Source organism: Flavobacterium proteolyticum, from assembly GCF_015223105.1.
In the GTDB taxonomy this organism is placed as follows: domain Bacteria; phylum Bacteroidota; class Bacteroidia; order Flavobacteriales; family Flavobacteriaceae; genus Flavobacterium; species Flavobacterium proteolyticum.
In genome coordinates, this window is sequence record NZ_JADFTZ010000003.1 from 1 (window position 1) to 230,686 (window position 230,686).

At 32.2% G+C, this 230,686-nt stretch carries 206 protein-coding genes, 9 tRNA genes and 1 other RNA gene (1 of these 216 cut by a window edge); 102 read left to right on the forward strand and 114 right to left on the reverse strand.

Annotated elements, in window-relative coordinates:
* Nucleotides 1–455: 455 nt before the first annotated feature.
* From IM755_RS07575 to tsaD, 8 genes are all read right to left on the reverse strand, one after another.
* Nucleotides 456–908 (reverse strand): NTF2 fold immunity protein, encoded by a 453-nt coding sequence (locus tag IM755_RS07575; RefSeq protein WP_194095387.1) that lies wholly within the window; start codon nt 906–908, stop codon nt 456–458.
* A 23-nt stretch (nt 909–931) separates the two neighbouring features.
* On the reverse strand, nt 932–1,501 hold the full coding sequence (locus IM755_RS07580) for a hypothetical protein (protein ID WP_194095389.1): 570 nt from the start codon (nt 1,499–1,501) through the stop codon (nt 932–934).
* Nucleotides 1,502–1,506: 5 nt separating this feature from the next.
* Nucleotides 1,507–2,685, reverse strand: a complete 1,179-nt coding sequence (locus tag IM755_RS07585; protein ID WP_194095391.1) for a class I SAM-dependent methyltransferase — start codon at nt 2,683–2,685, stop codon at nt 1,507–1,509.
* 2 nt (nt 2,686–2,687) lie between these two features.
* Entirely contained in the window at nt 2,688–3,782 is a 1,095-nt protein-coding gene (locus IM755_RS07590) for an AI-2E family transporter (protein WP_194095393.1), read from the reverse strand.
* Nucleotides 3,783–3,861: 79 nt separating this feature from the next.
* The gene (locus tag IM755_RS07595; RefSeq protein ID WP_194095395.1) at nt 3,862–4,824 is read right to left on the reverse strand and encodes a zinc metalloprotease; all 963 of its coding nucleotides are present in this window, start codon (nt 4,822–4,824) and stop codon (nt 3,862–3,864) included.
* A gap of 239 nt (nt 4,825–5,063) precedes the next feature.
* On the reverse strand, nt 5,064–5,702 hold the full coding sequence (locus IM755_RS07600; RefSeq protein WP_194095397.1) for a DUF4159 domain-containing protein: 639 nt from the start codon (nt 5,700–5,702) through the stop codon (nt 5,064–5,066).
* Complete coding sequence (locus tag IM755_RS07605; protein WP_194095399.1) at nt 5,695–6,399, reverse strand: 16S rRNA (uracil(1498)-N(3))-methyltransferase; 705 nt, start codon at nt 6,397–6,399, stop codon at nt 5,695–5,697. Before IM755_RS07605 ends, IM755_RS07600 begins: the two co-directional genes overlap by 8 nt.
* Before the next feature lie 5 nt (nt 6,400–6,404).
* Nucleotides 6,405–7,427: a tRNA (adenosine(37)-N6)-threonylcarbamoyltransferase complex transferase subunit TsaD gene (gene tsaD / locus IM755_RS07610; protein ID WP_194095401.1), complete on the reverse strand. Its 1,023-nt coding sequence runs from the start codon at nt 7,425–7,427 to the stop codon at nt 6,405–6,407.
* 189 nt (nt 7,428–7,616) lie between these two features.
* On the opposite strand from tsaD, the gene IM755_RS07615 reads away from it, so the two are divergent.
* The 5 genes from IM755_RS07615 (at nt 7,617) to IM755_RS07635 (ending at nt 15,577) form a co-directional block, all read left to right on the forward strand.
* Nucleotides 7,617–12,029, forward strand: coding sequence for a translocation/assembly module TamB domain-containing protein (locus IM755_RS07615; RefSeq protein ID WP_228063918.1), 4,413 nt, complete (start codon nt 7,617–7,619; stop codon nt 12,027–12,029).
* 137 nt (nt 12,030–12,166) lie between these two features.
* Nucleotides 12,167–13,153, forward strand: a complete 987-nt coding sequence (gene pfkA, locus IM755_RS07620) for a 6-phosphofructokinase (RefSeq protein ID WP_194095403.1) — start codon at nt 12,167–12,169, stop codon at nt 13,151–13,153.
* 27 nt (nt 13,154–13,180) lie between these two features.
* Nucleotides 13,181–14,191: a type I glyceraldehyde-3-phosphate dehydrogenase gene (gene gap / locus IM755_RS07625; protein ID WP_194095412.1), complete on the forward strand. Its 1,011-nt coding sequence runs from the start codon at nt 13,181–13,183 to the stop codon at nt 14,189–14,191.
* A gap of 74 nt (nt 14,192–14,265) precedes the next feature.
* Entirely contained in the window at nt 14,266–15,117 is an 852-nt protein-coding gene (locus IM755_RS07630) for an N-acetylglucosamine kinase (protein WP_194095414.1), read from the forward strand.
* An 88-nt stretch (nt 15,118–15,205) separates the two neighbouring features.
* Entirely contained in the window at nt 15,206–15,577 is a 372-nt protein-coding gene (locus tag IM755_RS07635) for a methylglyoxal synthase (RefSeq protein WP_026725788.1), read from the forward strand.
* Between the two features lie 95 nt (nt 15,578–15,672).
* Here the strand turns inward: IM755_RS07635 and IM755_RS07640 are convergent, their stop codons facing one another.
* The 3 genes from IM755_RS07640 to IM755_RS07650 all read right to left on the reverse strand — a co-directional run bounded on the left by IM755_RS07640 (nt 15,673) and on the right by IM755_RS07650 (nt 19,891).
* Nucleotides 15,673–16,674 carry a DUF4062 domain-containing protein gene (locus IM755_RS07640; RefSeq protein WP_194095416.1) on the reverse strand — a complete coding sequence of 334 codons (1,002 nt, stop codon included), beginning with the start codon at nt 16,672–16,674 and terminating at the stop codon, nt 15,673–15,675.
* Nucleotides 16,675–16,859: 185 nt separating this feature from the next.
* Nucleotides 16,860–17,240, reverse strand: coding sequence for a RidA family protein (locus IM755_RS07645; RefSeq protein WP_194095418.1), 381 nt, complete (start codon nt 17,238–17,240; stop codon nt 16,860–16,862).
* A gap of 11 nt (nt 17,241–17,251) precedes the next feature.
* Complete coding sequence (locus IM755_RS07650) at nt 17,252–19,891, reverse strand: putative LPS assembly protein LptD (protein WP_394368305.1); 2,640 nt, start codon at nt 19,889–19,891, stop codon at nt 17,252–17,254.
* A 122-nt stretch (nt 19,892–20,013) separates the two neighbouring features.
* On the opposite strand from IM755_RS07650, the gene IM755_RS07655 reads away from it, so the two are divergent.
* The 12 genes from IM755_RS07655 to IM755_RS07710 all read left to right on the forward strand — a co-directional run bounded on the left by IM755_RS07655 (nt 20,014) and on the right by IM755_RS07710 (nt 32,929).
* Complete coding sequence (locus IM755_RS07655) at nt 20,014–21,117, forward strand: N-acetylmuramoyl-L-alanine amidase family protein (protein ID WP_194095422.1); 1,104 nt, start codon at nt 20,014–20,016, stop codon at nt 21,115–21,117.
* Nucleotides 21,118–21,130: 13 nt separating this feature from the next.
* Nucleotides 21,131–22,255 carry an N-acetylmuramoyl-L-alanine amidase gene (locus IM755_RS07660; protein ID WP_194095424.1) on the forward strand — a complete coding sequence of 375 codons (1,125 nt, stop codon included), beginning with the start codon at nt 21,131–21,133 and terminating at the stop codon, nt 22,253–22,255.
* Nucleotides 22,256–22,290: 35 nt separating this feature from the next.
* On the forward strand, nt 22,291–23,244 hold the full coding sequence (locus IM755_RS07665) for an MlaD family protein (protein WP_194095427.1): 954 nt from the start codon (nt 22,291–22,293) through the stop codon (nt 23,242–23,244).
* A gap of 10 nt (nt 23,245–23,254) precedes the next feature.
* Nucleotides 23,255–24,577 carry a (Fe-S)-binding protein gene (locus IM755_RS07670; protein ID WP_194095429.1) on the forward strand — a complete coding sequence of 441 codons (1,323 nt, stop codon included), beginning with the start codon at nt 23,255–23,257 and terminating at the stop codon, nt 24,575–24,577.
* 32 nt (nt 24,578–24,609) lie between these two features.
* Nucleotides 24,610–25,401 carry a (Fe-S)-binding protein gene (locus tag IM755_RS07675; protein WP_194095431.1) on the forward strand — a complete coding sequence of 264 codons (792 nt, stop codon included), beginning with the start codon at nt 24,610–24,612 and terminating at the stop codon, nt 25,399–25,401.
* Nucleotides 25,402–25,414: 13 nt separating this feature from the next.
* Entirely contained in the window at nt 25,415–26,017 is a 603-nt protein-coding gene (locus tag IM755_RS07680) for a hypothetical protein (RefSeq protein WP_194095433.1), read from the forward strand.
* Between the two features lie 2 nt (nt 26,018–26,019).
* Nucleotides 26,020–26,502, forward strand: coding sequence for an ABC transporter ATPase (locus IM755_RS07685; protein ID WP_194095436.1), 483 nt, complete (start codon nt 26,020–26,022; stop codon nt 26,500–26,502).
* A 21-nt stretch (nt 26,503–26,523) separates the two neighbouring features.
* Nucleotides 26,524–27,747, forward strand: a complete 1,224-nt coding sequence (gene serB, locus IM755_RS07690) for a phosphoserine phosphatase SerB (protein WP_194095438.1) — start codon at nt 26,524–26,526, stop codon at nt 27,745–27,747.
* Between the two features lie 141 nt (nt 27,748–27,888).
* A complete protein-coding gene (locus IM755_RS07695; protein WP_194095440.1) occupies nt 27,889–30,807 on the forward strand; it encodes a glycoside hydrolase family 3 N-terminal domain-containing protein in 2,919 nt (972 codons plus the stop codon).
* Between the two features lie 39 nt (nt 30,808–30,846).
* Complete coding sequence (locus IM755_RS07700; protein WP_194095442.1) at nt 30,847–31,302, forward strand: DUF1801 domain-containing protein; 456 nt, start codon at nt 30,847–30,849, stop codon at nt 31,300–31,302.
* Between the two features lie 65 nt (nt 31,303–31,367).
* Nucleotides 31,368–32,498: an N-acetyl-alpha-D-glucosaminyl L-malate synthase BshA gene (gene bshA, locus IM755_RS07705; RefSeq protein WP_194095444.1), complete on the forward strand. Its 1,131-nt coding sequence runs from the start codon at nt 31,368–31,370 to the stop codon at nt 32,496–32,498.
* Nucleotides 32,498–32,929 carry a protease complex subunit PrcB family protein gene (locus tag IM755_RS07710; protein WP_194095446.1) on the forward strand — a complete coding sequence of 144 codons (432 nt, stop codon included), beginning with the start codon at nt 32,498–32,500 and terminating at the stop codon, nt 32,927–32,929. The genes bshA and IM755_RS07710 overlap by 1 nt, the downstream gene beginning before the upstream one ends.
* 35 nt (nt 32,930–32,964) lie before the next feature.
* On the opposite strand, the gene IM755_RS07715 is transcribed toward IM755_RS07710, so the two are convergent.
* A complete protein-coding gene (locus tag IM755_RS07715; protein WP_194095448.1) occupies nt 32,965–33,462 on the reverse strand; it encodes a hypothetical protein in 498 nt (165 codons plus the stop codon).
* A 51-nt stretch (nt 33,463–33,513) separates the two neighbouring features.
* On the reverse strand, nt 33,514–34,314 hold the full coding sequence (locus tag IM755_RS07720) for a hypothetical protein (protein ID WP_194095450.1): 801 nt from the start codon (nt 34,312–34,314) through the stop codon (nt 33,514–33,516).
* Between the two features lie 157 nt (nt 34,315–34,471).
* Between IM755_RS07720 and aroC the strand changes: the two genes are divergently transcribed.
* Nucleotides 34,472–35,533: a chorismate synthase gene (aroC, locus tag IM755_RS07725; protein WP_194095461.1), complete on the forward strand. Its 1,062-nt coding sequence runs from the start codon at nt 34,472–34,474 to the stop codon at nt 35,531–35,533.
* A gap of 15 nt (nt 35,534–35,548) precedes the next feature.
* On the opposite strand, the gene IM755_RS07730 is transcribed toward aroC, so the two are convergent.
* The 3 genes from IM755_RS07730 to IM755_RS07740 form a co-directional block, all read right to left on the reverse strand.
* A complete protein-coding gene (locus IM755_RS07730; RefSeq protein WP_194095464.1) occupies nt 35,549–35,692 on the reverse strand; it encodes a hypothetical protein in 144 nt (47 codons plus the stop codon).
* 72 nt (nt 35,693–35,764) lie between these two features.
* Nucleotides 35,765–36,187 carry a thiol-disulfide oxidoreductase DCC family protein gene (locus IM755_RS07735; protein WP_194095466.1) on the reverse strand — a complete coding sequence of 141 codons (423 nt, stop codon included), beginning with the start codon at nt 36,185–36,187 and terminating at the stop codon, nt 35,765–35,767.
* A gap of 17 nt (nt 36,188–36,204) precedes the next feature.
* The gene (locus IM755_RS07740) at nt 36,205–38,373 is read right to left on the reverse strand and encodes an endonuclease MutS2 (RefSeq protein WP_194095468.1); all 2,169 of its coding nucleotides are present in this window, start codon (nt 38,371–38,373) and stop codon (nt 36,205–36,207) included.
* 83 nt (nt 38,374–38,456) lie between these two features.
* Here IM755_RS07740 and ung point away from each other — a divergent pair, with 83 nt between their 5' ends.
* The gene (gene ung, locus IM755_RS07745; protein ID WP_194095470.1) at nt 38,457–39,122 is read left to right on the forward strand and encodes a uracil-DNA glycosylase; all 666 of its coding nucleotides are present in this window, start codon (nt 38,457–38,459) and stop codon (nt 39,120–39,122) included.
* 63 nt (nt 39,123–39,185) lie between these two features.
* Here the strand turns inward: ung and IM755_RS07750 are convergent, their stop codons facing one another.
* The 10 genes from IM755_RS07750 to IM755_RS07795 all read right to left on the reverse strand — a co-directional run bounded on the left by IM755_RS07750 (nt 39,186) and on the right by IM755_RS07795 (nt 46,325).
* On the reverse strand, nt 39,186–39,776 hold the full coding sequence (locus IM755_RS07750) for a hypothetical protein (protein WP_194095472.1): 591 nt from the start codon (nt 39,774–39,776) through the stop codon (nt 39,186–39,188).
* A gap of 126 nt (nt 39,777–39,902) precedes the next feature.
* The gene (locus IM755_RS07755; RefSeq protein ID WP_194095474.1) at nt 39,903–40,436 is read right to left on the reverse strand and encodes a hypothetical protein; all 534 of its coding nucleotides are present in this window, start codon (nt 40,434–40,436) and stop codon (nt 39,903–39,905) included.
* An 11-nt stretch (nt 40,437–40,447) separates the two neighbouring features.
* Nucleotides 40,448–41,041, reverse strand: a complete 594-nt coding sequence (locus tag IM755_RS07760) for a hypothetical protein (RefSeq protein WP_194095476.1) — start codon at nt 41,039–41,041, stop codon at nt 40,448–40,450.
* Nucleotides 41,042–41,079: 38 nt separating this feature from the next.
* Nucleotides 41,080–42,009, reverse strand: coding sequence for a transglutaminase (locus IM755_RS07765; protein WP_194095478.1), 930 nt, complete (start codon nt 42,007–42,009; stop codon nt 41,080–41,082).
* Nucleotides 42,010–42,036: 27 nt separating this feature from the next.
* Nucleotides 42,037–42,882, reverse strand: coding sequence for a substrate-binding domain-containing protein (locus IM755_RS07770; RefSeq protein ID WP_194095487.1), 846 nt, complete (start codon nt 42,880–42,882; stop codon nt 42,037–42,039).
* Complete coding sequence (locus tag IM755_RS07775; protein WP_194095489.1) at nt 42,879–43,433, reverse strand: GNAT family N-acetyltransferase; 555 nt, start codon at nt 43,431–43,433, stop codon at nt 42,879–42,881. Before IM755_RS07775 ends, IM755_RS07770 begins: the two co-directional genes overlap by 4 nt.
* A gap of 65 nt (nt 43,434–43,498) precedes the next feature.
* Entirely contained in the window at nt 43,499–44,365 is an 867-nt protein-coding gene (locus IM755_RS07780) for a nucleoside phosphorylase (RefSeq protein WP_194095491.1), read from the reverse strand.
* Nucleotides 44,366–44,424: 59 nt separating this feature from the next.
* Entirely contained in the window at nt 44,425–44,757 is a 333-nt protein-coding gene (locus IM755_RS07785; RefSeq protein ID WP_194095493.1) for a translation initiation factor, read from the reverse strand.
* A 45-nt stretch (nt 44,758–44,802) separates the two neighbouring features.
* Nucleotides 44,803–45,201 (reverse strand): GxxExxY protein, encoded by a 399-nt coding sequence (locus IM755_RS07790; protein WP_194095495.1) that lies wholly within the window; start codon nt 45,199–45,201, stop codon nt 44,803–44,805.
* A gap of 170 nt (nt 45,202–45,371) precedes the next feature.
* Nucleotides 45,372–46,325 (reverse strand): isopenicillin N synthase family dioxygenase, encoded by a 954-nt coding sequence (locus IM755_RS07795; RefSeq protein ID WP_111565848.1) that lies wholly within the window; start codon nt 46,323–46,325, stop codon nt 45,372–45,374.
* A gap of 400 nt (nt 46,326–46,725) precedes the next feature.
* On the opposite strand from IM755_RS07795, the gene IM755_RS07800 reads away from it, so the two are divergent.
* From IM755_RS07800 to IM755_RS07855, 12 genes are all read left to right on the forward strand, one after another.
* Nucleotides 46,726–48,702, forward strand: a complete 1,977-nt coding sequence (locus IM755_RS07800) for an alpha-ketoacid dehydrogenase subunit alpha/beta (RefSeq protein WP_194095497.1) — start codon at nt 46,726–46,728, stop codon at nt 48,700–48,702.
* A gap of 427 nt (nt 48,703–49,129) precedes the next feature.
* Nucleotides 49,130–49,708 (forward strand): peptidylprolyl isomerase, encoded by a 579-nt coding sequence (locus tag IM755_RS07805; RefSeq protein ID WP_194095500.1) that lies wholly within the window; start codon nt 49,130–49,132, stop codon nt 49,706–49,708.
* Nucleotides 49,709–50,160: 452 nt separating this feature from the next.
* Nucleotides 50,161–50,595, forward strand: a complete 435-nt coding sequence (locus IM755_RS07810; RefSeq protein ID WP_194095502.1) for a hypothetical protein — start codon at nt 50,161–50,163, stop codon at nt 50,593–50,595.
* Between the two features lie 33 nt (nt 50,596–50,628).
* Entirely contained in the window at nt 50,629–55,686 is a 5,058-nt protein-coding gene (locus IM755_RS07815; protein ID WP_194095504.1) for a DUF4132 domain-containing protein, read from the forward strand.
* A 763-nt stretch (nt 55,687–56,449) separates the two neighbouring features.
* Nucleotides 56,450–56,521, forward strand: a tRNA-Asn gene (locus tag IM755_RS07820).
* A gap of 5 nt (nt 56,522–56,526) precedes the next feature.
* A tRNA-Arg gene (locus IM755_RS07825) sits at nt 56,527–56,600 on the forward strand.
* 126 nt (nt 56,601–56,726) lie between these two features.
* Nucleotides 56,727–56,799: transfer RNA gene (locus tag IM755_RS07830), tRNA-Pro, on the forward strand.
* Between the two features lie 6 nt (nt 56,800–56,805).
* A tRNA-Tyr gene (locus tag IM755_RS07835) sits at nt 56,806–56,888 on the forward strand.
* Between the two features lie 83 nt (nt 56,889–56,971).
* Nucleotides 56,972–57,045: transfer RNA gene (locus IM755_RS07840), tRNA-Leu, on the forward strand.
* 5 nt (nt 57,046–57,050) lie between these two features.
* Nucleotides 57,051–57,124, forward strand: a tRNA-Phe gene (locus IM755_RS07845).
* A 308-nt stretch (nt 57,125–57,432) separates the two neighbouring features.
* Nucleotides 57,433–57,499 (forward strand) — tRNA-OTHER (locus IM755_RS07850).
* 343 nt (nt 57,500–57,842) lie between these two features.
* Nucleotides 57,843–58,940, forward strand: a complete 1,098-nt coding sequence (locus tag IM755_RS07855; protein ID WP_194095506.1) for a slipin family protein — start codon at nt 57,843–57,845, stop codon at nt 58,938–58,940.
* Nucleotides 58,941–59,094: 154 nt separating this feature from the next.
* On the opposite strand, the gene IM755_RS07860 is transcribed toward IM755_RS07855, so the two are convergent.
* Entirely contained in the window at nt 59,095–60,018 is a 924-nt protein-coding gene (locus tag IM755_RS07860; protein WP_194095508.1) for a LysR family transcriptional regulator, read from the reverse strand.
* Between the two features lie 84 nt (nt 60,019–60,102).
* Between IM755_RS07860 and IM755_RS07865 the strand changes: the two genes are divergently transcribed.
* From IM755_RS07865 to IM755_RS07890, 6 genes are all read left to right on the forward strand, one after another.
* Nucleotides 60,103–61,533 carry an NADP-dependent isocitrate dehydrogenase gene (locus tag IM755_RS07865; RefSeq protein ID WP_194095510.1) on the forward strand — a complete coding sequence of 477 codons (1,431 nt, stop codon included), beginning with the start codon at nt 60,103–60,105 and terminating at the stop codon, nt 61,531–61,533.
* A 185-nt stretch (nt 61,534–61,718) separates the two neighbouring features.
* Nucleotides 61,719–61,997, forward strand: a complete 279-nt coding sequence (locus IM755_RS07870) for a hypothetical protein (RefSeq protein WP_194095512.1) — start codon at nt 61,719–61,721, stop codon at nt 61,995–61,997.
* Nucleotides 61,987–62,841 carry a DUF6671 family protein gene (locus IM755_RS07875; protein ID WP_194095514.1) on the forward strand — a complete coding sequence of 285 codons (855 nt, stop codon included), beginning with the start codon at nt 61,987–61,989 and terminating at the stop codon, nt 62,839–62,841. The genes IM755_RS07870 and IM755_RS07875 overlap by 11 nt, the downstream gene beginning before the upstream one ends.
* 3 nt (nt 62,842–62,844) lie before the next feature.
* Nucleotides 62,845–63,798, forward strand: a complete 954-nt coding sequence (locus IM755_RS07880; protein ID WP_194095524.1) for an L-threonylcarbamoyladenylate synthase — start codon at nt 62,845–62,847, stop codon at nt 63,796–63,798.
* 22 nt (nt 63,799–63,820) lie between these two features.
* Entirely contained in the window at nt 63,821–64,783 is a 963-nt protein-coding gene (locus IM755_RS07885) for a sodium-dependent bicarbonate transport family permease (RefSeq protein ID WP_194095526.1), read from the forward strand.
* 115 nt (nt 64,784–64,898) lie between these two features.
* Nucleotides 64,899–65,588, forward strand: coding sequence for a Bax inhibitor-1/YccA family protein (locus tag IM755_RS07890; RefSeq protein ID WP_194095529.1), 690 nt, complete (start codon nt 64,899–64,901; stop codon nt 65,586–65,588).
* A 57-nt stretch (nt 65,589–65,645) separates the two neighbouring features.
* Here the strand turns inward: IM755_RS07890 and IM755_RS07895 are convergent, their stop codons facing one another.
* A complete protein-coding gene (locus tag IM755_RS07895; RefSeq protein ID WP_194095531.1) occupies nt 65,646–66,368 on the reverse strand; it encodes a sterol desaturase family protein in 723 nt (240 codons plus the stop codon).
* Nucleotides 66,369–66,436: 68 nt separating this feature from the next.
* Nucleotides 66,437–67,012, reverse strand: a complete 576-nt coding sequence (locus IM755_RS07900) for a Crp/Fnr family transcriptional regulator (RefSeq protein ID WP_194095533.1) — start codon at nt 67,010–67,012, stop codon at nt 66,437–66,439.
* 60 nt (nt 67,013–67,072) lie between these two features.
* Here IM755_RS07900 and IM755_RS07905 point away from each other — a divergent pair, with 60 nt between their 5' ends.
* A complete protein-coding gene (locus IM755_RS07905) occupies nt 67,073–67,690 on the forward strand; it encodes a matrixin family metalloprotease (protein WP_194095535.1) in 618 nt (205 codons plus the stop codon).
* 224 nt (nt 67,691–67,914) lie between these two features.
* Here the strand turns inward: IM755_RS07905 and IM755_RS07910 are convergent, their stop codons facing one another.
* From IM755_RS07910 to IM755_RS07950, 9 genes are all read right to left on the reverse strand, one after another.
* Nucleotides 67,915–68,661: a maleate cis-trans isomerase family protein gene (locus IM755_RS07910; protein WP_317172440.1), complete on the reverse strand. Its 747-nt coding sequence runs from the start codon at nt 68,659–68,661 to the stop codon at nt 67,915–67,917.
* A gap of 88 nt (nt 68,662–68,749) precedes the next feature.
* Complete coding sequence (locus IM755_RS07915; RefSeq protein WP_194095537.1) at nt 68,750–69,658, reverse strand: fumarylacetoacetate hydrolase family protein; 909 nt, start codon at nt 69,656–69,658, stop codon at nt 68,750–68,752.
* Nucleotides 69,659–69,756: 98 nt separating this feature from the next.
* Nucleotides 69,757–70,869, reverse strand: a complete 1,113-nt coding sequence (locus IM755_RS07920; RefSeq protein WP_194095539.1) for a cupin domain-containing protein — start codon at nt 70,867–70,869, stop codon at nt 69,757–69,759.
* Nucleotides 70,870–70,918: 49 nt separating this feature from the next.
* Complete coding sequence (locus tag IM755_RS07925; protein WP_194095541.1) at nt 70,919–71,899, reverse strand: carbon-nitrogen hydrolase family protein; 981 nt, start codon at nt 71,897–71,899, stop codon at nt 70,919–70,921.
* 79 nt (nt 71,900–71,978) lie between these two features.
* A complete protein-coding gene (locus IM755_RS07930; protein WP_194095543.1) occupies nt 71,979–72,398 on the reverse strand; it encodes an acyl-CoA thioesterase in 420 nt (139 codons plus the stop codon).
* 16 nt (nt 72,399–72,414) lie between these two features.
* On the reverse strand, nt 72,415–74,004 hold the full coding sequence (locus IM755_RS07935) for an AMP-binding protein (protein ID WP_194095545.1): 1,590 nt from the start codon (nt 74,002–74,004) through the stop codon (nt 72,415–72,417).
* Between the two features lie 9 nt (nt 74,005–74,013).
* Entirely contained in the window at nt 74,014–76,353 is a 2,340-nt protein-coding gene (locus IM755_RS07940; protein WP_194095547.1) for an oxidoreductase, read from the reverse strand.
* 60 nt (nt 76,354–76,413) lie between these two features.
* Nucleotides 76,414–76,869: an SRPBCC domain-containing protein gene (locus IM755_RS07945; protein WP_194095549.1), complete on the reverse strand. Its 456-nt coding sequence runs from the start codon at nt 76,867–76,869 to the stop codon at nt 76,414–76,416.
* Nucleotide 76,870: 1 nt separating this feature from the next.
* On the reverse strand, nt 76,871–77,476 hold the full coding sequence (locus IM755_RS07950; protein WP_194095551.1) for a flavin reductase family protein: 606 nt from the start codon (nt 77,474–77,476) through the stop codon (nt 76,871–76,873).
* Nucleotides 77,477–77,708: 232 nt separating this feature from the next.
* Here IM755_RS07950 and IM755_RS07955 point away from each other — a divergent pair, with 232 nt between their 5' ends.
* The 9 genes from IM755_RS07955 to acs all read left to right on the forward strand — a co-directional run bounded on the left by IM755_RS07955 (nt 77,709) and on the right by acs (nt 88,913).
* Nucleotides 77,709–78,128: an IS1/IS1595 family N-terminal zinc-binding domain-containing protein gene (locus IM755_RS07955; RefSeq protein ID WP_026725866.1), complete on the forward strand. Its 420-nt coding sequence runs from the start codon at nt 77,709–77,711 to the stop codon at nt 78,126–78,128.
* A gap of 98 nt (nt 78,129–78,226) precedes the next feature.
* Nucleotides 78,227–79,603, forward strand: coding sequence for a porin (locus tag IM755_RS07960; protein ID WP_194095553.1), 1,377 nt, complete (start codon nt 78,227–78,229; stop codon nt 79,601–79,603).
* 20 nt (nt 79,604–79,623) lie between these two features.
* Nucleotides 79,624–81,165 carry an MFS transporter gene (locus IM755_RS07965; protein ID WP_194095555.1) on the forward strand — a complete coding sequence of 514 codons (1,542 nt, stop codon included), beginning with the start codon at nt 79,624–79,626 and terminating at the stop codon, nt 81,163–81,165.
* Between the two features lie 12 nt (nt 81,166–81,177).
* Nucleotides 81,178–81,393, forward strand: a complete 216-nt coding sequence (locus tag IM755_RS07970) for a DUF6814 family protein (RefSeq protein ID WP_194095557.1) — start codon at nt 81,178–81,180, stop codon at nt 81,391–81,393.
* A gap of 75 nt (nt 81,394–81,468) precedes the next feature.
* Nucleotides 81,469–81,663 (forward strand): hypothetical protein, encoded by a 195-nt coding sequence (locus tag IM755_RS07975; protein WP_194095559.1) that lies wholly within the window; start codon nt 81,469–81,471, stop codon nt 81,661–81,663.
* Nucleotides 81,656–84,349 carry an ATP-binding protein gene (locus IM755_RS07980; protein ID WP_194095561.1) on the forward strand — a complete coding sequence of 898 codons (2,694 nt, stop codon included), beginning with the start codon at nt 81,656–81,658 and terminating at the stop codon, nt 84,347–84,349. The genes IM755_RS07975 and IM755_RS07980 overlap by 8 nt, the downstream gene beginning before the upstream one ends.
* Before the next feature lie 6 nt (nt 84,350–84,355).
* Nucleotides 84,356–84,718: a response regulator transcription factor gene (locus IM755_RS07985; RefSeq protein ID WP_113988728.1), complete on the forward strand. Its 363-nt coding sequence runs from the start codon at nt 84,356–84,358 to the stop codon at nt 84,716–84,718.
* A 265-nt stretch (nt 84,719–84,983) separates the two neighbouring features.
* Nucleotides 84,984–86,879 (forward strand): acetate--CoA ligase, encoded by a 1,896-nt coding sequence (locus IM755_RS07990; RefSeq protein ID WP_194095563.1) that lies wholly within the window; start codon nt 84,984–84,986, stop codon nt 86,877–86,879.
* A gap of 126 nt (nt 86,880–87,005) precedes the next feature.
* A complete protein-coding gene (gene acs / locus IM755_RS07995) occupies nt 87,006–88,913 on the forward strand; it encodes an acetate--CoA ligase (RefSeq protein ID WP_194095565.1) in 1,908 nt (635 codons plus the stop codon).
* Between the two features lie 49 nt (nt 88,914–88,962).
* Here acs and IM755_RS08000 read toward each other — a convergent pair whose 3' ends face one another.
* Nucleotides 88,963–89,571: a 3'-5' exonuclease gene (locus IM755_RS08000; protein ID WP_194095567.1), complete on the reverse strand. Its 609-nt coding sequence runs from the start codon at nt 89,569–89,571 to the stop codon at nt 88,963–88,965.
* A 3-nt stretch (nt 89,572–89,574) separates the two neighbouring features.
* The gene (locus tag IM755_RS08005; RefSeq protein WP_194095576.1) at nt 89,575–91,494 is read right to left on the reverse strand and encodes a DUF294 nucleotidyltransferase-like domain-containing protein; all 1,920 of its coding nucleotides are present in this window, start codon (nt 91,492–91,494) and stop codon (nt 89,575–89,577) included.
* Between the two features lie 192 nt (nt 91,495–91,686).
* Here IM755_RS08005 and IM755_RS08010 point away from each other — a divergent pair, with 192 nt between their 5' ends.
* The 4 genes from IM755_RS08010 (at nt 91,687) to IM755_RS08025 (ending at nt 94,215) form a co-directional block, all read left to right on the forward strand.
* The gene (locus IM755_RS08010) at nt 91,687–92,055 is read left to right on the forward strand and encodes a hypothetical protein (protein ID WP_026725855.1); all 369 of its coding nucleotides are present in this window, start codon (nt 91,687–91,689) and stop codon (nt 92,053–92,055) included.
* A 147-nt stretch (nt 92,056–92,202) separates the two neighbouring features.
* Nucleotides 92,203–92,481: a DUF3817 domain-containing protein gene (locus IM755_RS08015; protein ID WP_026725854.1), complete on the forward strand. Its 279-nt coding sequence runs from the start codon at nt 92,203–92,205 to the stop codon at nt 92,479–92,481.
* Nucleotides 92,481–93,728 (forward strand): mechanosensitive ion channel family protein, encoded by a 1,248-nt coding sequence (locus IM755_RS08020; RefSeq protein WP_194095577.1) that lies wholly within the window; start codon nt 92,481–92,483, stop codon nt 93,726–93,728. The genes IM755_RS08015 and IM755_RS08020 overlap by 1 nt, the downstream gene beginning before the upstream one ends.
* 100 nt (nt 93,729–93,828) lie before the next feature.
* Entirely contained in the window at nt 93,829–94,215 is a 387-nt protein-coding gene (locus IM755_RS08025) for a glyoxalase (protein ID WP_194095578.1), read from the forward strand.
* Nucleotides 94,216–94,288: 73 nt separating this feature from the next.
* Here the strand turns inward: IM755_RS08025 and IM755_RS08030 are convergent, their stop codons facing one another.
* Both IM755_RS08030 and IM755_RS08035 read right to left on the reverse strand, forming a co-directional pair.
* Complete coding sequence (locus IM755_RS08030; RefSeq protein WP_194095579.1) at nt 94,289–94,957, reverse strand: DUF2461 domain-containing protein; 669 nt, start codon at nt 94,955–94,957, stop codon at nt 94,289–94,291.
* Nucleotides 94,958–95,059: 102 nt separating this feature from the next.
* Nucleotides 95,060–95,449 (reverse strand): acyl-CoA thioesterase, encoded by a 390-nt coding sequence (locus IM755_RS08035; protein ID WP_194095580.1) that lies wholly within the window; start codon nt 95,447–95,449, stop codon nt 95,060–95,062.
* A gap of 129 nt (nt 95,450–95,578) precedes the next feature.
* On the opposite strand from IM755_RS08035, the gene IM755_RS08040 reads away from it, so the two are divergent.
* Nucleotides 95,579–95,983 (forward strand): hypothetical protein, encoded by a 405-nt coding sequence (locus tag IM755_RS08040; RefSeq protein ID WP_194095581.1) that lies wholly within the window; start codon nt 95,579–95,581, stop codon nt 95,981–95,983.
* 4 nt (nt 95,984–95,987) lie between these two features.
* Here the strand turns inward: IM755_RS08040 and hisIE are convergent, their stop codons facing one another.
* The 22 genes from hisIE to fabG form a co-directional block, all read right to left on the reverse strand.
* Nucleotides 95,988–96,587, reverse strand: a complete 600-nt coding sequence (gene hisIE, locus IM755_RS08045; protein WP_194095582.1) for a bifunctional phosphoribosyl-AMP cyclohydrolase/phosphoribosyl-ATP diphosphatase HisIE — start codon at nt 96,585–96,587, stop codon at nt 95,988–95,990.
* A gap of 72 nt (nt 96,588–96,659) precedes the next feature.
* The gene (hisF, locus tag IM755_RS08050; RefSeq protein ID WP_194095583.1) at nt 96,660–97,415 is read right to left on the reverse strand and encodes an imidazole glycerol phosphate synthase subunit HisF; all 756 of its coding nucleotides are present in this window, start codon (nt 97,413–97,415) and stop codon (nt 96,660–96,662) included.
* Nucleotides 97,416–97,442: 27 nt separating this feature from the next.
* Entirely contained in the window at nt 97,443–98,204 is a 762-nt protein-coding gene (gene hisA, locus IM755_RS08055) for a 1-(5-phosphoribosyl)-5-[(5-phosphoribosylamino)methylideneamino]imidazole-4-carboxamide isomerase (protein ID WP_194095584.1), read from the reverse strand.
* 36 nt (nt 98,205–98,240) lie between these two features.
* The gene (hisH, locus tag IM755_RS08060; protein ID WP_194095585.1) at nt 98,241–98,822 is read right to left on the reverse strand and encodes an imidazole glycerol phosphate synthase subunit HisH; all 582 of its coding nucleotides are present in this window, start codon (nt 98,820–98,822) and stop codon (nt 98,241–98,243) included.
* 78 nt (nt 98,823–98,900) lie between these two features.
* The gene (gene hisB / locus IM755_RS08065) at nt 98,901–100,040 is read right to left on the reverse strand and encodes a bifunctional histidinol-phosphatase/imidazoleglycerol-phosphate dehydratase HisB (protein ID WP_194095586.1); all 1,140 of its coding nucleotides are present in this window, start codon (nt 100,038–100,040) and stop codon (nt 98,901–98,903) included.
* Nucleotides 100,012–101,073, reverse strand: a complete 1,062-nt coding sequence (gene hisC, locus IM755_RS08070; protein ID WP_194095587.1) for a histidinol-phosphate transaminase — start codon at nt 101,071–101,073, stop codon at nt 100,012–100,014. Before hisC ends, hisB begins: the two co-directional genes overlap by 29 nt.
* A 114-nt stretch (nt 101,074–101,187) precedes the next feature.
* Nucleotides 101,188–102,468, reverse strand: coding sequence for a histidinol dehydrogenase (hisD, locus tag IM755_RS08075; protein ID WP_194095588.1), 1,281 nt, complete (start codon nt 102,466–102,468; stop codon nt 101,188–101,190).
* Nucleotides 102,469–102,503: 35 nt separating this feature from the next.
* Complete coding sequence (hisG, locus tag IM755_RS08080; protein ID WP_194095589.1) at nt 102,504–103,361, reverse strand: ATP phosphoribosyltransferase; 858 nt, start codon at nt 103,359–103,361, stop codon at nt 102,504–102,506.
* Nucleotides 103,362–103,622: 261 nt separating this feature from the next.
* The gene (locus tag IM755_RS08085; RefSeq protein WP_194095590.1) at nt 103,623–104,123 is read right to left on the reverse strand and encodes a hypothetical protein; all 501 of its coding nucleotides are present in this window, start codon (nt 104,121–104,123) and stop codon (nt 103,623–103,625) included.
* 11 nt (nt 104,124–104,134) lie between these two features.
* Nucleotides 104,135–105,247, reverse strand: coding sequence for an efflux RND transporter periplasmic adaptor subunit (locus IM755_RS08090; RefSeq protein WP_194095591.1), 1,113 nt, complete (start codon nt 105,245–105,247; stop codon nt 104,135–104,137).
* Between the two features lie 9 nt (nt 105,248–105,256).
* Complete coding sequence (locus IM755_RS08095; protein WP_194095592.1) at nt 105,257–109,591, reverse strand: CusA/CzcA family heavy metal efflux RND transporter; 4,335 nt, start codon at nt 109,589–109,591, stop codon at nt 105,257–105,259.
* 90 nt (nt 109,592–109,681) lie between these two features.
* A complete protein-coding gene (locus IM755_RS08100) occupies nt 109,682–110,059 on the reverse strand; it encodes a hypothetical protein (protein WP_194095593.1) in 378 nt (125 codons plus the stop codon).
* Between the two features lie 88 nt (nt 110,060–110,147).
* A complete protein-coding gene (locus IM755_RS08105; protein WP_194095595.1) occupies nt 110,148–111,536 on the reverse strand; it encodes a sensor histidine kinase in 1,389 nt (462 codons plus the stop codon).
* Between the two features lie 3 nt (nt 111,537–111,539).
* Nucleotides 111,540–112,424 carry a cation diffusion facilitator family transporter gene (locus IM755_RS08110; RefSeq protein WP_194095597.1) on the reverse strand — a complete coding sequence of 295 codons (885 nt, stop codon included), beginning with the start codon at nt 112,422–112,424 and terminating at the stop codon, nt 111,540–111,542.
* A gap of 1 nt (nt 112,425) precedes the next feature.
* Nucleotides 112,426–113,091 carry a response regulator transcription factor gene (locus tag IM755_RS08115; RefSeq protein ID WP_194095599.1) on the reverse strand — a complete coding sequence of 222 codons (666 nt, stop codon included), beginning with the start codon at nt 113,089–113,091 and terminating at the stop codon, nt 112,426–112,428.
* 11 nt (nt 113,092–113,102) lie between these two features.
* Nucleotides 113,103–114,539 carry a DUF3570 domain-containing protein gene (locus IM755_RS08120; RefSeq protein ID WP_194095602.1) on the reverse strand — a complete coding sequence of 479 codons (1,437 nt, stop codon included), beginning with the start codon at nt 114,537–114,539 and terminating at the stop codon, nt 113,103–113,105.
* 12 nt (nt 114,540–114,551) lie between these two features.
* Complete coding sequence (locus IM755_RS08125; RefSeq protein ID WP_194095603.1) at nt 114,552–114,761, reverse strand: DUF4266 domain-containing protein; 210 nt, start codon at nt 114,759–114,761, stop codon at nt 114,552–114,554.
* Between the two features lie 2 nt (nt 114,762–114,763).
* A complete protein-coding gene (locus tag IM755_RS08130) occupies nt 114,764–115,747 on the reverse strand; it encodes an FAD:protein FMN transferase (protein ID WP_194095605.1) in 984 nt (327 codons plus the stop codon).
* Nucleotides 115,744–116,181, reverse strand: a complete 438-nt coding sequence (locus tag IM755_RS08135) for a thioredoxin family protein (RefSeq protein ID WP_194095608.1) — start codon at nt 116,179–116,181, stop codon at nt 115,744–115,746. Before IM755_RS08135 ends, IM755_RS08130 begins: the two co-directional genes overlap by 4 nt.
* Nucleotides 116,182–116,304: 123 nt before the next feature.
* Nucleotides 116,305–118,263, reverse strand: a complete 1,959-nt coding sequence (locus IM755_RS08140; RefSeq protein WP_194095610.1) for an LTA synthase family protein — start codon at nt 118,261–118,263, stop codon at nt 116,305–116,307.
* 85 nt (nt 118,264–118,348) lie between these two features.
* Nucleotides 118,349–120,376 (reverse strand): hypothetical protein, encoded by a 2,028-nt coding sequence (locus IM755_RS08145; RefSeq protein ID WP_194095612.1) that lies wholly within the window; start codon nt 120,374–120,376, stop codon nt 118,349–118,351.
* A gap of 14 nt (nt 120,377–120,390) precedes the next feature.
* Entirely contained in the window at nt 120,391–121,137 is a 747-nt protein-coding gene (gene fabG, locus IM755_RS08150) for a 3-oxoacyl-[acyl-carrier-protein] reductase (RefSeq protein WP_194095614.1), read from the reverse strand.
* 138 nt (nt 121,138–121,275) lie between these two features.
* Here fabG and IM755_RS08155 point away from each other — a divergent pair, with 138 nt between their 5' ends.
* Nucleotides 121,276–122,460, forward strand: a complete 1,185-nt coding sequence (locus IM755_RS08155) for a cytochrome-c peroxidase (RefSeq protein WP_194095616.1) — start codon at nt 121,276–121,278, stop codon at nt 122,458–122,460.
* A 64-nt stretch (nt 122,461–122,524) separates the two neighbouring features.
* Here the strand turns inward: IM755_RS08155 and sucD are convergent, their stop codons facing one another.
* The 8 genes from sucD to IM755_RS08195 form a co-directional block, all read right to left on the reverse strand.
* The gene (gene sucD / locus IM755_RS08160) at nt 122,525–123,397 is read right to left on the reverse strand and encodes a succinate--CoA ligase subunit alpha (protein WP_026725823.1); all 873 of its coding nucleotides are present in this window, start codon (nt 123,395–123,397) and stop codon (nt 122,525–122,527) included.
* 84 nt (nt 123,398–123,481) lie between these two features.
* Nucleotides 123,482–123,844, reverse strand: a complete 363-nt coding sequence (locus IM755_RS08165) for a nuclear transport factor 2 family protein (protein ID WP_194095618.1) — start codon at nt 123,842–123,844, stop codon at nt 123,482–123,484.
* A complete protein-coding gene (locus IM755_RS08170) occupies nt 123,834–124,775 on the reverse strand; it encodes a UDP-3-O-(3-hydroxymyristoyl)glucosamine N-acyltransferase (RefSeq protein WP_194095621.1) in 942 nt (313 codons plus the stop codon). Before IM755_RS08170 ends, IM755_RS08165 begins: the two co-directional genes overlap by 11 nt.
* A 100-nt stretch (nt 124,776–124,875) precedes the next feature.
* Entirely contained in the window at nt 124,876–125,442 is a 567-nt protein-coding gene (gene efp, locus IM755_RS08175; RefSeq protein WP_026725820.1) for an elongation factor P, read from the reverse strand.
* A 48-nt stretch (nt 125,443–125,490) separates the two neighbouring features.
* Nucleotides 125,491–126,276, reverse strand: coding sequence for an acyl-ACP--UDP-N-acetylglucosamine O-acyltransferase (lpxA, locus tag IM755_RS08180; RefSeq protein ID WP_194095623.1), 786 nt, complete (start codon nt 126,274–126,276; stop codon nt 125,491–125,493).
* A gap of 6 nt (nt 126,277–126,282) precedes the next feature.
* On the reverse strand, nt 126,283–127,671 hold the full coding sequence (locus IM755_RS08185) for a bifunctional UDP-3-O-[3-hydroxymyristoyl] N-acetylglucosamine deacetylase/3-hydroxyacyl-ACP dehydratase (protein ID WP_194095626.1): 1,389 nt from the start codon (nt 127,669–127,671) through the stop codon (nt 126,283–126,285).
* 15 nt (nt 127,672–127,686) lie between these two features.
* Nucleotides 127,687–128,706 (reverse strand): UDP-3-O-(3-hydroxymyristoyl)glucosamine N-acyltransferase, encoded by a 1,020-nt coding sequence (gene lpxD, locus IM755_RS08190; protein ID WP_194095628.1) that lies wholly within the window; start codon nt 128,704–128,706, stop codon nt 127,687–127,689.
* Between the two features lie 121 nt (nt 128,707–128,827).
* Nucleotides 128,828–130,063, reverse strand: coding sequence for an HD domain-containing protein (locus tag IM755_RS08195; RefSeq protein WP_194095630.1), 1,236 nt, complete (start codon nt 130,061–130,063; stop codon nt 128,828–128,830).
* 131 nt (nt 130,064–130,194) lie between these two features.
* Here IM755_RS08195 and porX point away from each other — a divergent pair, with 131 nt between their 5' ends.
* The 6 genes from porX to IM755_RS08225 all read left to right on the forward strand — a co-directional run bounded on the left by porX (nt 130,195) and on the right by IM755_RS08225 (nt 135,164).
* Complete coding sequence (porX, locus tag IM755_RS08200; protein ID WP_194095632.1) at nt 130,195–131,748, forward strand: T9SS response regulator signal transducer PorX; 1,554 nt, start codon at nt 130,195–130,197, stop codon at nt 131,746–131,748.
* A gap of 23 nt (nt 131,749–131,771) precedes the next feature.
* Nucleotides 131,772–132,185 (forward strand): tRNA (adenosine(37)-N6)-threonylcarbamoyltransferase complex ATPase subunit type 1 TsaE, encoded by a 414-nt coding sequence (gene tsaE / locus IM755_RS08205; protein ID WP_026725814.1) that lies wholly within the window; start codon nt 131,772–131,774, stop codon nt 132,183–132,185.
* A 101-nt stretch (nt 132,186–132,286) separates the two neighbouring features.
* Nucleotides 132,287–133,483, forward strand: coding sequence for an alanine dehydrogenase (locus IM755_RS08210; protein WP_194095634.1), 1,197 nt, complete (start codon nt 132,287–132,289; stop codon nt 133,481–133,483).
* Between the two features lie 59 nt (nt 133,484–133,542).
* Complete coding sequence (locus IM755_RS08215; protein ID WP_194095637.1) at nt 133,543–133,929, forward strand: DUF4258 domain-containing protein; 387 nt, start codon at nt 133,543–133,545, stop codon at nt 133,927–133,929.
* Between the two features lie 85 nt (nt 133,930–134,014).
* Nucleotides 134,015–134,092, forward strand: a tRNA-Val gene (locus IM755_RS08220).
* 94 nt (nt 134,093–134,186) lie between these two features.
* Entirely contained in the window at nt 134,187–135,164 is a 978-nt protein-coding gene (locus IM755_RS08225) for a hypothetical protein (protein ID WP_194095639.1), read from the forward strand.
* Between the two features lie 29 nt (nt 135,165–135,193).
* On the opposite strand, the gene IM755_RS08230 is transcribed toward IM755_RS08225, so the two are convergent.
* Entirely contained in the window at nt 135,194–136,360 is a 1,167-nt protein-coding gene (locus IM755_RS08230; RefSeq protein ID WP_194095641.1) for a proline dehydrogenase family protein, read from the reverse strand.
* A gap of 94 nt (nt 136,361–136,454) precedes the next feature.
* On the opposite strand from IM755_RS08230, the gene aroB reads away from it, so the two are divergent.
* The 4 genes from aroB to IM755_RS08250 all read left to right on the forward strand — a co-directional run bounded on the left by aroB (nt 136,455) and on the right by IM755_RS08250 (nt 140,697).
* Nucleotides 136,455–137,522 carry a 3-dehydroquinate synthase gene (gene aroB / locus IM755_RS08235; RefSeq protein WP_194095643.1) on the forward strand — a complete coding sequence of 356 codons (1,068 nt, stop codon included), beginning with the start codon at nt 136,455–136,457 and terminating at the stop codon, nt 137,520–137,522.
* Between the two features lie 299 nt (nt 137,523–137,821).
* Nucleotides 137,822–139,231 (forward strand): arginine decarboxylase, encoded by a 1,410-nt coding sequence (locus tag IM755_RS08240; protein WP_194095645.1) that lies wholly within the window; start codon nt 137,822–137,824, stop codon nt 139,229–139,231.
* Nucleotides 139,232–139,242: 11 nt separating this feature from the next.
* Nucleotides 139,243–140,217, forward strand: a complete 975-nt coding sequence (locus tag IM755_RS08245; RefSeq protein WP_026726207.1) for a deoxyhypusine synthase family protein — start codon at nt 139,243–139,245, stop codon at nt 140,215–140,217.
* 87 nt (nt 140,218–140,304) lie between these two features.
* A complete protein-coding gene (locus IM755_RS08250) occupies nt 140,305–140,697 on the forward strand; it encodes a DNA primase (protein ID WP_194095647.1) in 393 nt (130 codons plus the stop codon).
* 40 nt (nt 140,698–140,737) lie between these two features.
* Here IM755_RS08250 and IM755_RS08255 read toward each other — a convergent pair whose 3' ends face one another.
* From IM755_RS08255 to IM755_RS08265, 3 genes are read right to left on the reverse strand one after another with little or no spacing between them, the layout of a single operon-like run.
* The gene (locus IM755_RS08255; protein WP_194095649.1) at nt 140,738–141,247 is read right to left on the reverse strand and encodes a DinB family protein; all 510 of its coding nucleotides are present in this window, start codon (nt 141,245–141,247) and stop codon (nt 140,738–140,740) included.
* Nucleotides 141,248–141,291: 44 nt separating this feature from the next.
* Complete coding sequence (locus IM755_RS08260) at nt 141,292–141,771, reverse strand: Lrp/AsnC family transcriptional regulator (RefSeq protein ID WP_026726210.1); 480 nt, start codon at nt 141,769–141,771, stop codon at nt 141,292–141,294.
* Between the two features lie 57 nt (nt 141,772–141,828).
* Complete coding sequence (locus IM755_RS08265) at nt 141,829–143,037, reverse strand: M14 family metallopeptidase (RefSeq protein WP_317172443.1); 1,209 nt, start codon at nt 143,035–143,037, stop codon at nt 141,829–141,831.
* A gap of 248 nt (nt 143,038–143,285) precedes the next feature.
* On the opposite strand from IM755_RS08265, the gene IM755_RS08270 reads away from it, so the two are divergent.
* A complete protein-coding gene (locus IM755_RS08270) occupies nt 143,286–143,747 on the forward strand; it encodes a helix-turn-helix domain-containing protein (RefSeq protein WP_194095651.1) in 462 nt (153 codons plus the stop codon).
* A gap of 31 nt (nt 143,748–143,778) precedes the next feature.
* Here the strand turns inward: IM755_RS08270 and IM755_RS08275 are convergent, their stop codons facing one another.
* Nucleotides 143,779–144,333, reverse strand: coding sequence for a 1-acyl-sn-glycerol-3-phosphate acyltransferase (locus IM755_RS08275; RefSeq protein ID WP_194095653.1), 555 nt, complete (start codon nt 144,331–144,333; stop codon nt 143,779–143,781).
* 56 nt (nt 144,334–144,389) lie between these two features.
* Between IM755_RS08275 and IM755_RS08280 the strand changes: the two genes are divergently transcribed.
* Together IM755_RS08280 and IM755_RS08285 are read left to right on the forward strand one after the other, a co-directional pair.
* Nucleotides 144,390–145,052: a spermidine synthase gene (locus IM755_RS08280; RefSeq protein WP_194095655.1), complete on the forward strand. Its 663-nt coding sequence runs from the start codon at nt 144,390–144,392 to the stop codon at nt 145,050–145,052.
* Nucleotides 145,052–145,756 (forward strand): potassium channel family protein, encoded by a 705-nt coding sequence (locus IM755_RS08285; protein WP_194095657.1) that lies wholly within the window; start codon nt 145,052–145,054, stop codon nt 145,754–145,756. Before IM755_RS08280 ends, IM755_RS08285 begins: the two co-directional genes overlap by 1 nt.
* Here IM755_RS08285 and kdsB read toward each other — a convergent pair.
* On the reverse strand, nt 145,753–146,484 hold the full coding sequence (kdsB, locus tag IM755_RS08290; protein WP_194095659.1) for a 3-deoxy-manno-octulosonate cytidylyltransferase: 732 nt from the start codon (nt 146,482–146,484) through the stop codon (nt 145,753–145,755). The genes IM755_RS08285 and kdsB overlap by 4 nt on opposite strands.
* Nucleotides 146,485–146,511: 27 nt before the next feature.
* Complete coding sequence (locus IM755_RS08295) at nt 146,512–147,936, reverse strand: ATP-dependent DNA helicase (protein ID WP_194095661.1); 1,425 nt, start codon at nt 147,934–147,936, stop codon at nt 146,512–146,514.
* 122 nt (nt 147,937–148,058) lie between these two features.
* On the opposite strand from IM755_RS08295, the gene IM755_RS08300 reads away from it, so the two are divergent.
* The 3 genes from IM755_RS08300 to rsmD are packed head-to-tail and all read left to right on the forward strand — an operon-like array spanning nt 148,059 to nt 150,191.
* Nucleotides 148,059–148,820: a hypothetical protein gene (locus IM755_RS08300; protein ID WP_194095663.1), complete on the forward strand. Its 762-nt coding sequence runs from the start codon at nt 148,059–148,061 to the stop codon at nt 148,818–148,820.
* Complete coding sequence (locus IM755_RS08305; RefSeq protein ID WP_194095665.1) at nt 148,804–149,616, forward strand: DUF3822 family protein; 813 nt, start codon at nt 148,804–148,806, stop codon at nt 149,614–149,616. The genes IM755_RS08300 and IM755_RS08305 overlap by 17 nt, the downstream gene beginning before the upstream one ends.
* Nucleotides 149,613–150,191: a 16S rRNA (guanine(966)-N(2))-methyltransferase RsmD gene (gene rsmD, locus IM755_RS08310; protein ID WP_194095667.1), complete on the forward strand. Its 579-nt coding sequence runs from the start codon at nt 149,613–149,615 to the stop codon at nt 150,189–150,191. Before IM755_RS08305 ends, rsmD begins: the two co-directional genes overlap by 4 nt.
* Before the next feature lie 13 nt (nt 150,192–150,204).
* Here the strand turns inward: rsmD and rnpB are convergent.
* An RNA gene (rnpB, locus tag IM755_RS08315) (RNase P RNA component class A) lies at nt 150,205–150,527 on the reverse strand.
* A 125-nt stretch (nt 150,528–150,652) separates the two neighbouring features.
* Between rnpB and IM755_RS08320 the strand changes: the two genes are divergently transcribed.
* The 3 genes from IM755_RS08320 to IM755_RS08330 all read left to right on the forward strand — a co-directional run bounded on the left by IM755_RS08320 (nt 150,653) and on the right by IM755_RS08330 (nt 152,833).
* Complete coding sequence (locus IM755_RS08320; protein ID WP_194095669.1) at nt 150,653–150,961, forward strand: hypothetical protein; 309 nt, start codon at nt 150,653–150,655, stop codon at nt 150,959–150,961.
* Nucleotides 150,962–151,070: 109 nt separating this feature from the next.
* Nucleotides 151,071–152,144 carry a DNA polymerase III subunit gamma/tau gene (gene dnaX / locus IM755_RS08325; RefSeq protein ID WP_194095671.1) on the forward strand — a complete coding sequence of 358 codons (1,074 nt, stop codon included), beginning with the start codon at nt 151,071–151,073 and terminating at the stop codon, nt 152,142–152,144.
* Between the two features lie 251 nt (nt 152,145–152,395).
* Nucleotides 152,396–152,833 carry a DNA polymerase III subunit gamma/tau gene (locus IM755_RS08330; protein ID WP_228063919.1) on the forward strand — a complete coding sequence of 146 codons (438 nt, stop codon included), beginning with the start codon at nt 152,396–152,398 and terminating at the stop codon, nt 152,831–152,833.
* Nucleotides 152,834–152,884: 51 nt separating this feature from the next.
* Here IM755_RS08330 and IM755_RS08335 read toward each other — a convergent pair whose 3' ends face one another.
* The 4 genes from IM755_RS08335 to IM755_RS08350 are packed head-to-tail and all read right to left on the reverse strand — an operon-like array spanning nt 152,885 to nt 157,268.
* A complete protein-coding gene (locus IM755_RS08335) occupies nt 152,885–153,754 on the reverse strand; it encodes a hypothetical protein (protein ID WP_194095673.1) in 870 nt (289 codons plus the stop codon).
* A gap of 44 nt (nt 153,755–153,798) precedes the next feature.
* Complete coding sequence (locus IM755_RS08340; RefSeq protein WP_194095675.1) at nt 153,799–154,689, reverse strand: Ppx/GppA phosphatase family protein; 891 nt, start codon at nt 154,687–154,689, stop codon at nt 153,799–153,801.
* Nucleotides 154,690–154,699: 10 nt separating this feature from the next.
* On the reverse strand, nt 154,700–156,784 hold the full coding sequence (gene ppk1 / locus IM755_RS08345; protein WP_194095677.1) for a polyphosphate kinase 1: 2,085 nt from the start codon (nt 156,782–156,784) through the stop codon (nt 154,700–154,702).
* Nucleotides 156,777–157,268: a SixA phosphatase family protein gene (locus tag IM755_RS08350; RefSeq protein WP_194095679.1), complete on the reverse strand. Its 492-nt coding sequence runs from the start codon at nt 157,266–157,268 to the stop codon at nt 156,777–156,779. The genes ppk1 and IM755_RS08350 overlap by 8 nt, the downstream gene beginning before the upstream one ends.
* A 419-nt stretch (nt 157,269–157,687) precedes the next feature.
* On the opposite strand from IM755_RS08350, the gene IM755_RS08355 reads away from it, so the two are divergent.
* The 7 genes from IM755_RS08355 (at nt 157,688) to IM755_RS08385 (ending at nt 175,555) form a co-directional block, all read left to right on the forward strand.
* Entirely contained in the window at nt 157,688–164,839 is a 7,152-nt protein-coding gene (locus IM755_RS08355) for an HYR-like domain-containing protein (protein ID WP_194095681.1), read from the forward strand.
* A gap of 29 nt (nt 164,840–164,868) precedes the next feature.
* The gene (locus IM755_RS08360) at nt 164,869–165,774 is read left to right on the forward strand and encodes a PorP/SprF family type IX secretion system membrane protein (RefSeq protein WP_194095683.1); all 906 of its coding nucleotides are present in this window, start codon (nt 164,869–164,871) and stop codon (nt 165,772–165,774) included.
* A gap of 11 nt (nt 165,775–165,785) precedes the next feature.
* Nucleotides 165,786–167,693: an OmpA family protein gene (locus IM755_RS08365; protein WP_194095685.1), complete on the forward strand. Its 1,908-nt coding sequence runs from the start codon at nt 165,786–165,788 to the stop codon at nt 167,691–167,693.
* Nucleotides 167,694–167,854: 161 nt separating this feature from the next.
* Nucleotides 167,855–171,625: an HYR-like domain-containing protein gene (locus IM755_RS08370; protein ID WP_194095687.1), complete on the forward strand. Its 3,771-nt coding sequence runs from the start codon at nt 167,855–167,857 to the stop codon at nt 171,623–171,625.
* A gap of 6 nt (nt 171,626–171,631) precedes the next feature.
* Nucleotides 171,632–172,567 (forward strand): PorP/SprF family type IX secretion system membrane protein, encoded by a 936-nt coding sequence (locus IM755_RS08375; RefSeq protein WP_194095689.1) that lies wholly within the window; start codon nt 171,632–171,634, stop codon nt 172,565–172,567.
* 10 nt (nt 172,568–172,577) lie between these two features.
* Nucleotides 172,578–174,485: an OmpA family protein gene (locus IM755_RS08380; RefSeq protein ID WP_194095691.1), complete on the forward strand. Its 1,908-nt coding sequence runs from the start codon at nt 172,578–172,580 to the stop codon at nt 174,483–174,485.
* A 134-nt stretch (nt 174,486–174,619) separates the two neighbouring features.
* Complete coding sequence (locus IM755_RS08385; RefSeq protein WP_194095693.1) at nt 174,620–175,555, forward strand: hypothetical protein; 936 nt, start codon at nt 174,620–174,622, stop codon at nt 175,553–175,555.
* Nucleotides 175,556–175,710: 155 nt separating this feature from the next.
* On the opposite strand, the gene IM755_RS08390 is transcribed toward IM755_RS08385, so the two are convergent.
* Together IM755_RS08390 and pdxH are read right to left on the reverse strand one after the other, a co-directional pair.
* Nucleotides 175,711–176,208, reverse strand: a complete 498-nt coding sequence (locus IM755_RS08390) for a CAP domain-containing protein (protein WP_194095696.1) — start codon at nt 176,206–176,208, stop codon at nt 175,711–175,713.
* A gap of 240 nt (nt 176,209–176,448) precedes the next feature.
* Entirely contained in the window at nt 176,449–177,093 is a 645-nt protein-coding gene (gene pdxH / locus IM755_RS08395; protein ID WP_194095698.1) for a pyridoxamine 5'-phosphate oxidase, read from the reverse strand.
* 115 nt (nt 177,094–177,208) lie between these two features.
* Here pdxH and IM755_RS08400 point away from each other — a divergent pair, with 115 nt between their 5' ends.
* The 3 genes from IM755_RS08400 to IM755_RS08410 are packed head-to-tail and all read left to right on the forward strand — an operon-like array spanning nt 177,209 to nt 178,664.
* On the forward strand, nt 177,209–177,751 hold the full coding sequence (locus IM755_RS08400) for an RNA polymerase sigma factor (RefSeq protein ID WP_194095700.1): 543 nt from the start codon (nt 177,209–177,211) through the stop codon (nt 177,749–177,751).
* Nucleotides 177,752–177,781: 30 nt separating this feature from the next.
* Nucleotides 177,782–178,204 carry a hypothetical protein gene (locus tag IM755_RS08405; RefSeq protein ID WP_194095703.1) on the forward strand — a complete coding sequence of 141 codons (423 nt, stop codon included), beginning with the start codon at nt 177,782–177,784 and terminating at the stop codon, nt 178,202–178,204.
* A 10-nt stretch (nt 178,205–178,214) separates the two neighbouring features.
* Complete coding sequence (locus IM755_RS08410; RefSeq protein ID WP_194095706.1) at nt 178,215–178,664, forward strand: sensor of ECF-type sigma factor; 450 nt, start codon at nt 178,215–178,217, stop codon at nt 178,662–178,664.
* A 41-nt stretch (nt 178,665–178,705) separates the two neighbouring features.
* Here IM755_RS08410 and IM755_RS08415 read toward each other — a convergent pair whose 3' ends face one another.
* Nucleotides 178,706–179,728 (reverse strand): WD40/YVTN/BNR-like repeat-containing protein, encoded by a 1,023-nt coding sequence (locus IM755_RS08415; protein ID WP_228063920.1) that lies wholly within the window; start codon nt 179,726–179,728, stop codon nt 178,706–178,708.
* Between the two features lie 156 nt (nt 179,729–179,884).
* Between IM755_RS08415 and IM755_RS08420 the strand changes: the two genes are divergently transcribed.
* From IM755_RS08420 to IM755_RS08430, 3 genes are all read left to right on the forward strand, one after another.
* On the forward strand, nt 179,885–181,048 hold the full coding sequence (locus IM755_RS08420; RefSeq protein ID WP_194095708.1) for a hypothetical protein: 1,164 nt from the start codon (nt 179,885–179,887) through the stop codon (nt 181,046–181,048).
* A gap of 72 nt (nt 181,049–181,120) precedes the next feature.
* The gene (locus IM755_RS08425; protein ID WP_194095710.1) at nt 181,121–182,338 is read left to right on the forward strand and encodes an RsmB/NOP family class I SAM-dependent RNA methyltransferase; all 1,218 of its coding nucleotides are present in this window, start codon (nt 181,121–181,123) and stop codon (nt 182,336–182,338) included.
* Between the two features lie 2 nt (nt 182,339–182,340).
* Entirely contained in the window at nt 182,341–183,489 is a 1,149-nt protein-coding gene (locus tag IM755_RS08430) for an endonuclease (RefSeq protein WP_194095712.1), read from the forward strand.
* 118 nt (nt 183,490–183,607) lie between these two features.
* Here the strand turns inward: IM755_RS08430 and IM755_RS08435 are convergent, their stop codons facing one another.
* The 8 genes from IM755_RS08435 to IM755_RS08470 all read right to left on the reverse strand — a co-directional run bounded on the left by IM755_RS08435 (nt 183,608) and on the right by IM755_RS08470 (nt 192,348).
* Complete coding sequence (locus tag IM755_RS08435; protein WP_194095715.1) at nt 183,608–184,309, reverse strand: sulfite exporter TauE/SafE family protein; 702 nt, start codon at nt 184,307–184,309, stop codon at nt 183,608–183,610.
* Between the two features lie 32 nt (nt 184,310–184,341).
* Nucleotides 184,342–184,791 carry a FixH family protein gene (locus tag IM755_RS08440; RefSeq protein ID WP_194095717.1) on the reverse strand — a complete coding sequence of 150 codons (450 nt, stop codon included), beginning with the start codon at nt 184,789–184,791 and terminating at the stop codon, nt 184,342–184,344.
* A gap of 12 nt (nt 184,792–184,803) precedes the next feature.
* The gene (ccoG, locus tag IM755_RS08445; RefSeq protein WP_194095719.1) at nt 184,804–186,222 is read right to left on the reverse strand and encodes a cytochrome c oxidase accessory protein CcoG; all 1,419 of its coding nucleotides are present in this window, start codon (nt 186,220–186,222) and stop codon (nt 184,804–184,806) included.
* Between the two features lie 61 nt (nt 186,223–186,283).
* On the reverse strand, nt 186,284–187,234 hold the full coding sequence (locus tag IM755_RS08450) for a cbb3-type cytochrome c oxidase N-terminal domain-containing protein (RefSeq protein ID WP_194095721.1): 951 nt from the start codon (nt 187,232–187,234) through the stop codon (nt 186,284–186,286).
* A gap of 101 nt (nt 187,235–187,335) precedes the next feature.
* Nucleotides 187,336–187,506: a cytochrome c oxidase subunit IV gene (locus tag IM755_RS08455; RefSeq protein WP_026726108.1), complete on the reverse strand. Its 171-nt coding sequence runs from the start codon at nt 187,504–187,506 to the stop codon at nt 187,336–187,338.
* A 5-nt stretch (nt 187,507–187,511) separates the two neighbouring features.
* Complete coding sequence (gene ccoN / locus IM755_RS08460; protein ID WP_194095723.1) at nt 187,512–189,689, reverse strand: cytochrome-c oxidase, cbb3-type subunit I; 2,178 nt, start codon at nt 189,687–189,689, stop codon at nt 187,512–187,514.
* Between the two features lie 2 nt (nt 189,690–189,691).
* Entirely contained in the window at nt 189,692–189,889 is a 198-nt protein-coding gene (ccoS, locus tag IM755_RS08465; RefSeq protein WP_026726106.1) for a cbb3-type cytochrome oxidase assembly protein CcoS, read from the reverse strand.
* Between the two features lie 83 nt (nt 189,890–189,972).
* The gene (locus IM755_RS08470; protein WP_194095725.1) at nt 189,973–192,348 is read right to left on the reverse strand and encodes a heavy metal translocating P-type ATPase; all 2,376 of its coding nucleotides are present in this window, start codon (nt 192,346–192,348) and stop codon (nt 189,973–189,975) included.
* A 110-nt stretch (nt 192,349–192,458) separates the two neighbouring features.
* Between IM755_RS08470 and IM755_RS08475 the strand changes: the two genes are divergently transcribed.
* Together IM755_RS08475 and IM755_RS08480 are read left to right on the forward strand one after the other, a co-directional pair.
* Nucleotides 192,459–193,136, forward strand: a complete 678-nt coding sequence (locus IM755_RS08475) for a Crp/Fnr family transcriptional regulator (protein ID WP_194095727.1) — start codon at nt 192,459–192,461, stop codon at nt 193,134–193,136.
* 135 nt (nt 193,137–193,271) lie between these two features.
* Nucleotides 193,272–193,688 (forward strand): hypothetical protein, encoded by a 417-nt coding sequence (locus IM755_RS08480; protein WP_194095729.1) that lies wholly within the window; start codon nt 193,272–193,274, stop codon nt 193,686–193,688.
* An 83-nt stretch (nt 193,689–193,771) separates the two neighbouring features.
* On the opposite strand, the gene IM755_RS08485 is transcribed toward IM755_RS08480, so the two are convergent.
* Nucleotides 193,772–194,080, reverse strand: coding sequence for a rhodanese-like domain-containing protein (locus IM755_RS08485; RefSeq protein WP_194095731.1), 309 nt, complete (start codon nt 194,078–194,080; stop codon nt 193,772–193,774).
* A 127-nt stretch (nt 194,081–194,207) separates the two neighbouring features.
* On the opposite strand from IM755_RS08485, the gene IM755_RS08490 reads away from it, so the two are divergent.
* Genes IM755_RS08490 through IM755_RS08500 form a run of 3 tightly spaced genes read left to right on the forward strand, consistent with a single transcriptional unit; the run spans nt 194,208 to nt 195,910 of the window.
* Nucleotides 194,208–194,660 (forward strand): MarR family winged helix-turn-helix transcriptional regulator, encoded by a 453-nt coding sequence (locus IM755_RS08490; RefSeq protein WP_194095734.1) that lies wholly within the window; start codon nt 194,208–194,210, stop codon nt 194,658–194,660.
* Nucleotides 194,661–194,676: 16 nt separating this feature from the next.
* On the forward strand, nt 194,677–195,309 hold the full coding sequence (locus IM755_RS08495) for an NAD(P)H-dependent oxidoreductase (protein WP_194095735.1): 633 nt from the start codon (nt 194,677–194,679) through the stop codon (nt 195,307–195,309).
* 34 nt (nt 195,310–195,343) lie between these two features.
* The gene (locus tag IM755_RS08500; protein ID WP_194095738.1) at nt 195,344–195,910 is read left to right on the forward strand and encodes a YceI family protein; all 567 of its coding nucleotides are present in this window, start codon (nt 195,344–195,346) and stop codon (nt 195,908–195,910) included.
* An 89-nt stretch (nt 195,911–195,999) separates the two neighbouring features.
* Here IM755_RS08500 and IM755_RS08505 read toward each other — a convergent pair whose 3' ends face one another.
* The 3 genes from IM755_RS08505 to IM755_RS08515 form a co-directional block, all read right to left on the reverse strand.
* A complete protein-coding gene (locus tag IM755_RS08505) occupies nt 196,000–196,803 on the reverse strand; it encodes a hypothetical protein (RefSeq protein WP_194095741.1) in 804 nt (267 codons plus the stop codon).
* Between the two features lie 76 nt (nt 196,804–196,879).
* Complete coding sequence (locus IM755_RS08510; protein WP_194095743.1) at nt 196,880–197,458, reverse strand: hypothetical protein; 579 nt, start codon at nt 197,456–197,458, stop codon at nt 196,880–196,882.
* Complete coding sequence (locus IM755_RS08515) at nt 197,424–198,323, reverse strand: hypothetical protein (RefSeq protein ID WP_194095745.1); 900 nt, start codon at nt 198,321–198,323, stop codon at nt 197,424–197,426. Before IM755_RS08515 ends, IM755_RS08510 begins: the two co-directional genes overlap by 35 nt.
* A 162-nt stretch (nt 198,324–198,485) precedes the next feature.
* Between IM755_RS08515 and IM755_RS08520 the strand changes: the two genes are divergently transcribed.
* Nucleotides 198,486–199,412, forward strand: a complete 927-nt coding sequence (locus tag IM755_RS08520) for an SIMPL domain-containing protein (protein WP_194095747.1) — start codon at nt 198,486–198,488, stop codon at nt 199,410–199,412.
* A gap of 56 nt (nt 199,413–199,468) precedes the next feature.
* On the opposite strand, the gene IM755_RS08525 is transcribed toward IM755_RS08520, so the two are convergent.
* From IM755_RS08525 to IM755_RS08540, 4 genes are all read right to left on the reverse strand, one after another.
* Nucleotides 199,469–199,544: transfer RNA gene (locus tag IM755_RS08525), tRNA-His, on the reverse strand.
* A 74-nt stretch (nt 199,545–199,618) separates the two neighbouring features.
* The gene (gene bshB1, locus IM755_RS08530; protein WP_194095749.1) at nt 199,619–200,335 is read right to left on the reverse strand and encodes a bacillithiol biosynthesis deacetylase BshB1; all 717 of its coding nucleotides are present in this window, start codon (nt 200,333–200,335) and stop codon (nt 199,619–199,621) included.
* Between the two features lie 155 nt (nt 200,336–200,490).
* Nucleotides 200,491–201,519 (reverse strand): isochorismate synthase, encoded by a 1,029-nt coding sequence (locus IM755_RS08535; RefSeq protein WP_194095751.1) that lies wholly within the window; start codon nt 201,517–201,519, stop codon nt 200,491–200,493.
* Complete coding sequence (locus IM755_RS08540; protein ID WP_194095753.1) at nt 201,519–201,944, reverse strand: PaaI family thioesterase; 426 nt, start codon at nt 201,942–201,944, stop codon at nt 201,519–201,521. The genes IM755_RS08535 and IM755_RS08540 overlap by 1 nt, the downstream gene beginning before the upstream one ends.
* 134 nt (nt 201,945–202,078) lie before the next feature.
* On the opposite strand from IM755_RS08540, the gene IM755_RS08545 reads away from it, so the two are divergent.
* The 4 genes from IM755_RS08545 (at nt 202,079) to IM755_RS08560 (ending at nt 209,051) form a co-directional block, all read left to right on the forward strand.
* Nucleotides 202,079–203,602: a right-handed parallel beta-helix repeat-containing protein gene (locus tag IM755_RS08545; protein WP_194095755.1), complete on the forward strand. Its 1,524-nt coding sequence runs from the start codon at nt 202,079–202,081 to the stop codon at nt 203,600–203,602.
* A gap of 19 nt (nt 203,603–203,621) precedes the next feature.
* Entirely contained in the window at nt 203,622–204,257 is a 636-nt protein-coding gene (locus tag IM755_RS08550) for a DUF1579 domain-containing protein (RefSeq protein WP_228063921.1), read from the forward strand.
* Nucleotides 204,258–204,427: 170 nt separating this feature from the next.
* On the forward strand, nt 204,428–208,114 hold the full coding sequence (gene purL / locus IM755_RS08555; protein ID WP_194095759.1) for a phosphoribosylformylglycinamidine synthase: 3,687 nt from the start codon (nt 204,428–204,430) through the stop codon (nt 208,112–208,114).
* A 76-nt stretch (nt 208,115–208,190) separates the two neighbouring features.
* Nucleotides 208,191–209,051 (forward strand): DMT family transporter, encoded by an 861-nt coding sequence (locus IM755_RS08560; RefSeq protein ID WP_194095761.1) that lies wholly within the window; start codon nt 208,191–208,193, stop codon nt 209,049–209,051.
* A gap of 1 nt (nt 209,052) precedes the next feature.
* On the opposite strand, the gene IM755_RS08565 is transcribed toward IM755_RS08560, so the two are convergent.
* Together IM755_RS08565 and IM755_RS08570 are read right to left on the reverse strand one after the other, a co-directional pair.
* Nucleotides 209,053–209,625, reverse strand: a complete 573-nt coding sequence (locus IM755_RS08565) for a dual specificity protein phosphatase family protein (RefSeq protein ID WP_194095763.1) — start codon at nt 209,623–209,625, stop codon at nt 209,053–209,055.
* A 7-nt stretch (nt 209,626–209,632) separates the two neighbouring features.
* Nucleotides 209,633–211,552 (reverse strand): LTA synthase family protein, encoded by a 1,920-nt coding sequence (locus tag IM755_RS08570; protein WP_194095766.1) that lies wholly within the window; start codon nt 211,550–211,552, stop codon nt 209,633–209,635.
* Between the two features lie 181 nt (nt 211,553–211,733).
* On the opposite strand from IM755_RS08570, the gene IM755_RS08575 reads away from it, so the two are divergent.
* The 5 genes from IM755_RS08575 to IM755_RS08595 all read left to right on the forward strand — a co-directional run bounded on the left by IM755_RS08575 (nt 211,734) and on the right by IM755_RS08595 (nt 219,482).
* Nucleotides 211,734–213,506, forward strand: a complete 1,773-nt coding sequence (locus IM755_RS08575) for an AMP-dependent synthetase/ligase (protein WP_194095769.1) — start codon at nt 211,734–211,736, stop codon at nt 213,504–213,506.
* Nucleotides 213,507–213,632: 126 nt separating this feature from the next.
* Nucleotides 213,633–214,073 (forward strand): MarR family winged helix-turn-helix transcriptional regulator, encoded by a 441-nt coding sequence (locus tag IM755_RS08580; RefSeq protein ID WP_194095780.1) that lies wholly within the window; start codon nt 213,633–213,635, stop codon nt 214,071–214,073.
* An 18-nt stretch (nt 214,074–214,091) separates the two neighbouring features.
* Nucleotides 214,092–216,482 carry a 3-hydroxyacyl-CoA dehydrogenase/enoyl-CoA hydratase family protein gene (locus tag IM755_RS08585; protein ID WP_194095782.1) on the forward strand — a complete coding sequence of 797 codons (2,391 nt, stop codon included), beginning with the start codon at nt 214,092–214,094 and terminating at the stop codon, nt 216,480–216,482.
* Nucleotides 216,483–216,485: 3 nt separating this feature from the next.
* A complete protein-coding gene (locus IM755_RS08590; protein ID WP_194095784.1) occupies nt 216,486–217,670 on the forward strand; it encodes an acetyl-CoA C-acyltransferase in 1,185 nt (394 codons plus the stop codon).
* A gap of 21 nt (nt 217,671–217,691) precedes the next feature.
* The gene (locus IM755_RS08595; RefSeq protein ID WP_194095793.1) at nt 217,692–219,482 is read left to right on the forward strand and encodes an acyl-CoA dehydrogenase family protein; all 1,791 of its coding nucleotides are present in this window, start codon (nt 217,692–217,694) and stop codon (nt 219,480–219,482) included.
* A 62-nt stretch (nt 219,483–219,544) separates the two neighbouring features.
* Here the strand turns inward: IM755_RS08595 and bcp are convergent, their stop codons facing one another.
* Nucleotides 219,545–219,997 (reverse strand): thioredoxin-dependent thiol peroxidase, encoded by a 453-nt coding sequence (gene bcp, locus IM755_RS08600; RefSeq protein WP_194095795.1) that lies wholly within the window; start codon nt 219,995–219,997, stop codon nt 219,545–219,547.
* 120 nt (nt 219,998–220,117) lie between these two features.
* Here bcp and IM755_RS08605 point away from each other — a divergent pair, with 120 nt between their 5' ends.
* A complete protein-coding gene (locus IM755_RS08605) occupies nt 220,118–220,765 on the forward strand; it encodes an endonuclease III domain-containing protein (RefSeq protein WP_194095797.1) in 648 nt (215 codons plus the stop codon).
* Nucleotides 220,766–221,116: a DUF2200 domain-containing protein gene (locus IM755_RS08610; protein WP_194095799.1), complete on the forward strand. Its 351-nt coding sequence runs from the start codon at nt 220,766–220,768 to the stop codon at nt 221,114–221,116.
* A gap of 33 nt (nt 221,117–221,149) precedes the next feature.
* Here IM755_RS08610 and IM755_RS08615 read toward each other — a convergent pair whose 3' ends face one another.
* The 8 genes from IM755_RS08615 to IM755_RS08650 form a co-directional block, all read right to left on the reverse strand.
* Nucleotides 221,150–221,293 (reverse strand): hypothetical protein, encoded by a 144-nt coding sequence (locus tag IM755_RS08615; protein WP_194095801.1) that lies wholly within the window; start codon nt 221,291–221,293, stop codon nt 221,150–221,152.
* A gap of 51 nt (nt 221,294–221,344) precedes the next feature.
* Nucleotides 221,345–221,929, reverse strand: a complete 585-nt coding sequence (locus IM755_RS08620; RefSeq protein WP_194095803.1) for an RNA polymerase sigma factor — start codon at nt 221,927–221,929, stop codon at nt 221,345–221,347.
* A 210-nt stretch (nt 221,930–222,139) separates the two neighbouring features.
* On the reverse strand, nt 222,140–222,898 hold the full coding sequence (locus tag IM755_RS08625; protein WP_194095805.1) for a glycoside hydrolase family 16 protein: 759 nt from the start codon (nt 222,896–222,898) through the stop codon (nt 222,140–222,142).
* Between the two features lie 6 nt (nt 222,899–222,904).
* The gene (bglX, locus tag IM755_RS08630) at nt 222,905–225,196 is read right to left on the reverse strand and encodes a beta-glucosidase BglX (RefSeq protein ID WP_194095807.1); all 2,292 of its coding nucleotides are present in this window, start codon (nt 225,194–225,196) and stop codon (nt 222,905–222,907) included.
* Between the two features lie 86 nt (nt 225,197–225,282).
* Nucleotides 225,283–226,932 carry a glycoside hydrolase family 16 protein gene (locus tag IM755_RS08635; protein WP_194095809.1) on the reverse strand — a complete coding sequence of 550 codons (1,650 nt, stop codon included), beginning with the start codon at nt 226,930–226,932 and terminating at the stop codon, nt 225,283–225,285.
* A 12-nt stretch (nt 226,933–226,944) separates the two neighbouring features.
* Nucleotides 226,945–228,495: a hypothetical protein gene (locus tag IM755_RS08640; protein WP_194095811.1), complete on the reverse strand. Its 1,551-nt coding sequence runs from the start codon at nt 228,493–228,495 to the stop codon at nt 226,945–226,947.
* 11 nt (nt 228,496–228,506) lie between these two features.
* Nucleotides 228,507–229,982, reverse strand: a complete 1,476-nt coding sequence (locus IM755_RS08645) for a RagB/SusD family nutrient uptake outer membrane protein (RefSeq protein ID WP_194095814.1) — start codon at nt 229,980–229,982, stop codon at nt 228,507–228,509.
* An 11-nt stretch (nt 229,983–229,993) separates the two neighbouring features.
* A protein-coding gene (locus IM755_RS08650; protein ID WP_194095816.1) for a SusC/RagA family TonB-linked outer membrane protein crosses the window boundary here: on the reverse strand, nt 229,994–230,686 show its 3' end. It continues 2,355 nt past the right edge of the window; only the last 693 of its 3,048 coding nucleotides appear in the window; its start codon lies beyond the right edge, outside the window — the gene reads right to left on this strand; the stop codon is at nt 229,994–229,996.

Genomic DNA, 230,686 nt, shown 5'->3' on the forward strand with positions numbered 1-230,686 from the left:
CTAACTTTTACTTTTTTTCCTGTAAATTCAGTTTTCTTTTGCGCAAAAGTTGACATAGAGAATAATATTAAGAATATGATAAATATATTTTTCATTTTTTTAGAGTTCAAGATAGCTTGCTCATAACTAGTAAATATCATTAAATTGTATATGCTTTTCGTTCCTTCTAGAATTAATCTTAAAATCAAATATAAAAATATTCAATTTAGTATCAATAATACTTCTGTTAAACTTCAAATATATCGAAAATTAGTGCAATAGTTAAGTGTGTGTAATTGCACATTGAAATGAATTAATTTTCTATGTAAATTTGAAAAAATATTGAATTGCGTGCCACGATTTTGACACGCTTAATATCTAACTTATTGTCAATCAGTGTGCATTAGAATCCTGGCGCGATCACAAAAAGCCTTGCATTTGCAAGGCTTTTTTGTTTTTAATAAATTCTGATTATCTTAAAGTCCCTCATATTTCCCATCTTCATCTACAAGATACACTTCTTCTAAAAACCAATTGTTTTCGATTTTAATAAAGTGATATTCGTATTCAGCATCTAGAAAACTATTTTTTGGATCTTTAAATTTTGTTTTGATAATTGCCGTATCTTTTTTGATGATTTCTTTACTTATTTTTTCTTTTTCTGGGCAATGATCCGAGTGACTTCCAAAAGAAATCCCTTGATGAGATTTAGTTGCTTGACAGAATTTAATAATTATTTTTTTGTATTCGGATTCTATTAAATCTTCACTATTATTATTGTTTAAACTTAGGTTGTAAGCAAAATCATTCCATTTTTTAAAATCTTTAATAAATTCTAAAGTTATTTCAGATGGTGTTTTTAGTCTAATTTCTTGAGAAATTATTAAGCTAGGAACTAAACTTAAAATAAATAGATAAATTGGTTTCATGATTTTTGAAATTTATAACTAATTTACTCCACACACTTCAAAAACTGCATAAAATAACTATCGGGTTTCGATTTTGTTTTTAAAGTTTCTGAGTTTAATTCGCTTTTCAATACGTAATCTTTTGTTTCTCCTGCAAATTGAATGCGCATTAAGCTAATTGGACTATTTTTTAAATCTTCATAATTGGTTTTGGTAAAGTAAAAATAGCCTGTTAGAATTCTAATGTTATTTTTTTCTTTTGCATCGTAAGTTAAAACACTACAAGATTCTTCATCGGAACTAATTAAGTTTATAATTTTTCCATTCATTAATTGTAAAACGATTTTTGAATTTTTAGCAATACAATTCGTCTTAATGAAGTCTTTGCTTTTTTGTAATTGTTGAATGCTCAACATAGGTGTTCCGTTGTCGTTTAAAAGAGCAAAGAATAAGTATTCATTGGTGTTTCCAAATATTTTTTCATGCATTAAAACGTTTGGCAAAACTCTTAATGAAGTTGAATCTGTTTTTTCTTCAATATCGTAAATGCAATCTTTTTTTTGAGCGTTAACACTTAGTGTAAGTAACAATAGCAGCGATAAAAGGTGTTTCATCTGGATTATAATTTGGTGCAAAGTAAAATTATTTTTTCATTATTCATATTTGTGGTGAAAAAAGCAAAAACTGTTCCACCATCTGTAATTTGGTATTTTTTCTTGATTTCTTCTGGTTTTATGGGAAAATTTCGTGTAGAAACATTCATTTTTTTGCCTTGAATATGTTGCGAAATTTCTTTTTTCTGGAACGGAACAATCACATCAATTTGAAATTTTCTTCCGGGAAAATCAATAAGTTCATCCGAAGTATATAAATGTGAATGTTGGTGCAATTTCCCAACAGCAAACAATTCGGAAACCGCTTCAAATCCGCCTGATTTCATTAGAGAAGCATTAGGTTCGTACAGATATTTTTTTGATAAACTATACGATGCAAAATACGATTTTGAGCTTTCAATTTTGGTAATTGTTTGTTTTTCTTTTTCCAGATTAACTGCAATAATTATTGGAGATTCATTGAATTTTTTCTCAATTTTCCAAAGCAACTCTTTTACTTCGTTCTCCACAGCTACGATGTGAATTTCAACCACATTTTTCAATTCCAATAATCCAGCATGAAGATCTAAAATAGGAGCCGTTTTGATTAAAATGGTATCGGTAAATTGGTAATAAAAATCTTGTAAGTCTACTACATTCGGTAAACAATCGGCTAACATGAAGACTTTGCCTTTTACATCATTTCTTCTGGAAGGATCAATGTAAATGCAATCGAACTTTTGATTCAATTCTTCTAAAATTTGAGTGCTATCGCCTTGATAACATTCAATATTTTTAGCTTTTAGAACTTCGAAATTATGTTTTACGATTTTGGATAAATCCGCATTTAATTCGCAATGGATAACGGATTTGAATTGTTTGGAAAAGTAGTAATCGTCAATTCCAAATCCGCCCGTACAATCGATTAACTTTTCTCCTGATGCTAGTGAAGCCTTATATTTTGCTGTAGTTTCTGAAGAGGTTTGTTCAATTGAAATTTTATCAGGATAAATTATATTTTCAGATGAAAACCAAGTTGGGAGTTTTTCCTTTGCTTTCTTTTTTGCAATTATTTGATTGATAATAGCCGAATAATTCACTGCAGGAAATGGATTTTTCTTTAAAGCTAATTTCGTGCTATCTTCATTCAGATTTTTGTTGATAAAATCTTGTATTTCAGTTTGTAAAAGAGATTCTAAATTCAAAACTATAAGTTTTTGGTAAGGGCTTTGATGATTCTATTTTCAGGTAAAAATTCTTTTCCAATTACTTTTAATGAAGTGTAAAAAGGAACTGCGATAATCATTCCAGTAATACCAAACAAAATTCCAGCAATTAAAATCACCAAGAAAATTTCCAAAGGATGTGAATTGGTACTTTTTGAAAAAATCAATGGAGAACTGATATTATTATCAATCAATTGTACTACAAACATTCCAATTAAAACATAAATGGTCGTAGGCAGCGTTTCAGAAGCAAAATCAGCACCAGTTCCAATGCTACTAGTCATAATTAAAATTCCTGCTACAAAAGTTGCGATAATTGGACCTACATAAGGAACGATATTGAAAACGGCACATAAAAGCGCAATTATCAGTGCATTATCAACTCCAAATATTAAAAAAACAATGAAATATAAAACTAAAATAATAAACAATTGAAGTAGCAATCCCAAGAAATACTTCGAAAGCATTTCGTTAATTTTTTCAATAGAGTTAAGCACTTTTTCTTTTTGTTCTTCGGGTAAAATATTTTTAAAAGCTGTTGCGAAAGCAATTCGCTCTTTTAGCAAGAAAAAAGAAATGAATAAAACGGATGCTAACCCCATTCCTATGTTACCAATAGTACTTACAATATTATTCAAGAAATTAGGAATAAATTCAAAATTTGAAAATGAAGTTATTTTCGAACTTTTAGCAATTTGTTGTAAATCGATATTGTGAGAACTTAGATATATTGTTACATCATTTAACAATCTATTGTAATTACTTTCCAGTGATTTGATATCTAAAAGAGATAAATTTTCACCTTGTGAAATAATTAACGGAACAAATAGTAAAATGATTCCAGAAATTAAAAGAATTACCATTATCAAAGTAGTAACAACAGCTAATGTATTTCTAAATTTAAGTTTTCTTCTTAAAAATAGTACGAATGGATACAACAGAAGTGTGAAAACAACCGATATGATACAATAAATAATTACTGTTGAAATTTTATAAAAGAAAAATAACAGAAGTGAAATAGCGACAATAATTGCTATTGCTCTAACAATTCCGAGGCTTAATTCTTTTGAATTCATTTGATTTGTTTTTGCTAAAATAAAAAAAACTCACCACATAATGGTGAGTTTTACAAATTAACTCAAATGTTTCATTTGATTATGGCTGAGCAAATGAAAATCTAGAACCTCCAGAAGCAAAAATGGCTAACATTCTGCTTTTTTGTCCTTCAGAAAACATATACATACCAGCATCATCTGTGTAATCCATATAGTTCATAGTCATTTCAATAGGTGTTCCTGTGCAAGTAGAGTAGTGAGGGAAAACAGGTAGCCCGTAATTTGCAGTATTGTGAGTTGGAGTATCGTTTACTAAATCGCTTCCGCAAGTAGCATCACCCCAAATATGTCTCAAGTTCATCCAGTGACCTACTTCGTGCGTAGCAGTTCTTCCTTTGTTGAAAGGAGCTGTTGCAGTACCTGTAGTTCCTAAGTATTTTGAATCAATAACAACTCCGTCAGTTGCTGATGATCCGCCAGGGAATTGTGCATAACCTAAAATTCCACCACCAATTGTACAAACCCATAAGTTTAATTTTGTAGTTGGAGAAGTAGGATTAATACCACCTTGATTCGATTTCTTCATGGCATCACGAGTTCCCCATGATGTTTTTGTTGTTGATTTTCTGTAAACAGCATCTAATACGAATGAAATTCCAACATTCGCTTTAACTCCAGAGAAAACAGTTGGTACTTGATTGAAATCACTGTTTAATGCATTAAAATCTTTATTTAATACATCAATTTGAGATTGTATTTGTGTTAAAGAAATGTTTTCAGCAGCAGTTCTATATAAAACATTTACTACAACAGGAATTTCAATTTTTCCATTAACTAATCTTCCATTGGTAATTGCGTTTTGAGTAAACCTTTCGATTTCTTGCATTTTTGATGCTAATTCAGGGTTTTCTCTCAATTGTTGTTCAAGAACTTCATGTGAAGCACAGCCTCTGTGATGTTCATGACCTGAAGTTGTTGCCAAATTAGTAGAAGAACTTGATTCGTCATTGCTACAAGAAACCAATAGCAGTAAAGAAACTGCTGATAAAAGAATTTTTTTCATAAATAATACATTTTAGTTAGTTGAAATGGTTAGTTAACACTTTTATAACGATATTTTTATTTTTTTATTATAATGTTTGTATTTTTTTACAGTAAATCAAAGTTTCTATAAAAATTGTGTAACATTATGTTTTCGTTTGAAATGTTCAACAATCCAAAATTAAAAGGTATTGAAAAATAAATTGCTGTAGTTTTTCTGCATATTTTAATAAAAACTAAATTTTTCTTCAATGGAAAAAATTAATTTTTAAATGCATAATATAAGATGTTAGCACCCATTTTTAGTGCTTTTTCTCTAACATTCTGTGGGTCGTTATGAACTTCAGGATCTTCCCAGCCATCTCCTAAGTCTGTTTGATAAGTGTATAAAAGAACAATTCGCCCTTCGATGAAAATTCCAAAAGCTTGTGGTTTTTGATTGTCATGTTCGTGAATTTTGGGTAATCCACCAGGGAAATTAAATGGTTCTTGAAATAAAATATGATTAGAAGGAATTTCTGTTAACTGATTATCAGGAAATATTTTTTTAATTTCTTTTCTAATGTATTCGTTCATTCCGTAATTATCATCAATATGTAAAAATCCTCCTGAAGTAAGATAATTTCGAAGATTTATAACATCATTCGGACTAAAAACAACATTTCCATGACCTGTCATATGCACGAAGGGATAGGTGAATATTTCCGAGCTTCCAACTTCAACCGTTGCAATTTTAGTGTTGATTTTGGTATTGATGTTTTGATTGCAAAATTTAGCCAAATTAGGTAAAGAAGTCGGATTCGCGTACCAATCACCTCCACCAGAATATTTAGCAACAGCGATTTCTTGAGTAAAACCCAAATTCCAAACCAATAATATAAGGACTAAAATTCTATTCATTTATCAACGAAATTGTATGACAAGCTACTAAAGCTGCGGTTTCTGTTCGTAACCTTGTGTTTCCCAAAGTTACAGGAATAAAATTATTTACAATAGCCAAATTGATTTCTTTTGTAGAAAAATCGCCTTCTGGACCAATTAAAATGGTGACTTTTTCGTCTTTTTTGACTTCGTTTTTAAACGATTTTTTATCCGTTTCTTCGCAATGCGCAATGAATTTTTGTCCGTCGATATTCGATTTTACGAATTGTGAGAATGAAATCGGTTCATTGATTTTTGGAATATAGTAATGTAAAGATTGTTTCATTGCGGCTTGAATGATTTTTTCAGCTCGATCAATTTTATATACTTTTCGTTCGGAATGATCACAAATAATTGGCGTGATTTCGTGAATACTAATCTCGGTTGCTTTTTCTAAAAACCATTCTAATCGGTCGTTCATTTTAGTTGGAGCAACTACGATATGCGTGTAAAATTTATCGGGTTCTTGGAAGGTTTCTTTTGTGATTTTAACTTCGCATTTTTTATCAGAAGCTAAAATAATTTCCGATTCAAATAAAAAACCTAATCCATTAGTAATAAATATTTTATCACTTTCTTTTTTACGTAAAACTTTAACTATATGTTTACTTTCTTCCTTGTCGAAAAAGAAAGTAACATCGCCTTGTTTTATATCAGAATTATAGAATAGTTGCATAAGATTTAAAATTCAATTCTTGCTTTAGAAGTTACATCAGCTTGACTGAAATTTTCTTCTAAAAAGTTATAGTAACCTACAATTCCAATCATTGCCGCATTATCGGTTGTGTATTCGAATTTTGGAATGTAAGATTTCCAACCGTATTTTTTTTCAGCTTCTTTCAATGTAGTTCTGATACCTGAATTTGCTGAAACACCTCCACCAATCGCAATTTGATTGATTCCAGTTTCTGCTACGGCTAATTTTAATTTGTCCATCAAAATATTAATGATGGTATATTGGATAGAAGCACAAATATCCGCTTTATTTTCTTCAATAAAATTTGGATTTTCTGCTACATTTTTTTGAATGAAATATAAAATTTGGGTTTTTAAACCGCTGAAGCTAAAATTTAAACCATCCACTTTTGGTTTGGTAAACGGAAACGCTTTTGGATTTCCTTCTTGTGCAAATTTATCAATCAATGGACCACCAGGATAGGGAAGTCCTAAAATCTTAGCCGATTTATCAAAGGCTTCTCCAACCGCATCATCAGTAGTTTCACCAATAATTTCCAAATCAAAAAAACTATTCACTTTCACAATTTGAGTATGTCCGCCCGAAATAGTTAACGCTAGAAACGGAAAAGTTGGTTTATCAAAACCTTCTTCATCAATAAAATGCGCTAAAATATGCGCTTTCATGTGATTTACCGCCACCAACGGAATATCTAAAGCCATACTCATAGATTTTGCAAAAGAACCTCCAACTAATAGCGAACCCATCAAACCTGGACCTTGTGTAAATGCGATACAATTCAAGTCGTTTTTGGTAATTCCAGCTTTTTTAATGGCAACATCTACAACTGGAACAATGTTTTGTTGGTGTGCTCTCGAAGCTAATTCTGGAACTACGCCACCATATTCTTCGTGAATTGCTTGTCGTGCCACAATATTTGACAAAACAACATCGTTACAAAGTACGGCTGCAGACGTATCATCACAGGAACTTTCGATGGCTAAAGTATATATTTTTCTTTCTGACATTTTAGGCATGAAATTTGGAATAGGGATATTGTAATTATCTTACAAATTTCCTTATTTTTGTTGAATTATACACCAAGTTAAATAATTGGTAGCAAATTTAAAACAAAAGAACGTATCAAAAAATTTAAAAAAATACTATTTCGTTCCCTAATTGCAATTTTATTGCTGTTTCTCTTATTGGGCATACTCTTGTCGTTGCCATTTGTGCAAACTGCTTTAGGAAAATATGCGACTGATAGCTTAAATAAGTCTTTCGGAACAAATATTACGATAGGAAAAGTTGCTATTACGCCTTTTGGAAGTGTAAAACTTGGCGATGTTTTAGTTTTAGATCATCATCAAGATACGTTGTTTTATATCAAGAAATTAAATACGTCAATTTTAAGTTTTAAGAAAATTTACGACCCAGGTCATCCGTATCTGAAAGATGTTTTTTTACATGGAATGGATGTTAGAATTGTAAATTACAAAAACGAAGATTATACGAACTTAGATAAATTCATTGAAGCTTTTGATGATGGCTCTCCTTCTTCAGGTAAATTTAGAATGAAAGCGAATAAGATGACGGTTTATAACAGTCGTTTTCAATACATCGATTACAATCTTCAAACGCCAAAAATGCTTGATTTTACGCAATTAAACGGTAAAATCGAAGATTTCTTTATCAAAGGTCCCAATGTATATACATTTATAGACAAGCTATCTTTCAAAGATCATCGCGGTTTGTTAGTCGAAAATATTACGGCTGATTTTACGTATACCAAGAAAAATATATTGTTAGATCAATTAGCAATGAAAACGCCTTCATCTGAAATGAAAGGTAGAGTTGAGTTGAAGTACAACAGAAAAGATTTTTCAGATTTTAATAACAAAGTAATTTTTGATGTTCAGTTTGATAAAGCTACGATTGCTTCAAACGATTTGAATTATTTTTATAATGAATTTGGGAAAAACAATGTCTTTTATGTTGACACACATTTGATTGGAACATTGAATAATTTTACGACTCATAATCTTAAATTAGTAGATAAGAATCAATCAGAAATTATTGGAACTGCCAATTTTAGAAATCTTTTTGGAAAAGGAAATCAAGAGTTTTACATGAAAGGAAACTTTGATCGAATTACTTCTAATTATGAAGATTTAAAATCTATTTTACCTCGAATTTTAGGCAATAATTTACCATCGGTTTTAGCTAAATTAGGAAATGTAAATATTGCTGGAGATGTTGAATTAACGCAAAAATACATCAACGCTGATGTTTCGATGTTATCGCAATTAGGTTATTTAGAAGGAAATTTAGCCATGCAGAACATCAATAATATTGATAATGCTTCCTATCAAGGAAATATCAAATTAAATGCTTTTGATTTAGGAACACTTTTAAGTGAAAAAGAAATTGGTAAAGCAACTTTAGATTTAGATGTTGATGGGAAAGGATTCACTCAAAAATTATTGAATACTGCTATAAAAGGAAAAATTGATAAGTTTTATTACAACGGTTATAATTATCAAAATATTACCGTTGACGGAAGTATGAAAATGCCTTATTACAAAGGGTATTTCAATAGTAATGATCCCAATTTAAAAATGGATTTCGATGGAACTATCGACTTAAGTTTGAAAGCTAAAAACTACGATTTTAAAGCCCAAATTGACTATGCCGATTTACATATCTTAAACTTTTACAAAAAAGATTCAATTTCTATTTTTAAAGGAACTATCGATTTCAAAGCAGACGGAAATTCTATTGATGATTTAGCAGGAGTTTTAAAAATAAATAATGTTTCGTACCAAAACAGTAAAGATTCGTACTTTTTTGATGATTTTGAAATCACTTCTTCTTTTGATGCAGAACGAGTTAGAACGATTGAAATTAACTCTCCAGATATTATTACAGGGCAAATTGTTGGGAAATATAAAGTAAATCAAGTGCAAAAAATGGTTGAAAATGCACTGGGAAGTTTGTATGCTAATTATTCTCCAAATAAATTAGAAAAAGGTCAGTTTATAAATTTTGATTTAACGATTTATGATAAAATTGTTGAAGTTTTTATTCCAGATGTCAAAATATCCGAAAACACAAAAGCTAAAGGGAAAATAAGTGGTGATGAAGGCAAATTTGTATTTGATTTTACTTCGCCAAATATTATTGCATATGAAAATACAATTGAAAATGTAAATATTGAGATTGATAATAAGAATCCTTTATATAATGCTTACATTACGGTTGATTCAATTAAAAATAGTAAGTATAAAATTGCAGACTTCAATTTAATCAATTTAACTTTAAATGACACCTTGTTTGTCCGTTCTGAGTTTAAAGGTGGTCCAAAAAGTGAAGATACTTATGATTTGAACTTGTATCATACCATAAATGAAGATAAGCAATCTATTGTTGGATTCAAAAAATCAGAGATTAAATTCAAAGAGTATCTTTGGTTCATAAATGAACAAGAAACGGAAGACAACAAGATTGTTTTCGATAAAAAATTTAAAGATTTCGATTTCCAAAAGTTAACATTATCTCATAATAATCAAAAGATAGATTTCTTTGGAACCATGCGCGATTCTACCTACAAAGATTTCAAATTATCCTTTGATGATGTAGATTTAAACAAGGTAACGCCTACATTAGATAGTCTATCATTTGGTGGAAAAATCAATGGAAATATTACTTATAAACAAGATAGAAATAAGTATGAACCGATATCAAATCTAGCAATTGATAGTCTGAAGATCAATCAGTTTTTACTAGGTGATTTAGATTTTAAAATAGAAGGAAACGAAAATTTCAATCAGTTTAAAGTGAATTCCAGTTTGAAACAAGAAGGTCAAGAGCACTTTTTCTTGGACGGAAAAATAAATTTTGTGGGACAACAATCAAGTTTAGATTTAGTAGCAGGCTTTGAAAAATTTAATTTAGCTCCTTTCGGTTCTTTACTTGGAAGTGTTTTATCTGATGTTAGAGGAAATGCTACAGGTAGAACCACAATTGGTGGTTCTTTAACAAAACCAGAAATGGATGGTCGCTTGTATCTAAATGATGCAGGAATGCGAGTTCCTTATTTGAATGTTGATTATGCTTTCGAAAAAAATGCGATTGTAGATTTAACAGAACACCAATTTAGTCTTCGAAAAATTGAAGTTACCGATACCAAATACAAAACACAAGGTGTAATTGATGGAACTATTCGTCATGAAAATCTTGGTGATTGGGAACTCGATTTGCATTTGATTTCGGATAATATTTTAGCATTAGATACTAAAGATTCAGAAGGTGCTTATTATTACGGAACAGCTTTTATGAAAGGAAAAGCTAGTATAACAGGCTCTGTAGATGCATTAAATATTAAAGTAGCGGGTGAATCTGAAAAAGGAACTTCCATAAAAATTCCAGTAAATGATGACGAAGATTTAGGAAACAATTCCTTTATTAATTTTATGACAGTGGAAGAATATCAAAAATCTCTTTTAGGTAAAATTGTTAAAGAAAATAGATATCAAGGATTAGAACTTGACTTCAATTTTGATATTGATACTGATGCTGATATTGAAATTATTTTAAACCGTGAAACAGGTCATGCAATGAAAGGAACGGGAGTAGGTTCTATGCAAATGAATATAAATACACTTGGTAAATTCGAAATGTTTGGCGATTTTATTGTTCAAGAAGGACAATATAATTTTAAATATGGAGGAATTATCGATAAAAAATTTAGTGTAGAAAAAGGAGGAACAATTCGTTGGGATGGTCAACCAATGAATGCGGTTTTAGATTTAAAAGCAACTTATAAAACTATGGCAAACCCAGCAGTTTTAGTTGAGAGCGCTTCTTTCAATAGAAAAGTTGATACGAATGTTACTATTTTACTTAACGGAAATTTAAGCAATCCACAGCCTGATTTTAACATTGATTTCCCAACAGTAAGTTCGGTATTAAAAAGTGAAATTGATTATAAATTACAAGACAAAGACACCAGACAAACTCAGGCTTTTGCTTTAATGGCAACGGGTTCATTTGTAACTGCAGAATCAACAGGAAATGCAGCTTATGGTTCGTTAATTGAAGGAGCAAATTCAATAATTAATGGCCTTTTTGCTGATGCTGATAGTAATTTACAATTTCAGGTAGATTATACACAAGGAAATAGACTAACTGAGATTTCAGATCGCGTTGGTGTAACGATGAATACAAGAATTAATGACCGTATTTCGATAAATGGAAAAGTAGGGGTTCCTGTTGGTGGAGTTACAGAATCGGTAATTGTGGGTAATTTAGAAGTGCTAATACAACTAAACGAAGACGGTTCGCTAAAAGCACACGTATTTAATCGCGAAAACGATATCAACTATGTAGGAGAAGGTATTGGCTACACACAAGGATTAGGTATAACCTACAATGTAGAATTCAATACTTTCAAAGAAATGATGCAAAAAATATTTAGTAAAAACAAAAAGAAAGACGATACATCAAAATCAAAAGATGAATTGCCTGATTCTGAGTTTCCACCTGAATTTATTGAGTTCATTAATCAAAGAAAAACAAAATCTAACGATGCTACAAAACAAGAGCAACTTAGAGTCCCAGAAATCGATTAATTCGTAGTTTTTTAGTAGAAAAATCAAAAAGTTATTAACGAAAACGTTTGAATTTGCAACTATAATTAAATAGTTTGCAAGAATCGCTGTTTTTTAATTTTTCGTTTTATAACTTTACATAAACAATCAAAAATAATATGTCGACAAAGATTAAAAAAATTGGTGTTTTAACATCCGGAGGTGATTCACCCGGTATGAATGCTGCCATTCGTGCAGTGGTTAGAGCTTGTGCTTATTATAATGTAGAATGTGTTGGTATTTACAGAGGATACCAAGGAATGATAGAAGGTGACTTTAAAGAAATGGGACCTCGTGATGTGAAAAACATTATAAATAAAGGAGGAACTATTTTAAAATCGGCTCGTTCAGCAGATTTTCGTACAGCAGAAGGAAGAAAAAAAGCTTATGACAATTTAGTAGCAGCTGGAATTGATTCATTTGTAGTAATTGGTGGTGATGGTAGTTTTACTGGAGCCGAAATCTTCAATGAAGAATACGGATTTCCTGTAATTGGAATTCCAGGTACAATTGATAATGATATTTATGGAACAAGTCATACATTAGGATATGATACCGCTTTAAATACCGTAATTGATGCCATTGATAAAATTAGAGATACTGCAAATTCACACAACCGATTATTTTTCGTAGAAGTAATGGGAAGAGATGCTGGGCACATTGCATTAAACGCAGGAATTGGAGCAGGAGCAGAGGAAATTCTTATTCCTGAAGAAGATTTTGGTTTAGACCGATTAGTAGAATCGTTAAAAAGAAGTAAAGGTTCAGGAAAAACTTCTAGTATCGTAGTAGTTTCTGAAGGAGATAAAATTGGTAAAAACGTTTTCGAATTAAAAGATTATATCGAAGAAAACATGCCAGAATATGACGTTCGCGTATCGGTTTTAGGACACATGCAACGTGGGGGTTCTCCTTCTTGTTTTGACCGAGTTTTAGCTTCTAGATTAGGAGTTAAAGCAGTGGAAACATTATTAGATGGAAAATCGAACTACATGGTAGGTTTAAATCAAGATAAAATTACTTTAACGCCTTTAGAACAAGCCATCAAAGGACAAAGTGAAATCGATATGGAATTGGTAAAAGTATCCGATATCGTATCATCATAACAAAATAGTAAATTAAAGAAAAGAAAAATGTCAAAAGTAAAATTAGGAATTAACGGATTCGGAAGAATCGGAAGAATTGTATTCAGAGAAACATTCAACAGAGATAACGTAGAAGTAGTAGCTATCAACGATTTATTAGACGTAGATCATTTGGCTTATTTATTAAAATACGATTCAGTTCATGGTCGTTTTAATGGAAAGGTAGAAGTTAAAGATGGGAAATTATATGTAAACGATAAATTTATTCGTGTTACAGCAGAAAGAGATCCAAAATTAATCAAATGGGACGATGCAAGTGTTGATGTAGATGTTGTAGCAGAATGTACTGGAATTTTCACCACTTTAGAAACGGCTCAAGCTCATATTGATGGTGGTGCAAAAAAAGTGGTAATTTCTGCTCCTTCAGCAGATGCACCAATGTTTGTAATGGGAGTAAATCATACAGAAGCTAAAGCTACAGATACCATTGTTTCTAATGCATCTTGTACAACAAACTGTTTGGCTCCATTAGCAAAAGTAATTCACGATAATTTCGGAATTGTAGAAGGTTTAATGACAACCGTTCACGCTTCAACTGCAACGCAAATGGTAGCAGACGGACCTTCTAAAAAAGATTGGAGAGGCGGTCGTGCTGCTAGTGTAAACATTATTCCATCTTCAACTGGAGCTGCAAAAGCGGTTGGTAAAGTAATTCCAGAATTAAACGGAAAATTAACAGGAATGTCTTTCCGTGTACCAACAGTTGACGTTTCTGTAGTAGATTTAACAGTTAAATTAGCTAAAGAAACTACTTATGAAGAAATCATGAAAGTACTTAAAAATGCTTCTGAAACTTCAATGAAAGGTATTTTAGGATTCACAGAAGACGATGTAGTTTCTCAAGATTTTGTGGGCGATTCAAGAACTTCTGTAGTAGATGCTAAAGCCGGAATCGGATTAAACTCAACTTTCTTCAAATTGGTTTCTTGGTATGATAACGAATATGGTTATTCAAGCAAATTAATTGATTTATCAGTACATGTTGCTGGTTTAAAATAATATTTCTTTAAAAAAATCCCGTTACATTTGTGTGCGGGATTTTTTGCTTCCTAAACTAAACTAACACCAACCAAATGAAATTACTTGTTGACAGTGGTTCTACTAAAGCCGATTGGATTGCAATTGATGAAAACGGAAAAGTATTATTCACTACACAAACTTTAGGATTAAACCCTGAAGTACTAGACAAAGAAGAAATTATCAATCGTTTAGACGATAAATTTGATATTTCGCACAATAAAGACAAAGCTACACACTTGTTCTTCTACGGAGCAGGTTGCGGAACAGATAGAATGAAAGATTTTTTAACCTTAGTTTTTAAAGATTATTTTTCAAATGCTTCTGTTGTGGTTCATGAAGATACGTATGCTGCGGTATATGCTACTACTCCAAAAGATGAAAAAGCGATTGTTTGTATTTTAGGAACGGGTTCAAATTGTTCTTATTTTGATGGAAAAGTGTTGCATCAAAAAGTACAATCGTTAGGCTATATCGCAATGGATGATTGTTCTGGAAATCGTTTTGGACGTCATTTGATTCGTGCCTATTACTTCAATAAAATGCCAAAAGAATTAGCGCAAGAATTTGAAGAAGAATACAATGTGGATGCCGATTATATCAAACATAATTTATACAAAGAACCGAATCCTAATGCGTATTTAGCCACTTTTGCGAAGTTTTTAATTCGTCATAAAGACACTGAATTCTGCCAAAAATTCATTCAAAAAGAAATGGAATCTTTTGTTGAAAATTATATTGAACAATTTGAAAATTGCAAAGAAGTTCCTGTTCATTTTATTGGTTCAATTGCCTTTTATTTGAAAGACGAATTAACCAATGTTTTAGAAAAACGCGGAATTACAATAGGGAATGTGTTACGAAGACCAATCGATGGTTTGATTGAATACCACATTTTGAATAAATAAAAATAAATTTAAAGTAGTTGAAATCTCAAATCAGAAGCAATTGATTTGGGATTTTTTCTTTTTATCTTTGTAAGGAAAATAGTTACTCATGGAAATAGCCATTATAGCACACGACGGAAAAAAAGCCGATATGGTGCAGTTTTTAAATAAGAACAAAACCATTTTATCGAAAGAAAAAATAAAAATCATTGCTACCGGAACCACAGGCGGAAGGGCAGAAGCAGCCGGTTTTAAAGTAAAAAAAATGCTTTCAGGACCTTTAGGTGGCGATGCCCAAATTGCAGCACGTGTAGCAGAAGGAAAAACTAAAATGGTATTGTTTTTCAAAGACCCAAATTCCAGCCATGCCCACGAAGCGGATATTAATATGCTTATTCGTATTTGTGATGTTCATAATGTACCTTTGGCTACGAATGAAGCGACTGCACAATTGTTGTTATTGGGTTTGGATGAAGTTTAAGTTTTATTTTGTAGGAATGCGTTATAAATCTATACTATTGATGTTTGTTATTTTCATTTTTGAAAATATTGTTTTTTAAATTAACAGAATGAAAGTTATTTAGCATCTTTTTTTGCTTTAGGAATAGCCCTTAGTTTTGTTATTTCATGATCACCTTTATTGGTTAATTTCCAATATGTACTTCCATCTTTCAAAAGTCTTTTTCTAATACTTTTTTCAATCAAACCCAAGGCTTTAAATTGAATTAATATCGACATGAAACTATCAGCAATTACTTTCACTTCGTCGTGATTAGGTTTTTTTAGTTTTAAAATATAATTTATATAAGAATCAATTCTCGACTTGTAATCTTCTTCTTTTGCTTCATCAATTAATATTGTGCATGTTTTTGAAAATAATACATTCCATTTCACATCAACTTTATCAATAATCCAATTACCTCTTCCTTTTTCTTTGTAAGCGTATTCAACTTTATATAAATCCTCACCTTGAGCTAATTCTGTAAGATCGTCATTCTCTAATTTATTCTTTAATTCTTCTTCGAGTTCTTGTATTTTTTGTTTTAATTCTAAAATTTCAATATTTGCTTCACTTGTACTTATTTTATCTGCTTTTACCCAACCAATTCTTGGTTTATCTTTAATTAACTTAACTAAACTCCTACTAACTACTGAACCCAAGTCTTCAGGTGAAGTCCAAAATTTAACCATTTTTTCAGAAGCCAGTTTCTTAAATTCTTCTAATTTTGAGGCTTTTATTGGGTCTTTATCTGTCTTTCCAGCAATTATTTTGTCTGGGTATTTTGGTAGAAATGAAATTATAGGTACTCCTATTTTCATAGCATATTCATATTCCATCTGAGTATAACTAATACCATCGTTGTTTAATGAACCATATCTGCCACCTATTATTAAGATATAATAATCGCAATCTTCAATTAGTTCTTTAATGAGTTTCCATTGTTCATCATCAGTTGCAGGAAACATTTCCATGCCTATAGGTATACAATCAAGTTCTAATAATGCTTGGATTACTTCCTTTCTCTCATCAGCCAAATCTTCATAAGTTGAACTAACAAATACTGAATATCTTTTCATAAATTTTAATTGAATTAAGCTTAATTATTTTATAATTGAACAAAATTATTTGAGTATTCAAAATTTAGTAGATTTTGTTTATTTAAGTTTATTCTCAAATATAAAATATAAAATTATGTTTAGCTAATATATAAAAAAATCCCCACAAAAATTGCGAGGATTTCATATTATAATGTCAAGTAAACCTATTTTACTGCTATCATTGAGATTTCAATATTTACGTTTTTTGGTAAACACGCAACTTGTACCGTTTCTCTTGCTGGCGCTGTGGCTTCGTCAAAATAGCTTCCATAAACCACGTTAATTCTAGCAAAATCGCCCATATTCATGATGAAAATGGTGGTTTTAATTACGTTTTCAAATGTCATGTCGGCTGCAGCTAAAACGGCTTGCATGTTTTCCATTACTTGTTTGGTTTCGGTTTCAATATCGTCTAAAACCAACTCCATAGTAGATGGGTTTAATGCAATTTGTCCTGAAGTATATAAAGTGTTGCCAACTAAAACGGCTTGGTTATAAGGCCCAATAGGAGCAGGCGCTTTGTCGGTATAAATAATTTTTTTCATGTTGTTATATATTATCTGAATACTCGGTCTGGTAATTGACGTTTTTCGTATTTAATATCACTAAATATTGAAGATGAAATTCCGATGAAGAATCCCCAATAGGTATTGGTTCCAAAAGGTACCCAGTTAAAACTCATTCTCCAACTTTCCAAATCACGTTCAAAACGTAGTTGTGTAAAAGTTACTCCTTTTTGTTTGAAATCATAACCCGACGAGAAACCTACTTTCCATCTTGGCGCTAATTCGAAATTTCCTGAAGCCATAACAGAATGAGATTGAATTTCATTTTGTCTGTTAGAATTATTGTAAGTTACAGAATACGCCAATCTTAAATCCCAAGGTATTTTATAACTGTACCATTCTAAATTTTTATTTTCTTTTTCTTTATCCTTATCATTGAATAAACTTTGACGAGAATCACTTAAATCGGTGCTTCTTCCAAACAAATCATCTCCTGTTCCTCCATTTTGTAAGTTTTGTTTCGACTCTTTGTCTTTTTTGTCAAAATCATTACTTGAAAAATTGTAGTTAATAGTCATGTTAGCTCTTGGCAAACGTAATAGACTACCACCATTATCAATATTTAATTTGTCAATTCTTCTACCTGTATTGTCTATTGCAAAAGCATCTAATATGGCAGCAAAATTCACATTCATTTTTTGTTTTAAAAGTTGTGTTCCTCCAGATACTGATATTTCTGACCATTTCAAAGAATCAGCTGCAATATCATAACCTATTGCGAAATTAAGATTGTTTAAAAGCATTACTTTTTTAGCTTCTCCTTTTTTACTTTCTTTATCTCTTACTTTTGCTTCAAATGTATTACTTAATGAAAAATTCATACGATTTGAAAAATTATTAGATGGAGATCCAAAAAGACCACCTTCAAATTTCGTATAATCTGCAAAATTTACACCTGTTGCATCTAAAGCATATTTTTCAAAATACTGATTGAAATTTGGTGTATATCCATAACCGATATTAGGACGCATTACATGGCGTATAGCTTGAATTTTTTTATCTTCTCCAAAATTAAAAGTTCCATAAATAGTAGTTCCTATACCAGCAGTAAAATTATATGTTCTAAAAGCTTCAAATCCATTAACATCTTGAGTGATAACTTTGTTTTCTGTTGGGTTAAAACCTTTTTTAATGGTGTTCATAACCCAGACTTCGTTATAAGTTGTTCCTGCAGAAACACTGAAATATTTAAATATTTTAAAATTAGTACTTATTGGAATAGAGTGTTGAAAACCAGATTTTGCATCTCTAAACATTTGAGAAGTAAAAAACAGAGAATCATTAGTTTGGATTCGATTTTCTCCTCTTAAATTATATTGAAGATTGATATTTTTTATTATTCCTTTTTTAATACCATCTTTTGGAGCAAACGGAAAAATACGATCAACACTAGCTTGGAATGTAGGTAGTGTCATATTAATAATTTGAGTATTTGTATTCTGAGAATGCGTTGCTGAAACAGACATGTTTATTTGTGGTACAGTTCTAAATGTTTTAGAAAAAGATACCGATGAACTTAAGTTGTTGTTTAAACTAGAGCCAACGTTATTCATATTGATAGACTGTCTGAAGTATTGACTACTTCCTAAATTTACAGAAGCAGAAAATCTAGAATCAGCAGAAGCTTTTGCGTCTTGTGCATGTGACCACTGAATATTATATTGTCTAGATTTCACATAATCAGGAAATCCTCTTTCACTAACAATATTATTTTCGAATCGAATGTTTACACGTCCGTTAAATTTGTAACGTTTTGCATAATTACTCTCTGCCCGTAAACCGTAACTTCCATTCGTGTAATAATCACCAAGTACAGCCAGGTCATAATGATCACTTAGAGCAAAATAATAACCGCCATTTTGTAGAAAATAACCTTGCCTGTTATTTTGTCCTGGTGTTGGCATAATAAATCCAGAAAGACTTTTTTCTGTTATTGGAAAATAAGCAAATGGTAAGCCTATGGGAGTAGGAACATCCATAATTACCATATTCGTTAATCCAGCTACTACTTTTTTCTTTGGAACAAATTTTACTTTTCTGACTAAGAAATAATATTCAGGGTCATCAATATTTTTTGAAGTTGTCATACGAGCATTCTTCATAAAATATACGGAATCATTTTCTTTTTTAGAAATCTCGGCTTTTATGTATAATTCACCTTGCGTAGTTCTTGAGTTCCAAACTTTAGCTCGTTTTGATTTGGTATGGAAAATAATCGAATCAGGTTCAATAATATTTTGACCTTGTTTAAAAACGGGACGCTGAATATAATTTCCAGCCGAATCTTTTAATCGTCCTGCATAAACTAGGTTTTTTTCATAGTCTAAAACTATTTTACCAGCTTTTAATTCAAAATCAGTATAATAGATTTCGGCTTCATCGTGTAGGGTTACGGTTTTTTTCTTTTGATCAAGTTTTTCGTATTCTTTCGCTTTCATGTTAACGACGCCTTCTAAAAATGGTTTACTCTTTTTAGTGGTATCAACAACAGTAGAATCTTTTACTTTTTCAAGGTCTGATTTTGATAAAGTAATCGTATTTGGTATAGGAGTTTCTTGAGAAAAAACAGAGGTGGTTCCTAATGTTAGAAAAATTACTGAAAAAACGATATGAAATAACTTTGTATGCAATGCTTTTAATAGTATTTTTGTAAAAATTTGGCTCACTTTTTGGAGTGTCAAACTTACATATATTTTTTTGCAAAAATAATGTTTTAATAAAATTATAACTTATAATACCTATCATTTGTTTTATGCCATCAAAAAAAAATACTAAAAAGCTGTTTTTATGGGTTTTACTTTTATCTATCACCTTTGGATTTAGTCAAAATAATGCTAAATTTAAAGTGGTTTTAGATGCCGGTCATGGAGGAAAAGATCCAGGAGCTGTAAAAAATGGAGTGCAAGAGAAAGATGTTGCACTTGATGTGGTATTAAAAATTGGAAAAATTTTAGAAAAAAATAAAGAAATAGAAGTTGTTTACACTAGAAAAACAGATGTTTTTATAGAGTTAAGAGAACGCGCTAACATAGCAAATAAAGCAAAGGCTAATTTGTTCGTTTCTGTACATTGTAATTCGGTTAAAACTGGAAATCCTTTTGGAGCAATGACTTTGGTAATGGGAATGTCGAGAACCGGAACCAATTTGGAAATTGCAAAAACAGAAAACGCAGTAATTTTTCAGGAAACAGATTATAAAACGAAATATAAAGGTTTTGATCCTAATAATCCCGAAACATTAATTGGTTTAAAAATCATTCAAGAAGAGTCATTGCTGCAGAGTATTGAATTAGCAACTTTAATTCAAAATCAATTTCGAAATGAGTTAAAAAGAAAAGATAAAGGAGTTCATCAACAACCTTTGTGGGTTTTAGATGCTACTGTAATGCCAGGTGTTCTTATTGAATTGGGTTTTGTCTCTCATCCAGATGAAGCAAAATATTTGAGTTCAGAAAAAGGAAAGGAAGAGATGTCTGAATCTATTTCTAATGCCATCATAGCATATAAAAATGATTTTTTCAGTGGAGGAGAAGTGACAGAAATAGAAACTGTTGTTGCACCAAAAGCATCAACTTCTACTAAGACAAGTACAGATTCAGAAAGAGTTACAAAAGAAAAGAATAATTCGAAATCAAATACAACCTATTACAAAGTACAAATTTGTGCTGGAAATAAAAAAGTGGAAACTAAACCAGCTAATTTTAAAGGTCTAAAAGGTATAACTTTTGAAAAAGATAAAAAACTATACAAGTATTTTTATGGTGAGGAAACCGATTATGATGCTTGTAAGAAAAAATTAGATGAAGCTAAGAAAAAAGGGTATACTTCTGCTTATATTGTAACATTTAAGAATTAATAAACAATTGCATATGTTAAAGAGAATCGTTTTAGTAGTGATTGCAATGTATGTTTTTCCAGTATTCGGTCAAAGCCAAAAGTTTAAAGTAGTTTTAGATGCGGGTCACGGTGGAAAAGATTATGGAGCAGTGTATCATGGTAATATTGAAAAAAATATCGCCTTACAAACTGTGTTACGAGTTGGTGCTATTTTAGAAAAAGATCCTCAAATTGATGTGGTATATACTCGTAAATCAGATGTGTTTATAGAGTTACAACAGCGAGCAAATATTGCAAATAAGTCTAAAGGTAGCATTTTTGTTTCGATGCATTGTAACGCTAATAAAAACCAAGCGGCTTCTGGAAATGAAACCTATGTAATGGGGATTACTCGTAATGCTTCCAATTTAGAAGTAGCAAAAAACGAAAATGAAGTAGTTACTTTAGAAACCGATTATAAGATTAAATATGATGGTTTCGACCCTAATTCTCCAGAATCTGTAATCGGAATTTCAATACTTCAAGAAGAACATTTAGATCAAAGTATAGAGCTAGCAGGAAGAGTTCAGGAATTTTTCACTAAGAAAACCGACAACAAAAATAGAGGTGTAAAACAAGCAGGATTCTTAGTATTACGACAAATTACAATGCCAAGAGTTTTGATTGAAATGGGATTCGTTTCAAATAAAGAAGAAGGGGAGTTTTTAAATTCAGAAGCAGGTCAAGATAAATTAGCTGAAGCTATTGCGGGTGCTATTTTAGATTATAAAAACGAATTTTTTAATCCTTCTAATAATGACACTAGAGAAGATGTAAAAGTTATTGATAAAAAAGATGAAATCATTGTAAAAGAAACTCCTAAGAAGGAAGAAGTTATAAAAAAAGTTGAAAAAGCAACCGAAAAAGGAATTGTTTTTAAAATTCAGATTTCGGCAAGTACTAAAGAATTAGCAACAACTCCTTCTAACTTTAAAGGATTAAGTCCAATTTCTGTTGAATCTACAGGAAGTTTGTATAAATACTTTTTTGCATCCGAAAAAAATTATGAGACTGCTAAACAAAAATTGGAGGAGGCCAAGCAAAAAGGATATTCTACAGCCTTTATTGTAGCTTATAAAGATGGAATAAAAATAAGCGTAACCGATGCAATAAAATAAAATAAAAGTTTATTTTTGTTAAAAATTATTAAGCTTTGAAACTAACAAGAGAAATCAAAACCGCCGTCCTCGTTATTGTATCAATATTATTATTCATTTGGGGATATAATTTTTTAAAAGGAAAAGACTTATTTGATAGCAGTACAAGAGTTTATGTTGTGTATGACAATGTAGCAGGACTTGTTAATTCTGCTCCGGTAACTTTAAACGGGTTAGCAATTGGTAAAGTTAACTCAATCACTATTCAGCCTGATGGAAAACTATTAGTAGAAATGCAAATTACTACAGATTTCCCAATTGCCAAATCTAGTGTTGCTGAAATTTATGATTCTGGTTTAGTAGGTGGAAGACAAATTGCTATTAAACCAAATTTTCAAGATAAAAATTTTATTAAATCAGGCGATTATTTAACAGCAAGTAGTAAGTTAGGTTTAACAGATGCTTTAGCGCAACAATTAGAGCCGCTTCAATACAAAGTTCAAAAGTTATTAGATAATGCAGATGTTTTATTTTCTAATGTAAACGATATATTAGACGAAAAAACAAAACAAAATCTGAAAAGTAGTATTGCAGAGTTGAACAAAACACTTTCTGAATTTAGTGTTGCTTCAAAAAACATCAATGAAATGATTTCCGATAACAAATCGAAAATCAATTCTTCGATGACTAATTTAGATAAGACTACTGCTAATTTTTCTAAAATGTCTGACTCACTGGCAAAAGCAAACTTGGGTCAAACCGTTAAAAACTTAGAAAAAACATTGGCAAGTGTAGATAAAATCATGGCCGATATCGATAAAGGTAAAGGAACAATGGGCAAGTTAATGAAAGACGACGCTATGTATACTAATTTTACTAATACGTCTAAGGAATTAGAGTTGTTATTACAAGATCTTCGCTTAAATCCAACACGTTATGTAAATGTTTCTCTTTTTGGAAAGAAAAACAAACCTTATGTAGCTCCAGTTAACGATACAATAAAAAAGTAAATTTTATACGATGCAATTTTTAGATAATATTTTCTTCGCATTGCTATTAGCAATAGGTGTAGGTTATTTTGCAGTTAATGTAAAAAAACTAATTCGTAACATTAAATTAGGTCACGACATAGATCGTACTGATAATTCTTCTGAACGTTGGAAGAATATGACGATGGTTGCCTTAGGACAATCTAAAATGGTAAAACGTCCTGTTGCGGGATTTTTACACATTATAGTGTATGTTGGATTCGTAATTATCAATATCGAAGTAATCGAAATTATTATTGATGGACTTTTCGGAACGCATCGTGTTTTGTCTTTCATGGGAGGATTTTATGATGTGTTAATTGGTTCATTCGAAATTTTGGCTTTCTTAGTACTAGTAGCTGTAATTGTATTCTGGGTTAGAAGAAATGTTACCAAATTAGGTCGTTTCGCTAGTTCTGATTTAGATGGAAAACCTAGAAACGACGCCAACTATATTCTATATTTTGAAGTAGTTTTAATGACGTTATTCTTAGTAATGAATGCAGCTGATTTCCATTTGCAAAATTTAGGAATAGGTCATTATAATCAAGCTGGAAGTTTTCCTATTTCTCAATTTATTGCTCCAATGTTCAACGGAATGAGTGAAGGTTCAGTTGTACTTGTTGAAAGAGCTGCTTGGTGGTTACACATTGCTGGAATTTTAGTTTTCTTAAACTATTTATATTTTTCTAAACATTTACACATTTTATTAGCTTTCCCAAATACGTACTTTGCAGATTTGAATGCGAAAGGGAAATTAAATAATTTAGAAAGCGTTACAAACGAAGTAAAATTAATGATGGATCCAAATGCTGATCCGTTTGCAGCACCAGCCAATCCTGATGCTGTTCCAGCTAAGTTTGGTGCATCTGATGTTCAAGATTTAAATTGGGTGCAATTATTAAACGCTTACAGTTGTACAGAATGTGGTCGTTGTACTTCTTCATGTCCAGCGAACCAAACGGGTAAAAAATTATCGCCTCGTAAGATTATGATGGATACTCGTGATCGTTTAGAGGAAGTAGGAAGAAATATCGATTTAAATAAAGGTGTATTTGTTGATGATGGAAAATCATTATTAAACGATTACATTACTCCAGAAGAATTATGGGCTTGTACCACTTGTAATGCATGTGTGGAAGAATGTCCAATTAATATTAGTCCATTATCAATTATTATAGACATGCGTCGTTATTTAGTAATGGAACAAAGTGCGGCTCCAATGGAACTAAACAATATGATGAGTAATATTGAAAACAATGGAGCGCCTTGGCAATACAGTCAAATGGATCGTTTAAATTGGGTAAACGAATAATTTTACATTAACTATCTTAAATAGTATATAATATGTCAGAAAATTTAATTGTACCAACAATGGCCCAAATGATGGCCGAAGGAAAACAACCTGAAATTTTATTTTGGGTAGGTTCTGCTGGTAGTTTCGATGACAGAGCAAAAAAAATCTCAAGAGCTTTCGTTAAAATTTTAAATAAAGCAAATGTAAATTTTGCAGTTTTAGGAACTGAAGAAAGTTGTACAGGTGATGTTGCAAAAAGAGCTGGAAATGAGTTTTTATTTCAAATGCAAGCTTTAATGAATATTGAATTGCTTAATGCTTACGAAGTAAAGAAAATTGTAACCTGTGATCCACATTCTTTTAACTGTTTAAAAAATGAATATCCTAGTTTGGGTGGAAATTATGAAGTTTTGCACCACACGCAATTTATTCAGCAACTTTTGAAAGAAGGACGCATCGATTTTAATAAAGATACGTATAAAGGTAGTCGCATAACGTTTCATGATCCTTGCTATTTAGGTAGAGCAAATAATGAATATCAAGCGCCAAGAGAAATATTATCTCAAACAAATGCACAAATTGTAGAGATGAAACGAAGTAAAAATAATGCTCTATGTTGTGGAGCAGGTGGTGCTCAAATGTTTAAAGAACCTGAAAAAGGGAATATGGATATTAATGTTTTAAGAACACAAGATGCTCTTGAAACTACTCCAAATATTATTGCTACGGGATGTCCTTATTGTAATACAATGATGACTGATGGTGTAAAATTTGCACACAAAGAAAATGAAGTTAAAGTGTTAGATATTGCAGAAATAATAGCAAACGCACAAAATTTATAATTTAAAACTGAACATGAAAAAAATCTTATTATTACTTGTCCTTGTAGGAAATGTTGCATTTGCTCAAAAACTAACTAAAGATCAATTATCTGAAAAATTAGCTGAAAAAGCTTGTGGTTGTGCTGAAAAGCAAGAGATTACTAAAGATAATTTTGAATTAACTATTGGAATTTGTCTATTAGAAGGTATCAATGCTTACGAAAAAGACGTTGAAAAACATTATGGTAAAGACGTAATTTCTAACGATAAAAAAATGGAAGAGTTAGGATATGAAATTGGAAAAAAAATGGGTATGAAATGTCCAACAGTTTTCAAATTCATGTTAGAGGACGAGGCTAATGATGTTGTTGAAGTTGATTCAGAAGATTTAATGCTTTCTGGAAAAATTGCTGAAATTAAATCAGAGCAGTTTCTAACTTTTATTGTTAAAGAAGAATCAGGTAAAAACAATCAATTCATTTTACTAAGTAGTTTTGATAATGCTTTTTTATTAACAGATAAAGTGTTAAAAACATCCGATGCTGTTGAAGTTACATATTATGAAATGGAATTATTTGATGCTAAATTAGGTAAATTTGTGTCTTATAAAATTGTTACTGATATCACAAAAAAATAATCATGTTTGTACCATTTGATACCTTACCAGAAGAATCAAAAATTTGGATATATCAATCCAACAGAAAATTTTCTGATGAAGAAATTCAAGAAATTGAAAAAGACTTGACTTCCTTTTTAGAGAATTGGACTGCTCATGGTCAACATCTTGAAGCTTCTTTTGTAACAAGATATAATCGTTTTATTATTATTGCTGTAAATCAGGAAGTACAAGCTGCTACTGGTTGTTCTATTGATGCTTCGGTACAATTTATCCAAAATTTAGAACAAAAATATAATGTAGATTTATTAGACAAAATGAACGTTACTTTTAAAGTAGGCGATCATGTTGCTTTTAAACCGCTTATTGAGTTTAAAAAAATGGCTAAAGAGAAGGCGGTTTCAGAAAATACAATTGTATTCAATAATTTGTTAAATACTGTTGGTGAATGGCAAGATTTCTGGGAAGTTCCTGCAAGTGAAAGTTGGCATAATAGATTTTTTTAGATTCATTATTTAAAATATCCCATGGATAGCGATATATTTTTACTTAGCATTTCAGGCCATGACAAACCTGGACTTACATCTTCATTAACAGCTGTTTTAGCGGAATATGGAGCAAATATTCTAGATATTGGTCAGGCTAATATACACGATACACTTTCATTAGGTATTTTGTTCCAAATTAAATCAGGTAAAAAATCGGCTGCTGTTTTAAAAGATATCTTATTCAAATCCTATGAATTAGGAATTAAAGCCAAATTCAAACCAATTCCTCTTGATGAGTACGAAAATTGGGTCAATCTTCAAGGAAAAGACCGTTATATTGTAACGCTTTTAGGAGAAAAATTAACAGCCGAACAAATTTCTCGCGTAACTCAAGTTATTTCTGAAAAGAATTTAAATATTGATGCTATAAAGCGTTTAACGGGTAGAGTTTCTTTAATTAAAGAAGATGATTATCCAAGATCTTCCATTCAATTATCTATTCGTGGTGCAATTAAAGACAAGTCTGAATTTACCGAAAAATTTATGGCAATTTCATCTGAATTAAATTTAGATATCGCCTTTCAAGAAGACAATATTTTTAGACGAAACCGACGTTTAGTTTGCTTTGATATGGATTCCACTTTAATCCAAACCGAAGTAATTGATGAATTAGCTGAACTCGCAGGCGTTGGCGAGCAAGTAAAAGCTATCACAGAATCGGCCATGCAAGGCGAAATTGATTTTCAAGAAAGCTTCAAGCAAAGAATGCTTCTTTTAAAAGGTTTAAGTGAAGATGTTCTGGAAGAAGTCGCTATTAATTTACCCATCACAAAAGGTGCAAGAAGATTAATTGATACTTTAAAATCATACGGTTTCAAAACGGCAATTTTATCAGGTGGATTTACTTATTTTGGAAAATATCTTCAAAAAGAATTAGGAATAGATTACGTTTATGCTAACGAATTGGAAATCAAAGACGGAGTTCTTACTGGTGGATATCTTGGCGAAATTGTAGATGGTAACAAAAAAGCCGAATATCTAAAAGAAATCGCACACAAAGAAGGAATTCACATTAACCAAACCATTGCTGTTGGTGATGGCGCTAATGATTTACCAATGTTAAATCTTGCTGGTTTAGGAATTGCTTTTCATGCAAAGCCAAAAGTAAAAGACAACGCGCAAAGTTCTATTTCAAGCATTGGTTTAGATGGAGTTTTATATTTATTAGGTTATCACGATCGTCATATCGATTTGATGGATTAATTTTTAATCTTACTTAAAAAGTTGAGAATCTTTCGTTAACAACTTTCTTCATAAAATAAACCTAAAACACTTTATTTTAAAGTAAAGATGTAGTATTTTGGCATGGATTTAGTTCTAAGTTAAAAAATCAAACTATAATTTATGCAAAGAGTGCTCACCCTACTGTTTTCGGTAGTTTTCATACATATATCATTTTCCCAAAATAAAACTAAACCTGTTTTAACTGCTAAAAAAGTGGTTTCACAACAAGTTTGGGTGGACAGTATTTACAACCAATTTTCGTTTGAAGAAAAAGTGGGGCAGTTGTTTATGGTTGCCGCGTATTCCAATAAAGATGAAGCACACAATAAATCCATCGATAAATTAGTAGAAGAATATAAAATTGGAGGTTTGATTTTCTTTCAAGGCGGACCAGTGCGTCAAGCAAAATTAACCAATAGATATCAAGCAAAATCAAAAGTGCCATTGTTCATCGGAATTGATGCCGAATGGGGATTAAGCATGCGATTGGATTCTACCTATCGTTATCCATGGAACATGACATTAGGTGCAGTTCAAGACATGAAATTGATTGAAAAAGCTGGAAATCAAATGGCAAAACAATCAAAACGAATGGGAATTCACTTCAATTTTGCTCCAGTTGTGGACATCAATACGAATCCTAAAAATCCAATTATTGGCAATCGTTCGTTTGGAGAAACCAAAGAAAACGTTACCGCTAGAGCCATTGCTTTAATGAAAGGTTTACAAGACGAAGGCGTTTATGCTACAGCGAAACATTTTCCAGGACATGGCGATACTTCAACCGATTCACATCACACATTACCAGTTGTAAATTTCGACAAAAATCGATTAAATGATGTAGAGCTTTTCCCATATAAAGAATTGATTAAAAATGGATTAGCGAGTGTAATGGTCGCGCATTTAAATGTACCAAGTTTAGAGCCAAGAGAAAATTACCCTACATCCATTTCCTATCCAGTTGTTACTGATATTTTAAAAAAGGAATTGCAATTTGAAGGTTTAATTTTTACCGATGCCTTAAATATGAAAGGTGCAAGTAATTTTAAAAAACCTGGTGATATTGATTTAGAAGCTTTTTTAGCTGGAAATGACGTTTTGTTATTTGCGGAAAATGTTCCGGTTGCTATTAAAAAATTTAAAGAAGCTTTCGATGCTGGAATTATTACGGAAGATCGTTTGATGTATTCGGTAAAAAAGATTTTAGCCTATAAATACAAATCAAATTTGAACAACTACCAACCAATTGTTTTAGATAATTTATACAAAGATTTGAATGCAGTAGAATATGATGCTTTAAATTATAAATTATACGAAAATGCCGTTACTGTTGTCAAAAATCATGATAAATTAGTTCCGGTTCGCGATATTGAAAAAGAGAAAATCGCTTACATTAAATTAGGAAACGATAAATCAGATACTTTTTTAGCTAATTTGAGAAATTACGCTTCAATTAGTGAAATTACAAACAAAAATTTAGATTCGGTTTTAGTACAATTACAAGATTATTCGAAAGTGATTATTGGATATCACAAACAAGATGGTGCTTGGAGAAATCACAATTTGAATTTTAAAGAAATGCTTTGGATTAATCAAATTGCGAAGCAAAATGATGTGATTTTGACTTGTTTTACGAAACCATATTCATTAACTAATTTAAAGAATTTTGAAGATATTGAAACTATTATAGTTGCTTATCAAAACAACGATATTGCCCAAACGATTGCGCCACAAATTATCTTTGGAGCAATGGGAGCTAAAGGAAAACTACCTGTTTCAATTGATGACGAATTCAAAGTAAATGAAGGAATTGAAACATTAGAAATCAAACGTTTAGGGTTTACTATTCCTGAAAACGTGGGTATGAATTCTAAAGTGTTAACTAAAATAGATTCCATTGCTAATCATGCTATTTCAAGAAAAATGACTCCTGGAATTCAAGTCGTTGTGGCCCGAAAAGGGAAAGTTATTTACCAAAAATCATTCGGCAATCACACCTATGAATCAAATCAAAACGTAACGAATACCGATGTATATGATATTGCTTCTTTGACAAAAATTATTGCTACTTTACCTAATGTCATGCAAGAATTTGATCAAGGTCATTTAACTTTAGAAACGAAGTTAAAAACCATGTTGCCTGAAGCAAAAAATTCAAATAAAGCAAACGCAACGGTTTTAGATATGTTAACACATCAGGCTCGTTTTCAACCTTGGATTCCTTTTTATAAAGCTACTTTAGACAGTTTGAATCGACCGAGTACGCATTTTTACAGAACTGAATTTTCAGATGATTTTCCAATCCACGTTGCCGATAAATTATATTTGAGAAAAGATTATAATGATACCATTATCAATACTATTTTAAAAAGTGATTTATTACCAAAAAAACAATACAAATACAGCGATTTTACTTTTATTCTTTTTAAAGAATATTTAGAGTTACATAGCAAAAAATCACTTGAAGAATTAGCTCATACAAATTTTTTCGAGCCTTTAGGTGCTAATTCTATTATGTACAATCCGTTACGAAAAATGAATGCAAATAGAATTATTCCGACGGAAAATGATACGTATTTCAGACATCAGTTAGTGCAAGGATATGTACATGACATGGCGGCTGCGATGCAAGGCGGAATTTCTGGTCATGCAGGATTGTTTGCAAATGCTTTAGATGTAGCAAAAGTGATGCAAATGTATCTTCAAAAGGGAAGTTATGGGGGTAGAACTTATATTTCTGAAAATACGTTTAATATGTTCAATACTTGCTATTTCTGTAAAGAGGGAAATAGAAGAGGAGTTGGTTTTGATAAACCGCAATTAGGAAATGAAGGTCCAACATGTGGTTGCGTTTCACTAACAAGTTTCGGACACACAGGTTTTACTGGAACTATGACTTGGGCTGACCCAGAAAAAGAAATTGTTTATGTTTTCTTATCAAATAGAACCTATCCAGATTCTAACGCTGCGAATAAGCTATCCAAAGAAAATATAAGAGAGAATATTCAAAGAGTAATTTACGAAGCGATTGTTGAGTAATTTTTGTAAATTTAATATTCTAATTTTAAAAGAACAACTATGACATCAGCAGCAATAACAGTAGAACAATACATCAACGAAGCTCCAGAAGACAGAAGAGAAGCGTTACACAAATTAAGAAATATAATTTTAGAAAATCTTCCAGAAGGTTTTCAGGAAGGAATTGGTTATGGTATGATTGGTTATTCTGTTCCTCATTCAATCTATCCTCCAGGGTATCACTGTACGCCAGAATTGCCTTTGCCATTCATGTCATTTGCAAGTCAAAAAAACAGCATCAACTTTTATCACATGGGTATTTATGCAAAACCTGAATTATACGATTGGTTTGTAACCGAATATCCAAAACATTCGAAACAAAAATTAGATATTGGTAAAAGTTGTTTGCGCATCAAAAAGCCAGAAAATATTCCGTTTGAATTGATTGGTGAGTTGGTAAAAAAAATCTCAGTACAAGATTGGATAGCCACTTACGAAGCTACTTTTAAAAAATAATTTTTAACAAATGTTTTAGAGTTGCCAACGCTAGAAGTGGTAATTTTATTTCAAAATTTATATAAATGAAAATTGCGATAGTTTGTTATCCTACATTTGGAGGAAGTGGCGTAGTTGCTACTGAACTCGGTTTGGAGTTAGCCAAAAGAGGTCATGAAATTCACTTCATAACTTACAGTCAACCTGTGCGTTTGGCTTTATTGAATCCGAATGTGCATTATCATGAAGTTCACGTTCCTGAATATCCTTTGTTTCACTATCAACCTTACGAATTAGCACTTTCTAGTAAGTTGGTTGATATGGTGAAATTGTACAAAATTGATGTTTTACACGTGCATTATGCCATTCCACATGCTTATGCAGGTTACATGGCAAAACAAATGTTAGCAGATGAAGGCATTCATATTCCAATGGTCACCACGCTTCACGGAACCGATATTACGTTAGTGGGAAATCACCCATTTTACAAACCAGCAGTAAGTTTCAGTATCAATAAATCGGATGTGGTAACGAGTGTTTCACAAAGTTTAAAAGACGATACGTATCGTTTGTTTGATATCAAAAATGAAATAGAGGTAATACCAAATTTCATTGAATTAAATAAAGAGAAATTAAAAGAGAACATTCCTTGTCATCGTTCTTTAATGGCGCCTGATAATGAAAAAATTATTACACATATTTCCAATTTTAGAAAAGTAAAACGTATCGAAGATATAGTTAGAATCTTTTATGAAATTCAGAAAGAAGTTCCATCTAAATTAATGATGGTGGGTGAAGGTCCAGAGAAAGAAGGAGCAGAGCAATTATGCGAACAACTTGGTATTCAAAACAAAGTAATTTTCTTCGGAAATAGTAATGAAATTGATAAAATTTTATGTTTTTCTGATTTATTTTTATTACCATCAGAAACTGAAAGTTTTGGTTTGGCAGCACTAGAGGCTATGGCTTGTGGAGTGCCTGTGATTTCAAGTAATTCAGGAGGGCTTCCTGAAGTAAATAAAGATGACTTTTCTGGTTATTTGAGCGATGTTGGTGATGTTGCTAAAATGAGTCGTGATGCTATTTCGTTATTAAAAGATGAGCATAAATTAGCACAATTTAAAGTGAATGCTCTAGAAACAGCGAAACTTTTTGATATTCAGAATATTATGCCTTTATATGAGCAAGTTTATTTTAAAGCTTTAAATTCAAAATAATGATCAAATTTTTACCTTTAATTTTATTATTTATTTCATGTAGTACTTCGTCACCAAAACAAGTAGTTGACTCTTCTTTTTCGGTAATTTTCAGAAGTGAGATGGGTGGAGCTGAAAAACCGAGTCATTTGTTAATACAAAATAACGAATCCTATATTCAATTTATAGAATCTCTAAAATTAGACGAATCACAATATGCAAATTTTTTAAAAGTAGATTTTAAAAAGAAAGATGTATTAGTTTTATATCAAGGACAAAAAACATCTGGAGGTTATTCAATTGATATTGAATCAGTAGTAAATGAAAATTCCACTATTTTGGTAAAGAAAAAAGAAATACAACCAAAAGCAGGTGAAATTACAACAACTGTAATTACGTCACCTTATTGTATAGCTTTAATACCAAAAGGCAAAAAAATAATAATTGAATAAAAAAAAGTCCCAATTAAATTGGGACTTTTTTATTATTAGTTGAATTTGTATCTAATTCCTAAAGCGATATCTGGACCAAAACCATCTCTAAAATCGGCATAATCACCACCAAAATAAATTTCAGGTCTAAAGTCTAAAGATAATTGAATAGGTGCTTCTTGAAAGTTATATTCAATACCTATATCTCCAGCAGCTAACACAAAGCTTCCGCTATCTTTAAATCCATCTTTGTTGTAACTCCAACTTCCAACACCAGCACCGGCACCAGCATACCAGTTGAATCCACCATCAATGTTCCAAACCCATTGATACAAACCAACTAATTTAAAAGCATCAACATCTTTACTATTTCTCCAACCTAAGTCAAATTCTAATCTATTGTTAGAACCCATACCTCTTTGGTAAGAAATTTCTCCACCAAAACCGTCGTTGTCACCTAAACGCAATCCTAATGCATTTTTAGAAATGTCCTGAGCCTGTGCGCTGAATGCTAAGCCTAGTAGCATAAAAGCAGATAAAATTAATTTCTTCATATAAAATGTTTTTTACAAATATAGCCAAATTTTGACAAATACTGTGCCAATTTAGTTTGTTAAGTATAAATCAAGATATTCTTTTTGGTTTTGCGACCCGGTAGCTGGTATTCCAAATTGATCAGCAATAGTAGAATTTATAGAATAATTCGTATCCGTATTTACATAAACAACTCCTATGTTTTCAGCAGTGTATAAGGTAGAAATTATTAAATCTTGAGGCGCTAAAATAGTTATTGGAATAGTAATTGAACCTATCGTTTGAACTGTAGTAACTGTAACGTTTAATTTTATTTTAGTAGCCTTTACAGTATCATAAATATCTCCATTTGGAGAAGTAAATGTTGATAAACTTTCTCCACCATAACTTTGAAGAGAATAATTAATAGTAATTGGATAGCCTTGATACGTTTGTTCTATAGTTCCTGTTACAGGAGAATTATTTAAAGATTGTCCATTAGAAGCGTTACTGTTAAAAATAACAAAATCAGTTAAAGATAGATCTAAATTAATTGGTAAATCTTGACCCGATGCTAATGATAAATTACCAGTCATTAATAATTTAGAACCACTTTTTCTAACACCATTATTTCTTAAAGAGGAAGAATAAAAGCCAGTAGCAACATCGTCTTTAGTTTGAAATTTTTTATAGGTTTTACCACTGGTAACAATATCATCAAAAATGTATAGAGAATCTCTTGTAAAGGTTCCTTCACTATCTACATCATACGTCCAATAATTTCCATCTACAAGTGGAATATTAAAATTACTATTTCCTGATTCGTTCTCATTGGAACAAGAAATAAAGATAGAAGAGATTAATAGAAATGTAAATAATATTGATTTTTTCATAGTTATTTGGGTTAAATTATTAAGCTAATATAGCATTTTTATTAATTATTTAAGAATAAGAAACTTAAAATTTCGAATTCTATTTTATAACTGCTATTTTTTAAATTATCATTACATTTGTTTATCAATATAAATTAATTTAAGATTGGTATCAGTTATGGCAGGAAATACTTTTGGAAAATTATTAAAACTAACCACTTTTGGCGAATCACACGGTGAAGCTTTGGGCGGAATTATAGATGGATGTCCTGCTGGTTTAACATTAGATTTTGATTTTATTCAAGCTGAAATGCAACGAAGAAAACCAGGTCAATCTTCTATTGTTACCCAAAGAAAAGAAGAAGATGAAGTACAATTTTTATCTGGAATTTTCGAAGGAAAAACTACCGGAACACCAATAGGATTTATTATTCCAAATACGAATCAAAAGTCAGATGATTATTCACATATAAAAGACACCTACCGTCCAAGCCATGCCGATTATGTTTATGAACAAAAATATGGTATTCGAGATTATCGTGGTGGTGGCAGAAGTTCAGCTCGTGAAACAGCAAGTAGAGTAGTAAGTGGCGCCATTGCTAAGCAAATTATTCCTGATATTAAAATCAATGCTTTCGTTTCATCAGTAGGCGAAATTTTTATCGATAAACCTTATCAAGATTTGGATTTTTCAAAAATTGAAAGTAATGCCGTTCGTTGTCCTGATTTGGCTACAGCCGAAAAAATGGAAAATTTCATTAAAGAAATTAAAAAACAAGGCGACACCGTTGGAGGAACTATAACATGTGTCATACAAAATGTACCTATTGGTTTAGGCGAACCTGTTTTTGATAAATTACATGCCGAATTGGGAAAAGCAATGCTTTCAATAAACGCAGTAAAAGGCTTTGAATTTGGAAGCGGATTTTGTGGTGCCAAAATGAAAGGAAGCGAACACAATGATTCTTATAATACTGACGGAACTACAAAAAGTAATCTTTCAGGAGGTATTCAAGGTGGAATTTCTAATGGAATGGATATTTACTTTCGAGTAGCTTTTAAACCTGTGGCAACATTAATTCAAAAACAAGAAGTTTTAACTAATCAAGGGGAAATTATTGAGCAACAAGGGAAAGGACGCCACGATCCTTGTGTGGTACCAAGAGCCGTTCCTATAGTGGAAGCTATGGCTGCTTTAGTTATTGCCGATTATTTTTTGCAAAATAAAATTTATTTATAACAAAAAACGACCAAATTATTGGTCGTTTTTTTTCTTTTTATCACTATTCATCATTAGCATTACTGCTCCAACTAAGCCTAATATTACAAGTAAAAATACAATTATCATAATAAAAGCTCCATTTCCCCAAGAATAAAGTGGTAATAATAAATTTGCCATAGTTACAAAGGTTAGAATTTAAACAAAGATAAAATTTAACAATTGTTTATTTCCTGATAATTATCATGTAACTTATTCTAAAAATTTAGATTTTAGTTCGGGTGTTGGAATCATACAAGATTCTTTTTTGCCATACCATTTGTAGCGATGTTTTGCTACATAATCGTACACAAAATCTCTTATTCCTGCTGGCAATATTTTAAAAACAGTTGCTAAAGTGAATATTCCACTTAATCCTTTTGCAATTTCTAAAGCGGCTGTAGATTTATAATAATAGGAAATTCCAGGTTCATAATATACAATGCTATCAATATGTTTGGGGTTAATACCAATGTGTTTTAAAATTTTTTGCCCCAATTCTGATTGAAGTGAAACAAATCTGAAAACATCTTTTTTATCATGCTTAATTATATATTGAACGGATGAATCACATAAATTGCAAACACCATCAAACAATATGATTTTTTTATCTTGTGGTAAGTCTTGTATTTCCATACTATATTTTCTAAATACTAAGCAGGTTGAACATATTCCAATTGTTCTAAGCTCACTTTTGAAGTGAAAATTCCATAGTTCACAGTTGCTTTTGATTTTTCGATAGCATCAATAGTTCCAATGGCTTTTCCGTCTTTCATTCGAACTCGGTCACCAACTTTTAGTACAACTTTAGGTTTGTTTTCTTCTTCAACTTTGGCTTTGATTTTCTTTTCTTTTTTAACTACTCGAATTTCCTCTACCTTGACTTTTACTTCTTCTTCTACTTTTTTCTGAATAACTTCTTTGACTTTCTTTTCTTTAGCTGAAAGTTTTCTACGTTTTGAATTTTCGATTTCAACCATTTTTAAAAATTCACCAATCAACGTCTTTTTGTCTTTATTGTTGAAATAACTCTCCGAAATATCATCTATTTTTTGTCCGATGTAAATCAAACGTTGGTTGGCATCATACAATTCTTGATAACGCTCTAATTTCTCTTGAATTTTCGCATTGATGGTTTCCATTTTCTTACTTTCTTCACGCGCTTTAGTTTCTTCTTCTTTTAATGTCAAAGACGTTTTTTCTAATTTAGAACGCTCTTTTTGAAGTGTTGCAATGGTTTTGTCGAAACGAACTTTTCCTCCTTCAATTTTCTTTTTCGCACGATTGATTAATCCGAAAGGGATACCATTTTTTTGCGCTACTTCAAACGTAAACGAACTTCCGGCTTGACCCAAAATCAATTTGTACATCGGTTCTAATGATTTCTCATCAAACATCATGTTCGCATTCGAAGCGTAAGGCAATTCGTTGGCTAATATTTTTAAGTTACTGTAATGTGTTGTTATAATTCCGAAAGCTTCACGAGCATAGAATTCTTCTAAGAAAGTTTCTGCCAAAGCACCTCCTAATTCAGGATCAGAACCCGTTCCAAATTCATCAATTAAGAACAAGGTTTTAGCATTACATTTCTTTAAAAAGTAATTCATGTTCTTTAATCGGTAACTGTACGTACTTAAATGATTTTCAATGGATTGATTGTCGCCAATATCGGTTAAAATTCTATCGAATAAAAAGGTTTCGCTACGTTCGTGAACCGGAATTAAAATTCCACTTTGTAGCATTAATTGTAGTAAACCAACTGTTTTCAAAGAAATTGTTTTTCCTCCAGCATTTGGGCCAGAAATTACAATAATGCGACTTTCATTATGTAATTCGATGGTTTGCGGATAAGTAACGGCTTTCTTTTCTTTATTGTTCAAATATAAAATAGGATGGAAGGCTTCTCTGAAAAACAAACGTTTCTCTTCGATAATGTTCGGAAGAATTCCATTGATTTTATAGGCATATTTCGCTTTTGCGGCAATCACATCAATACCACTTAAAAAGTCTTGATAAGCCGCAATAGTTTCGGTAAACGGACGAATTTCATTGGTTAAACGTTTTAAAATACGCATGATTTCTTCGCGCTCTTCGTATTCCAAATTATTTAACTCACGCGAGTATCGTTGCGCTGCTTCGGGTTCGATGTAAGCGATGCTTCCTGTTTTAGAACTTCCTAAAATCGAACCTTTTACTTTTCTGCGATACATCGCTAAAACCGCTAAAACTCGGCGATTTTCAACCACAGTTTCTTTAATGTCATCTAAATAACCAAGTGAATTATATTGGCTCAAAGCCATTCCAAAACTTTGGTTAATTTTTCCTCGAACTACATTAATATTTCGACGAATATCTACTAAATCTGGAGAAGCATTATCTTTTATGATTCCAAACTTATCTACCACTTCGTCGATACGTTGGATAATCAATTTTACAATGTCAATCTGAGATGCTTTTTGGTATAAATTGGGATAATAATCTTCGAACTTCTTTAAAAACTGAATTAACGTAATCGCCGTTTCTGAGAGGTTGGCAATTTTTTTAAAGCTACCTACTTCTAAAAAACTATCTTCGATAGCTAAGAATTTTAGTTCGTAGTTGATGTTCTCAAATCCGTGATTCGGAATGGCATTATTGTTGGAAAACGAAGATAAATATTCAGAAGTTTGCTTTAAGTTAATAAGCAATTCTTCTTTGTTTTTGAACGGCGTTATCGCCATGGCTTTTGCCTCACCAATATCAGTATTGCAGCGACCAGCGATGGTTTCTAAAACCGTGTTGAATTCTAAATCTTGTAGTGTTTTTTCTGTAATCGAAATCATTTTTCTTTTTCTGTTAGGTCAAAGTTACAAAGTAATAAATCCATATTGCAACAGAAATTTATATTTTTGGTAAAAATTATAAAATGTTTATCAAAAATCAGAGTTGGGAATCGCTATTATCGACTGAATTTCAGAAGCCTTATTTTGTAGAATTGATGCAACAAGTAGAGCAAGAATATGCCACGACGACTTGTTTTCCGCCAAAAGAACTCATTTTTTCTGCTTTTGAGCAATTTGATTTTCGCGATACAAAAGTGGTGATTATTGGACAAGATCCGTATCATGGAATAGGTGAGGCGAATGGTTTGTGTTTTTCGGTAAATGATGGAGTTGCCATTCCGCCTTCGTTGAAAAATATTTTTACAGAGATTAATACGGAATACGATAGAATTCTTTTCCCAACTTCGGGTAATTTAGAGCGTTGGGCAAAGCAAGGGGTTTTGTTATTGAACGCTGGTTTAACGGTAAGAAAAGACGAAGCCAACAGTCACAAACACTTAAAATGGAATCTTTTTACCGATGCTGTGATTGATTTGATTAATCAAAAATCGGAAAATGTAGTGTTTTTATTGTGGGGAAGTTTTGCTCAGAAAAAAGGGAAACTAATCGATAGGAATAAACATTTAGTTTTAGAAAGCGGCCATCCGTCACCTTTAAGCGCTAACAGAGGTATGTGGTTTGGAAACAATCATTTTAAATTGACTAATGCGTATTTGAGAGAGAAAGGGAAAAGTGAGATTGAGTGGTGATAGGAGTTGTTTAATTGATAGATAAATAAATGGTTATAAAAGAAAATACTGTTTAGTCTTTTTTTATCTTATTATTATTCCATAAAGACCTTCTATACGTTCAATTATTTTGCCTGATAATGAATTTATAATTAACACTTCGGTTTTACCAGTATCTTTTCCAATTATATTTTTAGATTTTGTTAGAACATTCTCTACTCTGTAAACGTAAGAGTTTGTTTCTTTATTAAATATTAGAATTGGTTCATTTATTTTTATTCCTGACTCTTTAAAGTTTTCTATACCAATTTTAAGAGCTTCTTGTTTTGTTATAAAATCACATTTTCTGTTTTCTAACAAAAAATGTGGAATAAAACTAAGGTTTATAGGTTCAATTAAATTATGATTTTTATCAAGTTTTAGCCAAGTACCATTTGTCAAGCCTTCTAGTTCTGGGAAGCTAAAATGATATAAAATCCAAATTTCTTCAACGTTTTTATTTAATTTTTTTTTATGGGTAAAAGCTCTATGCGAATAGTATTTTCCTTTTTTATATTTTTGATATGAACCAGTGTAACCTTTGAAATATTTAATAATTTCAGAGTTTACATTTATTGATAAAATACTATCTGCAATTTTTAAAACATCTTTAGTTTTATGTCTTTGAGCATTCAAGTTTTGACTAAAAATGAAAGTAAGAAAGATTATTGAAAGAAAATGCTTTACCATCATTGTCATTTTAAAATAGCTTTAATTAAAACCAGTAAATAGCAAAAAAATAAATACAACATTTACACAAAACTAATTCACTGTAAACTCTAGAATATTGTTTGTAGCACCAACTGTAGTAGTATTAATTATTACGGTTACAACATCTTGAGAATCTAAAGAAACTATTCTTGGTTCAACTATAACTTTATATTGTCCTGGAGCTAGGGTAATATCAGTATCGTATTCGTAAGTAGTATCTAAAGCATCTAATTGTTGAATACCTGAAATATAGCTTCCTACGAAATTATCTCCTTTTGTAGCGGTAATAGTAGTTGGAATATAGTTTTCCCAAGTTCCTGAAGCGTTTCTTTTTTGCATTGAATAATTAAAAAAGAATGATCTTGAAGTTGTTGTTAAAAACAAATCTAGAGGAGCATCAGAACCATAATTTAGGATTCTGTCAAAGTTGCAACTAACATTTAAAACATTGCCAGAAGCACTGACTTCGATTTTATTGTTAACTGTAACTGCTTTTGTTGCAAAAAATTCATCATCACTTTCAGTACAACCTGTAAATAATAATGTGATGATAGCTATAGTTAGATAGTGTATGTGTTTTTTCATTGTATTTTATTTTAAAAACGATAACCTAAGTTAAGACCTAAACGAGATACAGTTGAAGGGCTATCACTATTGAATAAATTTTTTCCAATTCCTACTGTTAAATCGATAACAAAACTCTCTTTAAAGTATAACTTGTATCCAACGGCTGCTCCTAAAGCAATATCGTTGTAATCTTTTTTAGTTACCACAACATAATCAGCCGCGCCATTATTAAGCGTTTTTAGCTCTTTATATTGACCTCCATTTATATTAGAGAAAGCTTCTAAGTAGTACAAATTTGTAGCGCTTTTAGACATCGCATAACGAACATAAGGAATTACTTGATATTCAATCATCGTTCGAGTGTCATCTTTAAGAAAGTCTTCTTTTTTATTTGATTTGTTAAAAGCCAATCCCGTAATACCAACTGAAAAATCTTTATTTAGAAATCGTTCATAAGATATTCCTAATCTTCCATTACCAATTAAGTTTAAGACATCTACTTTTATTTCGTTTTTTTTAGAAAATATAGGAGATGTAATTGTGTCGGTAGCACCGCTATCGTTTGATTGCGCAAAAGTACTTAGCGACAGAAATAGGCCTAATAAACAGCTAATTCTTTTCATGTGTAAGGTTAATATTTTTGTAAATATAGAAATTTTTATCAATTAAAAGTCAGCTCGCCAAGAATTTCTTCGCTCATAAATTTACCACCTGGATAGGTGGCAGTGTAGTCTAAATTTAACCAAATTTGACCTCTTTCATCAATATGATAATGAATTTGTTGATTATGACTTTCTTGTTTAAAAAGCACTTCTTTAATTAAATAAATGGCAGTTTCTAAATCGGTCTTATTGCCAATCAACATTTCAGGGTACAAATGTCCTCCTGTATGAATAATTCTAGGTGTTCCGCCAATTGCTTTAATACATGCTGCCATCAAAATAGCGTGATCATCACAATCCCCCGAAAAATGTTGTAAACTTTCTGAAGCATAAGCTATATATTCTCTTCCTTTTGGATCGTTAACATAATTCCAGCGGTTTCTAATTTCTTTAAAAACAGCAAAACACTGAATCATTCTTCGGGTTTCGCCAGTTTGTTTGATTTCTCTGAAATGTTTCGTTGTAGCATATAAGGCAAAGTTTCTAACTTTCGGATTAGAAAAATCTACTGCATTAATAATTTTAGATTTATTGGGAAAAGGAAGCAATTTGGCTACAATAATATCTTGTGGATTTGGTGTTTCGCTCATAGAATACACCATATAACGATAATCTTCAAAAACTCGATTAAAACCGTAATTTCCGAATAAAGTGCCGTACAACAAAGCAATTAGGTATAGAAAAACAATCAGAATAATGATGGTTTTTACCAATCGAAGAACAAGTTGGATAGCTACGAGAATAAGGATGAATATGATGATTCGATCCAAATGCAGTGACCATTCTAAATCGATTAAATTTTGATGTGCAATTAAAAAAAGTGGAATAGCAATTAAGATATTCAACAAAAAAATGACAACATTATCCCAAGGCTTCGGTAAAGAAAGCTTTTCTTTGAGTTCGGCGATAGTTGGGATTTTAATTGTCATTTCGTTTAAAACGATAAAAATACGGAATTATTTAAGTATCGACTCTTTTGGTACTTTTTTCTGGATAATTTGAAGCCTCAAAAGTTGTTCCATTATTTTATCTAAAGTTGGTGCTGTCATTTGTTTTTGCGACCAACGTGTTAATTTTAACCATTCTTGAATCGCTTCTACATTTTGATTGTATTTAGAAGCCAAGGTTCTGTCAATACTCGGAATCATTTTGAATTCTTCTGTTGTCGTATTGATAATATCTAAAATTTGGTCGATTACTTTTGGATGGTTTTCCAAAACTTCATTTCTAACTGCAATTACGAAACAAGGCCAAGGAGTAGGGCAATCGGCAATTCTTCTGAATATTCCTTTATCTACTAATGGTTGTGTCATAAATCGTTCCCACATGAAGTAATCTGCTTTTCCTGAAGTTAAGCTTTCAACTGCGCCATCAATGGTGTTAACGATTTCAAATTGTAAGTTTTCGGTATTCCAATTCTGATTTTGAGCATTCACAATACTCATCAAATGCGAGCCAGAACCCATTCTAGAAATAGCTACTTTTTTATTTTCTAAATCGGAAAGTGTTTTATAGTTAGAATTAGCAGCAACGTGAATGCCCCAAATTAATGGACTTTGCACATAAACTTGCACAATCTTACTCGGATTTCCTGCCGAAATGTCTTTGATGATTCCTTCGGTAAGAATTACGGCAATATCGGTTTCACCATCGCGCAACATTTGACACATTTTTCCTGTACCTTCAGGAACATCAGTCCATTGTAAATCGATTCCTACGGCTTCAAATTCGCCATCTTCGATACACATGTGCCAAGGTAAATTGAAATGCTCTGGAACTCCAGCTATTTTGATTGTTTTCATTGTTCTAAATTCTGATTTCTAAATTCTAATTTCTTTAACAGCCACCATTTCCAAGTTACACCATTTTCATCAGGATAATCTTCCATAAAATGGAAACCTACTTTTTGCAACACATGGTTAGAAGCTCCGTTTTCGGCATGAGTATAAGCATTCATTTCTTGAATGTTCATTTGGTTAAAGCCATAGTTTAGCCAAGCGTTTGAAGCTTCAGTTGCGTAACCTTTGTTCCAAAATTTTTCATTTAAACGATAGCCGTAATCGTAAAAATTGGTATTTCCGTTTTCTATATGGTCGTTTACGAACTTAATTCCTGTCCAACCGATTAATTCATTCGAGTCTTTAGTAATAGCTACAAAACGTCCTATTCCATTATCAATGTATTGTTTTCTGACCATATCAATGTAAGCATGAACTTCGTCAATATTTACAACGGGTTTTTGCCACAGATATTTGTGAACATTAGGATTGCAATCCATTTCAAATAGAGCATTTGCATCTTCGTGACGCATTTCTCTGAGGATTAATCGGGGAGTTTCTAGAATTAAATTCATTTTGTTTTTGGAACACAGATTCGAGAAATTTTAAAAATTTAAATAATTTTTGATTCTTTATTTTCTTACTCTGCTAATTTATTCAATGTATATTCAATTAATTCATCTACAGCTTTGTATGGATCTTCACTGAAAGTTCCAGTTGCACGGTTAGCGATGATAGCATTTAATGATAAACAGTTGTGTCCTAACAGTTTTCCTAGACCATAAATAGCGCCAGTTTCCATTTCTAAATTCGTCATTCGAGTTCCGTTGAAATTGAAACTATCCATTTTAGCATTTAACTCAGGATCTTGGATTCCTAAACGTACTACACGACCTTGTGGGCCGTAAAATCCTCCAGCAGTTCCAGTGAATCCTTTGAAAATTTTATCGCTTTCTAAACGTTGTTCTAACGTTTTACTTCCTGCAATTACGTATGGACGCCCTTTTCTCATGTCCCAATTCGTTTGCTTGATGAAAGCTTCTTCCATTTCAGTTTCTGAAATTTCATCAATTAAATAGGAGCGAAGCATATTATCCAATCCTAAGCCATATTGACTCATAACAAAGCTATCGCAAGGGATATCGGCTTGTAAGGAACCTGAAGTTCCAATACGAACAATATTTAAAGAAGTCAATTCTTTTTTAACGGTTCTTGTTTCTAAATCTACGTTTACCAAGGCGTCTAATTCATTCATTACGATATCGATGTTGTCTGGACCAATTCCAGAAGACATAACGGTAATTCTTTTGCCTTTGTAAGTTCCAGTTTGGGTTTTGAACTCGCGTTTTTGAGTGGTAAACTCAATAGAATCAAAGTGTTTTGTGATTTTTTCTACACGGTTTTGATCCCCAACGAAGATAATATCGTTAGCGATTTGTCCAGGTTTTAAATTGATGTGATATACACTTCCGTCTGGATTTAATATTAATTCTGATGCTGCTATCATTTGTTTTAATTGATAATTGATAATTCTGTAATTAAATAACTCAAACTAATTGTTAATTTTTAACCTCCAACTCGTTTTGTTTTGAATCCTTTGTCTTGTAATAATTTCATGATTTTATCACGATAATCGCCTTGAATGATGATTTCGCCATCTTTAAAAGTACCACCAACCGCTAATTTGCTTTTGATTTCCTTGGCTAAGATTTTAAAATCCTCATCTTCGCCTTCATATCCTGAAATAATCGTGGTAGGTTTTCCTTTGCGTTTCTCATATTTGCAAATCATTGGTTCTTTTTGAACGAATAATTCGTGAGGCGTTTCCTCGGTAGTTTCTGGTTCGTTAGAAACTTCGTGGTTGGGGAATAGTTTTTTTAATTGTTCTTGTAAGTCCATATTTTAGCACGCGGATAAAACGGATTCGCTTAAGCGAAGCGCGAATTAAAACTGATTTTTTCTATTCTTTCTTTTGTTTTCATAAATTTTTCTTCTGAATTCAGGTTTCTTGCCAAAATTTAATAACAGACCAATTTCGCAATCAGTTCCTTTTAAGTAATTGAGTAATTGATTTTCAAACTCTTCTACAATATAATCGGCAGCTTTTAATTCTAATATGATTGTATCGTTTACAATGATATCAACATAATAATCACCAACATTTTCTCCTTTGTAATAAACTTTAATTTTCTTATTAGGAGTTGCTTCAAGTCCATTTTTTCTTAACTCAATCAATAAGGCGTTTTGATAAACTTTTTCAAGAAAACCATAACCTAATTCGTTGTATACTTCGTAAAAAGTTTTTAAAATTAACGATGTTAAATCTTGATGTAATAAGTGCATATATTCATTTCTTTATGGTTTAAAATCTGTTTTAATCTGCGTTTTACGAAGTAAATCCGTTTCATCCGCGTGCTAATATGGCGTGTATGTATTTTCAATTTTTAAACAAAAAACCAAACCCCAATGTTACTTGGAATTTGGAATTTTATTTATTTGGAATGTGATTTCCTTTATTTCTTAATCAATCCTAATTCTACCAAACGTTCATGTAAGAATTCACCAGCGGTGATATCTTCGTATAATTTTGGATTATTTTCATCGATACATTCTGGTAAACAATTTAAACTCATATCGCTTACTGGGTGCATGAAGAAAGGAATTGAATAACGAGATGAACCCCATAATTCTCTTGGTGGATTAACCACTTGGTGAATCGTTGATTTCAACTTGTTGTTGGTGTGTCTTGATAACATATCCCCAACGTTAATCATCAACTCGTCTGGTTGAGCCATAGCATCAATCCATTCTCCGTTGTGATTTTGTACTTGTAAACCTTTTCCTTGAGCTCCCATTAATAAGGTAATCAAGTTGATGTCTCCATGTGCTGCAGCACGAACGGCTCCGTCTTTAGGTTCGTCGGTAATAGGTGGGTAATGGATTGGACGTAAAATACTGTTTCCGTCTTTGATGTATTTATCAAAGTAGAATTCGTCTAATCCGATGTAAAGTGCTAAAGCTCTCAACACATAAACACCTGTTTTTTCTAACATTTGGTACGCTTCTTTACCTACTTCATTGAATTTAGGTAATTCTGTTACTTCCACGTTATCTGGATATTCGCCAGCGTACTTTGAACCTTCGCTAACGTATTGTCCAAAATGCCAAAACTCTTTCAAATCTCCAGCAGAGCGACCTTTAGCATGTTCTTTACCGAAAGAAACATAACCACGTTGTCCACCAATTCCTGGGATTTCGTATTTAGCTTTGGTTTCTAAAGGAAGTGAAAAGAAGTTTCTTACTTCTGAATACAATCCTTCAACTAATTTGTCATCTAAAAAATGACCTTTTAATGCTACGAAGCCGATTTCTTCGTAGGCTTTTCCGATTTCATTTACAAATTTTTGTTTACGTGCCGGATCATCCGACAGGAAATCACGTAAGTCAACACTAGGAATTTGTTGCATACTTAAACTTTATTGTTAATAAATCAAATGGGCTTTAACCCAAGTAAATACAAATGTAATTAAATATTTTAAAATCAAAAAAGTAAAGTTGTTAACAATTGGGTTAAAGTGAAAAGTAAAAAGTAAAAAGTAAAAAGTAAAAAGGGAATAGTAAAAAGGGAATAGTAAAAAGGGAATAGTAAAAAGGGAATAGTAAAAAGGGAATAGTGGATAGTGGAAATATTGCTTGAAGTGGTTTTACAAAACTTAAAACTAATTCTTAGTATTCTTTGCGTTAAAATTTAAACTTGAATTTGAGTTTGCCCTTGCCTTTGATTTTTTAACTTTCTTTTTTTATAACAATTCGCTTTCAAAATGTTATTTTTATTACTTTTGAGCAAAATTTAATTGTTCCAGTATCATGAACTTTGAAAGAAAAGATTTATCGAATTCGCAACTACTTGATTTATACAAGAAAATCTTAAAACCACGTTTAATTGAAGAGAAAATGTTGATTCTAATCCGTCAAGGAAAAGTATCGAAATGGTTCTCAGGAATTGGACAAGAAGCTATTTCTGTGGGGATAACTTCGGTTTTGGATAAAGATGAATATATTTTACCAATGCACCGTAATTTAGGAGTGTTTACCACTCGCGATATTCCGTTGCACCGTTTGTTTTCGCAATGGCAAGGTAAGAAAAACGGATTTACTAAAGGTCGTGATAGAAGTTTCCACTTTGGAACGCAAGAATACAAGATTATTGGAATGATTTCGCATTTGGGTCCACAATTAGGGATTGCTGACGGAATCGCTTTAGCCAATAAACTAAGAAAAAACGGAAAAGTTACTGCTGTATTTACAGGTGAAGGCGCTACTTCGGAAGGCGATTTTCATGAAGCGTTGAATATTGCAGCTGTTTGGGAATTACCGGTTTTATTCGTAATTGAAAATAATGGTTACGGATTATCAACTCCTACAAACGAGCAATACCGTTGTGAAAACCTTGCTGATAAAGGTGTTGGTTACGGAATGGAAAGCCACGTTGTAGACGGAAATAACTTATTAGAAGTGGTTCATTTGATTTCGGAATTAAAAGCTTCTATGGTTGAAAATCCTCGTCCTGTGTTATTGGAGTTCAAGACATTCAGAATGCGTGGTCATGAAGAGGCGAGTGGTACGAAATACGTTCCTCAAGAATTAATGGACATGTGGGCGGTGAAAGACCCAGTAGAAAATTATAGAAATTACTTAAAAGCTACAGCAGTTTTATCAGAGGAAGAAGATGAAGCGATTCGTGCTGAAATTAAGAAAGAAATTGATACGGACTGGGCAAAAGTGCAAGAAGAACCAGAAATTGTAGCTTCTTTAGAAGAAGAATTAGGTGATGTTTACAAGCCTTATACTTTCGAAGAATTCAATCCTTCTTCGGAAGTAGAAAATATCCGTGTGATTGATGCGATTTCGAATGGTTTACGTCAGTCGATGGAACGCCATGAAAATTTAGTTATCATGGGACAAGATATCGCCGAATATGGTGGTGCTTTCAAAATTACGGACGGATTTGTAGCGCAATTTGGAAAAGAAAGAGTTAGAAATACACCAATCTGTGAAAGTGCTGTCGTTTCAGCAGCTAACGGATTATCTATAAACGGATTTAAGGCGGTGATGGAAATGCAATTTGCGGATTTCGTTTCTACTGGTTTTAATCCAATTGTGAACTTATTAGCGAAGCAACATTACAGATGGCAAGAAAAGTCGGATGTAGTGGTGCGTATGCCTTGTGGCGGTGGAACTCAAGCAGGACCTTTCCATTCACAAACTAACGAAGCTTGGTTTACCAAAACACCAGGATTAAAAGTAGTGTATCCAGCATTTCCTTATGACGCAAAAGGATTATTAAATACCGCAATTAACGACCCAAATCCAGTATTATTTTTTGAGCACAAACAATTGTATAGAAGTGTATATCAAGATGTACCAAAAGATTACTACACATTACCTTTCGGAAAAGCGTCATTGATTAAAGAAGGAACAGATGTTACGATTATTTCGTTTGGAGCTGGAGTTCATTGGGCTTTAGAAACTTTAGCTAAAAATCCAGAAATTAAAGCGGATTTATTAGATTTAAGAACGTTACAACCAATGGATTGGGATGCAATTTACGCTTCAGTTAAGAAAACGAATAAAGTAATCATTTTACAAGAAGACACATTATTTGGTGGAGTTGCCAGCGATATTTCAGCCATGATTATGGAAAACTGTTTCGAATATTTAGATGCTCCAGTAAGAAGAGTTGGAAGTTTAGAATCGGCTATTCCATTCATGAAAACGTTAGAAGATCAATATTTGCCAAAAGGTAGATTTGAAAAAGAATTAAAAGAATTATTAATTTATTAATTCATTATATTATAAATTATTTAAAAGACACTTTCGGGTGTCTTTTTTTGTTTGGGTTGCATACATTATCCATACTTTATCTATACTCTATCTATGGAGTATGTACGGAGTATCTACCTAGTATCTATTTAAAATCATTTAACCACTTTTGATAGCTTTTGATAGGTTTTGACACTTTTTGATAGCTTGTGATAGGTTAGGTCTGATTTTATAGGGGTTTTGTTCGTAGTTTGTTCGAACATTGTTCGAACGAGCTACGTAAAAAGGGGTGTTTGTACGAACAATGTAGGAAGAAATGTAGAAGAATATACAAAAAAGTATTTATAGTTAAGTTTTTAGTTTATTGAAAACTCAATTATAAATCGTTGTATGTACTTACGATTTGTAGTTCGGTTTTTGGTATATTTGTGTTAATCATAAAAATAAAATGAAACAACTTTTTACATTATTATTTCTAATTACTTTTTCAAATTTAACTGCTCAAAAGATTGATTTAACTGCAATTAATTCAATTGATGATGCAGAAAAATATAAAGAAATAAATACTGATAGATTTACAATTATAGATTATATCGCAACAACTAAGGACAGTTTAAATTATTATAAAAATCAATTAAGCGAAAAGAGTAAAACTGAAAACATTAAGGTTTTAGAAGTCAAACCTATTGTTGCGATGAAGGTAAATTATATTTTCTTTTATGGCAAAACCCTTCCAAAAAAAGAAATTGATTTAAAACGTAAAGAAATTTTGGATTTATATGATAAAGGTGTCTCTTCTGATGAATTAGTTGCAAAATACACTATGGATCATAATAGTAAACCTGGAGGAAACTTTGGTTGGATTGATGATATAAATGTTGAACCAACATTTAGAGAAGCCGTAAAAAAACATAAAAAAGGAGATGTCTTTTTAGTTGATACGCCAGAACTGAATTGGTATTATGTTGTATTCAAGTTATATGATGATGTTGAAAAAGTAGCGATATATTATATAAAAGTACTTTAATTCTAAATATATTTGCCCCAGAAATGAAAACACAAAAGAAACATATTAGTCTAAATTTATATCGCTCAGCGATAGATTTTCCTATGGAAATTAATGGACGTTGAATGTGTTTTTATGAAGAATAGTTATTGTTTTTAGTAAAATTATACCAAAACATAAGAAACGTCCTTTGCAAAAAGGGCGTTTTTTTTGTTTTATGAATGATTGAAAATAGGGTTTTAGATGCTGAAATCGAAGATTCAACGAAGTTAATCGAGTTCAGCATGACAGAAATAGAAAAAAGTAAAAAAATGTTTCATGAATAAACGAGATAGTAAAAAATAAAGGTAAATGTGTAACCAAATGAGAGCGGAATTATATTAAAAAAAATATTATTTTTTTAATATAACAATACAAACAGTTGCTAAAAAAAACATATCTTGTTGAACCAATAAAAACTTAGTGTATTGAATATGAACCTCACTATTTCAGTCAAACAATTAGGAAAAAAGCATCCTATAATTCAGGATAATGTTATAGTTTTAACTACTACATCCACAGTAATTACAGTAATACAATTATTAGAATTGGTTGTTGCGCAACAAGTAGATCAATTTTCAAAATCGTCTTTTGAAGTTGATGATGAAGATAAAACCCATTTACCTAGAGATCATTATTTACCTATTCTTTTAGATTCGGGAAAAATGAGCTTTGGTGCTATTTACAATCATAACCTTCCAGATTTAAGAAAGGCCCAAGAAACAGCTATTCAGGCATTTGAAGATGGAATGTTTGCTGTTTTTTATGGTGATGATGCTCTGGAAACATTAGAACAAACAATAGATTTAAAAGATAACAAAACATTAACATTTATACGATTAACTTTTTTAACAGGAAGTTATTGGTAAATCGAATGGAACAAAGCTCAAAATATTATGTCATTGGAAAACATTTTAGCCGCAAAAAAAATTAAAAATCCTGTAAAGGAATATAAGAAGGAATTAAAAGAAATTGTTGAAGGAAATATACTAATGAAGTTATTTTCTAAATCTAAGCTCAAAAAAGAGGTAGCAGAATTAGGTTTGGCACTATTAAAATTAGATCATAGTTATTCAGGAACTTATGTTTCCTTGGGTTCTGAAAAGCTGATTTTTTTTAGTAAACATTTAAGTCAAAATGTTTGGGACAATAAGAACTACTATGAACTTTTGGTATATTTTTATGGTGCTGAGCAAGCTCCATATGTTAAACTCGCTTGGAGTAAACTGCCTTATCAAATGTACCAAACAGGTTATGATAGGAGATCCTTTAGAGCGCCAAATAATCATCGTGAGCTTTTGGTAAGTCAGGTAAATTTACTTCGTTCATTAATTGAAGCGCCACATATTTATAATTATGCAGAATCTACTTATTACAATTTAACGCTTTTAGAACAAGTACGTTATGATAATGATGTAACCAATAATACCAACCAATTTAAAATATGGTCTGCTGCTTTGGATGCTGGTAATTCCCAAGTTTACCAATTAATGGAGGACATTATTTTTAATAAAGATGCAGTTGGAAAGGTATCAAGAGGGATCATCAAAGCCTTGTTGAACAGTGACAAAAAAGAATGTTGGGAATTAGTAGAAAAGTTACTTCTTGCTGCTCAACGTCAAGAAGGATTACGCCAAACCATTTTAGAATCTTTAGATGAAACTAGTATCGGTGCTTTAATTCATATGATTAATGTTTTGGTCACTAATAAACTTACTCGATTTTCATCTGTTGTTCGTGCAATTGATACTTGGACAGGTTTAGGATGGGAATCAGAGAAAGAAACCACAGTACGTAATATTATCCAATTGGCTAATGGTTATTTAACAAATCCAGAAACAATAGCCATTGCTGTACAGAGTAAAAACAATACTGAAGTTTATATGGCACTTTGGGCACAAGGTGTTTTAGATATAGAAAAAACAGTTCCATATTTAAAAGATTTAATAGAAAACGGTTCTATAGAAAAGAAATGTTTGGCGCTAAAGTTTGCTGGTGAAACAAATGATCCTTATATCGAAATGCCATTGTACTATAAAGCTTTAGAAGCTGATAATCTTCAAGTTTTAGCATTTGCTCAACATAGAATGGAAGCCTTATTAGATGCTAATTCAAAATCTAAATTTTTTATTGATAACTTAGATTATCCCAACTTTTTCAATAAAGTATACGAATTAACCCAAAAAATAAATGAAAAAGAAAAAACTTTTGAAGGAAAAGTATTTTCTTGGTTAACAGTTAAGTTTCAAAAAGATGTTTTGTATTCTTGTGCTATCCATTTAATGGGATCTAATAAAACACACTTCAATCTTATTTTGAAAGATTTTGAAAACTTGTCTTTACCTATTAGAGAAAAACTAACAAGAGAAGTTTTAGGTGATTTTTATTGTTATTCCTACTACTATATAAATGAAAATAAAGCTCAAAAATTACCAACAACAGAACAACGAGATTTTGCACTTCGCATTTTAAAAGATAGAGGAGAAGCCATTGTATCTTCGGCACTTTGTACTTTGAAAAAAGTAGTTTTAAGTTCTGTCGAATTAGATTTTTTTCAGCAATTATTTAAAAGGAAGAATTCTACTCTAAAGAAGCACCTTATTACAATTTTATTGCAACAAAAAGATTCTGTTATAGAAGATTTTATTTATAGTTTAATTGAAAATGGAGACATCGAACAACGCTTATCTGCTTTAGATGTCATATTACAGCTTCAAAAAAACAATAAGTTAACTTCAAAAATAAAATCATGGGTTACCTTATATGCAGAACGTCCAAAATTATCTGAGAAAGAAAGTAAATTTATAGATCAAATTTTGCCATCAAGCGCAAAAGAACAATTATCTGAAGCAAATGGTTATGGCTTTTATGACCCAACTCGTATTTCACCTTATTCTTTGCCAAAAATTGAAGCCAATTCGATTTATTTACAATTAACAAAAAAAGAATCTTATGGTTTTTCTCAACCACTTTCAAAAATTAAAAAGGAGATTGAACGATTAACTCAGTTATATAAATCACATGTAAATTATGAATATGTTACGGAAAACTGGAATGGAAGTAAAGAAACGGTCCTTTTAGGTAACGACTTTTCTACATTTAATCGTAAAACTGATGCTATGACAGCAGAACAGCGATTTAAAAATTATCCTCTACATGATGTTTGGCAGGAATGGATGGAAACTTCAGGTTTAACAGGTAGCGATTTATTTCTTTTAACTTTTACTGTTGAATGTGATAAAAAGGAATTTAGAACTGTTCTTAAACCTTTTGTGTTCTATCATATAGATGTTATTCAAAACCCTAACAAAAATGGTTATTATTGGAACAATCCAATTGTTAGTATATTAGAATGTTTACGTTTTAAATATCCATTTGAAGAAGAAAACGCTTTTATTATTGACGCTTGTTCCTATTTGTATTCGAATTTACCTAAATCGATACTAAACTACAAATTTGTTCCTAAAAAAGGAGATTTCTATTATAATCGTGAAGGAAATGGTTGGCAATCAGAAGGAGATTTTGATGTGTACTTAAAAGCTATCAATGATTATGATGCACTTACTACAGACGAGAAAGCAAAAATGTGGCAGTTGTATCGTTGGAGACAATTTTCGGGTTTAAAAGAGAATGAGAAATATAGTATGCCACCTTTACATTTATATTGTGAGGCATATAAACAAAATATGATTACTCAAAATGAAATCTATGAAGCTATATTAAATGCAGATAATCTAAGATTAATTACGGATAAGAAAAATCGTCGTGGTCATTATAAAAACTGTAATACAGAGGATTTGTTAAAAAAATATGAGTTTTTACAACCTATGATAGATCATGTTCGTGATGTATGTTTAAATATTGAATTAAAAAGAGGCGATTCTAATACTGCAGTAACACAGTTTGTAACAAGTTTTCAAAGGATATATGGTATATACCGTTTTGTTGATTTGTTACAAGGATTAGGTAAAAATAATTTACATAAAGGATATATCTATTATTGGAGTAATGAAGATTTGTCGAAATATAGATTGTTTAGTTCTTTGATTAAATCTTGTTTTCCTAAAGATACAGAAACTTATGCAGATTTTGAAGCTGCAATAAAAGATAAAAATTTTACAGAAGAGCGTTTAATACAAGCTGCAATCTATGCTCCACAATGGCAGAAATTTATTAGTCAGTATTTAGATTGGAAAGGATTAGATGAAGGAATTTGGTGGTTGCACGCACATACTAAAACACCAAGTTATAGTGAAATAAATTCTGAATTAGAGAGTGAAATTGCGAAGTATTCAGCCGTTGATATTCAAGATTTTAAAGATGGAGCGGTTGATAAAGATTGGTTTTTATCAGCCTATAAAAAACTTGGTAAGGCCAAATGGGAACTTTTATATGACGCAGCAAAATATGTTTCAGAAGGAAACGGTCATAGAAGAGCAAGATTATATGCAGATGCTTTAACAGGTGATTTAAAAATTAGAGAAGTAACTGCTAAAGTAAAAGACAAAAGAGATCAGGATTATTTGCGAGTATATGGTTTAGTTCCGTTAAGTAAAACAAGTCCTGATAAAGACGTTTTAAATAGATATGAATATTTACAACAGTTCAAGAAAGAAAGTAAAGAGTTTGGTTCTATGAAGCAAACAAGTGAAGCTTTAGCTGTTGTAGTTGCTTTGGAAAATTTAGCAAGAAATACTGGCTATCCTGATCCCGTAAGATTAACCTGGGCTATGGAGACCAAGCAAGTTCAGAGTATTTTGTCAAAAGATACTCAATTTACGATTGAAGATACAACTATTGGTCTTACCATCGATAAAGAAGGAAAATCAGATGTAGTAGCTTTGAAAGATGGTAAAGAATTAAAAGCTATTCCTGCTAAATTTAAGAAGAATCCTGATGTTTTAGAATTGAATAAACACAGAAAAGTACTACGCGAACAGTGGACTCGTTCTAAAAAAGGGTTAGAAGAGGCAATGATACGTGGTGATGTATTTTTATACTCTGAAATTATAAATTTATTAGAGCATCCAGTAATTGCAAAACATCTAGAAAAACTGGTTTTTATTTCAAATGAGGATAAAATCGGATTTTTTATAGATGGAAAATTGACTTCGGCTAAAGGAGAAGTATTTGTAGTTAATGATGATACGACTTTCCGAATAGCTCATTGTTATGATTTACATAAGAATAATGTATGGACTGATTTTCAAAGCTATTGTTTTGATAACAAATTAAAACAACCTTTCAAACAAATTTTTAGAGAACTATATGTTCCAACACCAGACGAGTTGAAGGAGAAATCAATTTCTCGTCGATATGCTGGTCATCAAGTACATCCAAAGCAAACTTTGGCATTATTAAAAACTAGAGGTTGGAAAGTTGATTATGAAGAAGGGCTTCAAAAAGTATTTCATAAAGAAGGATATCAGGTCAAATTATATGCGATGGCTGATTGGTTTTCACCGGCAGATGTTGAGAGCCCAACTCTTGAAACAATTGAGTTTCACTCTTTAAAAGATTATAAAAACATTCCTTTTGAAGCTGTTAACCCAAGGCTGTTTTCTGAAGTAATGCGAGACATTGATTTAGTTGTAAGTGTGGCTCATGTTGGTGGAGTAGACCCAGAAGCAAGTCATTCATCAATTGAAATGAGAAGTGTATTATTGCGAGAAACTTTACGATTATTCAAAGTGAAAAATGTTGAAATTATTGAAAATCACGCATTAATAGAAGGAACAATTGCTAAATATAGCGTTCACTTAGGTAGTGCTATTGTGCATCAAGTTCCAGGTAAGTATTTATCAATTTTACCAGTTCAATCTCAGCATAGAGGTAGATTATTTTTACCATTTGCAGATGATGATCCTAAATCAGCAGAAGTAATGTCTAAAGTTTTAATGTTAGCAAAAGACAATGAAATTCAAGACCCAACAGTACTGAGTCAAATTGATAGAAAATAAATAAAAATGTAGTTTTTTAAAAAAATCCCTACATTTGCCCCAGAAATGAAAACACAAAAGCAACATATCAGTCTAAATTTATATCGCTCAGCGATAGATTTTCCTATGGAAATTAATGGACGTTGTATGTGTTTTTATGAAGAATAGTTATTGTTTTTAGTAAAATTACACCAAAATATACGAAACGTCCTTTGCAAAAAGGGCGTTTTTTTTTGTTTGAAATAATAGAAAAAGCACTTCGACAAGCTCAATGTGACAAAAAAGAATAAATAAAATAAAAAAAAATAAAAAAATGTTTCATGATTAAACGAAATAGTAAAAAATAAGGGTAAATGCGTAACCAAATGAGAGACAGTCATTTGAAAAATCCGAAGTATCTGTTGGAAAACGGACAGGATTTGTATTGTCTAAATTTAAGCATAACTGTCTGAAAATCAATAAAATAATTTTAAAAAAGATTTGGAAGTTACTTTTTTTTGACTTTATCTTTGCCACAGAAAATTAGAAGTAAGAATTTAGAATTCAAAAATCAGAATTGATTTTAAAAACAAATAAAAATGAGAACACGATATAATAACATTCAAAAACTAAATATTACAACCCTGATAGATTGTTTTAATCCTTCACGTAATGTAGCTCCGAAATATGATTTTGGATGTAAGAATAAACAGGTGCATACTAATAGGCATTTGGGATAGTAGTATTCCATTGTTATGATATGAAGCACCTTTTACGAGGTGCTTTTTTTATGTCCATAAATACTGATTCTGTAGCTCAAGGGTAGAGCAGTGAGCTGTTAACTCAAAGGCTGTAAGTTCGAATCTTACCAGAATCGCAACTGATTTTGTAGCTCAATTGGAAAGAGTATTTGCCTACGAAGGAAAGGGTTGAAGGTTCGAGTCCTTCCAAAATCACACGAGTTCTTTAGAAAGGAACAAGGCTTATTAGGGTTACTGGCTAACCTTCCCGACTGTCTCTCGGGAGAAACGGGTTCGATCCCCGTATAAGCCGCAATAAACTAATCTTTTGATTAGTTACATCTGGGAAGATAACGATTGGTTGTTTACCTGCTTTGGATGCAGGAGGTTACAGGTTCGAGTCCTGTTTCCCAGACAAAATGGAAGTACGTCAAAGTAGGAGAGTTGAGCTTGTCTGTAAAACAAGTGCTTCATGCTGAGTAGGTTCGAATCCTACTACTTCCACAAAATTAATTTGTGATGTAATTGGTTAGCATAAGAGATTTTGATTCTCTCTGTTCAGGTTCGAGTCCTGACAAATTAACTTAGCAGGAATGGCGAAACTGGTAGACGCGTCAGATTTAGAATCTGAATTTTGAGAGTTCGATTCTCTCTTCCTGTACTATTGGAACAGTGGTGTACATGGTGTTGCACGTTAGTCTGAAGAACTAAAGGTATTTGTTCGATTCAAATCTGTTCCACAAGTTTTTTTACTACGCAGAATAATTGCGCAGTAGGTTTTGAATCTTTGTTCAGCAATAAAGAAGTTCATAAATATAATGTGATTTAGCTACGCTGAACTGAAGTTTCTCCTTACGTCGAAATGACAATATGGAGTTTAAAAATATCAAGCAAGTCTTGTTGGGTGTTTCTGTATGGCACTATTGCAGTATTCGTTTCGCAATTGCGGATGATGTTGTACTGTTCAACTTGGCTTGGAGGTTTTGGTGGTTTTCCAAAAAATCATCTCACTCTATGGGTCACGGGTTCGATTCCCGTACATACTTCGGGTATGTTAGTTCAGTCTGGTTAGAACAATAGATTAATTTTCGTAGGTTCGAATCCTACACACATTTTAGGTATGTGTTTGACAGTGGCGTCACTTACAGACTCAAAATCTGTTTGACAGAGTAGCATAGCTCTTTAAAAGAATGTACCATAAGAAAATCTTCGGACTTGGTCGGTTTTGGCTCGACTTGTTCGTAAAGAAATACTTAGGAAAAGACCTGAAAAAGGCTTCGTATTTCTAACCGTTCTTTTGCTTTTGTATTTGCTTGTTGTTCGCTACGGCTAACTTCAAAATAGAATAGAAACCCATTAGAATGCTTTTGATTACTAACTTTTTTCCGTTTTGGACTTTGGATTAAGTATCGAAGGTTTTCTTTTTAAAATGAATGTTTAATGATAACTATATAAATTATGATCAACAGAATTACAATTCAGGCATACCAAGTAGGTTTGGTATTTGAAAAAGGAAAATTAATTAGAGTATTAGAAGCCGGTTCTTATTGGATTTTTGGCAATAAACAAGTTCATATATATGAAATGAAGCAATCTTTTGTTGCACCAATAGAATTAACCATTTTATTGCAAAATGAAAAATTAGCTTCCATGTTAGAAGTAATCGAAATTGCCGATAATGAAATTGCTTTAAACTACGTAAACGGTATGTTTAAAGAGGTATTAACTTCGGGTAGATATGCATTTTGGAAAGGTTATTTAGATAATACCTTTACAAAAATTGATTTGTCTAAAGTAGAAATTACAGAAGAGGTTCCGGTGGCTTTGTTGGAAAACATCAAAGTACGAGCGTACACCAGAAAATTAAAAGTATTGAACTTTGAAAAAGGTTTGTTGTTTGTAAACGGTGCTTTTGTAAAAGAATTGACCGCTGGAAACTACTATTTCTGGAACAATGCCATTCCAATTGAGGTTAAAAACGTAGATATTCGTCAACAACAAATGGAAATTGCAGGTCAAGAATTATTGACAAAAGATAAAGCAACCTTGCGGATTAACTTCTTTGTTCGTTACCAAGTAATTGACACGGTTAAAGCTTTGGTAAACAACAAAGAATATGACAAACAGTTGTATGTGTTGATGCAATTGGCTTTACGCGCTTTAGTTGGTAGCTACACATTAGATGAGTTGTTGAACAAAAAAGACACAATTTCAAAAGAAATTTTGGAAAACATTTTGGATAAAATCAATGCCTTAGGTTTAAGTGTTGCTGATGCTGGAATTAGAGATGTTATTTTGCCTGGTGATATGAAAGAAATCATGAATCAGGTATTGGTAGCGGAGAAAAAAGCACAAGCCAACAGTATTATGAGACGGGAAGAAACAGCTGCGATGCGTAGCATGTTGAATACCGCTAAATTAATGGAAGAAAACGAAATGTTGTGGAAATTAAAAGAGATGGAATACGTAGAAAAAATCGCAGATCGAATTGGGGAAATCACCATTTCAGGAAGTGGTAACGTAATCAGTCAATTGAAAGACATTTTCGTTAAATAATTAAAACCTCGGAATTCATTTTTCGAGGTTTTAAAAACTAAGAGAAATGAAAGAAGATAATAATAATGATATGATAATGACGTTGATAAAAGTTGCTATCATGTTTATAAAAATCGCAATGGTGTTGAGCCAATTGAATTGAAAATAAAAGAAGCTACATCGTTTCATACCAACTAAACTTGGAATGAATAATGGCTTCTTTTTCTTTTTTTAAATAATCCAAATAGGCTAGGGCAGCAGGGTTGTGGTTTTTGCCTTTTACCCAAATCAAGCTCCAATCGGTTTTAATGGGTAATCCTTTTAATGGAATAATTTGTAAGTCTTTGTTTTGTATTTCTTTACGAATCCCAATTAAAGGCATAATTGAACATCCTAAGCCGGCTAAAATAGCTTGTTTTATGGCTTCATTTGAAGTTAATTCCATTCTTTTGCTAATCTTCAAATCTTGTTGTACAATGAAACGCTCCATAGTTTGGCGAGTTCCTGAACCACTTTCTCTAAATAATAAAGGTCGATTTTCTAAAATATCTTCGATTTTCTTTTTCTTAGTGAAATCTTCTTCCATATTCCCAACTAAAAACAACTTATTTTGCATTAAATTGATTTTTTCAACTTTCATTTTTTCTGGAAGAATCGAAACTAATGCGAAATCTACTTCATTGTTTTGCAAACTTTTCACCACTTTATTTTTATTGGTCACATCCATCTCTAATTCTACACCAGGATGCATTTTTAGAAACTCTGCCAAGAAATAAGGCATTACATATTTTCCCGTAGACACAACCGAAATTTTTATTTTCCCAAAAAGCTGTCCTTTGTAGGCTAGTGTTTTATAATCAATGGTGCTGACTTGTTGCAATATTTGTTCGGCTGCTTCGGCAATTTCTTTACCAAAATCGGTTACATAAATCTTTCTTCCTACCACTTCTGTTAGTGGAATTTCAAATTGATCTTGAAAATTTTTTAATTGAATAGACACTGCAGGTTGGGTCAAATGTAATTCTTCGGAAGCTTTTGTAACGCTTTGATTTTGAACTACCTTAAGAAATATTCGTAACTGGTTAAGTGTATAATTCATAAAAATATTTTATATAATACATAGCAAATATAAATAAAAATATATGAATTAAAGTACAGAGATTTGCATAAAAATAATCAAAACATGAGAAAAGTTACGATTGCTAAAGGAGACGGAATTGGTCCAGAAATCATGGAAGCGGTTCTAAAGATTATTAAAAAATCCAATACTCCAATTGATTTTGAGGAAATTGAAATCGGAGAAAAAGTGTATTTGTCAGGTAATACTTCAGGTATTTCAGATGCCTCATGGGATGTCATTCGAAAAAACAAAGTATTACTAAAAGCACCTATTACAACTCCACAAGGAGGTGGATACAAAAGCTTGAATGTTACCATGCGAAAAGCGTTAGGTTTATTTGCTAACATCCGCCCTTGTGTATCGTTACATCCTTTTGTAGCTACTAACTTCCCTAAATTGGATGTGGTAATTGTTCGTGAAAATGAAGAAGATTTATATGCAGGAATTGAGCACCAACAAACTGATGAAGTAGTACAATGTTTAAAATTGATTAGTCGCCCAGGTTGCGAAAAAATCATTCGTTATGCCTTTGAATATGCTCAAAACTACGGCCGCAAAAAAGTGACTTGTTTCAGTAAAGACAACATCATGAAGCAAACGGACGGTTTATTCCATCAAGTTTTCAAGGAAATTGCTATGGAATATCCAAATATCGAAGCGAATCACATGATTATCGATATCGGAACGGCATATTTAGCGGATCATCCAGAGAAATTTGATGTGATTGTAACTTCGAATTTGTATGGTGATATTATTTCGGATGTAGCGGCACAAATTGCGGGTTCAGTAGGATTAGCGGGTTCTGTAAATATTGGGAATGAATGTTCTATGTTTGAAGCAATTCATGGTTCGGCACCCGACATTGCCGGACAAAATATTGCCAATCCATCAGGTTTATTACAAGCTGCTATTGCAATGTTATATCATTTGGGTTATGCTACTGAAGCTACTCGAATTCAAAATGCTTGGTTAAAAACGTTAGAAGACGGAATTCACACAGCAGATATTTATAATGATTCGTTGAGTAAGCAATTAGTAGGAACTTCTGAATTTGCTGATGCAGTAATTGCTAATTTTGATAAGGTACCAAATATCTTAAAAGCGGATACGCCTCCAAAAAATTCAGTAATTCAATTACCAGAATATAAAAGAAAAGAAGCGTCTCAAAAAGATTTATTGGGTGTAGATTTATTTGTGCATTGGAGTGGAGTAGATGCTAATATCTTAGCTGAAAAGCTAAAAGCATTGACAACTGAAAGTATGGATTTAGTTATGATTTCTAACCGAGGTGTGAAAGTTTGGCCAAACGGATTTTCAGAAACGTTTTGTACGGATCATTGGAGATGCCGATTCCAGTCAAACCAACCACTTGAAAAGAATGTTATTGTAACCTTACTAGGTGAAGCAATTGATTTAGGAATCGATGTTATAAAAACAGAAAATCTGTATCAATTCAATGGAGTGAAAGCATATTCCATGGGACAAGGTCAATAATTCAAGGGCAATGAAAAAAATAACGATACAACTCGTTTTGATTTTGTGTGTGATAATCGAATCTGTTCTCATTTTTAAAATGATGGCAGCACCTGACATCATCTACCAGGAACTTTATGCTGGATTAGCTATCTTGTTACTATTAGCTATAATTCGTTTAATAAATAATTTAACAGACATTACCTATGGAAACCCTGAAGAAAATTAATTTGATTAATGGCGAATTTGATTCGTTTGAAGCTCGAGAAATCTTAATGGATATGTGTAACAAAAATATCAATTTTAATAAGGTTCAAAACTTTAGTTCGCAAATTCGTTTTGGTGAAGATGATGAAAAAGCCCTCGATAGAATTGATCAATTAAGGGAAAGTGTAGCTCATATTTCTGAAATATTAGAAGAGGCAAAAGCTCATAACAAAAGACTTAAAATAAAAACGTTCATCGAAATCGAGTATGAAGACTAAACCTGATTTTTTTTCTGGACGTCGTTTACTTATTGTGACAAAACATGAAAAGGAAGCTATTATTGCTCCTTTACTTGAAGAAGCACTTGGAGTAACTTGTTTTGTAGCAAAAGAATTTGACACCGATAGTTTAGGTACATTTTCGGGAGAAATAGCTCGAAAGGATGATGCTCTAACTACACTAAGAAAAAAATGTTGGGAAGGAATGCAAGCAGAAGGCTTTGATTTGGCAGTAGCAACTGAAGGTTCGTTTGGGAATCATCCCACCGTGTTTTTTGCACCTGCAAATGACGAATTAATCATGCTGGTAGATAAAAAACATAATCTCGAAATTGTAGACCGCGTTTTAAGTATGGAAACCAATTTTGATAGTTCGGAAATTCATACCCGAGACGAATTAAAAGCTTTTTTAGACAAAGTTCAATTTCCTTCACACGGAGTTATTTTGAAAGATGCTGAAGAAAATTGGAGTAAAATTTATAAAGGCATTACCGATTATGATTCGGTTGAAACCAAATTTGATGAAATAGTTGCTTCTAGTAATTCGTGTTTCATAGAAACGGACATGCGTGCTATGTACAATCCAACCCGAATGAAGATTATAAATGATGTTAGTTTTAGGTTAATTAACAAATTGCACTCGGTTTGTCCCGAATGTCTTTATCCTGGTTTTGGCGTGGTTGGTGCCGAAGCCGGTTTGTTATGTAGTAGTTGTTCAATGCCAACACGCTCTACATCAGCGCATATTTATCAATGTCAACATTGTAATTACAAATCGAGAGTTTTATATCCAAACGGAAAGAAAACGGAAGATCCAATGTATTGCGATTTTTGTAACCCATAAAAAATGATTAGTAAAGATATTAATTTAGCAGTTCAGCATCTTAATTCAAATGGCATCATAGGTTTTCCAACCGAAACCGTTTACGGATTGGCAGGAAACGCATTTGAAACCGAAGCCATTCATAAAATATTTGAAGTAAAAAAGCGTCCAACTTTTAATCCCTTAATCGTTCACATTAAGGGAATTAAAGATTTAGAACAGGTTGCGCAAGAAATTCCTCCAATGGCTTATGAATTAGCAACTGCTTTTTGGCCAGGTCCTTTAACATTCATCTTAAAAAAACAACCTCATATTCCAAATTTGGTAACTGCCAATCAAGATACAGTAGCGGTTCGTGTACCAAATCATCCTGTAGCTTTGGAGCTTTTAAGACATTTAGATTTTCCTTTGGTAGCTCCAAGTGCGAATCCTTTTACGAGCATAAGTCCAACAAGCGCCGAACATGTTGAAAATTACTTTGGAAATCAAATTAATATGGTTTTAGATGGTGGAGAATGTACAGCAGGAATAGAATCTACGATTATTGGATTTGACAATAATAGAGTAGTGGTATATCGTTTGGGCGCATTAGCCTTGGAAGAAATTGAAAAAGTTTCAGGAAGTGTTACCTTATTAAACAAGAAAGAAAAGCAACCGATTGCACCTGGAATGTTACTTAAGCATTATTCTCCAAAAACGAATTTTATACTTACGAGAAATGTTCATCAAGAGCTAGAATGGTATTCAGACAAGAAAGTAGGATTATTACTTTTTAATTCATTTTTACCAGAATTTAATAGCAACAATCAAATCGTTCTGTCGGAGGAAAGTGATTTAAAACTTGCAGCTTCCAGATTATACCATGCGATGCATCAATTGGATAAAATGAATTTGGATTTAATAATTGCCGAACGTTTGCCTGAATATGGCTTGGGCGTTTCAATGAATGATAGATTAGAACGCGCTTCAAAAAAATAACACAACAATTAAAAATTAAAAAATGGATTTAAATTTATTATTAGAAAACCTGACGAACCCTGCTTTACTTTACTTTATTTTAGGAATTATTGCTGTGTATTTGAAAAGCGATTTAGAAATACCCAATAATTCCTCAAAATTCATATCACTTTATTTACTTTTTGCTATTGGATTTAAAGGGGGACAAGAGTTATCGCATGAAACCATAAATAGCGAAGTTATTTGGTCGATGTTGTTTGGAATTTCTATTGCTATAATAATTCCACTTTATACTTTCTTTATCTTAAAACGTAAATTAAATGTATATGATGCGGGAGCCATTGCAGCTGCTTATGGTTCCATTAGTGCTGTAACGTTTGTGACGGCAGTTTCTTATTTAGAATCACATCAATTGTCACTTCATGGCTATATGGTTGCTATTATGGCGCTTATGGAATCACCTGCGATAATTATTGGTTTGGTTTTAATTTCGCTTTTTAATAAAGAAAAAACACAAAAAATTAATAAACTAGAGATTCTAGGGCATTCATTTACCAATGGAAGTGTTCTTTTGATATTAGGTAGTTTGGTCATAGGATTTTTAGCCAATGCAAAACAGGCGCAAGGAATTCAACCTTTTACAAATGATTTATTCAAAGGGTTTTTAGCCATTTTCTTATTGGACATGGGTATTACGAGTGGTAAAAAATTGAAATCTTTCTTTGCTCATGGCTGGTTTCCGTTTGCATTTGCTTTACTGATTCCATTAGTAAACGGTAGTGTTTTTGCTTGGTTAAGTGGTTTTGTTACTAACGATATTTCAAATCGATTTATCTTTTCTATACTTGCGGCAAGTGCATCTTATATCGCAGTTCCGGCAGCTATGAAAATAACGGTTCCAAAAGCTAATCCAGGGTTATTTTTGCCAATGGCATTAGCGATAACGTTTCCTGTAAATATTACTATTGGAATGCCGATATACTTTTACATTGTGCAACATTTTTAAATTTTAATTGAATTGATTTTGACACATTTAGATAAAATTGAAGTTATAAAGTGAATGTAAGATTTTTTTTATTCGTTCGAAAATTGTAAATTCGATAAACTTTAAACTAAATTTTATGAACTCAGAAAACAATGTAGTGGTTTCTTATGCAACTGATGCAGATAGAGCTACCTTTTTTAAGAAGACGTATAGTCATGTTGCCTACGCAATTTTAGCATTTATGCTAGTAGAATCAATTTTATTACGAATTGTTCCTATGGAATGGATTTTAATGATGATGGGCGGAAAATTCGTATGGTTATTTATTTTAGGATTATTTTGGTTGGGTTCTACTTTATCAGACCGATTGGTTTTTCATCCAGATAGAGACAAACAATATTTAGGCTTAGGTTTATATGTGTTACTAGAAGCTATTATCTTCTTACCAATGATTGCCTTTGCTGTTTTATACTCTGGTGGTGAAATGATTATGCAAGCTGCTTTAATTACCTTATTTATGTTTTCAGGATTAACCGCAGTAGTTTTTATGACAAAAACAGACTTTTCTTTCTTAAGAACAGCCATTACAATTGGTGGTTTTGTAGCTTTAGGAGTTATCGTTGTAGGAGCTATTTTCGGATTTAATTTAGGATTATGGTTTTCAGTTGGAATGGTGGTATTAGCTTCGGCAAGTATTTTATACCAAACGAGTCAAATTAAAGACCAATTTAGTATAGATCAATACGTAGGTGCTTCATTACAATTGTTTGCTTCGATTATGTTATTGTTCTGGTATATTTTAAGAATTTTAATGAGCAGAAAATAATTGATTTTCAATTTATATGTAAAACCCTGAGATACTAAATTTCAGGGTTTTTCGTTTTTATTCTTTATGAACATCTTTAAATTGAAGCATTTCAAATAATCGTTGTTCTTTTTCATTGTCAAATCCACAAGTAGATTTAAATTCTTTTGGATTTTCATAAGTTCCAAAAAGCATGTCCCACCAAACAATATCACCATAATTATTCGTGTGTTTATCGTATTCATGGTGAATTCTGTGCATTTCTGGGCGTTGAAAAATATACCCAACCCATTGCGGTGTTTTGACATTAGTATGATAAAAGAATTCACCTAAAGCTGTAAATAGCGTATAAACAGCCCCCGCTTCAACATCCAATCCTAAAGTAGTAAATACTAATAGACTTCCAATAATTGAATTCACAGTCATTTCCAGTGGATGCTTATAAAATGAAGTAATAACTTCTAAACGTTGTGGACTATGATGAATTTGGTGAAAATGCGTCCATAAAAAATCGATTTTATGTCTCCATCTGTGCCACCAATAAAAGATAAATGTTGCAATAAAATAGGCGATAAGTCCACCTAAAAATGGATTTACATGATTTGAAAGATGAAATAAAGAATATTGGGAAAGCCAAATTTCCCAAGTATAGCCCGCTAATGTCACAACGCCTAATTGAATAAAGTTAACTGCTAAAACTCTAATTGTCCACGTAGGAACTTCTGGTAATTTCCAACCTGGAATTAATCGCTCTAATAAAAAGCAAGCTCCAAAAACGATGAAGATGATGGTAAGTGTCATAGTAATTCTTTTAATTGATTTCTAAACCAAAATTACTATCCACTAAAGATACAATTGATGCACCTAAGTTAATAAATGCGTTTTCGGATGCGGCTTAACGATTGAGGTTTTACTCCAACATAGGAAGCAATTAAATATTGAGGAATTCGCTGGGTCAAATCCTTGTAATGTTCTAAAAAATAGCGATAACGATCTTCTGGATTATAACGATGAACCGTCAACAATTGATTCACCATGATAATAAATCGATGTTCGATAATGATTCTTCCTAATAAATTGGCATTTTTAGAAACTTTATATAGTTCTTGCAACTTATCATAATCAATAACTAAAAACTCACAATCCTCTAATGCTTGAATATTTTGAATAGATTGTTCTTTAGCAATAAAACTTCCATAATCTGCAATAAATTCGCCTTCTTTGGTAAATTCTAAAGTGGCTTCTTCGTCATTTTTAAAAACGTAATAACGTACTAATCCTTTACACAAAAAACCAAGTTTAGTACAAACTTCGGTAGCTTGTAAAAAATATTCATTCTTTTCCAATTTGTAAGGTTTGAAAGCATCTAAGAACAATTGTTCTTCATGGGCTTCTAAATTGGTAATCTGCTTTAATGTTTGTAAAAGAATATCGGAACTTTGCATAAAGTCTTTTTAATTAAATTGAGAAATACTTTTTCAGTTATTTTCTCGTTTCATAAAAGTATGAAAAAGTTTATAATTATTCTTGCGATTCTATTTTTTAGTTGCCAATCCAATGAAACCCAAAAGTTAACCGTTGGTATTCAGCCTTATGGTATATTTCCAGAAGATAAAACGGATACTATAGCTAAAACAATTGCTGATTTTTATCAGATTAAAACTGTTATACTTCCAGCAAAAGAATTGTATAAAGAAGCTTTTATCGAAGTTAAGACTCCAAGATATCGCGCAGATAAAATGATTAATTTGCAGAAAAAGAATAAAGTAGATTCTTTAGATTTTGTATTGGGATTAACTTCTAAAGATATTTCGGTTACCAAAAAAAATAAATGGGGAAAAGTAAAAACTCCAACCTACAAATATGCCGATTGGGGAATTATGGGTTTGGCCTATTGTCCTGGAAATAGTTGTATTGTTTCTACTTTTCGCATTCAACATCCCAATCCAAAAACACATTTTACTCGATTTAAAAAAGTTGCGGTTCATGAATTTGGACATAATTTAGGATTACCTCATTGTCCTGATAAAACTTGCGTTATGACAGATGCTGTGGAAAGCGTTAAAACTATTGATAATGCGAAATTGGAGTTGTGTGGGAAATGTAAAGCGCAATTGAATTAGTTCTTTTTATTATTAATCAAAATAAATATTAGAATAATAATTGGGATTGAAAATGCGAATTTCATCGAAAAAGTTTTTAGTAATAAAATTGAAACCAATCCTATGACTAAAAACCCTACGACGTGTAAAAGACCCTTTTTTAAGTTTTTTTCATAATAACCATCAACCAAATAAAAAAGTAAAGGTATAATTGTTATTAATGAAAGTAAACTCATATCAATTTATTAATATTTTCCACTCAATAATTCACCACCAATAGCTGATTTTGCTTCGATTCCTAATTTTTTCATCATTTCATACGTAGTACAAACAGCTGCAGAAGTTACCGGAATGCCACATTCAGCTTGAATCAAATCGATAGCTTCTAACGATGGCATTTGTACACAAGCGGAAGCTACTAAAACGTCGACATTAGTTAAATCTAATTGTTTGTAGATTTCCAATAAATTCATCGGGTTTTGAGCCGCTACTTCTAAATTATCGGGAATTTCCAGTGCAATGCTTTCTTTTACTTTTATGCCTTGATGTTCGATATAATCTACCACTTTATCTGTTAAAGGACGCATGTAAGGCGTAATAATAGAAATTTGTTTCGCACCTAAAACTTTCAAACCATTAATCAAAGCACCAGCCGAAGTTACAATAGGAGTAGGGAAGTCATTCGCCACCGTTTCTTGATGTAAATTTACTTCCGAAACGCAATGATAACCACGTCCCATGCTCATAATGGCTACCAAACACGCATAACCCATTACGTCTACATGTGCATCAGACAATTCTTGAGCACATTTTAAGCTCATTTTATCCATAGCTTCCAATTCTTCTTTCGTTACTTTTTTCATGCGCATTCTACTGCTGTGAAAAGTAAAGCGTTCTGGTAAAATAGTTTCTCTAGAACGGAAGATTGCTGGTATTTCGGTTTCCATCGTTACGTTTGAGGATGGAACTATTTGGCCTATTCTGTATTTCATTTGTAGTGTGTCTTTTTGGAACACAGATTGAAAAAATTCAAATAATTTTAAAAATTTCTTAGATTTTTCTAATCCGTGTTTCTTATAATTATATTTCTTTAACTGTGTTAACTATTGTACCAATTCCTTCCACAGTAGCTTCCACAACATCTCCATCATACATCCATTCTTGTGGATTGCGACCTGCGCCAACGCCTGCTGGGGTTCCTGTTGCGATGATGTCGCCTGCTTCTAAAGTGAAAACGGTACTTAAATCTTCAATCAAATCGTTGATGTTAAAAAGCATGAATTTGGTATTTGAATTTTGTTTTTCAACACCATTTACTTTCAACGATAAATTCAAGTTGTGTGGATTTTCGATTTCGTCTTTAGTAACGATAACTGGTCCCATTGGTGCAAAAGTATCTTGTCCTTTGGAAACAATCCATTGTCCTTCTCTACGACAATCACGTGCTGAAATATCGTTAATAACCGTATATCCAAACACATAATCTAATGCTTCAGATTTAGGAACGTATTTACCTTTCTTTGAGATAATTACTGCTAATTCACATTCCCAATCCAATTGCGAAGTTAGCTTCGTGTTTTTAATGATTTCAGTATTTGTTGCTGTTACCGTTGTTGGTGGCTTTGAAAAGATAATTGGTTTGCTAGGAAGCTTTCCAGTTGTATCTAATGTACGAGCACTTTCCGCTACATGTTCGGTGTAATTCAAACCAATTCCAATGATGTTTTTTCTTGGTTTTTCGATAGGAGCCAAAATCGTTAATTCATCCATTTCATAAGCGATTTCTTCGAAAAAATTCTCAGGTGTTTCGGCAATCATTTCTGTGATTTCTGGAATAATTTCAAATCCCATATCGATTAATTCCAACATATCATTGGGTAACGGGAAATTGGAAACATCTCCAAAATCTTGCATATCGATTACTTGGTTGTTATGAATGAAGCCTAAACGTGGCTCGGTGTCTTGTGTTTTGTATGTAAGTAGTTTCATATTCTTTATTTAAACGCAAAGAGCGCTAAGTTTTACGCAAAGTTCGCAAAGTTTTAATTGTTATTGATTTTTGTCCCGAAATTTCGGGATTGATATTGTTATTGAATTTCTTGGTGTCCTTTGTTTTCTGTTAATTCTCTTCCTTGGAATAATCCTAAACTTTCAATCACCGGTAAATCATTAAAATTGAATAAGCAAGCATCTTCTGTTTCGGAAAGATTGTGATGTTCGTGCCAAGCCCAACTCGGAACACAGAAAATATCGCGTTCTTTCCAATCGAAACGTTTTCCGTTGATTATGGTGTAACCTTTTCCTTTGGCGCATTGGTACACAAATGAACCTGTATGCTTGTGGGCTTTTCCTTTGAATCCCGCGGGTAATAATTGCATCGCTGCTCCCATAGTTTGCATTACGTGTCCACCAGTTAATGGATTTGAATATTGCATAAAAATTCCATCAAACGGATTGATTTCATTCACTTTTTGAGCTTCTAATAAGGCTGGATATACGTTTTTCCAAGAATATTTGAATAGAGGAGAATACGGTTTATCCCAAGTTTTATCTGCTGGAATCAATCCTGCACAACCATAAGTAATAGGCGAGAAGTTTAATGGTTTTACCAATTCTTGCTTGCCATCATAAACCGCATAATCATTCGCTTCTAAAGCATTAACTAATGGAATATCTAAACCATCTTGCCAAATACACGTTTTTCCGCCTTCTTCAACACCATGTTCGTGCCAAGTAGAATTTGGTGTAATGACAAAATCATTCACCTCTAACATGATTTTATTCCCATCTACAACCGTATATCCTTTTTCGCCTTCCATAATAAAACGTAGGGCAGAAGCACGATGACGATGCGCCGAAGTACTTTCTCCAGGACGTGTAACTTGAATTCCAGTATATAACCAACCCACAGCAGCAGAAACGTCTTTTCGTTTATCATTTACCAAATAAACAACACGTCTTCCAGCTTGTTCAGGAGTTACTAATTCGGATGATTTTAGTACTAAATCACGTAAATCGTCATATTTCCATAACATTGGAACAGAGGAAGATCGTGGTTCCCAAGGTTCTATGTCATTGGCAACTGTCCACAATGCACCAGCACCAAGCGTTTCTAATTCTTTATAGTACGCTATTAATTCGGGAGAGTCTTGAACTCGAGCTCTTCCGTAAACGTCGTCTGAATAGTTATTTTCTTCCATAATCTTATGTTTTAAATTGATGACTTCGAGAGCCTCAGTCACCAATTATTTATCTTTTATTAAACTCCTCGTGATTATCAATAAACGTAATTTTTCTTGTAGGCGCAGTGTTTACTCGTAAATCGAAAATATCAAATCGATTGTAATGTCCTAAAATATCGTGCATTTGCTTTGGTTGAATACATTTTGCTAAATCAATTTCGGCATATACCATTCCTTCTTCATCGATTAATGGTTGCCCAATAACAGCTCCATTGGGACCAATAAATCCAGAGAAAGCAGAACTTTTTCTATCCAATAATTCATCTACATTCGGGACATCAGCTCGTAAAGCGTCTTTTATTTCTTGCGAAACAGTCGAACAAGAAACAATTGTAAATAATTTTCCTTCAAACGAATGTGCAGCGGCACGAATTTTAATTGCTTCTGCCATATCGTAATCAGGTGGCGCTACTGGAAGTGAAATGTAATTCGCAATATGAATTAATTCACCTTGAGAAAGTAGCGTAAAACGCGCTAATGTATTCGTGTTTTCACCACAAGCAAGTGTTCCGATTGGACCAATTTCTGTATTGTAGACTTTTAAAGAAGAACCATCGCCAGAAGACCAGGTTAGTTTTTCGGCCCATGTTGGGACTAACTTTCTGTGTTTTCCAATAATTACGCTTTTGTTATCAATGATTAAATTGGTATTGTAAATTTCGCCATAACTTTTACCTCGCTCGTTGATTCCTATTACGATATGAATGTCGTTGTCTTTCGCAGCTAAACAAAGTTTTTTGATTTCTGGACCTGCAACGTCAACCGAATTTTTATATAATTCTTCATACCATTTACTACCTTGAACAGGTGTCATAATCCAATTCCAATAGGGATATCCAGCGATAAAAACCTCCGGAAAAGCGATTAATTTAGCTCCGTTATTACTAGCTTCTTTAATGAATGAAATAGCTTTATCCACTGTTTTTTCTACATTTAGAAATACAGGTGACGTCTGAACGGTTGCGGCTTTGAATTTTTTGAATTCCATTTGTGAATTGTTTTTTTTGGAACACAGATTGTAGAAATTTTTAAAATTTAAATAATTTCTCTAATCTGTGTTCCTAGTTTTATAATTCGTATTGCTTTATTTTATTCTTCATTTCTTCTGTGAAAGGTTCGGCTTTAATGCCATTTCTTTCTGGATTGAACGCTACGTTTACCAATGTAACTTCGCCTTCTAAAACGGTGTTTTCTGATTCATTTACAAACTGAAATCCACAAAGTATGGATGAGTTTTTTAATTCTTTTACCCAAAGCTTTTTAGTTAAGATTTCACCTAATCTAGCAGCATTTTTGAATTGAATTTTTAAATCAACTGTTGGAATGCCATTTGTTTCGTGCATTTTTGAAAAAGGACGATCTAAGGCTTCTTCAAACCAATCTTCTACTAAACAATTTAGCATTTCCAAAAATCGGGGATAGAAGACAATTCCAGCATAATCAACATGTTGAAAACGTACTTTTTCTTGTTTTATGAATTCACTCATTATATATGTCTTGATATTATTTCAATTTAAATCTTTGTATTTTCCCAGTCTCCGTTTTCGGCAAATATTCCACGAAATTAATGACTCTTGGGTATTTATAAGGAGCAGCTACTTCTTTGAACCAGTGTTGAATACGATTCTTCATTACATCCGTTGCTTTAGCGTTATCGTGTAATACAATATGCGCACAAACTAACATTCCTCGTTCTTCATCTGGTAAACCTACAACGGCACATTCCAAAATATCTTCGTGCGTTAAAAGTACGGATTCTACTTCAATTGCCGCAATATTATATCCCGAAGAAATTATCATATCATCGCCACGAGCCACAAAATGAAAATAGCCTTCTTCATCTTGACGAAAAATATCGCCTGTGATGTTCCAACCGTTTTCAACATATTCGCGTTGTTTTTCTTCTCGATTTAGATATTTACAACCTGTAATTCCTCGAACCGCTAATCTTCCTGCTTCGTTTCTTGGTAATTCGTTACCTTGTTTGTCAATGATTTTGGCTTCGTAACCTGTAATCGCTTTACCTGTAGCGCTAGGTTTCATATTTTCTTCATTGGATGAAATAAAAATATGTAACATTTCAGTAGCACCGATTCCGTCAATAATTTTTAAACCTGTAGCATCGTACCAATCTTGCCAAACTTTCAAAGGCAAGGTTTCGCCAGCAGAAACACATTTTCTCAAACTTGAAATATCGTAATCCTGAACTTTTGTAGTGATGATACGCCAAGCAGTAGGAGCGGTGAAGCAAATCGTAATTTTAAAATCTTGAATTGCTTTCAATAATAAATCGGGACTCGGTTTTTCGATTAAAAATGAAGAAGCTCCGAAATACATTGGAAACAACACCAATCCGCCTAAACCAAAGGTAAATCCTAATGGTGGACTTCCTGTAAAAATATCATTTGGTGTGGGTTGGAGCGAATATTGTGGAAATGCTTCGCAAATATTCAAAATATCTTTGTGGTAATGAGCCGTCATTTTGGGTAAGCCCGTTGTTCCAGAAGTGAAGCCAATTAAAGCAACCGAATCCGATTTTGAATGATAATTGTCGAAAGTTTTCGGTTTAGAAGCCATTAATTCTTCCAATTGTGAATTGCCATAAAAACACGTTTGTTTTAGAAAATCAGACTTTACCAAATGCATTTCTTCTTCCAATTCCTTATCACATAATACATGCGAGATTTCAGCACAATCGATAATTGTGGTTAATTCTTTGGAACGAAGCAATGGCATGGTGGCAACAACAATTCCGCCCGCTTTTAAAATAGCAAACCAACATGCAACCATCATTGGATTATTAGCCGAACGAATTAAAACACGATTACCTGATTTCAATTCCAAATCATCTACTAAAACATGTGCAATTTGATTCGCTTTTTCAAATAAATCTTGATACGTCCAAGTTTCTTCAAACGTACGAATACAAATACTATTTCCACGTCCTTCACGAATATGGCTATCCAATAGTTTATCAACGCAATTCTGCATTTCAGGTTGTTGGAATTGCGGTAAATCCAAAAAGGTGTATTCTGGTTGTAATTCCAGAGCTGATAAGCTATTGTGAGCGAAATTATCTTCGTAATGTTTCATAATTCCTAATTACTTCTTATTACTTTTAGGTTTTAATGCTTTTTTCATGCCTTCCATTTGTTTTCTTTCGGTAGCTTTTAGCGGATACAAATGCGAAATGCCCATTTTGTATGGATTTGGAATATCATTCGCTTGAAATTGTTCGTAGGCTTGAGCATTTCTCACGAAATTAGCATCTAACAATAAAGGTCTTCCTAAAGCTACTAAATCCGCTCTTCCGTTTAAAAGAATCGTATTGATTTGGTCGATATCTTGAATATAGCCGGCGGTTATAGTTGGAATATGAACGGTATTTCGAACCGCATCAGAAAAAGGCGTTTGCCACATTCTACCCGTTAATGGTTTTTGACCTGCGACAGTATTTCCCGTTGAAACATTAATAATGTCAGCTCCAGCAGATTTAAAAGCAGTTGCGATTGTAATTACTTCTTGTTCTGAAATTCCATTTTCTGCCCAATCCGTAGCTGAAATTCGTACTGAAATTGGTTTTTCAGTTGGGAATACTTCACGAATGGCTTTAAATACTTCTATTGGATATTTCAAGCGATTTTCGATACTTCCACCAAATTCATCCGTACGAATATTGGTTAATGGAGATAAAAATGAAGCTAATAAAAAGCCGTGATGTGCTTGTAATTCAATCATATCAAATCCAGCTTCGTCTGCATTTTTAGCTGCTTGTACGAATTGCGATTTGATTTCCGCCATATCTTCCAAAGTCATTTCTTTTGGAGTCGCAAAATTTTCATTGAATGAAATAGGGGAAGCGGAAATTAAATTCCAAGGCGTTTCCAATGGTCCGTTACCTTCCCAAGGTTTTTTCGTAGCACCTTTTCGTCCCGAATGCCCTAATTGAATTCCTATTTTAGTAGAAGTATTGTTATGAATAAAATCAGTAATTTTTTTCCATTGGTTCAATTGTTCGAAATTGTAAATTCCTGCACAACCTTCTGTGATTCTTCCAGTTTCAGAAATAGCTGTCATTTCAGTTATAATTAGCCCAACACCGCCTGTAGCTCGACTTCCGTAATGCACTAAATGCCAATCAGAAACTAAGCCATCAGTTGCGGAATATTGTCCCATAGGTGCCATAACGATACGGTTTGGGAGTTCTAGTTGTCTAATTTTGAAAGGAGTGAAGGCAGCGCTTTTGCCTTCGAGAACCTCAGGCAACGCATTTTTATTTGAACTGTTGGCTGAGGCACTCGAAGTCAATTGTTCTTGATAAAATTCTTTCAAAACTTTATCTGTAAAAGATTTATCTCTCAAACGTAAATTTTCATACGTTACTTTTTTCGAACGTGTCATACATCCAAACGCAAATTGTTGGAAAGGATGTTGCATGTGACGGTCCATATTTTCAAACCAATCTAAAGAAACTACGGCGGCATACTGAATCATTTCTACCGTATTTCTTCTAGTTTTATCGTATTCCTCAAAAGCGGCTTGTACGTTATTTGGATTTGCAATTACTGCATCCGATAATCCGATAGCACAATCCATAGCTAATTTAGTTCCTGAACCAATAGAGTAGTGAGCTGTAGCTTTGGCATCTCCAAGTAAAACGATGTTGTTATGATACCATTTTTCATTCGTAACATGTGGAAATTGACGCCAATGTGATTTGTTGGAAATCAATGGATGTCCGTCTAATTCTTCTTTGAAAATTTCTGCAATTTTAGCCATTGTATCGGCTTCATTAGTTACTTCAAAACCGTGTTTTTGCCACGTTTCATCTGAACATTCAAAAATCCAAGTACTCATGCCTTCTTCGTATTGATAGGTGTGAGCCACAATGGTTCCGTGAGGCGTACTTCTGAAGAAATAAGTAAAAGCATCTAATGGTTTAGTAGAACCTAACCAAACGAATCGGTTTTTCTTTAATTCGATTTTGGTTCCGAATTCTTTTTGGTATTGGGTACGAATAGCACTTGAAATTCCATCAGAAGCTAAAATTATATCTGAATCTGCGAATTGTGATAAATCATCTACATTTTGTTCGAAATGTAAATTTACACCTTCTTCGATGCAGCGTTGTTGTAATAATTGTAAAAGAGTTTTACGAGAACAACCGCAAAATCCATTTCCAGCAATATTAACCGATTCACCATCACGAGCGACAATAATATCGTCCCAATAGGCAAATTTGCTTCGAATGAGTTCGTATGATTGCATGTCGCGTTTTAGGAATTCGCCTAAAGTTTCATCTGAAAATACGACACCAAAGCCAAAACTATCATCGGGTTTGTTACGTTCGTAAATATCTATTTGGCAATGTGGCATTGCTTTTTTGGTTAATATCGAAAAGTAAAGTCCACCTGGACCACCACCTATAACTGTTATTTTCATGTTTATAATTGATAATTAACAATGGATAATTGATAATTAATTTTTTGTTTTGAATAAATTTTATTGTTTCATGAAATCAAAAGCGCCTTTACGTAAATTGATTCCGTATTCCAAATAGGCTTTTAAACAAGCTAGGAAATTTGACCAACCGAAGGAATTTCCGGAAAGCCATTTTAGACCAGCTTCGTTATTTTTCATGCTTTTCTCTGTAATCGTAACTAAAGTTGAATTGTTTTCTTTTTCTGAAAGGGTGATTTCTACTAATAAATCAACTCCTGAATTTTCCCAATAGAAAGAAACGTATTTATTGTGTTCTACTTTTCCAACTTTAACAGGACATTCGAAATCGAATTCAGGAAATTTCCAGATCAGATTTTTGTTTTCTTCCATTTTTCCTGTGCTAGTTGCAATGAAATAATTGGACATTTTTTTTGGATTAACAATGGCTTCAAAAACTTCATGAATTGGTTTCTGAATTTGCATTGCACAATTTATTTCTAATCTTTCGGAACTCATTTTAGCCTCTTTTTATGGAGAAGATTTCTCCTAATTTACTGTAATTGGAACCTGCTAAACGGGCAACAGGTTTGTATGTGTCTAAATTGATTCTGTGATTTTCCATTAATATAGAATCGTCTATATGCATGGTAATAATTTTACCAATGATAATACAAGCGCCGCCATTTTGATGATTTTCTATAAAATAATGATACACCATTTCGCATTCAAAATGAACTAGACTTTCTTTGACACGTTTTGGTTTGATATAAGTTGAATCAATAGGAGTAACGTTTGCTAATTCAAATTCGTCAATATCAGATTCTACACTCTGCGAAGTGGTGTTCATTTGTTCTACAACTTCTTCTGTTACTAAATTAACTACGAATTGTTTGTTGTCTAATATATTGTTTAAGGTGTCTTTGTTTTTGTTTCCTGTTCGAACGGTGGAAAACATTACGTGTGGGGGATCTTCGCTTACTACGTTAAAAAAAGAAAAAGGAGCAAGGTTGTTGATTCCGTTATTGTCAATTGTTGAAATCCAACCTATTGGTCTAGGAATTACTGTCCCTGTTAATAGCTTATATAAAGCGGAAGATTCGGTGTTTTGTATGTCGAATTGCATGGTTTTGTGTTGTTTCTACAAATTAAATAAAATAACTATACTTTTTCATAACAAAAATGGATTTTTTTTCATTTTATCAAAATTAAAAATGTAGTGATTTAAAGCTAAAATTATACTATTCATAATTTTAAATCCTAAAAATTGCAATAAGTAAAAAAATAAATTGAAATTTTTATGATATTATTTTTTGTGTATTTTGCAAAATTAGTATATTTATGCAAAAATTATATATATGGAGATTTTATCCTGTCCAAAATGTCAAAGTGACAATATTGTAAAAAGTGGCATCATCAAAGATAGACAGCGCTATTTATGTAAATCGTGCAATTATTACTTCACTGTCAATAAATTAGGAAAAAAGATAGATGATTACTATGTAACTAAGGCTTTGCAATTGTATTTAGAAGGCTTAAGTTTTAGAGAAATCGAGCGTATTATTGGTGTTTCGCACGTATCTATTAGTAATTGGGTGAAAGAGTTTAAAATAAAGAAACCACCACATCCTAATTATCATCCTACATACAAGATTTTTAAGCATAATGAGTTGGTCGAATTCCTTCAAAACAAAGACCAATTGTCGGGTGCTGGGATGATTATTACAGAACTCGGAGATAAGTTTATGCTTATAAAATGGGAGCGTTTTAAAGATTAGCTATACTCTTTAACAAAAATATATATTGTAATTTTTTTCATTGACATATTTTTAGAATTTGGTCATGCAGAAATGCACAACTAACCAAAACTTAAATTATGAAAAAATTACTAACTATTTCAGGATTATTGCTATCTCTGCTAGTATCTGCTCAGGGTTCGCCTGATTACGGTGGAGGTTTAAAATTCAATTTAAATCCAGAAGGAACCAAATACATGCGCTTTATTGCATGGAATCAAGTTTGGCTTCGTTCAACCGATTTGAATCCGGGTTCAATGATTGGAGACGAATCCGTTTCTAGTCATGAAGATGCAGGCTTACGTCGTTTACGATTATTAGCTTATGCACAAATTTCTCCACGTTATATGATTTTGACTCATATAGGGATAAACAATCAAACTTTTATTAATGGTGGTGCTTCAGGTTCGGCTGGAACTGGTGGCTATGGCGCTGGAAAAAAACCAGGTTTATTCTTTCATGATGCATGGAATGAATACGCTGTAGTTTTACCTAAAGAATCAAAACCCTTTAGTTTGTCAGTAGGAGCTGGATTGCATTATTATATGGGATTATCTCGTATGACAATGTCATCTACTTTAAATTATTTAACTATTGATGCACCAATTTTCAACTGGCCTTTGATTGAGAATTCAGATCAGTTTGCTAGACAAATTGGAATTTTTGCAAAAGGTAAATACAATAAATTCGAATATCGTTTTAGTATCAATAAACCTTTTGCAACAAATCAAACACCAACAAATGTTACCGATGCGAGTATTGCAAAAGCTGTTGATAATAACAATACTACACAGTGGTCTAAAGCAGGTTATGTGGAATATCAATTCTTTGATAAAGAAGCTAACTTTTTACCTTACAAAGTGGGAACTTATTTAGGAACTAAAAAAATGTTCAACATTGGAGCTGGTTTTTATAATGCACCAAAAGGAACCCAAACTTCTGTAAATGGTGTAATTAAAGAACATGCTATTAGTTTATTTGCTGGAGATGTTTTCTTAGATATGCCAATTGGTGCTAAAGAGAAAAAAATGGCAATTACCGCTTACAGTGTTTTCTATAATTATGATTTCGGACCTAATTATTTAAGAAACCTTGGAATTATGAATGAAGGGGTTATGGATCCTACTTTTACAGGTTCAACAGCATTAGCGGGAGCAGGAAATTTGCAACCAATGGTAGGAACAGGAAATATTTGGTATACACAAGCGGGTGTTTTATTACCAAATAAAAATGAAAAACCAAAAGTAAGAATTCAGCCATTTGGAGCGTATACTTATAAAAACTTTGATGCACTAGAAAAAGCAAGTAGTCAATTTGATTTAGGAGCGAACTTTTTCTTAGATGGTCACCATGCCAAAATTACTACACAATATTCAACACGTCCAGTTTACACAGCAGTTGACAAAATTGATAAATACAAAGGTGAATTCATCATACAATTACAAATCTATTTATAACAAACTAATACAATTAAATTATGAGCGATAACAAATCATCAAAAGGAATCTGGAAAGTTATTTCAGCTTCCTCAATGGGAACAATGATTGAATGGTATGACTTCTATATTTTTGGAAGTTTAGCAGTAGTATTATCTACTAAATTTTTCCCATCTGACAATCCAACAGCAGCATTTTTATCAACATTAGCTACATTTGCTGCAGGTTTCGTAGTTCGTCCGTTTGGAGCCCTTTTCTTTGGAAGATTAGGAGATTTAATTGGAAGAAAGTATACTTTCATGGTAACTTTAATGTTAATGGGAGGAGCTACTTTTGTAATTGGTTGTATTCCAAGTTTTGAAACCATTGGTTATGCAGCACCGGTTATAGTTTTAATTCTTCGTTTACTTCAAGGTTTAGCTCTTGGTGGTGAATATGGTGGAGCCGCAACTTATGTAGCCGAACACGCTCCAAAAAACGAAAAAGGATATTGGACTTCTTGGATTCAAACTACTGCGACTGTAGGTTTGTTTATTTCCTTAATGGTAATCTTACTTACTAAAGGATTAATGTCTAAAGAAGCGTTTGATGAGTGGGGTTGGAGAGTACCGTTTTGGGTTTCAATTTTAATGGTTTATGTTTCGTTCTTGATTCGTAAAAACATGCACGAATCGCCAGCTTTCGCGAAAGCAAAATCTGAGGGTAAAACATCTACAAATCCATTGAAAGAGAGTTTTGGGAATAAATTCAATTTAAAATTTGTTCTTTTAGCATTATTTGGTGCAACAATGGGTCAAGGAGTTGTTTGGTATACGGGACAATTTTATGCGATGAACTTCTTGAAAACAGTTCAAAGTATTGATTCTTCTCAAGTAGATACATTATTAGGAATTGCACTTTTATTAGGTACACCATTTTTCGTATTCTTTGGATGGTTGAGTGATAAAGTAGGAAGAAAAGTGATTATGATGAGTGGTATGTTGATTGCTATATTAGCGTATCGCCCAATTTATAGAGCCATGTATGCCTCAACAGATTTGACTTTAAAAACTGAAATCGTTGAGAAAACTAAAGTAGTTCCTTCTTTAAAAGAAATTGATGCTACAAAAATGGATTCTATCTATACTACAACAAAAGCTTATACCGATGGAACAACCGTGGAAGAAATCAAAACTATCCATTTTGAAAGTGGAAAAGTTATGCTGGATGACAAAGGAAAAGACAAAGTAGAAACCAAAGTAACCAAAATGATTAACAATAGCGATCGTTGGTTCTTAGTATTAATGGTATTCATTCAGGTGATTTTTGTAACAATGGTTTATGGTCCAATTGCTGCATTCCTTGTAGAAATGTTCCCTGTTAAGATTAGATATACCTCAATGTCCTTGCCATATCACGTAGGAAATGGTATATTTGGTGGATTACTTCCAGCTATTTCAACCTATTTCGTTACTACTTCTAAAGAGGCAGGAGATGTAGAGTTTTATTTAGAAGGACTTTGGTATCCAATTGGAATAGCAGCTATATGTTTCGTAATTGGAATGATTTACATTGATAGAAAAATTAATACACTTCACGACTAAAAAATAATAATCATGAACACAGTAAAAAAATATTTAGGAATCGTATGGATAGCACTTGCAGTTGCAATAGCCTATTTTTCGATTGGAATTTTTGGAGGGAAGTTAACTTCAGGAAAACAAGATGATTTAGTTTTTGGAATTATTGTTTTCTTTATACTTTTACCAATGGTTGTTACCGGATTAACTATTTTTGGTTGGTATGCAATCACGGACGAATATGAAGATTAATTAAAAAAAATATCCTTAACTTAGAAGCTCTTATTTTAAATAAGGGCTTTTAGGTTTTATAAATATTAATAAAAGATGAAAAAAAGACATCAACAAAAATTGGTAGTTTTATCGTTGTTACTGTTATTGGTATTGAATTTACCAATCGTTTTACTCTTTGACAGTGCTGATAATGTGTTGGGATTTCCAGTAATCTACATTTATATTTTTTCAGTTTGGTTGTTTTCAGTTTTAATGTCTTGGATTGTAGTACAACGTTATTATGAATAGTGCGATTCTTTTACTTATTCTCTTAGGCTACTTGGGTATTCTTTTTTTTATTGCACATTGGGCAGAGAAAAAAGAAAACATCAAATGGACTAATAATTCGTACATCTATTCTTTATCGCTAGCTGTGTATTGTACGGCTTGGACTTATTATGGAAGTATTGGAGTTGCTGCTAATTCAGGTTTAGGATATTTGCCTATTTATATTGGACCCATCATTATTATTCCAGCTTGGATTATTATTTTAAAGAAAATCATTCGCATTTCTCGTGTGAATAAAATTTCAAGTATTGCCGATTTTATTTCGCTGCGTTACGGAAATAGTCGTTTTTTAGGTGCGATTGTAACTGTGGTTTGTATTTCGGGAATATTACCTTACATAGCACTTCAGTTAAAAGCGATTTCGGAAACATTTCATATTGTAACTCAAACTAATACAAATTCTTATATTTTTGATGACACCACAACTTATGTTGCGATTGCCTTAGCTTTATTTGCTTCTTATTACGGAACTCGATACGTAGATGCATCCGAAAAAAGAAAAGGAATAGTCACTGCCGTTGCTTTAGAAAGTATCCTTAAGTTAGTTTTTTTCTTAATTGTTGGAGTTTACGTAACCTTCTTCGTTTTTGATGGTTATGATGATATCTATGCGAAAGCTTCTCTTTTAGGAAACTTTAAAGAAAAAAACATCATTGGCGGATTAGAACAAGGATTAAACTGGTTCTTTTTGAGTATGGTTTCACTTTTTGCTATTTTCTTATTGCCAAGACAATTTCAAATGTCGGTGGTAGAAAATAATAGAGAACGTCATGTAAAAACCGCGATTTGGTTGTTTCCATTGTATTTATTATTGTTCAATATTTTTGTCTATCCCATTGCTTGGGGCGGAAATGTATTGTTTGATGGAAAAAATGTCAATGCAGACACATATTCGCTTTTAATTCCGCAATTTTTTGATAATCAAATACTAACAGTTTTGGTTTTCCTTGGCGGATTTTCAGCAGCAATATCAATGATTGTCGTTTCGAGTATTAGTTTATCTACAATGTTGAGTAATAACTTGTTAATTCCGTATACTTTCTTAGGAAAATTAAAAAATGAAGAACAAATCATCAACAACAAAAAGATTGTCAACATTCGTAAAATCGGAATCTTTTCATTAATTATAGCGGCTTATTTCATTTACCGATTCTTCGCATTAGATTATAGTTTGGTTTCTATCGGATTGATTTCCTTTGTAATTATTGCCCAATTAGCGCCAGCATTTTTCGGAGCCGTTTTCTGGAGAAGAGGTTCAAGATTAGGTGCTATTTACGGAATTTTAATCGGATTTTTAATTTGCATTTATACCTTGTTATTACCTTATGCCATTGGCTTAACCAACGATGAAAGTTCGTTTGTATCCGAAGGTTTTATGAAAATTGGGTTGTTAAAACCGTTCCAACTTTTTGGATTGGATTATTTGCAACCGGTTCCTCATGCCTTATTTTGGAGTATGTTATTTAACACCTTGACTTATTTCGCAGTTTCAGTGAGTTTTAAAGGAAATTATCGCGAACGCAATTATGCCGAAATGTACGTTGACATCGATAAATACAGCACAAATCACGAGAATGCATTCGTTTGGAAAGGAACCGCTTATACGCGTGATATAGAAAAAGTATTGATTCGATTTTTAGGTGAAGAACGTACCAAACGCGCTATGAATATTTTCAATGTGAAGTACAACGTCGATAAAGATCAAGAATTGGCCGATGCAAGATTAGTAAAGTTTGCAGAGAATTTATTAACGGGTCATATTGGAACGGCTTCAGCTCGAATTCTAATTTCGAGTGTGGTTAAGGAAGAAAAAGTTACTTTACCTGAAGTTTTGAAAATTCTTGAAGAATCTAAAGAAAATATCACCATCAACAAAAAATTGACGGAAACCTCAAACCAACTCCAAAAAATTACTTCTGAATTACAAAAAGCCAATGAAACGTTGGTTCGAAAAGACGTTCAAAAAGACGAATTTTTAGATACCGTAACACACGAACTTCGTACGCCAATTACCGCTATTCGTGCTGCGAGTGAGATTTTACACGATGATGACGAAATTCCAGAAGAACTTCGAAAACAGTTTTTGCAAAACATCATTTCCGAATCCGACCGTTTGAATCGTTTGATTGATAAAATTTTGGATTTAGAAAAGTTTGAAACTGGAAAACAAACCATTCATCCAAGTCAAAACAACCTAATTGCAACGATTGAACATTCGATTGAACCGCTAAAACAATTGATAAAAAATAAAAATATTAGCGTTTATGTTGAAAGTAAAGACACCGTTTGGGCTTATTATGATGAAGATAGAATCATTCAAGTTGTTACTAATCTATTATCAAACGCCATAAAATTTTGTCCAGAAACCGATGGTTTAATCACGATTCAAGTTAAAAAGAAAGATAATTTTATAGAAACATTGGTGCAAGACAACGGAAAAGGTATTAATCCTAACGATTTTGACGTTATATTTGACAAATTTTATCAAGCGTCCAACCAGAATTTCAAAAAACCTGTGGGTAGCGGATTAGGATTGGCCATTTGTAAACAAATTATTGAACATCACAAAGGTAAAATTTGGGTAGAACCAAGTGTTAAAGGCGCTTGCATTGTATTTACTTTACCGATAAAAAATATTGAAAATTAAGAGAAAATGAAGAAGATTTTAATAGTAGACGACGAACCAAACATCGTAATGACACTTGAATATACGTTCAAGAAAAGTAATTACGAAGTTTTCATAGCCCGAGATGGACAAGAAGCTTTAGATATTTTAAAAACCAATTTTCCTGATGTTATCATCTTGGATATTATGATGCCTATGGTTGATGGTTTTGCTACTTTGGAACAAATCAGAAAAGATGACAATTTACAACATACCAAAGTCATGTTTTTATCCGCAAAAAACAAAGAGAGCGATATTGAAAAAGGATTAGCTCTTGGTGCCGATGCTTATATGACGAAACCTTTTTCAATTAAAAAAGTAGTGGAAAAAGTGGAGGAGTTGCTGGGTTAAAATTTGGGCGTTCTTCGCTGATGCGAGCGGGCTTTACGCACTCGCTTTAATTAAAATCCTTAGGTATTTTAATTAAGAGCTCAAACAATTGCTGAAATCCTTAACGCAAACTGCTTTTCAATTAGAAACTCTGTTTCATCTAATTTCGATGTTCTAATTTCTAATTTCTTTTATCTATACCTATTTAGCAATATTAATTCATTTAGCATTATTTTATTTTCTACATTTACTAAAGAAAATAAATCACATAAATTGAATAATACAAATGAATTATTGCGATATTTATAATAAAAGTATTACTTCTTCTGAAGAATTCTGGAAGGAACAAGCCAATCAATTAGAATGGTATAATTTGCCATCGAACATTTTATCAACCGATAAAAATGGTTATCCTATATGGTTTGCTGATGGAAATTTAAACGCTTGCTATCTTGCAGTTGACAAACATATCCAAGATGGCTATGGTGATCAAGTTGCTATCATATATGATTCGCCCGTTACACAAACTGTAAAAAAGTATACATTTAACGAAGTTAAAACCGAAGTAGCTAAATTGGCTGGCGGTTTATTATCATTAGGTTTAGAAAAAGGAGATACAGCTGTCATCTATATGCCAATGATCCCTCAAGCTGCTTTTGCTATGTTAGCATGTGCTCGAATAGGAGTAACTCATTCGGTAGTTTTTGGAGGTTTTGCACCACATGAATTAGCGATTCGTATTGATGATTGCGAGCCAAAAGCTATTATTACAGCATCATCAGGAATAGAAATCGATAGATTAATTGCCTATAAGCCTCTAGTAGATGAAGCTATCGAATTAGCGAATCACAAACCTGAAAAAGTAGTCGTTTTCAACAGAAAATTAGGAGCAAGAGTACCATTTAAAAAATATGATGTCGATTATGATGCATTGGTTTATGGCTCGGAAGAAACGCCTTGTGTTCCAGTAAATTCGACACATCCATTATATATTCTTTACACTTCTGGAACAACAGGAAAACCAAAAGGAATTGTAAGAGATACAGGTGGTTATGCTACCGCACTTAAATTTTCAATGCAAGATATTTACGATGCAAAAGAAGGTGATGTTTTTTGGGCTGCTTCTGATGTGGGTTGGGTTGTAGGACATAGTTATATCGTATATGGTCCATTAATCAACAGAAATACAACTGTTCTTTTCGAAGGAAAACCAATCCGAACTCCTGATGCCAGTACGTTTTGGCGTGTTATTGCGGAGCACAAAGTAAATGTTATGTTTACCGCTCCAACAGCGATTCGTGCTATTAAAAAAGAAGATCCAAACGGAGAATTTATCAAACAATACGATTTAAGTAGTTTGCGAATTCAATTCTTAGCAGGAGAACGTTGTGATGTAGCGACTTTAGAGTGGTATCGTGAACATATTCCAGTTCCAGCTATCGACCATTGGTGGCAAACAGAATCAGGTTGGCCGATGATAGCTAACATGATGGGAGTGGAGTATTTACCAATAAAACCTGGGTCAGCCGGAAAAGCTGTGACAGGTTATGATATCCGAATTTTTGGAGAAAACGGACAAGAGTTAGGTCCAAACGAAGAAGGTTATGTAGTTATCAAGTTACCATTGCCTCCAGGAACTTTATTAGACTTATGGAAAGATAACGAACGTTTCAAAGCAGGCTATTTGAATAAATTTCCAGGTTATTATTTCTCTGGGGATGGCGGATTTAAAGATTCGGACGATTATATATACATTACAGGTCGAGTAGATGATGTCATCAACGTAGCAGGTCACCGACTATCCACTGCTGAAATGGAAGAAATTGTAGCATCTCATCATTCTGTTGCTGAGTGTGCAGTAATCGGTATTAATGACGAGTTGAAAGGTCAAATTCCGTTAGCATTAGTAGTAGCAAAATCAGGGGAAGATATTGAGTATTTCCAATTACAACATGAAGTAGTGCATTTGGTTCGTGAACAAATTGGAGCCGTAGCTTCATTGCGTGATGTAGTAATGGTGAATCGCTTACCAAAAACACGTTCCGGTAAAATTCTTAGAAAAATGATGCGAAGCATAGCTGATGGCGAACAATTCCAAATTCCATCAACAATTGATGATGAAGCGATTATTGATGAAATTAGAGACGTTTTAGAGCATGCTAAAATTGGATGTTTTAAGTAAGATTTTGAAGCTAATTACTATTCACTTTTCACCAATCACTTAACTATATCTATTTAGCAAGAAATTATAAAATTCTTAAAACAGATTAGTTATCTTTACATTATCAATTAAAAATAAAGCTAAAAAATGAGTTATTATAAAATTAAAGATTTAGAGAATTACTTTAAAATGTATAAGAAATCGGTGCGCGAACCAAGAAAATTTTGGGATCGTATTGCCGATGAGAATTTTACTTGGTATCAAAAATGGGACAAAGTTTTCGAATTTGATATGCAAGAAGCAGAATTCAAATGGTTTTTAAATGCAAAAGTAAACATCACTAAAAACTGTATCGACAGGCATTTAGCAAAACGTGGTGATAAAACCGCTATTATTTTTGAACCAAATGATCCAAGCGAAGCAGCGCAACATATTTCGTATAATGAATTATATGTAAGAGTTTCAAAATTAGCCAATGTTTTACGTGAGCAAGGTATCAAAAAAGGGGATAGAGTTTGTATCTACTTACCAATGATTCCAGAATTAGCTGTAGCGGTTTTAGCTTGTGCTCGAATAGGAGCAATACATTCGGTAGTATTTGCTGGATTTTCTTCTTCTGCAGTTGCAGCTCGTATTAATGATAGCGAATGTAAAATGGTCATCACTTCTGATGGTAGTTACCGAGGAAATAAAGCTATTGATTTAAAAGGAATAGTTGATGAAGCTTTAGAGAAATGTCCTTCTGTTGAAACTGTATTGGTAGTTAAGAGAACCAACACAGAAGTTAACATGAAAGAAGGTAGAGATTTATGGTTACAACCTTTAATGGATGCCGCAATTGGAAACAATGTAGCTGAAATTATGGATGCAGAAGATCCTTTATTTATTTTGTATACTTCTGGTTCAACTGGAAAACCTAAAGGAATGGTTCATTCGACAGCTGGTTATATGGTTTATACCGCTTATACCTTCAAAAATGTTTTCAATTACGAAGAGAATGATATTTACTGGTGTACGGCTGATATCGGTTGGATTACGGGTCACTCTTATATTTTATACGGTCCACTTTTAAATGGTGCAACAACTGTAATTTTTGAAGGAGTTCCATCTTATCCAGATTTCAGTAGATTTTGGGAAGTAATTGAAAAACATAATGTTACACAATTCTATACCGCACCAACAGCAATTCGTGCTTTAGCAAAAGAAAGTTTAGATTACGTACAAAGATTCCCATTAAGTTCTTTAAAAGTTATTGGTTCCGTAGGTGAGCCTATTAATGAGGAAGCTTGGCACTGGTACAACGACCACGTAGGAGGAAAGCGTTGTCCATTAGTAGATACTTGGTGGCAAACCGAAACTGGAGGAATTATGATTTCGCCAATTCCATTTGTAACACCAACAAAACCAACTTATGCTTCGTTACCATTACCTGGAATTCAGCCTGTTTTAATGGATGAATTGCGTAATGAAATTGAAGGAAATCAAGTAACAGGTGCATTGTGTGTTAAATTTCCTTGGCCTTCGATGGCTAGAACTATTTGGGGCGATCATCAACGCTATAAAGAAACGTATTTCACTGCTTTTCCAGGAAAATATTTCACAGGAGACGGTGCTCTACGTGATGAAGTAGGATATTACAGAATTACGGGTAGAGTAGATGATGTTATTATTGTTTCTGGACATAATTTAGGAACTGCTCCAATTGAAGATGCAATCAACGAACACCCAGCGGTTGCAGAAAGTGCAATTGTAGGTTTCCCTCATGATATCAAAGGAAATGCCCTTTACGGTTTCATTATCTTAAAAGAAACAGGTGAAGGTCGTGATAGAACTAACTTAGCAAAAGAGATTAATCAATTGATTTCTGATCAAATTGGTCCAATTGCTAAATTAGATAAAATACAATTTGTGAGTGGTTTACCTAAAACACGTTCTGGTAAAATCATGCGAAGAATATTAAGAAAGATTGCTGAAGGAGACTTCTCTAATTTTGGAGATATTTCCACTTTATTGAATCCTGAAATAGTGGAAGAAATTAAAAACGGCAAGCTCTAGTTTTTTAGTTTTATTGGTTAAAAACTGCTTCAGAAATGGAGCAGTTTTTTTATATTTCTAATTTCTTTTTCAATTTTAAGAAAAGTAATGCAGTAATAAAAGCATCACCACTTGCCGTGTGTCTATCAGATTTTTTAATTTTATAAATATCGCATAATTCATCTAACGAACTTTGTTGTTCTTGTGGTAATGATTTTAATTTTTGATACATAACGTCGGTATCCATCGCTTGATTTTCTAATTTTCCTACATTTAAACGATCTAATGCTTGATTAATCATTTCGATATCAAAATCTATGTGATGTCCAACTAAAGTTGCATCTTTTATAAAATCTAAAAAGCGAATTATAGCTTCTGCTTCAACTACTTTTTCTTCCTTTCCTTCTTTTAAAATACCATGTAGAGTAACAGTCTCCGGATTAAAAATATCTTGTTGTAAAAACACTTCTATAAAATCACCAACGATTATTTGGTTGTTTTTTATGGCTACTGCTCCGATAGATAAAATTCTATCTGTTTTATAATCCAAACCTGTTGTTTCACAATCAAAAACTACAAAACGCTGCTCTTTACTTTGATTTTCATCGAAGTAACTCAGATACGTTTCCCAAAATTTAGGATAATCTTTAACTATTTTTTTGAACCAATTTAAAGCCATGTTTTAGGTGAAATAAGTTAATTGAAATTTATTCTTAATCACTTCTTGAATATCATTAATAGGTTGAAAATCATTTTTAAGTTTTACTTTATCTAATTTCGATAACTCACTTAAATTCAAATACCTACCATCGGATTCATTTTTTAAACCTTCTTCGATTCTGAACTTTAATAATTCGGCAAAAGCATCGGCACATGCCTCATAAACAGGTGCGTTTTGTGGTTCTAATTCGGCTAATTTTGAATATCTTGAAATCGTATTGGATACATTCTTAATTCCTTTACTTAAAGATAAAATTCGAGCGGCATCAATTAAAGGCATTAAAGCTCTTCCTTTTAAATCAAACGTATCTTTGTGTTCGCCATCACTTTCTACTAAAAACTGGCGGAAAAACCCTAATGGAGGCGGATTTTTTAATGCATCAGCACCTAAATAAGCAAAAAACAATTGATTATCATTGGTCTCTTCGTGAATTGTTTTAGTAATTGTATCCACTAAAGATTCATTGCCATAAACAAAATCATAATCGAAAAAGATGGTAGATTCTAATGTATTTTTATCTGCAGGATTAATTATCCAACCTTTAAATTGGTTTTGCCAATCTGAAATAGACTTACACCAAAGCGGATTGCTAGCCATCATTTCATCTGGACAAAAATTATATCCTACTTTATTTAATGTTTTTGTTACTTTCTCAGCCAATTGAAGAAAATATTCTTTTACAGCATCATATTTCTCTTCTGGCACATCTTCAAAAATAATTGCATTGTCTTGATCGGTTAATAAAAGTTGTTCTTTTCTGCCTTGACTTCCTATGTTCATCCAAGCAAATTGGGCTGGAGGAGGAGTTCCAATTTTTTCAATAGCCAATTCAATAGCACGTTTGGTTATCGCCAAATTAATTTCGCCAACAATAGAACCAATATGATTAATAGGAACATTTTTATCTAAAGAATGCTGAATTAATTCGACTAATTTATCTCGAACTTCTTTTAAATCAGCTGATTTTTGAGCTCGCTTAGATTGTTTTAAAAGAACCCCTGGATTATTTGCCTGAGCCACCACAATATCGTGTTCCGTGATAATTCCAGTAATTTCAGAATCAATAGAACCATCTTTTGTAACGCACAAATGAGTTACATTGTTCTTTAACATAATAATTTGAGCTTCAGCAATTGATAAATTGTCGGCTACCGTAATTACGGGCGAAGTCATAATTTTATCGATTGTAACATCAATGGAATAGAGTCCGGTTGCAATTTTTGAACGTAAATCTTTATCAGTAACAATTCCGATAGGCTTACGATTTTCATGAATAATTATACTACCAATTTTACTGCTCGACATCGTTTGAGCCACGAATTTAACAACATCATTAGGTGAAGCTGTTATGGGATTAGAAGTGTATTTTATAGGTTGATAATATTGAATTTCAGAACTTTGATCATTATAAATAACGTTTTCTGAAATTAATTTCCCTTTGTGATTTTTGTCGTATGGATTTCGGGTATTTGAAGCAAAACTTTCTAATAGAAAACTCAACACATCTGGATTAGCCGCTACATAGGGTTTGAATGTTTCAATTGGAATAGCATAAACAATACTTTCTTCACGAGCTTTTGCTGTCATAAGGTAGTTATTCTTAGCAAAAAATGGTCGTAATCCTAAAATATCGCCTTCATCACATTTATCAATCAAAACATCATCAGCATCTGAAGTCACAGATAAACCAACAGCACCAGAAGCTACCACATAAAAAAAAGCATGCGTAGCATCATTAATTTTAAACAAAGTTTGATTTTTTTCTAGATAAAGTACTTGACATGTTTTAGCAATTTCAAGTAAGCTTTCATACGATATGCTTGAAAAAGGAGGATAATGTTTTAGAAAATCGGTGATGCGTTCTGCAATAGGGTTTTTCATAAAGCTTTTATTTACGAAACGAAGATACAAAGTTTGAATTGCTTATTAAAGGAATTGCTTAAATTTTCTATTTTACATAATGTATATTATAATTCGTTTATAAAACATTATTAAAACTATTAAAATACTACTCAAAACGTTTGTGTAAAATTATAAGAAAGTTTAAGTTTGCAGTCCCTTATTACAAGAATCATGGAAAACAGACAAGCCCTTAAATTAATCGAAAAGATTCAGAAAGAATTATTTAAAGATAATTTTGAAGTTTCTGAAATTGTAACTGATTTAAAAAAACTTAGAGAAATTACTTTAGAGTTAAATAATCCTGTTGTAACTAAAGCATTGCGTTTAGCTTACGAACATTTAGAAAACAATAATGGATTTTTTATTGGTATTCCAGATGATGAACCTGTAGACAGTAAAGATGCTCACGTTGAAGCCAACATTTCGGAAGAAAATAATGTAGAAAGCTTTAATTACTTCCTTTCTTTATTGACTGATTTAGATAAGAAAAATAATCTATTAGATTTAAAAGAATACAACAAAGCATTTTTAGCTTTTTAATTCAAAATTTCTATTTTACATAATATAAATCGGTAAGAAAATATTTTTACCGATTTTTTTGTTTTTTTTAACGCTTACGCATCCTATATTATTTAATTTTGTTCCAATTAAATCCATTTACAGATTTGTAATTTATTTTGCTTTATCATGATAAAATCTTTTAGATCAATCGCCTTATTAGAAGGACTTTCCTTATTAGCTTTATTGTTTTTTGCAATGCCAATGAAATATATTGCTGGCGATCCTATTTATGTAAAAAATATTGGAATGGCGCATGGAGTCTTATTCATATTATATGTTGCATTTGCTATTTTAATTAAAAATGAGCAAAAATGGAATTTAAAAACCTTTATGATAGTTTGTCTAGCATCAATTGTTCCATTTGGAACGTTTTATATTGAGAAAAAATATTTACAAAATTCGTAATGAAAATATTCAATTGGGCATACGGTATTTTTAAAAGTCTCGACTTTAATAATGATGTAGCTTCTTATTTAAATTTAGGAGTTAACATCATCATTTTAGTGGTGGTTTCTTATGTTTTAGATTATATTTTTAAAAAAGCTTTCATAATATTTTTAGCCATTATTGCTGCTCGAACAAAATCTTCCTTTGATGATTTTTTAGTAGCTAATAAAACTGCTAAATATTTAGCCCACCTCTTCCCTCTTCTATTTATTTATAAGACAGTTCCTGTAATTTTAAATAATTTCACCTATTGGGAATATGTTTTTGAAAAAGGAGTTAAAATTTATATCATTATTCTTTCTCTTTGGATTACTCGAAGTATTTTTAATTCGCTTAGAGATTATTTAAAACAGAAACCTCGTTTTAGTGATAAACCTATCGACAGTTATATTCAAGTAATCATGTTGTTTTTGTGGTTGTTTGGAATTATTTCTTTTGTATTGATTCTTTTTGATGTTAGTAAAACTACGTTATTAACTACTTTTGGTTCTATTTCGGCTATTATCATTTTAATATTTAGAGATACTATTCTAGGATTTGTAGCGAGTATTTCTGTTTCTGTAAATGATATGGTGCGTATTGGCGATTGGATTACGATGGAAAAATTTGGTGCCGATGGCGATGTTGTAGAAATTAATCTAGCCACAGTAAAAGTTCGAAATTTTGATAATACAACAACTACGATTCCAACCTACAGCCTAATATCGGATAGTTTCAAAAACTGGCGCGGAATGTTGGATTCCGATGGAAGAAGAATTAAACGTCATATATTGATAAAAGCTAATTCGGTGCGATTTATTCAAACAGATGAGTTAGAAAAATTCAAAAAAATTCAACATTTAACTTCTTATATCGAACACCGTCAAGCAGATATTGACAAATACAATGCAAACAATAATATTGATAAAAGTATAATCGTAAACGGAAGAAATTTAACCAATCTAGGTTTGTTTAGAAAATACATCAATCAATATATCTTATCGCATCCCGGAATAAATAAAGAAATGCAGTTGATGGTACGTCATTTACAACCTACAGAAAAAGGAATTCCAATAGAAATTTATTGTTTTTCCAAAGATAAAACGTGGTTGAATTACGAACATATTATGGCCGATATTTTTGATCATATTATGGCTTCTATGCCTTATTTTGATTTAGAAGTATCCGAACTTGGTTCAGCAAGCTTAAAAACACTAGCAGAATAATACAAAGTAATTAACAACTGATTCTTAATAACTTAAAATAACCTTCAAGAAATTGGAGGTTATTTTTTTTTAAATTTAATTCAAACAAATTCACTTTATCATGAAAACGAAAGAAGAATCGCTTTTAGAAATTAGAGGAGCAAGTATTGGAGTAATTACCGAACAATCAAGTTCTGAAGAAAAGTTTCAAAATCAGACATTACGCCCTATTTTGAAATTTCAAAATGAATTGTTTATTGAAGTTTTTAGAAATTACGCCATAAAACAAAAAGGCGTTTATTTCACACTTTCCCCAGAGAAAAAAGAAAATTACATTGAAAACGCCATTCAACGTGATATCAAATTCCGAAATTCATTAAAAGGAATTGTATTCGGAATGTTTACCGTTTCCGAATACAAAGAATACACCCAAAATTCATCCAACTTAAACAAGCGCATGATGAATTTATTAATCGAACGTTTAAAAAGTCAAATTCAGATTATTTAATGTGTCAATAAGCAATTAGTCAATGTGCCAATGGTAAGAAAATAATTGACACATCGGCACATTAAGCTATTGGCTAATTATATAAAGATTCTCCATTCAAATCAGTACTCAATACTTCGCTCATGTAGTCGAAGAATGGTCGCATGGCTTGAAAAGTTGCTAAAACTTCTTCCTGAAAATTAGGAGCCAAAACTTCTTTGTCCGAAAAATTTCGAGTGAGTAAATATTGCTTTTTGCGAATCAAATCAATAGCAGGATGCGTTTTATCGAAACCTTTTGGAGCAGTTTTTAACTCTTCGCCTTTTAATTCACTAAAGAATTTTTTGAAAGTTGCATCAGCAACAATCGTTCTAATTTCTTCATCATCCATTTCAAATTCTTTTCGAATACGATGCAAATCTGCTGCATTTGGTTCCCAAAAACCGCCACCTACAAAACTTCCTCCAGGTTCAATATGCAAATAATAACCGCCTCGAAGCATTGGTTTTGTTCGGGTAAACCCAACGCTAAAATGATTTTTGTATGGCGATTTATCCTTCGAAAAACGCACATCTCGGTAAATTCTAAAAATTTGAATACGCTCGATACTATCGATTTTTCCCAACTGCTCGCCTACCGATCTAAAAAACGTTTTGGCTAATTTTTGTTCGGTTTCAAAAGCTTTTTTATTTGCCGCAAACCAATCGCGGTCGTTGTTTTCTTTAAGTTGTATTAGAGATTCTAAGGTTGATTTTTTTAGCATATTTTAATTTTTTTAGCCACTGATTACACAGATTAGCACGGATTATTTACTTTTAAAATTGTTTTAATCCTTTTAATCTTTTTAATCCTTGGCAAAATGATATTATTTTTTTAATCGATCTTCAATAAATTCGATTTGAGTTTTGCCGTGTGGTTTTGGTTTTCCAGTTTCATCTAAATTCACCATAGTGATGTTATCAATGGTAATGATTTTTTCGCGTGTCATCATATTACGCACTTCGCATTTTAATACTAACGATGATTTTCCAAAATGTACCACATCTAAACCAATTTCTACGATATCGCCTTGTTTGGCAGCACTCATGAAATTAATTTCACTCATAAACTTGGTGACTACTTTTGGATTTTCCAATTGCACGATGGAATACAAAGCAGCTTCTTCATCTATCCAAGCCAATAATTTACCTCCGAATAATGTTCCGTTGGCATTCAAATCTTCGGGTTTAACCCATTTTCTTGTATGAAATCGCATTTTGAATTTTTATTTTAAAGGTAATGATTTTTCGAGAAATTTGGATATATTTGAATATATTTAATATGGAAGCATCTGACTAGAACAAACGATTAATTAGTTAATTCGTTAAAATAAAATTGATAAAAAATGAATTTAACTGGCAAATGGCAAGGTTTTTACGAATATGGTAGTGGTTACGATCTACCTTATTTTGGACAACGTGTAAATATTATAGCTTCCATAACAGATGTAAATGGTTCGTTTACAGGAGAAATTAAAGAAGATGATTTAGAATTTTCAACAAAATTAAATGCAAATATTAAAGGTTTTGTTGAAGATGGCTTTATTTCTTTTGTAAAACAATACCCAAAATATCCTATAATTTCAGATGATTATTCATCAATTATAACATATGAAAATAAGACTTTAGAAATTGAACATGAAGGAATTTTAGATGATAATAATAATTCAATTTATGGAAATTGGTATATTATGACTGAAAATAATGATGAAATTGCGTCTCAAGGGATTTGGTTACTAACCAAAATATAAAATACTACTTCTCCCTTCCCTTCAAAACCTCCACAACATCCTTCAATTCAAAACCTTTCGCTTGTAATAAAATTAAATAGTGAAACAATAAATCAGCACTTTCGGATAAGAATAAATCGTTGTTGTTATCTTTGGCTTCAATAACTACTTCAACCGCTTCTTCTCCTACTTTTTGTGCTATTTTGTTAATTCCTTTTGCAAATAATGAAGCTACATAACTCTTTTCAGAATCGGCATTTTCTTTGCGTTTTGTAATGGTGTTTTCTAATTTTGATAAAAATCCAAATTCTTGATTATTAGTTTCTTGCCAACATGTATCTAAACCTGTGTGACAAGTTGGACCAACAGGTTTTACTTTCACTAAAAGGGTATCGTTATCGCAATCTTCTTTAATGGAAACTAGTTCTAAGAAGTTGCCACTTTCCTCGCCTTTTGTCCACAATCTGTTTTTGGTACGACTGAAGAAAGTTACTTTATTGGTCGCCAACGTTTGGTCTAATGCTTCTTGATTCATGTAGCCTAACATTAAAACATTTTTAGTTTCGTTATCTTGAATGATGGCTGGAATTAGGTTATCTGGGGTTTTGTTGAAGTTGATATTCATAGTTTTATTTTTAAACATATAAGTCATGTAAGTTGATTCGTTAAATTGAGTTTGTCTTTAAGTTCAAAAAAGTTACACCCTAATTGAAATATTTTGATTTTTTAAAAACTGTTTCAATTTAGGAATTTCGATTTCTTGATAGTGAAAAACACTGGCAGCTAAAGCTGCATCGGCTTTTCCGTTGATAAAGGTTTCTGCGAAATGTTCCCTAGTTCCCGCACCACCAGAAGCAATGATGGGAATATTTACGATTTCGGATAACTTGGCTAAGGCTTCATTAGCGAATCCATTTTTTGTTCCATCGTTATTCATGGAAGTGAATAAAATTTCGCCAGCACCTCGTTGCTCGACTTCTTTTGCCCAATCGAATAAATTTAATTCTGTAGGAACTTTTCCACCCACCAAATGAACCATCCAATTACCATCAATTTGATTTGCATCAATAGCCACAACCACGCACTGACTTCCATATTTTGCTGCAATTTCATTAATCAAATCCGGATTTTTAACGGCAGAAGAATTAATTGAAATTTTATCCGCACCATTACGAAGCAACACATCTACATCCGCAACAGTTGAAATACCACCACCAACAGTAAACGGAATGTTTATTGCAGCCGCGACTTTTCTAACCAAGTCGATTAAAGTAGCACGACGTTCTTCTGTAGCTGAAATATCAAGAAAAACTAGTTCATCTGCGCCTGTTTCAGTGTATTTTTTTGCCAATTCTACGGGATCACCAGCATCTTTTAAATCCACAAAATTGACACCTTTAACGGTTCGACCGTTTTTGATATCTAAGCAGGGAATGATTCTTTTTGTGAGCATAAAATATTAAGTTTTGAGTATTAAGAATTAAGACAAAATGTAGTTTTCTAATTGCTTTAAACTGATTCTGCCTTCGTAGATGGCTTTTCCTATAATCGTTCCTTCGCAACCTAATTCGGCTAACTTGGGTAATTCATCGAAAGTGGAAATTCCTCCTGAAGCGATGAGTTTTAATCTCGCTTCTCGGCTTCGCTCGAAATGACAATCTTGATTTGACAAATCGGAATCTAAAATTCTTTTGTATAATTCAAAACTTGGTCCTTCTAGCATTCCGTCTTTTGAAATATCGGTGCAAATCACATATTGAATTCCTTCTTGTTGGTAACTTTGAATAAACGGAATTACTTCTTCTTTGGATTCTTCTAACCAACCCGAAATAGCGACTTTTTCATTCATAGCATCAGCTCCTAAAATGATTTTATCTGCTCCGAATTGTTGAATCCATTTCTTGAAAACTTCGGGTTGTTTGATGGCAATACTTCCTCCTGTAATTTGATTAGCACCACTTTCAAAAGCAATTTTCAAATCAGCATCGGATTTTAAACCGCCACCAAAATCGATTTTTAAACTCGTTTTTGAAGCAATTTGTTCCAAAATTTTGTAGTTCACAATTCTACTGAATTTTGCTCCATCTAAATCAACCAAATGCAAATACTGAATTCCGTGTGCTTCAAAGGATTTGGCAACTTCAAGCGGATTTTCATTGTATATTTTCTTTGTATCATAATCACCTTTGGAAAGACGAACGCATTTTCCTTCGATGATGTCTATGGCTGGGATTATTCTCATATCAAATTCAATTTCAAGAGCAATTTCAAGCTCAAATTATAAGTTTAAAAAGTTTTTCAAAATTTGTTCTCCGAAGATTCCACTTTTTTCTGGGTGAAATTGTACTCCGAAAAAGTTATCGCGTTGCAATGCTGTGCTGTATTCGTGTTCATAATTCGTGGTAGCAATAGTGTTTTCAAATAATGTAGCATAATAACTGTGAACCAAATACATGAATTCGTTTTCTTTAATTCCTTCAAACAATGGCGATTTCAGATTGTAAATCGTATTCCAACCCATTTGAGGAACTTTTACTTCTTGAGAAAATTTCACAACATTGACATCAAAAATTCCTAATCCATTGGTATTGCCTTCTTCTGAATGTTTACACATCAATTGCATGCCCAAACAAATTCCTAAAACCGGTTGTTTCAGGGTTGGAATCAACACATCTAATCCACTATCAACCAGCATTTTCATAGCACTACTCGCCTCGCCTACGCCAGGAAAAATTACTTTATCAGCTTTCTTTATCGTATTCCAATCATTAGTAACAATTCCTTTAAAACCAAGTCGTTCCAAAGCGAATAAGACGCTTTGTACATTTCCAGCTCCGTAATCTATTATTGCTATTTTCATATTTTTATTTTTTGCCACGAATTAAAGGATTTTCAGGATTTTATAATCCGTGTTAATCTTTGTAATCTGTGGCTTATTTTACAACATTCCTTTAGTTGAAGGTAAAATCATTTTTTCTGTATCTCTTTTCACAGCTACTTTTATTGCTTTTGCAAAGGCTTTAAATATTGCTTCAATTTTGTGGTGTTCGTTTGTACCTTCTGCTTTGATGTTTAAATTCGCTTTTGCTCCATCGGTGAACGATTTGAAGAAGTGAAAAAACATTTCGGTTGGCATTTGACCAATCATTTCTCGTTTAAATTCTGCCTCCCAAACCAACCAATTTCTTCCGCCAAAATCTATTGCTACTTGCGCTAAACAATCGTCCATTGGCAAACAAAATCCGTAACGTTCGATTCCTAGTTTGTTGCCTAAAGCTTTTGCAAAAACTTCGCCTAAGGCAATTGCTGTATCTTCAATTGTGTGGTGTTCGTCAACTTCTAAATCGCCTTTCACTTGAATATTTAAATCCATTTGTCCGTGACGCGCAATTTGGTCCAACATGTGATCGAAAAAGGAAATTCCGGTGTTGATGTTGCTTTTTCCTGTTCCGTCTAAATTTAATGTGATGGCAATGTCTGTTTCATTGGTTTTTCTTGAAATTGAAGCGGTTCTTTCATTCAATTTCAAAAACTCATAAATCTGTTGCCAATCAGTTGTTTGTAAAGCGATTACATTTTGAAGATCTTCCAATGTAGTTGCGATTTCGTTTCCACCTAAATTTTCTTCATTTTTAATAAAAATCGCTTTTGAACCTAAGTTTTTTGCCAATTCTACATCGGTAATTCTATCTCCAATTACATAAGAATTCTCTAAATCGTATTCTGAATTATTCAAATACTTCGTTAACATTCCGGTTCTTGGTTTTCTGGTTGGTGCATTGTCTTCTGGAAAACTTCTATCGATAAAAATTTCGTCAAATGTTATACCTTCATTTTCAAATGCTTTTAAGATGAAATTTTGGGTTGGCCAAAACGTTTCTTCCGGAAAACTTTCAGTTCCTAAACCATCTTGGTTGGTAACCATTGCCAATTCGAAGTCCAATTCTTTGGCTATTTTACTCAAGAATTGAAACACTTTTGGATAGAATTCTAGTTTAGTTAAACTGTCCAATTGGTAATTTTCTGGTTCTAAAACCAAAGTTCCATCTCTATCTATAAATAATACTTTTTTCGGCATTGTTGAAGGTTTTTAATAATTCGATAATTTGTTCGGTTTCTTCTTTAGTTCCAATGCTAATTCGCAAGCAATTTTCGCATAAAGGTTGATTGCTTCTGTTGCGAACCACTACTCCATTATCGATAAATTGCTGGTATCTAAAATTCGCATCATCTACTTTAATCAAAATAAAATTGGCATCTGAAGGATATATTTTCTCAACAAATTCGCATTTTGAAAGTGCTTCGATAAGTTTATTTCGTTCCACCAATATTTTTCTAACTTGTGTTGGCATGGTACTTTGCAACAATTTTTTAACAGCCGTTTCTTGTGACAAACCATTGATGTTATATGGTGGCTTGATTTTGTTCAAAACTGCAATAATTTCTCTTGAAGCATACAAAATTCCAATTCGTAATCCTGCCATTGCATAGGCTTTTGATAAGGTTTGCGTAATAATCAAATTAGGAAAATCTTTCAAAACACTTAACCAACTTTCATCTTTTGAAAAATCGATATAAGCTTCATCAATTACCACTAAACCTTTGAATTGATTTAAAATTTTGATTACCGATGAATCCGTAAAAGAATTTCCTGTTGGGTTGTTTGGCGAACACAAAAAGATGATTTTCGTATTGTTATCTACAGCATTAAGAATGGCTTCAACATTCGGTTGAAATTCTTCATTCAATAAAACCTCACGATTTTCAATAGCATTGATATTGGCTAAAACTCCATACATTCCATACGTTGGTGGCAATGTGATGATATTATCGCGATTGGGTTCACAAAACGCTCTAAAAATTAAATCTAAAACTTCATCACTTCCGTTTCCTAAAATAATATTGTCTTTAAGTACATTATTTCTATCTGCAATTATTGCTTTTAATTCTTTTTGTTGCGGATCTGGATAACGATTCATGCCGTTCGAAAACGGATTTTCATTTGCATCCAAGTAGATCATTGGTTTTGTAAATTGTTCAAATTCATCGCGTGCTGAAGAATATGGACTCAGTTTTTTGACGTTTTCTCGGATTAAGTTTTCTAAATTCATAGTTTTTTTATTTTTAAACACATAGACACATTAGCTATTGTTTGTGTTGATTTTAGACGTTTCACTTAACATATTTCACATAGTTTACAAATTTTAACTATGTATCTATGTGTTTTAATTATTTTTTAATCTTAATGTAACCGCATTTTTGTGTGCTTGTAAACCTTCGGCTTCTGCCATAGTTTCTATTGCCTTTCCAATATTTTGAATGCCTTCGTTTGATATTTTTTGGAATGTCATCGCTTTTAAGAAACTATCCAAATTTACACCGCTGTAACTTTTGGAATAACCATTTGTTGGTAGTGTGTGATTGGTTCCAGAAGCATAATCGCCAGCGCTTTCTGGAGTATAATTTCCAATGAAAATCGAACCCGCATTTTGAATGCCATCAACAAAATAATCTTCATTTTTAGAACATACAATAAAATGTTCTGGACCATATTCGTTAATTAACGATAAAGCTGTTTTTTCGGTTTCTACGAAGATTAATTTGGAATTTTGAATGGCAACTTGCGCGATTTCTTGTCTTGGAAGCACTTTTAATTGTTTATAAATTTCTTCTTCCACATCATTTAAAATGTTTTTATTGGTAGTAACCAAAATCACTTGACTATCTTTTCCGTGTTCGGCTTGACTTAATAAATCAGAAGCTACAAAACTTGGAATTGCCGTTTCATCTGCGTAAACTAGTAACTCACTTGGACCAGCAGGCATATCAATGGCAACTCCATTTTGTGATGCAAATTGTTTTGCAATTGTTACAAATTGATTTCCTGGTCCGAAAATTTTATATACTTGCGGAATCGTTTCTGTACCGAAAGTCATTCCTGCAATGGCTTGAATTCCGCCTACTTTGTAGATTTTGGTTACTCCACATAAATCGGCAGCGTACAAAATAGCAGCATTAATTTTTCCGTTTTTATCTGATGGCGAACACAAAACAATTTCTTTACAACCTGCTAATTTTGCTGGAACAACCAACATTAAAACCGTTGAAAACAAAGGAGCAGTTCCACCTGGAATGTATAATCCAACTTTTTGAATTGGACGTTTTTCTTGCCAACACGTAACTCCAATAGTTGTTTCTACCACAATTTTATCTGTTTTTTGAGCAGCGTGAAATTGTTCGATATTTGATTTGGCTAGTTGAATCGCTTCTTTTAATTCGGCAGAAACTTCTTTTTTAGCGATTTCAATTTCTTCTTGTGTGACTTGAATATTTTCTAAAGTTACACCATCAAAGAAAGATGCATATTTTGCTATAGCTTTATCGCCTTTTTGTTGTACTTCTTTGAAGATTTGCTTTACCGTTTCTTCAACATCTGAAAATGTTTGTGTTGGTCTTTTGCAAATTTCTGACCAAGTTTCAGGTTGTGGATTGTATATTTTTTTCATGATTCTATTTTCTAAATTCTATTCTCTGTTTTCTTTTAAAGGACCATTTTTTCAATTGGGCAAACCAAAATTCCTTCAGCTCCAGCTTCTTTTAATTGGTCGATGACTTCCCAAAATTTATCTTCATCAATTACAGAATGCACACTACTCCAACCTTCTTCGGCTAATGGCATCACTGTTGGACTTTTTAAAACAGGAAGAATTTTACTGATTTCTGAAATTTTATCATTAGGAACATTCATCAAAATGTATTTCGATTTTCTCGAACGTAAAACAGCTTGAATTCGGAATTGTAGCTTTTGTAATATTTGTTTGGATTCAATTGAAATTCTTGGAGAAACAGCTAAAACAGATTCACTTTTTAGAATCACTTCGACTTCTTTTAAACCGTTTTTAAATAAGGTACTTCCGCTGGAAACGATATCTACAATAGCATCTGAAAGTCCGATATTTGGTGCAATTTCAACCGAACCTGAGATTTGGTGAATGTCTACGGAAATTCCTTTCAAAGAAAAGTAATCCACAACGGTTTTTGGATAGGAAGTGGCAACACGTAATCCGTTTAAATCTTGAATTGAATTGTAGTTGAAATTTTTTGGAACCGCTACTGATACTTTACATTTTGAAAATCCTAATTTCTCAACGATTTCAATGTTTTGGCCTTTTTCAACTAAAAGATTATCGCCTACAATCGCAATATCAACTACACCATCAATCAAATATTGTGGAATATCTGAATTTCGTAAATAGTACACTTCTAAAGGAAAATTGGAAGCAGTAACTTTGAGTTGGTCATTACCATTATACACTGAAATTCCACAATCTTTTAAGATTTGGATACTTTCATCGTGAAGGCGACCTGATTTTTGAATAGCAATTTTTAACGTGTTCATTTTAATTTTATTTAATTTTAAAATGAGTACACCAAGAAGATTTTTAAAAAATGCTTACCAACAAAAAACCCGCTTGATGTACTCAAACGGGTTTCTGATTTATATGATTTAATTACATAGGATCATTACTTCGCTTGAGCGGAGGTATGATGATGATGATGTAATTGATTTAAAAACATAATTTCTGTTATTATTTAACTTTGCAAAGTTAACAACTAAATTTTCGAATAAACAAAATGTTTTTGAAATTTTATATTTTGTTTAGTGGTCATCGTCGTGAGATTCTTCATGATGATTAGTGCCTGAAGTATTACTTACACTAGCATTTCCTCTAATTTCAGTATGACGAATTTCGCCACCTGAAGTTCCTACATTTTTAGACAAAACAGCAGAACCAATGGCTAAAACTAAAACAACATAAGAAACAATTGCAGCTTTTGAATGCTTTTTAAAATTCGCAACCAAACCTAAAATCGAAAGAATTCCTAAACCATAAAGTACTTTCATGAAAGTTTCGGCCATTTCTTCATGTTCATGAATAATGTCGTGAGAAATACCTAATTCTTCTACAATTTCCTCTGCTCCTTCGCCTGTCATCATGGTGGCTTTTGCCATAATCATACAAACGATAAAAATTACGTATGCTGTATTGACTAAAATGGTTTGTTTTTTGAAAATTCCGTAAGCTAAAATACCAATTCCGAAGAATAATCCGATGATTGGAAAATGGTTAAAAACCATGTGTAAATGTGCTTGATTCATAATTTTTGTTTTTAGTTAGTTAAATCAAAAACTCCTTTGGTTAGTATTTTTGAGTTTTCATTAATGATTTCATTTGGTAAAATCTCAACAAATTGTTCAGATTTTTCACCAATGTTTACCAATGTTTTCTTAAAAATATAATTGCCCTTGTTTTCTTGTAGTAAAAGTACAAAATTCTTATTGTTTTCTGTAATCAATGCTTCTGAAGGAATGCCTAATCCTGACTTAGAATTAATTATAATTCCAGCTTCTACAAACATCCCAGATAGTAATTTTGATTTATCTAACGGATTTAAAACTCCAAAAACCGAAATGGTTCTGTCTTTATTTTCAATCGATTTTCCAACCAATTGTACTTTTGAAGTAAAAACATCCTTACTAGCCTCTGGAATGGTAAAACTAATATTTTGGCCTTGTTTTACATGTAAAATATCTTTTTCGAAAATGCTTAAATTTAAGTGTAAATAGTTGGTATCTACAACTTCTAAAATTACATTAGATGGAGACATGAACATCCCGACATTAGCATTCATAACGGTAATGTCTCCCGAAATTGGTGATGTTAACGTGATAACGGATGTAAATCTTCCCTTTTCAACATTTGCTGGATTGATGTTTAGTAAAAGTAATTTTTCGCGTAATCCTTGATACATACCTTTTGCTTGGCGATAATCACTTTCCGCTTTTAGATAGTTTTTTTGTGACGTTATTTTTTCATTATATAACGTTTTTTGACGTTCAAATTCGGATTTTAAATAATTAATTTGTTCGGCTACTTCAACATAATCTTTTTGAATGTCTAAATATTCGGTGTTTTCTAATGTTATTAAAGCTTGTCCTTTTGAAACTTTATCACCCACTAATAGCTTAGTTGCTTTAACATAACCACCAATAAACGGAGTTATTTTAGCGCGATATTGTGGTGGAACATCTATTTTTCCTGATGCTTTTACTGTAACATCAAAATCTTGTTCAGATGGTGTGCCAACAATCATTCCTGAAGATTTAAATTGTTCCGCAGTAACAGTAATTAATCCATCATCTTTTACCGGTTCTTCCACTACTTCATTTTTGCATGAAACAGTTAAAGTGATTAACGTAAGTATATATAAAATCTTTTTCATTGGTATTTCTTATAAATTGATATATTGTAAATCTAATTGAGTTTTGTTGTACTGAATAACTGCATCTAAATATTCCACTTGAATAGTTGTAGCATTTTCTAAACTTAAAATGTATTGAAAAAAGTCAATTTCACCATGTTTATAGCTACTATTGGCAACTTTAATAATTTCATCCGATACTTTTTTACCGTATTGATCATAGTAATCAATCGCTTGTTGAAACTGAATTAACTCATTATTCTTTTGATTGATATATGCCTCAATTTTTGTTTGTTCGTTTTGCTTTTGTTGTTCCCAAGCTTGTGATTCTAACTTGGCTACTTTCGATTTTGCAATATTTCCGTTAAACAAAATGGGAACAGCTAACCCAACTTGAAATCCATACAAAGATTGAGATAAACCAGTGTTTTTCCCTTGAAAATATTCTAGGTTAATATCAGGTAACCAATTTTGTTTCTGCAAACTCTCATTAGCTTTATATTTTTTTGTAAATGTTTCTAAATAAGATGTATATAAATCTTTACTTGAATTATTATTTAAATTACTTAAAGGTTTAATTTCTGAAGATTTTACATCAACTTTAGTATCGAATTGTACTAATGCTTGTAGCAATTCCAACTGAGCAGCTTTTGCTTTATCAATTTGAGATAACTTGGTTCTAATCTGTCTAAACTTGGCTTCTGCCGTGATTTTTTCAAGATAATTAGTTTCTCCCAATTCAAATCTTCTATTGCTTGCTTTTGAGAAATTTTGGTATAAACTATCTAAATATTGATACAATTTTTCTTGATTTTTCAAATAAACGATTTCGTAATATACTTTAGAAACCTCTAAAGCAAGTTTATTCTTTTGTATTTCAAAACCTGCTTTTTCCTTTTCATATTCGGCTGAATATACTTTACGCTGTGCACCATAAACTGTTGGAAAAGCAAACGATTGTTGGGCTCCAAATACTTTTAAAGGTAAATTATTTAAAGCTAAATTGTTCTGATCATAGCTATAATACACATTCGTTTTTTCAAAATCATATGCTAGTTTTATAGCTTGTTTTGCTTTGTCGACCTGTAATTGTCCTGATTTTATGTTTTTATTATTGTTAATTGCTTTTGAAACCAAACTATCTAATTCTGGATTTCCTTGTTGACTATAACCTAACAATGAGCTGAATAACAAAAAGATGATGATATTATTGTTTTTCATTTTTTTGAATTTTAGTTTTTTCTCTTCTTTTTCATCATAAATCTTGAATAAAACGGGTAAAACGATTAATGTTAAAAGAGTTGCTGTTATTAAACCACCAATAACAACTGTTGCTAACGGGCGTTGTACTTCTGCTCCTGCTCCAGATGAAATGGCCATTGGTAAAAATCCTAAAGCTGCTGCAGCTGCTGTTAATAATACAGGACGAAGTCTATCTGTTGTTCCTTTTAAAATCAGTTCGTTCATGTTTTTCATGCCGCTGTGTTTTAATTCTTTGAAATGTTCAATTAATACAATTCCGTTTAGTACAGCGATTCCGAATAATGCAATAAAACCAACACCTGCTGAAATACTAAATGGCAAATCGCGAATCCATAAAAATAAAATCCCTCCTACAGCAGAAAGCGGAATAGCGGTATAAACCATCATTGCTTCTTTGATAGAACCAAAAGCAAAATGCAGTAAGATAAAAATTAAAAACAAAGCAATTGGAACGGCAATCATTAATCTAGCTTTAGCACTTTCTAAGTTTTCAAATTGACCGCCGTAAGTAACACGATATCCTGGGGGCAAATCAACTTTAGCTTCAATAATTTTCTTAACATCATCAACAACACTTTGTAAATCGCGGTTTCTTACATTAATTCCTACCACAATTCTTCTATTGGTGTTATCTCTTGAAATTTTTGCTGGTCCTTCTGTATATTCAATTTTAGCTAGTTCTCGTAATGGGATTTGCTCTCCATTTGGTGTAGCAACATATAAATTTCGTAAATCTTCAATGTCCGTTCTGTTGGTTTGATCTAAACGAATGACCATATCGAAACGTTTTTCACCTTCAAATACATTTCCTACGACTTTACCGGCAAAACCTAAGGCAATCATTTCATTTAAATCGGCAATGTTTAAGCCATATCGAGCAATTTTACTTCGGTCATATTGAACAAACATTTGTGGTAAACCTTCTGTTTTTTCAATGATGATATCTGAAGCTCCTTTTACATTTCGAATGGCTTTCTCTACTTCATGCGCTTTTTTAGCTAAAATATCTAAATCTTCACCAAATATTTTAATTGCCACATCGGAACGAGAACCCGAAATTAATTCGTTGAAACGCATTTCGATAGGTTGAGTAAACTCAATTTCCATGTTTGGAATTTGTTTTTCTAATGCTTCTTTAATTTTATCCGCTAATTCATCTTTTGAATCGGCAGAAACCCATTCTGATTTTGGTTTTAACTTAACGATAATATCACTTTCCTCCATACTCATTGGATCAGTTGGAACTTCGGCTGCTCCAATTCTACTAACTACTTGTTTGACTTCTGGGAAATTTTTTAAGATGATTCTCTCAATTTTAGTCGTTGTTTCAATAGTTTTTGATAATGAGGTTCCTGTTTTTAACACGGGTTGAATCACAAAGTCACCTTCATCTAATTGTGGGATAAATTCGCCCCCCATGGTTGAAAACAAAGCAATTGCAATGAAAAGTAAAGCAACCGCACCATATAAAACTTTTTTGGTATTGTGTAGAGCCCATCTAATTACAGGTAAATACCAAGAATTCAATTTATTGATTAATCGATGTGAAAACGAATTAGGATTTTCTTCTTTAGGTTTTAAAAATAATGATGCCGCTACAGGAACATAAGTAAAGCAGAATAACATGGCTCCTAATAAGGCAAAACTAAACGTCATTGCCATAGGCTTGAACATTTTTCCTTCTACTCCTGAAAGTGATAAAATTGGAATGAATACGATTAAGATAATTAACTGTCCAAAAACAGCCGAATTCATCATTTTTGAAGCGCTCTTATAAGTAATTTGGTCAATCTCATATTGGCGTTCTTTTTTATCTAAACCTACTAAATGACTAGATTTATTTACGATTTGGAACGCAATGAATTCCACAATAATAACAGCACCATCTATTATGATTCCAAAGTCAATTGCACCTAAACTCATTAAGTTAGCATCAATATTGAAAATATTCATGAAAGAAATAGCAAACAATAAACAAAGTGGAATTACTGAAGCTACCACCAATCCAGAACGCCAGTTTCCTAACAAAACAACAACAACAAAAATTACGATTAAACATCCTAAAATTAAGTTTTCTGCAACAGTAAAAGTTGTTTTTCCTACTAGTTCACTTCGCTCTAAGAATCCGTTGATGTAAACGCCATCTGGTAAAGTTTTTTCAATCTCGGCTACTCTGTGCTTCACATCTTCAATTACTTTTTTAGAGTTACCATCTTTAAGCATCATCACTTGTCCTAAAACTTTTTCTCCTTCTCCATTTCCAGTAATCGCACCAAAACGATTGGCGTGACCAAATTGTACTTTGGCTACATTTTTAATATAAATTGGAGTTCCAGATTCGTTTTTAACAACAATATTTTCTATATCTTCAATTGAGTTTACTTTTCCTTCTCCACGAATAAAATAACTTTCATTAGTTTTTTCGATATAGGAACCTCCAGCAATACTATTATTTTTTTCTAATGCAGTGAATACATCAGAAGTTGATATATTCATTGCTTTTAAGCTTGCCGAATTGATAGCAATTTCGTACTGTTTTAGGTAACCTCCCCAAGTATTAATTTCAACAACTCCTTTAATTCCTGATAATTGACGTTTTACCACCCAATCTTGAATAGTTCTTAAATCGGTGACCGTATATTGATTTTTAAATTCGGGTTTAACTTCTAACGTATATTGATAAATTTCTCCTAAACCCGTTGTTATAGGTCCCATTTCAGGAGTTCCAAAACCTTCAGGAATTTTCTCTGATGCGGTTTTAATTTTTTCCGCGATTAATTGTCTTGGTAAATAAGTTCCAATTTCATCTTCAAAAACAATGGTTACAACAGATAATCCAAATTTTGAAATAGAACGAATTTCTTTTACATTAGGTAAATTCGCCATTTCTATTTCAACTGGATAGGTTATATATTGTTCTATATCTTGAGTTGATAAATTTCGTGAAGTTGTAATAACTTGTACTTGGTTGTTCGTTACATCTGGGACAGCCCCAATAGAAATTTGGAAAACAGAAAACAAACCAAATCCAAATACACCCAAAGTAAATAATAGTACTATAAGTTTGTTTCGTAAACTAAAAGCAATAATTTTTTCTAACATTTTAGTAAATTTAAATAAATTAATAACATTTATCGTTTCAGATAAACTCAATTGAATCATTAAAAATGAATCAATTAACAAAACAAAATATTAGACTATTTTAGGAGGTAACCAAATTGAAGTAATCAAATTGGATTTAAAAAATTTGTTGTAGAAAAATTTCTTTTTGTGAGAAATTAGAGGTTTTAACACTTGTATATCATAAGATATTACAGAAAACGTAAATAATACAACTGACGAATTATCTAATGTTTTGAATGGTAAATCTTGATGTTCGTGTTGGTTATTGTCAACATTTTTAGAATAATGTAATTTGATGTAGTCAATAAATGAAATTGAAGCCGTAGTTAATTCATTTTTATGGTCAACATAATGCTCGATTAAGTTTGGAACTTTTAATAATTGCCCCATCGATGTGTTAGCACACATAAATACAGAAATTAGAAAAAAAGTAATAAACTTATTCATTTTATACAATTTAGGTAGTTATTTCAAAAATGTGAAATTAAAATAACACTACAAAAATAAAGAATATAAATAAGAAATAACTTAATAACTACTTAAGTTTAGCTAAAGAAAAAATTAATGTAAATTTTGTTTTTTCGTTAATTTTACTCTCAACTGAAATTTTTATTTTTAATAAATCGCAAAGTCTTTTTACTATTGATAAACCTAAACCCGTACCTTTGATATCGGGATGATTGGTAACGTCGGAACGATAAAAAGAATTGAAAATTTTATTTAAATCTTGTTCTGAAATTCCAACCCCATTATCAGCAATAGTGAAAATTATATCTGTTGAAGTTTTCTCTAATTTTAATTCAATTTTCCCATTATCATTGGAATATTTAATTGCATTAGAAATCAGATTACTAAATATGATTGAAACTAAATAATTATCCGATTGAACATAAAAGTCTTCTGTAAAATCGGCAACAATTTTAATTTTCTTGTTTTCGGTTTTCTCTGAAAAACGAGTTAGGTTATCTAAAATTAAAGCATTTAAATAAATCGTTTCTTGTTTTACATTTTGCTTCTGATTTTCAAATCGTGCTAAAAGCAACAATTGATCTACCATATGATTTAATCGATCAACTTCTGAAATACAGAATAGAATTTTTTCTTCATATTCTTGTTGATTTCTAGGTTTTCTGATTAAAACTTCCATTGTTCCTTTGATAACGGCTAATGGTGTTCTTAATTCATGAGAAGCATCTGAAGTAAATTGTTTTTCACGATCAATGGCACTTTCTATTCGGTTTAACAAATTGTTTATGTTTTGAGATAAAACATACAATTCGTCTTTGTTTTGAGGCAATGGAATTCGAGTTTGTAAATTATCCTTAGTAATTTGACTTGAAGTATCAATGATTGTTCGAACAGGTTTAATACTTCTACCTGCAAAAAAACGAGCAATTAAAAACAATAATATTAGAATTAAAGGAAAAGTAATTAAAAGAATGTTCTTTAAAATTAAAACAATCTCAAAATCTTCTAGCGACATTGCAACTACTAAATAACCTACAACTTCTCCTTTATTGATAATTGCAGTTTGAATTTGTCGTAATGGAATATCATTTAATTTTGTATCAATAAATATGTTATTACTATCATTAAATAATTTTAGATTGGAATTTTTAAGATTTGGAGATTTGTCAATTACTTCTTTGTTGTTGTCATAAAATTGAACAAAAACAGGATTAACACTAATGGAATTGTGCTCTCTTGCTCTCCATTGGTCCACCTGAATTAAGTAAGTATCATTTGAATCGGTTGACACATCATCTAAATGTTTGAATAATTCTTCTTGAATTTCTTCATTAACATGTTTATTAACGCTGTATTTTACAATATTGTAAATGAATAAAAAAACAATTGCAATAAGAATAGAACCACTTACGATGTAGTTAAAAGCAATTCTATTTTTAAAGGAAAATGAAAACATAAATTAGCGTTCTATGGATTCAAAATTAGGCTCAATGTGAATTAAAACATGACCTAATTCAATTAGTTTTTCTCGTAAAGTATCTTTCAAATCGTGAGCAATATCATGACCTTCTTTGACAGAAATTGTTCCATCCACCATTACATGTAAATCTACGTGATATTTCATACCTGCTTTTCTAATAAAGCATTTTTCTATACAAATTACACCTGTAACAGTTTGTGAAATTTTTTTAATTTCATCTTCTAAATCGTGATATAAATGTTCATCCATTATTTCTCCTAAAGCAGGGCGAAAGATTTTATAACAATTGTAGAGAATGAAAACTGAAGCTAGTAAAGCCGCCCAATCGTCAGCAGATTCGTAGCCTTTTCCTAAAATTAAAGCAATTGAAATACCTACAAAAGCTGCAACTGAAGTAATTGCATCACTTCTATGATGCCAAGCATCGGCTTTTAAGGAACTACTTTTGGTTTCGATGCTTTTTTTCATTACAATTTGAAAAGATATTTCTTTCCATAAAATAATTGCTCCTAAAACAAAAAGTGTGAAAGGTTTCGGTAATTCGTGAGGTGTTCCAATATTGTTAATACTTTCGTAAGCAATAATTGTAGCTGAGATTATTAAAAAACCAACTACTAAAAATGTAATTAAAGGCTCAGCTCTTCCGTGACCATAAGGATGGTTTTCATCGGCTGGTTTATTCGAATATTTAATTCCGAAAAGTACTAAAAAAGAAGCGAAAATATCAGTTGTAGATTCAATTGCATCAGCAATCATAGCGTAAGAGTTACCAAAATAACCCGTTATTCCCTTTATTAATGCTAGTGCTGTATTTCCAACAATACTAAAATAAGTGGCTTTGATTGCTTTTTCTGTATTAGGCATGCTAAATTTCGTTTGCTATGTATCCTACTCCTCTAATTGTTTTAATTAATTCTTGATCTTTTGTAAGGTTTAATTTTTTTCGGATAGCGTTCATAAAAACATCTATAACTCCTGTATCATATTCAAAATGAATATCCCAAACATCTTCAATAATATTATTTCGAGTACAAACTTGACCTTTATTTTTAATTAAATATTCGAGTAGTTCAAATTCTCTTTGCGTCAAAGATACTTCTTTATTGTCTACAAAAACTTGAAATTTTGATTTATCAACTTTAATATTTCCTAAAGTTAAAACTTTTATTTCATCTTTTGAACGGAAGTGAATTTTAATTCGTTCCAACAATTCATCAAATGAAAAAGGTTTCTTTATATAATCATTTGCACCCGATTTTAAACCTTCAATAGTTTCTTGAACAGTATCTTTTGCGGTTAAAAAAATGATAGGTAGATTACTTTTTTCTAATCGTATGTTTTTACAAACTTCAATACCTTGCATTTTTGGTAACATCCAATCAAGTAAAACTAAATCAACTTGTAATTCTAATGCTTTTTTAAGCCCATTTTCTCCATCTGAGGCAGAAGAAATTGTATACCCTTCTTCTTCTAAACCTTGTCTTAAGAAGTCTACAATTCCTTTTTCATCTTCAACAATCAGAATGTGCATACTATTGGAGATTATTGTTCAACGAATTTAATACCAAACGTAATAATATTAGCATTTAAGCCGTCATTTCTATCGTAATGATTGAATCTTAAATCCATGCTTTTTAGTCCAAATTTCCAAATTTTAGCACTAGTTAAGATATCTGTATATCCTACACCAAACCCGTATTGACTAGCATTGAAAGTGGATAAATCGTAATCAGATGTATAATATTTTTCTGTTGATAAATGCGTTTCAAAAGGTGCAAAATATTTAGATGCATCTTGCGTATAATAACGATACATTGGAAAAACGGTAAATTTGTCTGTTAATTTAATTGGTAATTCAATACTCGCTGTATGTGAAGTAATTCCCCAATCATCCCAATAGTAACGATAATAAGTTCTTAAAGATAATCTTTCGTTAATATAGTAATTTAATCTACCTCCAAAAGGTAATTTAAAACGAGTTCCTGGCAAACGTTCAATATCATCAGCTAATTGATAAACTCCTCTATTTTGCGTAGTTTCATAAACTGGAATGTATTGTGCTTGTCCTATATAATAATTGGCTATGTCAGCAAAATATACTCTGTTATATGGCGAAGACAACATTCCTTGCTGTTGCAAAATATCAAAAAATACTGAAAACTGCATTTTCTTTGTAGCCACTTGTGAAAAACTCAATGAAAGAGAATAGGAATTTCTATTTGTTGAATTCCAAACTTTAAAATCACTAGGTAAATAACTTGTGGATGCATTTCCGTTTTGATCTAAAATAGTTACTCCATTGAAAAAGCCATTATTTTGAAAACCTAAACCATATTTTGCATATTCATGTAATTCAGTAGCATAAATAGGACGCCATTGATCTAAATAGACATTAGCCTTTGCACTAACTTCAGAATTTTTATTATTGAATAATTTACTCATTCCTCCACCAAAACCAATAGACGTATAATCATATTCGTTTGAAAAAGAAACATTTGTATTCCAAATAAAATTTCTATTGTCTGAACTGTGACTATAATTTACTACCGCACTTCCCAATACGTCTTGAGCAGAAGCTCCTGAAGATGCTTGCCAAGGTGTTCCATACGGACCTGTAACTGGAGCTCTGTCATCGTCATCGTCACCACCACCTCCAGATGCACCAGTAGCATTGAAAGGATTGATATTACTCGAAGAAGCTGATGTGTAAGCCGAAAGACCCATATCGACTGTCAATACATCGTCATCATTTAGCGGAATTGCCACAATAATGTTTGAAGCTAAATCGGTAAGTTTTTCTGAACCAATACCACCAGATACAGAAGAATGCACACCGTCTTGTTTATAATAACTAACCAAAAAGTCTACTTCAATTCCTTCCAAAACGCGTTTTTTATAAGCAACTTGGGTTGAATCGCTTTCTTGAGAAAAAGCGACGGCACTAACTAAAGTGAATAGAAAGATTATTTTATTTTTCATTTTAATATTTTCTTAATTACAACCACAACCACCACCTGTTTTACCTCCATTAGCACCAGAAGCTGCTTCGCGGTAAACTTGAAATGTTGTTTCATATCGTTCAGAGGTCCTAGCCGATAACTTCATATCTGGATCGTTAATGTATTGTTTATCGTATTCTTTAACTGAGTTACAAGAGGTAACTCCAACAAGAATTAACATAATTACTACAATTTTTTTCATCTTTATTGATATTTTTTAATGTCTATATTTTTAGAAACATGTATACCGCCTTTATCATCAACAATAATACATCCTACTCCTTTTAATTGATTTACTAAATCCAATCCTACTTCTACTCCCAATACAAAAATTCCAGTAGCTAAAGCATCTGCTAATTCCGTTTGTTTTGTAAAAACAGAAACACTTATAATACCAGTGGCAGGATAACCTGTTCGTGGATCAATTATATGCGAATAACGTTTTCCATTAAACGTAACATACTTCTCATAACTCCCTGAAGTTTCTACAGCACTATCATCTAATGGAAAGGTAGCAAAAACTTTATTTTTATTCATTGGATTTACAATTCCAACAGTCCATGGATTACCATTTGGTTGTTTACCCCAAGTATTAATATCACCAGAAACATTTACTAATCCAGAATTACATCCTTTTTCTTGTAAAAGAACTTTAATTTTATCTGCAATATAACCTTGCCCGATTCCACCTAGACCTAATTTCATTCCTTTGTTTTTTAAGAAAATGGTAGTATCGTTTGGATTAAGAATTATATTTTGATATCCAACTTTTTCAACTGATTTTTTTATTTCTTCTGGTGTTGGCATTTCTTTCATACTACCATCAAACTTCCAAATTCTATCCATTGAAGCATAACTAATGTCGAAAGCTCCAGATGTTAATTTTGAAATTTTAGTAGCTCTATCTACCAAATCATATACCTCTTTATCTACTTTTACTGGGGAAATTCCCGCGTTTTGATTTACTTTTGAAATTTGAGAAGTTGGAATCCAATCTGAAATTAAATTTTCAATTCGTTTTACTTCGGCAATAGCCAAATCTGAAAATAAATTTCCCTGAACTGAATCTTTTGCCACAACAGTAATTTCAAATGGACTTCCTAACAAACTTTGCTTTTTTTTAAAAATTTGTTGTCCAAACGAAAGAGATTGAGTTGCTAAAAGCAAAAGAATTAGTAGTTTTTTCATTTTTTCTCAAATGCGTGAATCATTTTTATGTATTCTTCAGGTGAAACGTTTTTAAAGCCCATTTTACCTAATACTTTTCCATTTTTATCCAAAATTACAACCAATGGAAAACTTCCTTCTAAATTAAACTTTTCAGCTAATTTTCTATTGTGATCCGTTTGATCTTTAGATAATTCATTTGCTTTTTTTCTTGGAAAATCAGCTCTTACAACAATCCATTCTTGTGCTGCTTCTTTTTTAAATGCATCGGATTGCCAAATATTTCTGTCTAATTTAATGCAAGGTGCACACCAATCAGAACCAGAAAAGACAATTATTATATTTTTATTTTGTTCTGCAGCTAATTTTTTAGCTTCTTCAAAATTGTAATTCCAATCTTGTGAAAATCCTAATGATGTAACAAAAAGGATAATACCTAGAAATAGTTTTTTCATCTTTTGTAAATATTTTTATATGTAACATTTTGATATTCAAAAACCCTACCAATTATTATACAAATTAACTTCATTAAATTCAAATAATTGTATTACAAATGCTACATTAAGTAAAAATTAAGTTTAATTAAGTTTATTATTCAAATATAAGTAATCAGCTGTTTGATACCAAGAAATAGTTTCATTTAGTTCAAATTTATTAACAGGAATTACCTTTAATTTATTTGATGTTTCATTCCAATTATAATGTGTATTTGTTTTTTTGTTAGATAATATGGTTATAATTTTATCTTTTTGTAAAGCTAATTTTAAATAAGTCCCCATTAAAGCTCTTTCTTGATATTTTTTTGACAACACGTCTGTACCAAAGAAATTAGAAGTATAACTCCAATGCAATTGTCCAAATAAAGTTGGAAAAATATCTATTTGGCTACATAATTTAGTCACTTTTTGAGGTTGAATTAAATTTTCACCATAAATAATTGCAGGGATGTGATAATTTGCAACATCTATTTCATCTTTTCCAGCGCTACTAGCACAATGATCGGCAACAAACACAAAAATAGTATTCTTAAACCAAGGTTTATTCTTTGCTTTTTTAAACATTTGTTGCAGTGCGTAATCAGAATATTTAACGGCACCACTTCTACTTTTTCCAGAAGGAATGTCTATTTTATTATCTGGATAAGTATAAGGTCTGTGATTAGAAGTCGTCATGACAAAATTTAAAAAAGGCTTCTTTTTTTGATGATATTCGTCTGCAACCTTAATCATTTTATTATAAATATCTTCATCACAAATTCCCCAAGCATTTTCAAATGTAACTTCGCTATCATCAATGTTGTGTCTTGTTGTTTTTATTTTATCACTTAAAACACTACCCCTACCTCTATCATAAATATCAAAACCATTTCCTCCATAAAAAGCATTCATATTATCAAAATAGCCGTCGCCTCCATAAAAGAAATTACATTGGTAATTTTTACTTTTAAATACATTTGAAATTGTATATAAGTTTGAATTATTTGGTCGTTTCACAATACTCTGTCCAGGTGTTGGTGGAATAGACAAGGTTACTGCCTCCATTCCCCTAACAGTTCTGTTTCCTGTAGCTTGTAAATTTTTAAAGAATAAACTTTTATTAGCAATACTATCTAAAAACGGAGTAATTTTTTTTTCATTTCCAAATTCTGCCATAAAACTTGCACTCATACTTTCAATAAGAATAAATACTACATTTGGTTTTGTATTTACTTCTAAACTATCCGTTATTTTGCGTTTTATAGAATAATCATTTGAAAGAAATTTGACATTATCATCTTTTAAATTATTTCGTATTAATTGAAATGCTTCTTCGTCTGAAATAGAATTATAAAAAGTTTTAAAATCTAATTTGTTATTTCGTAACTCAGCAAAAAATGAGTAAATACCTGTCTTTGAAATTTCGTTATTGTATCGATTCTTAGACCATTCAGCATTTGAATTAGAAACAAAAAATACGTAGATTAACATTACAGTTAAAGAAATTACAAATGGTAAAATTCTGCTTTTAAATGAAATTTTATTTGTAAATGTGTCATTAAAAAAATCATTTTTAGCAAAATAAAAATATATAACTCCAGTAATAATTAACATAGACGGAATTAATATATACAACGGATAAGATTCGTGAATATTTTGAACTACTTCAAAAGTATAAATTAAATAATCTACCGCTACAAAATTGAAACGACATTTAAATTCTTCCCAAAAAGTTATCTCAGCAAAAAATGTAAACACAAAGATTAATAAGGTTAATAAAAAACCAAGATATATAAAGATTTTATCAACTTTACTTCCTATAAATCTCTTTGGAATTAATAAAATATAAAATGTGCTTATTACAAATAAAAAAGAGAGCACACCAACATCAAATAATAATCCTAAAGACAATATTTTAAGCAGATTGAACACTGTAATTTCAATTTCATCTAACTGCCAAAACAAAAAAACAATTCTTAATAAAAAAGAAAACAATATGAACCATGCTGAAAAGCCTAATAGCAATGAATATCGTTTAGAAATATTATTTATAGATTCCATGTAACTCAAATTTTTATCAAAATTGAGTTTTAAATAAAACGAATTGCTTAAGGCTGGCTTAAATATAAATTAAGATTTACTTAATTTACAACAAACCATTGTATTTACGAGTAAACCATTCGGTAGCAAGCGCTAAAACAACCATAATTAGTAACCAAATCCAATCAATAAGAGGTGATTTCTTGATGATTTCTTTTTGAGTTGGAATGTAATTATCGTTATCAATTAAGTTTTTAATTAAATCATCAACTTGATTTGGATAATACACTTTTCCATTCGTATTTGTTGCCAATTGCTCCAATCTATTTTTATCTGGATTTACGAATTGTTTCTCGATTTCAAAATCTAACACTTCAAAAGATGCTGAAAAGCTAGTATTTGATTGTTTTTCAGTTACTTTAAAACTGTGATTACCTGCTTCCAATCCATCTAAATTTACTTTGTAGGAATTGGTTGCTTTAAGTAGATCGTATTTTTTTGTGGCTTTAGTTTTTGAATTTACAACCTGAATAGTAAGTTGTGCTTTATCATCAAACTCATAATTCTTGTTGAAATATTCAGCAGTAATTTCAATACTTTCTCCTGAATTGTAGAAACTTTCATAAGTAACATTCAAATTCTTTTTAGAAGCATTGGAAACTAAAAACTGAATAATTTTATCGGTAAACAAGTCAAAATCTTCAAATGATTTTTTATTTAAGTGATTTTCCAAACGCCATTTCCAAATATTTTCTCCAATCAAATACGCTTTTCTTTTACTTCCGTTTTCGGTAAATGTCAAAATCGGATTCTGAACCGGAACATTTCTTACTCTTGCAGATAGCAACGTATTTACATTATTTTTAGCAGCAACAACTCCAAAATTATGTTCTAATGGAGGAAAATTTTCAAATCCAATATTCGTTTGAGCAAACAAATTAAAATCGGATTCATAAGTAGCTAAATAATCTTCTTTTGGTGCCGACATTTTAAATAATAAATCATCTTGCATTTGATTTAAAAAACCAAAATCTGTTGCAGTTCCAGATATAATAAAAGTATTGATTTGGGCTGCTTTATTTTGCTCAAATATAGACTTGAAAGTTGTATTAGGTTGATACAAAATTAAAACATTATAATTTTGTAATGATTTGATTTCATTTGGCTTAACAATAGTTAATTTACGTTGTTGATTAACTTCAATACTTCTTTTTAAAGCACCTAAATCAGGATGATTAATGGCAGAAATTAAAGCAATTTCACTTCGTTGATCGATTACTTCAACGGCAAAATTCTTAGCATTATTAGAGGTATTTTTTTCTTTTATATTAGATGAAATTACCGCTTTATATTTGGCAATTCCAACTTTATCAGCATTTAATAAAACGATAACCGATTGGGCTTTTTTGTCTTTTGAAAAAGTAAGTGTTTGCTTGTGAACTGTTTGATTTCCTGATTGGATTGAAAAAATAGATGTAATGGTTTCATTGCCATTGTATTGTAAAAATACTTCAACTGGAAATTTATTCTTTAAAAAAGCGTATTTATTAACGTTGATTTGGTTAATTTTCAAATCTAAAACCGTAGTAGTATCGCCTAAAACGACTGGAAAAACACTTGTATTCTCTTGAAAACTGAATACATAATCATTTCCCATGGTTTGATTTCCGTCGGTAAATAAAACTACAGGATAATTTGTATTTCGGTACAATTGCTTTAAATTCTTAGCTACACCATCAATATGTGATTGATTTCCTTGAAAATCAAGTTGTTCTAGTGATTTAAATTCGTTATCAAACGAAAATAATTGTACGTCATATTTTTCGTTAATAGCTTTATTTTTTGCAATATTAAGATATAATTCCGAAGCTTCTTTCGTTGCTTTTAATTCGGAAATGGATTTGGAATTATCTACAACTATGGGTAAAGGTGTTTTCTTAATTTCAGTAATTTTTCGACTAATAATTGGATTAATTAGCAATAAAAATATCGAAAACAAACTTATAAAACGTAAAAAAGCCAAAAACCAATACAATTTTGACTGGTTTTTGACTTTATACAAATATTGATAAAACGACAATCCAGCAGCAATAATTACTGATAATAGGAGAAGTAAAATTGTGCTTGTTGTCATTTATAGTTTAACCACTAAGTTAGCATTCCACCATCAACATTAATAACTTGTCCTGTAACATAAGCACTCATATCTGATGCTAAGAAAACACAAACATTAGCTACATCTTCTGGAGTTCCACCTCTTTTTAATGGAATAGCTTCTCTCCATCCTTTTACTACATCTTCGTTTAATTTAGCTGTCATTTCAGTTTCGATGAAACCAGGAGCGATTGCGTTGCAACGAATGTTTCTTGAACCTAATTCTAATGCAATAGATTTTGTAAATCCGTTCATACCTGCTTTAGAAGCTGCATAGTTTGCTTGACCAGCATTACCTTTTACTCCTACTACACTACTCATATTTACGATAGAACCTTTGCGGTTTTTCAACATGATTTTTTGAACTGCTTTTGTCATATTGAAAACCGATTTCAAGTTGATTTCAATTACTTTATCAAAATCTTCTTCTGACATACGCATTAATAAGTTATCTTTAGTAACTCCTGCATTATTTATTAATACATCAATTGTACCGAATTCAGCAATAACGTCATCTACTAATTTTTGTGCCTCGTTAAAATCTGCTGCGTTTGATTTGTATCCTTTTGCTTTAATTCCTAAAGCGTTTAATTCATTTTCTAATGCCAAAGCTGATTCTACAGACGAGCTATAAGTAAATGCCACATTAGCACCTTGTTCTGCGAAAACTTTTGCTATACCGCTACCAATTCCACGGCTTGCACCAGTAATAATGGCAACTTTTCCTTCTAATAATTTCATGGTAAATATTCGTGTTAGTTTGTTTAATAATAAAGTTCAAATATAGGAATATTTTAAAGTATAAAAAAAGGATGTTTTTTTAATTAAACCTTTTTTATTAAATGATGTCTTACAAATATAATCCTAAAACTAACCATTATGAAAAACCAATTTATTTTAGGTCTTTTTGCAATTTGTGGATTGACTTCGTGTAGCAATAATTCGGATGACAATTATGAAGAAATTCCTTCTTATCCCTATGTAGAGGCTGAATTTGGTTCTTCAGTCGATTTAAATAATTTAGCAAATTATGCGAATCAACAAGTTCCTTCCTATATTATCAAAAATAATTCCCAAGGAAATGTCATTACTGATAAAGGAGCAACATTAGGTAGAGTTTTATTTTACGATAAAAATCTTTCTTCAAACAATACAATTTCTTGTGCAAGTTGTCACAAACAAGAATTTGCATTTAGTGATACCAATGTAGCTAGCACAGGAGTTAATGGAACAACAGGCAGACATTCCATGCGTTTGATAAATTCTAGATTTGCAACTGAAACTAAATTCTTTTGGAACGAAAGAGCTATCAATCTAGAAACACAAACTACAATGCCAATTAAAGACCATGGTGAAATGGGTTTTAGTGGTGAAAATGGCGATTTATCTTTTGATGATTTAATTACCAAATTAAGTGCAATTGGTTATTACAAAGAGCTCTTTAAATTTGTTTATGGTACCGAAGAAATAACAGAAGCTAAAATTCAAATTGCTTTAGCGCAATTTATCAGAAGTATTCAATCATTTGATTCTAAATATGATGCAGGAAGAGCTTTAGCGGCTAATGATGGGCAACCTTTCTCTAATTTTACAGCACAAGAAAATCAAGGTAAAAATTTATTTTTATCACCACCTGTTTTTAATACTAGTGGAGTAAGAACTTCAGGTGGATTAGGTTGTGCGGGTTGTCATAGAGCACCAGAGTTTGATATTGATCCGAATACTTTAAATAATGGAATTATTGGAACGATTGCAGGAACAGGAATTGATACTGGAAATACAAGAGCTCCTTCCTTACGTGATTTAGTTAGAACCGATGGAACTACTAATGGTCCAATGATGCATACTGGTGTTATAACTACTTTGCAAGCCGCAATTGGGCATTATGGAACTATTAATATTGCTCCAGGAAATAACAATTTAGATCCACGATTAACTCCTGGTGGTATTGGACAACAATTAAATTTAACAGCTCCAGAAGTTAATGCGGTAATCGCATTTTTAAGAACACTTTCTGGAACGGATGTTTATACAAATACTAAATGGTCGAATCCATTTAATTAAAAAGAATACAAAACAAAAAATCCCGCAAATAACGGGATTTTTTTTATATCTAAAAGTTATAAGATTAACCTAAAACTTCTTTTACTTTTTTACCAATTTCAGCTGGAGAATCTACCACGTGAATTCCGTTTTCTCTCATGATGCGTTTTTTAGCTTCTGCTGTATCATCAGCACCACCAACGATTGCACCTGCGTGACCCATTGTTCTTCCTTTTGGAGCAGTTTCACCTGCGATGAATCCAACAACTGGTTTACGGTTTCCGTCAGCTTTAATCCAACGAGCAGCATCTGCTTCTAATTGTCCACCGATTTCACCAATCATGATGATGATTTCAGTTTCTGGGTCGTTCATTAATAATTCAACAGCTTCTTTAGTAGTAGTTCCAATGATTGGGTCACCACCAATTCCGATAGCTGTAGTAATTCCTAAACCTTGTTTTACAACTTGGTCAGCAGCTTCATAAGTTAAAGTACCAGATTTAGATACGATACCAACTGTTCCTTTTTTGAAAACGAAACCTGGCATAATACCAACTTTAGCCTCTTCTGGAGTAATTACACCTGGACAGTTAGGACCAACTAAACGGCAATCTTTTCCTTTGATATAATCATAAGCTTTAATCATATCTGCTACCGGAATACCTTCAGTAATACAAATAATTACTTTGATACCCGCTTCAGCAGCTTCCATAATTGCATCAGCAGCAAATGCTGGCGGAACGAAAATAATTGAAGTGTCAGCTCCTGCTTTTTCAACAGCATCTTTCACTGTGTTAAATACGGGTCTGTCTAAATGTGTTGAACCACCTTTTCCTGGAGTTACACCACCTACAACATTTGTTCCGTACTCAATCATTTGAGAAGCGTGGAAAGTTCCTTCGCTACCTGTAAATCCTTGTACAATTATTTTTGAATTTTTATTTACTAAAACGCTCATGATATATGAATTAAATTGTGTTTAAATTTGTGATGCAAAAGTAAGTTTTTTACCAAATAATCACGTAATTTTTATTGTATTTTTTTAATTAGGTTTGCTAATTTGATATCCTTTTTTGATTTTATCTGCTTCAAATTCCCAAATAACTACCACTTTTGCAATAAGAACAAACTCTTTCGGGTTTTCGATAGTAGTTACTTTATGGTTATATTTCACCACGATTTGATTATCATCTTCTATAAAGTGAGAAATTTCCATGAAAGAATCCACGTAATTTTGTTTTAATTCTTTAGCCAAGTCAATAATATCCGCTTTATTCATGTTAACATTTCCATGCGAACTGTCCCAATCTAAAATAAAATCATCGTGCAAAAGTTCGTTTAAAAAAACGTCATTTCGCATACCATCTTCTTTATACAAAAATTCGATTTTCGCTCTATTTGTCATTTTGTTTTAATTTTTCAATGATTTCTGGAATTCGTTTTACGTTGGCTAATTGCTTCAATTTCTCACGCGATTCTTCAATTGGAGTACCAAAATAAGTTTTCCCACCTTCAATGGATTTGGTAACACCAGTTTGTCCCATTACCACAGCTTTTGAACCAATAGTAATTCCACTTGTTGTACCAACTTGTCCCCAAAGCGTTACTTCGTCTTCAATAACCACACAACCTGCAATTCCAGTTTGTGAAGCAATTAAACATTTTTTTCCAATAACCGTATCGTGACCCACATGCACTTGATTGTCAATTTTAGTTCCAGCTCCGATAGTGGTGTCGCCTGTAACTCCTTTGTCAATCGTACATAAAGCTCCGATTCCAACATTATCTTCAATCACTACTCGCCCACCTGATAATAATTGGTCGAAACCTTCTGGACGTTTTTTGTAATAGAAAGCATCTGCACCAAGAATAGTTCCGGCGTGAATCATTACGTTATCACCAATTACGGTGTTATCGTAAATCGTAACATTGGCATGAATCAAACAATTTTTACCAATTTGAACATTATGTCCGATAAAACAATTCGGTTGAATAATTGTTCCTTCTCCGATTTTAGCCGAATCTGAAATCGCAGCATTCGAAGCTTGAAAAGGTCTGAAATGTCTCGTAAGTTTATTGAAATCTCTAAAAGGATCATCAGAAATCAATAACGCTTTTCCTTCTGGACATTCCACTTCTTTGTTAATTAAAACAATAGTAGCTGCCGATTGAAGTGCTTTGTCATAATATTTTGGATGATCTACGAATACGATGTCACCAGGCTCCACCACATGAATTTCATTCATACCGTGAACTGGAAAATCGGCATCACCTACAAAATCACAATTGATAATTTGGGCAATTTCTTTTAGAGGATAAACTTTTGGAAATTTCATTTAATAGGGATTAGTGGATAGTAATTAATGATTAAGTAAAACACAAAAGAGTAATTAGTTGCTTGGTTATTAACTAATTACTCTTCACTTTTACTTTCAATTATTCTTTTACTCTTTCCATGTAGTTTCCGGTTGCTGTATCAATTTTGATTTTATCACCTTCATTGATAAACAACGGAACGTTTACAGTAGCTCCTGTTTCAACAGTTGCTGGTTTTGTAGCATTTGTAGCTGTATTTCCTTTAACTCCTGGCTCAGCATAAGTCACTTCTAAAACGATAGAAGCTGGCATATCTACTGATAAAGGTGCTTCTGTTTCAGCGTTAATTTGAATCATTACGTTTGTTCCTTCTTTTAATAAATCTGGAGCATCTAATACTTTTTTATCTAATGTAATTTGTTCAAATGATTCGTTATTCATGAAGTGAAATTGATCTCCTTCAGCATATAAATATTGGAATGTATGTGTTTCAACACGTACTTCATCAATTTTGTGTCCAGCAGAAAATGTGTTATCTAATACTTTTCCGTTTGTTAACGATTTTAATTTTGTTCTTACGAAAGCTGGTCCTTTACCTGGTTTTACGTGAAGAAATTCGATAATTTTATAAATATCGTTATTGTATTTGATACATAATCCGTTTCTAATATCTGATGTACTTGCCATTTTGTTTTTATTTGATGTTTATTGATTTATTCTTTTTAAAATTTAAAATTACAATGAGCTAGTGTAACCTTTCATGATTCCACGAGAAGAGTTTCTAATGAAATCTAAAATTTCATCACGTTCAGTTGTAGCTTCCATTTCAGCTTCAATGATACTTACTGCTTGTGAAGTATTGTAATTTTTTTGGTATAAAATTCGGTAAATATCCTGTATTTCTCTGATTTTTTCAGTTGAGAAACCTCTTCTTCTTAATCCTACAGAATTGATTCCCACATAAGACAAAGGTTCTTTTGCCGCTTTTGTGAATGGAGGAACGTCTTTTCTTACTAATGAACCACCAGAAATCATAGCGTGATCACCAATTGAAATAAACTGATGAACAGCTGCTAAACCTCCAATAATTGCAAAATTACCCACCGTTACGTGTCCTGCTAAAGCAACACCATTTACGATAATAGCATTATCTCCAATGTGACAATCGTGTGCAATGTGAGCCGTAGCCATAATCAAACAATTTTTTCCAATTTTTGTTTGACCAGAAGCTACTGTTCCTCTATTGATAGTAACACATTCTCTAATTGTAGTATTGTCTCCAATCACGGCTAACGATTCTTCTCCACCAAATTTTAAATCTTGAGGAACCGCTGAAATTACAGCACCAGGAAAAATATTACAATTCTTACCGATACGAGCACCTTCCATGATGGTAACGTTTGAACCAATCCAAGTTCCCTCACCTATTTCAACATTGTTATGAATAGTAGTAAAAGGGTCAATTACTACATTTCTTGCTATTTTAGCACCTGGGTGCACATAAGCTAATGGTTGATTCATATATCTTTATTTTACTTTAACAATTTGTGCCATTAATTCGGCTTCTGAAACTAATTTACCATTCGCATACGCATACGCTTGCATGTGACAAATTCCTCTTCTAATAGGAGAAATTAAATCACATTTAAAGAATAAGGTATCACCTGGTAAAACTTTATTTTTGAACTTAACATTATCAATTTTCATGAAATATGTTAAGTAATTTTCTGGATCTGGAACGGTACTTAAAATTAAGATTCCTCCTGTTTGTGCCATAGCTTCAATTTGTAAAACTCCAGGCATTACTGGTGCTCCAGGAAAATGTCCAACGAAGAAATCTTCATTCATTGTAACATTTTTTAAACCTACTACGTGCGTTTCTGATAGTTCTAAAATTTTATCAACCAATAAGAATGGAGGTCTGTGTGGTAATAAATCCATAATACCATGAATATCCATTACAGGCTCTTTGTTAATATCATAACTAGGAACATTGTTGCGCTCTTCTAATTTAATTATTTTAGCAATTTTCTTGGCAAACTGTGTGTTTACATAGTGACCAGGTTTATTTGCTATAATTTTACCTTGAATGCGAGTACCTATTAAAGATAAATCTCCTATAATATCTAACAATTTATGTCTTGCCGCTTCATTTGGATAATGTAACGTCAGATTATCTAAAATTCCATTTTCTTTAACTGAAATAGAATCTTTGTTAAAAGCTTTTTTAAGATTTTCCATTGTTTCTGCTGAAATTTCTTTATCAACATAAACAATAGCGTTATTCAAATCACCACCTTTTATTAAACCATTATTTAAAAGTGATTCCAATTCATGTAAAAAACTGAATGTTCTACAGTTTGCAATTTCTTTTTTAAATTCTTTAATTCCCTTCATTGTAGCATTTTGAGTTCCTAAAACTTTAGTACCAAAATCTACCATTGCAGTAACACAATATTCATCAGAAGGAATTACAGTAATTTCACTTCCTGTAGTTTCATCTAAATAAGAAATCACCTCTTTTACAACATATACTTTTCGCTCAGCTTCTTGTTCAACAATTCCAACTTTCTCTATAGCTTCAACAAAATATTTAGAAGAACCATCCATAATAGGAAGTTCAGAGGCATTTAATTCTATAATAACATTATCTAAATCGCAACCTACAAGCGCCGCTAAAACGTGCTCTGGAGTTTGAATCATTACTCCTAATTTCTCTAAATTAGTGCCTCGTTGCGTATTTACAACATAATTTGCATCAGCTTCAATAATTGGTTGTCCTTCCAAATCTACACGTACAAATGTAAATCCGTTGTTTATAGGAGCTGGTTTAAAAGTCATTGTAACTTCTTGACCTGTATGTAAACCTACACCTTTTAATGATATTTCTGCAGCAATTGTTGTTTGCTTCGCCATGATAAAAATTTTAAATTATTTAATTTTATTTTTTAATTCTTCTATTTCTGTAACAATCTTAGGTAAATTTCTAAAATGTACAAATGATTTTGCGAAATCTCCATAATTAAATGCCGGGCTTCCTTGAACTACTTCTCCAGCTTCTAGATTTTTACCAATTCCTGATTGCGCTTGAATTTTAACACCATCACCAATCACCAGATGTCCAGCAAAACCTACTTGACCACCAATTAAACAGTTTTTACCTATTTTGGTTGTTCCTGCAATTCCGGTTTGTGCTGCTATTACGGTGTTTTCACCAATTTCAACATTGTGAGCAACTTGAATGTGATTATCTAATTTTACTCCTTTTCTGATGATAGTTGAACCTAAAGTAGCTCTGTCAACTGTTGTACATGCGCCAATTTCAACATCATCTTCAATAATTACATTCCCAATTTGAGGTACTTTGGCATACGTTCCATCTTCTTGTGGTGCAAAACCAAATCCGTCCGAACCAATAATTGTTCCAGAATGAATGGTACAACGATTTCCAATAACCGTTTCCGAATAAATTCGAACACCAGCAAAGAAAACACAATCATCACCAATGGTTACGTTGTCTCCAATGAAACTATTTGGATAAATTTTTACATTATTTCCAATTGTTACATTTTTTCCTATGTAACAAAAACTTCCTAAATACAAATCAGAACCATAAGTAACACCATCCGAAATAACTGAAGGTTGCTCAATTCCTGATTTCATCAATTTTACTTGATTGTAGTATTCTAACAACTTTGAAAATGATTTATAAGCATCTTCAACCTTAATTAAAGTCGTTGTAATTTCTTGCTCTGGTTCAAAAGTGCTGTTAACAATCGTAACAGTTGCCTTTGTAGAATAAATATAATTGGTGTATTTAGGATTCGCCAAAAACGTCAATGAGCCTTCGGTTCCTTCCTCTATTTTAGACAATTTAAAAACTTCAGCCTCTGGATTACCCACTACTTCACCTTCTAAAATGCCTGCTATTTGCGCTGCTGTAAACTTCATTTAAAAATTTTATTACTATCTAATTAGATAGATTTTGGGGATATAAAAATACGCATTTTCATTCAATACCAAGTATTGATTCCACTTCAACTTGGCAAAAATATAAAATTAAATTAAAAAGTTAAGATTCTAATACCACTTTTGGAAAACAAATGAAGTATTTTGTTACTGGTTTTGACAAAGCTTTTAAGTGCAATTGATCTGAAGCTTCTACAACATCTTCAATAGTTTTATCCTTTTTTAAGATGCGAATCGGCTCACTTGATTTGCTATACGCCTGATTTTTCAACTTACCTTTGAATACAAAATAATCCGCTTCTTTGTCCGAAATTTTAGCAATAGAAATGTATTTGTTTTTTATTGCTAATAGATTCTCTTTGCTTGGTTTATCATCACTCATTTGAATCTTTAATAAATCACGATTTAGTATCATTCGGCAAAGTGATTGTAAGACAAAATCATCATGAAATTGCCAAGCTTTTATCGCACCTAAAACATCATAATCATCCAAATAAGAAAACTTATCTAACACGCTTTTATCGAAATCAGACAATGAAATTTTGTTTTGCAAAAAGAATTGCAAAGGTTCGCTACAAGGCAAAAGAATTCCTTTTTGAGTCAATTCTTTTGCTCGTTTTAGAATTTTAGTTAAGATTAATTCCGCAACAACGCTTGTTTTGTGCAAATACGCTTGCCAATACATCAATCTTCGGGCAACCAAAAACTTTTCAACTGAATAAATTCCTTTTTCTTCAATAACCAAATAATCATCTTGCACGTTCATCATTTGAATTAAACGCTCGCTGTTTATGTTTCCTTCGGCTACACCGCTGTAAAAACTATCGCGTTTTAGATAATCCATTCGATCCATATCCAACTGACTTGAAATCAATTGCAACATGAATTTTCTATGATATTCCCCTTTAAAAACTTGAATCGCAAGTGATAATTTGCCATCAAATTCTTTATTCAATTGCTCCATGAACAACAACGATAATTCTTCATGATGCACTTCTTCCACAATACTATGTTCCATGGCGTGACTGTAGGGTCCGTGACCAATATCATGCAACAAAATCGCAATATACAGCGCATTTTCTTCTTCTTCCGAAATAGAAACTCCTTTAAATTGCAAGGTTTGAACCGCTTTTTGCATGATGTGCATACAACCCAACGCATGATGAAAACGCGTGTGATGCGCTCCTGGATACACCAAATACGACATTCCCATTTGGGAAATTCTTCGTAAACGTTGAAAGTAAGGATGCTGAATTAAATCGTAAATTAAACTATTGGGAATGGTAATAAAACCATAAATAGGATCGTTAAATATTTTGAGTTTGTTGGTTTGGCTCACAATTTGATAATTTTAGTAACAAATGTAGCGATTTTTTATAAAATGAAATCGTTAAAAAGAATTCAAAATTTATACAATATTTAATACAAACCTCGTTTAATAAATAGTAACTTGCACACAAATTAAGAAATATGAGTCAGATAAAAATACTTTGGGTTGACGATGAAATTGATTTATTGAAACCCCATATCCTTTTTTTAGAAAAGAAAAATTATCATGTAACCACTTGCAATAACGGACAAGACGCTATCGATTTGTTTGAAGAAAATAATTTCGATATTGTTTTCTTGGATGAAAATATGCCAGGATTAAGTGGCTTGGAAACTTTATCTGAATTAAAAGAAAAAAAATCTTCGGTTCCGGTGATTATGATTACCAAAAGTGAAGAAGAATATATCATGGAAGAAGCTATTGGTTCTAAAATTGCCGATTATTTAATAAAACCGGTTAATCCAAATCAGATTTTATTGAGTTTGAAGAAAAATTTAGACCATTCGCGATTGATTTCTGAAAAAACAACTTTGGATTACCAAAAAGAATTCAGAAAAATTGCGATGGATATGGCAATGGTTCGCACCTATGAAGATTGGGTCGAATTGTACAAAAAACTGTTGTTTTGGGAACTTGAGTTGGAAAACATCGAAGACCAAAGCATGGTAGAAATTTTAGAAAGTCAGAAAATCGAAGCGAATGTGCAATTTGGAAAATTCATCGAACGTAACTACGAAGATTGGTTCCAACCAAAAGCAGACAAACCGATTCTTTCACATGAAATTTTTGGTGAATTAGTAGCTCCTGAAATCCGGAAAAAAGACAAACCAATTTTATTCATTGTCATTGATAACTTGCGTTACGACCAGTGGAAAGCATTTGAAAGTGTCGTAAACAATCACTACAAATTAGAAAAAGAAGTGAGCTACTTCTCTATTCTACCAACTGCAACTCAATATGCTCGTAATGCGATTTTTTCTGGATTAACACCTTTAGATATGGAAAAGAAATTTCCACAATATTGGAAAAATGATCCTGATGAAGGTGGAAAAAACCTATATGAAGGCGAATTTTTAACCGAGCAATTAAAACGATTAGGATTAAACATCAAGCAAGAATATTATAAGATTACGAATTTTGCTTCGGGAAAAAAATTAGCTGATAATTTCAAATCGTTAAAAAACAATGATTTGACTACTATTGTTTATAATTTCGTAGATATGTTATCGCACGCTAAAACCGAAATGGATGTGGTGAAAGAATTAGCTTCAAATGATAAAGCTTATCGTTCTTTAACGGCAAGTTGGTTCAAGAATTCTCCACTTTTGGATATGATTCAACAAGCACAACAACTTGGTTTTAAATTAATTATAACTACCGACCACGGAACGATTAATTGTAAAAATCCGTCGAAAGTTATTGGTGATAAAAATACGAGTTTAAATCTTCGATATAAAACCGGAAGAAGTTTAACTTATGAAGACAAAGATGTTTACGCTGTGAAAGATCCGAAGAAAATTGGATTACCAGCGTTAAACATGAGTAGCTCTTTTATTTTTGCGAAAAACGATTTATTTTTGGCTTACGTAAATAACTACAATCATTATGTGAGTTATTACCGAAATACCTATCAACACGGAGGAATTTCGTTAGAAGAAATGGTGATTCCATTCTTAGTTTTAGAGCCGAGATAATTAAGTAAAATTTGAGTTTATATATGACCGTAATTTACAGTTTAGAAGAAATAAATGCCATTGCAAAACAAATTCTTGCTACACCTTCATTAAAGAAAATCATCACGTTTCATGCGCAAATGGGTGCTGGAAAAACGACTTTAATTAAAGAATTGGTAAAAGAATTAGGCGTGAAGGATAATTCAAGTAGCCCAACATTCTCTTTAGTCAACGAATACAGAACTTTTGAAGGCGAAACGGTATATCACTTTGATTTATATCGCTTAAATTCAGAAGAAGAAGGTTATGATATGGGATTAGACGAATATTTCTACTCTGATAATTGGTGCTTTATCGAATGGCCAGAAAAAACGCCAAACTTAATTCCAATTGACCATGCGAGTATTTCGATAAAAATTTTACCAAATGGTAAACGTGAACTAACGCTCAAAAATTAAATACATAAGAGAATAGAAAATCAACTTCTATTCTCTTTTTTTGTGAATCTATTTCCCAAGTCTAAAATAATTCCTAATTTAGAACCTCAAAATCAAAAGTAATGTCGATATACACTCCTTTTTCTGCTTCGCAATTGCTTCCACAAGAAGAAAAACTTGAAGTAGCGCGTCATAAAAGCGAATTATTTATAGGAATCCCAAAAGAAACTTCTTATCAAGAAAGAAGAATTTGCTTAACACCTGATGCGGTTTCTTCATTGGTTTCGCACGGACATCGCGTAATGTTAGAATCAGGAGCTGGAGAAACTTCAAGTTATACCGATAAAGAATACAGCGATGCTGGTGCGGAAATTACTCAAGATACTAAAAAAGTATTGGGTTGCCCCATGATTTTGAAAGTAGAGCCACCTTCACTTGCTGAAATAGAAATGATGAATCCACAAACGATTGTCATTTCTGCAATTCAATTAAAGACCCAAAAGAAAGAATATTTTGAAGCCTTGGCTAATAAAAGAATTACTGCCCTAGCCTTCGAATTTATCAAAGACGAAGATGGTTCATATCCTGCTGTAAAATCATTATCAGAAATTGCGGGGACGGCTTCTATATTAATTGCATCTGAATTAATGATTGGTGAAAATATTGGAAAAGGGTTACTTTTTGGAAATATTACCGGTGTTCCTCCTACTAAAGTTGTTATTATTGGTGCTGGAACTGTGGCAGAATACGCTGCCAGAACTGCTTTGGGATTAGGCGCGCATGTAAAAGTATTTGATAATTCGATTACCAAATTACGTCGTTTACAAAATACCTTAAGTCAAAGAATTTTCACTTCAACTATTCAAGAAAAATCGCTTTTAAAAGCGTTAAGACGATGTGATGTTGCCATCGGTGCCATGAAAGGAAAAAACAGAGCTCCAGTTGTAGTTACCGAAACCATGGTGGAACATATGAAAAAAGGCGCTGTAATTGTGGATGTGAGTATTGACACAGGTGGTTGTTTTGAAACTTCCGAGGTTACTACACATGAAAAACCTACATTTATTAAAAATGGAGTCATTCATTATTGTGTTCCTAATATACCTTCGCGTTATTCAAAAACAGCTTCTATGTCGATTAGTAATATTATTTCTCCTTTCTTATTACATATTGCGGATGATGGTGGAATTGAAAGCGCTATCCGTTGCAATAGAGGTTTGAAAAATGGAATTTACAGCTATCACGGCTTGCTTACCAATAAAGCGATTGCAGATTGGTTTAATTTAGAATATCGTGATATCAATTTGATTGTTTTTTAAAGTTAAAATCTAAGTACTATGTGTGTAATTTAAACTAAATTTGCACAAAATTATAATTTATGAAGTTTCAGTTTCGTTTAGCATACTATTTATTTGGCATATTTTTAGGAGGAGTTTTTGTTATGTGGTTTTTAAAAGCTAAAGCCGATGACAAAGGAGTTGAGTTTTGTTACTTGCCTAATTGCCGTGTTTTAAAAGATTTAAGAAGCAAATCATTAGAAATTGATTCTTTAGCAAAACAATCATTAGATGCAAAATGGGTTACTTTGGAAGATATCCGTCAAAGTTTACGCTATGGAGATGTAGATTTTTCAAAAAGTAATGAAGCTTATAGAAAAGGTAAGATTTACGTTATTGAAGGTAGAACTTCTAAAAATGAAGAGATTACGATAACAATGGTCAATTATACCAATAAAGTCTTATTAGAAAAGATAGAAAAAAAGTAATTTTTTTTTTACCAAAACACTTGCAAAAACAAATATTCCTTGTATATTTGCACTCGCAATACGGTAATAGTAAAGCACTTTATTGGGGCGATTAGCTCAGCTGGTTCAGAGCACCTCGTTTACACCGAGGGGGTCGGGGGTTCGAACCCCTCATCGCCCACCAAAATTTAATCCTACAGAAATGTAGGATTTTTTGTTTTTATCAAATAGTGTAACAAACATAAATTTTAGTCGTCTTTTGATATAAACAGTCAGTTATGCGTTATAAATTTATCTTATTCATATTATTCTCCTTTTATATTTCGTTTTCACAGAATTTGAATAAAACTTTATTCAAAAAAGATAGTTTACTCATCGTTAAAAAGAAACCTAAAAAAGGATTTCAAAACGATTATATTTTGTTTATTCCAAAAGGAACACTACTTAATAAAAAAACTTTCCTTCTTGTTGAACCTAATAACACTGGGAAAACCTCTGATAGCATTAGTATTCATGAAAAATATGCTATCGATTTAGCTTCTGTAAGTTCCGTTGGAAATAATGTGGCAACTGAGTTAAAAATTCCTATACTTGTTCCCATCTTCCCTAGACCATCATCACAAGAGCTAATTTATACTCACGCTTTAGATAGAGATGTGATTTTAGATAACTCTAAAGAATTAAAAAGATTAGATTTACAATTGTTAGCAATGATAGAAGATGCTAAAAAAATTTTGAATTCAATAAATATAGTAGTTGATGACAAGTTTTTTATGAATGGGTTTTCTGCTTCAGCTACATTTACAAATCGATTTGCTTTTATTCATCCTGAAAAGATAAGAGCTTTAGCTATAGGAGGATTTAATGGTGAATTAATGCTTCCGAATAAGGAAATTAACAACATAAAACTTAACTATCCTTTAGGTATAAATGATTTTTCAAAACTATTTCATAAAAGGTTTGATGAAAATCAATTCAAATCAATACCGCAATTCATCTATATGGGAAAATTAGATAATAATGATGCCGTCCAATTTGATGATGCTTATGGCGAAATAGAAAGAAACATCATAAATGTAAATTTAGGAAGCGAAGTACAAAATCGTTATTTAAACTGCCAGGAAATTTATAAGAAAAATAACGTAAATGCCACATTTAAAAACTATGAAAACGTAGGTCATTGGACAACATCAGAAATGAATTTAGAAGTAATAAAATTCTTCTTTAATCAGATGCAAATTAAACAGAATCCATAAAAAATCCCGCTAGTGCGGGATTTTATCATTTATAACTTTCTACGTTCTTTTTCTTTCTTAATCAGTGTTAACTCTCTACTAGTTTGTCCAGCAACTGAAGTATTTTCTTCTGCTCTTCTTATTAAGTAAGGCATCACATCTCTTACTGGACCAAATGGTAAATATTTTGCAACATTATAACCTTCAGCTGCCAAATTAAAGCTGATATTATCACTCATCCCTAATAATTGTCCAAAGAAAATACGTTTGTCATTCTTAGCAATTCCTTTTTCTTGCATTAATTGCATCAATTTATAAGAGCTATTTTCATTGTGTGTACCTGCAAAAATTGCCATTTTATCAATATTTTCAACCATATATAAAACAGCGGCATCATAATTAATATCAGTAGCTTCTTTAGATTCGCAAATTGGAGATTTTTGTCCACGCTCTGCCGCTCTTTCATTTTCTTTTTCCATGTAAGCACCGCGTACTAATTTCATTCCGATGTAGAAACCTTCCTCTTTTGCTTGTTCGTGAAGATTTTTTAAATAATCTAATCGATCCCAACGATACATTTGTAATGTATTGAATACAATTGCTTTTTGTTTGTTGTATTTACGCATCATGTCGGTTACAATAGCGTCAGCAGCATCTTGCATCCAACTTTCTTCTGCATCAATCAATAATAAAACATCTTTTTCAAATGCTGTTTTACAAGCAATATCAAAACGTTCGATTACTCTGTTCCATTCTTTTTGCTCGTTTTCTGTCAAATGAGCTTTATCTCCTACTTTTTCGTATAATGCTAAACGTCCAAATCCTGTAGGTTTAAATACTGCAAACGGAATTGCTTCTCTTTCTCTAGCAAATTCAATTGTTTTTAATGTCATGTTTAAAGCAGCATCAAATTGTGCTTCTTCTTCCTTACCTTCAACTGAATAATCTAAAACCGAAGAAACCCCTTTTGTATACATTTTATCTACTACACGAAGACAATCATTCTCATTAACACCTCCACAAAAGTGATCAAAAACGGTAGAACGAATTAATCCTTCAACTGGCAAATGGGCTTTTAAAGCAAAATTAGTAACGGCTGTTCCAATTTTAACTAAGGGTTGACTATCAATTAATTTGAATAAAAAATAAGCTCTTTCTAACTCGGTGTCGCTTTTCAAAGCAAAAGCAACTTCTGTATTATTAAATAATGTATTCATTGTGTTTTGAAATAAAGTGATACAAATATACGCCACAGTTATCGAATAATAAATAAAAAATGACGTATTTTGCAGTCAAATTTTACACATTTTCATGCAAACGATACAAGCAACTAATTATTCCGTATTTTTTAATGAAACAGGCTATGAAAAACTAGCTTCGTATCTTATTCCCTCAAGCTATTCCAGAATTTTTATTTTGGTTGACGAAAATACCTCGCAGTATTGTTTACCTCATTTATTAAATAATTTGGCAACCGAAATTGAAATCGAAATCATTGAATTAGAAGCGGGTGAAAATCATAAAAATATAGCAACTTGTACCGAAGTTTGGGCTGCTTTGTCTGAATTAGGTGCCGATAGAAAAAGTATCATCATCAATTTAGGTGGTGGCGTAATTTCTGATTTGGGCGGATTTGTAGCTTGCACTTTCAAAAGAGGAATTGATTTTATCAATATTCCAACTACACTACTTTCAATGGTAGATGCTTCTATTGGAGGGAAAAATGGTGTAGATTTAGGAAATTTAAAAAATCAAATCGGAATTATTCGCGAACCAAAAGCGGTTATTGTGGATACTGAGTTTTTAAGTACACTATCTCCAAGAGAAATGCGCTCCGGATTAGCCGAAATGTTAAAACATGGATTAATTTTCGACAAAAATTATTGGGATAAATTTAAAAACTTAAAAGATTTAAATACAGAAGATTTAAACGAATTAATTCATCAATCAATTCAAATAAAAAACACCATTGTTTGTGAAGATTTGTCTGAGAACGGAATTAGAAAAGCATTAAATTTTGGACATACTTTAGGTCATGGAATCGAAAGTTACTTCTTGGAAAACGAAGATAAAACAAGCTTACTTCACGGAGAAGCAATTGCTGCAGGAATGATTTTAGAAAGCTATATTTCTAAAGAAAAAGGATGGTTAACTAATGAAGAATATCACGAAATCAAGTATATTATCAACGATATTTTTGAACGTATTGAATTCAATGAAAATGACATCAATCAAATCATTGAATTATTGATTTACGATAAGAAAAATGAATTCGGAAAAGTACAATTTGCTCTTCTTGAAGGAATCGGAAAAATCAAAATCAATCAAGAAGCAGACAATGTTTTGATTTTCAATGCATTTAAAGATTATGCTGTCTAATTATTTTTTTACATTTTCTTTAAATAATAGCCATTTTATTTTTTTAACTTTGCACCCATGAAAGAAAACAACTATACGAACAATTTCAACAGAACTCTTAGCAATAGGAATGCTGACTTATCTATTATTGATCGTTTGTTCTTTTCTATTTTTTGTTTTCATATAATTGATTTATTCGCGTTATCGAAGACTTTTAGTGAGAAACTATTAATTCGATTTGCAAATATTAGGGTTTGAAAATTAAGATTAAAAACAGGTAAACATTTGAACTTTTTTAATTTTTAATCTTATTTTTCAAAATGAACACAAAATATTACGACTTAATTAATCAGACTTTTTACTTTCCACAAGAAGAATTTACCTTAAACAAAGACAATCTTCAATTTCACGGCATCGATTTAATGAAATTAGTAGAAGAATATGGTACACCACTTAAGTTTACCTATTTACCAAAAATTTCCCAAAACATCAACCGTGCTAAAATGTGGTTTAGAAATTCAATGGAAAAGCACGGCTATGAAGCTAAGTATTTCTATTGCTATTGTACAAAAAGTTCACATTTTGAGTTCATTTTAAATGAAGCTTTAAAAAACAACATCCATATTGAAACCTCTTCTGCTTTTGACATTAATATTGTTGAAAGTTTGATGGAACAAGGAAAAATCAATAAAAATACATTCGTTGTTTGTAACGGATTTAAACGTGATCAATATGTTACTAACATTGCACGTCTAATCAACAACGGACACAAAAATACCATTCCTGTAATTGATAATTTCGAAGAATTAGATTTACTTCAAGAAGAAATAGAAGGAAAATTCAAAATCGGAATTCGTATTGCAGCCGAAGAAGAGCCAAAATTTGAGTTTTATACATCGCGTTTAGGAATTGGTTATAAAGACATTCTTCCATTTTACAGAAAACAAATTCAAGATAATAAGAAAGTTGAGTTAAAAATGCTTCACTTTTTTATTAATGCAGGTATTCGTGATACAGCCTATTATTGGAACGAATTACTAAAATGTATGAAAGTGTACATTGCATTAAAAAAAGAGTGTCCAACTTTAGACAGTTTGAATATTGGTGGTGGATTCCCAATCAAAAATTCATTAGCTTTTGATTACGATTACCAATATATGGTAGACGAAATCTTAAACCAAATCAAAATTGCCTGTGACGAAGCTGAAGTAGCTGTTCCTCACATTTTTACAGAATTTGGTTCGTTTACTGTTGGTGAATCAGGTGGTGCTTTGTACCAAGTGTTATATCAAAAGAAACAAAATGATAGAGAGAATTGGAACATGATTGACTCTTCTTTTATCACTACTCTACCAGACACTTGGGCAATTAACAAACGTTTCGTTATGATGGCGGTGAATCGCTGGAATGATACTTACGAACGGGTTTTACTTGGAGGACTTACTTGTGATGGTGATGATTATTACAATTCAGAGCAACACATGAATGCGGTTTATTTACCAAAATACAACAAAGAAAAACCATTATACATCGGATTCTTTAATACAGGAGCTTATCAAGAAACTATTGGAGGTTTTGGCGGATTAAGTCACTGCATTTTACCACAACCAAAACACATTTTAATTGATAAAGACAAAAACGGAATTATTGCTACCGAAGTATTTTCAGAGCAACAGAAAGCCGAAGACGTTTTAGAAATTTTAGGATACAACAAGAAAAAAGAACAATAAAATAAAAAGTAATGAGCAAAGGACCAATTAGTCAGTTTATCGAGAAACATTATCTTCACTTTAACTCTGCCGCTTTAGTAGATGCAGCAAAAGGATATGAAGAGCATTTATTAGACAACGGAAAAATGATGATTACATTAGCGGGTGCTATGAGTACAGCTGAATTAGGAAAATCATTAGCCGAAATGATTCGTCAAGATAAAGTACATATTATTTCTTGTACTGGAGCTAATTTAGAAGAGGATATCATGAACTTGGTAGCTCATAATTCATACAAAAGAGTTCCAAATTACAGAGATTTATCACCACAAGAAGAATGGGATTTATTGGAAAATCACTATAACCGTGTAACTGATACTTGTATTCCTGAAGAAGAAGCTTTCAGAAGATTACAACAACATTTATTTGATATTTGGAACAACGCCGATTCAAAAGGAGAACGTTATTTTCCACATGAGTTCATGTACCAAATGATCAATTCAGGAGTTTTAGAGCAATATTACGAAATCGATCCAAAAGATTCTTGGATGGTAGCTGCTGCTGAAAAGAACTTACCAATTGTAGTTCCAGGATGGGAAGATAGTACAATGGGTAATATTTTCGCATCTTACTGTATCAAAGGTGAGTTCAAAGCTACAACTATGAAAAGTGGTGTAGAATACATGATGTGGTTAGCGGATTGGTATACAAAAAATTGCGAAGGAAAAGGAATTGGTTTCTTCCAAATTGGTGGTGGTATCGCAGGAGACTTTCCTATTTGTGTTGTTCCAATGTTATATCAAGATATGGAAATGCATGATGTGCCATTTTGGAGCTATTTCTGTCAGATTTCTGACTCAACAACTAGTTATGGTTCGTACTCTGGAGCTGTTCCAAACGAAAAAATTACTTGGGGTAAATTAGATATTACAACGCCTAAATTTATCGTAGAGTCTGACGCTACGATAGTTGCGCCGTTGATGTTTGCTTACGTTTTAGGCTGGTAAAATTTTTAAAAAAAATATTAAATTTTACTTGAAAATATAAGCTAAGGATATTACATTTGACGAAATTACAAGATTAAAACCTACCCAATGAAAAGAGTTATTGTTGATTACGCAAAATTAACAAATGAAATCTTAACCTTACTAGTTGAGAAATTTCCTGACGGATATGATGATTCGGATGTTATTCGTTTTAAAAATGCTAAGAATGAAACTGTTGAAGCTGTAGAAGTTCGTACAGAAGATACTATTTACTTAGTAAAAGTAAGTACTAAACTTGCTGATAGAATCGAAAACTATGATGAAGATGATATTATCGAAGATGATGTTGTAGTAGTACCAGATGAAAAAATCGGAGCTTTAAAAGACTTAGATATCGATGAAGACGATGATGATGAAGACGATTCAAATGATTCAGACGATATTGAAGACTCAGAAGACGGAGACGATGATGATGATGCTGACGAAGACGATGAAGATTAATACATAAAAAAAGGGATTCCAAATTGAATCCCTTTTTTTATTATAAATATCTTTCTAAAATTACGTTTTTATGATGCAATTCATGACCCAACATAATATATCCAATTGCTCTTACCGAAACACTATTATTTGAAGCTATTCCTAAACGAAGTAATTCTTCACTTGTAAAAGTTTCAAATAAACTTATAGAAGCATTTCTTACTGTTTCGTATTCTGTTAATAGATTTTCATATTCTCTATTATTAGCATTTGCAGCAACAACATAATCATTTTCTTCAAAACCTGGTAAAGCAGTCTTGTCATTTCTAGCGATACGTAAAGCACGATACGCAAATATTCTTTCCGCATCAATTAAATGAAGAATAATATCTTTAATTGTCCACTTCCCTTCTGCATAACGAAATTCATGCTTAAAAACAGGAATCGATTTAAAGAAATGCAACATTTCTTCCTTTTGCTTAGTAAGTCCTTTTATAATATCTTGCTCTGGAACTAATTTGATATAATTCTCATAATAAGGAGCAAATTCGTTAGATTGTAAATTTTTCATAACTTAAAGATATAAAAAAAGCCTCACTAAGAGGCTTTAGTATTTTACAATTCTTTAAAAATCGTATGCATCAATCGTTTTTTGTCGTTGATGCTTTCTTCTAAAGAAATCATGGTTTCAGTTCTGTACACACCTTCAATATCGTCAATCATGAAGATAACTTCTTTAGCGTGTTTGGTATCTTTAGCTCTAATTTTACAGAAAATATTAAATTTTCCAGTAGTTACGTGAGCAACAGTTACGAATGGAATTTGATTGATACGCTCTAAAACGAATTTAGTTTGAGACGTGTTGTGCAAGAAAACTCCAACATAAGCAATGAAAGAATATCCCAATTTTTCATAATCTAATGTTAAAGAAGAACCTTGAATGATTCCTGCATCTTCCATTTTTTTCACTCTAACATGTACCGTTCCTGCAGAAATTAATAATTTTTTTGCAATATCTGTAAAAGGAACTCTCGTGTTATCAATCAACATGTCCAAAATTTGATGATCTACTTCATCTAAACGAAACTTACTCATAAGTGCTTATAATATTTGTTAATTTTTTGATTTTTATTCAAATCTGAAGCAAATTTATCAAATAATTTTTACACCATTGTTAAATTCTGTTAAATTATTGATAAAAAAATCAGCTTTTTCTTCTAAAACAGGAAAGTGAATCCCATTACTTGAAAACAAACCTTCTTCACAATCATATTCTAAATGACCTTTAAAATTTTGCAAATCATCTATTTTAGCAATAGTTGCCACAAATTTTAACTGATCATTTTGTACTACTTCAGTATATTGAGCTGCAAAGTTAATTATTTTTTCAACATTATTATCAATAATTTTGACATTTTTATAAATAAAATCATAAAAACATTTGTTATTTTGAGGAATCTTCAAATAATTATTCAATTCTTTATCAACTATAACGTTTTCGTAACTTCCATTAAATGAACTTAAAAGCGAAATAAAAATAAATTTTCTTACAATATCTCTATTATAATCATCCTTATAATGACCAGCTTCAAATAAAATCGTTGGAGTGTTTTGCGTTGTGAAATAATCACCTGTACAATTGACATTGTAACCATCATCAAAACGCCCAACTTGATTTGGAATATAAAGTTGTAACGCATTATTCATATTGTTTATTATATGAATTGCTTTTAAACGCACCTCATTATATTCTCTATCTTCATTATATGCTGGTGATAAAAAAGAAACCGTTGCAGGTAAATTAAAGTCTTCTGTACCGAAAATAGTTCGCTGATCATGTAAATTATAGCAGTAATCTGGCAGAAAATTTTTATAAACACTATGCAAGATTTGCATTTCAGGTTGAGTAGTATTAAAAGCATCTCTATTTAGATCTACTTTATCAGCATTTTCTCTCGTATACAAGAAAGCACCATCTGGATTTAACATAGGAATGCATATTAAGGTATAACCCGATTTAATTCTTTTTGCTATTTCATTATCTGATTGTAAAAAATTAAAGAAATCAAATAAACCTTTTGTAGTTGTTGATTCATTTCCGTGCATTTGAGACCACATCAAAATTTTGGTAGTTCCATTTCCAATTTTTACTTGATGAATAACTCTTCCTTGAACCGATTTTCCAATTTCTGTAATTTCAAAATCTGAATTTAATGATTTTAAAATAGGTAAAATAGTATCTAAATGAATATACTTTCCTTTTAGTTTTGGTTCTAAATATTGAGTTGCTAATTGTAAATAATCCATGGCTTTCTTTTGATTTACAAATGTAAACAACTTATTTTTTACATTTGTAAACATTTAAATTTACAATAAAATTCACTTTTGTAAACGGGTTTAATTACTCCTTACATTGACTTCTATTGCATTAATTTACAATATTAAATATGTTAATATATTTAGTTTCTAATTATTTAAAATCAATTAGTTATGCTATTCTATGTAAAGTTTAAATTAAATTGTATTTGTACTATTTACATCTGTAAACTTGTATATTTCTTTTGCTTTGTTTACATTTGTAACTCTTTAATTCAAAACAGCTATTTACAATGGTAAACATTGATGATTTTATTAAACGGTTAGAAATCATACTCGATTATTACAATTTATCAGCTTCTGCTTTTGCTGATAAAATCAATGTGCAGCGATCAAGTTTGTCTCACCTACTCTCTGGTAGAAATAAACCTAGCTTGGATTTTATCATCAAAGTAATTGAAGTTTTCCCTGAAGTAGATTTGTATTGGATTTTGAATGGAAAAGGAAATTTTCCAAAATCAGAAAATGTAGTGACGACAGTTTTAGAAACTGAAAAGAAATCTCCTTCACAACCATTTCTAGAAAACACTAATTCAGAACTTGATTTATTTTCGACTGTAGAAAAAAGAATTACTCCTATTCTTCCAGAACCTAATCCTGTAGAATCGATTAGAACAGAAAATAATTCTGACGAAGAAATTGAGCGTATTGTAGTGTTTTTTAAAAATGGAACGTTTAAAAACTACAAAGCATAAAAAAACTCTGAATTGCTCCAGAGTTCTATTTTTAAATATCCGTGAAACTTTTTTCAGGAATTTTACCAATTACATCTTTGTAATACGATTTTAAAAATTTTAAATCAGCTTCAATATTTCCTGTTGGGTAAAATGGTTCGTGATACACCACTTGTTTTCTTCCGTAATCAAACGCTACAGGAATAATTGGAACATTTGCTTTTAGTGCCATGTAATAAAAACCTGTTTTCCATTCGGTTACTTTTTTTCTTGTACCTTCTGGAGCAATAGCTAATCTGAAAACTTCTTTTTCATTAAATATTTTTGCGATAGTATCTACTTTATTCTCGTTTTTTTGACGATTTAAAGGTGTTCCTCCTGTCCACGTAAAGAAATAATTAAAAGGAAATACAAATAATTCCTTTTTAGCAACATAGTTAATTTCTAAATTTAGAATTCCTCGAGAGAAAATTCCTAGAAAGAAATCCCACCAACTAGTGTGTGGAACGGCTATTAACACACATTTTTTAACTTCTGGTGCAATTGTACCGATTACTTTCCAACCAAAAATTTGGCAGAAAATAAATTTGTATATAATTTGTTTCATTAGAGACTATTTTGAGACAAAAATAAAATTATATTTACGATTACAAACAAAATTACATGATTAAGCGCGTATTGAGTTTTTTATTACCTATAAAAATTCATCAAAAGAAATCGGTTTACAGTAAAAATCTAGAAGTTACCTGGAATAATGGGTATTTGGTTTTGGATTCGGAGAATACCAATTATTCCTTCGGAAGCTTACAACGTGTGCTTAAAAAAGGATTGAAATATATAGGCTACGAACGAATTCAGAATTTCAATTCTATACTTGTTTTAGGAGTTGCTGGCGGAAGTGTAATTGAAACGCTAAAAAAAGAAATCAAATTTAAAGGTAGAATCACAGGAGTAGAAATTGATGCTGATGTGATTGAATTAGCAAAGAAATATTTTGGATTAGGAAACTATAACAATGTTTCAATTGTAAATGACGACGCTTTTGAATTTGTTTTAAAAACCAAAGAAAAATACGATTTAATTATTATTGATATTTTTCAAGATACTACAATGCCCAACTTTCTATTTGAAGATTTCTTTATTAATCGTATTAACTTTTTACTTAACGTAAATGGATTTATCTTGTTTAATACTATGGTTTTAGGTTATCAAGATAGAAGAAGAAATGTTGATTATAAAAATAAATTTGATACTAATTATTCGGTAAGATTGTATCCAAAAATTGAAGTGCACAACGAATTGTTTACCATTAAAAAATTATCGTAATGAGCATAGTTAAAAAATTATTAGTTGGAAAAGTTAATAAACTCAACCACCATAATTTTAGTCCATTAAAAAAAACAATTCTAAATATTAGAGCTATTTGGAACAATGATCATGAAGAAGATAACGGAATTGAAAAAATCGTTCGCTTGTTTTTATCTTCTTCCCAACTCCTATTTCCAGGCATATATATCAAACATTTTGCAAATAAACTGGGGTACGAATACAAAGATTTGGCTATGGATTTTTATATTTTGGCTAAAGTTGTATTTCCTATTTTAATTCTTGTTAATAATTGGCAAACCAATCACTTTGTGGTTTTTATATTGATTTATATTCTTTTAGAGACGGTTTTGTACATTCCAACCCTAATTTTTGCTTCTGATTTGTTTTCCCAACCTCGTTCTTATAAAAGATCAATGTTGTTGCTATTTTTCAATTATTTAGAATCTGTTTTAGCTTTTGCAGTATTTTACAGAACTGGAGATTACTTGAATGCACCTTTAAATAATTGGTTTGATGCCGTTTATTATAGTTTTGTTACTTCATCTACCATTGGTTATGGAGAATATTATCCTGTTGCAACAATAGGTAAAGTTTTCACAATTTTGCAAGTGTTTTTATTTCTGTTTTTTGTTATTCTTTTTATGAATTTTTTCTCATCAAAAATTAAAACAAAAGGCTATTTTAGTGATAAAACAGATTAATTTTTTAGCAATTTTCTAGCTTTTTCTAAATCTTCTGGAGTATCAATTCCGATGCTTCCATGAGAAGTTTCGACCATTTTAATACGTTTTCCGTATTCTAAATAACGAAGTTGTTCTAATTTTTCAGAAGCTTCTAACGATAACATAGGTAAACGGTAAAAATCCATTAAAGCTTCTTTTCTAAAAGCGTAAATTCCAATGTGTTTCATATAGCGCACTCCAACATTTTCCTCTCTAGGATAAGGAATTACCGAACGCGAAAAATATAACGCAAAACCTTGTTGGTCTGTTATAACTTTTACGTTATTTGGATTGTTAACTTCTTCTTTATCAACTATTTGAAACATCAAAGAGCCTAAATCGACTTTCTTTTCTAAATCGTTTTTAAAAACTTCAATTAGTTCTTCTAAAGGTTTTTTATTGATAAAAGGTTCATCGCCTTGAACGTTAATTACAACATCAACATCCATATGTTCAACAGCTTCTGCAATTCTGTCGCTTCCGCTTTCGTGTTCTTTTATTGACATGATGGCTTTTCCTCCATTCGAAATAATTTCGTTGAAAATCAAATCGGAATCCGTCACTACAAAAACATCATCAAATAAATTCGTAGAAATAGCTGCTTCATACGTTCTGAGAATTACAGTTTTGCCTCCTAAATCTTGCATTAATTTTGCAGGGAAACGTGTGGAAGCATATCGAGCGGGAATTACAGCTATTATTTTCATGTTTGATTTTGTTTGATTACAAAAGTATTAATTTTCGAAAAACTCATCCTTAAATCCGATTAAATATAATTTTTCTTCGGCACGTGTGATGGCAGTGTATAACCAACGGACATAATCTACATCAATTCCATCAGGTAAATATGGTTGTTCTACAAAAACGGTTTTCCATTGACCACCTTGCGATTTATGACACGTTATTGCATACGAAAATTTCACCTGAAGCGCATTGAAATAAGGGTTTTCTTTTACTTTCTGTAATTTTTTATATTGTTGGCGTTCTTCTTCATAATCCAACAACACTTCTTGATACAATTTATTCGATTCTTCATATGTCAACGAAGGTGATTCGCTCATAATCGTATCCAACATAATAACGGTGTCAAACGGAATTTGGTTTGGATAATCCACCATTCTGATTTTTACAGTAGCGAATTTGAATCCATACAGTTCTTGAATTTTTCTGATTTCTAGAATTTCGACAATATCACCATTAGCAATAAATCCGGCTTCAGAATTTTCGGGTAACCAAAAATAATTGTTTTTAACTACCATTAAATAATCTCCAGTAGAAATTTCACTTTCTTTGGACAAAATAGAGGCTCTAATTTGTTGGTTGTATTGATTCGCTCTTTTATTCGAACGCAAAATAAAAGCGGTATCTTCTATGCTATAATTATCATACGCTTGATGAATGGCATCTTGAATTTCGTAACCATCTTGCAAGCGAACAATATCCTTAAACCCTTTTAATTTGAATTGGAACGTATCAATAAAATGCGAATGCAATAATTCTCGTAATTGGGTAGCATTGTACAAAATGCCAGAATGCTCCGCTTGACGCATCACTTCATCCAACTCAATATGATGTACATTTTTTTGGTAATGAAGCGAAAGCGAGTCAATATCCAAAGCTGGACTCACACTCATATTTACAGGCGGCAACTGAGCGGTATCACCTATTAATAAGAGTTTGCAATTATTCCCAGCATCCACATAAAAAAACAAATCATCTAACAACGAACCATTTTCATACAATTTTGAATCTTGATTATTATCCGAAATCATAGAAGATTCATCAACTATAAAAAGAGTATTTTTAAATTTATTTTGTTGCAAAGTAAAACTTACTCCTCCTGTTTTATTTTTTTTGGGAAAATAAATTCGCTTATGAATCGTATATGCAGGTTTTCCAGAATAATTACTGATTACTTTTGCTGCTCTACCTGTTGGTGCTAGTAATACAGCTTTCATATTAATATCGCCTAAATTATTAATAACAGTAGAAATTATAGTTGTTTTACCTGTTCCGGCATAACCTTTGAGGATAAAAATATCATCAGACGTCGAGTTCAAAATAAAATCGGCAATTTTCTGAAAAAAAATATCCTGTTTTAGAGTGGGTTGATGCGGAAAATTCTTTTGTAATAAATTGTAAAACAGCTTGTAAGTCATAAAAAAGATTTGGCCAATATTAATTTTTCAAATATACTGAATGATTTTTACAAGAAATTCTTTTGTGTAGAAAAAAAAATTGTAGATTTGCGTACCTATTTAACTAAAAATAAATTAATCAAATGTTAGAAATTGCTATTTATTTAGTCGTATTAATTATTTTAATCTTTGCGTTGGTTAAACTAATTGACAAATTTGTTACTCCAGGAAATAAAAAAGTATTCACTATTGTATTATGGGGAATTTCTCTTTTTCTTGTATATTTAATATACGCTTCGATTATGAAACCAATCGAGTTTCAAAATGAAAAAGAAGCTCGCTACGAAGTAGCTGTTAAAACAATGTTAGACATTAAAAAATTACAAACAGGTTACAAGTCTGTTCATGGAAAATATGCTGACACTTTTGATGAATTAGTGAAATTTGTTGAAAATGGCGAATTTGAAATTATTTCAAGAAGAGATACTGCTGTAATTGATGCTGCTAAAAATGCTGCTTTTGGTATTAAAGTTGGTGCTGACGGAGTTGGTGGTTTCTTTAAAGATGAAGTAATTATTACAAAATTAGGAACTGTTAAAGTAAAAGATTCATTATTTAAAAATTCTGACAGATACAAAAGATTAAATGTTGTAAAAGTTGGTGAAGTTGAAGTTCCTGTAGTTATGAAAACAGGTGTAGTTTCAAGAAACGACATGAATCTTTCTGTTTTCCAAGCTATTATTGATAAAAATGCTTTATTAAAAGATTTAGATCAAGAATTAGTAAAACAAGAAAATAAAGTAGAGTCTATTGACGAAATCAATGGTCCTCAAATTATTTTAGGTTCTTTAGAAGAAGTTACTCTTACAGGAAACTGGCCAAAAAAATATGGTAATAACGAATAACGACATTACTCAAAAAACATATAAAAAGTTGTCCATTCAGGTTTCCTTGAGTGGACTTTCTTTTTGTGTATTTGATTTACTTTCCAACAAAGTAATAAACAGCATGTCAATTCTCTTTGAAAAAAACAAAGTAATTGAAGAACAATTGTGGAGAACCTTTGTGGATTATCCCATTCTGACAAAATCATTTGATGAAGTAATGGTAATTCATGATAATAACTTGAACACTTTTGTGCCTACTTCCCTATTTGATGTTCATTTTTTAGCAAGTTATTTGCAATACAATACCAAAGTTTTTGAAACGGATTTTTTTATCTATGATGTTATTTTTCCTTACGAAATGAATAATGTTTATGTTCCTTTCGTTAATATCAATAACTTTTTATTAGATCAATACGAAACTTTTGAATACCAAAATGCGAATTCTATTTTAGTAAAACAACTTTTGGATTTGTCCAAGAATAAAGAAGAAAAACAAGTTTTTATTCATCTTCAAAAAGAGCATTTTGAAATTGTTGTGGTAAAAAATCAACAATTGTTACTTTTCAATTCATTTCAATACAATACACCAGAAGATTTTATTTATTTCATCTTGTTTACCTGTGAACAATTGCAATTAAATCCAGAAACTATTTCGGTTCAGCTTTTTGGAAATTGTACGGAAGAAGATGCGTTTTTTAAAATTGCATACCAATACATTAGAAATTGTACTTTACTTGATGTTTCAAACAAAGCTTCAATCTTAGACGTTTCTTCTGCAGAATTGCGAAATCACTTTATACTTTATCATTCATGAGAATTATCTCCGGAAAACACAAAGGACGCCGTTTAGTAGCTCCAAAAAACTTACCTGTTCGTCCTACAACCGACATGTGTAAAGAATCCTTATTCAATATTTTGAATAATTATTTTAATTTTCATGGATTAAAAGTTTTGGATTTATTCTCAGGAACTGGAAACATCAGTTACGAATTTGCTTCTCGTGGTGCTGGACCAATAACTAGTGTTGATGGTGATATGGGTTGTGTTAATTTCATCAAAAAAACGGCAACGGAATTAGATTTAGATATTTGTGTAATTAAGAGTGATGTTTTCAAATTTTTAGAAAAAAGCAAAGCAAGTTATGATATTATTTTTGCTGATCCACCATATGATTTGAGTCAGGAAAATTTTGAAAAAATCATTCAACTTATTTTTGAAAACGAACTTTTAGACGAAGAAGGAATGTTAATTGTAGAACATTCAAAACATACCAAATTAGATCATTTGACTAATTTTTCTTTTTCAAAAAGTTACGGAGGTTCTGTATTTTCTTTTTACGAGTTTGAAAGTGACGAAGAAGAAGATTATGAAGAGGAAGACGAAGGATAAAATCGTCACAAAATAAAAAAGCAGACCTATAAGCCGGATTCTGTCTCCGAATAAATCGGAGCCTTATCATTTATCTAGATTACGCATTACTACGTAACTCAAGCTGCCTACCCTTCAACATCGGACGAGTCGCCCTTATTCTGATTACTCAGAAACTGCTGATATACTTGGCATTTCACCGCATAGAGTTTACCTGGTTTCACTACAGCATTACCTGTACATACTTTCTGTTGCACTTGTCCTCACCTTTCGATGGATGGGCGTTACCCACTATGCTACTCTGTGGTGTCCGGACTTTCCTCCCCGCCAAGGCGGGACGATAAGGCGGTCTGCGGTGCAAACTTACGATAATTTATAACGTTTTAAATAAATTTTAATACATAGTTTAACATAATCTTTAGCTTTTAAAAGCTAATATATTCGTAAATTTATAGATTGCAAATTTATAATACTTAATTCTTATGTCAACTATTTATCACTACGCTTCTGTCTCCGAAGCGCTTATAAAATTAAGAGAGAAAGGGTTTACATTTGATTTCAATCAAAATGAAGAAGATATTATTTTGCATCCCGAAGATTATACCATCAACCACATTTATCATTACGAAGGAAATTCAAATCCAGATGATGAAGCAACCGTTTACGGAATAGTTTCTAAATATGGATTAAAAGGCGTTTTTGTAACTGGAACTTCTGCTAATTCTTCTGATAAAAATGCTGAAGCTATTGCTAAACTTTCAATTAAAGGCAAGCATTCCACAACTCTTTAATAGCAAAATATCAAATTGTGAATAACTTTTATAAAGATTCCCTCCAATTTGAATTGCGGAATTTGCTTTTTGGAATTTCCCAACCTATATTTGTGTTTCAATAGAATTTATGGAACAATTTATCGTATCAGCTCGTAAATATCGTCCGCAGACATTTAAAGATGTTGTGGGCCAACAAGCTATTACCAATACGTTGTTGAATGCTATTGAAACGAATCACTTGGCACAAGCCTTATTATTTACTGGACCTCGTGGTGTAGGAAAAACAACCTGTGCCCGAATTCTAGCTCGAAAAATCAATCAAGAAGGTTATGATGATCCGTATGAGGATTTCTCATTTAACGTTTTTGAATTAGATGCGGCTTCTAATAATGGTGTTGATGATATTAGAAGTATTATCGACCAAGTAAGAATACCTCCACAAACCGGAAAATATAAGGTATATATCATTGACGAGGTGCACATGCTTTCACAAGCAGCTTTTAATGCTTTCTTGAAAACATTAGAAGAACCACCTAAGCATGCCATTTTCATTTTAGCAACTACCGAGAAACATAAAATTATTCCAACGATTTTATCCCGTTGTCAAATTTTTGATTTCAAAAGAATTACGGTTAAAGATGCGAAAGAACACTTAGCCGAAATTGCGAAAGAACAAGGAATTACTTTTGAAGATGACGCACTTCACATCATTGCTCAAAAAGCAGATGGTGCTATGCGTGATGCTTTGTCTATTTTTGACAGAGTAGTTTCATATTGCGGAAATAACTTAACTCGTCAAGCAGTAACAGAAAACTTAAACGTTTTAGATTTTGAATATTACATCAAAATCACTGATTTAATTTTAGAAAATAAGATTCCAGATTTACTTTTAGCTTACAATGACATTTTAGCAAAAGGTTTTGATGGACATCATTTTATTGCTGGCTTGGCTTCGCATTTTAGAGATTTATTGGTTTGTAAAAATCCTGCAACTTTATCTTTATTGGAAGCGGGAGAACATGCCCAAAGTTTATATGCAGCTCAATCTCACAAAGCGATGCACGATTTCTTATTGAAAGGAATTGAATTAGCTAATGAGTGTGATTTGAAATATAAAGTCAGTCAAAATCAGCGCCTTTTAGTCGAGCTTTGTTTGATGCAATTAGCCTCTATCACTTTTGATGGAGAAAAAAAAAAGTAGCTAAATTTATCATTCCGGCTACATATTACAAGAACAACTCCTACTCTATTTCGGAAGTTTCTTCATTAAAAACTCAAGTTCCAACTGAAGAAATTCAACCTGTTGTAAAAACAGAACCAATAGTTAGCGAGCCGATCGCGTCTTCAATTCCTGAAGTTCAAAGTGAAGTAGTTGCTCCAATTGTTCCTGAAATACCAAAACCTGTTTTAACGAATTTAAATCCGACAGGAACTAAAGTTTCAGCACTTTCTTTGGCGAGTATTAAAGCCAAAAAAGAATTAGAAGCCCAACAACAAACCTTTCAAAAACACAGAGAAGAATTGCCTTCGGAAACGTTTAACGAAACCGATATGTTGTTGCAATGGAATAAATTTGCTCAAAAAATGACCGATAGTGGCAAGCGTTTATTAGCAACATACATGCAAATGAACGATCCAACATTAAACGGCACCACTATAACTTTAGAACTTCCAAATCAAAGTACGAAAGAGGAATTTTTATCGGGTTGCCATGAATTAATGGGTTATTTAAGAGGAAAATTACACAACCACGATATTACTATTGAAGTTGTTGTAAACGAAACTACCGAAAATAAATACGCTTTTACACCACAAGAGAAATTTGAACGTTTAAAACAAATTAATCCAGCTTTAGACTTGTTGAGAAAGACGTTTGATTTGGATGTTTAAGGAAAATTTAGAAGTAGCATTGAAGCAAAACGCTGTTATAAGCCTTTTTTTTTAGAATACTTTCCACCATTTTTCTTTTTTAGTCAACTGTTTAATTGTTAAAGTCTTTTTCGGTTTTGGTTTTGTTAATTCAGATTCAAATTGTTTATCTGCTGCATTATTCATACCCCAACATGCTGTCCATGACGGTTTGAATAAATAACCTTTTCCGTCATGATTTTTATTGTCATACTCTAAATCCACTGAAATTTTTCCAATTTTTTCGTAAATATCGGCATAGTCTTTATAAAATAAGTCGGGCATATACCAAGTTACATCCGCTTTGTCTTGCCACTGTCCAAAATTGCAAATTAGAACTTCTGTATTTTGAAAGTCTTTAATTGTCGGTTTATTGCTTTGATTCAGTCGAGTAGTTACTACTAAGTTATATGCAGTTTCTGGATTATTGTCTGTTGCTAAAACAACTGCTCCGCCATAATTACCATTTGATAATTTAAAAACCAAACAGTCGCCTGTTGCGAAAATTGGTGTTTTTAATTTTTTTCTTTTTCTTGGTTTAGCTTTTGGTCTGTCAGACTTTATTTTTTCAAGGAACTTGTCAAGTGCAATTTTTCGTTTTTTAATGTCTTGTTCACTTGCTCCAAGAGAAAGCCAAATTTTCAAGTCTACACCTGATAATATTATTTCTTCAACTTTCGATATAATTTTTGGGTCAAGAGATTTTGTCTCCCATTGGGCTAAAGCTAGAGCAAACCACAAACTATTTTTTTCTTCTTCTATTTCAAGAATTTCCCAATTGTCTTCAATGATTTTTTTGGAAATGATTTCGGGTTGTCCACCCTTGTTATAGAAGTCAAAAAATTCGCTGTAAACGTCAGCAAATGCGTCATTGTCTTTTATAGATGTTCCCCAAGTCCCCATGTCTGTTTTATTTTTCTAAAATGGCTAATAACTAGTAAACATCATCAAATCTTCCCATAATACATCGCTTTCACGATACCATCGGATAATCCAATTTTTGGTACGTAAATATGACGGGCGCCACTCCATTTCATGGCGTTAAGATAGATTCTTGTTGCTGGAATAATTACATCGGCGCGGTCTGGGTTTAAACCTATTTCGGCAATTCTTTGTTCGTAGGTCATGCTGTTCAATTTTTGATATTGCGAACTTACATACACATACGAAAGCGGTTTATCTTGTTGTTTTTCAGATAATTTGAATAATTTATTAATATTTCCACCAGAACCAATTAAGGTGATATCTTCAAAAGGTTCGGTATTGGTTTTAATCCATTTTTCAATTTCTTGCCAAACGACTTCGTTTACCATGTTATTCAACAAACGAACGGTTCCATTTTTGAATGATTTAGATGCGATGATTTTACCTTCGTAGAATAAAGAAAATTCGGTACTTCCTCCACCAACATCAACATACAAATAAGCTTTATCAGTACTAATAAATTGTTTTAAATCGGATGCCGCAATAATCGCGGCTTCTTTTTTACCATCAATGATATCAATTTTTATATCGGCTTTCTTTTTGATGATTTCAACTACTTCTTTTCCGTTGTAAGCTTCGCGCATTGCCGATGTTGCACAAGCTTGATATTTTTCTACCTTGTGTACTTTCATCAATAATTTGAAAGCTTTCATGGCATCAATCATTCTTTCAATATTTTGCTCGGTAATTTCGCCTACGGTAAAAGCGTCTTGCCCCAAACGAATGGGAACACGAACTAAGGAACTTTTGTTGAATTGTGTTGGATGTCCTTCTTGCTCCACAATATTCGTCACCAATAACCTCATGGCATTGGAACCAATATCGATAGCTGCATATTTTTTTATTGTAATCATTTATCCTTTATTATTGCAACTCTTCTGCAATTACGTCTAATTTGTTTTGGTAATAATTATACATTTCTTGTTGGGCTCTGAATGGTTTTTCATCACCACGTTTTCTGTAACGATTTAATAAATCAGCAGAATGAATACGAGCTTTTACATTAGCTTTCCAACCTATTTCGAAAGTTTCAATTAATTCTTTTCTAATTTCAGGATCATAAATAGGACATGTTACTTCTACTCTTGCGTCTAAATTACGTGTCATGAAATCGGCTGATGAAATGAATACTTCAGGATCACCTGCATTTCCAAAAATATAAATTCGCGAATGTTCTAAATAATTATCTACTATGCTGATGGCTTCAATATTTTCGCTCAACCCTTTTACTCCAGGAATTAAACAACAAATTCCTCTAATTATCAATTGAATTTTTACTCCAGCCTGACTTGCTTCATACAATTTATCCGTCATTTTAAAATCGGATATACTGTTCATTTTTAATTTAATATATGCTTCTTTTCCAGAAAGCGCATTTAGAATTTCTCTGTCAATTAATTTGTTAAAACGACTTCTTGTGTAATGAGGCGAAACAATTAAATGCTTGTAACGATGTACACGATAATTCACATCAAAGAAATCGAAAATCTTAGCAGCGTCTTTTAAAATTTCTGTATTACTTGTAAATAAAGTCACATCGGTGTAAACTTTTGCTGAATTTTCATTGAAATTTCCGGTTGAAATAAATCCGTAACGTTTTACTCTTCCTTCTTCAATTCTTTCAATAACACAAATTTTACTATGCACTTTTAAACCTTTTACTCCAAAAATCAATTCGATTCCTTCCGTTTGCATTTGTTCGGAATATGAAATATTACTTTCTTCATCAAAACGCGCTTGTAATTCAATTTGAACTGTTACTTTTTTACCGTTTTTTGCTGCATTGATTAACGAACTTACAATTTGAGAGTTCTTAGCCAAACGATATAGTGTAATTTTTATAGAAGCTACTTTTGGATCTAAAGCCGCTTCTCGCAAAAATTTAATGATATAAGAAAACGACTGATATGGCGCATAAAGCAAGTAATCTTTCTTTTTAATTCGTTCTAAAATACTTCCTTCTAATGATAATCCTGGAACTGGTAATGGTAAGTTTTCTCTGTAAAGCAAGTCGTATCGACCTAAATTTGGGAAGTTCATATAATCTCTACGATTGTGATATCTTCCACCGGGAATAATACTGTCAGAACTTAAAATATTCATTCCTTTAAGGAAAAATTCTAAGGTATCTTTTCCAATTGCTTGATCATAAACAAAACGAACAGGCTCACCCACTCTCCTTTCTTTAACGGAATTGGAAATTTTTTCCATTAAACTTTTACTCAAATCACTATCGAATTCCAACTGAGCATCACGAGTAATTTTAATCATGTGCGCTGAAATCGTTTTGTAATCAAAAATATTAAATATACTATTTAAGTTAAGACGGATAACATCATCAAGAAGAATAATATACTGTTTGTCAGAATTAGAAGGAAGAACTACAAATCGGTTAATCGTATTAGGAATTTCGATTACTGCATATTTAATCTCTTCGCTTTGAGATTCTGATTTCATAACCAATTTAATTGCTAAATATCCCGAAGTATCTTTTAAAAGAGGAAATTCTTCTAAGTCATTTAACATGATAGTTACTACAGCCGGACTAACTTTTTGAATGAAATAATCGTGAATAAAATTTTCTTGATCTTTAGTAACTTGATTTTCGTTAATAATGAAAATATTTTCTTTTTCCAGCTTTTTTTCAATTTCACTTAAAATACGTAAACTTTCCGATTGTTGTTCGATAACAATATCGGTAATTTCTTTAAGTAATTGTTCAGCCGGAACTCCCAGGATTTTTTCAGTTTCATTAGTTTCAAGACTCATACGACGAATTGCCGCATAACGCACTCTGAAAAATTCGTCTAAGTTATTGGAGAAAATTCCAAGAAAACGAAATCGATCTAATAATGGTACATTTTCATCATTGGCTTCCTGTAATACTCTCGCATTAAATGTTAACCAACTTTTTTCTCTATCGATATAGTTATTTATGGTATTATTCATTTTTAAAATGGCTTGGAAATAATGTTGCTATGGTTTTTCCTTTTGATAAATTGTTCCAATCGTCAATGTCAAATTGCAAAGCAACTACACCCGAAGTAGGAACATTATCAATGTAAAGGTCTCCAAATTTATTAACAAATTTTGTAATAGCTTCATTATGTCCAAAAAGAATTAGACTATCATATGAATTTTCACATTTTTTTATGTTTTTTTCTAAGCTCTTAGCATCAAAAGTGTATAAATCCTCTGAAAAATGGATAGTTTCAAGCGGAATAGAAAGGTATTGAGAAAATATAAAAGCGGTTTCTTGAGTCCTTTTTGCTTTACTACTCCATACAATATAAGATGGTGGTAAAATTTCAGGCGTTTTTGCAGCAATTAAATGTGCATCTTTAACTCCTCGTTGGGAGATTGATCTTTCAATATCTTGGACTGGTGCATCCCAACTTGACTTTGAATGTCTAATAAGTATTAAATTTTTCATAGTTATTAGTTTAGAGATTCAAATTACTACTTTTTTTTGAATTAAAAGTTAAACCTTTTCATCAATTTTAAGTTAGTTAGTAGATTTTTTTAAACACTTTATCGAAAACACTCATGTAAAGCTAGCTAAGTATTAGTTTTTGAGTAATTTAGCATCAAGAAATTTCTTTAATAGTTGCCCTGACTAGAACTTTAATTACTTTTTATTAAGTAATAGATATGTGTTAAAAAAGTTTATTTTAAATCATTAAAAAGAATTGCGTTTTAAATTTTTATTTATTCAACTATGTATTGTTGACTACATGTTTTTTCCCCATCTCAATCACACTTACTACTTCATTTCTTTCCCCAACTATTAGTTATTTACTACTCGTTTTTGGTCTATTTTTTCAATTATTGTTAAATTAAATCAAAACGTTCATGAAAACAAAAATTACCATTTCGATATTATTTATCTGTCTTGGGTTTAATTTTGTTTATTCACAATTTACAACAACAAAACCCGATTTAAGATTATGTGGTACTGCTCCTAATTATTATCAGGATTACTATAATTGTACATCTAATAATTATACTTTAGACGATGTATTTTTAAGTTTAACCGATGTTAATGGCGTTCCACTAAATAATACTACATGTACACCAGGTGTATCTCAAACCATGTATGTAATGTTAAATTACACATCAAATTCAAACAGTAATATATATCATGTAAGAATGTTTGCTGATTTAGAAATTGATGGTGTTATTACACAATTAAATGTTAACTTAGGAACAGTTGCCCCTGGTTCAGGACAACGTCTGCTTTATGGCCCATTTACATGGGTTTGTGGACAAGAAATGATCCTGAATAGAATTTTAATTGTTTGGAAAACCTCAGGAAATGGAACCGAATTAGTTCCTTATTCTTGTAGCACCTATAACAAATCACAATGCGAATTCCCTGCAAGCGTTGTTATTACTGCTCCACTAGCTGTTCAATTTGATTATTCTGGTTGTACAAATGGAAGTATTTCTACAATCAATTTCGATTCAACAACAAATGGAGGAACACCTCCTTATAGTTATGCTTGGGATTTTGATTCTAATGGAACAGTTGATTCTACACAAGAAAATCCTACTTTCAATTACAATAATTCTTTATCCAACACAGCTACTTTAACAGTAACTGACGCGATGGGATTGACAAATACATATTCTGTTCCTATTGTTTATCCAAGCCAAGTTAATGTAAATGCAAATGTTCAAGGTTTAACTTGTGTACCTGGTTCAACTGCTTCAATTGATTTGACAATTTCTGGTGGAACGGCTCCTTATACCGTTTTATGGAATACTGGTGCAACTTCTCAAGATTTATCAAACTTAGGAATAGGAACTTATTCAGCAACTATAACAGATGCTTTGGGATGTATTAAAAATTACACAACTACAATTTCTGCTGTTGTTTGTTGTGAATTTTTAGTAACCTGTCCAACATTTTCACCTGTAAGTTTACAATGTTATGATTTATTACCTCAAGCAACTTCTTTAACTGAATTAGAATTTGAAGCTTTAGGAAATGGTAATGGTATAATTGGTAACAATCCTTGTGGTGTAATCCAAATAACTGCTTCTAACAGCGCTTATTTAGGTTGTAATACACAAGTAACCCGAACTTATACAATTACCGAATACTTAGACGCAAATGATAACGGAATAAGAGATGCTGGAGAAAATACAATTCTAAACGTTGTAACATGCAACCAGATATTTACTATCAATGATACAACGAATCCAACAATCACAACGCAAGCTTCTAACTTAGAAGTACAATGTGATGGTGCTGGAAATACTGCTGCATTAAACGCTTGGTTAGCTTCAAACGGTGGTGCTTCGGCTAGCGATGTTTGTTCTTCGGTAACTTGGACTAACAACTTTACTTCGGTTTCTGATACTTGTGGAGCTACTGGTTCTGCAACAGTGACTTTTACAGCTACTGATAATTGCGGAAATAGTTCTTCTACAACTGCAACGTTTACAATCATTGATACAACCAATCCATCAATTACAACACAAGCTTCGAACTTACAAGTACAATGTGATGGTGCTGGAAATACTGCTGCTTTAAATGCTTGGTTAGCTTCTAACGGTGGTGCTTCAGCTAGCGATGTTTGTTCGAATATAACTTGGACTAACAACTTTACATCAGTTTCTGATACTTGTGGTGCAACTGGTTCGGCAACAGTGACTTTTACAGCTACTGATAATTGCGGAAATAGTTCTTCTACAACTGCAACGTTTACAATAATTGATAACACAAATCCAACAATCACAACGCAAGCTTCAAATTTAGAAGTACAATGTGATGGTGCTGGAAATACTGCTGCATTAAACGCTTGGTTAGCTTCAAACGGTGGTGCTTCGGCTAGCGATGTTTGTTCTTCGGTAACTTGGAGTAACAACTTTACTTCGGTTTCTGACACTTGTGGAGCTACTGGTTCTGCAACAGTGACTTTTACTGCTACTGATAATTGCGGAAATAGTTCTTCTACAACTGCAACGTTTACAATCATTGATAACACGAATCCTGTGATTTCTGTTCAAGCTTCCAATTTAGAAGTACAATGTGATGGAAATGGAAATACTGCTGCTTTAAACGCTTGGTTAGCTTCAAACGGTGGTGCTTCGGCTAGCGATGTTTGTTCTTCGGTAACTTGGAGTAACAACTTTACTTCGGTTTCTGATACTTGTGGAGCGACTGGTTCTGCAACAGTGACTTTTACAGCTACTGATAATTGCGGAAATAGTTCTTCTACAACTGCAACGTTTACAATCATTGATAACACAAATCCAACAATCACAACGCAAGCTTCAAATTTAGAAGTGCAATGTGATGGAAACGGAAACACTGCTGCATTAAATGCTTGGTTAGCTTCTAACGGTGGTGCTTCAGCTAGCGATGTTTGTTCGAATATAACTTGGACTAACAACTTTACATCAGTTTCTGATACTTGTGGAGCGACTGGTTCTGCTTCGGTAACTTTTACTGCTACTGATAATTGCGGAAATAGTTCTTCAACTACTGCAACGTTTACAATAATCGATAACACGAATCCAACAATCACAACGCAAGCTTCTAACTTAGAAGTACAATGTGATGGTGCTGGAAATACTGCTGCATTAAACGCTTGGTTGGCTTCTAACGGTGGTGCTTCAGCTAGCGATGTTTGTTCTTCGGTAACTTGGACTAACAACTTTACTTCGGTTTCTGATACTTGTGGAGCAACTGGTTCTGCAACAGTGACTTTTACAGCTACTGATAATTGCGGAAATAGTTCTTCTACAACTGCAACGTTTACAATCATTGATAACACGAATCCTGTGATTTCTGTTCAAGCTTCCAATTTAGAAGTACAATGTGATGGAAATGGAAATACTGCTGCTTTAAACGCTTGGTTAGCTTCAAACGGTGGTGCTTCGGCTAGCGATGTTTGTTCTTCGGTAACTTGGAGTAACAACTTTACATCAGTTTCTGACACTTGTGGAGCGACTGGTTCTGCAACAGTGACTTTTACTGCTACTGATAACTGTGGAAATAGTTCTTCAACAACTGCTACGTTTACAATAATTGATAACACAAATCCAACAATCACAACGCAAGCTTCAAATTTAGAAGTGCAATGTGATGGAAACGGAAACACTGCTGCATTAAACGCTTGGTTAGCTTCTAATGGTGGTGCTGTAGCTTCTGATGTTTGTTCGAATGTAACTTGGAGTAACAACTTCACATCGATTTCTGATACTTGTGGTGCAACTGGTTCTGCAACAGTGACTTTTACTGCTACTGATAACTGTGGAAATAGTTCTTCAACAACTGCAACGTTTACAATAATCGATAACACGAATCCAACAATCACAACGCAAGCTTCTAACTTAGAAGTACAATGTGATGGTGCTGGAAATACTGCTGCATTAAACGCTTGGTTAGCTTCTAACGGTGGTGCTTCAGCTAGCGATGTTTGTTCGAATGTAACTTGGAGTAATAACTTCACATCAGTTTCTGATACTTGTGGAGCAACTGGTTCGGCAATAGTGACTTTTACTGCTACTGATAATTGCGGAAATAGTTCTTCAACAACTGCAACGTTTACAATAATCGATAACACGAATCCAACAATCACAACGCAAGCTTCGAATTTAGAAGTACAATGTGATGGTGCTGGAAATACTGCTGCATTAAACGCTTGGTTGGCTTCAAATGGTGGTGCTTCAGCTAGCGATGTTTGTTCTTCGGTAACTTGGACTAACAACTTTACTTCGGTTTCTGATACTTGTGGAGCGACTGGTTCTGCTTCGGTAACTTTTACTGCTACTGATAATTGCGGAAATAGTTCTTCAACTACTGCAACGTTTACAATAATCGATAACACGAATCCAACAATCACAACGCAAGCTTCTAACTTAGAAGTACAATGTGATGGTGCTGGAAATACTGCTGCATTAAACGCTTGGTTGGCTTCTAACGGTGGTGCTTCAGCTAGCGATGTTTGTTCTTCGGTAACTTGGACTAACAACTTTACTTCGGTTTCTGATACTTGTGGAGCAACTGGTTCGGCAATAGTGACTTTTACTGCTACTGATAATTGCGGAAATAGTTCTTCTACAACTGCAACGTTTACAATCATTGATAACACGAATCCTGTGATTTCTGTTCAAGCTTCCAATTTAGAAGTACAATGTGATGGAAATGGAAATACTGCTGCTTTAAACGCTTGGTTAGCTTCAAACGGTGGTGCTTCTGCTAGCGATGTTTGTTCTTCGGTAACTTGGAGTAACAACTTTACTTCGGTTTCTGATACTTGTGGAGCAACTGGTTCGGCAATAGTGACTTTTACTGCTACTGATAATTGCGGAAATAGTTCTTCAACAACTGCAACGTTTACAATAATCGATAACACGAATCCAACAATCACAACGCAAGCTTCTAACTTAGAAGTACAATGTGATGGTGCTGGAAATATTGCTACATTAAACGCTTGGTTAGCTTCTAACGGTGGTGCTGTAGCTAGCGATGTTTGTTCTTCGGTAACTTGGACTAACAACTTTACTTCGGTTTCTGACACTTGTGGAGCAACTGGTTCTGCTTCGGTAACTTTTACTGCTACTGATAATTGCGGAAATAGTTCTTCTACAACTGCAACGTTTACAATCATTGATAACACGAATCCTGTGATTTCTGTTCAAGCTTCCAATTTAGAAGTACAATGTGATGGAAATGGAAATACTGCTGCTTTAAACGCTTGGTTAGCTTCAAACGGTGGTGCTTCGGCTAGCGATGTTTGCTCTTCGGTAACTTGGAGTAACAACTTTACTTCGGTTTCTGATACTTGTGGAGCGACTGGTTCTGCAACAGTGACTTTTACAGCTACTGATAATTGCGGAAATAGTTCTTCTACAACTGCAACGTTTACAATCATTGATACAACCAATCCAACAATCACAACTCAAGCTTCTAACTTAGAAGTACAATGTGATGGTACTGGAAATACTGCTGCATTAAACGCTTGGTTAGCTTCTAACGGAGGTGCTTCAGCTAGCGATGTTTGTTCGAATGTGACTTGGAGTAACAACTTTACTTCGGTTTCTGACACTTGTGGAGCTACTGGTTCGGCAACAGTTACTTTTACAGCTACTGATAATTGCGGAAATAGTTCTTCAACTACTGCAACGTTTACAATAATCGATAACACGAATCCAACAATCACAACGCAAGCTTCTAACTTAGAAGTACAATGTGATGGTGCTGGAAATACTGCTGCATTAAACGCTTGGTTGGCTTCTAACGGTGGTGCTGTAGCTTCTGATGTTTGTTCGAATGTAACTTGGAGTAACAACTTCACATCGATTTATGATACTTGTGGTGCAACTGGTTCTGCAACAGTGACTTTTACTGCTACTGATAACTGTGGAAATAGTTCTTCAACAACTGCAACGTTTACAATAATCGATAACACGAATCCAACAATCACAACGCAAGCTTCGAATTTAGAAGTACAATGTGATGGTGCTGGAAATACTGCTGCATTAAACGCTTGGTTGGCTTCAAATGGTGGTGCTTCAGCTAGCGATGTTTGTTCTTCGGTAACTTGGACTAACAACTTTACTTCGGTTTCTGACACTTGTGGAGCTACTGGTTCGGCAACAGTGACTTTTACAGCTACTGATAATTGCGGAAATAGTTCTTCAACTACTGCTACGTTTACAATAATTGATAACACAAATCCAACAATCACAACGCAAGCTTCAAATTTAGAAGTACAATGTGATGGTGCTGGAAATACGGCTGCTTTAAACGCTTGGTTAGCTTCTAACGGTGGTGCTTCAGCTAGCGATGTTTGTTCTTCGGTAACTTGGACTAACAACTTTACTTCGGTTTCTGATACTTGTGGAGCAACTGGTTCTGCTTCGGTAACTTTTACTGCTACTGATAATTGCGGAAATAGTTCTTCAACAACAGCTACATTTACAATCATTGATACAACCAATCCAATTTTCACAAGTGAACTTCCTCAAAATATTTCTGTTTCTTGTGATGCTGTTCCAACCCCTGCAATTATGACTGGAACTGATAACTGTAGTGATGTAATTGTTAATGTTTTAGATACAATTGACAGAGAAGAATCACAATGTGCTGGAGAATATATCATTAACAGAACTTGGACCATAACTGATAGTTGTAATAATAGCTCAAGTTATACTCAAATTATAACTGTTTTCGACAACACTCCCCCTACTTTAACAACCCCGTTAAGCACACAAATTAGTGTTTTATGTTCTGAGATTCCAACGGTTCCTCAATTAGTTTTCTCAGATAATTGTTCTGGCATCCAAAATGTAATTTACAATGAAACTTCAACAATTATTTCAATTTATGAATATGTTATTGTACGAGAATGGGTTGTTTCTGACAATTGTGGAAACGAGGCTAATTTTACACAAACTATTAATGTTAGTGTTGAAGAACCATTCGATGCAATTCCTTTTTCAATATGTATAGAAGAAAATCCAATAGATTTATTTACTATATTAGACGATTCAATTCCTACAAGTGGAACATGGCAGGAAGTTACTAATTCTGGTGGATTAACTGGAAATATTTTCGACCCAACAAATGTAACTTTAGGATACTATACTTTACAGTATATTGTTGAATTAGAAGATAATACTTGTCCGATGATTTATGAAGTGTATTTAAATGTAAATGATGATTGTGTGGTATTAGCTGCTTGTGACATTACGGTTTACAATGCGGTTTCACCAAATGACGATAGCTCCAATGATTTCTTTTTCATCGACGGACTTGAATGTTATCCAGATAATACAGTAGAAATTTATAACAGATGGGGAATTTTAGTTTATAGCGAAACAGGTTATGATAATAATCTTAAATCGTTCAAAGGAATATCTGAAGGTAGAAACACCATTAATAAAAATGAGCTTCTTCCAGACGGCACTTACTTCTACATTCTGAAATATACAGATGAAGAAAATAAGAAACATGATCGATCAGGATATTTATACCTAAACCGTTAATAGATTAAAGCAACTTAAATACAAACAAGATGAAAACGATTTTAACTATAATTTGTGCATTCATTTTACAAAGTATGTATTCTCAACAGGATTCTCAATATACTCAATATATGTACAATACGCCCCTTGTAAATCCAGCCTATGCTGGTTCTAGGGAAACAATAACGGCATTTTTACTCCACAGAAATCAGTGGGTAGGTTTAGACGGAGCACCAGTAACTAATAATTTTTCTGTAAATATGCCGGTTGGAGATTCTAACTTTGGTATAGGATTAAACTTTGTTAATGATAAAATTGGTCCAGTTAATGAAAATGAAATTTCAGCTGACTTAGCTTATTTTATTCAAATATCAGAAAATTATAAATTATCATTAGGCTTAAAAGGAACGGCTAATTTATTTCAATTAGACGTTAATAAGTTAAGAATTTACGATCCAGCCGACCCACAATTTCAAAACATGGATACCGAATTTTCTCCAAATGTAGGAGCTGGATTATATCTATTTTCAGATAAAACTTACTTTGGATTATCGGTACCAAGCTTTTTCGAATCTTATCGATATAATGATAACAATATTGAAATTACTAAAGAAAAAATGCACTTCTATTTTATTGCAGGACATGTATTTACACTAAGTGATAACATCGATTTCAAACCCGCTGTTTTAAGTAAAATTGTAGAAGGAGCTCCATTGCAAGCTGATATAACAGCTAACTTTTTATTCTTTGATAAACTAACATTAGGAGCCGCATACAGATGGGATGCTTCTGTGAGTGCTTTGGCTGGATTTCAGATTTCAGATTCTTGGTTCATTGGATATGGTTATGATTTAGAAACCACTAAACTTGCTAATTACAATTCAGGTTCTCACGAGATATTTCTACGCTATGAGTTTTTCAACAGAAGTAGAGTTTCAGCACCTAGATTCTTTTAAATTTTCCGATTATGAAAACATTATACACACTAGTATTCGTCTTAAGCATCACAATTGGTGCTTTTGCACAAGGGTCTAAGCTAAACAAAGCAGACAAAAAATACGATAAATACTCTTATATAGATGCAATCGAAATTTATGAGAAAGTGGCCGAAAAAGGATACAAATCTGCTGAATTATTCGAAAAATTGGGGAATGCTTACTATTTCAATGGTGAATTAGATAAAGCTTCTAAATGGTATGGTGAACTTTTTGCCCTAAATCAAGAAGTAGACTCGGAGTATTATTTTAGATATGCTCAAACTTTAAAAGCGGAAGGTAATTACGAAAAATCAAATCAGTACATGGAATTATTTGCTCAAAAAACAAACGATACTAGAGCCAAATTATTTCAAGAGAATAAAGATTATTTAACTGATATTGATGCCGTTTCTGGAAAATATACCATGGATAAAACCGATGTAAATTCAGAGTTTTATGATTATGGTCCAACATTTTTCGGAAAACAAATTGTATTTACTTCTTCTCGAAGTGAAGGCAATCAGTACTCCAAAATTCACGATTGGACTAAACAAAATTTCACTGATTTATTTGTTGCTTCAATTGATAATGATGGAAAATTAGGAAGCGTAGAAAATTTCTCTAAAACTGTAAATACTAAATATAATGAGTCCTCACCTGTCTTCACAAAAGATGGAAAAACTATGTATTTTACCCGAAACAATTACAACGACGGTAAAAAACGTAAAAGTGATGACAAAGTTATCATGGAAAAAATTTACAAAGCTGAATTAATCAATGGTGAATGGACGAATGTAAAAGAATTGCCTTTTTCTAACGATAATTACAAAACAGCACATCCTGCGTTGAGTCCAGATGAGAAAACCATGTATTTTGCTTCAGATATGCCGGGAAGTTTTGGAAATTCTGACTTATACAAAGTGTCTATCGATTCTAATGGTAATTTTGGTTCACCAGAAAATTTAGGTCCAACCATTAATACTGAAGGAAGAGAAACCTTCCCTTTTGTAGATACTGATAATAATTTGTTTTTCGCATCTGATGGACATCCAGGACTTGGTGGATTAGATATTTTTGAAGCTAAAGCAAACAAGAATTCATTTGAAAAACCTGTCAATGTAGGAAAACCATTAAACAGTCCAATGGACGATTTTGGATACATTACTAACAAAGATGGTTTAGGATTTTTCTCTTCCAACAGAGATGGAGGAACTGGATTTGACGACATTTACACTTTTACTCTTTGTACTCATACTTTAACTGGTATAATTTCAGATATTGATACAAAAGCAATATTAACCAATGCTAAAGTGATTCTTTTTGATGATAAAATGAATAAAATTAGTGAAACTATTTCTTCAGATAAAGGAGCTTATTCATTTAAAATTGAATGTAATAAAAAATACTACGTAAGAGCGTCAAAAGAAGAATATGAAACTACTGAAAAATCATTTGGTCCAGTAACCAAAACAGGTGAATCTAAGTTAGATATCGAATTAAAACGAAATATCTTCCCAGTTGAAGTGGGAACCGATTTAGCAAAAATACTAGATGTTAGTATCATTTATTTCGATTTAGACAAATGGAATATTCGCCCAGACGCTGCAGAAGATTTAGAGAAAATCATAGCGGTTATGAACCAATATCCAAACATGACCATTGATATCCGTTCGCATACCGATAGTAGACAAACTCACAAATACAACGAACTGTTATCAGACAGAAGAGCAAAATCTACTCTAGAATTTATGGTTAAAAACGGTATCAATCGTAATAGATTGACCGCAAAAGGATATGGAGAAACCCAATTGGTAAACAATTGCTCAGACGACGTTCCGTGTAGCGAAGCTGAACATCAAAAAAATAGACGAAGCGAGTTTATCGTGCTAAAAATGTAACCTACACACATATCTATATCATTTTTGGAAAAGCAGTTATTATTGTAATAACTGCTTTTTTATGTTTCATATATTATATCCAAAAAAGTATTTTAACTGATATTTATCATTTTTAATTGTCTGATAGTGAGGTAACTTTATGTATCCCTAAATATGAAGTTATGAAAACTAGATTAAGATTTTTAGTTATGTTAGTATTAGTTGGCTTCAATACGATGTATGGTCAATTTAGTGCTGATAGACCCGATTTAAGATTATGTGGATCGCCTCCTAATTATTATTTAGACTACTACAATTGTACATCTAATAATTATACTTTGGTGGATGTCTTCTTGAGTCTTACTGATGTTAATGGTGTGCCATTAAATAATACTACTTGTACTATTGGAACACCACAAAATTTGTATGTAATGTTAAACTATACTTCAAATTCAGCAAGTGCAGTTCATCACTCACGTATGTTTGCCGATTTGAATATTGAAGGACAAGCAACTGTACCTTTGAATGTTGACTTCAGAACAGTACAACCTGGAGCTGGACAAATTGCTTTGTATGGACCATTTACATGGGTTTGTGGTCAAGAAATTACATTAAGTAGAATATTAATTGTTTGGAGAACAAATGGTGATGATACCGAATTGGTTCCATATAATTGTTCTTCATACAATAAAACACAATGTGATTTACCAGATAACATTGCAGTTACAGCACCATTAGCAGTTGAATTTGATTATACAGCTTGTACTACAGGAAGTTCAACAACCGTAAATTTTAATTCTACAACATCTGGCGGTACTCCACCTTATACTTTTGCTTGGGATTTTGATAACAATGGAACTACTGACTCTATATTAGAAAATCCAACTTTTGTTTATAACAATGGTATGAGTTATTCTGCTGAACTAACTGTTACGGATAATTTAGGATTATCAAATTCATATTTGGTTCCAATTGTATATCCTACAGAGATTCAAATTACATCATCAATAGCTACTGTTGGTTGTTCATCATCTAATGATGGTGCTATTGATATAACAGTAACGGGAGGAACACCTCCTTACAGTTATCTATGGAGTAATAGTGCAACGACACAAGATTTAACTAATCTTACACCTGGAAGTTATAATGTTCAAGTAACAGATGCTTTTGGATGTATTAAAAATGAGTCATTTACAATATTAAATGGAGATACAACACCTCCAATAGTAACAATAACTCCAGATGTAACTCTTGAAGGTTGTTCAACTGCTATAATTGATGTTACTGACTTACCTTATTCTGGTATTTCTACAACCATTGATTTAACAACTTTCCAAAGTGTTGGAGGAACTGTAACTGATGCTTCTAGCATAAGTAGTATTTCCTATCAAGATACACAAACAGGAACTTGTCCCATTGTTGTAACTAGAACTTTTACAGTTTTAGATGCATGTAACAACTCAGCATCAATTAGTAAAATCTTTACAATAGATGATACAACTCCTCCTACCTTTATAGAAGCTTTACCAACCAGCATAACAGTAGAATGTAACGCTGTTCCAACAGCTGCAACTTTAACTGCAACCGACATTTGTGGAACTGCAACTGTTACTTACACTGAAGTTAGAACAAACGGAACTTGTATTTACGATTATACCTTAACCAGAACTTGGACTGCAACAGATGCATGTGGAAATACAACAACTCACAATCAAATTATTACGGTTCAAGATACTTCTAATCCTGTATTTGTAGAAAGTTTACCTGCAAATGTTACAGTAGAATGTAACGCTGTTCCAACAGCTGTAACTTTAACTGCAACGGATGTTTGTGGAACTGCAACTGTTACTTACGTAGAAGTTAGAACTAATGGAACTTGTACTTACGATTATACATTAACTAGAACTTGGACTGCAACTGATGCTTGTGGAAATACAACGACTCACAACCAAATTATTACGGTTCAAGACAATTCTAATCCAACATTCGTAGAAAGTTTACCTGCAAATGTTACAGTAGAATGTAACGCTGTTCCAACAGCTGTAACTTTAACTGCAACGGATGTTTGTGGAACTGCAACTGTTACTTACGTAGAAGTTAGAACAAACGGAACTTGTACTTACGATTATACTTTAACTAGAACTTGGACTGCAACTGATGCATGTGGAAACACTACAACTCACAATCAAGTAATAACTGTTCAAGACAATTCTAATCCAACATTCGTAGAAAGTTTACCTGCAAATGTAACTGTAGAATGTAACGCTGTTCCAACAGCTGCAACTTTAACTGCAATCGACATTTGTGGAACTGCAACTGTTACTTACACTGAAGTTAGAACAAACGGAACTTGTACTTACGATTATACTTTAACTAGAACTTGGACTGCAACTGATGCATGTGGAAACACTACAACTCACAATCAAGTGATAACTGTTCAAGATAATTCTAATCCAACATTTGTAGAAAGTTTACCTGCAAATGTTACAGTAGAATGTAACGCTGTTCCTACTCCAGTTACTTTAACTGCAACTGACCTTTGTGGAACTGCAACGGTAACTTACATGGAAGTTAGAACTAATGGAACTTGTATAAACGACTATACCTTAACTAGAACTTGGACTGCAACAGATGCATGTGGAAATACAACAACTCACAATCAAATTATTACGGTTCAAGATACTTCTAATCCAACATTCCTAGAAAGTTTACCTGCAAATGTTACAGTAGAATGTAATGCTGTTCCAACTCCAGTTACTTTAACTGCAACTGACCTTTGTGGAACTGCAACGGTAACTTACAATCAAGTTAGAACTGATGGAACTTGTACTTACGACTATACCTTAACTAGAACTTGGACTGCAACAGATGCTTGTGGAAATACAACAACTCACAATCAAATTATTACGGTTCAAGATACTTCTAATCCAACATTCGTTGAAGCTTTACCAACAGATGTAACTGTAGAATGTAACGCTGTTCCAACAGCTGTAACTTTAACTGCAACGGATGTTTGTGGAACTGCAACTGTTACTTACGTAGAAGTTAGAACTAATGGAACTTGTTTAAACAACTATACCTTAACTAGAACTTGGACAGCAACTGATGAATGTGGAAATGTAATAACTCACAATCAAATCATAACTGTTCAAGATACTTCTAATCCTACATTCGTAGAAAGTTTACCAGCTGATGTAACAATTGAATGTAATACAACCATTCCAAGTGCTACAACACTTACTGCAACAGACGTTTGTGGAACTGCCAATGTAACTTTCAATGAACAAGTAATTAATGGCAGTTGTGATAACGAAAGTCAAATCATTAGAACTTGGACTGCAACGGATGCTTGTGGAAATGTAACTACACATACACAAACTATAACTATCCAAGATACAACACCTCCAGTTTTTACAGGTATTATTCCTAATCCAGTGGTTTATGCTTATTGTGATGGAATTCCTGCCTTAGCAACTGTTACAGCTTCTGATAATTGTGGTGCAACTACAATCAGTTTTAATGAAGTTAGAATAGATGGCGATTGTATTAACAAATACGATTTAAACAGAACTTGGACTGCTGAAGATGATTGCGGAAATATAGCAACATTTACACAAGTAGTTCACGTGGCTTGTGATATTAAAATTTACAACGCTGTTTCTCCTAATAACGACGGAATGAACGACATTTTCTACATCGAAGGTATAGATTGTTATCCTAACAACTCTGTTGAAATATACAACCGTTGGGGTGTAAAAATATATACTGCTGTAGGTTATGACAATGTCAATAAAGTATTTAGTGGTTATTCAAACGAACATAATTCTGTTTCTGGAAACGACTTACTACCTGCTGGAACTTATTTCTATATTTTAAAATATGAGTACGATTTATATGGTACACAAAAACAAAATATTGAAAAATCTGGTTATTTATACATTCAAAGTAAATAGAACATTATGAAACGCTATATAACATCAAAAATAACTTCTTTAATGCTGTTAGTTTTAACTACGCTTGGAGTTATAAACGAGAGTGCTGCTCAGCAAGATTCTCAGTATACCATGTATATGTACAATACGGCTAATGTAAATCCAGCTTATGCGGGTTCCAGAGAAACAATAACTGCTTTTCTGTTACATAGAAATCAATGGGTTGGATTAGATGGCGCTCCAGTAACCAATAACTTTGCAATCAATGCTCCATTAGGAGATTCTAATTTTGGTTGGGGATTATCATTCGTAAACGATCAATTAGGGCCAACATCTGAAAACGAAATTTCAGCCGATTTAGCTTATTTCGTTCAAATCTCTGATAATTTCAAATTGTCATTGGGATTAAAAGGTACGGCTAATCTATTCAAATTAGACGTTAACAAATTGGATATTTACAATCCTTTAGATCCACAATTTCAAGATATGGATACCGAATTTTCTCCTAACATTGGAGCCGGATTGTACTTGTTTTCAGATCAAACTTATCTAGGAGTTTCCGTTCCTAATGTATTTGAAAGCTATCACTACAATGATAACAATACACAAATCAACAAAGAGAAAATGCACTTCTATGTCATTGGTGGTCACGTTTTTGAATTTAGCGATAACTTCAAATTCAAACCTGCATTTTTAACCAAAGCTGTGGAAGGTGCGCCTCTTCAAATTGATTTGACTGGAAATTTCCTAATTCATGAGAAACTAACTCTTGGTGCTTCTTACCGTTGGGATGCTTCAATAAGTGCCTTAGCCGGATTCCAAATTTCTGATTCTTGGTTTATTGGATATGGTTACGACATGGAAACAACCGAACTTGCTAACTACAATTCGGGTTCACATGAAATTTTCTTACGATATGAATTCTTTAATAACAATAGAATCTCTGATCCTAGATTCTTCTAAAAAATTGATTATGAAAACGATATATATAATATTATCAATAATAGGTTTCTCATTTTCAGTTTGGTCTCAAAATGCTCAAATTGCGGAAGCCGATAAAAAGTACAACAAATATTCGTATGTAGATGCTATTGAAATTTATGAAAAAGTAGCCGAAAAAGGATATGAATCTCCCGAGTTATTCCAAAAACTAGGAAACGCCTATTATTTCAATAGTAATTTACTCACCGCAGCCAAATGGTACGGAAAATTATTTGAATTATATCCAGAACAAGAACCTGAGTATTATTTTAGATACGCTCAAGCACTAAAAGCTTCTGAAGAGTATGAAAAATCTGATGCTTACATGGCTAAATTCTATGAAAAAAGTCCCGATTCAAGAGCAAAATTATACGCCGAAAACAAAGACTATCTTAAAGATATTGAAATCAATTCAGGGAAATACACCGTTACTCCTACTGACATTAATTCTGAATTTTCAGATTTTGGACCCGCATTTTTTGGAGACAAAATTGTGTATTCTTCATCTAGAAAAGAAGGCGCATTATACAATAAAATCAACCCTTGGACTGAACAAAATTATAGAGATTTATATGTTGTTGAAAAAGACAATAATTACAAATTAAGTAATCCTGTTAATTTTTCAAATGTAATCAATACAAAATACAATGAGTCAACTCCTGTATTTACTAAAGATGGTAAAACCATTTATTTTACACGAAATAATTACAATTCAGGAAGAAAAGGAAAAGCAGATGATAAAAGTACCTTAATCAAAATTTACAAAGCTAATTGGGTTGATGGTGTTTGGACAAATGTGAAAGAACTACCTTTTTGTAGTGATGATTATAGTACAGCACATCCTGCTTTGAGTTTTGATGAAAAAACCTTGTATTTCGTTTCTGATATGCCGGGTGGCTTTGGAAGTTCTGACTTGTATAAAGTGAGCATCGATGCTAATGGGAACTTTGGAAAACCAGAAAACTTAGGTAAAAACATCAATACCGAAAGCAAAGAAACATTCCCTTTCCTAGACGATGACAACAATTTATATTTCGCTTCTAATGGTTATCCTGGATTAGGCGGATTGGATATTTACAAAGCTAAAATCACTGCTATAGGGCATGAAAAACCAATGAATATGGGAAAACCAATCAATAGTCCGCTTGATGATTTTTGTATCATTATGGATAAAGAACATAAAGGGTATTTATCATCAAATCGTATTGGAAGCGTGGGTTATGATGATATTTACAGTTTTACCAAATGCAATTATACCGTAAAAGGTTTCATTACCGATTTAAAAACGGGCGAAATCTTAACCAATGCAACAGTTGAAATCTTTGATGAAAATAACAAGAAAGTAACTGAAACCAAATCTAATGCTTTAGGAAAATATAGTTTAGCCATTGAATGTAGAGAAAACTATACCATCAGAGCTTCTAAAAAAGACTACGAATCTGCTGAGAAAATGTTTGTTTCTGAAAATACGGATAACATTTCAAAAGTCAATTTAGCCTTAGATCGAAACGTATTCTTAGTAGAAACTGGAACTGATTTAGCCAAAGTATTTGATATTAGTTTGATTTATTTCGACTTAGACAAATGGAATATACGACCTGATGCAGCCAAAGATTTAGAAAAAATCATAGCCGTGATGAAACAAAATCCTGATATGAAAGTAGATATTCGTTCTCATACTGATAGCCGACAAACACATAAATACAATCAAACGCTTTCTGACCGAAGAGCTAAAGCTACTATGGATTTCATGATTAAAAACGGAATCGATAAATCGAGATTAACAGCCAAAGGTTATGGCGAAACTGAGTTAGTAAACGAATGTAAAGACAACGTTCCTTGTTCTGAAGCCCAACACCAAAAAAACAGAAGAAGTGAATTTATTATTTTAAAAATGTAAATCTCAATGTTTTCATGACGACGAAAAAGCAGTTGTTGATATTTATCACAGCTGCTTTTTCAATTTTATATGTAATAAAAGTTTTATATATTTGAAGAAACAACTAAGTTTTACTTTAGTTTTATAAACCTTAGATGAAAACAAAAATTCAACTTTTAATTTTACTACTTTTTTCAATAAACTCTTTTGCTCACAAAGATAAATTTGTACTTGAAAATTATGGTAATGTTAAAGTTTACATGAGAACTGGTTTCAATTACTCAGATTTAGATAAAATTAAAATAATTGGAAAACTTTCTGAGAAATTATCAAAAAATCTAAATTATAAAGACACAATTTTAATTGAGTATATACAAGATTACACAAATGTACTAACAGATGATTTGTACCTATTAGAATATAACAACTCTAATTTCAAATTAGTTAATGGATTAGAAGAAACGAATTCACTACAAACCAACAATACTGGCTTATCTGTTAGAATTTATGCAAACAAAATTAAAATTCTTGATATTTTAAAGTTTGTTGAATATTTAATTTACAACAAAGAAGAAACGAATAATTATTTGACAAAAAGAGAAATAAAATTAAATAATTATGAAGATAAACAAGTTTTGGAAACTTTGATTTACGAAGCAACAGATAAAAGTCTTATTGAAAAAATTATCTCAAAGGAATCAATTTTAATCAAAAATTTGATAAATGAAAAGTTTGTAGTAAAATCTGAAGAATATTATGGAATTGAAATATATTGGAAGAATGATAAATTTATATTTGAGTATAAATTATTTGATGAAGATCAATACCAATTACATGAACTAAAAGACTATTACTATTGTATTCCGGTAAATATTAATGAAATTTTAGTCTTTACAGATGAAAGTTCATTTTACTTTATAAATGGGAATAAAGAAAAAAACATAAAACTAAATAAAATTAAAAATGGAAATAATGTCCCCATTGGAATTATAGATTTGGATAATAAAATTTTAATATTCGATTTTTACAATCGAGGTAACATTAATATTTTTCTTAAAAATAAAAATAAAGTAATTTCCAAATTCAATTAGTAAAACATGATATAAGATTTTGTAAACTTTCGAAAAATAATCAGTTATACTTTATAATCAGTAAAATCAGTTAAAATAAACACTTTTTAAGTTGGAACAAAAAAGCAGCTATTCTTTTCAAAATAGCTGCTTTTTCTATAAACAAACATGAAATTTTATTTTTTGATGAACATATTCGTGTAGTATTTTCTACCTTGATCGTCCATTTTAATTGCGGCTCCAAAATGAGTATAATCTCCTTCTAGGTTCGCTTTGTGGCTTGGACTGTTTACCCAAGCTGTTACTGTTGCTTGTGCTGTAGAATAAGCAAATGCTACATTTTCTCCTACTCTATATGCACCCAATACTTCTTGTAAATTTGATTTTCTTTCTTCAAAACCTTCATGAGTAACAGTATGTGTGGCTAACATGTAATCGTTATGTTCTGAAGATTTATATGAAATGTGTTCTATTATTTCTAACGGATTTAATCCTACAGAAACTCGGTAAGCATTAACTTCGTCTAATAATTCTAATTCTAAGTTAGAATGTGTATAACTTCTTACTGTTTCATTTGTTGTAGAATTTGTTGCAGATTCTGAATCAGCTGAACATGAAGTTAAAGATGATAAACCAATTGTTAGGGCAAAAAGAGTAATCATTAATTTTTTCATAAGTAGAGAGTTTTTTTAGTTGTTGTTGTGTTAATAAATACTAAAAATCGATTAAGTGATTGATTAACAGGACAAATGTACAAAAACGTCGGTAACACGCAAAAAAAATCGATGAAATACATCAAAATTTAACGTTTTAAACATTTGAATATCAATTACTTAAAACTTTACTTACAGAAATAAAAAAAATCCTAAGTTTAAAAAACTTAGGATTTTGTATAAAATTTAAATTATTGACTATCAAGGAGATAAACGATCTATTTTCCAATCGTATTCATTGGTTAGTTGATAGCGAATTCTATCGTGTAAACGATTTGGTCTTCCTTGCCAAAACTCCACTTCTACTGGACGAACTAAAAAACCACCCCAATGAGCTGGACGCAAAATTTCTTTTCCCTCCCACTCTTTTTCTAATTGCTTTAAATTGTTCTCTAAAAACTCACGATTCGGAATTACTTCACTTTGTGGTGAAACAATAGCACCTAATTTACTTCCATCAGGTCGAGATGCAAAATAATTATCGGAAATATTCTCAGTCGTTTTTTCAGCAATTCCTTTAATGATAATCTGACGTTCCACCGTTGGCCAAAAGAAAGACAAACAAACATTCGGATTATTCAAAATAGCTTTTCCTTTTTCCGAATTATAATTGGTATAAAAAATAAAACCTTCTTCATTAAACTTTTTAAGTAAAACCACACGCGCTTTCGGGAAACCATCTAAACCGATAGTCGTAACGGTCATCGCATTTACTTCCTCAGCAGCATTTAAATCTTCCGCTTCATAAAACCATTTATGAAATAAATTTATTGGATCTTCCGGAATTTGATTTTCCAATAATTCACTCTTTTCGTATGATTTTCTATAATTGCTTAAATCTTTCATTGTTATTTTATTTCTACAAAGCAAAGTTACAAAGGGAAACTCGTTTTTTTACTAAAACAAAAATTAAAATTAAACCTTTTTGAATATCTTTAGTCTTATAAACAAATATCGCATTTTGCAAGACGAAAAAGCTTTCATCTCCGAATTATTAAACCCGAAAACGCAGAATGAAGCGTTTCGAAAGCTGTTGCAATTGTATCAAAAACCATTGTATTATCATATAAGAAACATGGTTTTAAATCATGATGATGCTGATGATGTATTGCAAAACACCTTTATAAAAGTATTTGGAAATCTTAAAAATTTTAAAGGCGATAGTAAATTGTATTCTTGGATGTACAGAATTGCCACCAATGAAGCCATAACGTTCATGCAACAACGAGCAAAAAAACAAGGAATATCAAATGAAGAAGCCCAACAAAAAGAAATAAATAAATTAGAAAGTGATGTTTTTTTTGATGGCGATGAAATTCAATTAAAATTACAAAAAGCAATTGCTATTTTGCCTGAAAAACAACAAATAGTCTTTAAAATGAAATATTTTGAAGAATTAAAATATGAAGAAATATCCGAAATTTTAGGAACTTCTATTGGTGCTTTAAAAGCAAGTTATCATATAGCAGTTAAGAAAATAGAAGAATTTTTACATACCAATTAAACCTTTTAGCCTTATTTTTGTCCAATAGATATGAAACAATTTGATTTAGAAAATAACAAAGAAATTAAATCGGGATTTAAAGTTCCAGAAAACTACTTTGAGCAATTCGAAGCAAAAATGATGGCACAAATTCCGGTAGAAAAAGAAACTAAAGTTGTTTCCTTATTTTACAGAAAACAAGTTTGGATAAGTTCAATTGCAGCTGTTCTTTTACTTGCTATTGCAATTCCGGTTTATTTTAATATGGCAAAAGAAAACAATTTAGATGCTGGAACTATAGAAGTATATCTATCACAACAACAAGGAATTGGAATCACTGAGTTGTCAAAACACTTAACCGATGAAGACATCGCTGAATTAGAAAATAATTTGTCATTAAATGAAGTCAATTCTGATGCAGTTGAAGACTATCTTTCAGAATCAGAAAATTTAGATTACTATATTAACGAATAATAATTTACCCATGAAAACGAAATTTATATTACCAATTATATTGCTTTTTATTTCATCTGTATCCTTTTCACAGGATTTTAAAGAAAAAAGAGAAAAAGTAAAAGCACTAAAAGTGGCTTACATAACAGAACAATTAGAATTAACAACAGAAGAAGCTCAAAAATTTTGGCCACTCTACAATGCATTTGATGACAAACAAGCGGAATTGCGTCATGAAAAAATGAGAGCTATTTTAGATCGTTTTAGACCAGGAAGTGTTGATAAATTAAGCGAAAAAGAAGCTTCTGCTCTTTTAGTTCAAATGGAAAGTTTAGAAGAGAATTTATTTAACTTAAAGAAAAAATTTATAAAAGATTTACAAGGTGTAATTAGCGCCAAGAAAATCATTAAACTTAAAAAAGCCGAAGAAGATTTTAATAGAGAATTATTAAAACAAATGCGAGAAAAAAGAAGAGGTTAGTTATAAAATAAAAGGCGTTCAGCAATAGTTGAACGCTTTTTTTATTGAATTTCAAATCGAACTAACTTATTTCTTCCAGTAGCATAAAACACTTTTTCTGATTCAAATCTGAAAGTATAAAAATCTTTGTCATCAGAGAATTTTGTCCAACTTTTACCAAAATCAGCCGAGTAAAACATTCCAGTTCCACCAACAGTAATAAGCTTCTTTCCGTTACTATTTGGAACAAACTGAACGCATGAGGCATAACCAAAAGCTTCTTTTTCGGCGATTAATTTCCAAGTCTTACCACCATTTTTAGTAATAGCTTTATTAGCCCAATTTTGGTCTTGTTTTTCGTAATTTCCTCCTGAGATAATTCCGAGTTTTTCATTGTAAAAGTCAGCAGTGAAAATTCCAGTCATGGTTTCTCCTTGAACAATTGGTGTTTCATATACTTTCCAAGTTGCACCAAAATCTTTAGAAACAAAAACTCTAGATTTCTTACCACCAGAAACCATAAAAATTGATTTTCCTTTTATCGTTAAATTCGTGTTACTTGTTGCAAAAGCGGCTTCACCTTCAGAAACTTTTGGTAAAACATCGCAATTTACTTTTTGCCACGTTTTGCCTCCATCAGTAGTTTTTATGTATGCCAAACAGTTTTCAATTGGGTCACCCATGGCAAATCCGTTTAAATCATCAACAAATTGCATGCTATCGTAAAACACTTTTTCGTGTTCTTCTTTATAAACAACTGTTTCTTCCAACGTCTTCTTATCAATACGAATCAACATAGCTGGATTTCCAACCGCTAAAATAAAAATGGCCTCTTTGGTTCCTGCAATGCTTCTAAATTCGGTAGTTCGGGCAACAGATTGAATTTCTTTTATAATAGTGGTATCTTTCTTTTTATCGTAAAATCCGTAACGGCCTTTATCCATTCCCATCCACACTTTTTCATTGTCAACTAAAATGGCTCTACAACTCAATTTAGTTTCGAGAATTACTTCCGAATCAAATTTTTTATTTTGAGCTATTGCAGAAATACTTAAAAATAATAGAAATAAATAAATCGTCTTCATTGGATAGGTTTTATTTTCAAATATAATGGAAATGTTGCAAAGGAAAAATATATTTCACAAACAACTAATAATCAACAAGTTAATTATGTATAAAAAACTTTGGCACAGTAATTGGATAACTAAAAAGAGAAATAAGAACCTTAAAACGAATATATTATGAAAACGAAATTGATACATCTGAGCTTACTGGCTTCATTGACGATAGGTTCACTTTTTGCACAAGAAAAAACTACGGTTACAGCAAAAAACTCGGATATCAGCGACAACTTAGATTTAAGAGCGGTTGCAACTGTTTTTGGTGATGCAAAAGACTTAGAAGATTTTGAAAGAAGGCTGAATGATCCAAAAACTCAAATCTCTAATTTAGATTTGAATAACGATAATTACGTTGATTATTTAAGAGTTATTGAAACGGTTGAAGGCAATGTACACTTAGTTGTGGTGCAAGCGGTTTTAGAAAAAGATGTTTTTCAAGATGTAGCAACCATTGAAGTAGAACGCGACAGCAATAATCGAGTTCAAGTACAAGTTGTAGGTGATGTTTACATGTATGGTGCTAATTATATTTATGAGCCCGTTTATGTAAATACACCGATAATTTATACTACATTTTGGGTAAGCAATTATCGTCCGTACTATTCATCATGGTATTGGGGTTATTATCCAAGTTATTACTATTATTGGAATCCTTTCCCAATTTTTAGATACAGAAATCACATTCATGTTCATATTAATTTTGGTCACAGTTATCATTATGTAACGCACAGAAGATGTGCCTCAGTTTATAACAATTATTATGGAAGAAGAGGAAATGCTTATGAAAGAAGATATCCAAATCGTTCTTTCGTACACAGAAATTCTGGGTATTCAAACCGATATGAGTTAGATTCAAGAAGAAATAGTAATACTCCAAGAAATAGAAGCGAAATATCTTCAAATTCACCGAGAGGAAATCGTGAAACAAGAGAATATAACGGAACTACACCAAGAACTCGAACTGAAACAAGTAACCCAAGAAACAATGGAACAAGAGGAAATTCTGGTACACGAGTTGTGACAGAAAACAGAGGAAATTCACCAAGAGTTACTAACGAAAATAGAGGAAGAAACGAAGGTCCAAGATCAAATGGTGGTAGAGAATATTCTGAAAACAGAAGTAATTCACCAAGAGAAAGAGGAACAGTAACAAGTAATGGTAACAGAGGAAATTCCGAAGTAAGAGGAAATTCATCAAGAGGCAACTCACAGTCAAGAAGTAGTGCTCCTAGAGGCAATTCAAACTCAAGAGGTTCCGAAGGAAGAGGAAACGGAAGAGGATAAATATTAAAGCTGTCAAATTTGGCAGCTTTTTTATTTTTATTCGTATCTTTGCAGGCTGATTTAAAATAAATAATGAGATTACACAGAAATTTAGTATTCACAACGATCGATTCGCTAATGGCGATTTTTAACGAAAGTGAATACGCTGATAAAGTGGTTGCTAGAGCACTTAAAAAAGACAAACGTTGGGGAAGTCACGATAGGAAATTCGTAGCCGAAACCATTTACGAAATCGTAAGATGGAAACGTTTATATACTGAAATTGCAGAAGTTAAAGAACCTTTTGATCGAGATAAAATTTGGAGAATATTTGCCGTTTGGGCAGTATTACGAGGTTACAACCTACCCGATTGGAAATATTTTGAAGATACACCAGTTAGAAGAATCAAAGGAAAATTTGACGAATTAACCAAAACTAGAAAATTCAGAGAGTCTATTCCAGATTGGATGGATGAGTTGGGTGTTAAGGAATTAGGTGAGGAAACTTGGACAAAAGAATTAGCAGCTCAAAACGAACAAGCGAAAGTAATTTTAAGAGTTAATAAACTTAAAACTACCAAAGAAAAATTAAGAGCTATCTTAATGGATTTGAATATTGAAACCGAGTTTCACAAAGAGTATCCAGATGCTTTAATTTTAACTGAAAGAGCTAATGTTTTTTTAACTGATGCTTTTAAAGACGGTTTGTTTGAGGTACAAGATGCTTCATCACAATTAGTAGCGTATTTCTTAGATGTAAAACCAGGAATGCGAGTTGTGGATACTTGTGCTGGTGCTGGTGGAAAAACCTTGCATTTGGCTTCTTTAATGGAAAATAAAGGCCAATTAATTGCTATGGATTTATACGAAAGTAAGTTAAAGCAATTAAAAATTCGTGCTAAAAGAAACGGCGCTTTCAACATTGAACCTAGAGTAATTGAAAGTACAAAAACTATAAAAAAATTACACGAAAAAGCGGATAGAGTTTTAATCGATGCGCCTTGTAGTGGATTAGGGGTTTTAAAAAGAAATCCGGATAGCAAATGGAAATTACAACCTGAATTCATTGATAACATTCGAAAAGTTCAGGCTGAAGTATTAGAAAATTATTCAAAAATTGTAAAACCAGGCGGAAAATTAGTGTATGCTACTTGTTCGGTATTACCTTCTGAAAATCAGGAACAAATTAAGCATTTCTTAAGCACAGAAATTGGAAAAGAATTTAACTTTGTCAAAGACCAAAAAGTCTTGGCAAGTGAAAGCGGTTTCGACGGATTTTATATGGCATTATTAGAAAGAAAAAATAAATAGATATGAAAAAACATTACTTATTAACCCTATTATTGTGTTCTGCTGTAGGATTGGCACAAATTCCTGCTGGATATTACAATACAGCAACTGGAACAGGGTTAACTTTAAAAACTAATCTACGAAAAATAATTGATAATGTAACTGATGGAATTCCATCAGAACATTTACATGTTGATCAAGGCTACGGAGCTCTATGGACACTTTACACACGTTCTGCATTTAGAGACAATTATTATGAAAATGATGGTAGTTTATTAGATTTATATTCTGAAAATCCTTCAGGAGCTGATCCTTACAATTATACAACAACTTCTCAACAATGTGGGTCTTACAGTGGAGAAGGTGATTGTTATAATAGAGAACATTTAATTCCTCAATCATATTTTGATGGATTTGCTATAGATCCCATGAAAAATGATCCTTTTTTTGTTGTTCCATCTGACGGAAAAGTAAATGGTGATAGAAATAATTTACCTTTCGGGAAAGTTGGTACAGCTACTTATACATCTCAAAATGGTTCAAAAAGAGGAAATGGTTTAAATTCTGGATATGCTCTTGGCTATTCGGGTGTAGTATTTGAACCAATAGATGAATTCAAAGGTGATGTTGCAAGAGCATTTTTTTATTTTGCAACTCGTTATGAAATTAATTTAGCAAACTTTTATACTTCTGCAAACGCTTCAACGTGTCAAGCAAAAAATATGTTTGATGGTTCAACTGGACGAGCATTTACAAATCCATTTTTAGATATTCTTGTAAAATGGCATACTGATGACCCTGTTAGCGCTAAAGAAATTGCTATCAATAATGACATATATTACAATCATCAAAGTAATAGAAATCCATATATTGATCATCCAGAGTATGTTGGTTTAGTTTGGAATAGTTTTTTGTCTAACCCATCGTTTGCCTTTGAAAATTCAATTTCAATTTATCCCAATCCAGCTGTGAATAACGAAGTTACTATTTCATCTGAAATAGAGTTAAAATCAATTGTTCTATACAATATCAATGGTCAAATCATCCAAGAAATTAAAAACCCTACACGAGTTGACAATTCTTACAAAGTAATTAATTTACCTAGCGGATTTTATTTAGTTCAAATGGCTTCTGAAAATGCTGTTGCAACTAAGAAAGTAATTGTGAACTAAGTTTCAATTTATAGAATAAAAAAAGTCTCATCATTTTTTGATGAGACTTTTTTTATGAAACAAAAAGAGTGATTAAGTATAAAACTCCATCACTCTTCTACCCTATTAACTAAAATATTTAATGACAATTGGCTTCAGATTGAACGAATAAACTCATATTACTTGGTGATAAATATGGAATATCTAACCCTAAACCTCTTATAATAAATAACATTCCTATAATTACCGCTACAAACGGTATTGCTTTTTGAATGGTTCCTCTAAATGAGAATGAAAGTAAATTAGAAACGTATACAACAGCAGCAAGCATTGGTATCGTTCCAATTCCAAATAAAATCATATAAAATACACTTAATGAAATACTTTGCATGGCAATAGCTCCAAAAAGTGCAACATACACCATTCCGCAAGGTAAAAAACCATTCAATAATCCAATTGTGAATAACGATTTGTAGCTTTTGTTTTTAAACTGTTGTCCTAAACTTGATTTTACTTTCGTAATTACTCGATAAACAGGTTTTGAAAAATTATACTTAGCAAATACTTTTTCCGGAATTAATGCTACTAAAATCATTAAAATCCCAACGATTATAGAAAGTTGTTGTTGCATTCCGGCTAAATAGAAAGTTCTTCCTAAAAGTCCAAAAATTAAACCTAATGTACCATAAGCTGTTAGTTTTCCTATATGATACGTAATTATCTGAGTTACTTTTTTAGCTTCATTGCTTCTATCAACTGGTAACATCATAGCAATTGGACCGCACATTCCTATGCAGTGAAAACTACTAATTAAACCAAATATAAAAGCTGAATACAACATCAATTACAAATTTCAAATTCAAAAGAAAGAAATTATTCCATTCTAAACGAATCTTTGTTTAAATATTTCACACCATCGTATTCCCAATCGATAGAAATGTCCCAAAGACCGCTAGCCAAATTACTTTTAGGTATGAGCAAATGTGGACTAGACAATGAAATCGGAATTTCAAAATCTAATTTCTGACTAGACGGTCTGTATAAGGACACTTTTCCATTTATTTTAGAATAATCAAAATCAGCTGGAAATTGAATTTTAACTCCTTCGGCTGTTTTTTCGATTGTTACTTTATTCGTTAATGCATTCGCATTCTCTTGTTTTTCTATATCACCTTGAACCGTTGCTTCTTTTTTATAATAATCTTCTACTACTAATTCATGATCATATTTATCATTAGATTGTACTTTAAATACATAGGATAAAATGAATGTCATAAAAAGTGCAAAAGCAATAACGATTCCGGTTCCCCAATTAAATTTCATAGCTATATTTTTTCAATTAAAGTTTCTTGGTCCTTGGAAATTGGTTGCTGTTTCTTCAATCAACTTATCTCCGTTATATAATTCTAATTTTAAATGTACCTTTTCTTCTTTTAGCAAACTTTCTGGAATATCGATATATAATGTTCCACTTGCTAAACCTTGTTTTGGTACTTTTATAACTGGACTTCCTACTAATTTTATTTCTCCTTTATAATTGACAATTTTGACATAAACATTATCAAATTCTTGTTCTGTTTTATTAACAATTTTATACGTATAGAAGTTTCGAATGTTTTCACCATTGTGTTGGAACAATTGCCCCGACATTGGTAAGAAATTAGCTTCTACATCATTTCGCAAGAACAGCATTCCGATTAAAACACCAACTAATAAAGTTAAAACGGCGATATAACCTTTCATTCGAAGCGTTAACTTGAACTTTTCTTTCTTAACGATTTCATCTTCACTTGCATAGCGGATTAATCCTTTTGGTAATCCCACTTTTTCCATGATCACATCACACTCATCAATACATGCGGTACAATTGATACATTCTAGCTGAGTACCATTTCTGATGTCTATTCCAGTTGGACAAACTACCACGCATTGATTACAATCGATACAATCGCCGTGCCCTAATGCAGTTCTGTCTTCACCGTTTCGCCATTTTTTTCTTCCGTTTGTGCCTTCTCCTCTTACATGGTCATAGGTCACATTAATGGATTTGTTATCCAACAAAACCCCTTGCATTCTTCCGTAAGGACAAGCGATAATACAAACTTGCTCTCTAAACCAAGCGAATACAAAATAAAATACACCAGTAAAAATTAATAAAGCAATTAACGTACTTAAATTATTTGCGGGTCCTTCCGTAATCATTTTGATAAGTTCATCGCTGCTAATTAAATACGCTAGAAAAACATTGGCAATGAAGAATGAAAAAATAAAAAAGATAATCCATTTCGTAACTCTTTTTCTTATTTTTTCAGCATTCCACTCTTGTTTAGCTAATCGTAACTGAGCACCTCTGTCACCATCAATCCAATATTCAATACGTCTGAAAACCATCTCCATAAAAATAGTTTGCGGACAAAACCAACCACAAAAAATACGTCCGAAAGCTACTGTAAATAAAGTCAACCCTACTACTCCAACAATCATTGAAATCACAAACAAATGAAAGTCTTGAGGCCAAAATGCAAATCCGAAAATACTAAAACGTCTTTCGAGTACATTAAACATCAAAAACTGATTTCCATTAACTTTAATAAAAGGGGAAGCTATTAAAAAAACCAAAAGAAAATAACTCAATAACTTTCTTTTATCGTAAAAAGGGCCAGAAGGTTTTTTAGGATAAATAAAATTTCTTTTTCCTTCTGCATTAATAGTTGCAATGGTATCTCTAAAGCTTTCGTCTGGTAAATTTGACATAATTATGCAATTTTTAGTTTAAAAAAGGTTTTGAGAATTTCCCAAAACCTTTTTTATAAATTTATTTTCCTGCAGGAGCTTCTACTTTGGTAGAATCAACTACTGTTGTTGTTGCAGCTGCTGGAGCCGCTTCTGCTGTTTCAACCCAAATTTCTCCTTCGGCTGGTTTTCCTCCTGGAGGATTAGATCCTTGTAAACTTAAAACATAACTTGCAACACTTTGAATATCTTTAGAAGATAAATTTTTATTCCAAGCCACCATTGATGGGTTATTTTTACTTCCTTCAGAAATTAACTTGAAGACATTTTTAATTCCTCCACCATTAATCCAATGTTTGTCAGTTAAATTTGGTCCAACTAAACCTCCACCATCAGCTTTGTGACATGCTGCACAAGCATTTGTGAAAATTTCTTTCCCTTTTGCTAAACTTGCAGCATCTGTTAAAGCTACTACTGTTTCGTAACTTACTTCATCAGCAGGGTCTTTAGGTAATTTAGATTTTTCTAATTCTGCTAATTCAACTTCTTTATTAAATTCTTCTGCTTGAGTATAGTCTCCAACAATGTGGAAACGTACTAAATATACGGCTGCAAAAATAATTGTACCATAGAATAAATATACCCACCATGGTGGTAATACGTTGTCTAATTCTTTGATACCATCGTAGTCGTGATCTAACATGATATCTTCTTCTCTCTCCATTTCATTAGAACGAGTAAGTTTAGCAACAATATTTTGGTACCATTTACTTTCTGTAAAAGAAACCGATTGTGCATTTGCTAATTGTTCTTTTTGCTCATCTGTTAATAAATGATAGGTTACTTTATCAACAGCGTCGATTACAATTTCGATTGCGATTAATAAAAATAGGAATACTCCTAGAAATAAAGCTACCATAGGAAACTTTATAAAGGCTGGCCTGTCTCCTGAATCGATAAAATATTCCAAAGCTGCAAATACGACTGCAAACAGTAATGGAACTCTTACGTATGATGGAATTAATTTTTTCATTTGTTGAAAATTTTATGTTAAGAGAACCTGAACAACCACGATACTACCCAAAAATTACAAACATCATGGTTGTATCAGTTTCTCGATAATTTTAATTATAACTATTCGTCGTTTAAAGGCATTTCGCTAATTTCTTTGATTTTTTCTTTGCTGTAAGTAAATGCCCAAATTGTGAACAATACAAACGCTGTAAAGAAAATAGTCAACGAAATGATTGGATAAATATCTACTCCTGCAATAGTTTCCAAATTATGTTTAATGAACTTTAGCATAACTTTTATTTTTTAACTTGAGTATCAGTACCTAATCTTTGTAAGTATGCAATCAACGCTACAATCTCTCTATCTTTTAATTTTGATGTTGTGTTTCCACCAAAAGATTTCTTAATATCAGGGTTCGCTAACAAGTTTGCTTCAATTTTGCTTGCTTGTTCGTCCATATGTTTAAGAGCATTATTAATATCTGCTTCAGTATAAGGAACTCCTAAAGTTACCATGGTTCTCATTTTGTCTTGAATAGTTGAATTATCTAACTCATTTTTAATTAACCATTGGTATCTTGGCATAATTGATTTTTCATTTAATCCTTGAGGATCGTACATATGGTTAAAATGCCATACATCATCTCTACCTCCATTAAATGGTTTTCCTTTAACACCTTCACGAGCTAAATCCGGACCTGTACGTTTAGAACCCCATAAGAATGGATGATCGTAAACAAATTCTCCTGCTTTAGAATAGTCACCATAACGCTCAACTTCTGAACGGAACGGGCGAACCATTTGAGAGTGACATCCCACACAACCTTCACGGATGTATAAATCTCTACCTTGCAACTCAAGTGGTGTATATGGTTTAACTGACGAAATTGTTGGAATATTTGATTTTACTAAAATTGTTGGTAAAATTTGAATTAAACCACCAATCAAAATTGCTATAGTAGTCAAAACCATAAATTGAACTGGTTTTCTTTCTAACCAAGAGTGTAATTTTTCTCCTTTTAAACGGTTTGGAGAAATTACAGCTAATGCTGGAGCTTCAACTAATTCGTTTTCAACTGGAGAACCTTGTCTAACGGTTCTAATTACATTGTAAACTAATACGATAACCCCTGTAAGATATAATGTTCCTCCTACTGCACGCATCCAATACATTGGCATAATTTCAGTTACCGTTTCAAGGAAGTTACCATATTGTAATGCTCCACCATCTGGTTTGAATTGTTTCCACATAGAAGCTTGAGTAAATCCTGCAACATATAATGGAAGCGAATATAAAATAATCCCTAAAGTACCAATCCAGAAATGGAAATTCGCTAATTTTTCAGAGAATAATTTTGTTTTTGTCATTCTTGGGATTAACCAATAAATCATACCGAATGATAAGAAACCATTCCAAGCTAAAGCTCCAACGTGAACGTGAGCAATAATCCAGTCTGTAAAGTGTGCAATTGCGTTAACGTTTTTCAATGATAACATTGGACCTTCAAAAGTAGCCATACCATAACCTGTAATGGCTACTACGAAGAATTTCAATACCGCATCAGTACGTACTTTATCCCAAACACCTCTTAAGGTTAATAAACCATTAATCATACCTCCCCAAGATGGAGCAATCAACATCACAGAGAAAACAACTCCTAAATTCTGAGCCCAATCAGGTAAAGCAGTATATAATAAGTGGTGAGGTCCAGCCCAAATGTAAATGAAGATTAACGACCAAAAGTGGATAATTGATAATCTATAAGAATATACAGGGCGATTTGCTACTTTAGGTACGAAGTAATACATCATTCCTAAAAATGGTGTAGTTAAGAAGAATGCTACCGCATTGTGTCCGTACCACCATTGTACTAAAGCATCTTGAACACCTGCATAAATTGAATATGATTTCATTCCTGATAACGAAACAGGTAGTTCTAAACTGTTAAAGATGTGAAGTACCGCAACTGTTACAAATGTTGCAATGTAAAACCAAATAGCTACATAAATATGACGTTCTCTTCTTTTAATAATGGTTCCAATCATATTGATACCAAAAACTACCCAAATAAGAGCAATTGCAATGTCGATTGGCCATTCTAATTCGGCATATTCTTTAGAAGTAGAATAACCTAATGGTAAAGTAATGGCTGCAGCAACTATAATTAACTGCCAACCCCAAAAATGAATTTTACTCAAAAGGTCGCTAAACATTCTTGCTTTTAATAAACGCTGCATTGAGTAATAAATACCTGCAAACATTGCGTTTCCAACGAAGGCAAAAATAACTGCATTGGTGTGTAAAGGTCTTAAGCGTCCAAAACTTAAAAACGATATGCCGCTGGTTAAGTTTGGAAACAAAAATAGGAAAGCTAAAATAAGCCCCACTAACATCCCTACTACACCAAAGACTATACTAGCGTAGAGGAAATTCCTTACAATTTTGTTGTCGTAATAAAATTGTTGCTTCTCCATAATTAGATTGATTTTTGTTTTTCTGTTTGTATTAATTTGTTAGGATTTTCTTTTTTCACTATTTCATCATCAAATAACATTCTGACCGATGGTGTATAGTCATCATCGTACTGTCCACTTTTAACTGCTTTTATAAAAGCACCTAAAAAGACAATCGCTACTACTATACTAATTGTGATTAATAAATAAATGACACTCATACCTTAAATTGTGTTAACAAAGTTACTTCCACCCGTTTTTATAAAACATGATTTTTATCATGTATTAAAATTTTCTTAAATAATTACTTTTTATTAGCAAATAAATTGGTCATTATAGTTACAAAACTTACAATAGTTATGGTGCTCAATGGCATAATTATCGCCGCTACAATAGGATCTAACTTACCTGTTACAGCATAACTCAATCCAACTACATTATATAATAAGGAAAGACCAAAACTCATGTAAATTGTCTTCATGGCGTTTTTAGAATAGCGCATAAAAAAGGCTATTTTATCGAATTGTGTGGCATCTAAAATTCCATCACAAGCTGGTGAGAATACATTAACGTTTTCTGAAATGGATAATCCTAAATTACTTTGCGCTAATGCTCCAGCATCGTTTAACCCATCGCCAACCATCATGACATTTTTGCCTTCTTTTTGCAATTGTTCAATGTATTGTAGTTTTTGCTCTGGCTTTTGATTGAAAACTAAAGTCGTTTTCGTTGGCAACATTTTCTCCAATATTCTCTTTTCACCATCATTATCACCAGATAAAACTACTAAATTGTAATGTTTAGCCAAATCGGAAAACAAATCTTCTAATCCTTTTCTGTATTGATTATTGAACACATAACTTCCTTTGTAAACACCATTGATTTCCACATGCACTTTCGTTTTCTTATGCGTGTTTTCGGTCATGGTTTTTAAGAATTGTGAAGAACCTAATTTTATGGTATTTCCTTCAATTTCTGCAAAAATTCCTTTTCCAATGATTTCCTCAAAGTTTGAAGTTTCTACTTTTTCTTGATTCGGAATAAAATCATATAATCTTCTACTTAATGGATGATTAGAACCACGTAAAACGTTTTTCAATAATCTTAATTCGGAAGAATTTAATTCCGTTCCTTCATAAGTAATAGCTGTTTTTTTATTGGTTGTAATCGTTCCTGTTTTATCGAAAACAATCGTATCTACTTTGGCTAATTGTTCTACAACTAAAGCATTTTTCAAGTACAATTTTCGCTTGCCTAGAATTCGCAACACATTTCCTAATGTAAACGGAGCCGTTAATGCCAATGCACACGGACAAGCCACAATCAAAATCGCAGTGAAAACATTAAATGCTGTAGTAACATCAATAAATATCCAATAGATAAAAGATACTATAGCTAAAGCCAATAAAGTTGGCGTAAAATAACGACTAATTCTATCGGTAATGGTTTTATGTTGTTGTTCTACGCGTTTTTGGAAGACGTCGTTACTCCACAATTGGGTTAAGTAACTTTGGGAAACCGAAAATAAAACTTCCATTTCGATGACTTTTCCCATTTGTTTTCCGCCTGCGAAGACTTTGTCGCCTGATTTTTTCTCAATCGGAACTGCTTCGCCTGTTACGAAACTGTAATCAATAGAAGCTTTTTCGGAAATTAAAATCCCGTCTACCGGAATTAACTCTTGATTTCGAATCAACAATCGATCGCCTTTTTGGATATCATATACTTGAACTGATTCTTCATCTCCATTTGGTAAAACCTTTGTAATTGCAATTGGAAAATACGATTTATAATCGCGTTCAAATGAAAGGAAATCGTAAGTTTTTTGTTGGAACAGTTTTCCTAATAGCATAAAGAAAATTAATCCTGCCATACTATCAAAGAAACCTTGACCATAATCGAAAACAATATCGACCGTACTTCTTACGAACATCACTACAATTCCTAAAGCAATTGGAATATCAATATTCAACAAACCTGATTTTATGCTTTTCCAAGCGGAAACGTAATATCCCGAAGCCGAATAAACAAACGTAGGAAGCGATAATCCAAAAATTAACCAACGGAAAAATCCTCGGTATTGATCAATCCAATATTCTTCTACTTCAAAATATTCGGGAAACGAAAGCAGCATAATATTTCCAAAACAGAAAAACGCTACTCCTATTTTATAAATTAAAGTTCGGTCGACTTTTTTCTTGCCTTCATCAAAATTTTCTAAAGAAATATAAGGTTCGTAACCAATCGAACTCAATAAGTAAACAATATCTTTTAAAGAAGTTTGCTCGGGATTGAACGTAACTCGGACTTTCTTTTCGCCAAAATTAACTTGCGAAGCGTTTATTCCTGGTTGAAGCTTTTGTAGATTTTCCAGAATCCAAATACACGAACTACAGTGTATATGAGGAATGTAGAGTGAAACAATATGTGTTGTACGCTCTTGGAATTCCAATAATTTTGTAACAATTTCTTCATTGTCTAAAAAGTCATATTTGCCCTGAATGTCTTGTGGAGTAGCGCCGGGTGCTGCCTGAAAATCATAATAACACGTTAGGTCGTTTTGACTAAAAATCTCGTAAACGGTTTTACAACCATTGCAACAAAACTTTTTTTCGTCAAATACAATCTCGTCTTTTTTTATAATTTCATTACCACAATGGAAACAATTTTCTGTGTCCATAAATTTGCTCATTTTACCTGTGAACAAATTTCCAACTTAACCATAAAACAAAATATGATATTTATCATACTTTGATTATCTTTGTATTCAAACTCTAAACATTTCTTAAAATGAGTAAATGCGAACAGTGTATCGTAAGACAGTTTAGTTCGTTAAAGGCCTTAAACAAAGAAGAACTTCTTAGAATGGCCGATTGTAAGACTTCTTACACCATTAAAAAAGGCGAACCTATCTTTGAAGAAGGTGAAGTTACCAATGGAATTTATTGTGTTAAAGACGGTGTTTGCAAGTTGTCGAAACTTAGCGATAATGGAAAAGATCAAATTGTAAAATTGGTAAAACCAGGCGAATTATTAGGGCAACGTTCGATGATTAGTGACGAACCTGCTAATTTGAGTGCCGTTGCTTTAGAAGATATGGAAGTTTGTTTCATTCCGAGAAGTGAAATCATGCAGTTTTTTACGCAAAATAACCAGTTTTCTATGAATGTGATGAAAACCATTTGCGATGATTTAAAGGATGCCGATGATCACATGGTAAACATGGCACAGAAAACCGTTCGCCAACGTTTAGCCGAAACTTTAATTTACTTAGAAGATACTTTTGGTAAAAACGAAGATGGCACGCTACATATTCAATTATCAAGAGAAGAATTAGCGGGAATGATTGGAACTGCTACTGAAAGTTGTATTCGCTTACTTTCCGAATTAAATAAATCTGAATATATTGAGTTGATTGGTAAGAAAATCAAACTTTTAGATAAAAATAAATTAAAACGATTAACATAAGAGAATCCGCTGAAGAGCGGATTTTTTGTTGGGAGGAATTGTAAGATTTTTTATATTTACAGAAATAATAAAGTATAATAATTATCATTCACAAACGAGTTGACAACATTTTATTATATCAAACAGAAAGTAAACATGAAAGTAAAAGTCCTGACATATTCAATAATTAGTTTTGTATTACAAAACATATGGACCTTGTATTTATTCTTTGATTATTTTACTGAAAAAGAACAAATGTTTCATGGCTTAGGTTTATTTTTTAATTTTGTACATAGCATGATTTATGCTGTTGGACTTGGCTGTTTTTTGTTAGTCCTCAGATTGGTTATGTTTTTAAAAAACAAATCAAATCCTTTAAAATCAAACTTCATTTATATTCTTTGTGGAATATTTAACTTAAATATTTTCATTGTTTGGTTGATTTGTATAATCTTAAAGATTTTAGAAATTGGTAATGGAATGTTGGCAAGTTTTGCTTTTGGTTCTTTATTAATTTCAGGTTTTATAATTTCAGATATATACAAATCGTGTTTCAAAATAAGAAATGATTGAGAAATAAACCGATTACATAGCACCCGATAGCGCTGAATTGCATTCCATACCCACAAAAAAAATCCGCTCTTCAGCGGATTTCTTTATTCTGTTGGTCCTTCCCAATTAGAAAAACCGCCTAATAAGTTAAAAGTGTTTTCAAAACCTAATTGTTCCATGGCGTTGCAAGCGTTGGCACTACGTACTCCAGCCGCACAATACACATAATAGTTTTTCGATTTATCTAACTCCTCTACTCTATAAATAAAACCTTGTCCTTTATAAATATCGATATTAATTGCACCTGGAATATAACCAGCGTTAAATTCGTCTTCGGTACGAACATCTACTATTACGCCATTTGCATCTTGCAAAAACTGGCTCCACCACGTATTTTGATCTAAGTTTGTCATCTTTATTTTTTTTCCAAAAGTACTATCAAAAAATACATTTTAAAAACTTTAACAAAAATTTATCAAACATTTGTACATACAAATAAAATATTTACTACATTTGTACATACAAATTTTACAACATCAAATGAGAATAGAAGAAATCATAAAACCTAATACTCCTATGGCAATGGAGAAGAAAACATTACTTAACGTAATGTATACTCAAAATGTCATTTCGGAAAAGTTTAATGAGATATTAAAACCATTTGACCTTTCCCCTGAACAATTTAATGTGTTACGCATCTTAAGAGGTCAGAAAGGAAAACCTGCTAATATGTGTATGATACAAGAACGCATGATTGCGAAAACCAGTAATACCACACGTTTGGTTGACAAATTGTTATTAAAAGAATTAGTGCTTAGAGAAGTTTGCCCAATCAATCGTCGTAAGATGGAGATTACTATTACGGAGAAAGGTTTGGAACTTTTACTACAATTGGATCCTTTAGTAGAAGCTCACGAACAATCATTCTCTCAAAATTTGACCGTTGCAGAATTAGAATTATTAAACGAATTGCTTGAAAAATTTAGAAATTAAAAACCCAAAAATTACTATGACAAATTTTATAGAAAATCAAAAATGGCGTTATGCTACTAAAAAATTCGATGCTACTAAAAAAGTATCAGCATCAGATTTAGAAACTTTAAAAGAAGCTATCCAATTAAGTACTTCTTCTTACGGTTTACAATTATACAAAGTATTCATCATCGAAAATCCTGAAGTAAGAGCGCAATTACAACCAGCTTCTTGGGGTCAATCACAAATTGTTGAGGCTTCTCACCTATTGGTATTTGCTAACATTGTAGATGTTAAAGAAAGTGATATTGATGCTTATGTTCAAAACATTGCAGATACAAGAGGTTTATCAGTTGAGGATTTAAAAGGATATTCAGACTTCATGAAATCGAAAATTGTTCCTTTACCAGTGGAACAAAAAGCAGTTTGGACTTCAAAACAAACGTATTTGGCTTTAGGAAATCTTTTAAATGCTGCTGCAGAATTAAAAATCGATGTTACTCCAATGGAAGGTTTTGAACCAGAAAAATACAATGAAATTTTAGGTTTCAATGCCTTAGGATTAAACGCTTCATTAGTAGCAGCTGTTGGATACCGTCATGAAGAAGACACAACACAACACTATGCAAAAGTTAGAAAACCAAAACAAGAATTATTTACTACTATTTAATTATAACCATTAACATTTAAAAACAATTCAAAACATGAAAAATTTCAAATCAATCGCTTTAGCTCTTGTAGCTTTCGTATCATTTGCAACTACTGCACAAACGGGTAAAAAAGTAGATGCTTCAAAAAGTACTATCAACTGGGTTGGTAAAAAAGTAACTGGATCTCACGAAGGTACAATTACTTTAAAAGAAGGAACTTTAATTTTCAAAGGAAAAAAATTAGTAGGTGGAAACTTTACAGTTGACATGACTACAATTAATACAACTGATTTAGAAGGTAAAGGAAAAGCAAACTTAGATGGTCACTTAAAATCTGACGATTTCTTTGGTGTTGAAAAATTCCCAACGGCTACTTTAGTTATCAAATCACTTGGTGAAAAAGGAAATGGTGTTTACGCTGTAACTGCTGATTTAACAATCAAAGGGAAAACAGAATCAATCAAATTTGATTTAACTGTTGGAAAAAATGCTGCTGAAACTTCTTTAAAAGTTGACAGAACTAAATACGGAATCCAATACGGATCTGGAAGTTTCTTCGACAACTTAGGAGACAAAACAATCAGCGACGAATTCGAATTAAAAGTGAAATTAGTATTCTAATTGAACTGGGAAACTTTGCTATGAAAAACAAAAAAGCCTTGAATTTCTTCAAGGCTTTTTTGTTTTTTTATTCTAGAAAAGAGCAATGATTATTCTTCTAACATTTTCTCAAAAGCTTCTCTAGTTATCAGATTTAAAGTATCTTTTTCACAATCCCAAATGGAAACATACTTTTCAGAAATGACAAAGTGTTCTTTCAAATTGTAAAGTTTTCCATAAAGCATTAATGTACAAATATCTGTCGAAGTTATGAACTCGCCAGTTTCTGGTAAATGACTGTGCATTGTAGCTTCAATTTCTTTATCTCCATCAATTTTAATTGGTATAATATTTTTATGCAATGCTTTACGATTTAACAATTTATTATTCTTATCAAAATTTAATAAATAATCGTTTCCAAGAATGATAACATTATTAACTTTTGGTCCAGTTAAAACAAATACTTTCTTCTCTTTTTTATTAATTATTGGAACAACATTAAAACTTGTATTATTATAATGTTTAAAAATAGTATCGGAATAAATAATATTCATAGCTTCTTTTCTAAGCTCGAAATAGTCCAATTCATTTTTGGTGAATTCTCTTTCTTTTAAATCGGCTTTTGCAGTTTCCAATTTAATTTTAGCTTCAAAATTGATGGTGCCAATAACTTTTGGCTTATCATCTTTTGAAAAGAATATACACTTTGGAACATCTTTATCGGTATAAGAAAAGTAACCACCAATATTTTCCTTATTCTTATAAAGTTCTATAAAAATATCGGTTCCATACCAAGAAGCCATTTCTGAATTATAAAGCATTTTGCCTTCATCTACTATTTTAGCAGTTTCTTTATCTAAATTAGATTGACCAAAAGCGGTAATTCCAATGAAGATGATAAGTAATTTTCTCATTGTTTAATTGGTGTTAAAGTTCCAAATATAAGAAATTACTTTCATGATAAATACGGAAATCCGTAAAGTAGAAAATTTAAGGCAACGTCACTTCTCCTAAAAACAATGTCCAAACTTCTTTTTTAGTGGTTCCAAATGTCTTAACAACAGGTTTAAATCCTATTTTTTGGTAATATTGAAACTTCATTGGGATTTTGTTTTGCGTTATTGTAAGTTGGTATTGCGTAGTCCAATAATCCGTTGCCACAATCGAATTTTCAAAATTGGAAACTGAAAATGAGTAGTTTTTATTCGTGATTTTATCAATCAATTCATTCAATGAAATAGTAGCGTTTTCAGTTGAGGTAAAATCGATAACTTTTATATTTTCGCTTTCAAATAAGCTGTAAATAGTGGTTTTTATTTCTGTTTTTAAAGTTTCCGATGTCGATTCACTTGATAATAAAGTCAAATATTGGTAATAGTCTTCCACTTTTAATGTCGCGCTTTCCTGGTAGGCTTTTACCGAAGCCATTGTAAAATTTGCCTTTATTGCCGATGACGCAGGCGTATTCACATTTTGCCCAAATAAAGAAAATGTAAATAGTAAAAACATAAAAATACAACTTATAGTAAACATCTTATTCTTGTATAATTCGTATAAATTTAATCTCATTCTTTTCATTACTTTGAATATCAATCACTTTCATTCGCTTCAAAGCAACACTTGGAACAATCAACTTTTCTGAAAACTCATGTTTGTTGAAATATTCAATTCCCAAATCATTTTTCAACATCACTAAAACTTCTAAATCATCAGCTAAAATCTTTTGCAATTGCTCTTTTCGGGTTTCCCAATCTTTTATGTCTGATTTCATAAAACCTTTCAACATCATCGCATAATCGTCAGGTTGTAAGTTGATTTCGTTTGGATTTTCCTTTCCTAAAACAACCGTTTTATCTTTATAATACGGACTTTTCAATACAATTTTAGCACTTTCCTTAGCCGTAATTTGAATTTTAGAATCTACAATTTCAATTGGTGTTTCTACATCATTTTCAATCATTACCGCTTTCACTTCTTCACTATTGATTTGTTCTTCGGTAAAGGCATTTTTTACTGGAATGGTTTGCACTTCTTCCCTATTCCAATAACGATACATAAAAATTCCCATCAAAAACAAACCGATAAACCCAACACTAAAAACCACTTTATTATTTCGTTTTGGTTGGGCAACAATTGGAACAACTTCTTGTTTCCATTTAAACACATATTCATCCCAACCCGAATAACCGACCAATTGCGATAAAATATCTAACATATCTTTTCGAGGCAATTTATCGTTGGTTTCGACTTTCAAATGCGTGTAAATCCATTTTTCGCTCACGGTTTGTTTTACTTGAACGGCAATCAAATCGATTAAATTTTGAATGTCTTGCGAACTAAACGTTTTCCAATTTCCCTCAAAATAAGGATACTGCTTCTGATAGGTCAAAAGCACATCGTTTTTAAGTTTATAAAATACGTCTAATGGATTCATGAATTTAATTCGAGTCAAAAGTAATGGATTGCAATTTTTTTTCTACTGTAAAACCACTGTAAATGTAGCGAAAAAACTTTACAGCAACAGGAAAGTGGTTTTGCCAAACGTTTTTCTTTTTTCGAAAGTACTATTGCAGTCAAATCATTAAAATATAAAATTATGAAAACACAAGTTTCTTATTTAAACGGAAAAATCAAATGGATTATTGTAGCTTTAGTATTGACATTTGGTGTAGCTCAAGCACAAATTAGCGGCAATCAAATTTATGGAAATAATCGCTACAACGAGAACAATTACAATCAGAATGGTTTGCCCAATAACACGGTTGTTTCTATCAACGACAATCATTTAACCGTTACTGTAAAAATGCTACTTAATAAAAAAGCCGATGGATTTGTCATTACATTAGGATTAAATCAAGAAGACGAAACGGTTTCAGGTTGCAGTAAAAAAATAAATACCCGAATTGATGGCTTTTTAGACAAAATTAAAGTGTTGGGAATCAAAAAAGAAAACTGCTACATCGATTTTATTTCGCAAACCAAAATTTATGATTTCAATGCCAATTTAGAAACCGCGCAGCAAATTGACAAAGGTTTTGAAATTAAAAAGAACATCATTATTACAACTTCCAACGCCAATAGTTTGGAGAAATTAATTACGATAGCTTCCGAATTTGAAATTCACGACATCATAAAAGTCGAATATTTTAATAATGACACCAATGCGATTCACAATTCGCTTTTTGATGAAGCCTTAGTTTTAGCCGAAGCAAAAAAAATCAGATACATGAAATCGTTTGGAAAGCGAGTAATTGGAACACCAAGTGCTACAGAAGAATTTGCAACGGTTTTCCCAAAAACACAATACAAAATGTACCAAGCTTTTGAATCGGCAGAAATTGAAACCAATTACAACAATCGCAACCAATACCTAAAGAAGATCGCCCGAAAAAACAAAACATTCTACTACGACGGAATTTCCAGTGCCGGTTTTGATAAAGTCATCAATCCCAACCAAACCGAAGTAGGTATTCAATATGTATTGACGCTTACGATGACATATAAAATTGATACTTCGATTTAAGAAAAGTTTGTGGAATAAAAAAAGCCCTGAAGTTATTCAGGGCTTTCCAATGTTAAGGGTGAAAGACGGGTCTCGAACCCGCGACCTTCGGAACCACAATCCGACGCTCTAACCAACTGAGCTACAATCACCATTTGTTTTGCGAGTGCAAATATAGGGGTTTACTTCTATCTTGCAAAGATTTTTTTTACTTTTTTACTACAATTTTATTTCAAATCGCCTAAGCTATTGACAGCCAAATATCTTTCAGTAGTAAAACCTTCAGCATATTCTACTCCTACTAGCCTTCCAAGGTCTTGAGCACGATATTTTACACTATCTAAAAAGTTTTTTGAAGTAATTGGTGAAACCGGTTCTTTTGAATTTGGATCATAAAACTGAGAACCATAAGCCAACACAGAATCCATTTTTTTATCCATAAATTCAGAAATATCCACCACAAAATCAGGTTCAATATTTTGCCATTGGATGTAATGGTAAACTACTTTTGGTCGCCACGCTTCTTGAGCTTCGCCATTCAACTCGGTTTTAATTTGTCGCAATCCTGACAAAAAACAAGCATCGCTTACCAATTTACTTCCTTTACCGTGGTCAATGTGTCTATCCGTAATAGCGTTGCACAACACAATCTCTGGTTGGTATTTGCGAATCATTTCTATTACTTTCATTTGATGTGCTTCATCGTTTACGAAGAAACCATCTCGCATATCTAAATTCTCACGCACCACAACCCCTAAAATCTCAGAAGCCTTAGCCGATTCCGCATTACGAATTTCAACTGAACCACGTGTACCAAGTTCGCCACGAGTTAAATCGATAATCCCGACTTTCTTTCCAAGGCTAACTTCTTTGGCAATCGTGCCGCTACAACCTAATTCTACATCGTCTGGATGCGCTCCAAAAGCTAATATGTCTAATTTCATTTTTAAACTTTTATTTTTTCAAACACATAGAATCATAGATTTTCTTTGTGTTTATTTTAGTCGTTTTACTTAGCATAGTTTAAATAGCATTTCTATGTGAACTATTTAAAATACAATGCCTTTTAAAATTTTCTATGTGCCTATGTGTTTCAATTTTATTTTGAAACTAAAATATTCCGCATCGTCATCGATTTATTCTCTGTTTCAATGAATTCCTTTTCAGGATTGCTGTCTTTTGTAATGCCACAACCTACGTAAATATGCACAACATCATTCTCTACTTCTAAACAGCGTAAATTTACGAATAAATCGGTTTGATTGTCTTTATTGTATTCGCCTAAAAAGCCAGCGTAATATTTTCGATTATAACCTTCATTTTTAAGAATAAAATCGATGGCTTTTTCTTTGGGTAAACCACAAACCGCTGGTGTTGGATGTAACGCTTTTATCAAATCATTCGCTTGAAAATCAGGAGTTAATTCACCCGAAATAAACGATTTTAAATGCGCTAAATTTCCAGCTTTAACTGTTTTAGCATCAGAAACAATAAGGTTATTCACTTTATCCTTTACTTTAGTTACAATATAATCGGTTACAAATTGTTGTTCTTCAATTTCTTTGGTTGCCCAAATTACGATTTCGGAATACAATTGCGTTCCTGCTAAAGCTACTGTTTCAAACTGATTTTGATTGATTTTTACCAATTGTTCTGGCGTTGCTCCCATCCATAAACCAATTTTAGGATGAAAAAACAAATAGCGAAAAGCCGTTGGATAAGTTGAAATCAAGTTCTGAAAAGTATCTACAATTGAGATTTGTTCCTTCAAAACTATTTTTCGAGATAAAACCACTTTATCAAATTCACCTTGTTGAATAGACGAAACTCCTTTAGAAACTAAATTCTCAAAAGCTTCTTTTTGATTGCTTTCAGAAGTAAAACTTTCAGCTGATTTTTGCTCTAATTTTTCAAGATTTCCTTGCGAAAACTTATTCCCCTCAAACGGAATTACAACTTGTTTTCCTTCATAAAAAGGCATAAATACAAATCCGGTTTGATCGATAAAATCAATAATTTCATCTGATTGTTGTACGAGTAAATTCCAAACATTTTCATTTGGTTTTACATAGCAAACAAATGGATTTTGATTTGATAAAAGTGCATTTATTTCTTGAAAAACTTGCATTATTGTCTTCTCGATAATACCATATTCGTTAATTTACATAGCGAAATTAACTTTCCTTCTTCGTCCACAATTCTAATTTCCCATAAATGCAAACTCGCACCTTTGTGAATGATTTTTGCCGTTGCCGTAACCATTCCTTCACGCTTGCTTTTCAAATGATTTGCTGAAATTTCGATACCACGAACTTCTTGTTTTTCTGGATTAACAAACATTAATGAAGCGGCACTTCCCACACTTTCTGCTAAAGCTACCGTTGCTCCACCATGTAATAATCCCATCGGTTGATGCACTCTTGGATTCACTGGCATTGTAGCGGTTAAGAAATCTTCACCTGCATCGGTGTAAACAATTTCTAAGGTATTCATTAAAGTATTTTTGCTCCAATCGTTACACAATTGCAACATTTTTTCTCTATCAAACATCATAACTTTATTTTTTGTAAAATTAAGCATTCCAAATAGAATATTTCAACTGAATTAACGTTTTAATAAGTATTTTAAATCGATTTTGTTTTTACAGAATTAAAATTAATAATTACATTTACAAAAATTAACTTTTCATGCGTCGTTTATTACTTTTATTACTAATAGGATTTGCCGTTTCATTAACTTCTTGCCGAAACGATTTTGATTTTGAATCGAAAACAGGAGGCTTGCGATTTTCAAAAGATACAGTGTATTTAGATACTGTTTTTACAAATATTGGTTCAAGTACTTACACTTTAAAAGTGTACAATAGAAGTGATAAAAATATCTCAATTCCAAAAGTACAATTAGCTAAAGGCGAAACGTCTAAATACCGCATGATGGTAGATGGAATTCCCGGAAGAGTTTTTGACAATGTGGAACTATTGGCTAAAGACAGTATGTTTATTTTTATTGAAGTAACCGCAGGTGTAGCCGATGCTAACCCAACTGATTTTCTGTATACTGACCAAATTTTATTTGGAGAAGGTCCAAACACTCAAAAAGTAGAATTAGTGACATTAATTCAGGATGCCATTTTCTTGTATCCACAAAAATTTTCAGACGGAACAACCGAAACTTTACCAATTGGTGATGATGAAATCTATGGATTTTACCTAGACGAAGCCGATCCAACCAATGGTAACGAATTGCATTGGACCAATACCAAACCTTATGTCGTTTATGGTTACGCAGCTGTTCCACCCAACAAAACACTAGTTGTAGATGCTGGCGCAAGAGTCCATTTTCATGCAGAATCAGGATTAATTGTTGCTAATAATGCTTCGATTCATGTGAATGGAACTCATTCAACAACAGCAGCCCAAGAAAACGAAGTCATTTTTGAAGGCGATCGTTTAGAACCTGGTTTTTCAGAAGTTCCTGGTCAATGGGGAACGATTTGGTTAACACAAGGCAGTACAAACAATCAAATTAAAAATTTAACAATCAAAAATGCAACTGTTGGAATTTTAGTTTCTGGAAATGATGGTACACCTACTCCTACTTTAGATCTTGAAAACACTCAAATTTATAATTGTTCTAATGTTGGTATTTTAGCTCGAACTGGAAATATTGAAGGTAGAAATGTCGTTATCAACAATTGTGGTCAAACTTCGTTTGCTGGAAGTTTTGGTGGAAGCTATGAATTTGTACATTGTACGTTTGCTAACTATTGGCCAACACCAAATCAAACCGCTGTTTTGCTTGACGATTACGATGGAAGCACCATTTACGCTTTAACAAAAGCGAATTTTAAAAACTGTATCATTCATACTTCAAGTAATTTTGGAATTGTTTTGAAAAAAACAGGAAGTACTTTCGTTTACAATTTTGACCATTCTTTAATCAAATTTGCCGATTTTAGTAATCAATTTACAAACAATCCTTTGTATGCTTTTTCAAATACAGCTTTGTATACAAATTGTTTGATCGCAACTAATTCAACTGTAAATAATCCTGATTTTAAAGACGCTAGAAATAATGAATTAATTATTGGTGAAGATTCTGCAGCAAAAGGAACTGCAAATAACACCTACTCTACTTTTAATGATATTCTGAATAATCCAAGAAGTAATCCTTCTGATATGGGAGCTTACAATTGGACCACTTTTGACTAACCAATTAAATTATACAATTATGAAAAATCTCTCTTTATCCCTTTTAATTATTGGTTTAACATTTGTTTCTTGTAAAAAAGAAGAAGCTACAAAAAACGAAATAGAAACAACACCAAAAGAAGAAGTCACTGCAGAAACAAAACCAGATTCTGCTACAGTAGCTAAAGCTTGGGCGGATTATGCTACACCATCTAAAGGTCACGAAATGTTAGCTAAAGATTCTGGAACTTGGGATGCCGAATTAACGTTTTGGTCACCTGATAATTCACAAGAAATGAAATCTACTGCTTCTGTAACGTACAAAATGATTATGGGCGGAAGATATCAAGAAGGAACGTATTCTGGTAATATGTTCGGAATGCCGTTTGAAGGAAAAGGAATGGTTGCCTACGATAATGCAACTGAAGAATTTGTATCTACTTGGATTGACAACATGGGAACCGGAATGATGGTTACTCGTGGAAAATACGATGAAGCAACAAAAACATCTACTTTTCATGGCGAAATGGTGGATCCAGTGACCAAAAAAGCTAAAAAAGTAAAAGAAGTCATTACTTATATTGATGATAACAACCAAAAAATGGAAATGTTTGAAGTTTCAGAAGATGGTAAAGAATTCAAATCGATGCAAGTAGTTTCGAAACGTAAAATGTAGTTTTCAACAAATAAAATTAAGGCTGTTCAAAAAAGAACAGCTTTTTTTATTTTTATACACTCTTAAAACTTTGAACTTCTAACTTTTTAGAATAAATTTGCAACTTCAACAACACACCCGAGGCGAAGCCGAACTGTACGGAGCGCAGCGGAATAAAACAACTACATACAATGATTCATTTCTTCGGAAACCAATCCAACACGGTTTTTGCGGTTCAAACGCAAAACGAGATTTCATCAGAAGACATCAACAAATTAAATTGGCTTTTTGGCAACGCACATAAAATAGAAAAATCCGTATTGTCGGATTTTTTTGTTGGACCACGTGCTGCTATGATTACGCCTTGGAGTACAAATGCGGTAGAAATCACCCAAAACATGGGAATTTCGGGTATCATTCGTATCGAGGAATTTGAAAAAGTAGCTGCCGATTTTACTGATTTTGATCCAATGCTTTCGCAAAAGTATTCGGAGTTAAATCAAGAAATTTACACCATCAATATCCAACCAGAACCTATTTTGGATATCGAAGATATTGATGCTTACAATAAATCAGAAGGTTTAGCATTAAGCCCAGAAGAAGTAGAATATCTAAATAATCTTTCAACGAAATTAGGTAGAAAGTTAACTGATTCTGAAATTTTTGCTTTCTCACAAGCAAATTCAGAACACTGTCGTCACAAAATTTTTAACGGAACATTTGTGATTGATGGCGAAGAAAAACCAACTTCTTTATTCAAATTAATTAAGAAAACATCGGAAACAAATCCAAACGATATTGTTTCGGCGTATAAAGATAACGTAGCTTTTGTAAAAGGTCCGAAAGTAACCCAATTTGCTCCAAAAAGCGCTGACAAACCTGATTTCTACCAAGAAAAAGAGTTTGAATCAGTACTTTCTCTAAAAGCAGAAACTCACAACTTCCCAACCACAGTTGAACCATTCAACGGAGCTGCAACCGGTTCAGGAGGAGAAATTCGTGACCGTTTAGCAGGTGGACAAGGTTCTTTACCATTAGCGGGAACTGCAGTTTATATGACTTCTTATTCTCGTTTAGCAGAAGAGCGTCCATGGGAAAACGGAATGGCAGAAAGACCTTGGCTGTACCAAACACCAATGGATATTTTGATTAAAGCCTCAAACGGAGCTTCAGATTTTGGAAATAAATTTGGGCAACCATTAATTACGGGTTCAATCTTAACCTTCGAACATGAAGAAGCTTCGAGTGCCTCAGCTTCCAAAAGCAGAAAATTAGGTTACGATAAAGTTATCATGCAAGCGGGTGGAATCGGTTATGGAAAATTAGATCAAGCGATTAAACAGAAACCTACAGCTGGTGATAAAATCGTTATTTTAGGTGGAGAAAATTATAGAATTGGAATGGGTGGTGCTGCAGTTTCTTCTGCAGATACTGGTGCTTTTGGTTCAGGAATTGAATTAAATGCCATCCAACGTTCGAATCCAGAAATGCAAAAACGTGCTGCCAACGCCATTCGTGGTTTGGTAGAAAGTGATAACAATCCAATCGTTTCGATTCACGATCATGGTGCGGGTGGACATTTGAATTGTTTATCTGAATTAGTAGAAGAAACTGGAGGATTAATCAATTTAGATAAATTACCTGTTGGCGACCCAACACTTTCAGCTAAAGAAATCATCGGGAACGAATCGCAAGAACGAATGGGATTAGTAATTGGTGAAAAAGACATCGAAACCTTACAAAGAATTGCAGACAGAGAGCGTTCTCCAATGTATCAAGTGGGTGATGTAACTAACGACCATAGATTTACATTCGAATCAAAATCGACTGGTGTAAAACCAATGGATTATGCTTTGGAAGATTTCTTCGGAAGTTCGCCAAAAACCATTATGACAGACAAAACTGTTAGTACAAATTACAGCGATTTAGAATATTCAAAAGAAAATATTGGAAGCTACTTAAGTCAGGTTTTACAATTAGAAGCGGTAGCTAGTAAAGATTGGTTAACCAATAAAGTGGACCGTTGTGTGGGCGGACGCGTGGCGAAACAACAATGTGTGGGACCTTTACAATTGCCTTTAAACAATGTCGGAGTTATGGCATTGGATTTCAAAGGAAAAGAAGGAATTGCGACTTCGATTGGGCACTCGCCTATTTCGGCTTTAGTAAATCCTGTTGCCGGTTCGAGAACAGCTATTGCTGAGGCGTTATCAAATATCGTTTGGGCACCATTAAAAGATGGTTTACAATCCGTTTCATTATCAGCTAACTGGATGTGGGCTTGTAAAAATGAAGGAGAAGATGCTCGTTTATATGAAGCAGTAAAAGGTTGTTCGGATTTTGCTATTGAATTGGGAATCAATATTCCAACAGGAAAAGATTCGCTTTCGATGAAACAAAAATACCCGAATGATGAAGTAATTGCACCAGGAACGGTTATTATTTCAGCAGCTGGAAATTGTTCGAACATTACGAAAGTAGTGGAACCCGTTTTACAAAGAAACGGCGGAAACATTTACTACATCAACTTATCGCAAGATTCGTTTAAATTAGGTGGAAGTTCATTCGCTCAAGTGTTGAATAAAATTGGAAATGACGTTCCAACAATTCAAAACTCGGAATTCTTCAAAAAAGCGTTCAACGTTTTACAAGATTTAATCAAAGACAGAAAAATTAAAGCAGGACACGATATTGGAAGCGGTGGTTTAATCACAACTTTATTAGAAATGTGTTTCGCAGATGATAAATTAGGAGCATTAATCGACTTGACTTCTTTAGGAGAAAAAGATACGGTTAAAGCCTTATTTAATGAGAATATTAGTGTTGTTTTCCAAGCAAATGCTGAAGTGGAAGCAACTTTCGCACAACAAAACATTGAAATTTTCAAAATTGGTTCGGCTATCGATGGTGATGCGTTTACAGTTATCAATGGTGAAGATAGTTTGACATTCAGTGTTGCAACATTAAGAGATACTTGGTACAAAACGTCTTTCTTATTAGATTCAAAACAATCTAAAAACGGAATGGCTCAGGCACGTTTTGACAATTATAAAAATCAGAAATTACAATTCACTTTCCCATCACATTTTGATGGAAAATTACCTGTAATTGATGCTTCAAAACCAAGACCAAAAGCTGCTATCATTCGTGAAAAAGGAAGTAATTCCGAACGTGAAATGGCAAATGCTATGTACCTAGCAGGTTTTGATGTAAAAGATGTTCACATGACCGATTTAATTTCGGGAAGAGAAACTTTGGAAGACATTCAATTTATTGGAGCTGTGGGTGGATTCTCGAATTCCGATGTTTTAGGTTCGGCTAAAGGTTGGGCTGGAGCGTTTTTATACAACGAAAAAGCCAATACCGCTTTGAAAAACTTCTTCAAACGCGAAGACACGCTTTCTGTTGGGATTTGTAATGGTTGTCAGTTATTGATGGAATTAGAATTGATCAATCCAGAACACGAAGTTCACGGAAAAATGCACCACAATACTTCAAACAAACACGAAAGTGGCTTTACTTCGGTAACGGTTCAAAAAAATAATTCGGTGATGTTATCCACTTTAGAAGGAACAACTTTAGGCGTTTGGATTTCACATGGAGAAGGAAAATTTAAATTACCATATTCAGAAGAAAAATATAACATTGTAGCCAAATATGCTTACGAAGGTTATCCAGCGAATCCAAATGGTTCTGATTTCAACACCGCTATGATGTGTGATACAACGGGAAGACATTTAGTAATGATGCCACATATTGAGCGTTCAACTTTCCCTTGGAACTGGGCACATTATCCAGAAAGAGGACAAAAAGACGAGGTTTCACCATGGTTAGAAGCGTTTGTGAATGCTAGAAAATGGATTGAGAATAAGAAATAATTTATCCAAACTTTATATAAAAAGCATCTTTTAATTAAGGTGCTTTTTTTGTACTATTGTGTCAAAATAAAAGAATATGTGGTTTGTCATTTTGAGCGTAATTTGTAGTGTAACTGTTGGGATATTTTTAAAAGTAGCCAAACGATTTCAATTGAATGTTTTTCAAATCATTACGTTTAATTATTTTTCGGCTTTACTCCTAACCTATTTTACTTACCAACCTGAATTAACTTTTAAAGAAAAAACAATACCTTATTCACTATTCATTGGTTTAGCTATTTTATTGCCAATTGTATTTTTAATTCAGGCAAAATCCATTAAAGAAGTTGGAATCGTAAAAACAGATATTGCCCAACGATTATCGTTATTTATTCCTTTAACTGCATCTTACTTTTTATTTAATGAAACGTTTAGCCAATTGAAAATTATTGGATTTATAGTTGGATTTTCTGCCATATTCTTCACTTTGAATAAAAAATCAGAAAGTAAATCAGATAATTGGGTTTATCCTTTATTAGTTTTACTGGGATTTGGAATTATTGACATTCTATTTAAGAAAGTTGCCGTTTTTAAGGATATTAGTTTTACAACTTCCTTATTTATTATTTTTTGTGGTGCTTTTTTAATTTCGATTTTATTTCTAATAGGTAAAATTTTGGTTCAAAAAGAAAAATTAGAATCAAAAAACATACTTTGGGGATTGGCTTTAGGAATTTTAAATTTTGGAAACATTCTTTTCTATCTAAAAGCACACAAAGCTTTAGCAGAAAATCCTTCTACTGTTTTTGCTGGGATGAATATGGGTGTAATTATTTTGGGAAGCTTAGCAGGAATTCTTCTATTTAAAGAAAAAATGACCAAATGGAATTATCTAGGAATATCATTAGCAATAATTTCAGTAGTTATAATTACTATAGCTCAATTAAACAAAGTTTAAACTATTTTACTGAATCTTTTCTGCTGATATAAGTATGAAGGAAATCTCCTTTTGGTTCACCTAAATCAAACGGACTCCATTTTGTAATGAATCTAGCCTTAGTTCTTGCTTCATCTTTATCCATGTTTTCGTACTCAATTCTATATAAAGCAGTGTACATTTCGGCTCTACCAACACCGTGATAACAATGAATTAAAACAGGATAATTATCTGGATTATCCATAATTTTAAAAAAGGTATCCAAATTATGTTTCTGTGGAACTTGTTTAGAACCATTATTAAAGTAATTTACACCTGGAATTTTTGCAACCGCATCACGTTCCGCAGTTAATTCTTCAGGAATTTCTGGATTATTAATCGTATCTTCTGTACCTGGAAAACGTAAATCTACAATACTTTTAATTTTATACTTTTTTACATAATCAGCAATTTGATCAGGCGGAATTACACCTGATTTATAAACCTTACCTTCTGTAACTGTTTCAAAATTATGGTTGATATGCATTTGATATACATACGCTCCAACTCCAATTAAAACAACGAATAAAACTAGTATTCCAATTCTTTTTTTCATCTTACGATTATAATTTTTTATTAACGATTCTATCAAAATAATCTTGTAAAAATGCCTTACATTTTACTTCTAAAGCATTCATTTCGGCATTTCTTTTTGCTATCAAATTCTTTTCTAAACCTTTGTCAGAAATAGCATAAAAACCAGTAGCTTTCTTACCATCAAATGTACAAATATAATTTCCACTTTGAAATTGATATTGATTAGAAAAATAATTTATAGCATAAGGAGTTTCATTAGAATTACTCATTAAACTTCTACCCCAACTTCTAAAAGGTTTATTATATCCAACCATATCTAATATTGTAGGATAAATATCAATGTGTTGTACAATATCTGTTCGCTTACCAACTAAATTTTTCTTTGGATAATAAATCAATAATGGAATAGCAGAACGATTTACCACTTTCTTATATTCTGGATAAAAAGTTTGATTACAATGGTCTGCAGTAATTATAAAAATTGTGTTTTCAAACCATGGTTCTTTTTTAGCTGCTTCAAAGAATTTTTCAAATGCCATATCGGTATAACCCACACATTGATGAATAGGTAAATCTCCTTTTGGAAATTTATTTTCATATTTTTTTGGAACAATATAAGGTTCATGAGAAGAAACCGTAAAAATGGTACTGAAAAAAGGTCCTTTCTTTTTATCCAAAGTTTGTTTCATAAATTGAAAAAATGGTTCATCCCAAATTCCCCAAACACCATCAAAATCGTTATCATTATTATATTCTGTCTTACCATAATAATGATCAAATCCTAAAATATTACCAAATCCTTGAAAACCCATTGAACCGTTTGGCGCTCCATGAAAAAATGAAGTATCATAACCTTGCCCTTTTAATATAGAAACCAAAGATTCTACTTTTTGTTTAGCGTAAGGAGATGATGTATAAGCATCTTTAAAAGATGGAATACCAGCTAATACAGAAGACATTCCATGAATTGATTTACTTCCGTTAGCATAAACATCAGTAAATATCAAACTGTTTTGTGCCAATCTATCTAAAAATGGAGTGTAACTAACGTAGTTTGGAATTTGTTTTTCTTTATTAAAAGCCCCCCAATATTCTCTTCCGTAACTTTCTGTGATAAACAAAACAATATTAGGTTTTGATGTTTCATTAGATGAATAAAGCTTTATTGGTTTTATAGTTTCGCTTACAATTTTATCAGAAATATTAAAATTAGTTTCCTTAAAACTTGTCTTACCTAATGTTCTTATGATAGCAAATGGAGTATTTAAAATAACATCCGCGTGTTCCACTTTGGTCACATTTCTATTTGCATCAATCATGTTTAAAGGTCTTGTACTTTTCTTAAAATCACCTCTAATTCCTCCTACCATTAGAACTAAAATTAGAATTACTCCTATTTTAGAAAAAGAAAAATATTTGATTTTAGAATATTGAATTTCTTTATGTTCTATTCTAACTTTTTTATATAAATAAATCCACAAATATGAAGTAACCAAAAATAAGGCGAAAACATGCCAATAGCTCACCAAAAATCTGAAGAACATACTACCTAAATTGTTTTCATCTTTAAGTGAATCTAAAACTGCAATTGTAGTTCTAGCATAAATAAATTTGTAATATATAAAGTCTATAAAGTTAGTAGCATAAGCTATTAAATTGGTCGTAAAATAAAGATAAAATATAAACTTTTGATATCCGGGCTTTGTGTTTTTCCAAAATGGTAAAGTCGAAAACAATATAAATAAAGCGTTGATATATAAAATAGCCGTTGTATCAAAGGCCAAGCCTTGATAAACTAAATTAAAAAACTCAGAAATACTTGATACTTTTAAAAGACTGAAGTTGTAAATTAAAAATAATAATCGAGCTATAAAATAGAAAAAATACACTAAAAATATTCTGTAAAGTAATGCTTTGTATTCTTCAATTCTGAAAAAATTCTTCATAAATGTATTGAACTAATTTAAGATTTTGCAAATTTACAAATAATAAATTGGATACAAACAATTATTATGCACGCATAATAATTTATAAATCAACCAGTTAATTAATTTCATTATCATATCAATAAAAAATTGCTTAATTAATTAAATTTTTATAATTTGCGTTAAATAATAATTGCGAATTATGAACAATATTACACGCTTATTTGACTTTCCATACTATCAATTAGAAAAGTATAATTTAAAAGATGCTTTAGTAACTAAATATGACGGAAATTGGATCAAAACATCTACTCAAGAATATTTAGAAAAAGCGAATGCTATTTCAAGAGGTTTGCTTCGCTTAGGGGTAAATAAAAATGATAAAATTGCTATCATTTCATCTAACAACAGAACTGAATGGCACATTACAGACATTGGTGTTTTACAAACAGGAGCACAAACTGTTCCAATGTACCCTACGATTTCTGCTGAAGATTATGAATACATATTAAATCATTCTGGGTCTCAATATGTTTTTGTTTCTGATATTGAAGTTTATCAAAAATTACAAAGTATAAAAGCGAATGTTCCTTTACTAAAAGATATTTTCTCTTATAATGATATTGCAGGATGTAAAAGTTGGAAAGAAATTTTAGAATTAGGTGCTAATACCGATAATCAAGATGTTGTTGAAGATAGAAAAAATAATGTTGCTACAACTGACTTAGCAACAATTATCTATACTTCTGGAACAACAGGAAGACCTAAAGGTGTAATGTTATCACACCAAAATATCGTTTCAGATGTATTAATGAGTGCGCCAAGAGTTCCATTAAGAGCCGGTGACACAAGAGCTTTGAGTTTCTTACCTATTTGTCACATATTTGAAAGAATGTTAACCTATTTATACCAATATTATGGTATATCGATTTACTTCGCTGAAAGTATTGAAAAGATTTCAGACAACTTAAAAGAAGTAAAACCTCATGTTATGTCAGTTGTCCCTCGTTTATTAGAAAAAGTTTATGATAAAATTTATGCTAAAGGAGCCGATTTAACTGGAATCAAAAAAGCACTTTTCTTTTGGGCATTAAATTTAGGTATGGATTACAAACCATATAAACAAAATGGAGCTTTTTACGAATTCAAATTAAAAATAGCTCGTAAACTAATTTTCTCAAAATGGCAAGAAGGTTTAGGTGGCGAATTAGAATTATTAGTTTCGGGAAGTGCTGCTTTACAATCTCGTTTAACAAAAGTTTTCTGTGCGGCTAATATTCCAGTTATGGAAGGTTATGGTTTAACCGAAACTTCTCCAGTAATCTCAGTAAACGACATGAGAAATGGTGGTTTCAGAGTAGGAACTGTTGGAAAAGTATTAAACGGTGTTGAAGTAAAAATTGCAGAAGACGGAGAGATTTTATGTAAAGGTCCAAACGTAATGATGGGATATTACAAAGATGAAACTCAAACTGCTGAAGTTTTAAAAGATGGTTATTTCCATACTGGCGATATTGGTGAAATTGATTCAGATGGTTTCTTAAAAATTACAGATCGTAAAAAAGAAATGTTTAAAACATCTGGAGGAAAATATGTTGCCCCTCAAATTTTAGAAAATGCTTTCAAACAATCACGTTTCATAGAGCAAATTATGGTAATAGGTGATGGCGAAAAAATGCCTGCGGCTTTTATACAACCTAATTTTGAATTTGTCACTGAATGGGCACACAGACATAACAATACTACTTTTTCTTCAAACGAAGATATGTGTTCAAGTAAAATGGTAATCGATAGAATTCAAGATGAAATTGACCATTGTAATGAAAAATTTGGGAATTGGGAAAAAGTAAAACGCTTTGAACTTACACCTGATATTTGGTCTATCGATGCTGGCCACTTAACACCAACTATGAAATTAAGACGTAAAATTATTAAAGAAAAATATAACGACTTATATCAAAAAATTTACGGATAAAAACGCTAAAACCCACATTTTGTGGGTTTTGCCTTTTTAAAATGTTAAATTTTGAAAAAAATGTTAAAAATACTATGCGTGCATAGTATTTTTTTTTATATTTGAAAAAGTTTAGATAGTAATTCTATGAAAGATAAAACAATAGACTATATACTTAGAGCAACTTGGCAAGCGGTTGCGAGAATGTACAACGAGGAAGCTGCTAAATATAATGCTACAATGGCAACTGGTTTTGCACTTTTAAGTATTGATAGAGAAAATGGTTCTCCATCTACAACTTTAGGTCCTAAAATGGGAATGGAAGCCACAAGCTTAACCAGAACGCTAAAATCGATGGAAGAACGAGGATTAATCACCCGCAAAAAAAATCCAACCGATGGTCGGGGTGTAATCATTCAATTAACCAAAGAAGGGAAAGAAAAAAGAGAACTTTCTAAAGAAACCGTACTTCGTTTTAATGAAACCGTAAAACAACATATTAGTGAAGAAAAATTACAACACTTTATGGAAGTTGCCGAAATCATCAACGAATTGATTACCGATAAAAAAATCTATAACGACAAATAAAACAACAAACCTATAAACATGAAACGTAATATTAAAAAAGTTGCTGTTATTGGTTCCGGAATTATGGGAAGTGGTATCGCTTGCCATTTTGCTAATATTGGTGTCGAAGTCTTATTATTAGATATCGCGCCAAACGAACTAACCGAAGCCGAACAGAAAAAAGGACTAACTCTTGAAAGTAAAGCCGTTAGAAACCGATTAGTTAATGATCATTTAGCTAACGCTTTAAAATCGAAACCCTCGCCTATTTATCATCCAAGTTTTGCCTCAAGAATTACAACGGGTAACACAACCGATGATATGTCAAAAATTGCAACAGCAGATTGGATTATCGAAGTAGTTGTAGAACGTTTAGACATCAAGAAAATTGTTTTCGAGCAAGTTGATAAATTTAGAAAACCAGGAACTTTAGTTACTTCAAATACATCTGGTATTCCTATTCAATTTATGAGCGAAGGAAGAAGCGAAGATTTCCAAGAACATTTCTGTGGAACACACTTTTTCAATCCAGCACGTTACTTAAAATTATTTGAAATCATTCCTGGTCCAAAAACCTCTAATGAAGTTTTAGATTTCTTGAATGGTTATGGTGAAAAATTCTTAGGAAAAACTTCAGTTGTTGCTAAAGATACTCCAGCATTTATTGGAAATAGAATTGGAATCTTCGGAATCCAAAGTTTATTCCACCAAGTAAAAGAAATGGGATTAACGGTTGAAGAAGTTGATAAATTAACCGGACCCGTTATTGGTCGCCCAAAATCAGCTACTTTTAGAACGGTTGATGTAGTTGGTTTAGATACTTTAGTTCATGTGGCTAACGGAATTTATGAAAATTGTCCAAACGACGAAGCGCATGAATTATTCAAACTTCCAGAATTTGTTAACAAAATGATGGAAAACAAATGGTTAGGAAGTAAGACCGGACAAGGTTTCTACAAAAAAGAAGGTAAAGATATTCTAACTTTAGATTTAGATACATTAGAATATAGAGCTAATAAAAAAGCATCTTTCGCAACTTTAGAATTAACCAAAACGATTGAAAAACCAATCGATAGATTCAAAGTTTTAGTAACTGGAAAAGACAAAGCAGGAGAATTTTATAGAAAAAACTTCGCTTCAATGTTCCAATACTGTTCAAACAGAATTCCTGAAATCACAGACGCTTTCTACAAAATCGACGATGCTATGAAAGCTGGATTCGGTTGGGAAAACGGTCCATTCGAAATTTGGGATGCCATCGGAGTTGAAAAAGGGATCGAATTAATGAAAGCGGAAGGTTTTCAACCTGCTTCTTGGGTAACGGATATGGTAGCTTCTGGAAACACTTCATTCTATTCTATTAAAGATGGAGCAACGCACTTCTACTCTATCACGAATAAAAAAGTTGAGAAAGTTCCTGGTCAGGATGCTTTCATTATCTTAAATAACATTCGCGAAAGCAAAAAAATATGGAACAACAGCGATTCAATCATTACCGATTTAGGTGATGGAATCATCAATTTAGAATTTACATCTAAAATGAATTCTATTGGCGCAGGTGTTTTACAAGGAATCAACAAAGCAATTGACATTGCTGAAAAAGATTACAATGGTTTAGTTATTGGAAATCAAGGTGCTAATTTCTCTGTTGGAGCTAATTTAGGAATGATTTTCATGATGGCTGTTGAGCAAGAATATGACGAATTAAACATGGCTATCAAAATGTTCCAAGACACAATGATGCGTTGCCGTTATTCTGCAATTCCAGTTATCGCTGCTCCTCACGGTATGACTCTTGGTGGTGGTTGCGAATTAGTAATGCATTCAGACAGAGCGGTTGCTGCAGCAGAAACATACATCGGATTAGTAGAATTTGGTGTTGGAGTTATCCCTGGTGGTGGTGGTTCTAAAGAAATGGCTTTGAGAGCATCTGATTTATTCCGTAAAAATGACGTAGAATTAAACGTTCTTCAAGAATATTTCTTAACAGTAGGTATGGCAAAAGTAGCTACTTCGGCTTACGAAGGTTTTGATACCGGAGTTTTACAAAAAGGAAGAGATATCGTAGTGGTAAACAAAGATCGCCAAATCGCTACAGCTAAACAAGTAGCATTACAAATGGCAGAACAAGGTTACACCCAACCTGTAAGAAGAAAAGATATCAAAGTATTAGGAAAACAAGCTTTAGGTATGTTCTTAGTTGGAACTGACCAAATGGAAGCTGGTAAATACATTTCTGAACACGATAAGAAAATTGCAAACAAACTAGCTTATGTAATGGCTGGTGGTGATTTATCAGAAGCAACTTTAGTTTCTGAACAATATTTATTGGATTTAGAAAGAGAAGCATTTTTATCATTAACTGGAGAAAGAAAATCTTTAGAAAGAATTCAGTACATGTTAACCAAAGGGAAACCATTAAGAAACTAAGAAATGAGAACAGCATATATAGTAAAAGGATATAGAACAGCAGTTGGAAAAGCCCCTAAAGGCTTATTCCGATTCAAAAGACCTGACGAATTAGCAGCCGAAACCATCGAACACATGATGAAAGAGTTGCCTGATTTCGACAAAACACGTATTGATGACGTGATGGTAGGAAACGCCATGCCAGAAGCTGAACAAGGTTTGAACGTTGGTCGTTTAATTTCATTAATGGGATTAAAAATCACGGATGTTCCTGGTGTTACAGTAAACAGATATTGTGCTTCTGGAGTAGAAACTATCGCAATGGCAACGGCTAAAATCCAATCAGGAATGGCAGATTGTATCATTGCTGGTGGTGCAGAAAGCATGAGTTACATTCCAATGGGAGGTTATAAACCAACACCAGATTACAAAGTTGCCGCAGCTGGTCACGAAGATTATTATTGGGGAATGGGATTAACAGCTGAAGCAGTTGCCAAACAATTCAACGTTTCGCGTGAAGACCAAGACGAATTTGCTTACCAATCACACATGAAAGCCTTAAAAGCACAAGCAGAAGGTAAATTCGATAAACAAATTGCTCCTATTACAGTAGAACAAACGTTTATTAATGAAAATGGTAAAAAAGAAACCAAATCTTACGTTGTAAATAAAGACGAAGGTCCAAGAGCTGGAACTTCAGTAGAAGCTTTAGCAGGATTACGACCAGTATTCGCTGCTGATGGGTCGGTTACCGCTGGAAACTCTTCTCAAATGAGTGATGGAGCAGCTTTCGTTTTAATCATGAGCGAAAAAATGGTAAAAGAATTGAACTTAGAACCAATTGCAAGAATGGTAAGCTACGCTGCTTCAGGTGTAGAACCAAGAATCATGGGTATCGGACCAGTTACTGCAATTCCAAAAGCATTAAAACAAGCAGGGTTAAAGCAAGATCAAATCGATTTAATTGAATTAAACGAAGCTTTTGCAGCGCAATCATTAGCAGTTGTGAGAGAATTAGGTTTAAATCCTGAAATCGTAAATGTTAACGGTGGAGCTATCGCTTTGGGTCACCCACTAGGTTGTACTGGTGCTAAACTATCCGTTCAATTGTTTGACGAAATGCGCTTGAGAAACAGCAAATACGGAATCGTTTCAATGTGTGTTGGAACTGGTCAAGGAGCTGCCGGAATTTTTGAATTTTTAAAATAAAACTATAAAACTTAATAAGTTATGTCAGATATCATCAGAGGAGGACAATTCCTTGTAAAAGAAACAAAATGCGAAGATATCTTCACACCAGAAGATTTCAATGAAGAGCAAATCATGATGCGTGATTCGGTTATCGAATTCGTAGATAAAGAATTATGGCCAAACAAAGAGCGTTTCGAAAAGAAAGATTACGCCCTTACCGAAGAAGTAATGCGTAAAGCGGGTGAACTTGGTTATTTAAGCGTTGCCGTTCCTGCTGCTTACGGTGGTATGGAAATGGGATTCGTAAACACAGTTTTAGTTTGTGACTATATTTCGGGTGCAACAGGTTCGTTTTCAACAGCTTTTGGAGCGCACACTGGAATTGGAACCATGCCAATTACGTTATACGGAACTGAAGAGCAAAAACAAAAATATGTACCAAAATTAGCTTCTGGCGAATGGTTTGGTGCTTACTGTTTAACAGAACCAGGAGCTGGATCAGATGCAAATTCAGGAAAAACAAAAGCCGTTCTTTCAGAGGATGGAACACATTATAAAATCACTGGAGGAAAAATGTGGATTTCAAATGCAGGTTTCTGTAATGTATTCATCGTTTTTGCTCGAATTGAAGATGATAAAAACATCACGGGTTTCATCGTTGAGAATGATCCATCAAACGGAATTTCGTTAGGAGATGAAGAACACAAATTAGGTATTCGTTCCTCTTCAACGCGTCAAGTTTTCTTTAACGAAACAAAAGTTCCAGTTGAAAACATGTTGGCTGGACGTGGTGAAGGTTTTAAAATTGCCATGAATGCTTTAAATGTTGGGCGTATTAAATTAGCTGCTGCTTGTTTAGAAGCACAAAGAAGAACAATTACTGGAGCAGTAAACTATGCTAATGAAAGAGTTCAATTTAAAACGCCAATTTCAAGTTTTGGAGCAATTCAAGCTAAAATTGCTGAAATGGCAACAAATGCTTATGCTGGAGAAAGTGCTACTTACAGAGCTGCATCAGATATCGAAAACAGAATTAATATTAGAGTTAGTGAAGGAAATTCACACCAAGAAGCTGAATTAAAAGGTGTTGAAGAATTCGCTATCGAATGTTCTATCTTAAAAGTAGCAGTTTCTGAAGATGTTCAAAACTGTACAGATGAAGGAATCCAAATTTTTGGTGGAATGGGATTCTCTGAAGATGCACCAATGGAAAGTGCTTGGAGAGATGCTCGTATTGCTAGAATTTACGAAGGAACCAATGAAATCAACAGAATGTTATCCGTTGGTATGTTAGTGAAAAAAGCAATGAAAGGTCATGTGGATTTATTAGGTCCAGCAATGGCTGTGGCTGAAGAATTAATGGGAATTCCATCTTTCGATATTCCAGATTATTCAGAATTATTTGCTGAAGAAAAAGAAATGATCGCCAAATTGAAAAAAGTATTCTTAATGGTGGCTGGTGCTGCAGTTCAAAAATACGGTCCAGAATTAGAATCACACCAACAATTGTTAATGGCTGCTTCTGATATCTTAATCGAAATCTATATGGCTGAAAGTACTATTCTTAGAACGGAAAAATTAGCTAAAAAAGTGGGTGAAGATAAAGCGCAAGAGCAAATTGCTATGGCAAAATTATACCTATATCATGCAGTAGATATCGTAAACCAAAAAGGAAAAGAAGGAATTGTTTCTTTCTCTGAGGGCGACGAACAACGCATGATGTTAATGGGATTAAAACGTTTTACAAAATATACGAACATGCCAAATGTAATTGGTCTTCGTGAAAAAATTGCTGCAAAAATTATTAGCGAAAACAAATACGCTTTCTAATACAGCAATTAATTGGTTTAGTTTGTTTAAAAAAACCATTCGCCTTGGCGAATGGTTTTTTATTATTTTAAAATCTGAGCAGCGTGTGCTTTTGTTTTCACATCAGAAATTACTTCTTCAATAATTCCGTTTTCGTCAATTACAAAAGTAGTTCGGTGAATACCATCGTATTCTTTTCCCATGAATTTCTTAGGTCCCCAAACACCGAAAGCTTGAATAACCGATTTATCTTCATCCGCTAATAACGGAAAAGGTAACTCATATTTTTCAATAAACTTCGCTTGCGCTTTCGCGTTATCAGCACTTACGCCTAACAAAGCATAATTATTCGCTTGAAAACGAGCATAATTATCTCTTAAATCACATGCTTCAGCGGTACAGCCTGGTGTACTAGCTTTTGGATAAAAGAAAACTACTAATTTCTTTCCTTTATAATCAGCTAATGCGTGAGTAGCGCCACTTTGGTCTAATCCTGAAAAATTAGGGGCTTTATCACCTGCTTTTAATGTTGTCATTTATTTATGGTTTAAAAAGTTAGATGTTTATAAGTTTAAAAAGTTCAGAACGCTTCAATAAAATTGAATTTTGATATTGCGCATTTACTTTATAACTTTACGAATCAAATTTAGTTAAAAATGACCAAAAGCGAGAAGGTAACATTTGTTATAAATACGTTAAATGAATTATATCCCGAAATTCCAATTCCATTAGACCATAAAGATCCTTATACTTTACTAATTGCCGTGTTACTTTCTGCACAATGTACGGATGTTCGCGTTAATCAAATTACGCCAATTCTGTTTGCAAAAGCAGATAATCCGTATGACATGGTTAAAATGAGCGTAGATAAAATCAAAGAAATAATTCGTCCGTGTGGTTTATCACCAATGAAATCGAAAGGGATTCATGGTTTATCAGAAATTTTAATTGAGAAACACAATGGTGAAGTACCACAAAGTTTTGAAGCTTTAGAAGCCTTACCAGCTGTAGGGCACAAAACAGCGAGTGTAGTCATGAGTCAAGCTTTTGGAGTTCCGGCTTTTCCTGTAGATACACACATTCATAGATTGATGTACCGCTGGGGATTAACCAATGGCAAAAACGTACAACAAACCGAGAAAGATGCCAAACGTATTTTCCCAGAGGAATGTTGGAACGATTTACACTTGCAAATTATTTGGTACGGAAGAGAATATTCTCCTGCACGAGGCTGGAATTTAGAGAAAGATATTATTACGAAGACCATAGGAAGAAAAAGTGTTATTAATGAAATTAAAAGATAAATGGGATCAAGAAGTTTAAATCATATGATTTTTGCGGGTGTTTACCCACACTACATCAACAAAGCGGAGAAAAAGAATCGCACTAAAGCCGAAGTTGACGAAATTATTTGTTGGTTAACAGGTTATACGCTTGAAAACCTACAAAACCAAATTGATACAAAAATCGACTTCGAAACTTTTTTTGAGCAAGCACCTCAATTAAACAAAAACGCTTCTAAAATTACAGGTGTTATTTGTGGTTATCGAATTGAAGAAATCGAAGACCCATTGATGAAAAAAGTGCGCTATTTAGATAAATTAATTGACGAATTAGCGAAAGGGAAAGCAATGGAAAAGATTTTAAGAAAATAAAAAAATGCCTCAAATCTCTTTGAGGCATTTTCCTTAATTAGCGATAATTTCAAAACTTGAAGTTCCCACTTTATGAATACTCAATGCTTTTGAATAATTGAGTAAAAACGAAATCGTTTCTTTTTTAGGTTTCATTTTTTGAGCCGCTAATTTTTTCTTAGAGTAAAGTTTTGCCATTTATTATGATTTGGTTTATATCTCAATAACGACAAAATTTTACTTTTAGTATTAGTTGGTCAAAATTATTTGATTTTTTTCAATAATTTTTCTCAAATTCAACAAAGCATATCGCATTCTACCTAAAGCTGTATTAATGCTAACACCTGTTAAATCCGCTATTTCTTTAAAACTCAAGTCTTGATACATACGCATTACCAAAACTTCTTTTTGATCTGCAGGAAGTTCATCTAACAACTTAGCCAAATCAGTTTCTACTTGTTCGGATATAATCTGCCCTTCAATATTTAAACAGTTATCTGTCATATAATTGAATATAGAATACTCATCCGTTTCACGTTGAAAAGGCATTTTTTTTGATTTTCTGAAATGGTCAACGACCAAATTATGAGCAATGCGCATTACCCATGGCAAGAATTTTCCTTCTTCATTATACGATTGTGATTTTAAGGTTTTGATTACCTTAATAAAGGTATCTTGAAAAATATCATCTGATAAATCTCTATCGTTTATTTTGGAATAAATAAATCCGTAGATTTTTGATTGATGTCTTTCAATCAATGAAGCTAAAGCAGATTCATCTCCACTTATATAATTCTTCACCAAAACTGCATCAGGAAGTACAAGATTAGCCATAACAATACCTTTTAGTTAATTTAAGTCTCTGATTCTAAAAAGTAATTTTTGATATAGGCAATTTTGTTTAAAGATTAATTAGTTCAAATTTAACATAAAATTTTAATAAAAAACAAGTCTTAATTAAAAAATTAACATTTTGAATGAAAAAATAAAACAAAAAATGCGTTTAAAATTTTCTAAACGCATTAACTTGTTGTAAAATGATTTCTATTGATAAACTTTTATGTAATCAATAATAAAATCTTGAGGAAAAATAGAATTATCAATTGCAGGACCTCCAAAATTACCACCAATTGCTAAATTAATTATAAAATAAAAAGGTTGATCATATGGCCACGTATTTTCATTTTTAACAGTTGGTTGAAAATTATAAACCAAAACATCATCAATAAAAAAGGTAATTTTATCTTTATCCCATTCAATAGCGTATAAATGGAATCCTTCTTCAATATTAGTTATTTTTGTTTTTTTTGTGTTAATAGTATTTCCATGACTTTCTTGTGTATGTAGAGATGTGAAAACCATATCCGGTACTTTTCCCACATATTCTAAAATATCGATTTCTCCACATTTAGGCCAACCCACATTTGAAATATTAGCACCTAACATCCAAAATGCAGGCCATAATCCTGTACCTACTGGTAATTGGGCGCGAGTTTCAATTCTTCCGTACTGAAACTGTTTTTTATCTTTAGTGGTAATTCTTGTTGATGAATATACTGAACCTTCCTTTTTTGCTTCAATAATTAAAAACCCATTTTTAAGTGTATGATTTGTATTTGTGTATATTTGGGCTTCATTGTTTCCCCATCCACAAAGATTTGGGCACCCATTACCTAATTCATAATTCCAAACAGATTCATTTAATTGAGTTCCGTTGAAATTTTCTTCCCAAACTAATTTTTTATTTGATTTTTGACCAAAACAAAAAGCACTTATAAAAAGTAAACTAAAGAATTTCTTCATTTGTATTTATTTAATGTATTGAAAATTAGCTTCTAAAGTTTTATCAGAACTTCCTCCAATAAATACTTTAAAATCACCTGCTTCAGCTTCCCAACGATTATTAGCAGTGTAAAACTCGATTAATTTTTCATCAATTGTAAAAATAATGGTTTTGGTTTCAAAAGGTTTTAATTCAACCAATTCAAAACCTTTTAGCTCTTTCACAGGACGTGTTAAACTTCCTATTAAATCACGAATATACAATTGAACAACTTCTTTTCCAGCTACATTACTATTATTTTTTAAAACTACAGATACTTGAATAGTTCCATTTTTTGACAAGGAATTTGAGGATAACATTAAATTAGAATATTCAAATTTTGAATAACTTAAACCATGACCAAAAGCAAACAAAGGCGTATTTTTTTCATCTATATAATGTGACCAAAAAACACTTTCTGGTTCATTCATAGTAGGTCTGCCAGTATTTTTATAATTGTAATAAATTGGAACTTGACCAATATCTCTAGGGAAAGTCATGGGTAATTTACCACTCGGATTATAATCGCCATACAGTACTTGTGCAATAGCATTTCCGCTTTGAGTTCCTAAATGCCAAGCTTCTACTATTGCAGGAATATTTTCAGCAGCCCACGGAATTGCTAATGGTCTTCCATTATTTAAAACTAAAACTATATTCTTATTTACTTTATATACCACTTCTAATAATTCTTTTTGCACACCAGGCAGTCCTATATCGGTACGGCTTCTACCCTCACCCGATTGTAAGCCATGTTCTCCTAAAACCATTACAACCACATCTGCTTTTTTAGCTATTTCAATTGCCTCAGCAAAACCTGATTTATCAGTAGTATTTATCTTGGTTTCCCACATAAATTGGGCTCTACCAACGGCAACATCAGCTCCTTTTGCGTACATTAATTGATTGTTTGGATATTTCTGCATGCCCTCTAAAACAGAGATAGCTGTATTATCATCGGCACCAATTCTCCAACTCCCTAATGGACTTGTTTTATCATTAGCTAAAGCACCTATCAGCGCAATTTTTTGACCCGATTTTTTTAGAGGTAATAAATTTGAATCGTTCTTTAATAAAACAATCGATTTTTTAGCTACATCTAAAACTCCTTCATGAAATTCAGGTTTACCAACAGTAGCTTTTTCGTGTGCTTCATCGCAATATTTATAAGGATTATCAAATAAACCTAATTCAAATTTAACTTTAATGATTCGCCTTGCAGCATCATTGATGGTCGATTCGCTTACCTTTCCTTCTCTTACTAAAGTACTTAAATGCTCTACGTATGCATATGATTCCATATCCATATCTGAACCAGCATTAATAGCAATTTCAGCTGCTTGTTTACTGTCTTTAGCAAAGCCATGAGGAATCATTTCGTTAATAGAACCCCAGTCAGAAACAATCAATCCATCAAATTTCCAATCTCCTTTAAGAAGATTGCGTTGTAAGTATTTATTACCTGTTGCTGGAATTCCATTTAATTCATTAAAAGAATTCATAAAAGTTCTTACGCCTGCATCAACCGAAGCTTTAAATGGTGGCAAAACAACATTATGAAGTATTTCATCACTAACTATGACAGTATTGTAATCTCTTCCCGCTTCAGCAAAACCATATCCAGCAAAATGTTTAGCGCAAGCCAAAATATTCTTATTGGATGACAAGTCGCCTTGGAAACCTTTTATTCTTGCGATAGCAATTTTACTTCCTAAAAATGGATCTTCTCCTGCTCCTTCCATTGATCTTCCCCAACGTGCATCGCGAGAAATATCAACCATTGGTGCAAAAGTCCAATTAATTCCAACTGCTCCAGATTCTTCTGCAGCTATTTCAGCTGATTTTTGAATAGCTTCTAAATCCCAACTCGCTGCCTCTGCTAATGGAATTGGACTGATAGTTTTATAGCCATGTATTACGTCAAATCCAAAAATTAATGGAATACCGAGACGCGTTTGCTCCACCGCAATTTTTTGCAGAGCATAAACATCTTTAACTCCTTTTACATTAAGCATCGAACCAACTAATCCCTTCTTTAAATCTTCATATTTTTTGGCAGCTTGACCCTCTTTAGGAACTGGTCCTGTTACATCCCAAAAACCATTATATTGATTTAACTGACCTATTTTCTCTTCTAATGTCATTAATTTCATTACTGAATCTACTTTCTTATCAATAGAATCATACTCTTTTGAAACTAATATTTTTTTAGGAGAATTACAGGCCAAGGAAAACAATAGTATTAATACAAAACTGTATTTTATATGTTTGTTCTTCATTATTAAAATTTCTGAGGTATAAATAAAGTAACAAGAAAGTATTGATACCTTCTTGTTACTAAACAAACTAAATGAATGAAAAAAAATTATTGATAAACTCTTACATAATCAACTTCCATAGAAGATTGTGTGAAAGCAGGATCTATAGCGCCTCCAAATGTTCCCCCCATAGCAACATTTAGTATTATAAAAAAGTTGCTATTAAAAGGTAATGAATTATTGTTAGCAATTGAATGGAACAAAACATCATCTACATAAAACTTAATTGAAGTAGGACTCCAAATAGTTTTGTAAACATGAAACTGAGTAGAAGCACCCGTAATTGTTGTTGTGTTAGTTCTTCCATTTCCTCCTGAATTTCCAGGATAATGTAGTGTTGCATGAATAACATTGGGAATATTACCTTTATGTTCCATAATATCGATTTCACCACAAGCAGGCCATGTGTTTGTCGCATAATTTTCACCTAACATCCAAATAGCTGGCCATGTACCACCACCCGATGGCAATTTTGCTCTTACTTCTACTTTACCATAAGCAAATTCAAATTTATTTTCTGATTTCAAACGAGCCGAAGTGTAGTTTGAACCACTAAAACTTTCTGCTTTAGCTGTAATTTTTAAATTACCTCCTTGCACTACAGCATTTGAAGCACTATTGGTATAATATTGAGATTCTGCATTACCCCAGCCTCCAGCGCCAAGATCATAACCCCAATTTGCCGAATTTGGAGCACCGTCTACATTAAATTCATCAGACCAAACTAGATTTGTATAATCTGTAATTGGATCTTGAACTGGTTGAATTGTTGTAAATGTATGGTACCATGCTAATGCTGGATTACCTCCCATTACAGCACGAACAACCATTCTATTTTCAGTAATTGAAAGAATTTCATAAGAACTTTGCCCAATATAATATCCCATGAAACCATTGTCAGAGAAATTCATCATCGTTCCTCTTGTTTGATTAGGAACACCATTTGCTACAACTACTGATTCTGAAGGACTCAACGAAACTGTTTTCACACCTGAGGTATCATAATTATAACAAAAATCATAACCTGCACTTCCTCCTGCTACACTCTGAAATGCAGCATTAAAAAATGTTTGCCCACCATTATCTAATTCATATTTTAAAATATTACCATCTAATGAGAATTTTAAAACATTTTCATACAAACAACTACTTTCTGAACTAGCAGCTTTTTCCCAAGGAGCAGCTTGATAATAAAACCCATAATAGTTCTGTGTTGCATCTGAATTATTAGGTCCAACACCTAAGTGCCCTGGTTCTGAAGCCGACCAATACCAATTTTTTTGAGAACCTCCCGTAAGAAACTGAATAGCCTCTGCATCAGTAAAATCACTTCTTACCTCTATATTAATTGTTGTATTCGTTGTAACCCCTCCTCTTCCAGAAGCTATAATTGTTACAGTATATTGATTAGTTCCTGTTTGAGTAAAACGTTTTTCAAGAATTCCACTTGGAGCATTTTGAGAAGAACCATCACTAAATATATATTTATACGAAATGGCATTATCTGCAGTAGAAGTAAATGTAACAATTCCTGAGCCATCTCCATATGGATTGGTATTATCTTGACCTTGAATTACAACATCAACGGTTAGATTTGTTGGAGCGCTTAAATCGCCAAACGATTTATCGTCTTCTTGACAGCTAATCGCTAAAAAAAGAGATAAAAATGCTATTGAACTTTTTATAATTTTATTCATTTTAGTATTTTTTTAGTTAGACAATTTAATATCATCAAAATAGTAAGTAGTACCCGTACCAGCATTACCAAAATTGAAAAACACAACAACTCTTTGGTAATTGTTTGAGTTTACAATTCCAGTAAAATCATAGGTTAATTCTTCCCAACCGTTTGCAACCGTAGTTGTTACATCTAATTCAGTATTTATTGAGGAATTAGTTAAATTCTCTAATTTTAATTTAACTACGATACCCGCTTGTGGCGACCAAACTTTCATTTTAATTTTTTGCATAGTAGCAAAATTGATAGGATTACCTAACTCAATGAAAGAACCTGCCCAAACTTGAGAGCCATTTGTTTTTAAAAGTTGTCCAACTTTTGAACTTGTATTAATTCCAGTAGCATCAGGATTATTAACTACAGAGGCAACAGCTCCACCAAAATCAGTAAAGGTGTAAGTTAAGGTATTTGACTCAAATGTTAGTGGTAAATCAACTACAGCAGCACCAGAAGTTAATTCAATGTCATCAAAATAATAATTCAAACCTGTTCCATTATTTCCAAAATTGAAAAATAAAACTACTCTTTGATAATTATTGGCATTATTGACACCTGTGAAATCGAAAATTAATTCTTCCCAAGCATTAGCCGTTGTGTTTGTTACATCAACTTCTGTATTTATATTAGGATTAGCTAAATTCTCTAATTTCATTTTTACTACAATTCCTGATTGAGGCGACCATGCTTTTATTTTTATTTTCTGCAATGATGAAAAATCTATTGGTGCACCTAATTCAATAAAAGAACCTGCCCAAACTTCAGCTCCATTGTTTTTTGTTAAACGAGCTACTTTTGTACTACCATTTCCTGCACTAACATCTGGGTTTAATACCACACTAGTGTTAGCTCCACCAAAATTTGTAAAAGCATAATTTAAAGTAGATGATTCAAAAGTTACAGGTAATAAAACAGGATTTGTTATAGTAACATTTTGCTGAAAATCAGTTGTTGCTGCACCTCCACTTAAAGCAACGACTCTAACAGTGTAAGTTCCAACAGATGCATAAGTGTGAGTAATTGTTTCTCCTTGCATAAAATCCACTGGAATTTGATTTGGATCTTCGCCAAAATAAACTTGAAAATACGTTTCTAAATCAGCTGTAGCTTGAACAGAAATTGACATATTGTCACCTGGAACTGGTGAAATAGTTACATCAAGGTTAGTAGGTGGTAAAAAAGAAACCGTTAATTCTTGTGTTACTTCAGATTTCTCTCCATTGATTGCCATTCCTACAATTCTGACTTGATAAACCCCTTCGGCATAAGTATGAATTACCGACGCACCAGGATTTACAATACCTGGTTCAGTAGTACCATCACCATAATATATTTCATATTGAGTAACTCCTTCACCTCTTGGTATGATCGTAACTTTTCCCGAATTATCTTGTTTTATTGTCATCAATGCAGACAGGTTTGTTGGTGCATTTACAGCATCAAGACTCACGCTATCATCTTCATTTGTACATCCTATAAAAAAGGATAATACAAAAAGACTAATAATTAATTTAAAATTCTTCATATAGCTATTTTTTAATAGTTAGTATTTTGTTGCCAATTTCCGTTTGAAAACTGAATTTCTTCAAAAGGAATTGGGAAAACTTCATTTTTATTTGGTGTAAATCCTGTGATAGCTGATGCCGCTCTATTGGTTCTAACCAAATCAAAGAAACGATGACCTTCTCCCATTAATTCTAAACGTCTTTCTGCTAAAATAAAATCTGTTAATGCTGGTCCTGAAGCTGAAATATCATGATTTGTATCGCCAAAAGCTCTTCTTCTTACTTGATTAAGATAAGTTCTCGCTTTTGCATCATCAATACCACCTCTATTAAAAGCTTCAGCAGCCATTAAAAGTACATCCGCATAACGAATTGCTCTGTAATTATTTGGATTCGTTAAATTTTGATCTCCAAGATTAGCATCACCTTGTCTTGGTAAATATTTTCTATTGAAAAACCCAGTATGTTTATAACCTCTACCATAACTAGCTCCAGTTGACAAAGCCCAAGCTTCAATATCTAAAATGGCAACATCTCTTCTATTATCACCTACTTCATAAGCATCATAAGCATCTTGAGTAGGAACATTAAAGCTGTAACCCGAATCAAACAACGGTCCAGAATAATTTCTTACTCCATTAAATCCTACGGCAACGTTACCTTCACTACATTGAAGACAACCAAAACCAGCGCCTTCTGCATCTGAATATTGTACTTCGAAAACAGATTCTAATCCGTTTTCACCTGAATTTTCAAAAATTGAATTGTAATTTGAAACCAATGAATAATTACCATCTTCAATTAAATCTTCTAAAACATTAGAAGCATCAACAAATTTTTCTTGATATAGATATGCTTTACCTAATAAAGCTTGTGCTGCACCTTTTGTTGCTCTTCCAGTTTGAGGAGCTGTAGGACTTAAATTATTTATGGCATAAATTAAATCTGACTCAATTACGGCATAAACTTCTGCAACAGAAGACCTTGGAATCGTTTTTTCATCTCCAAGTTTAAATCGTGCATCACCTTTTAATGGAATACCACCGAACCATTTTACTAATTCGAAATGATAATAAGCTCTTAAAAATCTTGCTTCTGCTATTATTTGTTCTTTTCCTTCAAAGTCTGTTTTGTCTTTAAATTCAAGAATATAATTTGCTCTATTAACACCAGCAAACATCCAATTCCAAATGTCTTTTATGTTGCTATTAATTGGAGTATGAGTCATTTCATCTACTTGTTGAAAGCCAATTACATCATTTGCACTTTCACCACCAGATAAAGTATTGTCAGAAGCAATTTCTCCTAATAATACGTTAACATATGAAGATTGAAGCATATCGTAGGCTGCAATTAAAGCTTTGTTATAATCTTCTTCAGAATTAAAATAATTTTCCGAATCGATTGAATAAACAGGATCTCTATCTACAAAGCTATCTGTACAAGAAACAAATGCTAATGTTAAAATAAGAACTGCTATGCTTGATTTTAATATATACTTTTTCATTTTATACTTTTTTAAAAATTAGCATTAATACCAAAAATAAATGTTCTTGCAGCAGGATAAAATCCGTAGTCGATTCCACCGCCAATTGGAGCACCACTAGTTGCTGCTGGATCAAAACCTCTATATTTAGTGAATGTGTAAACATTATTAACAGTTGAATAAAGTCGAATTTTACTTACTTTTATTTTTTCTGTTACTTTAGATGGTAGCGTGTAACCTAATTGGATGTTTTGAATTCTAAGAAATGAAGCATCTTCAACATAATAATCTGAAAAAACGTTATTGTTTGTAGCTGCAGTAGTAACTCTTGGAACAGTATTACTTGTACCTTCGCCTGTCCATCTATCTAAAACATAATTCAAACGATTCAAATCTGATAATGATCTTTCATAATTTCTTACCATATCGTTTCCTAAAGATGCATAAGAATAAGATGAGAAATCAAAATTTTTATAGCTTAGAGTAAAATTGAAACCCATCGTAAAATCGGCAATTGGATCTCCAATATTTGTTCTATCATCACTATTAATTACACCATCATTATTTAAATCTTTAAAACGAATATCTCCAGGAGCTGTTGCTGCTCCTAAAGCTGCTTGAGAAGGATGTGCATCAATTTCTGCTTGGTTTTGAAATATACCATCTGTTTTGTAACCATAGAAATAACCTATTGGCTGTCCAACTTGCATTCTTGAAGGAGCTAA

Excerpts from the sequence above, each read along its gene's own strand:
- IM755_RS07575 (WP_194095387.1), bottom strand. The coding sequence starts at position 908 with ATGAAACCAATTTATCTATTTATTTTAAGTTTAGTTCCTAGCTTAATA.
- IM755_RS07580 (WP_194095389.1), bottom strand. The coding sequence starts at position 1,501 with ATGAAACACCTTTTATCGCTGCTATTGTTACTTACACTAAGTGTTAAC.
- IM755_RS07590 (WP_194095393.1), bottom strand. The coding sequence starts at position 3,782 with ATGAATTCAAAAGAATTAAGCCTCGGAATTGTTAGAGCAATAGCAATT.
- IM755_RS07595 (WP_194095395.1), bottom strand. The coding sequence starts at position 4,824 with ATGAAAAAAATTCTTTTATCAGCAGTTTCTTTACTGCTATTGGTTTCT.
- IM755_RS07600 (WP_194095397.1), bottom strand. The coding sequence starts at position 5,702 with ATGAATAGAATTTTAGTCCTTATATTATTGGTTTGGAATTTGGGTTTT.
- IM755_RS07605 (WP_194095399.1), bottom strand. The coding sequence starts at position 6,399 with ATGCAACTATTCTATAATTCTGATATAAAACAAGGCGATGTTACTTTC.
- tsaD (WP_194095401.1), bottom strand. The coding sequence starts at position 7,427 with ATGTCAGAAAGAAAAATATATACTTTAGCCATCGAAAGTTCCTGTGAT.
- pfkA (WP_194095403.1), top strand. The coding sequence starts at position 12,167 with ATGTCGACAAAGATTAAAAAAATTGGTGTTTTAACATCCGGAGGTGAT.
- gap (WP_194095412.1), top strand. The coding sequence starts at position 13,181 with ATGTCAAAAGTAAAATTAGGAATTAACGGATTCGGAAGAATCGGAAGA.
- IM755_RS07630 (WP_194095414.1), top strand. The coding sequence starts at position 14,266 with ATGAAATTACTTGTTGACAGTGGTTCTACTAAAGCCGATTGGATTGCA.
- IM755_RS07635 (WP_026725788.1), top strand. The coding sequence starts at position 15,206 with ATGGAAATAGCCATTATAGCACACGACGGAAAAAAAGCCGATATGGTG.
- IM755_RS07640 (WP_194095416.1), bottom strand. The coding sequence starts at position 16,674 with ATGAAAAGATATTCAGTATTTGTTAGTTCAACTTATGAAGATTTGGCT.
- IM755_RS07645 (WP_194095418.1), bottom strand. The coding sequence starts at position 17,240 with ATGAAAAAAATTATTTATACCGACAAAGCGCCTGCTCCTATTGGGCCT.
- IM755_RS07655 (WP_194095422.1), top strand. The coding sequence starts at position 20,014 with ATGCCATCAAAAAAAAATACTAAAAAGCTGTTTTTATGGGTTTTACTT.
- IM755_RS07660 (WP_194095424.1), top strand. The coding sequence starts at position 21,131 with ATGTTAAAGAGAATCGTTTTAGTAGTGATTGCAATGTATGTTTTTCCA.
- IM755_RS07670 (WP_194095429.1), top strand. The coding sequence starts at position 23,255 with ATGCAATTTTTAGATAATATTTTCTTCGCATTGCTATTAGCAATAGGT.
- IM755_RS07675 (WP_194095431.1), top strand. The coding sequence starts at position 24,610 with ATGTCAGAAAATTTAATTGTACCAACAATGGCCCAAATGATGGCCGAA.
- IM755_RS07680 (WP_194095433.1), top strand. The coding sequence starts at position 25,415 with ATGAAAAAAATCTTATTATTACTTGTCCTTGTAGGAAATGTTGCATTT.
- IM755_RS07685 (WP_194095436.1), top strand. The coding sequence starts at position 26,020 with ATGTTTGTACCATTTGATACCTTACCAGAAGAATCAAAAATTTGGATA.
- serB (WP_194095438.1), top strand. The coding sequence starts at position 26,524 with ATGGATAGCGATATATTTTTACTTAGCATTTCAGGCCATGACAAACCT.
- IM755_RS07695 (WP_194095440.1), top strand. The coding sequence starts at position 27,889 with ATGCAAAGAGTGCTCACCCTACTGTTTTCGGTAGTTTTCATACATATA.
- IM755_RS07700 (WP_194095442.1), top strand. The coding sequence starts at position 30,847 with ATGACATCAGCAGCAATAACAGTAGAACAATACATCAACGAAGCTCCA.
- bshA (WP_194095444.1), top strand. The coding sequence starts at position 31,368 with ATGAAAATTGCGATAGTTTGTTATCCTACATTTGGAGGAAGTGGCGTA.
- IM755_RS07710 (WP_194095446.1), top strand. The coding sequence starts at position 32,498 with ATGATCAAATTTTTACCTTTAATTTTATTATTTATTTCATGTAGTACT.
- IM755_RS07715 (WP_194095448.1), bottom strand. The coding sequence starts at position 33,462 with ATGAAGAAATTAATTTTATCTGCTTTTATGCTACTAGGCTTAGCATTC.
- IM755_RS07720 (WP_194095450.1), bottom strand. The coding sequence starts at position 34,314 with ATGAAAAAATCAATATTATTTACATTTCTATTAATCTCTTCTATCTTT.
- aroC (WP_194095461.1), top strand. The coding sequence starts at position 34,472 with ATGGCAGGAAATACTTTTGGAAAATTATTAAAACTAACCACTTTTGGC.
- IM755_RS07730 (WP_194095464.1), bottom strand. The coding sequence starts at position 35,692 with ATGGCAAATTTATTATTACCACTTTATTCTTGGGGAAATGGAGCTTTT.
- IM755_RS07735 (WP_194095466.1), bottom strand. The coding sequence starts at position 36,187 with ATGGAAATACAAGACTTACCACAAGATAAAAAAATCATATTGTTTGAT.
- IM755_RS07740 (WP_194095468.1), bottom strand. The coding sequence starts at position 38,373 with ATGATTTCGATTACAGAAAAAACACTACAAGATTTAGAATTCAACACG.
- ung (WP_194095470.1), top strand. The coding sequence starts at position 38,457 with ATGTTTATCAAAAATCAGAGTTGGGAATCGCTATTATCGACTGAATTT.
- IM755_RS07755 (WP_194095474.1), bottom strand. The coding sequence starts at position 40,436 with ATGAAAAAACACATACACTATCTAACTATAGCTATCATCACATTATTA.
- IM755_RS07760 (WP_194095476.1), bottom strand. The coding sequence starts at position 41,041 with ATGAAAAGAATTAGCTGTTTATTAGGCCTATTTCTGTCGCTAAGTACT.
- IM755_RS07765 (WP_194095478.1), bottom strand. The coding sequence starts at position 42,009 with ATGACAATTAAAATCCCAACTATCGCCGAACTCAAAGAAAAGCTTTCT.
- IM755_RS07770 (WP_194095487.1), bottom strand. The coding sequence starts at position 42,882 with ATGAAAACAATCAAAATAGCTGGAGTTCCAGAGCATTTCAATTTACCT.
- IM755_RS07775 (WP_194095489.1), bottom strand. The coding sequence starts at position 43,433 with ATGAATTTAATTCTAGAAACTCCCCGATTAATCCTCAGAGAAATGCGT.
- IM755_RS07780 (WP_194095491.1), bottom strand. The coding sequence starts at position 44,365 with ATGATAGCAGCATCAGAATTAATATTAAATCCAGACGGAAGTGTATAT.
- IM755_RS07785 (WP_194095493.1), bottom strand. The coding sequence starts at position 44,757 with ATGGACTTACAAGAACAATTAAAAAAACTATTCCCCAACCACGAAGTT.
- IM755_RS07790 (WP_194095495.1), bottom strand. The coding sequence starts at position 45,201 with ATGCACTTATTACATCAAGATTTAACATCGTTAATTTTAAAAACTTTT.
- IM755_RS07795 (WP_111565848.1), bottom strand. The coding sequence starts at position 46,325 with ATGCAACAAATTCCTAGTGTTGACTTACGTGATTTCCTGTCGGATGAT.
- IM755_RS07800 (WP_194095497.1), top strand. The coding sequence starts at position 46,726 with ATGAACTTTGAAAGAAAAGATTTATCGAATTCGCAACTACTTGATTTA.
- IM755_RS07805 (WP_194095500.1), top strand. The coding sequence starts at position 49,130 with ATGAAACAACTTTTTACATTATTATTTCTAATTACTTTTTCAAATTTA.
- IM755_RS07810 (WP_194095502.1), top strand. The coding sequence starts at position 50,161 with ATGAACCTCACTATTTCAGTCAAACAATTAGGAAAAAAGCATCCTATA.
- IM755_RS07855 (WP_194095506.1), top strand. The coding sequence starts at position 57,843 with ATGATCAACAGAATTACAATTCAGGCATACCAAGTAGGTTTGGTATTT.
- IM755_RS07860 (WP_194095508.1), bottom strand. The coding sequence starts at position 60,018 with ATGAATTATACACTTAACCAGTTACGAATATTTCTTAAGGTAGTTCAA.
- IM755_RS07865 (WP_194095510.1), top strand. The coding sequence starts at position 60,103 with ATGAGAAAAGTTACGATTGCTAAAGGAGACGGAATTGGTCCAGAAATC.
- IM755_RS07870 (WP_194095512.1), top strand. The coding sequence starts at position 61,719 with ATGGAAACCCTGAAGAAAATTAATTTGATTAATGGCGAATTTGATTCG.
- IM755_RS07875 (WP_194095514.1), top strand. The coding sequence starts at position 61,987 with ATGAAGACTAAACCTGATTTTTTTTCTGGACGTCGTTTACTTATTGTG.
- IM755_RS07880 (WP_194095524.1), top strand. The coding sequence starts at position 62,845 with ATGATTAGTAAAGATATTAATTTAGCAGTTCAGCATCTTAATTCAAAT.
- IM755_RS07885 (WP_194095526.1), top strand. The coding sequence starts at position 63,821 with ATGGATTTAAATTTATTATTAGAAAACCTGACGAACCCTGCTTTACTT.
- IM755_RS07890 (WP_194095529.1), top strand. The coding sequence starts at position 64,899 with ATGAACTCAGAAAACAATGTAGTGGTTTCTTATGCAACTGATGCAGAT.
- IM755_RS07895 (WP_194095531.1), bottom strand. The coding sequence starts at position 66,368 with ATGACACTTACCATCATCTTCATCGTTTTTGGAGCTTGCTTTTTATTA.
- IM755_RS07900 (WP_194095533.1), bottom strand. The coding sequence starts at position 67,012 with ATGCAAAGTTCCGATATTCTTTTACAAACATTAAAGCAGATTACCAAT.
- IM755_RS07905 (WP_194095535.1), top strand. The coding sequence starts at position 67,073 with ATGAAAAAGTTTATAATTATTCTTGCGATTCTATTTTTTAGTTGCCAA.
- IM755_RS07910 (WP_317172440.1), bottom strand. The coding sequence starts at position 68,661 with ATGAAATACAGAATAGGCCAAATAGTTCCATCCTCAAACGTAACGATG.
- IM755_RS07915 (WP_194095537.1), bottom strand. The coding sequence starts at position 69,658 with ATGAAACTACTTACATACAAAACACAAGACACCGAGCCACGTTTAGGC.
- IM755_RS07920 (WP_194095539.1), bottom strand. The coding sequence starts at position 70,869 with ATGGAAGAAAATAACTATTCAGACGACGTTTACGGAAGAGCTCGAGTT.
- IM755_RS07925 (WP_194095541.1), bottom strand. The coding sequence starts at position 71,899 with ATGGAATTCAAAAAATTCAAAGCCGCAACCGTTCAGACGTCACCTGTA.
- IM755_RS07930 (WP_194095543.1), bottom strand. The coding sequence starts at position 72,398 with ATGAGTGAATTCATAAAACAAGAAAAAGTACGTTTTCAACATGTTGAT.
- IM755_RS07935 (WP_194095545.1), bottom strand. The coding sequence starts at position 74,004 with ATGAAACATTACGAAGATAATTTCGCTCACAATAGCTTATCAGCTCTG.
- IM755_RS07940 (WP_194095547.1), bottom strand. The coding sequence starts at position 76,353 with ATGAAAATAACAGTTATAGGTGGTGGTCCAGGTGGACTTTACTTTTCG.
- IM755_RS07945 (WP_194095549.1), bottom strand. The coding sequence starts at position 76,869 with ATGAGTTCCGAAAGATTAGAAATAAATTGTGCAATGCAAATTCAGAAA.
- IM755_RS07950 (WP_194095551.1), bottom strand. The coding sequence starts at position 77,476 with ATGCAATTCGACATACAAAACACCGAATCTTCCGCTTTATATAAGCTA.
- IM755_RS07955 (WP_026725866.1), top strand. The coding sequence starts at position 77,709 with ATGGAGATTTTATCCTGTCCAAAATGTCAAAGTGACAATATTGTAAAA.
- IM755_RS07960 (WP_194095553.1), top strand. The coding sequence starts at position 78,227 with ATGAAAAAATTACTAACTATTTCAGGATTATTGCTATCTCTGCTAGTA.
- IM755_RS07965 (WP_194095555.1), top strand. The coding sequence starts at position 79,624 with ATGAGCGATAACAAATCATCAAAAGGAATCTGGAAAGTTATTTCAGCT.
- IM755_RS07970 (WP_194095557.1), top strand. The coding sequence starts at position 81,178 with ATGAACACAGTAAAAAAATATTTAGGAATCGTATGGATAGCACTTGCA.
- IM755_RS07975 (WP_194095559.1), top strand. The coding sequence starts at position 81,469 with ATGAAAAAAAGACATCAACAAAAATTGGTAGTTTTATCGTTGTTACTG.
- IM755_RS07980 (WP_194095561.1), top strand. The coding sequence starts at position 81,656 with ATGAATAGTGCGATTCTTTTACTTATTCTCTTAGGCTACTTGGGTATT.
- IM755_RS07985 (WP_113988728.1), top strand. The coding sequence starts at position 84,356 with ATGAAGAAGATTTTAATAGTAGACGACGAACCAAACATCGTAATGACA.
- IM755_RS07990 (WP_194095563.1), top strand. The coding sequence starts at position 84,984 with ATGAATTATTGCGATATTTATAATAAAAGTATTACTTCTTCTGAAGAA.
- acs (WP_194095565.1), top strand. The coding sequence starts at position 87,006 with ATGAGTTATTATAAAATTAAAGATTTAGAGAATTACTTTAAAATGTAT.
- IM755_RS08000 (WP_194095567.1), bottom strand. The coding sequence starts at position 89,571 with ATGGCTTTAAATTGGTTCAAAAAAATAGTTAAAGATTATCCTAAATTT.
- IM755_RS08005 (WP_194095576.1), bottom strand. The coding sequence starts at position 91,494 with ATGAAAAACCCTATTGCAGAACGCATCACCGATTTTCTAAAACATTAT.
- IM755_RS08010 (WP_026725855.1), top strand. The coding sequence starts at position 91,687 with ATGGAAAACAGACAAGCCCTTAAATTAATCGAAAAGATTCAGAAAGAA.
- IM755_RS08015 (WP_026725854.1), top strand. The coding sequence starts at position 92,203 with ATGATAAAATCTTTTAGATCAATCGCCTTATTAGAAGGACTTTCCTTA.
- IM755_RS08020 (WP_194095577.1), top strand. The coding sequence starts at position 92,481 with ATGAAAATATTCAATTGGGCATACGGTATTTTTAAAAGTCTCGACTTT.
- IM755_RS08025 (WP_194095578.1), top strand. The coding sequence starts at position 93,829 with ATGAAAACGAAAGAAGAATCGCTTTTAGAAATTAGAGGAGCAAGTATT.
- IM755_RS08030 (WP_194095579.1), bottom strand. The coding sequence starts at position 94,957 with ATGCTAAAAAAATCAACCTTAGAATCTCTAATACAACTTAAAGAAAAC.
- IM755_RS08035 (WP_194095580.1), bottom strand. The coding sequence starts at position 95,449 with ATGCGATTTCATACAAGAAAATGGGTTAAACCCGAAGATTTGAATGCC.
- IM755_RS08040 (WP_194095581.1), top strand. The coding sequence starts at position 95,579 with ATGAATTTAACTGGCAAATGGCAAGGTTTTTACGAATATGGTAGTGGT.
- hisIE (WP_194095582.1), bottom strand. The coding sequence starts at position 96,587 with ATGAATATCAACTTCAACAAAACCCCAGATAACCTAATTCCAGCCATC.
- hisF (WP_194095583.1), bottom strand. The coding sequence starts at position 97,415 with ATGCTCACAAAAAGAATCATTCCCTGCTTAGATATCAAAAACGGTCGA.
- hisA (WP_194095584.1), bottom strand. The coding sequence starts at position 98,204 with ATGAGAATAATCCCAGCCATAGACATCATCGAAGGAAAATGCGTTCGT.
- hisH (WP_194095585.1), bottom strand. The coding sequence starts at position 98,822 with ATGAAAATAGCAATAATAGATTACGGAGCTGGAAATGTACAAAGCGTC.
- hisB (WP_194095586.1), bottom strand. The coding sequence starts at position 100,040 with ATGCCGAAAAAAGTATTATTTATAGATAGAGATGGAACTTTGGTTTTA.
- hisC (WP_194095587.1), bottom strand. The coding sequence starts at position 101,073 with ATGAATTTAGAAAACTTAATCCGAGAAAACGTCAAAAAACTGAGTCCA.
- hisD (WP_194095588.1), bottom strand. The coding sequence starts at position 102,468 with ATGAAAAAAATATACAATCCACAACCTGAAACTTGGTCAGAAATTTGC.
- hisG (WP_194095589.1), bottom strand. The coding sequence starts at position 103,361 with ATGAACACGTTAAAAATTGCTATTCAAAAATCAGGTCGCCTTCACGAT.
- IM755_RS08085 (WP_194095590.1), bottom strand. The coding sequence starts at position 104,123 with ATGAATCAAGCACATTTACACATGGTTTTTAACCATTTTCCAATCATC.
- IM755_RS08090 (WP_194095591.1), bottom strand. The coding sequence starts at position 105,247 with ATGAAAAAGATTTTATATATACTTACGTTAATCACTTTAACTGTTTCA.
- IM755_RS08095 (WP_194095592.1), bottom strand. The coding sequence starts at position 109,591 with ATGTTAGAAAAAATTATTGCTTTTAGTTTACGAAACAAACTTATAGTA.
- IM755_RS08100 (WP_194095593.1), bottom strand. The coding sequence starts at position 110,059 with ATGAATAAGTTTATTACTTTTTTTCTAATTTCTGTATTTATGTGTGCT.
- IM755_RS08105 (WP_194095595.1), bottom strand. The coding sequence starts at position 111,536 with ATGTTTTCATTTTCCTTTAAAAATAGAATTGCTTTTAACTACATCGTA.
- IM755_RS08110 (WP_194095597.1), bottom strand. The coding sequence starts at position 112,424 with ATGCCTAATACAGAAAAAGCAATCAAAGCCACTTATTTTAGTATTGTT.
- IM755_RS08115 (WP_194095599.1), bottom strand. The coding sequence starts at position 113,091 with ATGCACATTCTGATTGTTGAAGATGAAAAAGGAATTGTAGACTTCTTA.
- IM755_RS08120 (WP_194095602.1), bottom strand. The coding sequence starts at position 114,539 with ATGAAAAATAAAATAATCTTTCTATTCACTTTAGTTAGTGCCGTCGCT.
- IM755_RS08125 (WP_194095603.1), bottom strand. The coding sequence starts at position 114,761 with ATGAAAAAAATTGTAGTAATTATGTTAATTCTTGTTGGAGTTACCTCT.
- IM755_RS08130 (WP_194095605.1), bottom strand. The coding sequence starts at position 115,747 with ATGAAAAAACTACTAATTCTTTTGCTTTTAGCAACTCAATCTCTTTCG.
- IM755_RS08135 (WP_194095608.1), bottom strand. The coding sequence starts at position 116,181 with ATGAAAAAACTATTTCTAGGTATTATCCTTTTTGTTACATCATTAGGA.
- IM755_RS08140 (WP_194095610.1), bottom strand. The coding sequence starts at position 118,263 with ATGGAATCTATAAATAATATTTCTAAACGATATTCATTGCTATTAGGC.
- IM755_RS08145 (WP_194095612.1), bottom strand. The coding sequence starts at position 120,376 with ATGACAACAAGCACAATTTTACTTCTCCTATTATCAGTAATTATTGCT.
- fabG (WP_194095614.1), bottom strand. The coding sequence starts at position 121,137 with ATGAAATTATTAGAAGGAAAAGTTGCCATTATTACTGGTGCAAGCCGT.
- IM755_RS08155 (WP_194095616.1), top strand. The coding sequence starts at position 121,276 with ATGAAAAACCAATTTATTTTAGGTCTTTTTGCAATTTGTGGATTGACT.
- sucD (WP_026725823.1), bottom strand. The coding sequence starts at position 123,397 with ATGAGCGTTTTAGTAAATAAAAATTCAAAAATAATTGTACAAGGATTT.
- IM755_RS08165 (WP_194095618.1), bottom strand. The coding sequence starts at position 123,844 with ATGACAAATAGAGCGAAAATCGAATTTTTGTATAAAGAAGATGGTATG.
- IM755_RS08170 (WP_194095621.1), bottom strand. The coding sequence starts at position 124,775 with ATGAAATTTCCAAAAGTTTATCCTCTAAAAGAAATTGCCCAAATTATC.
- efp (WP_026725820.1), bottom strand. The coding sequence starts at position 125,442 with ATGGCAAGTACATCAGATATTAGAAACGGATTATGTATCAAATACAAT.
- lpxA (WP_194095623.1), bottom strand. The coding sequence starts at position 126,276 with ATGAATCAACCATTAGCTTATGTGCACCCAGGTGCTAAAATAGCAAGA.
- IM755_RS08185 (WP_194095626.1), bottom strand. The coding sequence starts at position 127,671 with ATGGCGAAGCAAACAACAATTGCTGCAGAAATATCATTAAAAGGTGTA.
- lpxD (WP_194095628.1), bottom strand. The coding sequence starts at position 128,706 with ATGAAGTTTACAGCAGCGCAAATAGCAGGCATTTTAGAAGGTGAAGTA.
- porX (WP_194095632.1), top strand. The coding sequence starts at position 130,195 with ATGAGTCAGATAAAAATACTTTGGGTTGACGATGAAATTGATTTATTG.
- tsaE (WP_026725814.1), top strand. The coding sequence starts at position 131,772 with ATGACCGTAATTTACAGTTTAGAAGAAATAAATGCCATTGCAAAACAA.
- IM755_RS08210 (WP_194095634.1), top strand. The coding sequence starts at position 132,287 with ATGTCGATATACACTCCTTTTTCTGCTTCGCAATTGCTTCCACAAGAA.
- IM755_RS08215 (WP_194095637.1), top strand. The coding sequence starts at position 133,543 with ATGAAGTTTCAGTTTCGTTTAGCATACTATTTATTTGGCATATTTTTA.
- IM755_RS08225 (WP_194095639.1), top strand. The coding sequence starts at position 134,187 with ATGCGTTATAAATTTATCTTATTCATATTATTCTCCTTTTATATTTCG.
- IM755_RS08230 (WP_194095641.1), bottom strand. The coding sequence starts at position 136,360 with ATGAATACATTATTTAATAATACAGAAGTTGCTTTTGCTTTGAAAAGC.
- aroB (WP_194095643.1), top strand. The coding sequence starts at position 136,455 with ATGCAAACGATACAAGCAACTAATTATTCCGTATTTTTTAATGAAACA.
- IM755_RS08240 (WP_194095645.1), top strand. The coding sequence starts at position 137,822 with ATGAACACAAAATATTACGACTTAATTAATCAGACTTTTTACTTTCCA.
- IM755_RS08245 (WP_026726207.1), top strand. The coding sequence starts at position 139,243 with ATGAGCAAAGGACCAATTAGTCAGTTTATCGAGAAACATTATCTTCAC.
- IM755_RS08250 (WP_194095647.1), top strand. The coding sequence starts at position 140,305 with ATGAAAAGAGTTATTGTTGATTACGCAAAATTAACAAATGAAATCTTA.
- IM755_RS08255 (WP_194095649.1), bottom strand. The coding sequence starts at position 141,247 with ATGAAAAATTTACAATCTAACGAATTTGCTCCTTATTATGAGAATTAT.
- IM755_RS08260 (WP_026726210.1), bottom strand. The coding sequence starts at position 141,771 with ATGAGTAAGTTTCGTTTAGATGAAGTAGATCATCAAATTTTGGACATG.
- IM755_RS08265 (WP_317172443.1), bottom strand. The coding sequence starts at position 143,037 with ATGTTTACAAATGTAAAAAATAAGTTGTTTACATTTGTAAATCAAAAG.
- IM755_RS08270 (WP_194095651.1), top strand. The coding sequence starts at position 143,286 with ATGGTAAACATTGATGATTTTATTAAACGGTTAGAAATCATACTCGAT.
- IM755_RS08275 (WP_194095653.1), bottom strand. The coding sequence starts at position 144,333 with ATGAAACAAATTATATACAAATTTATTTTCTGCCAAATTTTTGGTTGG.
- IM755_RS08280 (WP_194095655.1), top strand. The coding sequence starts at position 144,390 with ATGATTAAGCGCGTATTGAGTTTTTTATTACCTATAAAAATTCATCAA.
- IM755_RS08285 (WP_194095657.1), top strand. The coding sequence starts at position 145,052 with ATGAGCATAGTTAAAAAATTATTAGTTGGAAAAGTTAATAAACTCAAC.
- kdsB (WP_194095659.1), bottom strand. The coding sequence starts at position 146,484 with ATGAAAATAATAGCTGTAATTCCCGCTCGATATGCTTCCACACGTTTC.
- IM755_RS08295 (WP_194095661.1), bottom strand. The coding sequence starts at position 147,936 with ATGACTTACAAGCTGTTTTACAATTTATTACAAAAGAATTTTCCGCAT.
- IM755_RS08300 (WP_194095663.1), top strand. The coding sequence starts at position 148,059 with ATGTTAGAAATTGCTATTTATTTAGTCGTATTAATTATTTTAATCTTT.
- IM755_RS08305 (WP_194095665.1), top strand. The coding sequence starts at position 148,804 with ATGGTAATAACGAATAACGACATTACTCAAAAAACATATAAAAAGTTG.
- rsmD (WP_194095667.1), top strand. The coding sequence starts at position 149,613 with ATGAGAATTATCTCCGGAAAACACAAAGGACGCCGTTTAGTAGCTCCA.
- IM755_RS08320 (WP_194095669.1), top strand. The coding sequence starts at position 150,653 with ATGTCAACTATTTATCACTACGCTTCTGTCTCCGAAGCGCTTATAAAA.
- dnaX (WP_194095671.1), top strand. The coding sequence starts at position 151,071 with ATGGAACAATTTATCGTATCAGCTCGTAAATATCGTCCGCAGACATTT.
- IM755_RS08335 (WP_194095673.1), bottom strand. The coding sequence starts at position 153,754 with ATGGGGACTTGGGGAACATCTATAAAAGACAATGACGCATTTGCTGAC.
- IM755_RS08340 (WP_194095675.1), bottom strand. The coding sequence starts at position 154,689 with ATGATTACAATAAAAAAATATGCAGCTATCGATATTGGTTCCAATGCC.
- ppk1 (WP_194095677.1), bottom strand. The coding sequence starts at position 156,784 with ATGAATAATACCATAAATAACTATATCGATAGAGAAAAAAGTTGGTTA.
- IM755_RS08350 (WP_194095679.1), bottom strand. The coding sequence starts at position 157,268 with ATGAAAAATTTAATACTTATTAGACATTCAAAGTCAAGTTGGGATGCA.
- IM755_RS08355 (WP_194095681.1), top strand. The coding sequence starts at position 157,688 with ATGAAAACAAAAATTACCATTTCGATATTATTTATCTGTCTTGGGTTT.
- IM755_RS08360 (WP_194095683.1), top strand. The coding sequence starts at position 164,869 with ATGAAAACGATTTTAACTATAATTTGTGCATTCATTTTACAAAGTATG.
- IM755_RS08365 (WP_194095685.1), top strand. The coding sequence starts at position 165,786 with ATGAAAACATTATACACACTAGTATTCGTCTTAAGCATCACAATTGGT.
- IM755_RS08370 (WP_194095687.1), top strand. The coding sequence starts at position 167,855 with ATGAAAACTAGATTAAGATTTTTAGTTATGTTAGTATTAGTTGGCTTC.
- IM755_RS08375 (WP_194095689.1), top strand. The coding sequence starts at position 171,632 with ATGAAACGCTATATAACATCAAAAATAACTTCTTTAATGCTGTTAGTT.
- IM755_RS08380 (WP_194095691.1), top strand. The coding sequence starts at position 172,578 with ATGAAAACGATATATATAATATTATCAATAATAGGTTTCTCATTTTCA.
- IM755_RS08385 (WP_194095693.1), top strand. The coding sequence starts at position 174,620 with ATGAAAACAAAAATTCAACTTTTAATTTTACTACTTTTTTCAATAAAC.
- IM755_RS08390 (WP_194095696.1), bottom strand. The coding sequence starts at position 176,208 with ATGAAAAAATTAATGATTACTCTTTTTGCCCTAACAATTGGTTTATCA.
- pdxH (WP_194095698.1), bottom strand. The coding sequence starts at position 177,093 with ATGAAAGATTTAAGCAATTATAGAAAATCATACGAAAAGAGTGAATTA.
- IM755_RS08405 (WP_194095703.1), top strand. The coding sequence starts at position 177,782 with ATGAAACAATTTGATTTAGAAAATAACAAAGAAATTAAATCGGGATTT.
- IM755_RS08410 (WP_194095706.1), top strand. The coding sequence starts at position 178,215 with ATGAAAACGAAATTTATATTACCAATTATATTGCTTTTTATTTCATCT.
- IM755_RS08415 (WP_228063920.1), bottom strand. The coding sequence starts at position 179,728 with ATGAAGACGATTTATTTATTTCTATTATTTTTAAGTATTTCTGCAATA.
- IM755_RS08420 (WP_194095708.1), top strand. The coding sequence starts at position 179,885 with ATGAAAACGAAATTGATACATCTGAGCTTACTGGCTTCATTGACGATA.
- IM755_RS08425 (WP_194095710.1), top strand. The coding sequence starts at position 181,121 with ATGAGATTACACAGAAATTTAGTATTCACAACGATCGATTCGCTAATG.
- IM755_RS08430 (WP_194095712.1), top strand. The coding sequence starts at position 182,341 with ATGAAAAAACATTACTTATTAACCCTATTATTGTGTTCTGCTGTAGGA.
- IM755_RS08435 (WP_194095715.1), bottom strand. The coding sequence starts at position 184,309 with ATGTTGTATTCAGCTTTTATATTTGGTTTAATTAGTAGTTTTCACTGC.
- IM755_RS08440 (WP_194095717.1), bottom strand. The coding sequence starts at position 184,791 with ATGAAATTTAATTGGGGAACCGGAATCGTTATTGCTTTTGCACTTTTT.
- ccoG (WP_194095719.1), bottom strand. The coding sequence starts at position 186,222 with ATGTCAAATTTACCAGACGAAAGCTTTAGAGATACCATTGCAACTATT.
- IM755_RS08450 (WP_194095721.1), bottom strand. The coding sequence starts at position 187,234 with ATGAAAAAATTAATTCCATCATACGTAAGAGTTCCATTACTGTTTGCA.
- IM755_RS08455 (WP_026726108.1), bottom strand. The coding sequence starts at position 187,506 with ATGCTAAAGTTCATTAAACATAATTTGGAAACTATTGCAGGAGTAGAT.
- ccoN (WP_194095723.1), bottom strand. The coding sequence starts at position 189,689 with ATGGAGAAGCAACAATTTTATTACGACAACAAAATTGTAAGGAATTTC.
- ccoS (WP_026726106.1), bottom strand. The coding sequence starts at position 189,889 with ATGAGTGTCATTTATTTATTAATCACAATTAGTATAGTAGTAGCGATT.
- IM755_RS08470 (WP_194095725.1), bottom strand. The coding sequence starts at position 192,348 with ATGGACACAGAAAATTGTTTCCATTGTGGTAATGAAATTATAAAAAAA.
- IM755_RS08475 (WP_194095727.1), top strand. The coding sequence starts at position 192,459 with ATGAGTAAATGCGAACAGTGTATCGTAAGACAGTTTAGTTCGTTAAAG.
- IM755_RS08480 (WP_194095729.1), top strand. The coding sequence starts at position 193,272 with ATGAAAGTAAAAGTCCTGACATATTCAATAATTAGTTTTGTATTACAA.
- IM755_RS08485 (WP_194095731.1), bottom strand. The coding sequence starts at position 194,080 with ATGACAAACTTAGATCAAAATACGTGGTGGAGCCAGTTTTTGCAAGAT.
- IM755_RS08490 (WP_194095734.1), top strand. The coding sequence starts at position 194,208 with ATGAGAATAGAAGAAATCATAAAACCTAATACTCCTATGGCAATGGAG.
- IM755_RS08495 (WP_194095735.1), top strand. The coding sequence starts at position 194,677 with ATGACAAATTTTATAGAAAATCAAAAATGGCGTTATGCTACTAAAAAA.
- IM755_RS08500 (WP_194095738.1), top strand. The coding sequence starts at position 195,344 with ATGAAAAATTTCAAATCAATCGCTTTAGCTCTTGTAGCTTTCGTATCA.
- IM755_RS08505 (WP_194095741.1), bottom strand. The coding sequence starts at position 196,803 with ATGAGAAAATTACTTATCATCTTCATTGGAATTACCGCTTTTGGTCAA.
- IM755_RS08510 (WP_194095743.1), bottom strand. The coding sequence starts at position 197,458 with ATGAGATTAAATTTATACGAATTATACAAGAATAAGATGTTTACTATA.
- IM755_RS08515 (WP_194095745.1), bottom strand. The coding sequence starts at position 198,323 with ATGAATCCATTAGACGTATTTTATAAACTTAAAAACGATGTGCTTTTG.
- IM755_RS08520 (WP_194095747.1), top strand. The coding sequence starts at position 198,486 with ATGAAAACACAAGTTTCTTATTTAAACGGAAAAATCAAATGGATTATT.
- bshB1 (WP_194095749.1), bottom strand. The coding sequence starts at position 200,335 with ATGAAATTAGACATATTAGCTTTTGGAGCGCATCCAGACGATGTAGAA.
- IM755_RS08535 (WP_194095751.1), bottom strand. The coding sequence starts at position 201,519 with ATGCAAGTTTTTCAAGAAATAAATGCACTTTTATCAAATCAAAATCCA.
- IM755_RS08540 (WP_194095753.1), bottom strand. The coding sequence starts at position 201,944 with ATGATGTTTGATAGAGAAAAAATGTTGCAATTGTGTAACGATTGGAGC.
- IM755_RS08545 (WP_194095755.1), top strand. The coding sequence starts at position 202,079 with ATGCGTCGTTTATTACTTTTATTACTAATAGGATTTGCCGTTTCATTA.
- IM755_RS08550 (WP_228063921.1), top strand. The coding sequence starts at position 203,622 with ATGAAAAATCTCTCTTTATCCCTTTTAATTATTGGTTTAACATTTGTT.
- purL (WP_194095759.1), top strand. The coding sequence starts at position 204,428 with ATGATTCATTTCTTCGGAAACCAATCCAACACGGTTTTTGCGGTTCAA.
- IM755_RS08560 (WP_194095761.1), top strand. The coding sequence starts at position 208,191 with ATGTGGTTTGTCATTTTGAGCGTAATTTGTAGTGTAACTGTTGGGATA.
- IM755_RS08565 (WP_194095763.1), bottom strand. The coding sequence starts at position 209,625 with ATGAAAAAAAGAATTGGAATACTAGTTTTATTCGTTGTTTTAATTGGA.
- IM755_RS08570 (WP_194095766.1), bottom strand. The coding sequence starts at position 211,552 with ATGAAGAATTTTTTCAGAATTGAAGAATACAAAGCATTACTTTACAGA.
- IM755_RS08575 (WP_194095769.1), top strand. The coding sequence starts at position 211,734 with ATGAACAATATTACACGCTTATTTGACTTTCCATACTATCAATTAGAA.
- IM755_RS08580 (WP_194095780.1), top strand. The coding sequence starts at position 213,633 with ATGAAAGATAAAACAATAGACTATATACTTAGAGCAACTTGGCAAGCG.
- IM755_RS08585 (WP_194095782.1), top strand. The coding sequence starts at position 214,092 with ATGAAACGTAATATTAAAAAAGTTGCTGTTATTGGTTCCGGAATTATG.
- IM755_RS08590 (WP_194095784.1), top strand. The coding sequence starts at position 216,486 with ATGAGAACAGCATATATAGTAAAAGGATATAGAACAGCAGTTGGAAAA.
- IM755_RS08595 (WP_194095793.1), top strand. The coding sequence starts at position 217,692 with ATGTCAGATATCATCAGAGGAGGACAATTCCTTGTAAAAGAAACAAAA.
- bcp (WP_194095795.1), bottom strand. The coding sequence starts at position 219,997 with ATGACAACATTAAAAGCAGGTGATAAAGCCCCTAATTTTTCAGGATTA.
- IM755_RS08605 (WP_194095797.1), top strand. The coding sequence starts at position 220,118 with ATGACCAAAAGCGAGAAGGTAACATTTGTTATAAATACGTTAAATGAA.
- IM755_RS08610 (WP_194095799.1), top strand. The coding sequence starts at position 220,766 with ATGGGATCAAGAAGTTTAAATCATATGATTTTTGCGGGTGTTTACCCA.
- IM755_RS08615 (WP_194095801.1), bottom strand. The coding sequence starts at position 221,293 with ATGGCAAAACTTTACTCTAAGAAAAAATTAGCGGCTCAAAAAATGAAA.
- IM755_RS08620 (WP_194095803.1), bottom strand. The coding sequence starts at position 221,929 with ATGGCTAATCTTGTACTTCCTGATGCAGTTTTGGTGAAGAATTATATA.
- IM755_RS08625 (WP_194095805.1), bottom strand. The coding sequence starts at position 222,898 with ATGAAGAAATTCTTTAGTTTACTTTTTATAAGTGCTTTTTGTTTTGGT.
- bglX (WP_194095807.1), bottom strand. The coding sequence starts at position 225,196 with ATGAAGAACAAACATATAAAATACAGTTTTGTATTAATACTATTGTTT.
- IM755_RS08635 (WP_194095809.1), bottom strand. The coding sequence starts at position 226,932 with ATGAATAAAATTATAAAAAGTTCAATAGCATTTTTATCTCTTTTTTTA.
- IM755_RS08640 (WP_194095811.1), bottom strand. The coding sequence starts at position 228,495 with ATGAAGAATTTTAAATTAATTATTAGTCTTTTTGTATTATCCTTTTTT.
- IM755_RS08645 (WP_194095814.1), bottom strand. The coding sequence starts at position 229,982 with ATGAAAAAGTATATATTAAAATCAAGCATAGCAGTTCTTATTTTAACA.